At 67.0% G+C, this 221,802-nt stretch carries 217 protein-coding genes and 1 riboswitch (2 of these 218 cut by a window edge); of the genes, 95 read left to right on the top strand and 122 right to left on the bottom strand.

The window, feature by feature from the left end; all coding sequences use genetic code 11:
- The 11 genes from ACP15H_RS24955 to ACP15H_RS24905 form a co-directional block, all read right to left on the bottom strand.
- Window positions 1-1,247 carry the 5' portion of an AAA-associated domain-containing protein gene (locus ACP15H_RS24955; RefSeq protein ID WP_425068829.1) on the bottom strand. 70 nt of this gene lie to the left of the window's left edge, so 1,247 of the gene's 1,317 nt are visible here — the first part of the coding sequence; it begins with the start codon at window positions 1,245-1,247; its stop codon lies beyond the left edge, outside the window.
- Between the two features lie 10 nt (window positions 1,248-1,257).
- On the bottom strand, window positions 1,258-3,009 hold the full coding sequence (locus ACP15H_RS24950; protein WP_425068828.1) for an ABC transporter permease: 1,752 nt from the start codon (window positions 3,007-3,009) through the stop codon (window positions 1,258-1,260).
- Between the two features lie 366 nt (window positions 3,010-3,375).
- On the bottom strand, window positions 3,376-4,134 hold the full coding sequence (locus ACP15H_RS24945) for an ABC transporter ATP-binding protein (protein ID WP_425068827.1): 759 nt from the start codon (window positions 4,132-4,134) through the stop codon (window positions 3,376-3,378).
- Window positions 4,122-4,931, bottom strand: a complete 810-nt coding sequence (locus ACP15H_RS24940; protein WP_425068826.1) for an ABC transporter permease — start codon at window positions 4,929-4,931, stop codon at window positions 4,122-4,124. Before ACP15H_RS24940 ends, ACP15H_RS24945 begins: the two co-directional genes overlap by 13 nt.
- 20 nt (window positions 4,932-4,951) lie before the next feature.
- Complete coding sequence (locus ACP15H_RS24935; protein ID WP_425068825.1) at window positions 4,952-5,980, bottom strand: ABC transporter substrate-binding protein; 1,029 nt, start codon at window positions 5,978-5,980, stop codon at window positions 4,952-4,954.
- A gap of 187 nt (window positions 5,981-6,167) precedes the next feature.
- Window positions 6,168-7,916, bottom strand: coding sequence for an L-arabinonate dehydratase (gene araD, locus ACP15H_RS24930; RefSeq protein WP_425068824.1), 1,749 nt, complete (start codon window positions 7,914-7,916; stop codon window positions 6,168-6,170).
- 46 nt (window positions 7,917-7,962) lie between these two features.
- On the bottom strand, window positions 7,963-8,439 hold the full coding sequence (locus ACP15H_RS24925; protein ID WP_425068823.1) for a GNAT family N-acetyltransferase: 477 nt from the start codon (window positions 8,437-8,439) through the stop codon (window positions 7,963-7,965).
- 10 nt (window positions 8,440-8,449) lie between these two features.
- Window positions 8,450-9,409 (bottom strand): N-acetyl-gamma-glutamyl-phosphate reductase, encoded by a 960-nt coding sequence (gene argC, locus ACP15H_RS24920; protein WP_425068822.1) that lies wholly within the window; start codon window positions 9,407-9,409, stop codon window positions 8,450-8,452.
- Between the two features lie 301 nt (window positions 9,410-9,710).
- Window positions 9,711-10,403, bottom strand: coding sequence for a hypothetical protein (locus ACP15H_RS24915; RefSeq protein ID WP_425068821.1), 693 nt, complete (start codon window positions 10,401-10,403; stop codon window positions 9,711-9,713).
- Window positions 10,404-10,414: 11 nt separating this feature from the next.
- Complete coding sequence (locus tag ACP15H_RS24910) at window positions 10,415-10,957, bottom strand: hypothetical protein (RefSeq protein WP_425068820.1); 543 nt, start codon at window positions 10,955-10,957, stop codon at window positions 10,415-10,417.
- Window position 10,958: 1 nt separating this feature from the next.
- Window positions 10,959-11,516, bottom strand: a complete 558-nt coding sequence (locus ACP15H_RS24905) for a YajG family lipoprotein (RefSeq protein WP_425068819.1) — start codon at window positions 11,514-11,516, stop codon at window positions 10,959-10,961.
- 187 nt (window positions 11,517-11,703) lie between these two features.
- Here ACP15H_RS24905 and ACP15H_RS24900 point away from each other — a divergent pair, with 187 nt between their 5' ends.
- Window positions 11,704-12,153: an L-2-amino-thiazoline-4-carboxylic acid hydrolase gene (locus ACP15H_RS24900; protein ID WP_425069962.1), complete on the top strand. Its 450-nt coding sequence runs from the start codon at window positions 11,704-11,706 to the stop codon at window positions 12,151-12,153.
- Window positions 12,154-12,247: 94 nt separating this feature from the next.
- Here the strand turns inward: ACP15H_RS24900 and ACP15H_RS24895 are convergent, their stop codons facing one another.
- On the bottom strand, window positions 12,248-13,651 hold the full coding sequence (locus ACP15H_RS24895; protein ID WP_425068818.1) for an alpha/beta fold hydrolase: 1,404 nt from the start codon (window positions 13,649-13,651) through the stop codon (window positions 12,248-12,250).
- A 61-nt stretch (window positions 13,652-13,712) separates the two neighbouring features.
- Between ACP15H_RS24895 and ACP15H_RS24890 the strand changes: the two genes are divergently transcribed.
- The 4 genes from ACP15H_RS24890 to ACP15H_RS24875 all read left to right on the top strand — a co-directional run bounded on the left by ACP15H_RS24890 (window position 13,713) and on the right by ACP15H_RS24875 (window position 18,823).
- Window positions 13,713-14,174: a methylated-DNA--[protein]-cysteine S-methyltransferase gene (locus ACP15H_RS24890; protein ID WP_425068817.1), complete on the top strand. Its 462-nt coding sequence runs from the start codon at window positions 13,713-13,715 to the stop codon at window positions 14,172-14,174.
- Window positions 14,175-14,383: 209 nt separating this feature from the next.
- A complete protein-coding gene (locus tag ACP15H_RS24885; protein ID WP_425068816.1) occupies window positions 14,384-16,381 on the top strand; it encodes a uroporphyrinogen-III synthase in 1,998 nt (665 codons plus the stop codon).
- Window positions 16,382-16,389: 8 nt separating this feature from the next.
- The gene (locus ACP15H_RS24880) at window positions 16,390-17,787 is read left to right on the top strand and encodes a heme biosynthesis protein HemY (protein ID WP_425068815.1); all 1,398 of its coding nucleotides are present in this window, start codon (window positions 16,390-16,392) and stop codon (window positions 17,785-17,787) included.
- A 16-nt stretch (window positions 17,788-17,803) separates the two neighbouring features.
- On the top strand, window positions 17,804-18,823 hold the full coding sequence (locus ACP15H_RS24875) for a methionine synthase (protein ID WP_425068814.1): 1,020 nt from the start codon (window positions 17,804-17,806) through the stop codon (window positions 18,821-18,823).
- 70 nt (window positions 18,824-18,893) lie between these two features.
- On the opposite strand, the gene mutS is transcribed toward ACP15H_RS24875, so the two are convergent.
- Entirely contained in the window at window positions 18,894-21,524 is a 2,631-nt protein-coding gene (mutS, locus tag ACP15H_RS24870; RefSeq protein ID WP_425069961.1) for a DNA mismatch repair protein MutS, read from the bottom strand.
- 210 nt (window positions 21,525-21,734) lie between these two features.
- On the opposite strand from mutS, the gene ACP15H_RS24865 reads away from it, so the two are divergent.
- Both ACP15H_RS24865 and ACP15H_RS24860 read left to right on the top strand, forming a co-directional pair.
- A complete protein-coding gene (locus ACP15H_RS24865) occupies window positions 21,735-24,035 on the top strand; it encodes an NADP-dependent malic enzyme (RefSeq protein ID WP_425068813.1) in 2,301 nt (766 codons plus the stop codon).
- A 127-nt stretch (window positions 24,036-24,162) separates the two neighbouring features.
- The gene (locus ACP15H_RS24860) at window positions 24,163-24,780 is read left to right on the top strand and encodes a LysE family translocator (RefSeq protein ID WP_425068812.1); all 618 of its coding nucleotides are present in this window, start codon (window positions 24,163-24,165) and stop codon (window positions 24,778-24,780) included.
- Window positions 24,781-24,783: 3 nt separating this feature from the next.
- Here the strand turns inward: ACP15H_RS24860 and rnk are convergent, their stop codons facing one another.
- The 4 genes from rnk to ACP15H_RS24840 all read right to left on the bottom strand — a co-directional run bounded on the left by rnk (window position 24,784) and on the right by ACP15H_RS24840 (window position 27,967).
- On the bottom strand, window positions 24,784-25,194 hold the full coding sequence (gene rnk, locus ACP15H_RS24855) for a nucleoside diphosphate kinase regulator (RefSeq protein WP_425068811.1): 411 nt from the start codon (window positions 25,192-25,194) through the stop codon (window positions 24,784-24,786).
- A gap of 195 nt (window positions 25,195-25,389) precedes the next feature.
- Window positions 25,390-26,322 carry a ketopantoate reductase family protein gene (locus ACP15H_RS24850; RefSeq protein WP_425068810.1) on the bottom strand — a complete coding sequence of 311 codons (933 nt, stop codon included), beginning with the start codon at window positions 26,320-26,322 and terminating at the stop codon, window positions 25,390-25,392.
- 8 nt (window positions 26,323-26,330) lie between these two features.
- The gene (locus ACP15H_RS24845) at window positions 26,331-27,275 is read right to left on the bottom strand and encodes a ketopantoate reductase family protein (protein ID WP_425068809.1); all 945 of its coding nucleotides are present in this window, start codon (window positions 27,273-27,275) and stop codon (window positions 26,331-26,333) included.
- Complete coding sequence (locus ACP15H_RS24840) at window positions 27,272-27,967, bottom strand: pyrimidine 5'-nucleotidase (RefSeq protein WP_425068808.1); 696 nt, start codon at window positions 27,965-27,967, stop codon at window positions 27,272-27,274. Before ACP15H_RS24840 ends, ACP15H_RS24845 begins: the two co-directional genes overlap by 4 nt.
- 62 nt (window positions 27,968-28,029) lie before the next feature.
- Between ACP15H_RS24840 and ACP15H_RS24835 the strand changes: the two genes are divergently transcribed.
- Window positions 28,030-29,082, top strand: coding sequence for a DNA recombination protein RmuC (locus tag ACP15H_RS24835; RefSeq protein WP_425068807.1), 1,053 nt, complete (start codon window positions 28,030-28,032; stop codon window positions 29,080-29,082).
- A gap of 163 nt (window positions 29,083-29,245) precedes the next feature.
- On the opposite strand, the gene htpX is transcribed toward ACP15H_RS24835, so the two are convergent.
- On the bottom strand, window positions 29,246-30,190 hold the full coding sequence (htpX, locus tag ACP15H_RS24830; protein WP_425068806.1) for a zinc metalloprotease HtpX: 945 nt from the start codon (window positions 30,188-30,190) through the stop codon (window positions 29,246-29,248).
- A 59-nt stretch (window positions 30,191-30,249) separates the two neighbouring features.
- Here htpX and ACP15H_RS24825 point away from each other — a divergent pair, with 59 nt between their 5' ends.
- The 3 genes from ACP15H_RS24825 to ACP15H_RS24815 all read left to right on the top strand — a co-directional run bounded on the left by ACP15H_RS24825 (window position 30,250) and on the right by ACP15H_RS24815 (window position 33,244).
- On the top strand, window positions 30,250-30,417 hold the full coding sequence (locus ACP15H_RS24825) for a DUF1674 domain-containing protein (RefSeq protein WP_425068805.1): 168 nt from the start codon (window positions 30,250-30,252) through the stop codon (window positions 30,415-30,417).
- A gap of 91 nt (window positions 30,418-30,508) precedes the next feature.
- The gene (locus tag ACP15H_RS24820) at window positions 30,509-31,852 is read left to right on the top strand and encodes an NAD(P)/FAD-dependent oxidoreductase (RefSeq protein WP_425068804.1); all 1,344 of its coding nucleotides are present in this window, start codon (window positions 30,509-30,511) and stop codon (window positions 31,850-31,852) included.
- 150 nt (window positions 31,853-32,002) lie between these two features.
- Complete coding sequence (locus ACP15H_RS24815) at window positions 32,003-33,244, top strand: threonine ammonia-lyase (RefSeq protein WP_425068803.1); 1,242 nt, start codon at window positions 32,003-32,005, stop codon at window positions 33,242-33,244.
- A gap of 6 nt (window positions 33,245-33,250) precedes the next feature.
- On the opposite strand, the gene ACP15H_RS24810 is transcribed toward ACP15H_RS24815, so the two are convergent.
- A complete protein-coding gene (locus tag ACP15H_RS24810; RefSeq protein ID WP_425068802.1) occupies window positions 33,251-33,736 on the bottom strand; it encodes a DUF2269 family protein in 486 nt (161 codons plus the stop codon).
- Complete coding sequence (locus tag ACP15H_RS24805; protein ID WP_425068801.1) at window positions 33,733-35,028, bottom strand: NAD(P)H-binding protein; 1,296 nt, start codon at window positions 35,026-35,028, stop codon at window positions 33,733-33,735. The genes ACP15H_RS24810 and ACP15H_RS24805 overlap by 4 nt, the downstream gene beginning before the upstream one ends.
- An 82-nt stretch (window positions 35,029-35,110) precedes the next feature.
- Here ACP15H_RS24805 and purH point away from each other — a divergent pair, with 82 nt between their 5' ends.
- The gene (gene purH / locus ACP15H_RS24800) at window positions 35,111-36,724 is read left to right on the top strand and encodes a bifunctional phosphoribosylaminoimidazolecarboxamide formyltransferase/IMP cyclohydrolase (protein ID WP_425068800.1); all 1,614 of its coding nucleotides are present in this window, start codon (window positions 35,111-35,113) and stop codon (window positions 36,722-36,724) included.
- A 90-nt stretch (window positions 36,725-36,814) separates the two neighbouring features.
- Here purH and purT read toward each other — a convergent pair whose 3' ends face one another.
- The 7 genes from purT to ACP15H_RS24765 all read right to left on the bottom strand — a co-directional run bounded on the left by purT (window position 36,815) and on the right by ACP15H_RS24765 (window position 47,034).
- The gene (gene purT / locus ACP15H_RS24795; RefSeq protein WP_425068799.1) at window positions 36,815-38,005 is read right to left on the bottom strand and encodes a formate-dependent phosphoribosylglycinamide formyltransferase; all 1,191 of its coding nucleotides are present in this window, start codon (window positions 38,003-38,005) and stop codon (window positions 36,815-36,817) included.
- Between the two features lie 63 nt (window positions 38,006-38,068).
- On the bottom strand, window positions 38,069-38,992 hold the full coding sequence (locus ACP15H_RS24790) for an IS110 family transposase (RefSeq protein WP_425068798.1): 924 nt from the start codon (window positions 38,990-38,992) through the stop codon (window positions 38,069-38,071).
- 261 nt (window positions 38,993-39,253) lie between these two features.
- Complete coding sequence (locus ACP15H_RS24785; protein WP_425068797.1) at window positions 39,254-42,400, bottom strand: efflux RND transporter permease subunit; 3,147 nt, start codon at window positions 42,398-42,400, stop codon at window positions 39,254-39,256.
- Window positions 42,397-43,608 carry an efflux RND transporter periplasmic adaptor subunit gene (locus ACP15H_RS24780; RefSeq protein WP_425068796.1) on the bottom strand — a complete coding sequence of 404 codons (1,212 nt, stop codon included), beginning with the start codon at window positions 43,606-43,608 and terminating at the stop codon, window positions 42,397-42,399. The genes ACP15H_RS24785 and ACP15H_RS24780 overlap by 4 nt, the downstream gene beginning before the upstream one ends.
- Before the next feature lie 156 nt (window positions 43,609-43,764).
- Window positions 43,765-45,096, bottom strand: a complete 1,332-nt coding sequence (locus tag ACP15H_RS24775) for an aspartate aminotransferase family protein (RefSeq protein WP_425068795.1) — start codon at window positions 45,094-45,096, stop codon at window positions 43,765-43,767.
- On the bottom strand, window positions 45,093-45,983 hold the full coding sequence (locus ACP15H_RS24770) for a MurR/RpiR family transcriptional regulator (protein ID WP_425068794.1): 891 nt from the start codon (window positions 45,981-45,983) through the stop codon (window positions 45,093-45,095). The genes ACP15H_RS24775 and ACP15H_RS24770 overlap by 4 nt, the downstream gene beginning before the upstream one ends.
- Window positions 45,984-46,005: 22 nt before the next feature.
- Complete coding sequence (locus tag ACP15H_RS24765; RefSeq protein ID WP_425068793.1) at window positions 46,006-47,034, bottom strand: amino acid ABC transporter substrate-binding protein; 1,029 nt, start codon at window positions 47,032-47,034, stop codon at window positions 46,006-46,008.
- A gap of 241 nt (window positions 47,035-47,275) precedes the next feature.
- Here ACP15H_RS24765 and ACP15H_RS24760 point away from each other — a divergent pair, with 241 nt between their 5' ends.
- Window positions 47,276-48,421, top strand: a complete 1,146-nt coding sequence (locus ACP15H_RS24760; RefSeq protein WP_425068792.1) for an efflux RND transporter periplasmic adaptor subunit — start codon at window positions 47,276-47,278, stop codon at window positions 48,419-48,421.
- A gap of 9 nt (window positions 48,422-48,430) precedes the next feature.
- A complete protein-coding gene (locus ACP15H_RS24755) occupies window positions 48,431-51,616 on the top strand; it encodes an efflux RND transporter permease subunit (protein ID WP_425068791.1) in 3,186 nt (1,061 codons plus the stop codon).
- On the opposite strand, the gene ACP15H_RS24750 is transcribed toward ACP15H_RS24755, so the two are convergent.
- Entirely contained in the window at window positions 51,603-52,835 is a 1,233-nt protein-coding gene (locus ACP15H_RS24750) for an MFS transporter (RefSeq protein WP_425068790.1), read from the bottom strand. The two genes, ACP15H_RS24755 and ACP15H_RS24750, sit on opposite strands and share 14 nt — an antisense overlap.
- A 70-nt stretch (window positions 52,836-52,905) precedes the next feature.
- Here ACP15H_RS24750 and ACP15H_RS24745 point away from each other — a divergent pair, with 70 nt between their 5' ends.
- Window positions 52,906-53,496 carry a TetR/AcrR family transcriptional regulator gene (locus ACP15H_RS24745; protein WP_425068789.1) on the top strand — a complete coding sequence of 197 codons (591 nt, stop codon included), beginning with the start codon at window positions 52,906-52,908 and terminating at the stop codon, window positions 53,494-53,496.
- 85 nt (window positions 53,497-53,581) lie between these two features.
- Here the strand turns inward: ACP15H_RS24745 and ACP15H_RS24740 are convergent, their stop codons facing one another.
- Window positions 53,582-54,079 carry a DinB family protein gene (locus tag ACP15H_RS24740; protein WP_425068788.1) on the bottom strand — a complete coding sequence of 166 codons (498 nt, stop codon included), beginning with the start codon at window positions 54,077-54,079 and terminating at the stop codon, window positions 53,582-53,584.
- Between the two features lie 21 nt (window positions 54,080-54,100).
- Window positions 54,101-54,232: a hypothetical protein gene (locus tag ACP15H_RS24735; protein ID WP_425068787.1), complete on the bottom strand. Its 132-nt coding sequence runs from the start codon at window positions 54,230-54,232 to the stop codon at window positions 54,101-54,103.
- Window positions 54,233-54,335: 103 nt separating this feature from the next.
- On the opposite strand from ACP15H_RS24735, the gene ACP15H_RS24730 reads away from it, so the two are divergent.
- The 4 genes from ACP15H_RS24730 (at window position 54,336) to ACP15H_RS24715 (ending at window position 56,847) form a co-directional block, all read left to right on the top strand.
- Window positions 54,336-55,241, top strand: a complete 906-nt coding sequence (locus tag ACP15H_RS24730; protein ID WP_425068786.1) for a LysR family transcriptional regulator — start codon at window positions 54,336-54,338, stop codon at window positions 55,239-55,241.
- Window positions 55,242-55,303: 62 nt separating this feature from the next.
- A complete protein-coding gene (locus ACP15H_RS24725) occupies window positions 55,304-55,666 on the top strand; it encodes a hypothetical protein (protein ID WP_425068785.1) in 363 nt (120 codons plus the stop codon).
- 15 nt (window positions 55,667-55,681) lie between these two features.
- Window positions 55,682-56,050, top strand: coding sequence for a nuclear transport factor 2 family protein (locus ACP15H_RS24720; protein ID WP_425068784.1), 369 nt, complete (start codon window positions 55,682-55,684; stop codon window positions 56,048-56,050).
- 5 nt (window positions 56,051-56,055) lie between these two features.
- Window positions 56,056-56,847 (top strand): enoyl-CoA hydratase-related protein, encoded by a 792-nt coding sequence (locus tag ACP15H_RS24715; RefSeq protein WP_425068783.1) that lies wholly within the window; start codon window positions 56,056-56,058, stop codon window positions 56,845-56,847.
- Between the two features lie 142 nt (window positions 56,848-56,989).
- Here ACP15H_RS24715 and ACP15H_RS24710 read toward each other — a convergent pair whose 3' ends face one another.
- The 3 genes from ACP15H_RS24710 to ACP15H_RS24700 are packed head-to-tail and all read right to left on the bottom strand — an operon-like array spanning window position 56,990 to window position 59,312.
- The gene (locus ACP15H_RS24710) at window positions 56,990-58,126 is read right to left on the bottom strand and encodes a C45 family autoproteolytic acyltransferase/hydolase (protein WP_425068782.1); all 1,137 of its coding nucleotides are present in this window, start codon (window positions 58,124-58,126) and stop codon (window positions 56,990-56,992) included.
- A gap of 9 nt (window positions 58,127-58,135) precedes the next feature.
- Window positions 58,136-58,762 (bottom strand): thiamine pyrophosphate-dependent enzyme, encoded by a 627-nt coding sequence (locus ACP15H_RS24705; RefSeq protein WP_425068781.1) that lies wholly within the window; start codon window positions 58,760-58,762, stop codon window positions 58,136-58,138.
- Between the two features lies 1 nt (window position 58,763).
- Window positions 58,764-59,312: a phosphonopyruvate decarboxylase gene (locus ACP15H_RS24700; protein ID WP_425068780.1), complete on the bottom strand. Its 549-nt coding sequence runs from the start codon at window positions 59,310-59,312 to the stop codon at window positions 58,764-58,766.
- 102 nt (window positions 59,313-59,414) lie between these two features.
- Between ACP15H_RS24700 and ACP15H_RS24695 the strand changes: the two genes are divergently transcribed.
- Window positions 59,415-60,362, top strand: coding sequence for a LysR substrate-binding domain-containing protein (locus ACP15H_RS24695; protein ID WP_425068779.1), 948 nt, complete (start codon window positions 59,415-59,417; stop codon window positions 60,360-60,362).
- Here ACP15H_RS24695 and hemJ read toward each other — a convergent pair.
- From hemJ to hemE, 3 genes are read right to left on the bottom strand one after another with little or no spacing between them, the layout of a single operon-like run.
- Window positions 60,349-60,774 carry a protoporphyrinogen oxidase HemJ gene (gene hemJ / locus ACP15H_RS24690; RefSeq protein ID WP_425068778.1) on the bottom strand — a complete coding sequence of 142 codons (426 nt, stop codon included), beginning with the start codon at window positions 60,772-60,774 and terminating at the stop codon, window positions 60,349-60,351. The genes ACP15H_RS24695 and hemJ overlap by 14 nt on opposite strands.
- Window positions 60,774-61,805, bottom strand: coding sequence for a ferrochelatase (gene hemH / locus ACP15H_RS24685; protein WP_425068777.1), 1,032 nt, complete (start codon window positions 61,803-61,805; stop codon window positions 60,774-60,776). Before hemH ends, hemJ begins: the two co-directional genes overlap by 1 nt.
- Before the next feature lie 9 nt (window positions 61,806-61,814).
- A complete protein-coding gene (gene hemE, locus ACP15H_RS24680; protein WP_425068776.1) occupies window positions 61,815-62,855 on the bottom strand; it encodes a uroporphyrinogen decarboxylase in 1,041 nt (346 codons plus the stop codon).
- A gap of 331 nt (window positions 62,856-63,186) precedes the next feature.
- On the opposite strand from hemE, the gene ACP15H_RS24675 reads away from it, so the two are divergent.
- From ACP15H_RS24675 to ACP15H_RS24665, 3 genes are read left to right on the top strand one after another with little or no spacing between them, the layout of a single operon-like run.
- Window positions 63,187-64,020 (top strand): pyruvate, water dikinase regulatory protein, encoded by an 834-nt coding sequence (locus ACP15H_RS24675; RefSeq protein ID WP_425068775.1) that lies wholly within the window; start codon window positions 63,187-63,189, stop codon window positions 64,018-64,020.
- Window positions 64,021-64,043: 23 nt separating this feature from the next.
- Window positions 64,044-64,451 (top strand): hypothetical protein, encoded by a 408-nt coding sequence (locus ACP15H_RS24670; protein ID WP_425068774.1) that lies wholly within the window; start codon window positions 64,044-64,046, stop codon window positions 64,449-64,451.
- An 11-nt stretch (window positions 64,452-64,462) separates the two neighbouring features.
- The gene (locus ACP15H_RS24665; RefSeq protein WP_425068773.1) at window positions 64,463-65,443 is read left to right on the top strand and encodes a Bug family tripartite tricarboxylate transporter substrate binding protein; all 981 of its coding nucleotides are present in this window, start codon (window positions 64,463-64,465) and stop codon (window positions 65,441-65,443) included.
- 76 nt (window positions 65,444-65,519) lie between these two features.
- On the opposite strand, the gene ACP15H_RS24660 is transcribed toward ACP15H_RS24665, so the two are convergent.
- The gene (locus tag ACP15H_RS24660; protein ID WP_425068772.1) at window positions 65,520-66,146 is read right to left on the bottom strand and encodes a hypothetical protein; all 627 of its coding nucleotides are present in this window, start codon (window positions 66,144-66,146) and stop codon (window positions 65,520-65,522) included.
- A gap of 22 nt (window positions 66,147-66,168) precedes the next feature.
- Window positions 66,169-68,961, bottom strand: coding sequence for a [protein-PII] uridylyltransferase (locus tag ACP15H_RS24655; protein WP_425068771.1), 2,793 nt, complete (start codon window positions 68,959-68,961; stop codon window positions 66,169-66,171).
- A 118-nt stretch (window positions 68,962-69,079) separates the two neighbouring features.
- Here ACP15H_RS24655 and ACP15H_RS24650 point away from each other — a divergent pair, with 118 nt between their 5' ends.
- From ACP15H_RS24650 to ACP15H_RS24635, 4 genes are all read left to right on the top strand, one after another.
- Window positions 69,080-69,424 carry a ComEA family DNA-binding protein gene (locus ACP15H_RS24650; protein ID WP_425068770.1) on the top strand — a complete coding sequence of 115 codons (345 nt, stop codon included), beginning with the start codon at window positions 69,080-69,082 and terminating at the stop codon, window positions 69,422-69,424.
- Window positions 69,421-70,764 (top strand): tRNA uridine-5-carboxymethylaminomethyl(34) synthesis GTPase MnmE, encoded by a 1,344-nt coding sequence (gene mnmE / locus ACP15H_RS24645; RefSeq protein WP_425068769.1) that lies wholly within the window; start codon window positions 69,421-69,423, stop codon window positions 70,762-70,764. The genes ACP15H_RS24650 and mnmE overlap by 4 nt, the downstream gene beginning before the upstream one ends.
- A 232-nt stretch (window positions 70,765-70,996) precedes the next feature.
- A complete protein-coding gene (gene ligD / locus ACP15H_RS24640; protein WP_425068768.1) occupies window positions 70,997-73,660 on the top strand; it encodes a DNA ligase D in 2,664 nt (887 codons plus the stop codon).
- A 117-nt stretch (window positions 73,661-73,777) separates the two neighbouring features.
- Window positions 73,778-74,677, top strand: coding sequence for a Ku protein (locus tag ACP15H_RS24635; protein ID WP_425068767.1), 900 nt, complete (start codon window positions 73,778-73,780; stop codon window positions 74,675-74,677).
- A 121-nt stretch (window positions 74,678-74,798) separates the two neighbouring features.
- Here ACP15H_RS24635 and ACP15H_RS24630 read toward each other — a convergent pair whose 3' ends face one another.
- From ACP15H_RS24630 to ACP15H_RS24610, 5 genes are all read right to left on the bottom strand, one after another.
- A complete protein-coding gene (locus tag ACP15H_RS24630) occupies window positions 74,799-75,578 on the bottom strand; it encodes an ABC transporter ATP-binding protein (RefSeq protein WP_425068766.1) in 780 nt (259 codons plus the stop codon).
- Entirely contained in the window at window positions 75,575-76,531 is a 957-nt protein-coding gene (locus ACP15H_RS24625; RefSeq protein WP_425068765.1) for a FecCD family ABC transporter permease, read from the bottom strand. The genes ACP15H_RS24630 and ACP15H_RS24625 overlap by 4 nt, the downstream gene beginning before the upstream one ends.
- On the bottom strand, window positions 76,528-77,304 hold the full coding sequence (locus ACP15H_RS24620; protein WP_425068764.1) for an ABC transporter substrate-binding protein: 777 nt from the start codon (window positions 77,302-77,304) through the stop codon (window positions 76,528-76,530). The genes ACP15H_RS24625 and ACP15H_RS24620 overlap by 4 nt, the downstream gene beginning before the upstream one ends.
- 227 nt (window positions 77,305-77,531) lie before the next feature.
- Window positions 77,532-78,320 (bottom strand): carbon-nitrogen hydrolase family protein, encoded by a 789-nt coding sequence (locus ACP15H_RS24615; protein ID WP_425068763.1) that lies wholly within the window; start codon window positions 78,318-78,320, stop codon window positions 77,532-77,534.
- 71 nt (window positions 78,321-78,391) lie between these two features.
- Window positions 78,392-80,227: a TonB-dependent receptor plug domain-containing protein gene (locus ACP15H_RS24610; protein ID WP_425068762.1), complete on the bottom strand. Its 1,836-nt coding sequence runs from the start codon at window positions 80,225-80,227 to the stop codon at window positions 78,392-78,394.
- 176 nt (window positions 80,228-80,403) lie between these two features.
- Window positions 80,404-80,608, bottom strand: a riboswitch (cobalamin riboswitch).
- Window positions 80,609-80,733: 125 nt separating this feature from the next.
- Between ACP15H_RS24610 and mnmG the strand changes: the two genes are divergently transcribed.
- The 4 genes from mnmG (at window position 80,734) to ACP15H_RS24590 (ending at window position 84,961) form a co-directional block, all read left to right on the top strand.
- Window positions 80,734-82,593 carry a tRNA uridine-5-carboxymethylaminomethyl(34) synthesis enzyme MnmG gene (gene mnmG, locus ACP15H_RS24605; RefSeq protein ID WP_425068761.1) on the top strand — a complete coding sequence of 620 codons (1,860 nt, stop codon included), beginning with the start codon at window positions 80,734-80,736 and terminating at the stop codon, window positions 82,591-82,593.
- A gap of 1 nt (window position 82,594) precedes the next feature.
- A complete protein-coding gene (gene rsmG / locus ACP15H_RS24600) occupies window positions 82,595-83,233 on the top strand; it encodes a 16S rRNA (guanine(527)-N(7))-methyltransferase RsmG (RefSeq protein WP_425068760.1) in 639 nt (212 codons plus the stop codon).
- Window positions 83,151-83,990, top strand: coding sequence for a ParA family protein (locus tag ACP15H_RS24595; RefSeq protein ID WP_425068759.1), 840 nt, complete (start codon window positions 83,151-83,153; stop codon window positions 83,988-83,990). Before rsmG ends, ACP15H_RS24595 begins: the two co-directional genes overlap by 83 nt.
- Window positions 83,991-84,124: 134 nt before the next feature.
- Window positions 84,125-84,961 carry a ParB/RepB/Spo0J family partition protein gene (locus tag ACP15H_RS24590; RefSeq protein WP_425068758.1) on the top strand — a complete coding sequence of 279 codons (837 nt, stop codon included), beginning with the start codon at window positions 84,125-84,127 and terminating at the stop codon, window positions 84,959-84,961.
- 6 nt (window positions 84,962-84,967) lie between these two features.
- On the opposite strand, the gene ACP15H_RS24585 is transcribed toward ACP15H_RS24590, so the two are convergent.
- A complete protein-coding gene (locus ACP15H_RS24585) occupies window positions 84,968-85,435 on the bottom strand; it encodes a hypothetical protein (protein WP_425068757.1) in 468 nt (155 codons plus the stop codon).
- Between the two features lie 124 nt (window positions 85,436-85,559).
- On the opposite strand from ACP15H_RS24585, the gene ACP15H_RS24580 reads away from it, so the two are divergent.
- Both ACP15H_RS24580 and ACP15H_RS24575 read left to right on the top strand, forming a co-directional pair.
- Complete coding sequence (locus ACP15H_RS24580; RefSeq protein WP_425068756.1) at window positions 85,560-85,952, top strand: encapsulin-associated ferritin-like protein; 393 nt, start codon at window positions 85,560-85,562, stop codon at window positions 85,950-85,952.
- Window positions 85,949-86,764: a family 1 encapsulin nanocompartment shell protein gene (locus tag ACP15H_RS24575; RefSeq protein ID WP_425068755.1), complete on the top strand. Its 816-nt coding sequence runs from the start codon at window positions 85,949-85,951 to the stop codon at window positions 86,762-86,764. The genes ACP15H_RS24580 and ACP15H_RS24575 overlap by 4 nt, the downstream gene beginning before the upstream one ends.
- Window positions 86,765-86,766: 2 nt before the next feature.
- Here ACP15H_RS24575 and holA read toward each other — a convergent pair whose 3' ends face one another.
- The 5 genes from holA to ACP15H_RS24550 all read right to left on the bottom strand — a co-directional run bounded on the left by holA (window position 86,767) and on the right by ACP15H_RS24550 (window position 92,425).
- Window positions 86,767-87,810 carry a DNA polymerase III subunit delta gene (gene holA / locus ACP15H_RS24570; RefSeq protein WP_425068754.1) on the bottom strand — a complete coding sequence of 348 codons (1,044 nt, stop codon included), beginning with the start codon at window positions 87,808-87,810 and terminating at the stop codon, window positions 86,767-86,769.
- Window positions 87,811-87,835: 25 nt separating this feature from the next.
- Window positions 87,836-88,927, bottom strand: coding sequence for a hypothetical protein (locus tag ACP15H_RS24565; RefSeq protein ID WP_425068753.1), 1,092 nt, complete (start codon window positions 88,925-88,927; stop codon window positions 87,836-87,838).
- A gap of 45 nt (window positions 88,928-88,972) precedes the next feature.
- Window positions 88,973-89,146, bottom strand: coding sequence for a hypothetical protein (locus ACP15H_RS24560; RefSeq protein ID WP_425068752.1), 174 nt, complete (start codon window positions 89,144-89,146; stop codon window positions 88,973-88,975).
- 29 nt (window positions 89,147-89,175) lie between these two features.
- On the bottom strand, window positions 89,176-91,773 hold the full coding sequence (leuS, locus tag ACP15H_RS24555; protein ID WP_425068751.1) for a leucine--tRNA ligase: 2,598 nt from the start codon (window positions 91,771-91,773) through the stop codon (window positions 89,176-89,178).
- Window positions 91,774-91,876: 103 nt separating this feature from the next.
- Window positions 91,877-92,425, bottom strand: a complete 549-nt coding sequence (locus tag ACP15H_RS24550) for a DUF3576 domain-containing protein (protein WP_425068750.1) — start codon at window positions 92,423-92,425, stop codon at window positions 91,877-91,879.
- Window positions 92,426-92,848: 423 nt separating this feature from the next.
- Here ACP15H_RS24550 and ACP15H_RS24545 point away from each other — a divergent pair, with 423 nt between their 5' ends.
- Window positions 92,849-94,228, top strand: a complete 1,380-nt coding sequence (locus ACP15H_RS24545; RefSeq protein WP_425068749.1) for a porin — start codon at window positions 92,849-92,851, stop codon at window positions 94,226-94,228.
- 88 nt (window positions 94,229-94,316) lie between these two features.
- Here the strand turns inward: ACP15H_RS24545 and ACP15H_RS24540 are convergent, their stop codons facing one another.
- The 9 genes from ACP15H_RS24540 to ACP15H_RS24500 all read right to left on the bottom strand — a co-directional run bounded on the left by ACP15H_RS24540 (window position 94,317) and on the right by ACP15H_RS24500 (window position 103,087).
- Window positions 94,317-95,084, bottom strand: coding sequence for a class I SAM-dependent methyltransferase (locus tag ACP15H_RS24540; protein WP_425068748.1), 768 nt, complete (start codon window positions 95,082-95,084; stop codon window positions 94,317-94,319).
- Window positions 95,084-95,764, bottom strand: a complete 681-nt coding sequence (locus ACP15H_RS24535) for a LutC/YkgG family protein (RefSeq protein WP_425068747.1) — start codon at window positions 95,762-95,764, stop codon at window positions 95,084-95,086. Before ACP15H_RS24535 ends, ACP15H_RS24540 begins: the two co-directional genes overlap by 1 nt.
- On the bottom strand, window positions 95,761-97,179 hold the full coding sequence (locus ACP15H_RS24530; protein ID WP_425068746.1) for a LutB/LldF family L-lactate oxidation iron-sulfur protein: 1,419 nt from the start codon (window positions 97,177-97,179) through the stop codon (window positions 95,761-95,763). Before ACP15H_RS24530 ends, ACP15H_RS24535 begins: the two co-directional genes overlap by 4 nt.
- Window positions 97,179-97,970, bottom strand: a complete 792-nt coding sequence (locus ACP15H_RS24525; protein ID WP_425068745.1) for a (Fe-S)-binding protein — start codon at window positions 97,968-97,970, stop codon at window positions 97,179-97,181. The genes ACP15H_RS24530 and ACP15H_RS24525 overlap by 1 nt, the downstream gene beginning before the upstream one ends.
- 137 nt (window positions 97,971-98,107) lie before the next feature.
- Entirely contained in the window at window positions 98,108-99,106 is a 999-nt protein-coding gene (locus ACP15H_RS24520; RefSeq protein ID WP_425068744.1) for a murein transglycosylase A, read from the bottom strand.
- A gap of 121 nt (window positions 99,107-99,227) precedes the next feature.
- Window positions 99,228-99,947, bottom strand: coding sequence for a Tim44/TimA family putative adaptor protein (locus ACP15H_RS24515; RefSeq protein WP_425068743.1), 720 nt, complete (start codon window positions 99,945-99,947; stop codon window positions 99,228-99,230).
- A 92-nt stretch (window positions 99,948-100,039) separates the two neighbouring features.
- On the bottom strand, window positions 100,040-101,392 hold the full coding sequence (locus ACP15H_RS24510) for an adenylate/guanylate cyclase domain-containing protein (RefSeq protein WP_425068742.1): 1,353 nt from the start codon (window positions 101,390-101,392) through the stop codon (window positions 100,040-100,042).
- Entirely contained in the window at window positions 101,392-102,228 is an 837-nt protein-coding gene (locus tag ACP15H_RS24505) for a class I SAM-dependent methyltransferase (RefSeq protein ID WP_425068741.1), read from the bottom strand. The genes ACP15H_RS24510 and ACP15H_RS24505 overlap by 1 nt, the downstream gene beginning before the upstream one ends.
- A gap of 10 nt (window positions 102,229-102,238) precedes the next feature.
- Entirely contained in the window at window positions 102,239-103,087 is an 849-nt protein-coding gene (locus ACP15H_RS24500) for an MBL fold metallo-hydrolase (protein ID WP_425068740.1), read from the bottom strand.
- Window positions 103,088-103,287: 200 nt separating this feature from the next.
- Here ACP15H_RS24500 and hspQ point away from each other — a divergent pair, with 200 nt between their 5' ends.
- A complete protein-coding gene (gene hspQ / locus ACP15H_RS24495) occupies window positions 103,288-103,659 on the top strand; it encodes a heat shock protein HspQ (protein WP_425068739.1) in 372 nt (123 codons plus the stop codon).
- Here hspQ and ACP15H_RS24490 read toward each other — a convergent pair whose 3' ends face one another.
- The 6 genes from ACP15H_RS24490 to ACP15H_RS24465 all read right to left on the bottom strand — a co-directional run bounded on the left by ACP15H_RS24490 (window position 103,660) and on the right by ACP15H_RS24465 (window position 109,819).
- Complete coding sequence (locus ACP15H_RS24490; protein ID WP_425068738.1) at window positions 103,660-104,322, bottom strand: cysteine hydrolase family protein; 663 nt, start codon at window positions 104,320-104,322, stop codon at window positions 103,660-103,662.
- Between the two features lie 10 nt (window positions 104,323-104,332).
- Window positions 104,333-105,841 (bottom strand): ABC transporter ATP-binding protein, encoded by a 1,509-nt coding sequence (locus ACP15H_RS24485; RefSeq protein WP_425068737.1) that lies wholly within the window; start codon window positions 105,839-105,841, stop codon window positions 104,333-104,335.
- Window positions 105,838-106,521 carry a cysteine hydrolase family protein gene (locus ACP15H_RS24480; RefSeq protein WP_425068736.1) on the bottom strand — a complete coding sequence of 228 codons (684 nt, stop codon included), beginning with the start codon at window positions 106,519-106,521 and terminating at the stop codon, window positions 105,838-105,840. Before ACP15H_RS24480 ends, ACP15H_RS24485 begins: the two co-directional genes overlap by 4 nt.
- Window positions 106,522-106,529: 8 nt before the next feature.
- A complete protein-coding gene (locus ACP15H_RS24475; RefSeq protein ID WP_425068735.1) occupies window positions 106,530-107,456 on the bottom strand; it encodes an ABC transporter permease in 927 nt (308 codons plus the stop codon).
- Between the two features lie 2 nt (window positions 107,457-107,458).
- Window positions 107,459-108,514 carry an ABC transporter permease gene (locus ACP15H_RS24470; protein ID WP_425068734.1) on the bottom strand — a complete coding sequence of 352 codons (1,056 nt, stop codon included), beginning with the start codon at window positions 108,512-108,514 and terminating at the stop codon, window positions 107,459-107,461.
- Window positions 108,515-108,706: 192 nt separating this feature from the next.
- Entirely contained in the window at window positions 108,707-109,819 is a 1,113-nt protein-coding gene (locus ACP15H_RS24465) for a BMP family ABC transporter substrate-binding protein (RefSeq protein ID WP_425068733.1), read from the bottom strand.
- Window positions 109,820-110,033: 214 nt separating this feature from the next.
- Between ACP15H_RS24465 and ACP15H_RS24460 the strand changes: the two genes are divergently transcribed.
- Window positions 110,034-110,693: a GntR family transcriptional regulator gene (locus tag ACP15H_RS24460; RefSeq protein ID WP_425068732.1), complete on the top strand. Its 660-nt coding sequence runs from the start codon at window positions 110,034-110,036 to the stop codon at window positions 110,691-110,693.
- Between the two features lie 183 nt (window positions 110,694-110,876).
- On the opposite strand, the gene ACP15H_RS24455 is transcribed toward ACP15H_RS24460, so the two are convergent.
- The 4 genes from ACP15H_RS24455 to rph are packed head-to-tail and all read right to left on the bottom strand — an operon-like array spanning window position 110,877 to window position 114,233.
- Window positions 110,877-111,752, bottom strand: coding sequence for a transporter substrate-binding domain-containing protein (locus ACP15H_RS24455; RefSeq protein ID WP_425068731.1), 876 nt, complete (start codon window positions 111,750-111,752; stop codon window positions 110,877-110,879).
- Window positions 111,749-112,903: a radical SAM family heme chaperone HemW gene (hemW, locus tag ACP15H_RS24450; RefSeq protein WP_425068730.1), complete on the bottom strand. Its 1,155-nt coding sequence runs from the start codon at window positions 112,901-112,903 to the stop codon at window positions 111,749-111,751. The genes ACP15H_RS24455 and hemW overlap by 4 nt, the downstream gene beginning before the upstream one ends.
- Complete coding sequence (rdgB, locus tag ACP15H_RS24445) at window positions 112,900-113,514, bottom strand: RdgB/HAM1 family non-canonical purine NTP pyrophosphatase (protein WP_425068729.1); 615 nt, start codon at window positions 113,512-113,514, stop codon at window positions 112,900-112,902. Before rdgB ends, hemW begins: the two co-directional genes overlap by 4 nt.
- Window positions 113,514-114,233: a ribonuclease PH gene (rph, locus tag ACP15H_RS24440; RefSeq protein WP_425068728.1), complete on the bottom strand. Its 720-nt coding sequence runs from the start codon at window positions 114,231-114,233 to the stop codon at window positions 113,514-113,516. Before rph ends, rdgB begins: the two co-directional genes overlap by 1 nt.
- A gap of 134 nt (window positions 114,234-114,367) precedes the next feature.
- On the opposite strand from rph, the gene hrcA reads away from it, so the two are divergent.
- Complete coding sequence (gene hrcA, locus ACP15H_RS24435) at window positions 114,368-115,471, top strand: heat-inducible transcriptional repressor HrcA (RefSeq protein WP_422009245.1); 1,104 nt, start codon at window positions 114,368-114,370, stop codon at window positions 115,469-115,471.
- Between the two features lie 106 nt (window positions 115,472-115,577).
- On the opposite strand, the gene ACP15H_RS24430 is transcribed toward hrcA, so the two are convergent.
- The 7 genes from ACP15H_RS24430 to ACP15H_RS24400 are packed head-to-tail and all read right to left on the bottom strand — an operon-like array spanning window position 115,578 to window position 122,154.
- Complete coding sequence (locus ACP15H_RS24430) at window positions 115,578-116,204, bottom strand: L,D-transpeptidase family protein (protein ID WP_425068727.1); 627 nt, start codon at window positions 116,202-116,204, stop codon at window positions 115,578-115,580.
- Window positions 116,205-116,260: 56 nt separating this feature from the next.
- Window positions 116,261-117,106 (bottom strand): ABC transporter permease, encoded by an 846-nt coding sequence (locus ACP15H_RS24425; protein ID WP_425068726.1) that lies wholly within the window; start codon window positions 117,104-117,106, stop codon window positions 116,261-116,263.
- A 16-nt stretch (window positions 117,107-117,122) separates the two neighbouring features.
- Complete coding sequence (locus ACP15H_RS24420; protein WP_425068725.1) at window positions 117,123-118,094, bottom strand: ABC transporter permease; 972 nt, start codon at window positions 118,092-118,094, stop codon at window positions 117,123-117,125.
- A 3-nt stretch (window positions 118,095-118,097) separates the two neighbouring features.
- Complete coding sequence (locus ACP15H_RS24415; protein WP_425068724.1) at window positions 118,098-119,717, bottom strand: ABC transporter substrate-binding protein; 1,620 nt, start codon at window positions 119,715-119,717, stop codon at window positions 118,098-118,100.
- A 37-nt stretch (window positions 119,718-119,754) separates the two neighbouring features.
- Entirely contained in the window at window positions 119,755-120,762 is a 1,008-nt protein-coding gene (locus tag ACP15H_RS24410) for an ABC transporter ATP-binding protein (RefSeq protein ID WP_425068723.1), read from the bottom strand.
- Entirely contained in the window at window positions 120,752-121,732 is a 981-nt protein-coding gene (locus ACP15H_RS24405; RefSeq protein WP_425068722.1) for an ABC transporter ATP-binding protein, read from the bottom strand. The genes ACP15H_RS24410 and ACP15H_RS24405 overlap by 11 nt, the downstream gene beginning before the upstream one ends.
- A 32-nt stretch (window positions 121,733-121,764) precedes the next feature.
- A complete protein-coding gene (locus ACP15H_RS24400) occupies window positions 121,765-122,154 on the bottom strand; it encodes a VOC family protein (RefSeq protein ID WP_425068721.1) in 390 nt (129 codons plus the stop codon).
- Window positions 122,155-122,239: 85 nt separating this feature from the next.
- On the opposite strand from ACP15H_RS24400, the gene ACP15H_RS24395 reads away from it, so the two are divergent.
- On the top strand, window positions 122,240-122,944 hold the full coding sequence (locus ACP15H_RS24395; protein WP_425068720.1) for a GntR family transcriptional regulator: 705 nt from the start codon (window positions 122,240-122,242) through the stop codon (window positions 122,942-122,944).
- A gap of 35 nt (window positions 122,945-122,979) precedes the next feature.
- Complete coding sequence (locus ACP15H_RS24390; protein ID WP_425068719.1) at window positions 122,980-123,681, top strand: fumarylacetoacetate hydrolase family protein; 702 nt, start codon at window positions 122,980-122,982, stop codon at window positions 123,679-123,681.
- Window positions 123,682-123,806: 125 nt separating this feature from the next.
- Here the strand turns inward: ACP15H_RS24390 and ypfJ are convergent, their stop codons facing one another.
- Window positions 123,807-124,751 (bottom strand): KPN_02809 family neutral zinc metallopeptidase, encoded by a 945-nt coding sequence (ypfJ, locus tag ACP15H_RS24385; RefSeq protein ID WP_425068718.1) that lies wholly within the window; start codon window positions 124,749-124,751, stop codon window positions 123,807-123,809.
- Between the two features lie 66 nt (window positions 124,752-124,817).
- On the opposite strand from ypfJ, the gene ACP15H_RS24380 reads away from it, so the two are divergent.
- Both ACP15H_RS24380 and ACP15H_RS24375 read left to right on the top strand, forming a co-directional pair.
- Window positions 124,818-125,639 carry an exodeoxyribonuclease III gene (locus ACP15H_RS24380; RefSeq protein ID WP_425068717.1) on the top strand — a complete coding sequence of 274 codons (822 nt, stop codon included), beginning with the start codon at window positions 124,818-124,820 and terminating at the stop codon, window positions 125,637-125,639.
- Window positions 125,640-125,651: 12 nt separating this feature from the next.
- Window positions 125,652-125,897, top strand: a complete 246-nt coding sequence (locus ACP15H_RS24375; RefSeq protein ID WP_324505122.1) for a GlsB/YeaQ/YmgE family stress response membrane protein — start codon at window positions 125,652-125,654, stop codon at window positions 125,895-125,897.
- 4 nt (window positions 125,898-125,901) lie between these two features.
- Here ACP15H_RS24375 and ACP15H_RS24370 read toward each other — a convergent pair whose 3' ends face one another.
- The 3 genes from ACP15H_RS24370 to ACP15H_RS24360 are packed head-to-tail and all read right to left on the bottom strand — an operon-like array spanning window position 125,902 to window position 129,607.
- Window positions 125,902-126,390 carry a class I SAM-dependent methyltransferase gene (locus ACP15H_RS24370; RefSeq protein WP_425068716.1) on the bottom strand — a complete coding sequence of 163 codons (489 nt, stop codon included), beginning with the start codon at window positions 126,388-126,390 and terminating at the stop codon, window positions 125,902-125,904.
- 26 nt (window positions 126,391-126,416) lie between these two features.
- A complete protein-coding gene (locus ACP15H_RS24365) occupies window positions 126,417-126,866 on the bottom strand; it encodes a cyclic nucleotide-binding domain-containing protein (protein WP_425068715.1) in 450 nt (149 codons plus the stop codon).
- Window positions 126,867-126,886: 20 nt separating this feature from the next.
- Complete coding sequence (locus ACP15H_RS24360) at window positions 126,887-129,607, bottom strand: ABC transporter transmembrane domain-containing protein (RefSeq protein ID WP_425068714.1); 2,721 nt, start codon at window positions 129,605-129,607, stop codon at window positions 126,887-126,889.
- A gap of 170 nt (window positions 129,608-129,777) precedes the next feature.
- On the opposite strand from ACP15H_RS24360, the gene ACP15H_RS24355 reads away from it, so the two are divergent.
- The 19 genes from ACP15H_RS24355 (at window position 129,778) to ccmI (ending at window position 148,202) form a co-directional block, all read left to right on the top strand.
- Entirely contained in the window at window positions 129,778-131,070 is a 1,293-nt protein-coding gene (locus ACP15H_RS24355; RefSeq protein ID WP_425068713.1) for a glycosyltransferase family protein, read from the top strand.
- Between the two features lie 12 nt (window positions 131,071-131,082).
- Window positions 131,083-132,360: a glycosyltransferase family 4 protein gene (locus ACP15H_RS24350; protein WP_425068712.1), complete on the top strand. Its 1,278-nt coding sequence runs from the start codon at window positions 131,083-131,085 to the stop codon at window positions 132,358-132,360.
- Between the two features lie 2 nt (window positions 132,361-132,362).
- On the top strand, window positions 132,363-133,478 hold the full coding sequence (locus ACP15H_RS24345) for a glycosyltransferase family 4 protein (RefSeq protein ID WP_425068711.1): 1,116 nt from the start codon (window positions 132,363-132,365) through the stop codon (window positions 133,476-133,478).
- Window positions 133,475-134,062: a histidine phosphatase family protein gene (locus tag ACP15H_RS24340; RefSeq protein WP_425068710.1), complete on the top strand. Its 588-nt coding sequence runs from the start codon at window positions 133,475-133,477 to the stop codon at window positions 134,060-134,062. Before ACP15H_RS24345 ends, ACP15H_RS24340 begins: the two co-directional genes overlap by 4 nt.
- The gene (locus ACP15H_RS24335) at window positions 134,059-135,207 is read left to right on the top strand and encodes a glycosyltransferase family protein (protein ID WP_425068709.1); all 1,149 of its coding nucleotides are present in this window, start codon (window positions 134,059-134,061) and stop codon (window positions 135,205-135,207) included. Before ACP15H_RS24340 ends, ACP15H_RS24335 begins: the two co-directional genes overlap by 4 nt.
- Complete coding sequence (locus ACP15H_RS24330; protein ID WP_425068708.1) at window positions 135,204-135,956, top strand: polysaccharide deacetylase family protein; 753 nt, start codon at window positions 135,204-135,206, stop codon at window positions 135,954-135,956. The genes ACP15H_RS24335 and ACP15H_RS24330 overlap by 4 nt, the downstream gene beginning before the upstream one ends.
- Before the next feature lie 22 nt (window positions 135,957-135,978).
- Window positions 135,979-136,485, top strand: a complete 507-nt coding sequence (locus ACP15H_RS24325) for a hypothetical protein (RefSeq protein ID WP_425068707.1) — start codon at window positions 135,979-135,981, stop codon at window positions 136,483-136,485.
- Window positions 136,482-138,455 (top strand): dipeptide ABC transporter ATP-binding protein, encoded by a 1,974-nt coding sequence (locus ACP15H_RS24320; protein WP_425068706.1) that lies wholly within the window; start codon window positions 136,482-136,484, stop codon window positions 138,453-138,455. Before ACP15H_RS24325 ends, ACP15H_RS24320 begins: the two co-directional genes overlap by 4 nt.
- A 1-nt stretch (window position 138,456) precedes the next feature.
- A complete protein-coding gene (locus tag ACP15H_RS24315; RefSeq protein WP_425068705.1) occupies window positions 138,457-139,455 on the top strand; it encodes an ABC transporter permease in 999 nt (332 codons plus the stop codon).
- 7 nt (window positions 139,456-139,462) lie between these two features.
- A complete protein-coding gene (locus tag ACP15H_RS24310) occupies window positions 139,463-140,653 on the top strand; it encodes an ABC transporter permease (RefSeq protein ID WP_425068704.1) in 1,191 nt (396 codons plus the stop codon).
- A gap of 426 nt (window positions 140,654-141,079) precedes the next feature.
- The gene (ccmA, locus tag ACP15H_RS24305; protein ID WP_425068703.1) at window positions 141,080-141,754 is read left to right on the top strand and encodes a cytochrome c biogenesis heme-transporting ATPase CcmA; all 675 of its coding nucleotides are present in this window, start codon (window positions 141,080-141,082) and stop codon (window positions 141,752-141,754) included.
- A complete protein-coding gene (gene ccmB / locus ACP15H_RS24300) occupies window positions 141,751-142,416 on the top strand; it encodes a heme exporter protein CcmB (protein WP_425068702.1) in 666 nt (221 codons plus the stop codon). The genes ccmA and ccmB overlap by 4 nt, the downstream gene beginning before the upstream one ends.
- Window positions 142,417-142,430: 14 nt before the next feature.
- Complete coding sequence (ccmC, locus tag ACP15H_RS24295) at window positions 142,431-143,150, top strand: heme ABC transporter permease CcmC (protein ID WP_425068701.1); 720 nt, start codon at window positions 142,431-142,433, stop codon at window positions 143,148-143,150.
- The gene (ccmD, locus tag ACP15H_RS24290) at window positions 143,147-143,287 is read left to right on the top strand and encodes a heme exporter protein CcmD (RefSeq protein ID WP_425068700.1); all 141 of its coding nucleotides are present in this window, start codon (window positions 143,147-143,149) and stop codon (window positions 143,285-143,287) included. The genes ccmC and ccmD overlap by 4 nt, the downstream gene beginning before the upstream one ends.
- Window positions 143,284-143,718, top strand: a complete 435-nt coding sequence (gene ccmE / locus ACP15H_RS24285; RefSeq protein WP_425068699.1) for a cytochrome c maturation protein CcmE — start codon at window positions 143,284-143,286, stop codon at window positions 143,716-143,718. The genes ccmD and ccmE overlap by 4 nt, the downstream gene beginning before the upstream one ends.
- Before the next feature lie 118 nt (window positions 143,719-143,836).
- Window positions 143,837-145,783, top strand: a complete 1,947-nt coding sequence (locus ACP15H_RS24280; protein ID WP_425068698.1) for a heme lyase CcmF/NrfE family subunit — start codon at window positions 143,837-143,839, stop codon at window positions 145,781-145,783.
- On the top strand, window positions 145,784-146,323 hold the full coding sequence (locus ACP15H_RS24275; protein WP_425068697.1) for a DsbE family thiol:disulfide interchange protein: 540 nt from the start codon (window positions 145,784-145,786) through the stop codon (window positions 146,321-146,323).
- Between the two features lie 125 nt (window positions 146,324-146,448).
- Window positions 146,449-146,883, top strand: coding sequence for a cytochrome c-type biogenesis protein (locus tag ACP15H_RS24270; protein WP_425068696.1), 435 nt, complete (start codon window positions 146,449-146,451; stop codon window positions 146,881-146,883).
- 5 nt (window positions 146,884-146,888) lie between these two features.
- Window positions 146,889-148,202, top strand: a complete 1,314-nt coding sequence (gene ccmI, locus ACP15H_RS24265; protein ID WP_425068695.1) for a c-type cytochrome biogenesis protein CcmI — start codon at window positions 146,889-146,891, stop codon at window positions 148,200-148,202.
- A gap of 299 nt (window positions 148,203-148,501) precedes the next feature.
- Here ccmI and ACP15H_RS24260 read toward each other — a convergent pair whose 3' ends face one another.
- Entirely contained in the window at window positions 148,502-149,230 is a 729-nt protein-coding gene (locus ACP15H_RS24260; RefSeq protein ID WP_425068694.1) for a site-specific DNA-methyltransferase, read from the bottom strand.
- A gap of 150 nt (window positions 149,231-149,380) precedes the next feature.
- Here ACP15H_RS24260 and ACP15H_RS24255 point away from each other — a divergent pair, with 150 nt between their 5' ends.
- Window positions 149,381-149,803 carry a nuclear transport factor 2 family protein gene (locus tag ACP15H_RS24255; protein ID WP_425068693.1) on the top strand — a complete coding sequence of 141 codons (423 nt, stop codon included), beginning with the start codon at window positions 149,381-149,383 and terminating at the stop codon, window positions 149,801-149,803.
- A gap of 349 nt (window positions 149,804-150,152) precedes the next feature.
- Here the strand turns inward: ACP15H_RS24255 and ahpF are convergent, their stop codons facing one another.
- Together ahpF and ahpC are read right to left on the bottom strand one after the other, a co-directional pair.
- On the bottom strand, window positions 150,153-151,754 hold the full coding sequence (gene ahpF / locus ACP15H_RS24250; protein WP_425068692.1) for an alkyl hydroperoxide reductase subunit F: 1,602 nt from the start codon (window positions 151,752-151,754) through the stop codon (window positions 150,153-150,155).
- Between the two features lie 164 nt (window positions 151,755-151,918).
- Window positions 151,919-152,488, bottom strand: coding sequence for an alkyl hydroperoxide reductase subunit C (gene ahpC, locus ACP15H_RS24245; RefSeq protein ID WP_422009167.1), 570 nt, complete (start codon window positions 152,486-152,488; stop codon window positions 151,919-151,921).
- Window positions 152,489-152,602: 114 nt separating this feature from the next.
- On the opposite strand from ahpC, the gene ACP15H_RS24240 reads away from it, so the two are divergent.
- Window positions 152,603-153,484, top strand: coding sequence for a hydrogen peroxide-inducible genes activator (locus tag ACP15H_RS24240; RefSeq protein WP_425068691.1), 882 nt, complete (start codon window positions 152,603-152,605; stop codon window positions 153,482-153,484).
- A 146-nt stretch (window positions 153,485-153,630) separates the two neighbouring features.
- On the opposite strand, the gene ACP15H_RS24235 is transcribed toward ACP15H_RS24240, so the two are convergent.
- Window positions 153,631-153,933, bottom strand: coding sequence for a hypothetical protein (locus ACP15H_RS24235; RefSeq protein ID WP_425068690.1), 303 nt, complete (start codon window positions 153,931-153,933; stop codon window positions 153,631-153,633).
- A gap of 6 nt (window positions 153,934-153,939) precedes the next feature.
- Complete coding sequence (locus tag ACP15H_RS24230; protein ID WP_425068689.1) at window positions 153,940-154,269, bottom strand: hypothetical protein; 330 nt, start codon at window positions 154,267-154,269, stop codon at window positions 153,940-153,942.
- A 109-nt stretch (window positions 154,270-154,378) separates the two neighbouring features.
- On the opposite strand from ACP15H_RS24230, the gene ACP15H_RS24225 reads away from it, so the two are divergent.
- From ACP15H_RS24225 to ACP15H_RS24205, 5 genes are read left to right on the top strand one after another with little or no spacing between them, the layout of a single operon-like run.
- A complete protein-coding gene (locus ACP15H_RS24225; RefSeq protein WP_425068688.1) occupies window positions 154,379-155,053 on the top strand; it encodes an MSMEG_1061 family FMN-dependent PPOX-type flavoprotein in 675 nt (224 codons plus the stop codon).
- Window positions 155,035-155,958 carry a fatty acid desaturase gene (locus ACP15H_RS24220; protein ID WP_425068687.1) on the top strand — a complete coding sequence of 308 codons (924 nt, stop codon included), beginning with the start codon at window positions 155,035-155,037 and terminating at the stop codon, window positions 155,956-155,958. The genes ACP15H_RS24225 and ACP15H_RS24220 overlap by 19 nt, the downstream gene beginning before the upstream one ends.
- A gap of 9 nt (window positions 155,959-155,967) precedes the next feature.
- Window positions 155,968-156,939, top strand: a complete 972-nt coding sequence (locus ACP15H_RS24215; protein ID WP_425068686.1) for an alpha/beta fold hydrolase — start codon at window positions 155,968-155,970, stop codon at window positions 156,937-156,939.
- Entirely contained in the window at window positions 156,932-158,374 is a 1,443-nt protein-coding gene (locus ACP15H_RS24210; protein WP_425068685.1) for a thioredoxin family protein, read from the top strand. Before ACP15H_RS24215 ends, ACP15H_RS24210 begins: the two co-directional genes overlap by 8 nt.
- Before the next feature lie 26 nt (window positions 158,375-158,400).
- On the top strand, window positions 158,401-158,925 hold the full coding sequence (locus tag ACP15H_RS24205) for a UGSC family (seleno)protein (RefSeq protein ID WP_425069960.1): 525 nt from the start codon (window positions 158,401-158,403) through the stop codon (window positions 158,923-158,925).
- Between the two features lie 129 nt (window positions 158,926-159,054).
- On the opposite strand, the gene ACP15H_RS24200 is transcribed toward ACP15H_RS24205, so the two are convergent.
- Entirely contained in the window at window positions 159,055-160,113 is a 1,059-nt protein-coding gene (locus ACP15H_RS24200; RefSeq protein ID WP_425068684.1) for an alpha/beta fold hydrolase, read from the bottom strand.
- Window positions 160,094-162,538, bottom strand: a complete 2,445-nt coding sequence (locus ACP15H_RS24195; protein WP_425068683.1) for a DUF3772 domain-containing protein — start codon at window positions 162,536-162,538, stop codon at window positions 160,094-160,096. Before ACP15H_RS24195 ends, ACP15H_RS24200 begins: the two co-directional genes overlap by 20 nt.
- A gap of 184 nt (window positions 162,539-162,722) precedes the next feature.
- Here ACP15H_RS24195 and ACP15H_RS24190 point away from each other — a divergent pair, with 184 nt between their 5' ends.
- From ACP15H_RS24190 to ACP15H_RS24180, 3 genes are read left to right on the top strand one after another with little or no spacing between them, the layout of a single operon-like run.
- Window positions 162,723-163,826, top strand: coding sequence for a malate/lactate/ureidoglycolate dehydrogenase (locus ACP15H_RS24190; RefSeq protein WP_425068682.1), 1,104 nt, complete (start codon window positions 162,723-162,725; stop codon window positions 163,824-163,826).
- A gap of 31 nt (window positions 163,827-163,857) precedes the next feature.
- Window positions 163,858-164,478 (top strand): glutathione S-transferase, encoded by a 621-nt coding sequence (locus ACP15H_RS24185; protein WP_425068681.1) that lies wholly within the window; start codon window positions 163,858-163,860, stop codon window positions 164,476-164,478.
- A 5-nt stretch (window positions 164,479-164,483) separates the two neighbouring features.
- Window positions 164,484-164,906 (top strand): cupin domain-containing protein, encoded by a 423-nt coding sequence (locus tag ACP15H_RS24180; RefSeq protein ID WP_425068680.1) that lies wholly within the window; start codon window positions 164,484-164,486, stop codon window positions 164,904-164,906.
- Window positions 164,907-165,241: 335 nt separating this feature from the next.
- On the opposite strand, the gene ACP15H_RS24175 is transcribed toward ACP15H_RS24180, so the two are convergent.
- Together ACP15H_RS24175 and ACP15H_RS24170 are read right to left on the bottom strand one after the other, a co-directional pair.
- Window positions 165,242-166,039, bottom strand: a complete 798-nt coding sequence (locus tag ACP15H_RS24175; protein ID WP_425068679.1) for a hypothetical protein — start codon at window positions 166,037-166,039, stop codon at window positions 165,242-165,244.
- A gap of 76 nt (window positions 166,040-166,115) precedes the next feature.
- Complete coding sequence (locus tag ACP15H_RS24170; protein ID WP_425068678.1) at window positions 166,116-166,997, bottom strand: DMT family transporter; 882 nt, start codon at window positions 166,995-166,997, stop codon at window positions 166,116-166,118.
- Window positions 166,998-167,085: 88 nt separating this feature from the next.
- Between ACP15H_RS24170 and ACP15H_RS24165 the strand changes: the two genes are divergently transcribed.
- The gene (locus ACP15H_RS24165) at window positions 167,086-167,838 is read left to right on the top strand and encodes a DUF1499 domain-containing protein (protein ID WP_425068677.1); all 753 of its coding nucleotides are present in this window, start codon (window positions 167,086-167,088) and stop codon (window positions 167,836-167,838) included.
- Between the two features lie 6 nt (window positions 167,839-167,844).
- On the opposite strand, the gene ACP15H_RS24160 is transcribed toward ACP15H_RS24165, so the two are convergent.
- From ACP15H_RS24160 to ACP15H_RS24145, 4 genes are all read right to left on the bottom strand, one after another.
- On the bottom strand, window positions 167,845-169,275 hold the full coding sequence (locus ACP15H_RS24160) for a sensor histidine kinase (RefSeq protein ID WP_425068676.1): 1,431 nt from the start codon (window positions 169,273-169,275) through the stop codon (window positions 167,845-167,847).
- A 9-nt stretch (window positions 169,276-169,284) separates the two neighbouring features.
- Window positions 169,285-170,709, bottom strand: a complete 1,425-nt coding sequence (locus tag ACP15H_RS24155) for a dihydrolipoyl dehydrogenase family protein (protein WP_425068675.1) — start codon at window positions 170,707-170,709, stop codon at window positions 169,285-169,287.
- 1 nt (window position 170,710) lies between these two features.
- Window positions 170,711-171,418, bottom strand: coding sequence for a TVP38/TMEM64 family protein (locus tag ACP15H_RS24150; protein ID WP_425068674.1), 708 nt, complete (start codon window positions 171,416-171,418; stop codon window positions 170,711-170,713).
- Window positions 171,419-171,483: 65 nt separating this feature from the next.
- Window positions 171,484-172,131 carry a glutathione S-transferase family protein gene (locus tag ACP15H_RS24145; RefSeq protein ID WP_425068673.1) on the bottom strand — a complete coding sequence of 216 codons (648 nt, stop codon included), beginning with the start codon at window positions 172,129-172,131 and terminating at the stop codon, window positions 171,484-171,486.
- A 114-nt stretch (window positions 172,132-172,245) separates the two neighbouring features.
- On the opposite strand from ACP15H_RS24145, the gene rpmH reads away from it, so the two are divergent.
- The 5 genes from rpmH to yihA all read left to right on the top strand — a co-directional run bounded on the left by rpmH (window position 172,246) and on the right by yihA (window position 175,580).
- On the top strand, window positions 172,246-172,380 hold the full coding sequence (gene rpmH, locus ACP15H_RS24140) for a 50S ribosomal protein L34 (RefSeq protein ID WP_068199953.1): 135 nt from the start codon (window positions 172,246-172,248) through the stop codon (window positions 172,378-172,380).
- Between the two features lie 80 nt (window positions 172,381-172,460).
- Entirely contained in the window at window positions 172,461-172,757 is a 297-nt protein-coding gene (rnpA, locus tag ACP15H_RS24135) for a ribonuclease P protein component (protein WP_425068672.1), read from the top strand.
- A gap of 52 nt (window positions 172,758-172,809) precedes the next feature.
- On the top strand, window positions 172,810-173,076 hold the full coding sequence (gene yidD / locus ACP15H_RS24130) for a membrane protein insertion efficiency factor YidD (protein WP_425068671.1): 267 nt from the start codon (window positions 172,810-172,812) through the stop codon (window positions 173,074-173,076).
- Between the two features lie 24 nt (window positions 173,077-173,100).
- Window positions 173,101-174,918, top strand: coding sequence for a membrane protein insertase YidC (yidC, locus tag ACP15H_RS24125; RefSeq protein WP_425068670.1), 1,818 nt, complete (start codon window positions 173,101-173,103; stop codon window positions 174,916-174,918).
- Window positions 174,918-175,580, top strand: a complete 663-nt coding sequence (yihA, locus tag ACP15H_RS24120; protein WP_425068669.1) for a ribosome biogenesis GTP-binding protein YihA/YsxC — start codon at window positions 174,918-174,920, stop codon at window positions 175,578-175,580. Before yidC ends, yihA begins: the two co-directional genes overlap by 1 nt.
- 164 nt (window positions 175,581-175,744) lie before the next feature.
- Here yihA and ACP15H_RS24115 read toward each other — a convergent pair whose 3' ends face one another.
- Both ACP15H_RS24115 and ACP15H_RS24110 read right to left on the bottom strand, forming a co-directional pair.
- On the bottom strand, window positions 175,745-176,437 hold the full coding sequence (locus tag ACP15H_RS24115; protein WP_425068668.1) for a hypothetical protein: 693 nt from the start codon (window positions 176,435-176,437) through the stop codon (window positions 175,745-175,747).
- A gap of 114 nt (window positions 176,438-176,551) precedes the next feature.
- Window positions 176,552-177,238, bottom strand: coding sequence for a 2OG-Fe(II) oxygenase (locus ACP15H_RS24110; RefSeq protein ID WP_425068667.1), 687 nt, complete (start codon window positions 177,236-177,238; stop codon window positions 176,552-176,554).
- Between the two features lie 129 nt (window positions 177,239-177,367).
- On the opposite strand from ACP15H_RS24110, the gene argB reads away from it, so the two are divergent.
- Together argB and def are read left to right on the top strand one after the other, a co-directional pair.
- Complete coding sequence (argB, locus tag ACP15H_RS24105) at window positions 177,368-178,282, top strand: acetylglutamate kinase (protein WP_425068666.1); 915 nt, start codon at window positions 177,368-177,370, stop codon at window positions 178,280-178,282.
- Between the two features lie 60 nt (window positions 178,283-178,342).
- Entirely contained in the window at window positions 178,343-178,918 is a 576-nt protein-coding gene (def, locus tag ACP15H_RS24100) for a peptide deformylase (RefSeq protein ID WP_425068665.1), read from the top strand.
- A gap of 204 nt (window positions 178,919-179,122) precedes the next feature.
- On the opposite strand, the gene ACP15H_RS24095 is transcribed toward def, so the two are convergent.
- From ACP15H_RS24095 to ACP15H_RS24035, 13 genes are all read right to left on the bottom strand, one after another.
- Complete coding sequence (locus ACP15H_RS24095) at window positions 179,123-179,941, bottom strand: phosphodiesterase (RefSeq protein ID WP_425068664.1); 819 nt, start codon at window positions 179,939-179,941, stop codon at window positions 179,123-179,125.
- Window positions 179,942-179,951: 10 nt separating this feature from the next.
- Entirely contained in the window at window positions 179,952-181,001 is a 1,050-nt protein-coding gene (locus tag ACP15H_RS24090) for an ABC transporter ATP-binding protein (protein ID WP_425068663.1), read from the bottom strand.
- Window positions 180,998-181,804, bottom strand: coding sequence for an ABC transporter permease (locus ACP15H_RS24085; protein WP_425068662.1), 807 nt, complete (start codon window positions 181,802-181,804; stop codon window positions 180,998-181,000). Before ACP15H_RS24085 ends, ACP15H_RS24090 begins: the two co-directional genes overlap by 4 nt.
- Before the next feature lies 1 nt (window position 181,805).
- The gene (locus ACP15H_RS24080; protein WP_425068661.1) at window positions 181,806-182,624 is read right to left on the bottom strand and encodes an ABC transporter permease; all 819 of its coding nucleotides are present in this window, start codon (window positions 182,622-182,624) and stop codon (window positions 181,806-181,808) included.
- 210 nt (window positions 182,625-182,834) lie between these two features.
- Window positions 182,835-183,845: an extracellular solute-binding protein gene (locus ACP15H_RS24075; protein WP_425068660.1), complete on the bottom strand. Its 1,011-nt coding sequence runs from the start codon at window positions 183,843-183,845 to the stop codon at window positions 182,835-182,837.
- A 4-nt stretch (window positions 183,846-183,849) separates the two neighbouring features.
- The gene (locus tag ACP15H_RS24070; RefSeq protein WP_425068659.1) at window positions 183,850-184,656 is read right to left on the bottom strand and encodes a DeoR/GlpR family DNA-binding transcription regulator; all 807 of its coding nucleotides are present in this window, start codon (window positions 184,654-184,656) and stop codon (window positions 183,850-183,852) included.
- A gap of 656 nt (window positions 184,657-185,312) precedes the next feature.
- Window positions 185,313-186,485 carry an IS110 family transposase gene (locus ACP15H_RS24065; RefSeq protein ID WP_425064641.1) on the bottom strand — a complete coding sequence of 391 codons (1,173 nt, stop codon included), beginning with the start codon at window positions 186,483-186,485 and terminating at the stop codon, window positions 185,313-185,315.
- A 295-nt stretch (window positions 186,486-186,780) separates the two neighbouring features.
- Window positions 186,781-188,145 carry an NAD(P)H-dependent oxidoreductase gene (locus tag ACP15H_RS24060; RefSeq protein ID WP_425068658.1) on the bottom strand — a complete coding sequence of 455 codons (1,365 nt, stop codon included), beginning with the start codon at window positions 188,143-188,145 and terminating at the stop codon, window positions 186,781-186,783.
- Between the two features lie 22 nt (window positions 188,146-188,167).
- Window positions 188,168-188,968, bottom strand: a complete 801-nt coding sequence (locus ACP15H_RS24055; RefSeq protein WP_425068657.1) for a phytanoyl-CoA dioxygenase family protein — start codon at window positions 188,966-188,968, stop codon at window positions 188,168-188,170.
- A 48-nt stretch (window positions 188,969-189,016) separates the two neighbouring features.
- Window positions 189,017-189,688: a GntR family transcriptional regulator gene (locus ACP15H_RS24050; protein WP_425068656.1), complete on the bottom strand. Its 672-nt coding sequence runs from the start codon at window positions 189,686-189,688 to the stop codon at window positions 189,017-189,019.
- 39 nt (window positions 189,689-189,727) lie between these two features.
- Window positions 189,728-190,651 (bottom strand): glycerophosphodiester phosphodiesterase, encoded by a 924-nt coding sequence (locus tag ACP15H_RS24045; protein WP_425069959.1) that lies wholly within the window; start codon window positions 190,649-190,651, stop codon window positions 189,728-189,730.
- Entirely contained in the window at window positions 190,638-191,585 is a 948-nt protein-coding gene (locus tag ACP15H_RS24040; RefSeq protein WP_425068655.1) for a M48 family metallopeptidase, read from the bottom strand. The genes ACP15H_RS24045 and ACP15H_RS24040 overlap by 14 nt, the downstream gene beginning before the upstream one ends.
- A 13-nt stretch (window positions 191,586-191,598) precedes the next feature.
- Complete coding sequence (locus ACP15H_RS24035; RefSeq protein WP_425068654.1) at window positions 191,599-192,153, bottom strand: LemA family protein; 555 nt, start codon at window positions 192,151-192,153, stop codon at window positions 191,599-191,601.
- Window positions 192,154-192,228: 75 nt separating this feature from the next.
- Between ACP15H_RS24035 and ACP15H_RS24030 the strand changes: the two genes are divergently transcribed.
- Together ACP15H_RS24030 and ACP15H_RS24025 are read left to right on the top strand one after the other, a co-directional pair.
- Window positions 192,229-192,783 (top strand): RNA 2'-phosphotransferase, encoded by a 555-nt coding sequence (locus tag ACP15H_RS24030; RefSeq protein ID WP_425068653.1) that lies wholly within the window; start codon window positions 192,229-192,231, stop codon window positions 192,781-192,783.
- A 32-nt stretch (window positions 192,784-192,815) separates the two neighbouring features.
- The gene (locus ACP15H_RS24025) at window positions 192,816-193,280 is read left to right on the top strand and encodes a nuclear transport factor 2 family protein (RefSeq protein WP_425068652.1); all 465 of its coding nucleotides are present in this window, start codon (window positions 192,816-192,818) and stop codon (window positions 193,278-193,280) included.
- Window positions 193,281-193,409: 129 nt separating this feature from the next.
- Here the strand turns inward: ACP15H_RS24025 and dapD are convergent, their stop codons facing one another.
- Window positions 193,410-194,249, bottom strand: a complete 840-nt coding sequence (dapD, locus tag ACP15H_RS24020; RefSeq protein ID WP_422009093.1) for a 2,3,4,5-tetrahydropyridine-2,6-dicarboxylate N-succinyltransferase — start codon at window positions 194,247-194,249, stop codon at window positions 193,410-193,412.
- A 77-nt stretch (window positions 194,250-194,326) separates the two neighbouring features.
- Here dapD and nudB point away from each other — a divergent pair, with 77 nt between their 5' ends.
- The 4 genes from nudB (at window position 194,327) to ACP15H_RS24000 (ending at window position 197,864) form a co-directional block, all read left to right on the top strand.
- Window positions 194,327-194,764 carry a dihydroneopterin triphosphate diphosphatase gene (gene nudB / locus ACP15H_RS24015; protein WP_425068651.1) on the top strand — a complete coding sequence of 146 codons (438 nt, stop codon included), beginning with the start codon at window positions 194,327-194,329 and terminating at the stop codon, window positions 194,762-194,764.
- Between the two features lie 146 nt (window positions 194,765-194,910).
- Window positions 194,911-196,308, top strand: a complete 1,398-nt coding sequence (locus tag ACP15H_RS24010) for an MFS transporter (protein ID WP_425068650.1) — start codon at window positions 194,911-194,913, stop codon at window positions 196,306-196,308.
- Between the two features lie 11 nt (window positions 196,309-196,319).
- Complete coding sequence (locus tag ACP15H_RS24005; protein ID WP_425068649.1) at window positions 196,320-196,637, top strand: monooxygenase; 318 nt, start codon at window positions 196,320-196,322, stop codon at window positions 196,635-196,637.
- A 303-nt stretch (window positions 196,638-196,940) separates the two neighbouring features.
- The gene (locus ACP15H_RS24000; RefSeq protein WP_425066878.1) at window positions 196,941-197,864 is read left to right on the top strand and encodes an IS110 family transposase; all 924 of its coding nucleotides are present in this window, start codon (window positions 196,941-196,943) and stop codon (window positions 197,862-197,864) included.
- A 47-nt stretch (window positions 197,865-197,911) separates the two neighbouring features.
- On the opposite strand, the gene ACP15H_RS23995 is transcribed toward ACP15H_RS24000, so the two are convergent.
- Both ACP15H_RS23995 and ACP15H_RS23990 read right to left on the bottom strand, forming a co-directional pair.
- On the bottom strand, window positions 197,912-198,394 hold the full coding sequence (locus ACP15H_RS23995) for a VOC family protein (RefSeq protein ID WP_425068648.1): 483 nt from the start codon (window positions 198,392-198,394) through the stop codon (window positions 197,912-197,914).
- 9 nt (window positions 198,395-198,403) lie between these two features.
- Entirely contained in the window at window positions 198,404-199,117 is a 714-nt protein-coding gene (locus ACP15H_RS23990; protein ID WP_425068647.1) for a DUF1428 domain-containing protein, read from the bottom strand.
- Window positions 199,118-199,173: 56 nt separating this feature from the next.
- Here ACP15H_RS23990 and ACP15H_RS23985 point away from each other — a divergent pair, with 56 nt between their 5' ends.
- Complete coding sequence (locus ACP15H_RS23985; protein WP_425068646.1) at window positions 199,174-199,620, top strand: MarR family winged helix-turn-helix transcriptional regulator; 447 nt, start codon at window positions 199,174-199,176, stop codon at window positions 199,618-199,620.
- Window positions 199,621-199,623: 3 nt separating this feature from the next.
- Here the strand turns inward: ACP15H_RS23985 and ACP15H_RS23980 are convergent, their stop codons facing one another.
- On the bottom strand, window positions 199,624-200,550 hold the full coding sequence (locus ACP15H_RS23980; protein ID WP_425068645.1) for an AEC family transporter: 927 nt from the start codon (window positions 200,548-200,550) through the stop codon (window positions 199,624-199,626).
- Between the two features lie 81 nt (window positions 200,551-200,631).
- Between ACP15H_RS23980 and ACP15H_RS23975 the strand changes: the two genes are divergently transcribed.
- Window positions 200,632-201,570 carry a LysR substrate-binding domain-containing protein gene (locus ACP15H_RS23975; RefSeq protein WP_425068644.1) on the top strand — a complete coding sequence of 313 codons (939 nt, stop codon included), beginning with the start codon at window positions 200,632-200,634 and terminating at the stop codon, window positions 201,568-201,570.
- On the opposite strand, the gene nth is transcribed toward ACP15H_RS23975, so the two are convergent.
- Window positions 201,545-202,192, bottom strand: coding sequence for an endonuclease III (gene nth, locus ACP15H_RS23970; RefSeq protein ID WP_425068643.1), 648 nt, complete (start codon window positions 202,190-202,192; stop codon window positions 201,545-201,547). The genes ACP15H_RS23975 and nth overlap by 26 nt on opposite strands.
- 13 nt (window positions 202,193-202,205) lie before the next feature.
- Between nth and ACP15H_RS23965 the strand changes: the two genes are divergently transcribed.
- Window positions 202,206-202,694: a DUF2244 domain-containing protein gene (locus ACP15H_RS23965; RefSeq protein ID WP_425068642.1), complete on the top strand. Its 489-nt coding sequence runs from the start codon at window positions 202,206-202,208 to the stop codon at window positions 202,692-202,694.
- A 75-nt stretch (window positions 202,695-202,769) separates the two neighbouring features.
- Here ACP15H_RS23965 and dapB read toward each other — a convergent pair whose 3' ends face one another.
- Entirely contained in the window at window positions 202,770-203,567 is a 798-nt protein-coding gene (gene dapB / locus ACP15H_RS23960; RefSeq protein ID WP_425068641.1) for a 4-hydroxy-tetrahydrodipicolinate reductase, read from the bottom strand.
- A gap of 57 nt (window positions 203,568-203,624) precedes the next feature.
- Here dapB and ACP15H_RS23955 point away from each other — a divergent pair, with 57 nt between their 5' ends.
- Window positions 203,625-203,894 (top strand): DUF3303 domain-containing protein, encoded by a 270-nt coding sequence (locus ACP15H_RS23955; protein WP_425068640.1) that lies wholly within the window; start codon window positions 203,625-203,627, stop codon window positions 203,892-203,894.
- A gap of 153 nt (window positions 203,895-204,047) precedes the next feature.
- Complete coding sequence (locus ACP15H_RS23950; protein ID WP_425068639.1) at window positions 204,048-205,355, top strand: hypothetical protein; 1,308 nt, start codon at window positions 204,048-204,050, stop codon at window positions 205,353-205,355.
- Window positions 205,356-205,373: 18 nt separating this feature from the next.
- On the opposite strand, the gene ACP15H_RS23945 is transcribed toward ACP15H_RS23950, so the two are convergent.
- Window positions 205,374-206,837, bottom strand: a complete 1,464-nt coding sequence (locus ACP15H_RS23945) for a M81 family metallopeptidase (RefSeq protein WP_425068638.1) — start codon at window positions 206,835-206,837, stop codon at window positions 205,374-205,376.
- Between the two features lie 2 nt (window positions 206,838-206,839).
- On the bottom strand, window positions 206,840-207,433 hold the full coding sequence (locus ACP15H_RS23940) for a DNA-3-methyladenine glycosylase I (protein ID WP_425068637.1): 594 nt from the start codon (window positions 207,431-207,433) through the stop codon (window positions 206,840-206,842).
- A gap of 16 nt (window positions 207,434-207,449) precedes the next feature.
- Between ACP15H_RS23940 and ACP15H_RS23935 the strand changes: the two genes are divergently transcribed.
- Window positions 207,450-208,169 carry a haloacid dehalogenase type II gene (locus ACP15H_RS23935; RefSeq protein WP_425068636.1) on the top strand — a complete coding sequence of 240 codons (720 nt, stop codon included), beginning with the start codon at window positions 207,450-207,452 and terminating at the stop codon, window positions 208,167-208,169.
- A 121-nt stretch (window positions 208,170-208,290) separates the two neighbouring features.
- Here the strand turns inward: ACP15H_RS23935 and ACP15H_RS23930 are convergent, their stop codons facing one another.
- From ACP15H_RS23930 to ACP15H_RS23920, 3 genes are read right to left on the bottom strand one after another with little or no spacing between them, the layout of a single operon-like run.
- Window positions 208,291-209,886, bottom strand: coding sequence for an ABC transporter substrate-binding protein (locus tag ACP15H_RS23930; protein ID WP_425068635.1), 1,596 nt, complete (start codon window positions 209,884-209,886; stop codon window positions 208,291-208,293).
- Between the two features lie 13 nt (window positions 209,887-209,899).
- Window positions 209,900-211,297 carry an amidase gene (locus ACP15H_RS23925; protein WP_425068634.1) on the bottom strand — a complete coding sequence of 466 codons (1,398 nt, stop codon included), beginning with the start codon at window positions 211,295-211,297 and terminating at the stop codon, window positions 209,900-209,902.
- Window positions 211,298-211,305: 8 nt separating this feature from the next.
- Window positions 211,306-211,500, bottom strand: a complete 195-nt coding sequence (locus ACP15H_RS23920) for a hypothetical protein (RefSeq protein WP_425068633.1) — start codon at window positions 211,498-211,500, stop codon at window positions 211,306-211,308.
- Between the two features lie 150 nt (window positions 211,501-211,650).
- On the opposite strand from ACP15H_RS23920, the gene ACP15H_RS23915 reads away from it, so the two are divergent.
- Genes ACP15H_RS23915 through ACP15H_RS23895 form a run of 5 tightly spaced genes read left to right on the top strand, consistent with a single transcriptional unit; the run spans window position 211,651 to window position 217,141 of the window.
- Window positions 211,651-213,255, top strand: a complete 1,605-nt coding sequence (locus tag ACP15H_RS23915; protein WP_425068632.1) for an ABC transporter substrate-binding protein — start codon at window positions 211,651-211,653, stop codon at window positions 213,253-213,255.
- Window positions 213,256-213,279: 24 nt separating this feature from the next.
- The gene (locus tag ACP15H_RS23910; protein WP_425068631.1) at window positions 213,280-214,233 is read left to right on the top strand and encodes an ABC transporter permease; all 954 of its coding nucleotides are present in this window, start codon (window positions 213,280-213,282) and stop codon (window positions 214,231-214,233) included.
- Between the two features lie 4 nt (window positions 214,234-214,237).
- Window positions 214,238-215,146, top strand: coding sequence for an ABC transporter permease (locus ACP15H_RS23905; RefSeq protein ID WP_425068630.1), 909 nt, complete (start codon window positions 214,238-214,240; stop codon window positions 215,144-215,146).
- A gap of 1 nt (window position 215,147) precedes the next feature.
- The gene (locus ACP15H_RS23900) at window positions 215,148-216,182 is read left to right on the top strand and encodes an ABC transporter ATP-binding protein (RefSeq protein WP_425068629.1); all 1,035 of its coding nucleotides are present in this window, start codon (window positions 215,148-215,150) and stop codon (window positions 216,180-216,182) included.
- Complete coding sequence (locus ACP15H_RS23895; protein ID WP_425068628.1) at window positions 216,179-217,141, top strand: ABC transporter ATP-binding protein; 963 nt, start codon at window positions 216,179-216,181, stop codon at window positions 217,139-217,141. The genes ACP15H_RS23900 and ACP15H_RS23895 overlap by 4 nt, the downstream gene beginning before the upstream one ends.
- A gap of 117 nt (window positions 217,142-217,258) precedes the next feature.
- Here ACP15H_RS23895 and dnaJ read toward each other — a convergent pair whose 3' ends face one another.
- The 4 genes from dnaJ to ACP15H_RS23875 all read right to left on the bottom strand — a co-directional run.
- Complete coding sequence (gene dnaJ, locus ACP15H_RS23890; protein WP_425068627.1) at window positions 217,259-218,380, bottom strand: molecular chaperone DnaJ; 1,122 nt, start codon at window positions 218,378-218,380, stop codon at window positions 217,259-217,261.
- Between the two features lie 86 nt (window positions 218,381-218,466).
- Window positions 218,467-220,404, bottom strand: coding sequence for a molecular chaperone DnaK (dnaK, locus tag ACP15H_RS23885; RefSeq protein ID WP_425068626.1), 1,938 nt, complete (start codon window positions 220,402-220,404; stop codon window positions 218,467-218,469).
- A 222-nt stretch (window positions 220,405-220,626) separates the two neighbouring features.
- Window positions 220,627-221,226, bottom strand: coding sequence for a nucleotide exchange factor GrpE (locus tag ACP15H_RS23880; protein ID WP_425068625.1), 600 nt, complete (start codon window positions 221,224-221,226; stop codon window positions 220,627-220,629).
- A gap of 76 nt (window positions 221,227-221,302) precedes the next feature.
- Window positions 221,303-221,802, bottom strand: partial view of a TauD/TfdA family dioxygenase gene (locus ACP15H_RS23875; protein WP_425068624.1) — the end only. 556 nt of this gene lie beyond the right edge of the window; the window shows 500 of its 1,056 coding nt (coding positions 557-1,056); the start codon falls outside the window, past its right edge; the stop codon is at window positions 221,303-221,305.

The following is a 221,802-nucleotide window of genomic DNA, read 5'->3' as shown; positions in this document are numbered from 1 at the left end:
CACGAGGTGACGGTTCTCAACGTCTGCGCGGCGAAGGACTCGGACATGTGGTCCTCGAGTTCGCCGCGGAAGCGGTTGCCCGGCGCGCGATGCGTGCCGCGCTCGTCGAGGACGCGGCGGATGTGACCCGCCAGCGGCACGTAGTTCAGCAAATGCTGCGAAAACAGCTTCTTGCGGCTGTCGGGATCGAGCCCGACGAAGCGCCGCCCCGCTTCCGTGAGTTTGATATCGCCTTCCGCCAGTTCGGCGAAGCGCAGGAGCTGCAACACCTCGGCAACCGGGAACAGGTCGTCGACTTCCATGTGCAGGTCGCCGGCCAGCTCGGGAAGGTCCGCATGACCCTTGTGAGGTTCGGCCGCAACCGCTTCGAGAAGACCCGCGATCATGTTCGGTGACACCCTCGGCAGCAGCATCGCGATACCGGTGCCGAAGAAGTGGCCCTGTCCCGCCTTGTCCTGCGGGCGGGCCGTCATGCTCGCATAGAGGTCCTCGACGATCTGGCGGAAGTCCGGATCGAGACGGTTGCGCGGATGCGGAAGGTCGATCTTGATCTCGGCCGCGACGCGCCCGGGGTTCGAGGAGAAGACGAGCACGCGGTCCGACATCAGCACCGCCTCCTCGATATTGTGCGTGACGACCGCAATCGCGGAGATCGGCAGGCGTCCTTCCATCCAGAGATCGAGCAGGTCGGTGCGCAGGGTCTCGGCCGTCAGCACGTCCAGCGCGGAAAAGGCCTCGTCCATCAGCAGCACGGTGGGCTGCACCACGAGGGCGCGGGCAATGCCCACCCGCTGGCGCATGCCGCCCGACAGTTCCTTCGGATAGGCGCTCTCGTAGCCGTCGAGACCGATCAGGTCGATGGCCGCCAGGGCGCGGCGACTGCGCTCGGCCGGCGCAACGCCCTGCGCCTCCAGTCCGATCTCGACATTCTCCAGGACCGTCAGCCAGGGGAACAGCGCGAAGGACTGGAAGACCATCGCCACCTCGGGCGACGGGCCGGCGACGCGCTTGCCGGCGATCCGCACCTCGCCGCCGCTGGCCGACATCAGCCCGGCGAGGATGCGCAGCAGCGTCGTCTTCCCGCAGCCCGAACGGCCGAGGAAGGAAACGATCTCGTTGCGGCCCAGGGCGAAGGTGACGTCGTCGAGCACCAGCACGTCCTCGCCGCTGCCCTTCGGATAGACCTTGCGGATATGGTCGACGGCGACGAGCGTCCGGTCCTCGACCGGATTGGTCAATGCATCCATGAGGCTTCTCCTACTCGAGCCTGAAGCGGTTTTCGGCGAGGCGGTAGAGCGGCCGCCACAGCAGGCGATTGCAGGTGATCACCATCGCCGACATGACGGCGATGCCGAGCACGACGCGCGGAAAGTCGCCGGCCGCCGTGGCGTCCGCGATATAGGCACCGAGGCCCTCGGCGCGCAGATGCGTATCGCCCCAGCTCGCCACCTCCGCCACGATGCTGGCGTTCCACGAGCCGCCCGCCGCCGTGAGCGCGCCGGTGACATAATAGGGCAGGATCGCGGGCACGATGACCTGACGCCACCGTTGCCACAGTCCCAGGCGGAACAGCGCCGCCACGTCGCGCAGATCAGTCTGTACCGCGCTCGCGCCGGCAATGACGTTGAACAGGATGTACCACTGGGTGCCCAGGATCATGAGCGGGCTCAGCCAGATGTTGGGATCGAGCCTGAGGCTCACGATCGCCACGACCGCGACGGGGAACACGACGTTCGCCGGGAAGGCCGCGAGGAACTGCGCGACCGGCTGCAGGGCCGTTGCGAGACGCGGCCTGAGGCCGATCCAGACGCCGATCGGCACCCAGACGAGGCTCGCCAGCGCGATCAGCACCAGCACCCGCAGCAGCGTCAGCAGCCCGTCGACCACGGCGATGCGAAGGTCGTCGACTCCCAGCGTCGCGCGCGTGAAGGTCACGATGTGCCACAGGGCGTAGGCCACCAGCCCGGCGAGGATCGCCATCCAGATCCTCTCGCCGATTCGCGAGGAGCTGCCGGCGCGAGGGGGCGCGGGCGGACGGGTGAGCGGCGTCGGCAGCAGTGCGATCTGGTTCACCACCCACCCCACGCCGCGGGTGATGCGGGGCAGCGCCCGGGCGCGGCGCCAGACATCGTAGACCCAGGAATGCGGCTTCGAGTCGGCGGCGGTCTGCTCGAAGCGGAACTTGTCGGCCCAGGCCACGATGGGCCGGAATATGAGCTGGTCGTAGGCCAGGATCACCGCCGCCATGGTCGCGACGGCGAGCAGTACCGCATGGATATCGCGTTGCTGGATCGCAAGCGCCAGCCACGAGCCGATGCCCGGCAGCGTCAACGTGGTGTCGCCGACCGTGATCGCCTCGGAGGCGACGACGAAGAACCAGCCGCCCGACATCGACATCATCGTGTTCCAGATGAGCCCCGGCGCGGCGAACGGCACGTCGAGCCGCCAGAAGCGCAGCCACGGCGAGAAGCGGTAGTGCCGCGCCACCTCGTCGAGGTCGCGCGGCACGGTGCGCAGCGACTGGTAGAAGCTGAAGGCCATGTTCCAGGCCTGGCTGGTGAAGATGGCGAAGATCGCCGCGCACTCCGCCCCCAGCACACTGTCGGGGAAGAGGCGCAGGAAGAAGGCGACGGTGAAGGTGAGGAAGCCCAGGACCGGCACCGACTGGAGGATGTCGAGCGCCGGTACGATCACCAGCTCGGCCTTGCGGCTGCGCGCGGCGAGCGTCGCCACGACGAAGGTGAAAGCGAGCGAGGCCAGGATCGCGGCGAACATGCGCAGCGTGGTGCGCAGCGCATATTCCGGCAGCTTCGCAGGATCGAGCGTGACCGGCGTGCCGAGCTGCACCACCGGCGCGGTCATCTCGCGGAAGCCATGGGTAAGGAGCACGAAGACCCCGACGATCAGGAGGAAGATCGCGGCGTCGAAGAGATTGGGCTTGAAGGCCCCGCTGCTCAGCCCGAGCGGCGCGGTCGGCCGACGGCCGGCTTCGTTTCTAGGTGTGAGCATGTTGGCTTCCTGGTGGTCCGTCGAGCGGCATCCGACCGGGAAGCGCGACCACCGTCGCCTGGAGGCGAGAGGCTAGCCGATGGATCCCGGGGGCACGGCGCCGGACACGGCTACGATCGTGAGACGATCGTGGCGCGCGGTCGGCGCGAGGCATGGTCGAGGGTTCATCGGCTCCTGTTCCGTTTGATCGCGACGCGCCATACGCCCGCCCGCGAATATCGTCAATCGGACTCGTGCCGGCCGCAGCCAGGCTGCGATCCGGTCCCTGCTCCGCCCTGCCCATTGCCTCCCTCTAGTCCGGGAGGCGTTGCGGTTTCGTGAAGGAGGCGAGAGACGAAAGAGCGCGCCCTGCTCCGAGGCCAGGCCTCAGCCGGTCTTGCCGAGATGCCGCCGGATGTCGGCGATGAGGCTCGCATCGGCCGGATCGTCCCGGCGGCGCGGCCTCGGCGTGTCGATCGTGCGATCGATGACCGCACGGCCCGGCGAACCCGCCAGCACGATGACGCGGTCCGCCAGATAGGTCGCTTCCTCGATGTCGTGGGTGACGAACAGGATGGTCTTGCCGGTCTGCTGCCAGATACGCGTCAGCTCGTCCTGCAGCCCTTCGCGCGAGATCGCATCGAGGGCCGAGAACGGCTCGTCCATCAGCAGGACCTCGGGTTCGACGGCGAGCGCGCGGGCCAGCGACACGCGCTGGCGCTGGCCGCCCGAGAGCTGGTAGGGCCAGCGGCCGGCGAGATCGGCCAGGCCGACGATGCGCAGCGCCTCGACCGCCCTGCCGCGGCGTTCGGCCTTCGACAGGCCCGCCCCTTCGAGGCCGAAGGCGACATTGTCGACCACCCGCCGCCACGGCAGCAGACGCGAATCCTGAAAGACCAGCGCCACCGGCTGGCGCGCCGCCGACCGGGTCGCCAGCGACACGCGACCGGCGCTGGCCTTCGCCAAGCCGATGAGGACGCGCAGCAGGGTCGACTTGCCGACGCCCGAAGCGCCGACGATCGCCACGAACCCGCCGCGCGGGATCGCCAGATCCAGTTCGCGCAGCACCTCGGTGCGACGACCGTCACGCTCGAAGGTGAGTCCGAGGCCCCTAATGTCGATGACGCTGTCGATCACGCTTTCCATCGCAGCAGCCAGTTCTGGGTGACGAGGAACAGCGAATCGAGGATGCCGTAGAGCGCGGCCATGGTGAGCATGTAGACGACCACGATGTCGGTCGCGAGCAGCGACGAGGCCTCGATCATGCGGTTGCCGAGGCCCGGCACGCCGAAGATCTCGGCGGCGACCACCGCCATCCAGGCCTGGCCCAGCGCCGTCCGCAGACCGACGAGGATGCCGGGCATCGCGGCCGGCAGGTAGATCTTGAAGAGCTTCTCGAGGGGACTGCGGAAGCCGAACGCCTCTGCCACTTCGAGAAGGTCGCGATCGACGCCGCGGACCGCGCCGTGCGCGGCGAAGAACACGATCCAGAATACCGAGACGGCGATGATGAAGACCGCGGCCTTGGGCGTGACGCCGAACCAGATGATGGCGAAGGGCGCCCAGGCGAGGCCGGGGATCGGGCGCAACAGCCGCACCACCCACGAGGTCAGGTCCTCGGCGACGCGCGACATGCCGGTGAGGACACCAACGGCGACGCCCAGCGCCGCACCGATCACCAGCCCGATCCCGTAATGGCTGAGACTCCCCGTGACCGCCTTCAGCCACATGCCGGAGTCGAGCTCGCTGCGGAAAGCCTCGGGAATCGCCAGCGGGCCCGGCAGCATCATCGGGTTGACCAGCCCGAAGGTCGGCACCGCCTGCCAGATCAGCAGGAAGGCGAGCAGGCCCGCGGCGCCCAGCCCGATCGAGCCGAGCGCGCTCAGGCGAGCGCGGCTCGGCGCGGACGAGGCCGGCAGGTCGGCGGTTTGGGTTATGGCCATCGGCCTATCCTGGCCCGAGGTCAGCCAGGCCGCCGCGCTTTCTCGTAGAAGCGCACGTCGAACAGGTCGTCGAGCGGTGCGGCTTCCTTGAGCGAGCCCAGCTTCACCTGATAGGCCTCCATCGCCTTCGACGGTGCGATGACCTCGCGCGGATCGATCACGAACTTCGTGGCCGGCGACTTCAGCGCCGTCCTGATGATCTCGAGATCGACGATGCCCTTGGCGAGGTTCGCGGCCACGGCCGGAGCGGCCTTGTCGGGATCGCGCGTCAGCAGATCGCCGGCGCGCACCAGCGCATCTACCAGCGACTGAACCGCCGCCGGATGCTTGGCGATGAAAGCGCCCGAGACGCCCACGACAGTGCCGGGCTGGCCGGGGAACAATTTGTCGCCGACTTCGACCAGCCTGATGCCGGGATTGGCCTTCTGGATGATCGAGAGGGCGGGCTCGCGTACGGTCGCGCCCTCGACGGCGTCGGCCAGCACGGCCTGCTGCGTGGCGTCGATGCCCATGGCCACGATCTCGACGTCGTCGCGACTGGCCTTGATGACCTCCCACAGCCAGTATTGCAGCGTCGTGTTGGGCACCGAGCCGGCAGGTTGCGTGGCGAGGCGCGCGGGCTTGCCCGAGGCCGCGCGATAGCGCTTGAAGGCCTCCGCCGGCGCGACGCCGGGGGCGAAATGCGTGGCCAGCCGCGGCACGGCGACGAAAACGTTCTCGCCGCTGGCCGTCGCCGCCACCACCTTCACGTCGACACCGCGCGACCGGGCGACGCCCAGCGGCGCGATGCCCGCGACGTAGACATCGAGCGTGCCGGAGGCCAGTGCCTGGATGGCATGCGGGCCCGACTGGAAGGTCGTCAGGCTGAGATCGAGACCGGCCTGCTTGGCCCATCCTTCATGATCGACCACGAAGATCGGCGCCGCGCCGATCACCGGGATATTGCCGACACGAACGGGGACACGCGCGCCCTGTGCAAGCGCAGGAGAGGCCAGCAGCGACACGCCGCCTGCCAGGAAGGCGCGACGCTGGAACGACGACAAGGTCATGAAAACTCTCTGCAAACCGGGCACGCGGGTGCGTGCAGCGCGACTGAGATAGAAAATCCGTCCGCGCGAAACAATCGGCTCGGCGCAAATGGATCAGAAGTGGTCACGGCGGGTCGTGGCCTTGGAAGAATTTTCTTCGCAGGCCCTCATTCTGAAAGCGCGGCGCGCGTTTCGAAGGATGAGGTTTTTAGTAGATCGAAGGCTCCGCGACCGGCTTGCCGAACCCGGTCTCGAGGAAATCGAAGTCGCAGCCTTCGTTGGCCTGCTTGATGTGCCTGGTGAACATCCAGCCATAGCCGCGCTCGTAGCGCGGCTTGGGCTGCTTCCAGGCCGCCCGGCGCTTGGCCAGCTCCTCGTCGGAGACGTTCATGTCGATCGTGCGCTTGTCGACGTCGAGCGAGATCATGTCGCCGGTCTTCACCAGAGCGAGCGGTCCGCCGATATAGGCTTCCGGCGAGACGTGCAGGATGCAGGCGCCGTAGCTGGTGCCGCTCATGCGGCTGTCGCTGAGCCGCACCATGTCGCGCACGCCCTGCTTCACCAGCTTGGTCGGGATTGGCAGCATGCCCCATTCCGGCATGCCCGGCCCGCCCTGCGGCCCCGCGTTGCGCAGGATCAACACCGTGTCCTCGGTGACGTCGAGATCCTCGCGGTCGATCGCCGCCTTCATCGACGGATAGTCGTCGAACACCAGGGCCGGCCCGGTATGCTTCAGGAACTTCGGCGCACAGGCGCTCGGCTTGATGACGCAGCCGTCGGGCGCGAGGTTGCCCTTGAGCACCGCCAGCGCGCCTTCCTTGTAGATCGGGTTGGCGAGGGAGCGGATCACGTCGTCGTTGTAGATCTCCGCGCCCTTCACGTTCTCGCCCAGCGTCCTGCCGGTCACGGTGAGGGCATCGAGATGCAGATGATCGCGGATCTGCTCGATCAGACCCGGCAGGCCACCGGCATAGAAGAAATCCTCCATCAGGTATTTGTCGCCGCTCGGCCGGATGTTGGCGATCACCGGCACCTTGCGGCTGGCGCGCTCGAAATCGTCGAGGCCGATCTTCTGGCCGGCCCGCCGCGCCAGCGCGATCAGATGGATGATGGCATTGGTCGAGCAGCCCATCGCCATCGCGACGGTGATGGCGTTGAGGAACGCCTCGTGCGTCAGGATCCTGTTCGGCGTCAGGTCTTCCCAGACCATGCCGACGATGCGACGGCCGCATTCCGAGGCCATGCGGATATGGTTGGCATCCGCGGCGGGGATCGACGAGGCGCCGGGCAGCGACATGCCGAGCGTCTCGGCCATCGCCATCATCGTGGCGGCCGTACCCATGGTCATGCAGGTGCCGTAGGAGCGCGCGATGCCGGCCTCGACATCGACCCAGTCGCTATCGGAAATCTTGCCGGCGCGACGCTCGTCCCAGTACTTCCAGGCATCGGAGCCGGAGCCCAGCACCTTGCCCTTCCAGTTGCCGCGCAGCATCGGCCCGGCCGGCAGGTAGATCGTCGGAAGACCGACGCTGATCGCGCCGAGCAAAAGCGCCGGCGTGGTCTTGTCGCAACCGCCCATCAGCACGACGCCATCCACGGGGTGCCCGCGTAAAAGCTCCTCGGCGTCCATGGCGAGCAGGTTGCGGTAGAGCATGGTCGTCGGCTTCAGCAGGCTTTCCGACAGCGACAGCGCCGGCAACTCGATCGGGAAGCCGCCGGCCTGCAGCACGCCGCGCTTCACGTCGTCGACGCGCGTCTTGAAATGCATGTGGCAGGGCTGGGCGTCCGACCAGGTGTTGAGGATGGCAATCACCGGCTTGCCGGCCCATTCCTCCGGTGCGTAGCCCATCTGCATCGCGCGCGAACGATGGCCGAAGGCACGCAGATCGTCGGGCGCGAACCAGCGCGCGCTGCGCAGCTGATCGGGCGTCTTGTTCTTCGGCTTGCTGTCCGGCATGGCTTGTTCCTCCGCGCCGGACGCGACCACAGTCAGGGGATCGCGGTCAAGCCGCGACGTCGCACGGCAGGATCGGCTTGCTCATATAGACCGTGACGCCGAGCGCCGAGGTCTCCTCGCGGTCGATGCGATAGCCGAAGGCGAGATAGAGCCGCACGTTCGCCTCGAACATCTTGTTCGTATAGAGCCGCACCTCGCCATAGCCGAGCGCGAGCGCCAGGCGCTCGGCGTGCACGAGCAGATACCGGCCCAGCCCGTGCCCCTGGAAGGCCGGCGCAACGGCGACGTTCTCGATCACCAGGTGATCGCCCTTGTCGATCGTCTCGATGAGGGCGGCGAGGCCACCCTCGAGAAACGCCAGGTCGATGCGGTGCCGGCGCACCGCCTCGTCATAGTCGGCGCGCATCGGCAGTGGCTCGCGGCCGATCACGGGCACCCACTTGGCATAGGCTTCGCGCGTGAGCACACGCACGGCGGCGGCATCGTCCGCCACCGCGCGCCGCAGCGCCGGTGTTTCGTCCATGACGAAAGCCTCAGCCGACGGTGAGGCCCGTCGTCTCGGCGACGCCGGTCTTGAGGTTGATGCACTGCACCGCCGCGCCCGACGCGCCCTTGCCGAGATTGTCGAGCGAGGCCACGGCCAGCACGTTGCCCTCGGCATCGTTGCCGTAGACCGCCAGCTCCATCGTGTTGGTGTCGATCAGCCGGTCGGCGCGCAGGAAGCGGTCGCGCTCCAGCCACGCCCGGTCGGCGAGCGGCCGCACCGGCACGAAGGTCTCGCCGGCATAGTAGTCGCTCAGCACCTGGTGGACGTCCTTGGCCGTCACCTGCTTCGTGGTGATGTCGCGCGTGATCGGGACGGTGATCAGCATGCCCTGGGCATAGTGGCCGACCGACGGCACGAACAGCGGCGCGTGCGTGAGGCCGGAATACTTCTTCATCTCCGGCACGTGCTTGTGCGTGAGCTCGAGCCCGTAGAGGCCGAACGGCTCGACGCCCGGCTGCTCGTGGACCGCGATCAGCTCCTTGCCGCCGCCGGTGTAGCCCGACACGCCGAATACGGCGGGCGTGGAGTCGGCGCGGACGATGCCGGCGTCGATCAGCGGCCGCAGCAGCGCGATGGCGCCGGTCGGGTAGCAGCCCGGATTGCTGATGCGGTTCGAGGCGAGCAGCTTCTGGCGCTGATCCTTGGCGAGTTCCGGGAACCCGTAGGTCCAGCCGTCGGCCACGCGATGCGCGGTCGAGGCGTCGATCACCACCGTGTCGCTGTCGCCGATCGCCGCCACCAGCTCCTTGGCGGCCGCATCGGGCAGGCAGAGCACGGTGATGTCGGAGGCCCTGGCGATCTCGGCGCGCTTGCCCAGGTCCTTGCGGTCGGCCAGCGGCAGTTCGAGCAGCTCGATGTCGGCCCGGTCCTTGAGCCGGTCGAGGATCTGCAGGCCGGTGGTGCCGTGCTGGCCGTCGATGAAAATCTTGGTCTTGTTGCTGGTCATTGTCTTCTCTCTCGATGCAGGGCCTTGAGGAAAATGGCCGACTGGAGAAGGAAGGATGGAAGCCGCTTCGTCTCTCCAGCGGCTTCACGATACGGCGCGTTTGTTACTGTTGCGCGCGCGCGCGTTCTCTTACCGCTTTTGCGAGCGGCGACGTCGCGACCGGAGGAGGGCGAGCGAATTCATGCTGGGGCCGATATTTCATCCAGTGCCCGGGATGTCAAGGGCGCCCGGCGAGATCAGACCGGCGTCGGTTTCCACCGGCACCCGACGCTAGAATTCACCATCCGGAGGCTGGCGGCGCTCATCGGAGGACGGTCTTCAGTTGCTCGAAGTACGTCTCTCCCGCCGCCTTCAAGCTGCGCAGATAGGCAAGCTTCTTGGGGTCCTTGCTGGCGATATCGACATGCCAGGGGTTGCCGCGCCAATCCGCACTCGGCGTATCGGGAAAGCCGGCCAGCACGGGGTTGAAGTGGTACTGCACAGACAGATAATCGCCCCGCTTGGCAAAAAAGTAAGCCAGGCCCACGGACGTATTCGGCCGCCCCAGCGTGTCGCTCCAGCGATAGAAATCGACAGAGGCCTGAGCAGGCTTGCTGCCCAACGTCTGGCCCCAATGGTTCAGGATCCAGCATTCGGCATCGTTCGGATTGTGCGCCGAGTCCGAATAGCCGAAGTGCGCGTTATGGCGATCGCAAATCTCCCTGTTTCGCGCCCATCCGTCCTTGTTGTAGTCCGTGTTCGTCCGCAGCCGGATCCAGCGCGCCAGTTTTCCACCCTCCAGCTGGGCGAGATAGACGACAAGCAATCCATTCTGTTTGGTGGATTGGCTCGATCCGTTCGACACCACGGTCCAGCTGCCTTCGGGGAGCGGTATGGTTCGGGAACCCAGGGTCACCGTGCTGGAAATCTTGGTGCCGACGGCAGGGACCTGGGCGCTCGCCACACCGACGCAGGACAGCAGCAAGCAGGCCGTCGCGAGAAGCCGCCAGAACATCACGCTTCCTCCTAGAGACGCGACCGACTCTGCCCGCTGACCGGCGTGGCGGACGCAGGATACGCGGGTTCATCGGAGGCTGTTGCCGGAGCCGACGGCGCAACGGCAGAAGGATAGGTCGGCGCGGCGCTGGACGCGGGCACGGGCACCGTTGCTTGCCCGCCCACGAGCGGCGTCAGTGGCACCGTGACCTGGGCGTCGTATCTGTTGCTCGCGCCCGTGGAGGAGTCGACCATCATTCCGATGGCCCCACCCAGGATCATGTTGCCCATGGTCGCCGTCTCGTAACGCGAATTCAGGACCACCTTGCCGTCCTCGTAGCCCGGCATACGGCACGAGACGTGGACCGGCCGGGAGTCGCGCTTGATGGTGACCGGACCCGGTGCCTTGACCGTGCCGAGAGACAGACCCTCGCGCGTGAGCGTGCAGTCCGCACCGGCCGGATCGGAATTCACGGCAATGACCTGGCTGGTGCCGCTCGTGACCGATGCGCAGCCGGCGATGCTCACCGTCAATGCGACGACGGAGAATCGGGACAGCCGAATTTTCCTCATGTCACGACCCGCGGCTGCTTCTGGTGCGCGTCGACAGGAGAACCTGCTGCAGCGCGGTATCGTCCACGACCTGCTTCACCGCGGCAGCAAGCGCCGTCTGAAGCGCAGCCTTGGCATTATCTCCCGTCATCATCATGATGTTGTCGATCTTGGCGCTGCCGCTGTAGTCGTGCGCGTAGAGTTGTGCACCGGTCGCATCGCGCACCTTGAGACCGAATGAGACGTCGGCCAACGCCGTGCCCGTGACGATGCCCAGCTGGAAGTTATTGTAGAAATTCTGAAGTTCGATCGTGACGGCGACACCACCGGGTCCGATTCTGAAGCCCTGTGCCTTGAACTCGCGTTCCACCGAAGCCCGAACCAGATCCACGACATCATTCGTCGAGATGATCCGCGCCATCTCCATGCCGTAGCCGTTCTTCTTGGTGCTCACGCGGTCGGCGAGTTGCGTTCGCCTGTCCCTTGCGCTGAGCGTGATGAGGACATTCTCGGCGCCGGGCAAGGGTGCCGGGGCGCTCACCTGGGAGACATAGTCGATCGGGATCTTGTCCTCGACCACCGCGCATCCCGCAGCCAGCCATGCCACGGCCAACGCTACAATTGCACGTAGCACAGATGCACCCATTATCTCCCCCAAGCCTTGTTGCGATCCTATGCCGGACGTTGCAGATTCCGCAAGCGCCTGCGGGCACGCAAATGGAGAGGTATCAGCCGTGACACAACCTGCGCACCCCGAAGGCCTCTCGATGCTGGAGAGGCGCACCATCGAGGCCGAGATCCTCAAAGAGGTCTATGAGACCCTGAAGGTGAGCCACGGCGACGAGGTCGCGAAGAAGACGATCGAGGAATCGGTGCGCCGGTCGGCCATCGAGCAGGCCCGCCAGTTCGCCGCCTCGGTGCCCGGCGGCACGTCGCTCAAGTCGTTCCAGGACATCCAGCATCTCTGGACCAAGGGCGGTTCCCTGGAGATCGAGGTGCGCGAGCAGACCGACAAGAGCTTCGTGTTCGATGTCGTGCGCTGCCGCTATGCCGAAACCTACAAGAAGATGGGGCTCGGCGAGATCGGCGGCCTGCTGTCTTGCAACCGCGACGGCGCGTTCTGCGAGGGCTACGACCCCAAGCTCAAGCTCGAACGCACGCAGACGATCATGCAGGGCGCCAGCCACTGCAATTTCAAATACACGTACGAGAGTTAGAGCCTCCTCGCTGCGGAGTTTGCCTGAGGTATTCGAGGGGCAGCCTTCTCAGCATGAGGTCTTGTTGGGCCGGCGTTATTCGAGCCCGAAAAAGCTAGTTCAGGAACTCGGCCACCACGATGTGGCCGTCCTTGGCCGGCCACGTCCGCGTGGGAATGGTCTCGTTGTTGAACACGGCCATCACGGTGCGCGGCGGCGCGGCCTCGAAGGCCAGGCGCCCGATGGAAGCGCCGGGCACGCCGTCGTTGATGCCGGGCGGGACCTTGCCGTCGAGCGAGAACTTGTCGCGACCGACGCCGAAATAGCCGCGCGGCCGGCTCATGATCGTCACCGCGCCGGCGCCCTCGTCGGCCTTGCCGAAGGGCTGCGGGCGCAAATGCACCACGTCGCTCGAGCGCAGGAACGGCGAGCGGTAGGTGTGCGTCGTCGGCAGGCCTGCGACATGCAGCACGAACTCGTAATGGGAATCGGAGCGACCGACGAAGGGGCCCCAGACGCCGTCCTCGCCGGTGGTCTTGCGCAACAGCGCCACCGCGCTCTTGCGCTCGCCCGTCTTCGAATCGACCTCGAAGATCTCGACCTCCGCGCCGGCCACGGGGATGTTGGTGTAGGTGCCTTCGCTGATGCCGGTCACCTTCCCGTTCAGGATCGGCAGCGGCTCCTGGGTGATGAACATGCTGGCCGGCGGCTTTCCGGTGATGTGCTCGAACATGGCGGCAAAGGCCAGCTTGTGGAACGCGACCTCGCGATGGTCGAGCCCGTCCAGGATCACGTTGCGCGCGCCGCGCAGTTCCGAGGCGTCGTAACTCACGCCGGTCGGCTTGCCGGGCGCGCCGATGAAGCGGCCATCGGGTTGCGAGTACTTGTCGTTGTTGTCGGAGCGGATCGCCATCATCTCGACGCCCGGGATCAGATCGTCGCGACCGTCGTTGAGGCCCTTGAGGAACGGAAAGGCGCCGTTGAACTCGCTGCCGGGCAGCAGGGACTCGGAAATCACGATGCCCTTGTTGGGCGTTCCGCAGAGCACGGCGTGGCTCACCAGATCGGCCCCGCCACCGTTCTTCAGCAGGGCGCGGATGGCATTGCCGCCGCGCGACGACCCGACGAGAGCGACCTTGCGGCGGCGCGTGGCCTTCAGGACCTGCAGCACGAAGCCCGACAGTTCCTTCATCTGGTCCTCGGCCGAGGACCGCAACGGCTGCGGCTTGGAATCGTCGCTGCGCGCGTTGGGATAGATGAAGTCGATGGCGAAGAGCTGGTTGCGCTTGTAGCCGTTGGCTTCGAAACGCCAGAGGTTGTTGATCCAGAGCGCGCTCGAATCGCCGTTGCCGTGCACGAACACGACCGGCGGCGGCCCGACCTCGGGCTGCGGACGGCGTGGCACCGGCTGGCCGAACGCCTTACCGGAAAGGGCAAGCGCAGGCGCCAGCACGGCAGCGCCGCCGAGCAGTGCACGGCGGGTCGGGCCTTTCTTCGAGGACCTCAGCCCCTTGCTCATCACTCCCCCTGACATCTTCCCCATGTTGGCAAATGGCGGACGCCGGCGCTACGCTTGCCATATGTCCATTTGCTACGTCGACAGCCCGGTCGGCCGGTTGGCCATCGAGGCGGATCACGACGCCGTGACCTCGGTGCGCTGGTCCAACGGGGAGAGCGCGCGCGACAAGTCGACGACGCCTGTGCTCGAAGAGGCGATGCGCCAACTGGAACTATATTTTGCCGGCAAGCTCAAGCGCTTCGACCTGCCGCTGGCGGCGCGCGGCACCGACTTCCAGAAGAGCGTCTGGAAGATGATGTGCGAAATACCGTTCGGCGGGACCGCGACCTATGGGGGCATGGCGATGGCGCTGAGTTCCGGCCCGCGCGCCGTCGGCATGGCGTGCGGGCGCAATCCCATCCCCATCATCGTGCCCTGCCATCGGGTCCTGGGCAGCGGCGGCAAGGAAGGTGGCTTCTCGGGCGGCCAAGGCCTGCCGACCAAGCGCCAGCTGCTGGCGCTGGAAGGCGTCGTACTTCTGTAACGCAATCACCTCACCCCGAGGAGCCCTGCGTGGCATGGCGTCTCTAAGGGGTGGCATGGCGTCTCTAAGGGCAGGCAACAGACGTGGTGCGTGCAGCCCATGCTTCGAGACGGCTGCTCAGCTTACCCCGAGGTACTCGAGGGTCGGCCTCCTCAGCATGAAGCCTGTTCTCGATTGCGTCGGCCGGACGCCCCGGCTACGGAGGCGTCATGCGCGTGCTGATCACCCGGCCGGAACGCGAGGCGACCACGCTGGCGACGGCGTTGGCCGAGCGCGGCCATGTTCCCGTCATCGCGCCGCTGTTCCGTCTCGATATCCTGCATCCGTCGGCGGATTTCGCCGCGGATCTCGCCGCATGCCAGGCCATCCTGCTGAGCAGCGCCAATGGCGCGCGCGCGCTCGCCGAAGCCAGCGAACAACGTGGCAAACCGATCCTGGCGGTCGGCGACACCACCGCCGCGACCGCCGAGGGGCTGGGCTTCGTCTCCGTCGCCTCCGCCGCGGGCGACGGACTGGCGCTGGCCGAACTCGTGCGAACGCGCCTCGACCCCAAGGCCGGTCCCCTCCTTCACGTGTCCGGCGTCGCCATCGCCCTCGATTTCGCCACGGCGCTGGCGCCCGACGGCTTCGACGTACGCCGCGTGGCCCTATATGACGCCCGCGAGGAGACCGCCCTGCCCGACTCGGCGCGCGCTGCGATCGCGGCCCGCGCACTCGACGCTGCGATGTTCTTTTCGCCGCGCGCCTCGGAGCTGTTCGCCCGGCTGGTGCAGGAGGCGGGGCTTGCCGCCTGCCTGTCGAACGTCACCGCCATTGCCATCAGCCCTGCGGCGCTCCAGCCCTTGAGTGTCCTGCCTTTCAAGGCGACGGTGGCGGCGGCGCGCCCCACCCGCCAGTCCGTCCTGGACGAGATCGACCGGCTGCCCTTGGACCCCATCGGGGACGCCCCCAAGGCTGCCCCCGGGGCAGCCGTAGAAGGACCGAGCATCATGAGCGACACACCTTCTTCTCCCGAGCCGACCGCGCCACCGGCATCTCCTGCCGCGCCCCCGCGCCCTGTACAGGTCCGCCGCGGCCTCGGCGTCGTCGGCGCCTTCTTCACCGGTCTGGTCGCCTCCTGCCTGGTGCTGGCCGGTGCCCTGATCAGCCTGCCCTATTGGCCGGCCGAGATCCGCGCGCTGTGGCAGGGCCAGGGGTCGGCATCGATGACACCGGCGCCGGCTCTCGATCTGCAGCAGGTTCGCCAGGATGCCGCCGCCGTCGCCAACGCCTCGGTGGAAGCCGCCAAGCGCGAGATCTCGGTACGCCTCGATGATCTCGAAAAGCGGGTGCGCGCGGCGTCCGCCGCCGCGGCGGAGCGGCCGAGCGGCGCCGCCAGCGCCGGCCCCGATCCGGCGATTGCCGAGCTGCGCAGCAAGGTCGAGGCGCTGGAAGGCCGCGCCGCAACGCCCGGAGCTGCGACGCCGGCCCCCGCACCGGCGCCGGCGACGCCCAGCCCGGAACAGGAAAAGGAACTCGCCACCCTGCGGCTCGAGCTCGCGACGATGCGCAACACCGTGCAGACGATCGACCAGACGGTCGCCGTGCAGCGCGACCAGACGAAGCTGCTGGCCGAAGCGGTCGACAAGGCGCGCGGCGAGGCGAGTGCCCGCGATGCCGGCGAACAGAAGGCGATGAGCGCGGCGCGGGCCTCCGCCCTGATCGGCATCGCGGCACGGCTGAGCGCGGCCGTCGAATCCGGCCTGCCCTTCGCCACCGACCTCGCCTTGCTGACGCCGCTCGCCCAGGGCGACGCCAAGCTGACCGGGAGCGCCACCGCCCTGCAGGCCTATGCCCAGAATGGCGTCGCCTCGCGCGCCACCCTGGTGGCCGAGTTCCCGGCCGTCGCCAAGGCGGCGCTGGCCGACGATCTCGCCGACGATTCGTTCGGCGAACGGCTGCTCGGCAAGGTGCGGGGGCTGGTTTCCCTGCGCCGTGTCGGCAACGACGTCGAAGGGGACGGCACGGAAGCCAGGCTCGCGCGGGCCGAAGCCGCCCTCGAGGCCGGCGACCTTGCCAAGGCGGTCGCCCTGGTGAAGACGCTGCCGCCGCAGACGGCGCGCGCCACCGCCGGCTGGCTGTCGCGCGCCGAAGCCAATCTCGCCGCGAAACAGGCGGCCGACCAGATCTCCTCGCAGGCCGTCACCCTGCTCGGCTCGGCCCGGTAGGTCGCGCAATGACGATCCTGCGCACCATCATTTGGTTCGTCTTCGCCATCGTGGCGATGCTGGGCGCGGTCTGGCTGGCCGAACGGCCGGGCTCCGTGACGGCCGAGTTCCGGGGCTGGCGGCTCGATACCAGCGTCGGCGTGCTGATGATATCCGTGGTCGTGCTGATCCTGGTCAGCGTCGGCGGATGGCTCCTCTATCGCTGGATCGTCGGCGCCCCCGGCGCGTTGCTCGATGGCTGGGGCGAGAGCCGCCGCCGTCGCGGCTATCGCGAGCTCACACAGGGGCTCGCCGCCGTCGCCGCAGGCGACGGTGTGGAAGCACAGAAGCATGCCCGCAAGGCCGAGCAGCTCCTGTCGGAGCCGGCGCTGACGCTGCTTCTCTCGGCGCAGGCGGCGCAGCTCAACGGCGACCGCGACGGCGCACGTCGCGCCTTCACCGCCATGCTCGAAGACGACCAGATGGCCTTCCTCGGGCTGCGCGGCCTGATCGGACAGTCGCTGCGCGACGGCGACCAGGCCCAGGCGCTGTCCTATGCCGAACGCGCCTTCGCGCTCCGGCCGCACACGCCGTGGGTCGTGCATTCGCTGTTCGACATGCAGGCGCAGGTCGGCCGGTGGAAGGCCGCCCAGGAAACCCTGGAGACCGGCATCCGGCGGAAGGTCGTCACGGCCGACAAGGGCCGCACCCTCAAGGCCTTGCTGGAGGTCGAGCGCAGCCGCGAGGCCGAGCGCGACGGCCGTGCCAGCGACGCGCTGGCGCTGGCCCGCGAGGCTTTCGGCCTCGCGCCGGAACGCATCGCGGTGACGCAGCGCCTGGCCGAGCTGCAGCTCAAAGCCGGCGATCCGAAGAAGGCGATGAAGACCATCGAGCGCGGCTGGTCGGTGGCGCCGCATCCCGATCTCGCGTCGCTCTACCTCGACGCCTCGGGTGAAACAGAGGTGCTGAAGCGGGTCGGCGTCGTGCGCCGGCTGGCCGAGCAGAATCCCGGCGACATCGAAAGCCATCTGGCGCTCGCCCAGGCCTCGCTCGATGCCGGCCTGTGGGGCGAGGCGCGCCGCCATCTCGATACGGCCGCCGGCACCAACCCATCGACCCGCGTCTGCCGCCTCATGGCGGAGGTCGAAGAGCGCGAGCAGACCGGACAGGACAAGGTGCGCCGCTGGCTCGCCCGGGCCGCCGATGCGCCGGCCGATCGCGCCTGGCGCTGCAACGCGTGTGGCGCCCATCACGAAGGCTGGCGGCCAGTCTGCGAGAGCTGCGGTGCGTTCGGCACGCTGCAATGGCGTGCCCCCGGCACCTACGGTCACATTCTGCCGCCCGACGCCACGCCGTCCGAGGCGCTGGCGGCATCGCCGCGCGGATCCACCCTGCCGGTGCCGGTACCGAACAACACGACAAGCTAGAAAAAGAGGAAACGCCATGTTCGAGACGACGCTCGCGGGCAGCCTGCCCAAGCCCGCCTGGCTCGCCACGCCCAACGTCCTGTGGGCGCCGTGGACGCTGTCCGGAGAGCCGCTGTTCGAGGCCAAGGACGATGCCACCTTCCTCGCCATCCGCCGCCAGGAAGAGGCCGGTCTCGACATCGTGAGCGATGGCGAGCAGGCGCGGCAGCATTTCGTGCACGGCTTCCTAGCCGAGGTCGACGGCGTCGACTTCGACAAGAAGGTGCGCATGGGCATCCGCAACAACCGCTACGACGCCGATTGCCCGACCGTCACTTCGGCCCTGAAGCGCCGCAAGTTCGTGCACGAGCGCGAGGCGCGCATCGCCCGCGCCGCCACCTCGCGCAAGCTCAAGTTCACCCTGCCCGGGCCGATGACCCTGATCGACACGCTGGCCGACGGCTATTACGGCGACAGGGTGAAGATGGCCTTCGCCTTCGCCGAGCTCCTGAACCAGGAAGCCAGGGATCTCGAAGCGCTGGGCGTCGACATCGTCCAGTTCGACGAGCCCGCCTTCAACGTCTACCTGAACGAGACGGTGGACTGGGGCGTGCCGGCGCTGGAGAAGGCGGCCGAGGGGCTGAAGTGCACGACGGCCGTGCACATCTGCTACGGCTACGGCATCGAGGCCAACAACAAGTGGAAGGAGACGCTGGGCGAAAGCTGGCGTCAGTACGAACAGACCTTCCCGGCGCTCGACCGCAGCTCGATCCAGCAGGTCTCGCTGGAATGCCGCGACAGCCACGTGCCGCCCGAGCTGATGAAGCTCCTGAAGACCAAGACCGTGCTGGTCGGCGCCATCAACGTCGCCTCCGACAAGATCGAGACGCCGGAAGAAGTGGCCGCGACCCTGAAGCTCGCGACCGAGTTCGTCGATCCCGAGCGCATCCAGGCCTGCACCAACTGCGGCATGGCCCCGATGACCCTCGGCGTCGCCTACGGCAAGCTGCGCGCGCTCTCCGAGGGCGCGGCGCTGGCGCGGAAGGCGTTCGGTTGATCATTGGAGCGCGCCACTCTAGTGGCGCCATCATGCGCATGAGCGCCACTAGAGTGGCGCGCTCCAATGACTATCCCGGCAGTCGCTGACGCAGCGCATAAAGGGCTTCGAGCGCCTCGCGCGGAGAGAGTTCGTCGGGGTTGATCTCGGCCAGGGCCTTCTCGACTGCCGACTCCTTTGTCTTCGCCGTGCCGCTCGCGGGACGGGACGGGGCGGCGGCGAAGAGGGGCAGGTCGTCGGCCAGACGCGTGACCGCACTGGACTGGTCGCCCTTCTCCAGCACAGCCAGAACTTCCTCGGCACGCGACACGACGGCGGCGGGCAGGCCGGCGAGCTGGGCCACGTGGATGCCGTAGGAACGGTCGGCCGCACCGGGCGCGACCTCGTGCAGGAACACGACCTCGTTCTGCCATTCCTTGACGCGCATCGTGTAGGGGGCGAGCGCGTCGAGCCGCTCCCTGAGCGCGCCCAGCTCGTGATAGTGCGTGGCGAACAGTGCGCGGCATCTGTTGACGTCGTGCAGATGTTCCAAGGTCGCCCAGGCGATGGACAGGCCGTCGAAGGTGGCGGTGCCGCGGCCGATCTCGTCGAGGATGACCAGGCTCCGCGCCGTTGCCTGGTTCAGAATGGCCGCGGTCTCAACCATTTCCACCATGAAGGTGGAACGGCCGCGCGCCAGATCGTCGGCGGCGCCGACGCGGCTGAACAGACGGTCGACGATGCCGATGGTGGCGGATTTCGCGGGCACGAAGGCGCCGGCTTGGGCCATCACGGCGATCAGGGCGTTCTGGCGCAGGAAGGTCGATTTACCGGCCATGTTGGGACCGGTCAGCAACCACAGGCGACGGTCGGTGCCGAGATAACAGTCGTTCGGCACGAACCCCGCGCCGTTCTGGCGGGCCAGCGCCGCCTCGACGACGGGATGGCGGCCGCCCTCGATGGCGAAGGCCGGATCGTCGGTCAGCGTCGGCCGCACATGGTTGCTGCTGGCGGCCAGCTCGGCCAGCGCCGAGGCGACGTCGAGCCACGCCAGAGCGCGGCCGGCCGAGGCGATCGACGCCGACACCGCCATGACCTTGGCGACCAGCTCCTCGAACACGGCGATTTCCAGCGCCAGCGCCTGGTCGGCGGCGCGGCCGATGCGGGTTTCGAGATCGGCCAGCTCGGCCGTGCTGAACCGCGTGGCGTTCGACATGGACTGCCGCCGCGTGAAACCGAGCGCCGCCAGGTCGAGCTTGTCGGCGTGCGTGGCCGTCACCTCGATATGGTAGCCGATCATGTTGTTGTGCCGGATCTTGAGCGACGGCACGCCGGTCGCGGTCCGGTATCTGGCTTCGAGGCCGGCCACGGTCTTGCGGCTGTCGTCGCGCAGGGTCCGCTGCTCGTCGAGCTCGGGCCGGTAGCCCTGCCGCACGAAGCCGCCGTCGCGCACCAGGAGCGGCGGCTCTTCGGCCAGCGCCTCCGCGAGCGCCGCCACGATGGCACCGTGGTCGGAGCAGCACATGACGATTTCGGCCAGAGGCGCCGGCGGCGGCAGCAACGCTTCCGGCTCGGCACGCAGCGACTGGGCCAGGGCCTCACCCGACGCGAGACCGTCGCGCAGGGCCGCGAGATCGCGCGGGCCGCCGCGGCCGACTGACAGACGCTGCAGGGCGCGTTCGATGTCAGGCGTGCGGCGCAGCGCCTCGCGCACCCGCTCGCGCACGGCCGGCCGCTCGACGAAGAGCTGCACCAGGTCGAGCCGGCGCTCGATCTCGGCCCGATCCGTCAGAGGGGCGGCGATGCGCTCGGCCAGCAGGCGCGCGCCCGGGCCGGTCAGGGTGCGATCGATGGTGGCCAGCAGGCTGCCGTCGCGGCGCCCGTCGAGGCTCTTGACCAGCTCGAGATTGCGCCGCGTCGCGGGATCGATCTCCATCGTGCCGTCGGCACGCTCGCGACGCGGCGGCACCAGCGCCGGCCGCTTGCCCGCCTGGGTCAGCTCGACATAGTCGAGCAGGGCGCCGCAGGCCGCGACCTCGGCGCGCGAGAAATCGCCGAAGCTCTCCAGCGCCGCGACGTTGAACGCCTGCAGCAGGCGCTTGCGGGCATTGTCGCTGTCGAAGCGGGCCGAAGGCAGCGGCGTCAGGACCGAATTCCACTCCTCCAGCACGGTCTTGAGCGGTTCGCGCGCCAGCAGCCGGTCGGGCACCAGCAGCTCGCCCGGGGACAGCCGGGCCAGCGCCGCCGCCAACTGACCCGCCAGCAGCGGCTGGGTCGCGAAGTCGGCCGTCGAAAGATCGAGCCAGGCCAGCGCCAGGTCACCCTGCGCCTCGGACAGGGCCGCGAGGTAGTTGTGGCTGCGCGCATCGAGCAGGGAGTCTTCGGTCAGGGTGCCCGGGGTGATGACCCGCACCACGGCGCGCTCGACCACCGACTTGGCGCCGCGCTTCTTGGCCTCCGCCGGGTCCTCGACCTGTTCGCAGACCGCGACCTTGAAGCTCTGGCGGATCAGCCGCGACAGGTAGGCCTCGTGGCTGTGCACCGGCACGCCGCACATCTTGATGTCTTCGCCGAGATGCTGGCCGCGCTTGGTCAGCGCGATGTCGAGCGCCGCCGAAGCCTTCACCGCATCGTCGAAGAACAGCTCGTAGAAATCGCCCATCCGGTAGAACACCAGATGGTCCGGATGCGCAGCCTTGATCGCCAGATACTGGCGCATCATCGGCGTGGCCTCGGCGGGAATCGCGGAACTGTCGGACACTGAATGCTTCCTCGGGAGAGGTTCGGTCTAGCACACGCCGCAGAGCGGTCCATGTGGACGACGGGTGGACGATATTTGGGCATGGAAGTTGCGCTGCAGCGCGGGATGGGTGTCTGGCACGCGCGGCGGAATACCGCCAATATGCGTGCTCAATTGGGAGAGAAAAAGCAGATGGCGAGCAAAAGCTCGGAAGAAATGGTCAGCAACCAGATGGGCGATCTCGACGGCGACTCGCTGATCATGCATCGCACGGGGCGGCCCGGGAAAATCGAGATCATCGCCAGCAAGCCGCTGGTCACCCAGCGCGACCTGGCACTGGCCTATTCGCCGGGCGTTGCCGCCCCCTGCCTCGCGATCGAGAAGGACCCCTCGACCGCCTACGATTACACGATCAAGGGCAACCTGGTGGCCGTGATCTCCAACGGCACGGCCGTGCTGGGCCTGGGCGACATCGGGGCGCTGGCCGGCAAGCCGGTGATGGAGGGCAAGGCCGTCCTCTTCAAGCGTTTTGCCGACGTCGACTGCATCGACCTCGAGGTCGACACCAAGGACGTCGACCAGTTCGTCAACTGCGTGCGCTATCTCGGCCCGACCTTCGGCGGCATCAACCTCGAGGACATCAAGGCGCCGGAGTGCTTCATCATCGAGCAGCGCCTGCGCGAGCTGATGAACATTCCGATCTTCCACGACGACCAGCACGGCACGGCGATCGTGTCGGCGGCCGGCCTGATCAACGCGCTGCACCTCACCGGGCGCGACATCAAGGACATCAAGATGGTGGTGAACGGTGCCGGCGCGGCCTCGATCGCCTGCATCGAGCTCGTGAAGGCGATGGGCATGCCGCACGAGAACGCCATCCTGTGCGACACCAAGGGCGTCATCTACCAGGGCCGCACCGAGGGCATGAACCAGTGGAAGAGCGCCCATGCGGTGCGCACCAAGGCGCGCACCCTGGCGGAGGCGATGGAGGGCGCCGACGTGTTCTTCGGCCTCTCGGTCAAGGGTGCCGTCACCAAGGAAATGGTGAAGTCGATGGCCGCCAAGCCGATCATCTTCGCCATGGCCAATCCGGATCCCGAGATCACGCCACAGGACGTGCATGCAGCCCGCGGTGACGCGATCGTCGCCACCGGCCGCTCCGACTACGCGAACCAGATCAACAACGTGCTGGGCTTCCCCTACATCTTCCGCGGTGCGCTCGACGTGCGCGCCACGACGATCAACGAGGCGATGAAAGTCGCGGCCGCCGAGGCGCTGGCCAAGCTCGCCCGCGAGGACGTGCCCGACGAAGTCGATCGCGCCTATTCCGGCCGCCGCCTGCGCTACGGACCGGACTATATCGTGCCGGTGCCGTTCGATCCGCGCCTGATCGTCGAGGTCTCCGCCGCCGTCGCCAAGGCGGCCATGGACTCGGGCGTCGCGCAGAAGAAGATCGCCGACATGGCGGAATACAAGCGCAGCCTCTCGGGCCGCCTCGATCCGACCAGCCATTTCCTGCAGAGCCTGTTCGAGCAGGTGAAGGCCAATCCGCAGCGCATCGTCTTCGCCGAGGGCGAGGAGGAGCGCACGATCCGCGCCGCCGTGATGTTCCGCGACAACGGCTACGGCACGCCGATCCTGATCGGCCGCGAAGAGCAGGTGCTCGAGAGCATGAAGACGCTCGGCATCAAGGACGCGTCGGGCCTGGAAATCCACAATGCCCGCTTGTCGACCAAGAACGGGCCCTACACCGACCTCGTCTACAAGCGGCTGCAGCGCGACGGCTACCTGCATCGCGACGTGCAGCGCATGGTCAACCAGGGCCGCAACGTCTTCGGCGCCTGCATGGTGGCGGCGGGCGACGCCGACGGCATGGTGACCGGCATCACGCGGCGCTTCCCCGAGTGCTATGCCGACGTGAAGCGCGTGATCAACATCGAAGCAGGCAAGGTGCCGATGGGATACTCCATCGTCGTCTCGCGCCAGGGCACGGTGTTCCTCGCCGACACCTCGATCAACGAGACGCCCAGCCCCGAGCAGCTCGCCACCATCGCCAAGCAGATGGTGAAGAACGCCCGCATGATGGGTCACGAACCGCGCGTCGCCTTCCTGTCCTTCTCGAACTTCGGCAGCCGCGAGATCGAGCGTATCGACCGCATCCGCAAGGCGATCCGCCTGCTCGACGCCGAAGAGGTCGACTTCGAGTATGACGGCGAGATGCAGGCCGACATGGCGCTCGACTACGAGCTGCTGAAGTCGACCTATCCGTTCACGCGCCTCACCGGCCCGGCCAACATCCTGATCATGCCGGGCCTGCACTCCGCCCACATCTCTTCGCGACTGATGCAGTCGCTGGGCGGCGTGACGGTGATCGGCCCGGTGATCGACGGCCTCTCCAAGCCCGTCCAGATCGTGCAGATGGGCGCGACCGTGAGCGACCTCGTGAACCACGCGGCACTGGCCGCGTACGGAGCGCTCATCGCCCGGAGGTAGGGGTCGGAGTCATAAATTCCGCCGTCTCGACCGCAGGCTTGCGCCGCGAGGCGGAACCCGCCCCGAGGGCTTCCGAGGGGGCGCTCCGGTCGAGACGACGGATATTCGGTTCCAGGAAGGCGCTTAAGTGACTCTCGAAACCTGGTGGCTCTATCTCGGCGCCGTCGTGCTGATCTCCTGCACGCCGGGGCCGAACGTGCTGTACGTGACGACGCGCAGCATCCGCTTCGGGCTGGGACCCGCCTTCATCGGCGTGGCGGGCTGCCTCACCGCGCTGGTGCTGATGCTGACGGGGTCGGTCGCCGGCCTCAGCGCGCTCCTGCTGGCCCTGCCAGGCGCCTTCGACGTGCTGAAGATCGCGGGCGCCGCCTATCTGGTCTATCTCGGCATCCAGGTCTGGCGCGAGCCCGTCGCCGACGAGGCGCCACCGCCTTCCAGCGCAACGTCGGGCGTGGCGCTGTTCCGCGACGGTTTCCTGGTGGGCATCAGCAATCCCAAGCTGCTGGTCTTCGCGGCGGCGTTCTTTCCGCAGTTCATCGACCCCGCGCGCGCCTGGGGCCCGCAGTTCGCGCTGATGGTCGCGACCTTCCTGGGCGCCGAGCTGTTCTTCTATTCGATCTACGCGCTCTCGGGGCGCAAGCTCGCCGACCGCCTGATGCACGGGATCTGGCGCCGCTGGCTCAATCGCGCGAGCGGCGCCGTCTTCGTGGGCTTCGGCGCAGCCCTGCTGCGCTTCAAGCCGTGAAGGTCAGGAAACCTTCACCACGGTGAGCCGGTGCTTGCGGCCATCACGCGCCGTCCACGAGATGGACTGGCCGACCGCGAGGCCGATCAGCGCTGCACCGACCGGCGTCATCACCGACAGTTTGTGCGCGTCGCTGTCCTCGTCGGCGGGATAGACCAACGTCTCGGTGAGTTCGTGCTGCTCGCCATCGGTGCCGGCGTCGGAGCGGAAGGTGACCGTCGAGCCCATGCGCACGACGTCCGCCGGCACCTTGTCCTTGCTCACCACCTTGGCGCGCTCCATCTCGGCCAGAAGCTCCTCGGCCACTTCCGGCAGCCGCTCCAGCGACGCGGTGGCGAGGTCTGTCAGGCGGTCACAGTCGGCGTCGCTGACCACGATGTTGGGGACGGAACGATTACGTGCAACGGCGGGCATCGCGGATGCTCCTGCATTTGATGAGACGAATGGGATTCAATCGGTGATCGCGCAAATGCGATCGTGCCCCGATGCCGGGACACAATGGCCGGCTCGGGGACTACGCTTCCGCGATCGGATGGTTCCGTCGCGGCACGCGCGAATAGGGGGCCGAGAAGTTCATGAGGAGGAGTTAAGCCCCTCCGGTGCCGGCTTTCAAGCCGCTTTGCGTGCACGCTTCGCGAGATAGACCTGCAGGTGCGCGTAGGCGAGGCGCAGGTTGGGGGTGGCGATTCCGGCCTTCTTCGCGCGGGCGATCATGTCGCCCACGATATGGTCGGCCTCGACCATGCCGCCCTTCTCGAGATCGTGCAGCATCGACGCGGTGAACTTCGAGCCCTTCACGGTCAGGAACGAGCGGATGGTCTTGAGGCCCTTCTCGCCGGGGTCGTGCCCCGCGGCCGCCCCGACCTTGCGGCCTTCCTCGACCGTCTCCAGCACGATCGCCAGGCCCTCGTCGGCTTCGAGCACGTCACCGGACGAGCCGCGCATCAGGCAGCAGGTCGCGGCCAAAGTGCACAGCATGATCCACTTGTCCCAGAGGTCCTGGACGATGTTGGCGTTCAGCCCGCCGTCGATGCCCGACGCCTTGATGGCGGCATCGAGATCCGTCAGCGCCTTGCGCGCGGGCGCAGCGCCGCGCTCGCCGAACGAGATGACGGCAAACGGGCTCGTGTGCAGGATATGGCCCTCGCCGTTCATGGCGACGCCGACCCGCGCCAGACCGCCCACCACCTTCTCGGCACCGAACCTGGCGTCGAGCGCCTCGAGATGGCGCATCCCGTTCAGCAGCGGCACGATCGTGGTGCTGGCGCCGACCGCCGGGGCAATGGCGTCCATCGCCGAGTCGAGGTCGTAGGCCTTGCAGGTCAGCAGCACGACGTCGTACGGCCCGCCTTCGGCGCCGTTCGTGATCGTCTTCACCTTCTGGGTGATGTCGCCCTTGGTGCTCTTGATCACCAGCCCGTCGCGCTGCAGCGCCTCGTTGCGCTTCTCGCGCACGAGGAACGTCACGTCGGTACCGCTCTGCTGCAGGCGTCCGCCGACATAGCCGCCGATCGCGCCGGCGCCGAGGATCAGGATCTTCATGGCAACCTCTACTTCAATCCACCGCGCGCGCGGCGGGCTTCGTAAGTCTGCAGATGGGCGTAGGCATAGCGCAGGTTGGGCGCGGCGATGCCGTGCTTGCGGGCGCGCGCCAGCATGTCACCGACGATCTGCTTGCCCTCGGCCGCGCCACCCTTCTCCATGTCGCCCAGGATCGAGGCCACGGCCTTGGAGCCCTTGGCCGTCAGCATGCCCTTCAGGTTGGCCACGACCTTGTCGCTCGGCGGCTGGCCCTCGGCGACGGCGACCTTGCGGCTCTCCTCGAGCGTCTCGGCGACGATCGCCGCGCCGTCCTCGCTCTCCATGATGTCGCCGATCGTGCCGCGCATCGAAGCGCACATGCCGGCGATCGTCGACAGCATGATCCACTTGTCCCAGAGATCCTGGTTGATGTTGGGGTTGAGCCCACCGTCGATGCCGGCCTTCTTGCAGGCCGCGTCGAGCTCGACCAGCGCCGCGCGCGCCGGTTTGCCGTCACGCTCGCCGAACGACACGCCCGAGGCGCCGCTGTGCAGGATCTCGCCGTTGGGACCCAGCATGCCGGAAATGCGGGCGAGCCCGCCGGCCACGTGCGCCGCGCCGAACTTCGCGTCGAGCGCGGCGAAGTGGGCATGGCCGTTCAGCATCGGCACGATGACCGTGTCCGGTCCGACCGCCGGTGCGATGGACTCCATCGCCGAATCGAGATCGTAGGCCTTGCAGGCCAGCACGACGACGTCATAGGGCCCGCCCTCTATGGCTCCATCTGGGCCCCTGGTCACGACCTTGACCGGCACGACGGCGTCGCCCTTCGGGCTCTTCACGACGAGGCCTTCCTGGCGCACCTTCTCGGCGCGCTTCTCGCGCAGCAGGAAGGTGGTATCGATGCCGGCCTGCGTGAGGCGCGCGCCCCAATAGCCGCCGACCGCGCCGGCGCCCAGAATCAGGATCTTCACGGCTTGAGGTTCCTTTCGGTCAGCCAGTCGCCGAGCCATGTGGCGAGATCGTCGGTCTGGTGATGGATGTGGCTGAGATCGGCATCCGCCGCGCGCTTCACGCTCTCGTCGGTGCGGATCCACACCGTGCGCATGCCGATGTCGGCGGCGGGCTTCAGGTTGACGGAGATGTCGTCGGCGAAGGCGGCGCGCGTCGGATCGATACCGTGCTTCTTCACCAGCGATTCGTAGATCTGCGGATGCGGCTTGGGCCAGTACTCGCCCGCGGCGATGTCGAAGATCGCCTCGAAATGATGCGACACGCCCAGCCGCTCCATCACGCGCTCGGCGTGCGGCACGTCGCCGGCGGTGAAGATCAGCTTGCGGCCCGGCAGCGCGCGCAGCGACGCTTCAAGCGCCGGATTGGCCTCGACCGGCGAGTAGTCGATGTCGTGTACGTAGTCGAGATAGTGCGTGGGATCGACGCCGTGCAGGGTCATCATCCCGCGCATCGAGGTGCCGTGGTCGCGCCAGTACTGCTTCTGCACGATCCGCGCCTCTTCGGGCGTGACCTTCAGCCAGTCGGCGATGTAGCGCCCGATGCGCACGTCGATCTGCGAGAACAGGTTGCAGCGCGCCGGGTAGAGCGTGTTGTCCAGATCGAACAGCCACACGTCCGGATCGTGCGCGGGGGGATCGTATTTGCGAGCCATTGGACGCTTGGATTACCGGCCAGCCGTGCGCTTGTCGAGCCGGCGCATTATAAGGAAGGACAATGGATATCCTGACGATCGCCCTCCTCGCCGCCGTCGCATCGCTGGTCGTCGTGCTGGTCGCGGTGCTGATGCGCCAGGGCGGCGGCAGCCGCGAGGCCGAGCAGCGCATGCAGCAGCAGCTCGCTTTGGCACTGAGCCAGCAGGCCGAGACCGTGCAGCGGGTCGAGAAGTCGCTGCGCGAGCAGGAGCAGGCGCTGGCCAAGGTTGTCGTGGAACGCCTCGACCGCACCGAGAAGGCCACGGGCCAGATCGTCACCGACCTGCGCGAGCGGCTGGTCCGCATCGACGAGGCGCAGAAGAAGATCGGCGAACTGTCGACCCAGGTCGTGAGCCTGCAGGAGGTCCTGTCCAACAAGCAGGCGCGCGGCGCCTTCGGCGAGGTCCAGCTCAACGACCTGGTCCAGAGCGCCCTGCCGCCCTCGGCCTACGACTTCCAAGTGACGCTCTCGACCGGCGTGCGGGCCGACTGCCTGCTGAAGCTGCCCAACCCGCCGGGCTCGATCGCCATCGACGCCAAGTTCCCGCTGGAGAGCTACAGCCTGCTGCGGGCGGTGCCGGCGGGCGACGGCGCGGCGCTGCTGGCGGCGCAGCGCGCCTTCCAGCAGGCGATCCGCAAGCACATCGCCGACATCCGCAGCAAATACATCGTGCCCGGCGAGACCGCCGAATCGGCGCTGATGTTCCTGCCCTCGGAAGCGGTCTATGGCGAGCTGCACGCCAACTTCACCGGCCTGGTCGAGGAATCCTACAGGGCGCGGGTGTGGATCGTGTCGCCGACCACCATGATGGCGACGCTGAACACGGTGCGCGCCGTCCTGAAGGACGTGCGCATGCGCGAGCAGGCCGGCGAGATCCAGAAGATGGTCGGGCTGATCCTGGGCGACGTGAAGCGGCTCGACGACCGGGTCGACAATCTGAAGAAGCACTTCGCGCAGACCGAAAAGGACCTGCGCGAGATCGACACCTCGACCACGGCGATCACCCGCCGCGGCGAGCGCATCCTCGCGGTGGACCTCGGCGAGGAGCCGGTGGCACTGCCGCCGAAGGTTTAGCGGGCAAAAAAACCTCCGTCGTCTCGACCGAAGCCTCGCGCAGCGAGGCGGAGCGGAGAGACCTGCTCTCGACGATTAGCCGGCGTTAGGTGGAGAGAACATCTCTCCACTCCGCCCCTTCGGGGCTCCGGTCGAGATGACGGGCTTCTTTGTTGCGCCCGCCTTAACCCCACGGCCCGCGGCGCGGGGCCTGTGGCGCGGGATTGCCCCACGGGCCGCTTCGGGGCGCCGACGAGGCCTGCCGCGGCTGCGCGTAGCTCTGGCCGCCCATCGCCTGCAGGCGCGCGATGCGCTCCTCCATCGGCGGGTGGGTCGAGAACAGGCTCGACATGCCGCCGGCCAGGGCGAGCGGGTTGGCGATGTACATGTGGGCGGTCGCCGGATTGCGCTCGGCCGCCTCGTTGTGGATCTGCTGCGTGCCGGCATGCAGCTTGGCCAGCGCCGAGGCGAGCCACTGCGGCTGGCCGCAGATTTCCGCGCCCATGCGGTCGGCCTCGTATTCGCGGCCGCGGCTGATCGCCATCTGCACCAGCATGGCGGCCATCGGCGCCAGGATCATCGCGGCGATGGCGACGATCGGATTGACCAGCGGCCGGCCCTCGCTATCGCGGCCGCCGCCCATCAGGCCGCCGAAGCTGGCCAGCATGCCGATGGCGCCCGAGAGGGTCGCGGCCACGGTCATGATCAGCGTGTCGCGGTGGCGGACATGGGCCAGCTCGTGCGCCATCACGCCGGCCACTTCCTCGCGGCTGAGGTGGCGCAGCAGGCCGGTGGTCGCGGCCACGGCGGCATGCTCGGGATCGCGGCCGGTCGCGAAGGCGTTGGGCTGGTCCTCGTCGATCAGGTAGACGCGCGGCATCGGCAGGCCGGCGCGCTGCACCAGCTCGTGGACGATGTTGAACAGCTCCGGCGCATTCTCCGGCCCGACTTCCTGGGCGTTGGCCATGCGCAGGACCATCTGGTCGCTGTTCCAGTAGGCGAAGAGGTTCATGCCCAGCGCGGCGACGAGGGCGATGACGAGGCCGGTCTGGCCTCCCAGCAGGTAGCCCGCCACGAGGACGAAGCCCGTCAGCGCGGCGAGCAGGAGGGCGGTCTTGACGTAATTCATGCCGGGTAAGTTGGTCTGCAAAAGTGGCGAATCAAGGTAGGGACAGGCATCATGCTTCCATGACCGACACCAGCAAGCCCACCCCGCCGGAACCGCCCAAGGCCGACCCGGCAACACCCCCCGTCCCCGAGAAGCCGAAGAAGGTCGAGGAGATCGGCGGCCCGCCCGGCCCCGAGCCCACCCGCTACGGCGACTGGCAGTTCAACGGCAAGGTGACAGACTTCTGAAAGAAGTCAGTCATCCCGAGCGCAGCGAGGGATCTATCAGTGGCACGAAGACTGCCTCTCATCGCTCGAACGATGAATTGCGAGTGACCCCATGAGCAAAGCCGACATCTTCCACCCCAGCTTCAAGGCGCAACCCTGGTGGTGGGAGGCGTGGACGCCCAACAACGCGCTGAGCGTCGATCCTCCCGCCAAGACCGATGTGGTGATCGTGGGGGCGGGCTATGGCGGCCTGTCGACGGCGCTGGAGCTGCGGCGCAACGGCATCGACTGCGTGGTGCTGGAGCGCGGCGTGTTCGGCATCGGCGCCTCGACGCGCAACGGCGGCATGCTCTCGGGCGGCACCAACATCGCCAAGGGACTGGGCGGCAAGAACCCCAAGGTCGAGGCCGAGTTCGAAGCCAACAAGGCGGCGTTCCTGGGCAGTGGTGCGGATTCGCTGCAGACCCTGATCGACATCATCCACCGCGAGAAGATCGACTGCGGCCTGATCACCAACGGCCGCTTCACCGGCGCCTGGACACCGAAGCACTACGACGATCAGGCGCGCAAGGTCGAGATGTTCAACAAGTACGCCCATGTCGGCGCCGAGATGATCCCGCGCGAGCGGGTGCGCGAGATGATGGCGTCCGACTATTACTATGGCGGCATGTACGTGAAGAGCGGCGGCAATCTCCACCCCGCGCGCTACTACAAGGGCCTGCTCGAAGCCGCGCACGCCCAGGGCGCGGTCCTGTGCGGCGAGGTCGAGGCCGAGCGTATCGAGAAGACGAAGGACGCGAAGACCGGCAGCGGCTGGCGCGTGCTGACCGCCAAGGGCCCGATCGCCTGCCGGGAAGTCGTCATCGCCACCAACGGCTATACCGGCGACCTGACGCCGAAGCTGAAGATGCGCGTCGTGCCGGTGGCCAGCCACATCATCGCCACCGAAGAACTGCCGATGCCGGCGACGGAGCTGATCCCGCTGCAGCGCTCGATCGGCGACACCAAGCGGGTGCTGACCTATTACCGGCCCTCGCCCGACGCCAAGCACATGATCTTCGGCGGCCGCGCCCGCTTCACCGCGGCGCCGCCGGAAGTCAGCGCGCCGATCCTCTACCAGTACATGATCGACCGGTTCCCGCAGCTGAAGGGCATCCGCATCACCCATGTCTGGACGGGCAACGTGGCCTTCGCGCTCGATTCGATGTCGCACATGGGCCAGGACGACGGCATGCACTACCTGCTCGCCTGCAACGGCAGCGGCGTCGCCATGATGACCTATCTCGGCACCCAGACGGCCAAGAAGATCGCCGGCGGCTCCAACGCCCCGGTCAATGCCTTCGACGGCCGCGAGTTCCCCGAGCATCCGCTCTACAACGGCGATCCCTCGCTTTATCTCCCGCTGATCGGCGCCCTCTACCGCACCCGCGACTGGCTCGACCGCAAGATGGCTTAGAAACACTCCGTCATCTCGACCGGAGCCGAGCGCAGCACCAACGAGTGAACGGTTCAATGGAGCGCGCCACTCCAGTGGCGCTCACACCTCATCGACCGGCAACATATGAGCGCAACTGGAGTTGCGCGCTCCAATGACAGCGACCTCGATATGACCAACCCTTCAATCCCGTCTCTCCCCGTCTCTCTCGCCGATGTCCGCGCCGCGGCGGCGCGCATCGAGGGCGCCGTCGTGCATACGCCCTGCCTGCGCAGCGAGACGCTGTCGCGCATCGCCAAGGCCGATGTCTGGATCAAGTTCGAGAACCTGCAATTCACCGCCTCGTTCAAGGAGCGCGGTGCGCTGAACACGCTGCTGCAGCTCACCGACGAGGAGCGCCGCCGCGGCGTCATCGCCATGTCGGCCGGCAACCATGCCCAGGGCGTCGCCTATCACGCCGGCCGGCTGGGTATTCCCGCCACCATCGTCATGCCGTCCTTCACGCCCAACACCAAGGTGAAGCACACGCGCGGCCACGGCGCGCGGGTCGTGCTGAAGGGCGACACGCTGGCGGAAGCGGCGGCCGAAGCCCATCGCCTGGCCGACGCCGAGAAGCTGGTCTTCGTCCATCCCTACGACGATCCGCGCATTATCGCCGGACAGGGCACGATCGCGCTGGAGATGCTGGAGGACGCGCCGGAGCTCGACACGCTGGTCGTGCCGGTCGGTGGCGGCGGCATGCTGGCAGGCTGCGCCGTCGCCGCGCGCGGACTGAAGCCCGATGTGAGGATGATCGGCGTCGAATCGGCCGGCTACTCGGCCATGCGCCAGCTCCTGGCCGGCGAGCCGGTGACGGTGGGCGGCGACACGATCGCCGAGGGCATCGCCGTGCGCGACATCGGCCGGACGCCGCTCGCCATCGCCCGCGCGCTGGTCGACCGCGTGCTGGCGGTCGACGAGGTGGCGATCGAGCACGCCATCGCGCTGTTCCTCGAGGTCGAGAAGACCGTGGCCGAAGGCGCCGGCGCCGCCGGCCTGGCGGCCCTGCTGGCCCATCCCGAAGTCTTCGCCGGCCGCAAGGTCGGGCTGATCCTGTGCGGCGGCAACATCGACACCCGCCTGCTGGCCTCGGTCCTGCTGCGCGGCCTGGTCCGCGACGGCCGCATCGTGCGGCTGCGCCTGATGATCCCCGACCTGCCCGGCCAGCTCGCCCGCGTCGCCGGCCTGATCGGCGGCGCCGGCGGCAACATCGTGGAAGTGCAGCACCAGCGCCTGTTCGGCAGCGTCGTCGCGAAATCGACCGAGCTCGACGTCACCGTCGAATCCCGCGACCGCGACCATGCCCGCGAACTGGTCACCGCTCTCCAGGCCGAGGGCTTCACGGTCCGCGTCCTGGAGGGGGCGGACGCGTAACCGTCGTCACCACAGGTCGGCTTTGGCGACCATCAGCAGATAGATGACGATCAGCGCGGCGAACGCGGGCCATCCCAGGATGAACCAGACCCGCATGGCACTGTAATAGTCGGGCGGCAGAGGCTCGCCCGTCGCGACCGCATGCGCCGCAAGATCACGTGCGCGGATCTGCAGCACGACGACCGGCACCCAGCAGACGAAGGCGAGAACGTAGAGCGCGTAGGTCACGACGAGCCAGGACGCCATGGGATCGAGGCCACTCTGCATCGCAAGCGCCAGGCCGGTGATCGGCTGCAGGATGCCCGCCGGCAGCGTGAACAGCCAATCGGCCAGGACGACGTTACGCGTCACGATGGCGATGCCGCGGACGTCGCCGCGCAGATGCGCGGACCACATCTGGAAAGCCGTGCCGATCCCCGTCCCGAACAACACGGTACTGCTGAGGATATGCGCCCACTTCATCCAGAGATAGGAATCGATGCTCAGGATCACCGTTCCTCCTCCAGGACCATCCAGACGCCGATCAGCGCGAGGATGGGCAGGTTCTTCAGCAAGGCCCCGAACGGTTCGAGCCACAGAGCCGGCGCCAGCACGGTCAGCAGGATCGTATAGCCAGCGACGACGGCCACCTGGATCGCCGCCATCCAGTGTGGCCGCCAGCGAACCAGCAACGCCCCGGCAATCAGCAGGTCCACGCCCGAGAAGGCGAGCGCCAGCGGCCGCGACGGCAGACCGAGGCTCGAAAACGCGGCATCCACCATGGCGTAGGAAGCGACGGGCGCCAGCACGCCGGCGAGGGCCGAGCCGATCCAAAGCAGGATCAGCACCGCTCGCAACAGCGGCCGCAGAAAGTAGAGACGGGCGTGCCAGAGATCCTGGGTCTGCGCCGGCCGACGCGCCAGCATGTCGTCCATGCGGCGCGGCGTGAAGCCGATCTTGTCGGCGAAGGCCGTGGCCGGCTCTCTCCCCGCGTTGCCGACCTCGAGCTGGCGCAGGCTCGCCGTGCCGAGCGGGCCGCCGCCCGCTAGATCGGCGATGCCCGCAGCGACGCGCATCACGGGCATCGGGATGGTGAGAGTGGGAACAGGCGCGAGGCCGAGCCAGGACCGATACTTCTCGATCAGGCCACGCAAGGTCACCACTTCAGGCCCGACGGGTTCGAGCGTCTGTCGCGCAAACCGATCGGTCTCCACGACACGCGCCACCGTCTCGACCAGATCGTCGATATGGATCGGTCGAAACGCCGCCGAACCGTCACCGACTAGCGGAGTGATGCCAGGCAATCCCGCGAGTCCACGCACCGCCGACGTGCCCCCATAGCTTCCTTCGCCGTAGACGAGCGACGGACGCAGGACGGTCCAGTCGAGAGGTAACGTCCGGAGGTGATCGTCGGCCCGCTTCTTGGTCACCGAATACTCCGTGCCGGCCTCGTCGTCGGCGCTGATGGCCGAAACCTGCACCACGCGGCGGATCTCAGCCGCCGCGCAGGCGTCAAACAACGCAATCGGCGCGATCGCGTGAATGGCTTCGATGTCCTGCCCTCGCCCGCCATGCAGCACACCGGCGCAATTGATGACGGCGTCGGCCCCGGCCAACCGGGACCGCCAGGCCTCGGGACGGGTGTCGCGATTGAAGTTCACGCCCAAGGTCTCGACACCCGGCCACTTGCGGCGGAAAGCCGCCGGATCGCGAACGGCGGCCACCATTTCGTGGCCCCTTGCCCGAAGGCCGGCCAGAAGCTGGCTGCCTATAAATCCGTTGGCGCCGGTCAGCAGAATTCTCACGGCGGGACCCTAGCAAAACCGCGCCGCTCTGGCGCGGCGGGCGGCATGGCGATCCACGGCGGCCCGCGCTAAAAGACCGGCCATGTCCGCCTCGACCCAGTACGTCCCCTCGCCCACGCCCGACCTGGCCCGCATCCAGCGCGCGTTGATCTCCGTTTCCGACAAGGAGGGCCTGGTCGAGCTGGGCAAGGCGCTGGCGGCGCACGGGGTGGAAATCCTCTCGACCGGCGGGTCGGCCAAGTCGCTGCGCGACGCCGGCCTCAAGGTCGTCGAGGTCAGCGATCACACCGGTTTCCCCGAGATCATGGACGGGCGCGTGAAGACGCTGCAGCCCTCGATCCATGGCGGCATCCTCGCCCGCCGCACCGACGCCGGGCACCAGAAGGCGATGAGCGACCACAGGATCGCGGGCATCGATCTGGTGGTGGTGAACCTCTACCCGTTCGAGGCCACGGTCGCGCGCGGCGCCGATTTCCCGACCTGCGTCGAGAACATCGACATCGGCGGCCCGGCGCTGATCCGCGCCTCGGCCAAGAACCACGACTTCGTGACCATCGTGGTCGATCCCAAGGACTATGCCTCGGTGCTGCAGGAGCTCGACGCCCACAAGGGCGCCACGACCCTGGCGCTGCGCCGCACGCTGGCGGCCAAGGCCTATGCCCGCACGGCGTCCTACGATTCGGCGATCGCCAACTGGTTCGCCGGCCAACAGGGCGAGACCTTCCCCGAGCGGCTGACCCTGTCGGCCGAGAGGGTGCAGACCCTGCGCTACGGCGAGAACCCGCACCAGAAGGCGGCCTTCTACAGCGACGGCAGCAAGCGGCCGGGCGTCGCCACGGCGCGCATGGTCCAGGGCAAGGAGCTGTCCTACAACAATATCGGCGACACCGAATCGGCCTATGAGTGCGTGGCGGAGTTTGCCGAATCGGCCATCGTCGTCGTGAAGCACGCCAATCCCTGCGGCGTGGCGGTCGATCCCGACCAGTTCACCGCCTACCAGAAGGCCTATGCCTGCGATCCCGTCTCGATCTTCGGCGGCATCGTTGCGCTGAACCGCACGCTGGAGGCCAGGGTCGCGGCCGAGCTGGTGAAGCTCTTCCTTGAAGTGGTGATCGCGCCCGACGCGACGCCGGAAGCGCTGGCCATTCTCGCCACCAAGAAGAACGTGCGCGTGCTGCTGGCCGGCGCCCTGCCCGATCCGACCACGGCCGGCATGACGCTGAAGAGCGTGGCCGGCGGCTATCTCTTCCAGACGCGCGACAACGGCCATCTCACCAAGGCCGACCTCAAGGTCGTGACCAAGCGCTCGCCGACCGCGAAGGAACTCGACGATCTCCTGTTCGCCTTCACCGTCTGCAAGCACGTGAAGTCGAACGCCATCGTCTACGCCAAGGACGGCGCCACGGTGGGCGTCGGCGCGGGCCAGATGAACCGCCGCGACTCCTCACGCATCGCCGCCATCCGTGCCGCCGAGTCAGGCGAGGCGGCGGGCCTGAAGGTCAGCCCGGCGGTCGGCAGCGTCGTCGCTTCGGACGCCTTCTTCCCCTTCGCCGACGGTCTGTTGGCGGCGGCCGAGGCGGGCGCCACGGCGATCATCCAGCCGGGCGGCTCGATGCGCGACAAGGAAGTGATCGACGCGGCCGACGAAAAGGGCCTCGCGATGGTCTTCACCGGGATGCGGCACTTCCGACACTGAGCGTCTCAACGGAGCGCGCCACTCCAGTGGCGCTCTTCTCATGCCTTAGCGACGGCTCTTGAGCGCCACTGGAGTGGCGCGCTCCAATGACTACCCGACCTTGATCTGCTTCGCCGACGCCATCGCCTTGCGGCGCGCGTCCTTGACGGTGCGGCCGGTGGCGAGCGTGACGGCCATGCGGCGGTGGCCCTTCACCTCGGGCTTGCCGAAGATGCGGATGGACGTGCCCGATGCGGCGAGCGCCTTGGCGATGCCGGTATAGGTCGGGTCCTCTATGGTGCCGTCACCGAGGACGGGCACCGAGGCGCCGGGTTGGCAGGTGATCTCGGGGATCGGCAGGCCGAGGATGGCGCGGACATGCAGTTCCATCTCGCTCATGTTCTGCGAGACCATCGTGACCATGCCGGTGTCGTGCGGGCGCGGCGACAATTCGGAGAACCAGACCTTGTCGCCCTTCACGAACATCTCGACGCCGAACAGGCCGCGGCCCCTGGCGCCGCACAGCGCGTTCACGACCTTCTTCGCGATGTCGCGCGCCTTGCGCAGCGCCGGCTTCGACATGGCATGCGGCTGCCAGCTCTCGCGATAGTCGCCGTCGACCTGGATATGACCGATCGGTTCGCAGAAGCCGAAGCCGCCCTCGTGGCGCACGGTGAGCAGGGTGATCTCGTAATCGAAGTCGATGGCGCCCTCGACGATCACCAGCCCGGTGCTGGCGCGCGTGCCCTCCATCGCGATCTTCCAGCTCCTGGCGATGTCGGCGGGCTTGCGCGCGACGCTCTGGCCATGGCCGGACGACGACATGGTGGGCTTGATGAAGCAGGGAAAGCCCACGGCGTCGGCGCCGGCCTGCAGCTCCTCGAGGCTGGCGGCAAAGCGATAGGGCGAGGTCGGCAGCTTGAGCTTCTCGGCCGCGAGCTTGCGGATGCCGCGGCGGTCCATGGTGAGCTGGGCGGCGCGCGCCGTCGGGATGACGGTCCAGCCCTCCTTCTCCAGCTCGACCAGCGTATCGGTGGCGATGGCCTCGATCTCGGGCACGATGAAGTCGGGCTTCACCGTCTCGACGACATGGCGCAGCGCCTCGCCGTCGCGCATGTCGAACACGTAGGCGCTGTTGGCGACCAGCATGGCCGGCGCGTCCTCATAGCGATCGCAGGCAATGACCTCGATGCCGAAGCGCATCGCCTCGATGACGACTTCTTTCCCGAGCTCACCCGAGCCCAGCATCATGAGCTTGATCGCGGAGGGTTTTAGCGGCGTGCCGAATTTCTTGATCTTCATCGGGCGATGATATCGCGTCGGCTTTACCGACACCAACCTCACCCTGAGCGACCGTCGTGTTGGTCAAGCGTTTGCCCATTGTTTTCTGTCCCTGAGGATGGCGTTGAGGATGGTCACGAGCTTGCGCATGCAAGCGCCGATGGCGACCTTTGCCGGCTTTCCTGCGGCGCGCAGGCGATGATAGGTCAGCGCCAAGGGCAGCTTGCGGCGGATGGAGACGAGGATGCTCATGTAGAGGGCAGCCCGTACGACGGGTCGTCCTCCCGCGATGGTACGGCGGCCACGCAAGGTGCCGCTGTCGCGATTGAACGGGGCGACGCCGGTCAGGGAAGCAATCTCGCGTCGGCCGAGACGGCCCAGTTCAGGCAGTTCGGCGATCAGGGTGCGGGCGATCCTGGGCCCGATGCCGGGAACGCTGATCAGAAGGTCCTCCGCTTCCCGCCAGGTCGGTGTTCCCCGGACGGCGGTGTCGATGTCGTCGTCGATCTGTTCGAGCTGGGCCTTCAAGGTGGCAAGCACGCGATCGACGCTCTTGAGGGTGCGTCGAACTGTGAGCATGCGCCGGCGATTGCTCTCGGCCCCGATCATCTCGACGAGCTGACGGCGGCGGGCCATCAGTTCGCCCAACAGTCTGGACTGCTCGTCAGCGAGCGGTCGCGCCGGTGGGTTCACCGCCTCGGCGAAGTGGGCGATGACAGCGGCATCCAGCGCATCGGTCTTGGCCAGCCGTGCGGTGGCCCGGGCGAAGTCTCGGATCTGCCGTGGATTGACGACCGCCACGGGCAGGCCCGCCGCGCCCAGGCCTGCCGCCACGATCGTCTCGAAGCCACCGGTTGCTTCGAGCACGATCAGAGCAGGTGCCATTTTACTCAGCCGCCCAATCAGGTCCTCGATGCCTTCTCCGTTGCGGGCAACGGTGAAGGCCTCGCCGGCGGGGCGCACATGAACATCCAGGCGCTCTTTCGCCACATCGATACCTACGAACATGGATCTTGGCTCCCATCCTTGCGCATGCGGGCTCGCGGTTCGGCCCAGGCGACCGTTCGGGATCACAAAATCAACGGTGGAGGCGCCGAGCTCAGGGACGGGCTTGGAGGCCCCAGGAGCCTGCGGGCTCTCCACCGAGACCGCACCTGCAACTCTACGCCGGCGCGGCCGTGTCTTGATACAAGGAGCGCTCCGCAGGAGCGCGTCTCGAAGGGTGGGCACGAGCACCGGGTTTGTTGCCCATCCTTCGAGACGCCGCGCTTAGCGCGGCTCCTCAGGATGAGGGAGTGCGGCTGGCTTTGCTTCGTCCGGCTCCGGCTTCTTCTTCCGGGTCAGCAGACGGAAGAAGAGCGGGACGAACAGGATGGCGACGAAGGTGGCGGCCAGCATGCCGCCGATCACGCCGGTGCCGATCGAATGGCGGCTGGCCGACCCGGCGCCGCTGCTGATGGCCAGGGGCACCACGCCCAGGATGAAGGCGAGCGAGGTCATGACGATCGGCCGGAAGCGCAGCTTCGCCGCTTCCATCGCCGCATCGTAGGCGGAGAGGCCCTGCTGGTAGCGCTGCGAGGCGAACTCGACGATCAGAATGGCGTTCTTGGCGGCGAGGCCGATCAGCGTGATCAGGCCGATCTGGAAATAGACGTCGTTCTCCAGGCCCCGGATCCAGACCGCCAACAGCGCACCGAACACGGCGAAGGGCACGGCGGTGATGACGGCGAGCGGCAGCGACCAGCGCTCGTACTGTGCCGCCAGGATCAGGAACACCATGACGAGGCCGAACACGAAGCCGAGGCTGCCGGCGCCCTGGCTCGCCAGCTCCTGATAGGCCGAGCCGGTCCAGCCGATCGTGTAGTCGGCGGGCAGGGTCTCGGCCACGACCTGCTGCATGGCCGCGATCGCCTGGCCCGACGAATAGTCCGGCGCCGGATTGCCCAGGATCTTGGCCGCGGGGAAGATGTTGAAGCGGTCGACCGTGTCGGGGCCGACGATGCGCGTCACCGTCACCAGCTCGTTGAGCGGCACCATCACGTTCCTGTCGGACTTCACGAAGACCTGGCGCAGATCGTCCGGCTTCTCGCGGAAGTCGGGCTCGGACGACAGGCTGACGCGATAGGTGCGACCAAACAAAGTGAAGTCGTTGACGTAGAGGCTGCCGAACGAACTCTGCATCGTGTCGAAGATCGAGTTGATCGGGATGCCGATCGCCTTGGCCTTGTCGCGGTCGACGTCGATCCGGTACTGCGGCACGCCGGTCGTGAAGGTGGTGGAGACGCCCGTGAGCTCGGGCCGCTTGGCGGCGGCCTGCACGACCTTGTTGGCGGCCTCCGCGAGGCTCGCCAGCGAGCCGCCGGACCGGTCCTGCAAGTAGAATTCGAAGCCGCCGGTCGTGCTCATGCCCTGGATGGGCGGCGGATTGAAGCCGATCACCACGCCGTCGCGGAAATGGGCGTTCAGGGCGGCGAACGATGGGGCGAGATTGCGCGCATCCTGTGCCGGCTCCTTGCGCTCCGACCAATCCTTCAAGGTGACGAAGGAGACGCCCGAGTTGGTCTTCTGCGCGCCCGACAGGAGATCGAAGCCGGAGAAGGTGACGACGTTGGCCACCGCCGGGTTCTTGCCCAGCTCCTCGGTGGCCTTGGCCGTGACCTCGCGCGTGCGCGTCAGCGAAGCGGCGGGTGGCAGGGCGGTCACCAGGAAGACGTAGCCCTGGTCCTCGTTGGGCACGAGCCCGCCCGGCACGCGCTGGAACAGGAACACGGTCGCGCCGAGGAGGAGGGCGAAGCCCGCCAGCCCCAGCACCGTGCGCTTCAACAGGAACGACACGCCGCCGGTGTAGCGCTCGGTCACCCAGTCGAAGCCCTTGTTGAACCTGGCGAAGGGCCACCACGGCTTTTCGTGGCCCGGCTTCAGGATCAGCGCCGCCAGCGCGGGCGTCAGCGTGAGCGCCACGATGCCCGAGATCACCACCGAAACGGCGATCGTCACCGCGAACTGGCGGTACAGTTCGCCGGCCAGCCCGCCCAGGAAGGAGACGGGAATGAACACCGCGCAGAGGACCAGGACGATGGCGATGACCGGGCCCGTCACCTCCTGCATCGCCTGGATCGCGGCGTCGCGCGGGCTCTTGCCCTGCGTGGTCATGATCCGCTCGACATTCTCCAGCACCACGATCGCGTCGTCGACCACGATGCCGATCGCCAGCACCAGTCCGAACAGGGTGAGCAGGTTGATGGAGAAGCCCAGCAGATACATGCCGGCGAAGGTGCCGATGATCGACACCGGGATGGCGATCACCGGGATGATCATCGCGCGGACGCTCTGCAGAAAGAGGAAGACGACCAGCACCACGAGGACGATCGCCTCGATGAAGGTGATGACCACCTCGTCGATCGACACCTCCACGAAGCGCGTGGTGTTGAACGGCACGTCGTAGCGCAGCCCGTCGGGGAAGCGCTTGGAAATGCGCTGCATGGTCTCGTTGACCGAGCGGGCGACCTCCAGCGCATTGGCACCGGGCTGCAGATAGACGCCGATCGGGACCGCGGGCGCCCCGTTGAAGATCGCCGAGAAGCCGTAGGTCAGCGCGCCCAGCTCGACCCTCGCCACGTCCTTCAGGCGCAGCGCCCCGCCGATCTCGTCGGAGCGGATGATGATGTTCTCGAACTGCGTGGGATCGACCAACCGCGGCGGCGTCGTCACCGAATAGGTGAACGCCTGCGGGTTCTTCATCGGCTCCTCGCCGAATCGGCCGGCGGCGAACTGCGAGTTCTGCTCGCGCACGACCGCCGCGACCTCGCCCGGCGTCAGATTGTATTGCGCGAGCTTGTCGGGCCGCAGCCAGATGCGCATCGAATAGTCCGAGGCCCCGAACAGGGCGGCGTCGCCGACGCCCGGCAGGCGGCGCAGCTCGTCGATCACGTTCACCAGCGCGTAGTTGCTGATGAACACCGTGTCGTAGCGCCGGTCCGGCGACGACATGGCCATCACCATAAGGATAGACGAGGAGCGCTTCTGGACCACGACGCCCTGACGCGCCACCTCCGCCGGCAGGAGCGGCAGCGCACGCTGGACGCGATTGTTGACGTTGATGGCGTTCTGGTCTGGATCAGTGCCGATCTCGAAGCTGATGGTGAGGCTCATCGTGCCCGAGCCGGTCGAAGTCGAGCGCATGTAGATCATGCGTTCGACGCCGTTGATCTGCTGTTCCAGCGGCGCCGCCACGGTCGAGGCGATGGTCTCGGCGGTGGCGCCGGGGTAGCTCGCCGTCACCACCACGTCGGGCGGCACGATCTGCGGATACTGAGAGATCGGGAGCGCGCGCATGGCGACGAGCCCGGCCAGCACGATGACGATCGACAGGACGCTCGCGAAGACCGGCCTGTCGATGAAGAACTTGGAGATCACGGTCTTGTCCCGGACCCGGCAGGAACAGTCGCAGGCGCGGTCGTCGCCGGTGTCGTGGGCGCCATCGGCTTCACCTTCATGCCGGGCCGCACGCGGATCACCCCGTCGATGACCACCTTTTCGCCCGCCTTCAGGCCGCTCTTCACGATCCAGCCCCGCTCGACCTCGCGGTCGAGCTTGACCGGGCGCAGCTGCGCCACGTCATTGGCTTCGATCACGTAGACGGCCGCTCCCTGCGGCCCCTGAACGATCGCCGTCTGCGGCACCAGGATCGCGTTCGGCATGGTGACGCCGAGGATGTCGACCCGGACGAACTGACCGGGCAGCAGGCCGCGCTCCTCGTTGGGGAAGACCGCGCGGATCTGAACCGTGCCGGTGCGCGGATCGACGATGCCGGAACTGGTGTCCACCCGGCCGTCCAGCGGATAGAGGTCGCCATTGCCGAACCGCAGCTTCACGGTGACGTCGCTCTCGGTCAGCGGCCGGGCCCGCGTTGCGTTGATCTCCTTGAGTTCCCGCAGTTCACCATCGGTCGTGGTGAAATAGACATAGGCGGGATCGAGCTGGGTGATCCTGGTCAACAGCGTCTGCTGCGGCTGGACCAGCGTGCCTTCCGGGGGCGAGGCCTCGATGCTGGTGAGACCGGCGATCGGCGCCTTGATCACCGTATATTCGAGATCGAGTTCGGCGGTCTGCACGTCCGCCTTGGCGGACGCCAGGGCCGCCGTGGATTGTTCACGCGCCGCCGTCGCATCTTCCAGCGCCTTCTGTGTCGAGACCTGACGGGCCGCGAGGCCTTCGACGCGGGCGAAGTTTTCGGTCGCCTGAGTGAGCGTCGCCTGGGCCTGGGCCATCTGCGCCTTGGCGCGCGCCAGCGAGGCCTCGAAGCTGCGCGGATCGATGCGGAACAGCACCTGGCCCGCCTTCACCGGCTCGCCGTCGGTGAACTCCCGCTTCTGCAGGATGCCGCCCACCTGCGAGCGTATCTCGACGACGCGGAAGCCCGACACACGGCCGGCATAGCGCAGGGGCAGCGGCACGTCGGCTGTCGTGAGCTGGAGCACGCCGACTTCCGGCGGCGGCGGCGCGGCGGTGACCGGCGGCGCCTTCGGATCGCGCAGGGCAAACCAGGAGACCGCCGCGGCGACGACCGCGACCACGACGATCGCCAGCACCGCGACACGCGCCGTTGGGACCTTCACGGCCATCTGGCTAGGACTTCACGGTGAGCGTAGCCGAGGTCAAGAAGACGTCCCCCTGTCGCAGGTGTCTCCGACCCGGAGCAACTCAGCTTGCGGGCGCAGGAGCGCCGGGGGAAACGGCGTGCTACGCCAAACGTTCCGCCGTCGCGGCAGAAAGCTTCGTCACCTGCCCTGCGCGAGCGCGTCGTCGATTGCGCTGCCGAGACGATCGACGATGTCGCCGATCTGTTCCGCGGTCACGATGAAGGGCGGGGCCAGAAGGACATGGTCGCCGCGCTGGCCGTCGATCGTGCCGCCCATCGGATAGACCATGAGGCCGCGCGCCATCGCTGCCTTCTTCACCTTCGCGTGGAGCTTGAGCGAAGGATCGAACGGCTCCTTCGTCGAGCGATCCTCGACCAGCTCGACCGCTTGGAAGAGACCGCGGCCGCGAATGTCGCCGACATGCGGATGATTGCCGAAGCGCTCGCCCAGCCGGCGCTGCAGGAGCGCGCCCATCGCCTTCACGTTGGCGAGAAGATGGTCGCGCCGGATCGTCTCCTGCACGGCAAGGCCCGCCGCGCAGGCCATGGGATGTCCCATGTAGGTATGGCCGTGCTGGAAGAAGCCGCTGCCCTTGGCGAAGGTCTCGTAGATATGCTTGCCCAGGAGCACCGCGCCGATCGGCTCGTAGCCGCCGCCCAGACCCTTGGCGATGGTCATCAGGTCGGGCGCGATGCCTTCCTGCTCGCAGGCGTGCAGCGTGCCCGTGCGGCCCATGCCGCACATCACCTCGTCGAGGATCAGCAGGACGCCGTGGCGGTCGCAGATCTCGCGGATGCGCTTGAAGTAGCCCGGCGCCGGCGGCACCGCGCCCGAGGTCGCACCGACCACGGTCTCCGCGACGAAGGCCATCACCGTGCCGGCCCCCAGCTCGAGGATCTTCTCCTCCAGCAGGTCGGCGGCCCGCAGCCCATAGGCCTCGTCGGACTCGCCCGGCTGCTGGAAGCGATAGGCGAAGCAGGGATCGATGTGATGCGTCTCGATCAGCAGCGGCGAGAACGGCGCACGCCGCCACGCATTGCCGCCGGCCGCCAGCGCGCCCAGCGTGTTGCCGTGATAGCTCTGCCGCCGCGCGATGACGTGGCGGCGTCCCGTCTCGCCGCGCTCGGTGAAGTACTGGCGCGCCATCTTGAGCGAGGCCTCGACCGCCTCCGAACCGCCGCTCACCAGATAGACGTGGCCGAGACCCTTGGGCGCATCCTCGATCAGCCGGTCGCCGAGTTTTTCGGCAACGTCGGTCGTGAAGAAGCCGGTATGGGCATAGGCGAGCCTGTCGAGCTGCTCGTGCAGCGCCGCGGTCACCGCGGGATGGCCGTGGCCGAGGCACGACACGGCCGCGCCGCCCGAGGCGTCGAGGTAGCGCTTGCCGGTGCTGTCGACGATTTCGATGCCCGAGCCGCTGGCGGCGACGGGAAGGGACGAGCCGATCTGACGATGCAGGATATGGGTCATGGTCTTTTCCGGGGGAGACGACGGGGCAGGTGGACGCCGAAGGCCGAAAGCTGCGCTTCGGTGCGCTCGAGTGCTTCGAGCGCCCGGTTGCCGCCGGCTCCCGCCACCAGTGCGGCGAGGATTTCGGCGACCGCCAGCAGCGGCGTCATGGTGTGGAAGAACGAGGGGCTGTCTGTTGCCACCAGGAGCGTGGCGGTGGCCCGCGCGGCGAGCGGCGAGACTTCGCTGTCGGTGATCGCCACCAGCGGCACGCCGGCGGCCGTGGCGTAGTGCGCCGCCTCGATCGCGGCACGGGCATAGGGCTCGACGCTGGCAGCCAGCAGCACGTCGTCGGGCCCGGCGTCGCGGATGGCGTCGAGGCCGGTGCCGCCGGCATCGTCGAGCATCACGGTTTTGTCGCCCAGCAGCGACAGCATGTAGTGGAAGTGCCAGGCCGCCGCGTGGCAGGAGCGCAGGCCGAGGCAGTAGACGCGACGGGCCGCGTGAAGATGGCCGGCGGCAACCGCCAGCCGTTCCAGCGAGTCGGGTTCGGCCAATTGCGCGATCTGCCGCGATAGGGAGCGCGCCATGTCGGCCGCCAGCGCGCGCTCGCCGTGAAGGCCCTGCACCTCGACCTGGGCCCCGGCCTTGCCCGCGAAGCCCAGCGACCCCGCCCGCACCGCACCGGCATAGAGCGCGCGGACCTCGTCATAGCCGTCGAGTCCCAGCCGCTTGGCCAGCCGCGTCATGGTCGCGGCCGGCACGCCGGCGCGCCGCGCCTGCTCGCGCATCGAAAGCAGGGCGACGTCGTCGGGCCGGTCGAGCATGTAGCGCGCCGCGATCTTGAGTTGCGGCGACAACAGCTCGTAGGCCTCGACGATCGATGCGCTCAGAGGCCCGCCGGTCATTGTTCCGTCTCCGCGGCGTGCCTCAGCGCAGCGGGATCGGGTACATCAGGCCGCTCTTGGTCCACAGGGCGTTGAGCCCGCGCGGCAGCTTGAGCGGGCTGTCCATGCCGACATTGCGCTCGAAGCTCTCGCCGTAATTGCCGACCTGCTTGACGATGTTGTAGGCCCACTTCTCGTCGATCTGCAGCGCCTTGCCGTTGCCCGGCGTGACACCGAGGAAGCGCTTCACCAGCGCGTCGGTCGACTTCAACTGCTCATCGACATTGGCCTTGGTGATGCCGCGCTCCTCGGCCTCGAGCATCGCCATGAACGACCAGCGCACGACGGTCATCCAGACATCGTCGCCGCGACGGACGAACGGGCCCAGCGGCTCCTTCGAGATCAGTTCGGGCAGGACCATGTAGTCGGCCTGCTTGCCGCGGGTCGCCAGCGCCGAGGCGAGGGCCGAGGAATCCTGGGTCATGGCATCGCAACGGCCGGCGAAGAACGCCTCGTACATGACGTCCTGGCTCTCGAAGACGACGGCCTTGATCTGCAGGTTCCGGCCGCGGAACCAGCTCGCCATGTTGAACTCGTGGGTCGTGCCCTGGGCGACGCAGATCGTGGCGCCGGCCAGCTCGGCCAGGCCCTTCACGTTCAGCTTCTTCGGCACCATGAAGCCCTGGCCGTCATAGAAGTTGATGCCGGCATACTGGATGCCGAGGCCGGCATCGCGTTCGAGCGTTATGGTCGAATTGCGGACCAGCACGTCGATCTCGCCCGACTGCAGGGCGAGGAAGCGCTGCTGCGCCGACAGCGGCACGTATTTGGCCTTGGTCGCGTCGCCCAGCACGGCGGCGGCCACGGCATTGCACATGTCGATGTCGAGGCCGGTCCATTTGCCCTGGCTGTTGGGCAGCGAGAAGCCGGCGAGCCCGACATTGACGCCACAGATGACCTGGTCGCGCTTCTTCACGGTTTCGAGCGTCGATGGTGTCTGCGCCGAGACGCTGGCGGCCGCAAAGGCAAAGGCGCCGAAAGCGGCGCCGGCAGCGAGAAGTCGCTTGAGCATGTGATCCCCCGGAAAAAGTTGTCCGAGACTATCCCGGGGAAGCGTCGGTCTGCAACGAATGAATCTCTAGGAATTCAAACGATCCATTTGTTTCAAACACTCTTCTGCCGGCTGGCAATGCCAGCACCGAAAATGCGGTTTCTGTCATGCATATCGGTTACTTCGGCAGCAATTGACACTGGGTTGCACTGCAACCACATGTCGGCTTCGCGACGCAAAATGTTCGCGGGGGAGTCTACAAGTGTCCGTCCGTCGCCGCTTCCTGGCCCTTGCCAGTCTTTTCCTTTGCGCACTTCCCGTCGCGTCTTTCGCCCAGGGCGGCCCGCCGGCAATGCCGGTTACGGTCTCCGAGCCGATCGCCAAGCGTGTCACCCAGTGGGACGAGTATTCTGGCCGCTTCGAGGCCGTCGCGTCGGTCGAGGTGCGTGCGCGCGTGTCGGGCTTCATCGACAAGATCGATTTCCGCGACGGCCAGCTCGTGAAGGTCGGCGACCCGCTCTTCACCATCGACAAGCGTCCCTACGAGATCGCCGTCGAATCGGCGGAGGCCGAAGTCGCGCGCAACAAGGCCCAGGTCGATCTCGCGGAGCTGCAGGTCGGTCGCGGCGCTTCCCTCATTTCATCCCGCACCATCACCGAGGCGGAGCAGGATTCGCGCAAGTCGACGCTCGCCGTCGCCCGGGCCCAGCTCAAGTCGGCGGAAGCCGCGCTGCGCAATGCCCAGCTCAACCTCGAATGGACGAATGTCACGGCGCCGATCGCCGGCCGCATCTCGGACCGCAAGGTCGATGCCGGCAACCTGATCTCGGGCGGCCAGACCGGCGCCACGCTGCTCGCCACGATCGTGACGCTCGATCCCATCCGCTTCGTCTTCGACATCTCCGAGGCCGACCATATTCGCTACAGCCGCCTGATCCTGTCGGGCGCCCTCGCCTCCTCGCGGGACGGCGCCAATCCCGTCCGCATCCGTCTGTCGGACGAGACCGACTGGAAGCGCACCGGCAAGGTCGACTTCGTCGACAATGCGATGACCGCGCGGTCGGGCACGATCCGCGTGCGCGCCCTGGTCGACAACAAGGACCAGCTCCTGACGCCCGGCATCTTCGGTCGGCTGCAGCTCTTCGGCGGCGAGTATGACGCGCTGCTGGTGCCCGACTCGGCCATCATTTCCGACCAGGCCCGCAAGATCGTGTTCGTCGTCGGCCCGGGAGACGTCGTGCAGGCCAAGCCTGTGACCCTGGGCACGATCGTCGACGGGCTGCGGGTCATCCGTTCCGGGCTGGAGCCCACCGACAAGGTGGTGCTCGACGGCCTCGCCAATCCCATGGTCCGGCCCGGTGCGAAGGTCGTGCCACAGAAGGGCGAGATCGTCGCCAAGGCCAAGTAAGGGCCCCCCATGCGTTTTTCACATTTCTTCATCGACCGGCCGATCTTCGCGTCGGTCCTCTCGGTCATCATCGTGATCGTGGGCTTCATCGCCCAGCGCGGCCTTCCCGTGGCCGAGTATCCCGAGATCGCGCCGCCGACCGTCAACATCACCGCGACCTATCCCGGCGCCTCCGCCGAGGTGATCGCCGAGACCGTCGCCACGCCGATCGAGCTCGAGGTCAACGGCGTCGACGACATGCTCTACATCGAGTCGCAGTCGACCGGTGACGGCCGCCTGTCGATCAACGTCGTGTTCAAGCCCGGCGTCGACATCGACCAGGCGCAGGTGCTTGTGCAGAACCGCGTCGCTGTGGCCCAGCCGCGCCTGCCCGAGGACGTGCAGCGTCTCGGCATCGTGGTCCGCAAGGCCTCGCCCGACCTGATGATGGTCGTGCACATGGTCTCGCCGGACGGCAGCCGCGACCAGCAGTACATCTCGAACTATGCCACGCTCTACGTGAAGGACGTGCTGACCCGCGTCGACGGCGTCGGCAACGTGCTGGTGTTCGGCGGCCGCGACTACTCGATGCGCATCTGGCTCGACCCGGCCCGTGTCGCCGCGCGCAACCTCACGGCCGGCGAAGTCGTGCTGGCGCTCAGAGCCGCCAACCTCCAGGTGGCGGCCGGTGCGGTGAACCAGGCCCCGGCGGTGTCGCCGGGCGGCTTCACCCTGTCGGTGCGCACGCTGGGGCGCCTGAGCTCGCCCGACCAGTTCGAGAACATCGTGATCCGCGCCGAGCCGGACGGCTCGGTGACGCGCCTGCGCGACATCGCCCGCGTCGAGCTGGGCGCGCAGGACTACACGCTGAACGCCTACCTCAACAACAAGACGGCCACCGCGCTCGGCATCTTCCAGCGCCCGGGGTCCAATGCGCTCGCGACTTCGGACGCGATCATCGCCGAGATGGAACGGTTGAAGAAGACCTTCCCGTCGGGCCTCGACTACACGATCGTCTACAATCCCACGACCTTCATCCAGGCCTCCGTCGACGCGGTCATCACGACGCTGTTCGAAGCGGTGATCCTGGTCGTCATCGTCGTGATCCTGTTCCTGCAGACCTGGCGCGCGGCCATCATCCCGATCCTCGCCATCCCGGTCTCGCTGATCGGGTCCTTCGCGATCATGGCCGCGGTGGGAATCTCCTTCAACACGCTGTCGCTGTTCGGCCTGGTGCTGGCGATCGGCATCGTGGTCGACGACGCCATCGTCGTGGTCGAGAACGTCGAGCGCTACCTCACGCAGGGCATGTCGCCCAAGGAGGCGGCGCACAAGACGATGGACGAGGTCGGGGGCGCGCTGATCGCGATCTCGCTCGTGCTGATCGCGGTGTTCCTGCCGACGGCCTTCATCACCGGCCTGCAGGGCACCTTCTACAAGCAGTTCGCCATCACCATCGCCGCCTCGACCGCGATCTCGGCCTTCGTGTCGCTGACGCTGTCGCCGGCGATGGCGGCGCTGCTGCTGAAGACGCATGCCCTGTCGCATGTCGAGAAGCCCAAGCCCGGCCTGATGGAGCGGCTTGCCTGGCCGGTCCACTGGTTCTTCGGCCACTTCAACCGTGGCTTCGAGGCGCTGTCGAATTTCTACGGCCGCATGACGGCGCGGGTGATCCGCATGGGCTTCATCATGCTGGTGATCTACGCCGGCCTGCTGGCGCTCACCCAGAACCGCCTCGCCTCGACTCCGACCGGCCTGGTGCCGCAGCTCGACCGCTCCTACCTGATCGCGGCCATGCAGCTTCCCGCCGGCTCGACGCTCGAGCGTTCGGACGCTCTGGTCCGCAAGGCCAGCGAGATCATCATGTCGCGGCCGGGCGTGGCGAACGCCGTCTCGTTCGTCGGCTTCGACGGCGCCACCTTCACCAACGCGCCCAACACCGGCGTGATCTTCGTGACCCTGAAGCCGTTCAAGGAGCGGCCGGGCATCACCAAGGACATGATCCTGGCCGACCTGCGCGGCCAGATGTTCGCGCTGCGCGAGGCCTTCGTGTTCGTGCTGGAGCCGCCTGCGGTGCCCGGCATCGGCACTGGCGGCGGCCTCAAGGGCTACGTGCAGGATCGCGCGTCGCGCGGGCTGACCGCCCTCGAAGGCGCCACCTGGGCGCTGGCCGGCGCCGCCGGACAGGCGCCGGGCCTCACCCAGGCCTTCACGCTCTACAATACGCGCACGCCGCAGATCTACGCCGACATCGACCGCACCAAGGCCGAGCAGCTCGGCGTGCCGATCGCGCGCGTGTTCGAGACGCTGTCGGCCTATATGGGCTCGGCCTACGTCAACGACTTCAACATCCTCGGCCGCACCTACCGCGTCACCGTTCAGGCCGACAATCCCTATCGCCTCACCCTGCGCGACGTCGAGAATCTCAAGACACGCAGCGTGAGCGGCGAGATGGTGCCGATCGGCGCCGTCGCGACCTTCGAGGACATCACCGGTCCCTACCGCGTGGCCCGCTACAACCTCTATCCGGCGGCCGAGGTGCAGGTGGCCCTGCAACGCGGCTACTCGTCGGGCCAGGGCATCGCCACGATGGAGGCGCTGGCGGAGAAGGTGCTGCCCTCCGGCTTCGGCTTCGAATGGACCGAGATCGCGCTGCAGGAGAAGCTTGCCGGCAATACCGCGATCCTGGCCTTCGGGCTGGCGGTGCTGTTCGTCTTCCTGCTGCTGGCGGCGCTCTACGAGAGCTGGCTGCTGCCGCTCGCCGTCATCCTGATCGTGCCGATGTGTATCCTCGCGGCCATGATCGGCGTGAACATCCGCGGCCTCGACCGAAACGTCCTGGTCGAGATCGGCCTCGTCGTGCTGGTCGGTCTGGCGGCGAAGAACGCGATCCTGATCGTGGAGTTCGCCAAGCAGGCGCACGAGCAGGGCATGAACCGGTTCGACGCGGCGGTCACAGCGTCCAAGACGCGCCTGCGTCCCATCCTGATGACCTCGCTCGCCTTCATCCTGGGCGTGGTACCGCTGGTCATCAGCACGGGCGCCGGCGCGGAGATGCGGCAGTCGCTGGGAACGGCCGTGTTCTCGGGCATGATCGGCGTCACGATCTTCGGCCTGATCTTCACGCCGGTCTTCTACGTGCTCTCCGTCGGCCTGGCCGAGCTGCGCTTCAAGTGGCGCAAGCAGGAGATCAAGCCGGACTTCAAGCCGCAATAGGTCTCGGCGCGGGTGGCGGGCGCATCAGCGCGAAGGCCACCTGCACGATGCCGGCGGTGAGCCCCATCGCGACCCCGAGGCGCCAGGCCAGGTCGTACGAGCCCAGCGCATCGAACAGCAGGCCGCCGCCCAGGGCGCCTGCGAAGCTGCCGATCTGGTGGCTCATGAAGGCGACGCCCTGGATCATCGCCTGCCAGCGCAGGCCGAACATCTCGACGACCGAACCGGCGACCAGCGGCCCGACGCCCAGCCACAGGAATCCCATGGCCGAGGCAAAAACGAGCGTGCTGGCCGGCGTCGGCGGCATCGCGAAATAGCAGGCGAGTACGATCGAACGGGCGATGTAGATCCCGCCCAGCAGACCGGGTTTGGACCAGTGACCGCCGGCCCAGCCGAAGAACAGGCTGCCGAACACGTTGAACAGCGCGATCGCGCCCAGCGCGCCGGCGCTGAGCGACGGATCCATGCCGCAGATCGCGAGATAGGATGGCAGGTGCGTGGTGATGAACAGAAGCTGCATCCCGCAGACAAAGTAAGCCGCCGTCATCACCAGGAAGGACGGCGTGCGGAGTGCGGTCCTGAGCGCCACACGCGGAGAGGCGGCGCTGATGTCGCCCGTGGCGGGCACGGGAGGCGCCAGGCGGTCGACCCGGCCGGCGATCCAGGCGGCGGGCAGCATGAAGAGCGTGAGGGCGAGGAAGCCCAGCAGCCCGGCGCGCCATCCAAACTCCGTCGTGAGAGTCTGGCCGAGCGGCGCCGAGAGCATTGCGCCCAGCGATCCCGTCGCAGTGATCGCCCCGAGAACGAAGCTGCGCGACTTCGCGGGCACCGCGCGCGCACCCACGGCGAGCGAGATGGCCGAAGCGGTGCAGGCCAGCGCCATGCCGATCAGCACGCCGCCGCCCAGCATCACCCCGCTCAGGCCGTCCGCCATGGCGAACAGGCCCAGTCCGCCAATGTAGAGCACTGCGCCGCCGACCATGATCGGCCGGAAGCCCAAGCGAACCGCGAGGGCGCCTGCGACCGGCTGCAGGAAGCCCCAGGCGAGGTTCTGGACCGACATGGCCAGGGCGAAGTCGGAAACCGTAAGCGCGATGTCGCGCGTCAGCGACGGCATCACCAGCCCGAAACTCTGGCGCACCCCCATGCCGAGGCTCAACATCACCGAGGCGCCGATCAGGATCGGCAGGACGGGCCGCAGGTCCTTGAGGGTGGTCATCGTGCCGCCTTCCGGATATTACACAGGTCTGTGTAATCTAAAAGCGGCGCCGGAAAGGGGTCAAGACGGCATGGCGAGAGCGGATGTCAGGGCAGCGATGCAGGAACGCATCCTCGAGACGGCGGACCGGCTGTTCTACGGCCAGGGCATCCGCGCCGTCGGCGTCGACACGATCGCGGCCGAGATCGGCATCAGCAAGCGCACGCTCTACAATCACTTCCCGTCGAAGGACGATCTGATCGTGGCCTACCTGACACGACGGCTGAAACCCGCGCCGCCGTCCGACCGGCCGCCGCTGGAGCAGATCCTGGGCGCCTTCGACCGGCTGGAGCGCACCATCGCGACCGGCGTGTTTCGCGGCTGCCCCTTCGTGAACGCCGTGGCCGAACTCAAGGAGCCGGCACACGCCGCCAACAGGATCGCGCTGGCCTTCAAGGAACAACGGCGAACCTGGTTTCAGGTGCTGTTGCAGCAGCTCGGCATCGCGGACGCCGACTCCCTGTCGATGCAGCTCCAGATCCTGATCGACGGCGCCATCGCCGCCGCCATCGTGCGCGGCGATCCCAAGGTCGCGGCGGCGGCGCGGGAGGCGGCAATCGTGTTGCTGAAAGCGGCAGGTGTGTCCTCTGTTCGCAGGACTCCCCGCCCCTTGTCATCTTGAGCGCAGCGAAGGATCTAACGTTCGCCAAGGAGTACTGTGGTCGTTCCGCCAGGTCCTTCGCTGCGCTGAGGACGACAAGCAGAAGTTACGTCGGATCGGGGCGCAGCACGCGGTGCAGGTCAAGGACCGGCGGCTTGTGCCCCAGTTGCGAGAGCAGCGTGTGCACCTGGGCCCTGTGGTGGGTCTGGTGATTGAAGAAGTGCGGCAGGATCAACGACCACGGATCCTCGGTGTCGAAACCGGAATTGTTGACGTACCGCACGCTGCCTCGTTCGAAACCGTCGGGCAGGTTCGCGAAGAAATGCTCCATGTGACGATCGAGGCGCTCGCGCTCCGCGCGCAACGCTTCGAATTTCTCGAACTGGACCGCGCCCAGGCCCGTCGACACATGCGAGCCGCCTTCGAAGCGGGCCATCCAGATCCGGTCGCCCAGCAGCAGATGGTTCAGCGTGCCGTGCACGCTGCCGAAGAAGGCGCCGAGATCGCGGCAGTACTCGGCGCCGGAGAGTCCGGCGCAGGCCGCATAGAGCTTCTCGTTGGCCAGCCGGTTGTAGCGGGCGTACTGCGCCCAGATCCCGCTCATGGCCTGCCCCGCGACGCGAGGTTAGCGAGCCGCGGCGGAAACCCAGCGGGCGAAGTGGCGAATCAGGCCCGCCACGGCAGCGCCCCGCAGGCGCAGCGCACGGGCTTCGAGGGCGCGACGTTCGGCAATGCTGGGATAAGGCGTCGTAAACATGGGAAAGACCTCCAAGGGTTGAAAGGAACCTAATTCCGTTCTTCCCAGCGGTTAATACGGAGTGTATGACGAACACTCGTGAATACTATTCATCAATAGCGCAATGATCGATCACGCGAGCGAAATGGCGGCCTTCGTCCGGGTCGTTGATTCCAAAGGCTTTTCCGCCGCCGCTCCCAGTCTCGGCCTGACCCCGTCGGCCGTGAGCAAGCTGGTGACCCGGTTGGAAACCAGGCTGGGCGTCCGGCTGCTCCAGCGCACGACACGGGCGATCAACCTCACCGAAGAGGGCGAGGCCTTCTACGCGACGGCGCGGCGTATCGTGGGCGAGATCGAGACCCTCGAGAACCAGATCAGCGGCCAGAGCGGCACGCCGCACGGACTGCTCAAGGTCACGACGTCGCTCGCCTTCTCGACCCATCAGCTGGCGCCCGTGATCGCCGAGTTCCTCGAACGCTATCCGCTGCTGCAGCTCGAGCTGATGCCCACCGACCGCGTCGTCGACATGATCGAGGAAGGGGTCGATGTGGCGATCCGCATCGGGCGACTGGCGGATACCAGCTTCATGGCGCGCAAGATCGGCGAGGATGTGCGGCTGGTCTGCGCCTCGCCCGCCTACCTCAGGAACCGTCGCCCCCTGCAGCGGCCGGAAGACCTGACCCGCCACAACTGTATCGTCTCGCGCGATCGCACCTATCTCAACCGCTGGCCGTTCCGCATCGACGGCGAGATCCGCGAGATCGAGGTCGGCGGCCGGGTCGCCGTCACCGAGGGCGAGGCCCAGATGCGGCTGGCGCTGCAGGGGCTGGGCATCGTGCGCCTCACCCGCCTGACGGTGGCTTCGGCGATCAAGAACGGCGAGCTGGTCTCGCTGCTCGAGGCGTTCCGGGCCGAACAGCCGATCCCGATCCATGCGGTCTACCCGCACCGCCGGCACCTCGCGCCGAAGGTGACGGCCTTCATCGATTTCATCCTCGAGAAATTCTCACCGCCGCCGTGGGAGATCTAGAGGTGGAGATTTAGCCGGCGGGATGATGCTAGGGTCCCGTCCAACAAACGTGGGGAGGCAAGATGGACACCGAGACCGACCTTTTCGTGCAGGCCTTCTGGGTCAAGTGCCGCGACATCATCCGGCCCGAACTCGACGAGGCCGTCGGCGCGCTGCGCCATGCCGGCCATGACGCCAATATCTCGACCCTGGAATTCTCGCCCGACGAGAAGACCGCGCCGGAGAGCGGCCCGACCCTCATGCTGACCATCCATACCAGCGGAGCGTCCGACACCCGCCTGCTGCGCTACCGCGGCGACGTGCAGACGAAGGAGATCGAGGTCATGGCCTCCGAGTGCAAGACCTCGCGCTACGACCTCTCCGCGGTCACGCAGGCCGGCGTAAAGAACGACATCGCGCTCTGCTTCGGATCGTTGCTCAAGTAGACCAAGGAGTATCTCATGGCCGACGCCATCGACGACCTGTTCCGCCGCTTCGGCAAGGCCTTCAACAAGGCCGATGTCGACGCGATTGCCGACTGCGTGACCGACGACTTCGAATGGCGCCTGAACACCGGCGGCGCGCCGACCGGTCGGGTGCTCAAGGGCAAGGAAGCCCTGCGCGCGCACTTCGCCGACAAGAGCACGGCGCATCGCGAGGTGCGTTTCTCCGAGGCCAGCATCCATCGCGCCGGCGACAAATTGTTCGGCACCTTCCGCGCCACCGGCATCGACCATGCCGGCAAGCCGTTCGATCGCTACGGCATCGACCTCTACGAGGTGAAGGACGGCAAGATCGCGCTCAAGGACAGCTACATGAAGGCCGAGTGATTGCGATGTCGAACGATACCGTCCTCTGGGAAATCGACCGCCGCGGCGTAGCCACCGTCACGCTGAACCGGCCCAAGGTGAACAACGCCTATAACGGCGACCTCATCCAGGGCCTGCACGACGCAATGGATGCGCTGGGGGCCGAGAGCGGCCTGCGCATCGTCGTGCTGCGCGGCAACGGCAAGCATTTCCAGGCCGGCGCCGATCTGTCGTGGATCACCGGCGTCGCCAGGCAATCGCCCGCCGAGAACGAGAAGGTGAGCCGTCTCACCGCCGAGGCCGTGAAGCGGCTCGACACCTGCCCCGTGCCGACCCTCGCGCTGATCCAGGGCGGCTGCTTCGGCGGCGGCACCGGCATCGCCGCCGCCTGCGACGTCGTCGTGGCCCAGGAGGATGCTCTCTTCTCCATCAGCGAGACGCGATGGGGCCTGATGGCCGGCATCATCCTGCCGCAGCTCTGCCAGGCGATCGGCCTGCGCCAGACGCGCCGCTACGCGCTGACCGGCGAACGCTTCGGCGCCCACGAGGCGCGCCGTCTCGGACTGGTGCACGAAGTCTGCCCGGTGGGCGGTCTTGCCGAAGCCGGCGAGAAGATCGTCGAATCCGTCCTGATGAACGCGCCGCGCGCCACCACCGCGACCAAGCTGCGCTCGCTCGCTTCCGCCCGCGCCTTCATCGACGAGGGCGAATTGCGCGACCTGATCGACGAGCACGCCCGCACCCGCCAGCAGGACGAAGCCACCGAAGGCCTCGCGAGCTTCACGGAGAAGCGCAAGCCTTCCTGGTATCCGGGGTAAAAAAGCCGTCGTCTCTCCGCTCCGGCCGAGACGACGGCTTTTCTTTTCCTGTCATCCTGAGCGCAGCGAAGGATCTGGCGCCAGCAACACAGTCCTTTGTCCGCTCCGTCAGGTCCTTCGCTGCGCGCAGGACGACAGCGATCTACTCCGCCGCCTGCTTCTGCGCCGTGCGATCCGGCGTCAGCGTGTAGGTCGTGAACTGGCGGTTCAGCGCCGGCATCGGGCAGGCTTCGAGATGGCCCTCGGCGGGGCGCATCAGGATCATCGCGGTCGTAGCCGTCGACACGCCGCGCGAATTGAGCCGGGGCGGGCGGCACACCGAATAGGGCGTGCCCCAATCGTCGAAGAAGGCCTGACGGAAATCTTCCAGGGTGAGCTTGCCGCGCTTGGGCGAGAGCTGGTCGCGCACCCGCTTGTCGCGATAGATCGAGTCCGGCGTCTCGGCGAGGCCGGTGTCCTTCACCTTGGCGCGCGCCGAATCGGCGATCCAGTGATTGGCGTGGACGTAGAGGCCGCGGTCGGGCGCGATCCAGAACGTCTCGTCGGGCGCGCATTCGAAGCCGAAGGCTTCGCCATCGCAATGGCTCACCGCCATGTGGTTGGAGCCGGGCTTGGGCGTCGAGACGATGGTCTGCACCGCATGGGCGAGGTGGGCCGCCTCCAGCACCTTGCGGCGGATGAAGGGCAGCGGCACGCCCTGCCCGCGCTGATAGTCACGGTCGCATTCCAGGGCGTTGGCCGTGAGGCCGATACCGGCCGAGTTGAGGCCCGAGCGCGCAAGGCCACCCGCTTCGGTGAAGGTCAGGATATCGGGCCCATCGTCGCGACGAATGCGCAGCACCACGCCGGTCTCGGCGCATTCCGACCGCCAGTCCCAGTTCTGGCCATGCAGCAGCACGCCATCGCTGCTGGCTTCGGGCAGAGCGAGCGCCGCGGTGCAGCCGTCGGGGAAGTGCTTGGCGGCCTGCTGCTTGCGGGCCGCGACCACCATCTCGGTGCGAGCGTTCATCAGGACGACGGCGGCGAAAGGTTCGTTCGCGCCCTCGGCGATGCCGCGCATTTCTTCGGTGTAGGTCGGATCGAACCTGTCGATCAGCGGCACCATCGCCTCGGCGCGCCGCTCAAGTTCCTTCCAGTCGACGCCCGTCTTGAGCAGCGACTCGGCGTACATCTTCGCGCCGCGCTTCAAGCGATCCGAGGCGGCCTTGCCGTGAATCCGCCCCCGCTCCCTGGGACCGCCGGAGAGATCGATCAGCGGGAAGGGAGCGTAGTCGGTCATAGGAGCCTCTTAAGGGTGACCCAGCAGGGCCTGGCGGAAACGGTCCTTGAGATGCGCGCCATCCTGCGGCGGCATCACGAACTCCAGCTTCTCTACCATGACCTTCACGAGCCGGAACACCGGCCCCTTCTTGCTGCGCACGTCCTTCACGAACTCTGCGACCTCGCCGGCTTCACGCACCGTCGTGGCGTCGGCGATACCGCAGCCGCGGGCGATCATGGCGAGATCGGTGCCGGCGCCCGAATCGGTCGGGCCGTTGTTGCGCGGGCTGGTGTGGGTGGCCTGGTTGCCGGTCTCGCCGAACTTCTCGTTGTCGAGCACGACGATCGCCAGGTTCTCCGGCATCTGGGTCGCCACGGTGGCCAGCGATCCCAGACTCATCAGCATGTCGCCGTCGCCGGTGATGACCAGCACGCGCTTGCTGGGCTGCGCCAGGGCGAGGCCCAGGCCCATGCCGACCGGCGCGCCCATCGAGCCCCACAGCGGCATGTTGAGTGGACGGTCGCCGGCGGCGGTGATGTCCCAGTTCGACGAGCCGAGGCCCGCGATCACCAGCAGGTCGTCGCCAGCGCCGTCGAGGAGTTGCTTCACCAGCGGGCGGCGCTGCAGCGTGGCCTTTTGCGCTTGCGTGGTCATCTCACTTCTTCCCGAAATTCTTGATGCCGATCAGCTTCTGGCGCAGCAGCACCGCGACAGCCTGGCCGCCGTTGAAGGCCGAGCGCGCGGCGGCGTCGACCGTGGTCTTCACCTCGGCGGCATTGTCGACCGAGTAGAGCAGCACGCCCATCGCCTCGAGCACCTTGGGCGTGCCCTGGCCCATCGGATACTGCCAGGAATTGAACTCGCCCCAGTCGCCGCGCATCGTGATCAGGGTCAGGAACGGAAAGCGCAGCGTCTTGGGCATGCCCATCAGGTTGATGGTGTTGCCGACGCCCGAGCTCTGCATCAGCAGCACCGAGCGCTGGCCACCCAGCCACGCGCCGGCGGCCAGCGGAATGCCCTCCTCCTCGGTCGTGAGGGCCAGCGTGCGGATCGAGTTCGACTTCTGGCAGGCCTCGATCAGCCGTCCATGGCCGGCGTCGGGCACGTGATAGACCTGCTTCACGTCATGGTCCTGGAAGACCTCGAAAATCTGGTCGCGCCAATCAACTGTGGAAGCGGCAGGCTGCGTCGGGGCGGCGGTCATGTTTCTCCCATCCGGCTCAAGTCGGCGGGCACATTAGCTATAACGCCAACGAAACTCGACGACCGTTGGGAATGAACAGATATAACTATATTGTATCGCTCGATGGAGCTTTCCCAACTTCGCACCCTGATCCATGTCGCCGAGCTCGGCAGCCTGAGCAAGGCGGCTGACCGGATCGGCATCGCCCAGCCTGCGCTGAGCCGCCAGGTCCGGATGCTGGAGGAGGAGCTGTCGGTCCGGCTGTTCACCCGCCATGGCCGAGGCATGGTCCTCACCGACAAGGGCCGGGAGATCCTGGAACACGCCACGCGCGTCATGACCGAGTTGGAGGAGATTCGCGCCACGGCCTCCGATCTCGACGCCCCCCTGCGGGGCCGCATCTCCATCGGCTTTCCGCCGACCGTGGCCGACATCCTCTCGCTGCCGCTGGTCGCGGCTTTCGGAAAGAGCCACCCGCAGGTCGAGCTGCGGCTGGTCGGCGCCTATACGGGCCATCTGCTCGACTGGCTGCATCGCGGCGAGATCGACGTCGCCATCCTCTACGATCCGAATTCCGTCCGGTCGCTTCGGTCGGAGCCCTTGCTGCTCGAGAACCTGTTCCTGATCGGACCGCCCGACTCAGGCCTCTCGGGCGAACGCTCGATCCCGTTCAAGGACCTCGACGGCAAGCGCATCCTCCTGCCCAGCACGCGCCACGGCTTGCGAACGATCGTCGAGCAGTGCGCCGTGGAAGCCGGCATCGCGCTGCACATCGCCATCGAAGCCGATTCCTACGCGACCCTGAAGGATCTGGTGCGTCATGGTCATGGCTGGACGATCCTGCCGCTGTCGCCCATTCACGACGACATCGCCGCTGGCCGCCTGGCCGCAGCACCTCTGACCGATCCGGCGCCGGTCCGGCAGCTGGTCCTGTCGTATCCGGCCGACCGGCCGGTCTCACGCCTCACACGATTTGCCGGCGAGACGATCGCCGACATCGTTGCCGATCACGTCGAGCGGAAGATCTGGCCCGGACGACTGCTCGGTCGCGGACAACTCAGAACGGCTTGAGCACCACCAGGAAGACGATCGCGACCATCAGGAGGGTCGGCACCTCGTTCCACCAGCGATAATAGTTCGCCGGTCGCACGTTCCGGTCCTCCGCAAATGCCTTGCGCCAGCGACCGTACAGGTGATGCACCACGGTGAGGCCGCAGACGAGCGTGAACTTCGCGTGCCACCAGCCGGCATGCCACCACTCGCCCTGCCAGGAGAGCAACAGACCGAAGGTCCAGGTCAGGATCATCGCCGGGTTCATGATGCCGCGCAGCAGGCGCCGCTCCATGGTCTTGAAGGTCTCGCTCTGCACCGAGCCCTTCTCGGCATCGGCGTGATAGACGAACAGGCGCGGCAGGTAGAGCAGCCCGGCCATCCAGGCGATGACCGAAATGATGTGCAGCGCCTTCAACACCTCGTAGAGCATCAGGCTGCTCCGGCGATCAGCGGGCATCCGCGATGGCTGCCATTGCAGGGCATCGACGTCGCGCCATGGCAGATCGCGATCTGCGGTTCGGTCAGGATGGCGCGGACGCGGTCGGCGAGACCCGCGATGAAGGCGGGATGCGTGCCCACGGTCGGCACGCGAACGTAGGCCGGCACGCCGTTCTTCTCGCTGAGATGGCGATATTCGATGTCGAGTTCGACCAGGGTTTCGGAATGTTCCGACACGAAGGCCAGCGGATAGAGCACGATGGCCTTGCCGTCGCTGCCGGCCCGGTGGATCTCCGCATCGGTGGAGGGTCCGATCCATTTCAACGGTCCGACCCGGCTCTGGTAGCAGACCGACCAGTCGAGACCGCCGATGCGTTCGGCAATCGCCTTGGCGCTGCGTTCGACCTGCGCCTGGTAGGGATCGCCGGCCTTGACGATCTTCTCGGGAAGCCCGTGCGCCGAGAACAGCACGCGCGCGGGGCGATCACCCATTTCGGCGAGGCCCTGCTTCACGAGATCGACGGAAGCCGAAATGAATCCGTCCTCGTCGGGATAGCAGCAGACGGTTTGTGTCGGCACATCGAGCTTCGCGGCCGTTGCCGCTTCCTTCCAGGCCTTCACCGACGAGGCCGTCGTCGTGGTCGAGAATTGCGGATAGAGCGGCAGCAGGACGATGCGGTCAGGTGCAAAGCGCTTCACCGAGCGCACGACGGCATCGGTCATCGGATGCCAGTAGCGCATGCAGACATAGCCGCGCCATTCATGCTCCGGGCCCAGCGCGTCTTCGAGGGCGCGGGCCTGGGCCTCGGTCTGGCCGAGGATCGGCGAGCTGCCGCCGATCTGAGCGTAGATGGCCTGGGCCTTGGGCGCACGACGGCTTGAAATGAACCGTGCCAGCGGCAACCGGAAGAACGACGGCAGCGAGATGATCGCCGGATCGCTGAACAGGTTGCGCAGGAACGGCTGCACGGCCTCAGGCGAATCCGGTCCGCCGAGATTGAACAGGACGATGGCAATCTTCATTGCGTGATCTCAGCCCGGCTTCCAGTTGCGCACGATCTCGACCAGACGCGCGACATTGTCGGGCGGCGTCTGCGGCACCACGCCGTGACCCAGATTGAACACGAAGGAGCCGTGCCCGAGCTTGTCGAGAATGCGGTTCGCCTCGCGCTCCATCGCCTCGCCGCCCGCGACGAGCATGATCGGATCGAGATTGCCCTGCACGGGGATGTGCGGCTGGATTTCCTTGGCTGCCCAATGCGCGCCGATGCCGGTGTCGAGCGAGAGCGCACTGAACGTTTCGGGCAGGCGATACATCAAAGCCGCCGGACCGACGGCGCGCGGAAAGGCGATGATCGGCACGTCGGGATGACGCTCGCGCAAGGCCTTGGCGATCCGAACCATCGGATCGAGCGACCAGTGGAAGAGCTGTTCCTCCGGCAGGACACCGGCCCAGGAATCGAAGAGCTGGACCGCATCGACGCCGGCCTCGACCTGGTGCCCGAGATGATCGACCACCGCCTCGACGAGGAGATCGATCAGAAGCTTGAAGGATTCGGGATGTGCATAGGCCCATTTCTTGACCTTGGCGAAATCCTTGCTGCCGCTGCCTTCGATCATGTAGCAGGCGAGCGTGAACGGTGCGCCGGCGAACCCCAGCAGTGCCGTGTCCTTCGGCAACTCGGCGCGCGTCCGGCGGATCGCCTCATAGACCGGGGCGAGATGTTCCTGAAGGCGCGCTCGTGACAGCCGGCCGAATTGCGAGGGATCGGTCAGCGCTTCGAGCTTCGGTCCCTCGCCTTCCGCGAACCAGACCTTCTGGCCGAGGGCATCGGGCACCACGAGGATGTCGGAGAAAATGATCGCCGCATCGAGGCCGAACCGGCGGATCGGCTGCATGGTCACCTCGACGGCCTTGTCGGGCGTGTAGCAGAATTCGAGGAACGACCGGGTCGTCGATCGCACGGCGCGATACTCCGGCAGATACCGCCCGGCCTGACGCATCAGCCAGATGGGCGGCGTCGGATGCCTGGTTCCGGCCAACGTCTCGAGGAACTTCCCCCTCGGGTTCACACTGCTCAAGCTCTGTCCCTCATGCTTCCTTCTACTCTATTCATATTAGGTAGTAGCAGTAGTAGGGCCTGTGGCACGTGGGGATACGCCCTATTGGTGATCGTTCCCCAGGGGCCTGTGGACCGGATCGGACCGATTCCACGCGACTCCCGGGCCTGATTCCCGACTCGCAGGTCATTCATCCCAAGGTGTACGCAGGGGACGACAAGTTGGACGGGTGAGGCGAGTCGGGTCCCGAATCGGCTCGGTTTGGACAGCCGCCCCGTTTGTCCCCGGAATGCCCGCAGCAATCCCGCGTTTCTCCCGGCGTCGCTGTGGGGTAAATAGATTCGTGGCCAACCGCAATTTTCACGTCCATCTCGTGTCCGATTCGACCGGTGAGACCGTCTCGAGTGTCGCGCGCGCCTGTCTCGTCCAGTACGAGGGCATCTTCGTCCAGGAGCATGTCTGGTCACTGGTGCGTTCCCCGGCGCAGATGGAAAAGGTGATGCAGGCGGTCGAGCGCGACCGCGGTCCCGTTCTCTATACGCTGGTCGATCCCGAGTTGCGCGACGTCGTACGCGATCATTGCCGGCGTCTGCAGCTTCCCTGCGTCGGCGTGCTCGATCAGGCGATGAGTGTGCTGGCCGTCCATTTCCATTCCAAGAGCGAGCAGTGGCCGGGCCGCCAGCATCAGCTCGACGAGGGCTATTTCGACCGGATCGACGCCATGCACTACACGCTGGCGCACGATGACGGCCAGTCGACGCACGACCTCGAGGATGCCGACGTCATCCTGGTCGGACCCTCGCGCACCTCGAAGACACCGACCTGTGTCTATCTCGCCAATCGCGGCGTGCGCGCGGCCAACGTGCCGCTGGTGCCGCTTGTGCCGCCGCCGATCGAACTCGAGCAGGCAAAGCGACCGCTGATCGTGGGCCTGATCACCGATCCCGAGCGGCTGGTGCAGATCCGCGTCAACCGGTTGCGCCTCATGCAGCAGGACACCGAGTCGGACTATACCGACATGGACACGGTGCAGGGCGAGATCCAGGAAGCGCGCCGCCTCTATGCCCGCCGCAAATGGGCGACCATCGACGTGACGCGGCGCTCGATCGAGGAGACGGCCGCGGCGATCCTTCAGATGCTGGCGACCCGCCGCGAGCAGAGGCTCCAGACGCAGTAGGTACACGGACTGAGGAGGCGACCATGAAGGCAGCCTTTGGTGCGTTGAGTTTGGTTCTCTCGGGTACGGCGGTCCTGGCCGCCAACGGTATCGCCGTGACGCGCGGCAGCGATTCCAATGTCTACGGCAACTGCGTGCCGAGCCTCGTGGTCGAGAACAGATCGGGCGAAACCATCGACTATCTCCAGGTCGATGTCGTGCTGGCGCTGCGCGACGGCCGGCAACGCACCGTCGAACTGAAATCCGCCTATCGCGAGGGCGTACCGGCTCCCATCGCTCCGGGCCAGCGGGCCACCCTCCGCCAGCATCTGGACACCTCCCGGGCGCTGGGTGTGCCGTGCGGGGAAGTCAGCGAAAGACGCGTTTCCCACACGATTTGCGAGGCGGAAGGTGGCACAGTGTGTGCATCTTCCGTCTTTGTGCAACCCTGAGGCCGTTTTCCATGAAACTTCGTCGTAGGACCGTGCTGGGCGCCGCAGGCGCGTCTCTTCTCGCCGTTCCGTCCATTGGTTCTGCCCTCGCCCAGGATTACCCGAACAAGCCCTTGAAGATGATCGTGCCCTACCCGCCGGGCGGTGGCACGGACGGTCTCGGCCGTATCACGGCGCAGTTCCTGTCGGACAAGCTCGGCCAGCAGATCGTCATCCAGAATGTCGGCGGCGCCTCGGGCACCATCGGTTCGGAGATGGTTCGTCGCGCCGAACCCGATGGCTACACGATCCTGTTCAATGCGAGCCTGTTCGTTCTCGGCAAGACCGTCGTGCCGTCCTGTCCCTACGATCCGCAGACGGATTTCCGCGCCATCGCCCAGGCCGGTGAGGCGCCGCTTGTATTGCTGGCCAACAACAATGTGCCGGGCAACGACTATGCCGCCACCATGGCCGCGGTCGCGAAGGAGCCGAAGAAGTTCTTCGTCGCGATCTCGTCAGGCGGTTCCGCCGGCCACATCGCCATGCTCGCCTGGCTGAAGCGCATCGGCATCCCCCTCGACCAGATTTTCTACAAGGGTACCGCGCCTGCCAATACCGACCTGATGGCGGGCAGCGTCCAGTTCTTCATGGACCCGTGGACCGCCTTGCTGCCGCTCGCCACGTCGGGTCGTGCCAAGGGTATGTTCGTGACGTCGAAGGAGCGCACGCCGCTCGCGCCCAACATTCCGACGAGTGCGGAAGTGGGTCTGAAGGATTTCAATCTGAGTTCCTGGTACGGCGTGTGGGCGCCCAAGGATACGCCCGAGCCGATCGTGAACAGGCTGGCTGCGGGCATGGCCGAAGTCTCCAAGGACAAGGCGTTCATCGACAAGACCACTTCGCTCGGCATCGTCCCGACGGCCCGCGGGCCGAAGGAATTCGCCGCCTTCATCAAGTCGGAAGTCGAGACGAACACTGCTCTGCTGAAGGAAGCCAACTTCAAGCCGGAATGACGGCCCTTGGCTGTCATTCAGAGCATTTGTCAGGATCTGTTAACGACAGCAGGCGGCGGAACAATCCGCCGCCTGCTCAAGTCGACGTTCGAGGCCGCCGATGTTTCAGCGTTATTGCGATCGTGCGCAGACAGCTGAGAGCGACGCAGAGGAATCCAACGCAGAAGACCAGGCCGAGAAAGGGGAATAGGTGTCCCAGCCTGGTCTGCAGCATGAATTGGCCGCCGGCGACCATGAACAACCAGAAACCTGCGCTGGCCAACGATAGTCCGAACGGAAAGGAGCCTTCGACATAGTGACGTGGCTTGGGAATTCGCTCCGTCATGATCGAGAAGGCGAGATAGGCAGACATGCCGATGAAGCAGAGATAGGCAGTCGCATGGATGACAAGGAACCAGGAAGTCGGCCACGCTTGTTTCCAGCACCACAGGGTGGGCACGGAAGAGCTGCAGATCCGATAGAGAACGGCGCGGAGTGAAGGTTCGGCAAGCCGGTAGAGCGGCGGTACCGAAAACACGATCATCGCGGCTACGGCGGAGAGAGCCGGACTCCAGAGGAGCAGACGCTCCTTCGATGAGGACGATTCGAGATGATATTGCCGGCGTGGCTTTGCAGGTCGTTGCTCACGTCCCGACAGATGCATGAAGTAGAAGAAGGTCGAAGTCGCGAGCAAAATCCCGACGATGAGAAGCAGAAATCCCATGGGCTCGCTGGAAGGCCGGCGGCTATTCCGCCGCCTTCGCGACCGGGTCGAAGCGGGAGTCGAAGTCGCGGATGGCGCATTCGACGGCGGTGGAGATCTGCTTCAGCTTGTCCTGGTTCACGACCTTCAGGCCGAACAGGTCCTTGACGTAGAAGACGTCGACCGCGCGCTCGCCGTAGGTGGTGACGTGGGCGGTGGCGATCTGCAGGTTGAGGCGCGTCAGGGCCCGCGTGACGACGTGCAGGAAGCCCGGCCTGTCGCGGCCGTTGACCTCGATGACAGTGAACGTGTCGGACGCGTTGTTGTCGATCAGCACCCGCGGCTCGACGGTGAAGACCCGATCGCGCTTGGGCCATGAGCCGCGCTGGCTGTCCAGTTCGCGCTGGATGTCGAGACGGTTGGACAAGGAGAGTTCGACCCTGGCGGCGAGCCGTGCGAGGCGCTGCGGCCCGTCGAACGGCTTGCCTTCGAGGTCCTGGATCCAGAACGTGTCGAGCGCCATGCCGTTGGCGAGGGTGAAGATCTTGGCGTCGACGATGTTGGCGCCGCTGATCGCCATGGCGCCGGCGAGGCGCGCGAACAGGCCGTGCGTGTCGAGCGTGTAGATCGTGACTTCGGTGACCGAACGTTCCTCGTCGACCCGATGCTCGATGGCGAGCGGCTGCTTGGCTCTTTCGGCGCCGCGCACCAGTTCGGCCTGGCGTGCGAGGGTCGCGGGCGGAAACGACAGCCAGTAGGAGGCATAGCCTCGCGCGAAATGCGCTTCCTTGTCGGCGTCGCTCCAGCCCGGCAGGTGCTTGGCCATCTCGTTCTGGATGTGCTTGATGCGTTCGGCGCGGCCCCCGCTCAGCGTGCCGCCCGACAGGACCTGCTCCGTCGCATTGTAGAGCTGGCGAAGCAGTGCGGCCTTCCAGTTGTTCCACACGTTCGGGCCCACCGCGCGGATGTCGCACACGGTGAGGACCAGCAGCAGGCGCAGCCGTTCCGGTGACTGGACCAGGGCGGCGAAGGTTTCGATGGTCTTGGGATCCATCAGGTCGCGCTGGAACGAGGTGCCGGACATGGCGAGGTGATAGCGCACCAGCCAGGCCACCGTTTCGGTCTCGGCGGCGCTGAGGCCGAGACGAGGTCCGAGCTGCATCGCCACGTCGGCGCCCAGCAGCGAATGATCGCCGCCGCGGCCCTTGGCGATATCGTGCAGCAGCACCGCGAGATAGAGCACCGGGCGCGACAGGATCTTGTGAACCACGTCGGCCGACAGCGGATGGTCTTCCTTCAACGCGCCCGACTCGATCTTCGAGAGGATCCCGATGGCGCGGATCGTATGCTCGTCGACAGTATACGTGTGATACATGTCGTGCTGCGTCTGCGCGACCACCCTGCCGAAGTCCGGCACGAAGCGGCCGAACACACCGGCCTCGTTGAGACGCCGCAACGTCGTCTCCGGATCGTGGCGCGACGTCAGCATTTCCATGAACAGCCGGTTGGCGTCCGCATCGTTGCGGAGTTTGTCGACCAGACGGATGTTCTGCGTGATCAACCGCAGGGTCGCGGGATGGATGTCGAGGTCGTTCTCCTGCGCCACGTGGAAGAGACGCAGGATCGCCACCGGATCCTTGGCGAAGGCATCGGGCGAGGCGACGGCCAGACGTTCGCCGTCGAGACGGAAGCCTTCGAGTTCGCGCGGTCGCAGGCTTTGCCACAGCGCGGCGAGCTTGGGCTTGCGGCGGCGGCTGTCCTCGAGGGCGGCCACGAAGATGCGCGTGAGGTCGCCCACGGTCTTGGCGTGGAGATAGTAGTGCTTGGTGAAGCGCTCGACGCCGCGGCTGCCGGGGCGATCCTGGTAACCGAGGCGGGTCGCGATCTCGCGCTGGAGATCGAACGACAGCCGATCGTCGGCGCGGCCGGTCAGGTAGTGGATGTGGCAGCGCACCGTGGAGAAGAAGCGCTCGGCCCGCTCGAAGTGCCGCGCCTCTTCCTTGGTAAGCACGCCCTTGGCGACCAGTTCGCCGGGTTCGCTCACGCGGTAGAGATACTTGGCGATCCAGAAGAGCAGATGCAGATCGCGCAGGCCGCCCTTGCCTTCCTTGACGTTGGGCTCGACGACGTAGCGCGAATCGCCCATCCGCTGGTGGCGCTGGTCGCGCTCCGCCAGCTTGGCATCGACGAAGTCGCGACCGTCGCCGGTATAGAATTTCTGGGCGAAGCCGCGCTGCAACTCGTCGAACAAGGCGCGGTCGCCCCACAGATAACGCGCTTCCAGCAGGGCGGTGCGGATCGTCTGGTCGCGCTCGGCGTAGCGCAGGCTCTCCTCGACCGTGCGGGTTGCGTGGCCGACCTTCAGGCCGAGGTCCCACAGCAGATAGAGCATGAACTCGACGATCTGCTCGCCGCGCGGCGTCTGCTTGTAGGGGCGCAGGAACAGGAGATCGATGTCGGAGAGCGGCGCCAGCTCGCCCCGGCCATAGCCGCCGGTGGCCACCACGCCCAGCCGCTCGGCCGCGCTGGGGTTGGCGGCCGGATAGGCATGCTGGTCGGCGAAGTCGAACAGGACCCGGATGATCTGGTCCATCAGGTAAGAAGTCGCGACCAGCACTGCCGGCCCGTCATTCCGGAGCGGGCCCGGCTCCTCGAAGCGGCGGCGGATTTCGGCCCGACCCTTGGTCAGCGCCTCGCGCAGCAGCGCGAGCACTGGCGGGCGCGGCGGCTCGCCGCCGTCCGGCAGGTCCTCGACCAGGCGGGCGAGGGATTCCTCGAGCGTGCGGCGGCGCACGATGGCGCGGCGGTCCGGGATCTCGTCATAGGGTTGGGCCATGGCGGGCGGATACTACAGGGTGCGGACGGCCTAAAGTAGGCCCATGAGCGGCGCTTCCCTCCTGGCGGTGTTTTCCGCCCGTCCCGCCCCCGCACGATTTCGTGCGATAGTGCCCGGCATGTCGTTCAAAGCCCTGTCCGCAGCCCTCGCGATCCTGCTCTGCGCCGGCCCCGTTCTGGCACAAGGCGCGCGCCCTGCCTCTCCGCCGGCGGCGGCACCCGCCTCCGGCCTGATCGACCTCAACAGCGCCAGTCGCGACGATCTCATGTCCCTCGACGGGATCGGCGAGGTGCGCGCCGACGCGATCATCCGCGCGCGGCCCTTCAAGGCCAAGACCGAGCTGGTCGAACGGCGCCTGATCCCCGAGGCGCTCTACGAGAAGATCTCCGACAAGGTGATGGCGCGCCCGGTGCCGGCTGCCCCCGCGCCGCGCCCGACTCAACCGGCGCCCAAGCGGACGTGACCGACGCCACGATCTACGCGTTGGGTACGCCGACGCCGACGCGTGCGCACCCCGGCGCGCTCGCGGTCGTCCGCGTGAGCGGCCCGCGGGCGGGCGACGCGCTGGAGCAACTCACGCGGCGACCCCTGCCGGCGCCCCGACGCATGGTCCTGCGCAGCCTGCACGATCCTGCGACGGGCGAGGTCTTCGACAAGGGCCTGGTCGTCTGGTTTGCGCCGCCGAACACCGAGACCGGCGAACCCATGGCCGAGCTGCATCTCCATGGCGGCCGCGCTGTGGTCGGGGCGGCTCTCGATGCCCTTGTCCATCTGGGGTTCTGCCGGCTGGCCGAGCCCGGCGAGTTCACGCGCCGCGCCTTCGAGCATGGCAAGCTCGACCTCACCGAGGCCGAAGGCATCGCCGATCTGGTGGCGGCCGAAACGGCGGCGCAGCGGCGGCAGGCGCTGCAGCAGATGGATGGCGCGCTGCACCGTCTGTACGAGGACTGGCGGGCCCAGGGTTTGCGGGCGCTGGCCCATCTCGAGGCGGCGATCGACTTTCCCGACGAGGATCTCCCCGAGGGCCTGGCCGACGAGGTGCGCCTCGCCATCGCCGGACTTCAAAGCGAGATCGCGGCCCATCTCGAGGACCGCCGCGGCGAGCGGCTGCGGGAGGGGCTGTCCATCGCCATCATCGGGCCGCCCAACGCCGGCAAGTCCTCGCTGCTCAACCTCCTCGCCCGACGCGAGGCGGCGATCGTCTCGGAGACCGCCGGCACGACCCGAGACGTGATCGAGGTCCATCTCGATCTTGGGGGCTGGCCGGTCGTGCTGGCCGATACTGCGGGGCTGCGCGAGTCGGGCGACGCGATCGAGCAGGAAGGCGTGCGGCGCGCGCGGGCGCGGGCGGCCGCCGCAGACCTGCGCGTGCTGGTGCTCGACGCGTCCGGCGACTGGCGGCGCGAAATGCAGGCGATCGTGGAGACGACCGAACGCTGGGATTCGGCGCGCGACATCGTGGTCGTCAACAAGACCGATCTCGCGCCGGTCGACGATCCCGAAGTCGTCGCACTCTCCACCAGCAGCGGCGCCGGGCTTCCCGAGCTGCTGGCGCGCTTGGAAAAGTCGGCCGAAGTCTCGATGCAGGACGGCGCCGGCGCGCCGCCGCTTACGCGGGCCCGCCATCGCGAGGCCTTGGTGGAGTGCCGGGTATCGCTGGAGAGGGCGCTTCACGCACCCGAGGTCGCGCTGGCGGCAGAAGATCTACGCTTGGCCCTGCGTGCCCTCGGCCGCATCACCGGCGCGGTGCGCCTCGACGAACTCCTCGACGTAATCTTCCGCGACTTCTGCATCGGGAAGTGACGACCTCCCCGTCTCGGGAGGAGCGGCGAGCTCGCGGCCGATCAGGGCGGTGAGGATCGAGGCCATGCCCAGCACGCTGCGGCGTATATGGGGAGGAATATCGGTCATTACCGGCGAACGAGGAGGCGCCGGGGAGGGTTGCAACGACTCAAGCGGAGCAACGTTCAACTCCCGGTATATTTTGAGAATTTAAGGCGGTCGTGTCCCGTCACGGGCGTTCCATTGGTGGTCCATGCGGAAGGATAGTCTCGCTCCCTATCGCGCCAAGCGCGACTTCAGCCTGACGGAGGAGCCGTCGGGAAAGACGTCCATTCCAAAGTCCAAGCAACTTCGCTTCGTCATCCAGCGTCACGACGCGACGCGGCTGCATTACGACTTCCGTCTCGAACTCGATGGCACGTTCAAGTCGTGGGCGGTGACCAAGGGGCCCTCGCTCGATCCCGCGGTCAAGCGCCTGGCCGTCGAGGTCGAGGACCATCCGCTCGACTATGGCGACTTCGAAGGCACGATCCCCGAGGGGCAATATGGCGGCGGCACGGTCCAGCTCTGGGATCGCGGCTACTGGATCCCCGAAGGCGATCCCCATGATGGTCTGAAGCGCGGCGACCTCAAGTTCAGCCTGGTGGGCGAGCGAGTCGAGGGGAGCTGGGTGCTGGTGCGCATGAAGTGGGACCGCAAGGGCGGCAAGCGCACCAACTGGCTGCTGATCAAGCATCGCGATGCCGCCGCGCACGAGGGCGACGACGACAAGATCCTGAAGGACCCCAAGTCGATCGCCTCGGGCCGCACTCTCAAGGAAATCGCACTCGGCACCGGCAAGGCGCCCAAGCCCTTCATGACCGGCAAGAAGCGCAGCGCCGGCGCCGTGTGGCAGAGCAACAGGAAGGACGGCGGCGAGGCCGCGGCGCCGGCGAAGAGCACGACCAAGGCCCCAGTGAAAGCGAAGAAGGTTTCTTCGATGCCGAATTTCGTCGAGCCGCAATTGGCCAAGCTGGTCGAGCGCGCGCCGGCCGCGGCAGGCTGGGCGCATGAGGTGAAGTTTGACGGCTATCGCCTGCAGCTTCGTGTCGAGGACGGCGAGGCTCAGCTTCGCACCCGCAAGGGTCTGGACTGGACCAAGAAGTTCTCGGCGATCGCCAGGCAGGGAGAGTCACTGCCGGACTGCATCCTCGACGGTGAGGCGGTGGCGCTCGACAAGCATGGCGCGCCGGACTTCGCCGCGCTTCAGGCGGCGCTTTCGGAAGACAAGTCGGAAGACCTCATCTTCTTCGCGTTCGACCTGCTGTTCCTCGAGGGCGAAGATCTGCGGCCCCTGCCCCTGTCCGAACGCAAGGCCCGCCTCAAGACGCTGCTCGAGGGGATGAAAGGCAAACACCCCGGCCTTCGCTTCGTCGATCACTTCGAGACCGCGGGCGATGCGGTGCTGCAATCGGCCTGCCGCATGCACCTCGAAGGGATCGTGTCGAAGGAGCTCGATGCACCCTATCGGTCGGGTCGCGGCGGGAGCTGGACCAAGGCCAAGTGCCGGGCAGGCCACGAGGTGATCATCGGCGGTTGGACCAGCGAAGGCAGGCGGCTCCGGTCGCTGCTCGCGGGCGTCCATCGCGGCGAGGGCAAGAGCAGGAAGCTCGTCTATGTCGGCCGCGTCGGCACCGGTTTCGGCGAGAGCGTGATGCGCACCCTCGTCCCGAAGCTGCGCGAGGTAGAGAGCAAGACCAGCCCCTTCGCCGCGGGCGCGAGCCCGCCCAAGGAAGCCAACATGCATTGGGCACGGCCCGACCTGGTGGCCGAGATCGAGTTCGCCGGGTGGACCGGCGCGGGCAATGTCCGTCAGGCTGCCTTCAAGGGACTGCGCGGCGACAAGCCGGCCGAGGAGGTCGAGGCGGAAGTGGCCGCGGATCCGGAGAAGGTCGAGATGGCAAAGCCTGCGCCGAGCAAGTCAAAGTCGCGACCGGCGAAGGCGCGCACGCCTGCGACGAAGACAACGGTACCCTCGGGTCCGGCGATCGTGATGGGCGTGTCGATCTCGCATCCCGACAAGCCGCTGTGGCCCGACGAGAAGCCGCCTGTGACCAAGATCGAACTCGCGCGCTACTACGAGGCGGTGGGCGACTGGATGATCGATCATATCGCCGGACGGCCCTGCTCCATCGTGCGGACGCCCGACGGGATCACCGGCAAGCAGAACTTCTTCCAGCGTCACGCCATGCCCGGATCCTCGCACCTCTTGTCCGAAGTGAAGGTCAGCGGCGACAAGAAGCCCTATCTCCAGATCGACCGCGTCGAGGGCCTGATCGCCGTGGCCCAGATGGGGGCGACGGAGCTGCATCCGTGGAACTGCCAGCCCGGCAATCCCGAACTGCCGGGCCGCCTGGTCTTCGATCTCGATCCGGCGCCCGATGTCGGTTTCGGGGCGGTGATCGCCGGCGCGCGCGAGATCGCTGCGCGGTTGAGGAAACTGGACCTCGTACCCTTCTGCAAGACCACGGGCGGCAAGGGCCTGCATGTCGTGGTGCCGCTGACCGACGACAGGAAGAGTCCCGACTGGGACACGGCCAAGACCTTCGCGAAGGAAATCTGCCGGAAGGTCGCGGAGGACGAGCCCGAGCTCTACGTGATCAACATGGCGAAGAAGGAACGGACCGGCCGCATCTTCCTCGACTATCTGCGCAACGACCGCACGTCGACGGCCGTCGCGCCTTTGTCCTCGCGCGCCCGTCCCGGCGCCACCGTGTCGATGCCGATCGAATGGACGCAGGTAAAGAAGGGCCTCGATCCGATGAAATACACGGTGCGCACCGCGCCGGCGCTGCTGAAGCGCAGCAAGCCATGGAAGGACTACGCCAAGTCCGCGCGCCCGCTGCGCGCCGCCATCGAGAAGCTCGTGAAGTCGTAACGCACGCCTCGTTCATCCACCCCCATTGTCATCCCGAGCGCAGCGAGGGACCTTTGTTCTTCGATGATGAAAGGTCCCTCGCTGCGCTCGGGATGACAAACAGCCCGGAGCAACATCATGGCCAAACAAAAAGCAATGCGACCGACCTGGGAAGGCCATCTGCGTCTCTCGCTGGTGACCTGTCCGGTCTCGCTCTACACCGCGACCGAGCGCACCGCCGACATCCACTTCAACATGATCAACCCCAAGACCAACAACCGCATCCGCATGCAGTCGGTCGATGCCGGCACGGGCAAGCCGGTGGACCGCGCCGATCTGGTGCGGGGTTTCGCCATCTCGAAGAACAAGTATGTTCTGCTGGAGAAGGAAGAGCTCGACGCGGTGCGGATCGAATCGACGCGGATCCTCGACATCGAGGAGTTCGTCGATGCGTCCGAGATCGATCGCATCTACTGGGATGAGCCTTACTATCTCGCACCGTCGGGCAAGACCGGCATCGAGGCCTATTCGGTGATCCGCGCCGCGATGGAAAAGCAGAAGAAGGTCGCGCTGGGTCGCGTCGTCATGCACCAGCGTGAGCGCATCTGCGCGCTGGAGCCGCGCGACAACGGCATCCTGCTGACGACCTTGCGCACGCACGACGAAATCCGGGCCACCTCTGAAGTGTTCGACCGCACCCTGCCCAAGCCCGACACCCGCATGCTGCAGATCGCCGAGAAGATCATCGAGCAGCAGGATGCCAAATTCGATCCCAGCCGCTTCACCGATCGCTACGAGGATGCGCTGCGCGAACTGATCGCCCGGAAGAAGAAGGGACAGCCTGTCGTCTCCGAGGCGCCGGAGCAGGACGAGGAGAAGGTTGTCGATCTCATGGAGGCGCTGAAGAGGAGTCTGAAGGGCGGCGGCGGCCCCTCGCGCGAGAAGGCCGACCGGTTCCTCGAAGCGCAGGGCCGAACCGCGAAGCCCAAGGCGAAGAAGGCCCGCCGCAAGACCGCCTCGCGCAAGCGCGCGGCTTGAACGAATAGAACAGCTTCGCCTCTTGTCATGCTGGACGAGCGATGGATCTCACGCTTGCCAGGAAGCCTGCTGGCCGCTCGGCGAAGTTCTTCGCTTCACTCGGGGCGTCACTCTGATTGTCTCACCGCTCCCACGCCACCGGTTGGGGAACCCCATCGACCGTGAGGTGGCGGAAGGTGACGCCATAGGCTGCGTCGATCACGCCGGCCGCGAGGGCGATGTCGGCCGTGCCGTCGGCTGCGACCTTGTGGTTGGCCAGCACGACGATCCTGTCGGCGAAGCGCGCCGCGAGGCCCAAGTCGTGCAACACCACGATCACGCAGGCGCCGCGGGCGGCTTCGGCGCGCAGGATCGTCATCGTCTCCAGCGCATAGGCCGGGTCGAGGCTGGCGACCGGTTCGTCGGCGAGAAAGATCGCGGCCTCGGTGGCGAGCGCCCGCGCCATCATCACGCGGGCGCGCTCGCCCTGGGACATCGTATCGATGGGTCGGTCGGCAAGGCGCACCCCGTCGACGCGCTCGAGCGCGCGCTGGATGGCCTCGGCATCTGTGATCTTGAGCGGGCGGCTGAGATCGGCGCCGTGCGGCAGCCGGCCGAGCGCCACCAGGTCGCGCGCGCGCAACGGCCAGTAGGCGGATGCCGCTTGCGGCAGATAGGCGATGCTCCAGGCGCGAATGGCGGGACCGAGCGAGGCCAGCGGCTGGCCGCGCAGTTCGACTCGGCCGGCCGACGGCGTGTCGAGGCCCGCGAGATGGCGCAGCAGGGTCGTCTTGCCCGCCCCGTTGGGCCCGACGATGGCGGTGACCTGGTTGGCCTCGAAAGCGAGATCGATGCCGTCGAGTACCACGGCATGCTCGCGCCGGCTCACGAGACCGCGAACGGCGATGGCGGTCGTGCTCATGTGGCGAGCCATGCGGCATGGGCCTTGCGTACCGCGCGTACCAGGAACGGCGCCCCCACCAGCGAGGTGAAGACGCCGAGCTGCAGCTCGGACGCCGTCGGCAGCAGGCGCACGACGATGTCGGCGCCCAGCACCAGGGCGGCGCCGACCAGCATCGAGGGGATCAGCGTCGCCCCGGGGCGGAAGCCCACGCGTGCGCGGATGAGATGCGGGGCGATCAGGCCGACGAAGCCAACGATGCCCGCCACCGAGGTGGCTGCGCCGACCATCAATCCGACGCCGAGCGTGAGGCGCAGGCCGAGCGATCTGGTGTCGGCGCCCAGGCTGCGGGCCGTGTCCTCGCCCAGCGACAGGGCATCGAGCCAACGGCCGGCGCCCAGGACGATCGTCGCCCCCAGGATCATGAAGGGTGCCGCGATGGCGAGATAGCGCAGGTCGCGATCGACGATCGAGCCGGCCAGCCAGAGCGAGATTTCCTGGTAGGCGAAGGGATTGGGCGACAGCGCGAGCACCAGCGAGATCAGCGCGGCGGCGATGGCGTTGATCGCCACGCCCATCAGCAGCAGCGAGACGGTGCCGGTGCCGGAACGCACCGCGCCCATCAGGAGGGCGACGGCAATCGCGGCGCCGGCGATGCCGGCCAAGGGCAGCGCCAGAGCGAAGACGGCGGCGAGACCGCTGTAGAAGGCGCAGACCGCGGCGAAGCCCGCGCAGGCCGATACACCGATCACGCCGGGCTCGGCGAGCGGATTGCGCAGCCAACCCTGCAGCACCGCGCCGCTCAGCCCCAGCACGCCGCCGATCAGCAGGCCGAGGGTGGCGCGCGGCAGGCGGAGCTCCCAGACGATGGCCCAGCCGACCTCGTTGCCCAGCCGCCAGGGCCACCAGGCGGGGCCGACCGCCAGCGACACGAGATAGAGCATCGCCACCAGCAGGAGCAGCCAGCGATTCATCGCCGCGCCTCCGCCAGAAGCCGCAGCACCTCGAAATTGTCCGGGCCGGCGCAGATCGAATATCGGCTCGGCACCGACGCGAGCTTTGCCTTGCCCGCCAGCGCCAGCAGCGCGTGATGGCCGACGAACTCGGTGGCGCGCGCGGGGTTTTCGTTGGCAGCGCCGTCGAGCACCAGCAGGTCGGGCTCCCCCGAGAGGACGGTTTCGAGCGACACGCGGCCGAAGGAGCCGATACCGAGCTCGGCGGCGAGATTGCGGTAGCCCGAGAGTCGCAGCAGCTCGTCCATCAGGCTGCCCTTTCCCGACGTGCCATGATTCGCCTCCAGATAGACCGCCGTGCCGAGCGGCGGCCCCGTCCAGGTGAGGCGGCGCCGTTGTTCGCGCATGCCCGAGATCAGGTGCCGTCCGGCCTCCTCTCGGCCGAGCACCGTGGCCATCTGTTCGATGACGAGTTCGGCCTCCCCGATCGACGCGGCCCACGGCAGTTCGAGCAGCCGCACGCCGGCGCCGCGCAGCAGGCGCTTGAGCGAGGCGTGGCCGTCCGCACCGAGGATCACGAGGTCGGGCCGCAGGACCAGGATCGATTCGACGGAGTGGCGCACCGCTGCGAGGCCTGCGGCGCGGTCGGCCAGGACGGAAAGGTGCGGGTCCTGCGACAGGTAGCTCACGCCCACGAGTTGGCCGGGCGCAGCCAGCCGCAGGGCCATCTGGTCGAGGCAGAGATTGAGCGTCACGACCCGCTGCGGTGTTTGAGCGGCGGCAGGGACGGCCATGAGTAGGAGCGCGAGGCTGGCGAAGCGCGAGAGGGCGCGGAGTAGTGCCATTCTCAACACAGGACAAGGACCTCATCCTGAGGAGCCGTGCCGTGCACGGCGTCTCGAAGGATGGTCAGCGGACGGGGTGCTTGTGCCCATCCTTCGAGACGCGCTCCTGTGGAGCGCTCCTCAGGATGAGGACTTTGTTGGGATGTCTTCAGCGCGATCTGCATGAACTCACTGCCCTAGACTGCTGCGGCCACGCGCCAGTTGGTGACGCGGCGTGTACCGGCGGTCCAGTCGACCAGCGCGATCATCGGGTCGGGCGAGGCGTGCGAGAAGGCGATCGCGCCGTCGATGGCGGCGACCGACTGGGCCGCGTCGAAGTCGAGCACGTCCCGGCCGGTCCGGTTGCAGACGAGGACGGGCCGGCCGGTCGTGGCAGAGGCGCGTTCCCATTCGCCGTCGGGTCCGTGATGGCCCGGCGCCCAGGCGGCGGATGACAGGAGCAGGTCGACGCCTCTGGCGGCAGTCTCATCGACGAGACGCGACGAATACATGTCGGCGCAGACGAAGAAGCCGACGCGGCCGATACCCTCTATGGCGAAGACCGAGGTCCGGTTGCCCGGCGTCGACCAGGATTCGGCCCCGACCCGCAAAGCGTTCACCTTGCGATGCCGGCCGACCATCGTGCCGTCCGGCGCGAACAGGACCATGCTGTTGTAGAGCGCGGCGTCTTCCGGTGCGGCTTCCGGCGTGCCGAGCACCAGCGACGCCCTGGTTTCCCGCGCGAGCGTGCCGGCCCACGCGAACAGCGCGGATTGCCCGTCTGCGATCCAGCCGGTGCCGATGAGATCGCGGAAGCCGTAGCCGCTCACGCCGAGTTCCGGCGTCACGATCAGCCGCGCGCCGTTGGCCGCGGCCCGGCGCACGGCCTGATCCAGGGCGTTCCTGTTCGCCTCGATGTCCCCGGGACGGGGGGCGAGATGAAGCAGGGCAATCGTGGTGGGCGAGGCGGCGGTCGCGTGGGTCACGGTAGCGAAAGCTACGCCACCGGCGAAGACTTGCAGCAAGTTTCGCCGGTGACGCAGGGAGGTCGTGCCGATCAGAATCTCGCCTTTACGCCGAAGAAGGCCTGGAAATACGGCGCCTGGTAGCCTTCCGGCTCCTCGTACACCCGGTTCAGGACGTTCTCGGCACGGGCGAAGAGCTGGACCGACGGGATGACGTCGTACTGCGCCGTGATGCGCACCAGCGTGTAGGGCGACGGGGTCATGTAGGCGCCGGTCGTGGCATTGATGTCGGTGCGGCTGTTGACCTGGAGGATGCCGATGCCGAACAGGGTGTTCTCCCACGGCCGCACCTCGGCGCGGATGTTGAAAGTGTCGCCGGGGCGGCGCACCAGCGGCAGGTTGGCGTCGACGTTGCGCGCGATCAGGTTGGTGTAGTCGAAATAAAGGTCGAACCACTTCACCGGGCTGATCTGCAGGGTCACCTCGAAGCCTTCGGTCTGCGCGTTGGCGACGTTCTGCATCAGCGCGAAGGTCGGCGGCGCGCACTGGATCAGGTTCGTATAGGTGTTGAAGAAGTAGGTGATGCCCGCCTTCACCTTTCGGTCGAAGATCCCCTGCTCCACGCCAACCTCGTAGCCGCGGCTGTACTCGGGTTGGAGATTGGGATTGCCGCCACAGAACGGCCCGGGACCGAACATCTCGATCAGCGCCGGCGCCTTGAAGGCGGTGCCGTACGACGCCTTGATCTTGGTGTCCGTCGGCGCCCACAGATAAGAGGCGCCGGCACGCCAGGTACCCACGGTCCCGAACATGTCGTTCATGTCGACACGGCCGCCGATGTTGAGGTTGAAGCCCTGGAACGGATTGAGGCGCAGTTGGCCGTAGATGCCGGTCTGGGACATCGTTCCCCAGGCCTGCGTGTACGGCGTGAACGGGCCGACGGTATTGGTGTAGGCCCACTGGCGATCGTAATCGATGCCGCCGATCACCTCGATCTGGTCGATGATCTTCACGAGGTTCTTGAAATCGGCCTGCAGGCGGCGACCGTTGAACCAGCTGTCGGTATTGAAGGGGAACGGGTTCTGATCGCTGGCATAGTCGAGATCGTGCCGCGTGATCGTGCTGTAGTTGATTCCGACGACGGGCTTCCAGCGTCCGTCGAAATAGGAGCCCTCGAGTTCGCCGCGCGTGTAGAACTGCGAGGTATAGGTATTGGCGTTCGGATCTTCCTGACCGACCTGGTCGTAGTTCACCTTGGCGTCGATGTAGCGGCCGTACCAGTTGAACTGCGTGTTCTCGTTGATCTCGAAGCCGAGCCGCGCGGCGAGCGTGATGTTGCGATAGGGATCGACGTCGACGAAGCCGCCGTTCGGCGTGAAGCGGGCCGGAACCGGCGTGTCGTTCGGGCTGAACGTACCGGCCGCGGTCAGGTTGTAATTGAATCGACCAACGCTACCACGAACATAGGCGCCGCTGTTGCTCGTCAGCCGCGTGCCCAGTTCGGTGAAGGCCGCGCCGTTCATCGGCCCCTTGCCGGCCTTGGTGACCATGTTGATGACGCCGCCCATCGCCTGGCTGCCGTACATCGTCGACATCGGGCCGCGCACGACCTCGATGCGGTCGAGGTTCTCGGTGAGGAAGTTGCCGAAGTCGACCGCGCCGCTGCCGCTGGAGGGATCGCTGACGTTGACGCCGTCGATCAGCACCAGCACGTGATTGGCATTGGAGCCGCGTATGAACACCGAAGTCAGTGTGCCGACGCCGCCGGACTGTTGCACGGAGACGCCGGGGATGGTCTTCAGCACTTCGGCTGCATTGCGAAGCTGCCGTCGCTGCATCTCTTCCTGCATGACGACGGTGTAGCTGGCCGTGACCTTTTCCGGGTCGGTCGGGAAGCGATCGGCCGTCACGACCGTCGCGGGCATCATGGCGTCCGGTTCCGTCTGGGCTTGCGCCGCGAGGGGGGTGAGGACGGGCGACAGCAAAAGAAGGCCAGCAAGAATTCTACGGATTGGCGTCATAGACGGATTCCTCCAAACAGCACCACGCACAAGGCGCGTCACCGCTCGGTTGACCGTCCCGTTGGATTGTCCCGTCCATCGGAAGAGCGACGCTATCGCCGGCAGGTCTTCTGGCTCGCGGGTCACGGCTCCTGCCCGTCTTCCCAGACCCTGATGGGGGTCCAGTGACTCTGGGGCAGTCGCTCGCCGCTTACAGCTGCGGGTACAGCTGCCGATTAGCTCCCGAAGGAGCGGCACGGCATTCCCTGTTAGCCTCCGTTAAGGAGGACCGTCGATGTTCACTCGTTAGGCAACGTAGCGGCGGCCGTCAAGAATTTGGCGATCCTGTGGCGTACGCGACGCGGGCATCGTGGTCGGCGCGCTACAGAGGAGCGGACTCGACCCACGCCGGCGGGAAGCGTAAATGGCGCGACATGCGGGCCTCTTTATATGATGTCATCGTGGTGGGTGGCGGCCATGCCGGCTGTGAAGCCGCCGCTGCCTCGGCGCGCCTTGGCGCGCGGACCCTGCTGATAACGCATCGAATCGAGACGATCGGCGAGATGTCGTGCAATCCCGCGATCGGCGGATTGGGCAAGGGCCATCTCGTCCGCGAGATCGATGCGCTGGACGGGATCATGGGGCGCGCCATCGACCGCGGCGGAATCCAGTTTCGTACACTGAACCTTTCCAAAGGGCCGGCGGTGCGCGGGCCCCGTGCGCAGGCCGATCGCAAACTCTACCGGCAGGCCGTCCAGGCGCTGCTGGCGGAACAGGCCAACCTGGAAATCCGGGCGGACGCGGTTGCAGATATCATTCTGGATGCACGCGGCGCGTGTGCCGGCGTCGTCACCGAGTCGGGTGCCGAGATCGCCGCCGGTCGGGTGATCCTGACGACGGGCACCTTTCTGCGAGGGCTCATCCACATGGGCGAGACCAAGATCCCGGCCGGCCGCGTGCGGGGCGATGGGGTCGAGGAACCGTCAAAGGCGCTCGCGGAGACTTTGCATCGCCTGGGATTCAAGCTGGGGCGCCTCAAGACGGGCACGCCGGCCCGGCTCGACGGGCGCACGATCGACTACGCCTCGCTGGAGCAGCAGGACGGGGACGACCCGCCGCGACCGTTTTCCTATCTGACGGACCGGATCACCACGCCGCAGGTGCCCTGCCACATCACGACGACGACGCCGGCGACTCACGAAATCATCCGCGCCAATCTGCACCGGGCCCCCATGTATTCGGGGCAGATCGAGAGCGTCGGTCCGCGCTACTGTCCCTCGATCGAGGACAAGGTCGTCCGGTTCGGCCAGCGTGACCGGCACCAGATCTTCCTGGAACCCGAGGGACTGGACGACTTCACCGTCTATCCCAACGGCATCTCGACCTCGCTGCCGAAGGACGTCCAGCTCGCCATGCTGCAGACCATCCCGGGCCTGGAGCGCGCCGAGATGGTCCGACCGGGCTATGCCATCGAATACGATCATATCGACCCGCGCGAACTCCACGCCACCCTGGAGACTCGACGTGTGCCCGGTCTCTATATGGCGGGCCAGATCAACGGCACCACTGGCTACGAGGAAGCGGCGGCCCAGGGACTGATTGCCGGGTTGAATGCGGTGCTGGCAAAGCCCTTTATCGTCGACCGGGCGGATGGCTACCTCGGCGTCCTGATCGACGACCTGGTCTCCCTCGGCGTTACAGAACCCTACCGCATGTTCACGTCGCGGGCCGAGTACCGGCTTTGGCTCCGGGCCGACAATGCAGACCAGCGCCTGACGCCGCGCGGTCTGGAGATCGGGTGTGTGGGGCGCGAGCGGGCGGAAATGTTTCACGTGAAACATGGCGCCATGGACGCTGCCCGCTCCCTCGCCTCTGGACTGAAGATTACCCCCTCTGCCCTGGCCAAGCGCGGCATTGCCATCAACCAGGACGGAGTTGCCCGATCGGCCCTCGATCTCCTGGCCTATCCGGAGATCGATTGGAACCGGCTGGTCGGCCTGTGGCCCCAGCTTGGAGATGTGTCGAGCGACATCGCCGAGCAATTGACCATCGATTCCAGATACGAAGGATACCTTTCTCGCCAGCGCGGCGACATCGAAGCCTACCGCCGCGACGAGGCCTTGGTCCTCCCGCCGGGTCTGGACTATGGAGCCATCGGCAGTCTCTCGACCGAGGTCCGCCAGAAGCTGGAGGCGAACCGGCCGGCGACGCTCGGTCAGGCGGCTCGCATTTCCGGCGTGACGCCGGCTGCCCTGGTGGCCCTCCTGAAGCATGTCCGTCGCCGAGCCGCGTAGAATGGACCCGCTTGATGGTGTTTCACGTGAAACAATGCGGCGGCTGGAAGTTCTCGTCGAGACCCTGGAGCGATGGCAGAAAGCCATTAACCTGGTCGGCCGGAATACGCTCGATGGGGCGTGGAAGCGTCACATCGTCGATTCGGCCCAAGTCGTTCCCCTGATCCCCGCCGACGCAAAGACCCTGGCGGATCTCGGCAGTGGGGGTGGCTTTCCGGGCCTGGTGATCGCTGCAATGAGGCCGGATCTGCAAATCACCATGATCGAATCCGATGCGCGCAAGGCGGCCTTTCTGGGAGAGGCCGGCCGCAAGATGGAACTCGAGAAGCCGCCCAAACTGGTGATCAAGCGGATCGAGGTCGCTGCGCCCGCGTCTGCGGACGTGGTCACGGCAAGGGCGCTCGCCCCCCTGGATCAGTTGCTGGAATGGTCCAATCGGCATAGGACAGATGCTGCCACCTGCCTTTTCCATAAAGGCAAGGGCTGGCAGGCAGAGGTAGACGAGGCAAAGAAGAAATGGGACTTTTCGCCCGATGCCATTGCAAGCGTGACCGATCGTGACGCCGTCATCCTCCGAATCGGCCCCTACACCGCCGCCGCAGATCTTCGCGATCGCCAACCAGAAGGGCGGCGTCGGTAAGACCACGACGGCGATCAACCTCGCCACCGCCCTCGCGGCCGTCGGTGAACGGGTCCTCCTGATCGATCTGGATCCCCAGGGAAATGCCTCGACCAGTCTAGGGGTGGGTCGAAATGAGCGCTCACCCGGATCGTATGAGTATTTGCTGGGCCTGAAGACGATGGGCGAGTGTGTCCGGCAGACCCGCATTCCGGGGTTGGAGGTCATGCCGGCGTCGGTCCAGCTCGCGGGGGCCGAGATCGAGCTGATCGACATGGAGCGCCGGGAGAACCGGCTGGCTGATGCCTTGGCCGCCCCGGAGAGCGACGCCCGCCAGCGCTGGAACATCGTCCTGATCGACTGTCCCCCGTCCCTGGGTCTCGTCACGCTCAATGCGCTGGTGGCTGTGGACGCGGTCCTCGTTCCCCTCCAGGCCGAGTTCCTGGCCCTCGAAGGGATCGGCGCGCTGGGCAATACGATCGAGCGCGTGAAGAAGCGCCTTAATCCGAGACTGCATATCTTTGGCGTCGTCCTGACGATGGTGGACCGCCGGATGACGCTGAGCCAGCAGGTCGTCGCCGATGTTCGCGCCCACTACGGCGAGCAGGTCTTCGGGACGACGATCCCGCGCAACGTGCGCATCGCCGAAGCGCCGTCTCACGGGATGCCGGTGCTGATCTACGACAATGCCTGCGCCGGATCGCAGGCCTACATCCTGCTGGCGAGCGAGTTCATCCGCCGCCGGCGCCTCGCCGCAGAACAGGCAGCCGTACAATGACCCAAGCCCCGAAACCGCGCGGCCTCGGCCGCGGCCTTTCCGCTCTCTTGGGCGACGACGAAGTCGCCGCTGCGGTAACGCCTTCTCCCGCCGCTGCATCGGCACCCGCTCAACCGGAGGTTGCTCAGTCCGGGGTGGGCCCTGCCGAAAATGCGCGCCTCTCGACCAACAAGACGCCCCTCACCTTGCCGATCGGCCAGCTCAAGCCCGGCAAGATGCAGCCGCGCACCAGCTTCGAGGGCATCGAGATGCTGGTCGAGTCGGTCAAGGAATATGGCCTTCTGCAACCTATCCTTGTACGTCCGCTGCGCGACGTGCCCGACGCCTACGAGATCATCGCCGGCGAACGGCGCTGGCGGGCCGCACAGAAGGCCCAGCTCCACGACGTACCGGTCGTCATCCGCAGCATCGACGACCGGGACGCGCTGCAGATCGGCCTGGTCGAGAACCTGCAGCGATCCGACCTCACCGCGATCGACGAGGCCCAGGGCTACAAGCGTCTGATCGAGGATTACAGCCACACCCAGGAAGACATCGCGCGCATGATGGGCCGCAGCCGTCCGCATGTCGCCAATACGCTCCGACTGCTCGACCTGCCGCCGGCTGTTCAGGAGATGGTGCGGGAGGGCGACCTCTCGGCCGGCCAGGCCCGTACACTGATCGGTGTACCTGACCCGCTGGCGATGGCCCAGCGGGCCGTCGCCGAGAAACTGACGGTGCGCGATCTCGAGCGCCTCACCAGCGAGACGAAGAAGCCCTCCAAGGGCGGCGGTGGAAAGGCCAAGTCCGGCGCGGGCGGCAGTGGCGCCAAGAGCGCCGATACGCGCGCGCTCGAAAAGCGCATCGAGGAAGCGCTGGGCCTCAAGGCAGACCTGACGCTTCGCGGCCTGGGAGAGCAGAGCCTGCTCACGCTGGAAATCAGCGACTTCGATCAGCTCGACACGGTGGTCGACAAGCTGACGCGGCGCTGATCGAAATCAGTTCGACGCGACCGCGCGATTGCCGTCCGTCACCGCGGCCCGGCCTTTGTCTGCCGACACTTCGGTCGCCACGCAGCGCGGGTTGAGCGGTAGTCCCGGCCAGACATCGACTTCGAGAAAGCGGATCTCGCCGGGCGCCAGGTCGACGGTCGCGGCTTGCGCCGGCGTCTGGGTCAGCGGCGCGTAACTCGGCACGCTGCAGTTTATGACGTGGCGGCCGGGGACGACGTCGACCCGAATCCAGGTCCTGTTTGCCAGCGTGCCGATCGGCTGTTGGTTCTCGGTCAGGGAGAACACGGCCTCCGATCCGATCACCGAACTGCGATAGAGATACAGGGCCGACTGGCCCGGAGGCGGCGGGTCGAATCGCTTGCCGTCGGAATCCGCAGCCGGGCCCGCCAGGGGAACGGAGGCACAGGCGCTTAACAGGAACGACGCCGCAAGAAGGCAACCCAGAGCGCGCACGCTTCCTCCATTGGTATTCAGGTGATCGGTTGAACGCGCCCTCCCTGGCGACGTTCCGCCGGCAGGCGCCGGGACAGCCAAGTTCCCCGAGGAACTTCCGTTCTGGACCTGCGTTATCGCGGCCATGGCTAGTGAAACGCTGCACGAAGACCCGGCCAAGCTTGGTCCCGAGGTCATAGATCGCCATCGCGCGATCGTCTCCCTCATGGAAGAACTCGAGGCCGTCGACTGGTACGACCAGCGGGCCAAGGCGACGTCCAATGCGGAGTTGCGAACCATCCTCGAGCACAACCGCGACGAGGAAAAAGAGCACGCCGCAATGGCGCTCGAATGGTTGCGTCGCAACGACCCGAAGATGGACGAGCATCTTCGCACGTTCCTCTTCAAGAAAGGCCCGATCAAGGAGATCGAGGCCGACATGAAGGGGGGCGGCGCCGAAAGCAAGGCCGCGCCCGTTTCCGATGGCAGCCTCGGGATCGGCAGCCTGCGCCGAAAGTCCGACCAGGTGACAAAATGAATAACCATCTGTTTCGCGATCGCGCGCCCATCACCGAAGCCGGCTGGGAAGAAATCGAGAAGGAAGCCAAGAGGACCCTGCGCACCCTCCTCGCCGCGCGTCGCGTGGTCGACTTCCGCGGGCCGCTCGGTTGGGGCGCCTCGGATGTCGAGTTGGGCCGGGCCGATCCGATCGCCTCCCCGCCGGGCGGAGCGAATGTCCGCGCGCTGCTGCGTCGAATCCAGCCGCTCGTCGAATTGCGCATCCCCTTCGAAGTCAGCCGTGCCGAACTCGATGCGATCGATCGCGGCGCAAGAGATCCCGATCTCGACGCCGTGACGGCAGCCGCCCGCGAAATCGCCGTCGCCGAGGATCGCGCCATCTTTCACGGTTACGAGGCGGCCCAGATCACCGGCATCTGCGAGGCGCAGAAGGGCCAGGCGGTCGCGCTGGGCACCAGCCATGCCGACTATCCCGATGCCGTTGCCGCAGCGCTGAAGAAGCTGCGGGACGAAGGTGTCGAAGGTCCTTTCGCGGTCGTGCTGAGCGAGCAGCTCTACAAGGATCTGACCTCGCGTACCGATGGCGGCTATCCGATCCTGAGCCACGTTCAGCGCCTGATCGACGGCGACGTTTATGCGGCGCCCGGCCTCGATGGCGGCCTGGTGATCTCGCTGCGCGGCGGCGACTTCGAGCTTACGGTCGGACAGGATTTCTCGATCGGCTATCTCGAGCACGACATCGAGCGTGTGCGGCTCTACATCGAGGAAAGCTTCACCTTCCTGGTACTGTCGCCGCAGGCCGCGATCCCGCTGACGCCGACGGGCAAGTAGACTTAGCGCCGGGCCTTCGCCGACCGCGCGGCCTGGCTCAGGCGAAGGCAGAGACGGCGGGCGATTGCCTCATGCGGCAGTCCCGTCCGCTTGCAGTCGATCTCGGCTTCCAGAATCGTCGACAGGGCAGCGCTCAATCGGGGCAGCGGCCAGAGGCGCAAGTGCCGCTCAAATCGTTGGCGGACCGGACCGCCGCGCGGCAGGCCACGCGCCTTGAACATCGCGCCTTCGAGATTGCTTCCTTTGGCGACGTGTCCCGATACCAGGTGAAGCTGGTCCGTGTGTCGCTGCAGCGAGCGCACGAGTTGCACGGGATTGCCGCCCTCGGCGAAGACGCGGTCGAGGGCGCGATCGAGGCCTGTGAGATCGCCGTCGAAAGTCGCGGCGATCACATCGTCGATCCCGATCGAGGCGGTGTCGCCCAGCACCGCCATCGCATCTTCCAAGGTGACGCTCTTGCCGGCGTCGGTCCCCTTGTAGAGCAGCAGCTTGTCGATCTCGCCGCGCGTCTGGCCGCGATCTCCGCCCAGCCGTTCCACGATCCATTCCAGCGCGTCCGGCTCGACGCTCAGGCCCTGCGCGCGCGCAGCGCTTTCGACCAGGCCCTCGAGCGCGGCCTCGTTGTCCATGTAGCAGGGTAAAGCCGCCAGGCTGGCCTCGGTCTCGGCCAGGGTGCGCAGGTTGGAGCGCGGTGTGAGGTTGCCGGCCTCGACGATGATGAGTGCGTCGCCGGCGACCGCCTCGACGAGGTTCTCGAGCGCGGCGACGGATTCCTCGCCGGCCGGTCGCACGCGGATCACCCGGCGGCCGCCCATCATGGACAGAGCACCGAACTCGTCGGCCAGCCTCGCCGGATCCTGCTTTAGCACGTCTCCCGCTATGTCGACGACGCGGAACGGATCCTTGAGGTCCTCGCAGATCGTCCTGGCCAGCGCGACGGCGCGCTCGGCGACCAGGCCGTCGTCGTTGCCATAGATCACGACGCCGCGGACCTTGGGATCCGGCTTCTTCAGGAAGGCTTCGACCTGGCGCGCTTCGATCTTCACGGCCGGTTTATAGCACCCGCAGGGCTCAGTTCGAGGGCGGGTATCGGTCGAGCAAGCGTGCCTGGCGGCGATAGGCGTGCAGCAATGCCCGCCAGCCGCACGGCGCGAAGCCGGCGGCCCGGTTCTCGGCGGCGATGGCGAAGACCATGGCCTGCTTCTCCAGGATGCCGCGATAGGCCGTGAAGAAGGGAACGGCGGGATCGAAGAATTCGATCGCCTCTGAGCCGGCCCCGTTGATCTCGATGATCTTGAACCGCCCCTCACTCAAATCGCCAAAGCTCTCGAAGCGAATGTCGAAGCGCGCAACATGTAGATTCGGCATGCTCGACGCGATTACGTCGATGCGCTGTTCGAGGGCTGAGGTCATCACTTCGCTGCGGTCGCGATAGAGACCGCCCATGCGATAAGACCAAACGGCAGCCAGCGGAACCTCGCGTCCCGTCGCCGGCACCTGCTCGAGGGCGGCGCCCCCGTAGAGCGACGTGCGACCGCGTAGCCGCTCGTCTTGTGCCAACAGATCCCGCAGCGAACTCGTGCCATCGCCCCGCACCGTCGGCGGCGTGCGAACCGTAAGCGAGAGCAAGCGGCCGCGCGTCTCGGCACGCCGCCGCACGTAGAAGAGGCCTGCCTCGCCGGGCTGGTCGAGATACTCCTGCACCAGCAGGGTCTCGCCGGCCGGATAGGTGTCGCAATAGGCCTTGAGCGCCGCAGGATCGTCGATCCGCCGCACGCCGAAGCCGCACCAGCCGATGTCGGGCTTGGCGATGATGGGAAAGTCGATGCCGAGGCCGTCCATCGCCGCGCGCACTCGCGCCGCCGCGTCGGGTTCCGAAACGATGGCGGCCGTGCGCGCCAGCCACGGGCGCTCCGCGTCGCCGACCTGGTCGAAATACGCGATCTTGGATTCGCCCGCCAACCCGCCGGCGTCGATCATCGGATCGGCGGCGGAAGGCAGCGACAGGCTGCGGTAGCGGAGCGCAAGCACCAACCACTGCACGATCATCGGAACGACCAGCAGCGGTTTGGGCAGCTTGCAGATCAGACCTGGCCATAGCCCGTCGCGCGGCCCGTGCGATGGGCCGGCAGGTCCAGGGTCAGGCGTAAGCTTTCGCTTCATGAACTCGCTCGCGGACAACGCGGGAGCGAGTCGAAGGGCTGCGCCCTAGGAGGCCTTGTCGGCCGCCGGTTCGGCTCCTTCGGCTGCGACCTCACCGCCCTCTTCCAACCTGGCGCGCTCGCGGGCGGCGCGCTTGGCTTCCGCCTTTTCGGCGACCTTGATGGCCTTCTGGCGCTCGCGTTCGCGGCGCTCGAAATCGTAATTCGGCTTGCGTGCCATATTCTTGGCCCTTCCTGGCTCTGCGGCCTCTAGACCACGACATTTACGATGCGGTTCGGCACAACGATCACCCGCTTGGGTGTCTTGCCGTCGAGACCGCGGATGAGTTCTGGCAGCGCCAACGCCGCGGCTTCCGCCGCGTCCTTGGGTGTGTCCTTGGCCAACGCGATCGTGCCGCGCAGCTTGCCATTCAATTGTACTGCAACGGTGACGGTGTCGTCGACCAGCAGGGCGTCTTCGGCCAGCGGCCACGGCGCGTCGGCCAGCAGGCTCTTGTGGCCGAGCGCATGCCACAGCTCCTCGGCGAGATGAGGAGTCATCGGGCCGATCAGGCGCACGAAGATCTCGAGCGCCTCGCGGAGCGCCCAGCGGGTCGCCTCGTCCTTGGCCTCGACCGAATCGATCGTGTTGGCGAATTCGTAGAGCCGCGCCACGGCCTTGTTGAAGTGGAAAGCCTCGATGTCGGCCGAGATGCCGGCGATCGCCTTGTGCGCGGCGCGGCGCAGGGCGATGGCGGCGTCGGAGAACGTCTCGGGCCGTGCCGTGCCGATCGCCGGCAGCGACTCGATCGCCTCGGAGGCGATGCGGAACAGGCGCTGCTGGAAGCGCCAGGCGCCGGTGACGCCGGCCTCGGTCCATTCGAGGTCGCGCTCGGGCGGGCTGTCGGACAGCATGAACCAGCGCGCGGTGTCGGCGCCGTAGTCGCGAATGATCTCGTCCGGGTCGACGACGTTCTTCTTCGACTTGGACATCTTCTCCGAGCGGCCGACCTCGACCGGGCTCTTGTCGGAGGCGCGCACGACCTTGCCGCCGTCGCCCCGCACGATCTCCTCGGGCGTCAGCCAGGTCCCGTCGCTTGCGCGATAGGTCTCGTGGCAGACCATGCCCTGGGTGAAGAGGCCGTCGAACGGCTCGTCACGGCTGGTCATCTGGACCTCGCGCATGGCACGGGTCCAGAAGCGCGAATAGAGCAGGTGCAGGATCGCGTGCTCGACGCCGCCGATATATTGATCGACCGGCATCCAATACTGGTTCTCCTCGCGGTCGAACGGCGCCGTCTCCAGTTGCGGCGAGGTGAACCGGTCGAAGTACCAGCTCGAATCGATGAAGGTGTCGAACGTGTCGGTCTCGCGCCGTCCCTTGCCGCCGCAGGTGGGGCAATCGACATGCTTCCACGTCGGATGGCGGTCGAGCGGATTGCCGGGACGGTCAAAGGTCACGTCGTCCGGCAACTTCACCGGCAGGTCCTTCTCCGGCACCGGCACGACGCCGCACTTCTCGCAATGGATCGCCGGAATCGGGCAACCCCAGTAGCGCTGGCGCGAAACCAGCCAGTCGCGCAGGCGATACTGCGTCGTACCTTTGCCGACGCCCATCTCCTCGAGGCGCGCGATCACCTTCGCCTTCGCTTCCTCGACGCCGAGCCCGTCGAGGAATTCGGAGTTCACGATGAGGCCGTCCTCGACATAGGGGGCGGCGGCAATGTCGAGCGCCTTGCCGTCGGCCGGCGCCACCACCTGCAGGATCGGCAGGCCGTACTTGGTCGCGAATTCATGGTCGCGCTCGTCGTGGCCGGGGCAGCCGAAGATCGCGCCCGTGCCATATTCCATCAGAACGAAGTTGGCGGCATAGACAGGCACGGTCTTGCCCGGGATCAGCGGATGCCTGGCGAGCAGCGGCAGCTTGTAGCCCTGCTTCTCGGCGGTCTCGACTTCAGCGGCCGCGGTGCCGGTCTTGCGGCATTCGGCGATGAAGTGCTGCAGGCCGGGATCGGACGGCGCGAGGCCGGCGACCAGCGGATGCTCGGCCGACAGCGCCATGAACGAGGCACCGAACAGCGTGTCGGGACGGGTCGTGAAGATCTCGAGCTTGCCGTGGTCGGCGCCCGAGGCGTCGGTGAGTTCCCAGAACACGCGCGCACCGCGGCTCTTGCCGATCCAGTTCGCCTGCATCAGGCGGACCTTCTCCGGCCAGCGGTCGAGCGTGTCGAGGCGGCTCAGCAACTCGTCGGCGAAGTGCGTGATCTTGAGGTTCCACTGGGTGAGCTTGCGGCGCTCGACGGGCGCGCCGGTGCGCCAGCCCTTGCCTTCGATCACCTGCTCGTTGGCCAGAACCGTATTGTCGATGGGATCCCAGTTGACCCAGGCCTCCTTGCGGTAGGCCAGCCCCGCCTTCCAGAAATCGAGGAACATCTTCTGCTGGTGGCGGTAATAGCTCGGGTCGCAGGTCGCCAGCTCGCGGCTCCAGTCGAGGGACAGGCCCATCGACTTCAGCTGCTTCTTCATCGAGGCGATGTTCTCGTAGGTCCACTTCTTGGGATGGACCTTCTTCTCCATGGCGGCGTTCTCGGCGGGCAGGCCGAACGCGTCCCAGCCCATGGGGTGCAGGACGTTGAAGCCCTTGGCGCGCTTGTAGCGGGCGATCACGTCACCCTGCGTATAGTTGCGCACGTGGCCCATATGGATGCGCCCCGACGGGTAGGGGAACATCTCGAGCACGTAGTATTTCGGGCGCGCCTTATCCATCACGGCCCTGAAGGTCTGGCGATCTTCCCAGACCTTCTGCCACTTGCTCTCGGTTTCGGTGAAATTGTAGCGCGCGGTGGGTGCGGCGGGTGTCGACGACACGGAATTCTTCCCGAAAAAGGGTGTTACCGAAAAAGACAGAGGCCGCAGCGGATGCCCGCTGCGGCCTCTCACGTCAAGCTCTTGGCAGAAGCGAGAGGTCGTCTCAGGAGCCGCCGGCGATGCGAAGCTGGCGGGCGCGCGTGAGGATCGCGTTCTCGATGTCGATGTTGGTGCGCGGATCGACCTGGGCGTCGACCCAGTTGCCGCCCTTTGGGCTGGTCTGTTGCTTGAAGACGGAGACACGCACGCCGTCGGCCCGCAGCTCGCGGTCGAGGATGGTGACCTGGACCTTCATGCGCTCGTTGGGGGTCTCCGAGGGTGTGTACCAGTCGGTGATGATGACACCGCCGAACGGATCGGCCGAAACCAGCGGGATGAAGTTGATGGTGTCGAGCGAAGCCCGCCACAGATAGGCGTTCACGGCGACGCCGGTGCCGCCGCCCGAATCCGACTTCTTGTCGGACTTGGAGCCGAGCAGGCCGCCCGGGCCGAACAGGCTACCCTGCTCCTGGGTGCGTCCGCCCAATCCCGCGCGCACGTCGGCGCGGCTGCGGTCGCCCGACGGACCGGTGTTTCTTTCCAGACTGCTGCTGCCATCGTCGCCGCAGGCGGCCAAACCGACGGCCACGAGCGCAATTGCGGCGATGCTCACGAATTTCGACGGTCCCGTCATAGAATGGCGCCTTGATTTTCCCAATGGGCCGCAATTCCGCGGCGGAGCAGTGGCGGCGACCATAGGCTCAACGAGACATGAACTGCAAGCGGCGGGGCGATATGCCACAATAAGTCTCTTTCAGATACTAATAAAGATAATTTGTGAGTGTCGTATTGCAACTATTAGGTTCTGGGGCTTTCGGCAACTTTCCCCACGCTCGCAAAATGTGACAAAGACGCCACAGGTGCGGGCAGAATGCAGCGGTGGGGCGACCATTTCTTGACCCTCGATTTGGCGAAGTGTTTTATAGCCCTGCCGCATTGGCGGATTCCGTGAGCTTCGTGGTTCAGGCTTCCAGTTCCCGCCGGTCGGACAGGCCTTTTTGGTACGTACCAGTCTCTGATCAATGAGAGAGGGAGAATGATGAAGAAGCTTCTACTCGGCTCGACCGCCTTGGTCGTCGGCGGGCTTATGGCCGCCCCGGCCATGGCCGCCGACCCGATCAAGATCGGCGTGGGCGGTTATTACCAGTTCTACGCGATCGCCGGCGGCATCCAGTCGACCTACGCCACTGACGGCTCTTGGGCTCAGTACAAGGGCCTCCAGTTCCAGCAGGAAGGTGAACTCCACTTCATCGGCCAGACCAAGCTGGACAACGGCACCTCGGTCGGCGTGCACATCGAACTCGAGGCCTGGAACGCCAATTCTGGCACGGCTGCGGGCCCCTGGATCGACGAAGCCTTCCTGTTCGCCTTCGGCGACTGGGGCCGCGTCGAATTCGGTTCGCGCGATCCGGCGACCTACCGTATGTACTACGGTACGCCGTCCGCCCTGCTCGGCTGGGGCGCCGTTCAGCACAACACGAACTTCGCCTGGGCCAACCAGAGCGTCATCAACAACAACAAGGCGTGGTTCCACGCCACGACCACGACGAACGCTGGCCAGTTCCAGGACGCGCAGGGCATCAACTACTTCACCCCGCGCTTCCAGGGCCTCCAGATCGGCGTCGGCTATCGTCCGAAGGTGAACATCAACCCGCAGGGTGGTGCTCTCTCCGGCATGGCGGTCGGCCCGGGCGCCGGCAGCCAGGGTGTCTGCGGTTACAACAACGCGACGTCGGCCTCGAACTGCCCGACGAACGACTACTCGTACCAGGACGTGTTCGACATCGGCGCGAACTACCTGAACAAGTTCGGCGACGTCACGGTCGCGCTGTACGGCGCGTTCCTGTACGCCAACTTCGTTCCGGGCAACCAGCCGTTCAGCGCAGCTGCCAACCAGTCGACCGGCGCCAATGCCGCCAGCTGGAAGCAGTGGGTTGTCGGTGCTCAGTTCGGCTTCAAGGGCTTCACCCTCGGCGGCGCACTGGGTTGGGACAACAACGGTCTCGGCGCGAACTACTACACGGGCCAGGACAACGCGACCCGCTTCTACACCGCTGGCCTGATGTATGAGACGGGCCCGTGGCAGATGTCGTTCAGCTGGGTTGGCTCGTACAACAACAACGGTAACGGCTCCTATGGCTGCAACACCGTTACGGTCAACACCACCACCTGCACCACGCCGGCCGCCACGGGCGTCCCGGGCGTGAACTCGACCGCCTTCGGCAACGGCAACAACCCCTCGAACCTCGCCTTCGGACAGGAGTCGGTTCAGAAGTGGGAACTGGGCGTGAACTACGCGCTCGGGCCGGGCGTGAAGCTCACCGGCGGTGGTCTGCTGTACACGGGTTCGGGCCCGACTGCTGCCGTCTCCGGCAACAGCTGGGGTCTCCTGATGGGTATGGACCTGCGCTTCTAGTCGCAGGACGAACCGAAAATCGGAAAGAGCGGGCGCAAGCCCGCTCTTTTCTTTTGTGGGCCCCGAGGGCGGCTCCCAGAGGGCCGCTCTATGTCGAAGCGCGGCGCCCGACCAGATTGACGAACAGACCTGGCAGGTAGGTACGCGACACCGGCAAACGCTCGGTTGCCTGGCGCTGCAGCACGGCGCGGTTGTCCTCATGGTCCAGGACGAGCTGAAAGAGACCCTGTTCGACGGCCCCCGCACCGGGATCGACCGCCGGCCTGCCATCGCGCTCGATGCGATAGGCGACGTCGAGGCCGACATCGCCGCCGCTGTAGAACGACGAGGCAATCTCCAGCTTGCCGAACAACAGCATCAGGCCACGGGTCGAGAAGCGCCAGTAATCGTCTGGCGCAGCATGGAAAGCCTGCGACCAGGCGCTCGCTATATAGACAAGGCCCCCGGGCCGCAGTGCCCGCTCGATGTTGCGCGCCGCGCGCGCGGGATGGCGCGTGTGCTCGAGCACGTGACAGCAGATCACGAGATCGAAAGGCTCTTCGCCCAGCCTGCCCCTCAGCGTCCTGGGATCGCTGCAGATATCGGCCACGCAGTCGACGTTGACGCCCTCGGCGAGATCGATTCCGACGAACCTCGCCTTGGGACCGAAGCGATTGACGACGAGCTTGCGCCAGTTGCGGACATTGCGGTCCGACAGGAGGGTGCGCGACCCAACCTGCAGGACCCGCGGCGGGCGCTTGCCCACCAGCTGCGCCACCCGATCGAGCAGGAGCTCGATTTCACGACTTACGCTCGTTCCGACAATGCGTAGCTCACCGGGGCGCAGCTCACCGGAGGTGGCTTCGCCGGCCGGCATCAGTCGCGCACCACCAGGATATGCAGGCGCCGTGGCCCGTGGGCCCCCAGCTCCATCGCCTGCTCGATGTCGCCGGTACGCGAGGGGCCGGTGATCGTGTTGACCGTGCGCGGCATCAGGTTCTTGCCATAGCGGGCGCGCAGGCGGCCCCAGACATCCTCGTAACCACCGACGATGTCGGACTCGCGCAGCACGACCACATGCGTGTCGGGCAGCAGGTTGAGCGACACGGGGTGATCCGGCCCCGAGGCCATCACGACGGTCCCGGTCTCGGCGATGCCGGCAAAGGCGCCGGTGACGGAAACCTGATCGCTGCCTTCGCCGCGGCCGCGCCGGATCGACAGCATCTTCTGGCTCGACCAGTCGTAACCGTCGAGGAGCGGCGAGGGCGCCATCGCGACATTTGCCGGCAGGTTGTTGCGCGCGAGATAGGCGGTCACTTCGCCCGGCACGTCCGCCACGCCAACACGTGCCACGGTGGCGTTGAGGGTCTCGGCCCACTGGCAGAACAAGGCGACCTTCTCCGCCTGGGGCAGCCGGGCGCGCGCCACCGAAGGTCCTCTCGGCGGCTCGGCCAGGCGCGCATCGACGGCCTGGCGTGCCTCGCCCGACAGCTCGCCGCGGCGCAGCGAGCGCCGGATGCCGCTCAGGATCTGGGTCCGGGCGCTGGCGTCGCTCATGACTTCCTCTTTGCCCAGCGCTCGTGGAAGGTCCCGCCCGGCTCCGGTGCCGGGAAATCGCGGAAGCGGGTCCAGCCCGAGGCAAGCGGAAGGGCCCGGTAGCGCCCGTCGGCGCGCCCGAACAACGCCAGCACGCGGTTGGCCATCCCGGTCAGCCGGCGGTAGAGAGCAGGCCGGCGGGCGGCGAAGCTCCACATCGCGAGGCCCTGGCGAACGGCCTTCGGCGTGAGGTGCTTCTCGAATTCCCGCTCGCGCCAATGGCGCATCAGTTTCGGCAGCGGGATGCGCACCGGACAGACGCTTTCGCACCGACCGCAGAAGGTCGAGGCATTAGGAAGATTGCTCGCCTCCTCGACACCCACGAGCTGCGGCGTGAGCACCGCGCCCATCGGGCCGGGATAGACCCAGCCATAGGCGTGGCCGCCGACCGCGCCGTAGACCGGGCAATGATTCATGCAGGCGCCGCAGCGGATACAGCGCAGGATGTCCTGCATCTCGGTGCCGAGGACGCCCGACCGGCCATTGTCGAGCAGTACCACGTGATATTGGTCGGGCCCGTCGAGATCGCCCGGCCTCTTCGGCCCGGTGTTGAGCGTCGTGTAGGCCGAAGACTCCTGTCCGGTCGCCGAACGCGCCAGCACGCGCAACAGCACCGCCGCATCCTCGAGCGTGGGAATCACCTTCTCGATGCTGGCCAGCACGATGTGCATCCGGGGCAGCGTGTTGGAGAGATCGGCATTGCCCTCGTTGGTCACCAGCATCGACGAGCCGGTTTCCGCCACCAGGAAATTGGCACCGGTCAAACCGACATCGGCATCGAGGAACTTCTGGCGCAGCACGTAGCGCGCTTCCGCGACGAGATCGTTGCGCTCGGTCAGGCGCTTGTCGAAGCCCAGCTTGGCGTGGTGCTCGAGGAAGGTGTCGGCGACCTGGTCCTTGGTGAGATGGACGGCCGGCGCGATGATGTGACTGGGCGGCTCGTTGCGCAGCTGAATGATGTATTCGCCGAGGTCCGTCTCGATCGGCGCGATGCCGAGGCCCTCGAGATGCTCGTTGAGGGCGATCTCCTCGGCCACCATCGACTTGGACTTGGCGACGGTGCGGGCGTTCACGCTCTGGCAGAGTTCGGCGATGATGCGTCGCGCGTCGGCGGCGGTCGGCGCCCAATGCACGTGACCGCCGAGTCCGATGACCTTGCGCTCGAACTCCTCGAGGTAGAAGTCGAGATGGGCGAGCGTGTGATTCTTGATGTCGCGCGCACGGTCGCGCAGCGCCTCGAATTCCGGCAGCCGTTCGGCCGCCTGGCGACGCCGTTCGGAGAAGCCGACCTTCAGCTTGGCCAGCGAATCCTGCAGGTTGGGATCGGCCAATGCGTGGCCGACATTCGCCTTGAAGGCATGGGCGGTCGATTCCATCAGCTGCGCTCCGGTTCGCCGATCGCCGGCAGGTCGCCCATGCCGGCCAGCACTTCGGCGACATGGCGCACCCGGATGGCGCTGCCCTCGCGCTGCAGCTTGCCCGCCATGTTCATCAGGCAACCGAGATCGCCGGCCAGCAACGTGTCCGCCCCGGTGGCGGCGATATCGGCCGACTTCTCGCCCACCATGGCATTCGAGATCTCGGGGTACTTCACGCAGAACGTGCCGCCGAAGCCGCAACAGACCTCGGGGGTCTTCATCTCGCGGAGCTCGAGCCCCTTCACCGATCCCAGCAGATTGCGCGGCTGCTCTTTGACACCGAGCTCGCGCAGGCCGGAGCAGGAGTCGTGATAGGTCACGGCGCCGGAGTAGTGCGCGGCGACCTTCTCGACCCCCAACACGTCCGCCAGAAACGAGATCAACTCGTGGCTGCGGCCGGCCAGATTCTCCGCGCGGGCCTTCATGGTCGGGTCGTCGTCGAACAGGCCGGGATAGTGATGCGACAGCATTCCGCCGCAGGACCCGGAGGGGGCCACGACGGCATCGTACCCTTCGAAGGCGTCGATGACCTGCGTGGCGATCGCCCGTGTCGTGGCCCGGTCGCCGGTATTGTAGGCCGGCTGGCCGCAGCAGGTTTGAAGCCGTGGCACGTCGACGGAACAGCCCGCCTCCTCCAGGAGCTTCACGGCGGCGAAGCCCACCGACGGCCGAAACATGTCGACGAGACACGTAACGAAGAGCGCGACGCGGCGCGGACGGGGAACGGGGATGGCGGGCGAGCTGGACACGCCCCGACCATGGCAGCGGTGAAATTCGCGTGCAAGATGGCGCGGCCAAGTTTGCGTCGAGCCCGCGCCTCTCGAGTACGCTCGGGCTGCAAGTGCGGAGCGCCCGGCGGGGCGGGCGCGTCGCTCCGAACGCGCGCTCAGTTCTTGTTGGGAACCAGGATGATGGCGCGGCCGTCGCTGTTCATGCGACCGGCCCACTCTGCCGCCTGCTCGCCGGCACCGTAAAAGACATCGCCCCGCGCTGGCCCCTTGATGGCGGCCCCGGCGTCCTGCGCGATCATCAGGCGGCGATAGGATTCCGTGGCGCCGGGCTTGCGATAGACCGGGCGCCGCGTGTCGATCCAAACCGGCGTGCCGTACGGCGTGATCGCGGGATCCACCGCCATGCTGCGCTGGGCGGTGAGGGCCACGCCTTCGGCGCCGATCGGCGCGGAGGTCCGGGTGTCCCTGAAGAAGATGTAGCGCTCGTTCTTGCGCATCACGTCGCGCGCCTGCTGCGGATTGCGTTTCAGCCAATCGCGGATCGCGGGCCAGGTCGCGTCTTCTTTCTTCATCACGCCCATCTCGACCAGCACCGCGCCGATCGCAGTGTAGGGCCGATTGTTGGAGCCGTCGAAGCCGAGCGTCATGGTGCCGCCTTCGGCGAGCTGGATGCGACCGCTGCCCTGGACCTGGACCTCGAACAGCCCGACGGGATCCTGGACGTAGGCGATTTCCAGACCCTTGCCCTTCAACGCCCCCGCGTCGATCTCGGCGCGCGTGAAATACGGCTTGTCGGTGAGATCGGGCGGCTTGCGATAGACCGGCACGGTGAAGAGCCGCGACGGCACCTTGCTGCCGCGCAGTTCCGGTTCGAAGTAGCCGGTGAACTTGCCGGGGACCTGGACGATCAGCGGCCGGAAATTCTCCTCGAAGAACATCCGCGATCCACGCGCGTCGCCTGCCTTTACGGCGGCAGCGGCGTCGCAGATGCGCGCCCATTCGCCGGGCGTGATCGCCTTCTCGCCGCCGTCGGTGGCAATCCGGACATCAGGACCGGACGTCAGCTTCGGACACGAACGGCGGAAAGCGACGAGAGCTTCGGCGTGACGGTCCTGCGCCCACCCGGCGATCTCGTTGTACGAAGTCGGCTCCATCGAGATCCGCTGCGGCGGCGGAGAGCCGGGGGTTCCGGCACAGGCGGAAAGGAGGCCGGCTGCAGCCAGCAAGGCCGCACCGCCCGCGAGGAGGCGCCATCGCATTCCCGGGAAGCCTCCCTCAGCCTTCGCTCTCGGTCTTGACGAGCTGCCAGTTGGGATCGCCCGACGTGGTGTCGCGACGGAATGTCCAGAGATCGACGACCTTCTGCACTTCGTTCGGATTGCCGTCGACGATCTGGCTGTCGGCGTTGCGCACGACGTTGATCTGCTCGCTGACGAAGCGGACGGTGACGGCGGCGTGGGTGCCCTGCATCTCCGCGCTGGCGATATCGGACGCTTCGAAGCCGATCAGCGTGGTTTCCGCCTTCTCGTTGCGCTCGATGCGACCGCGAATGGCGGCCTCGAAGCTTGCGTAGGTGGTGCTGTCGAGCAGAGGCTTCAGCGTCGCCGTGTCGCCGCGCGCGAAGGCCTCGACGATGGCGGTGAAGGCTGCGCGAGCGCCGCCGGTGAAGCCGATGGGTTCGAAGGCCGGATCGGCCGCGCGAATGGCTGCAACGCCTGCAGTCGCAGTCGGCAGGACTGTGGCGCGAATGCCGCCGGGACCGGTGGTGGGCGAAGACTGACGGGGCGCCGGCGCATTCGCCGTGGGCAGCGGCACGACATTGTCGTTGCCTTGCGATGCGTCGCCGACACGAGGGGGCGGCGCTGCGGGCGGCGTGAACGGATCGCGGGCGGGCGGCTGTTCGTTGCCGGTGCGTTTGCCGAGCACGGACCGCAGTCGCAGGATCAAGAAGACCGCGACCAACCCGATCAGGATGATGTCGTAGTTGTTACCCACGATGGCGCTCCACTGTCACAAATTACATAGGCTGCGAATGGGCAAAGGGCAAGGCGACCTGCCCGCCGCACTTCCCGGATCAGCCCCGCGCCTCAGGCGGCCAGCACCACAATATCGACAGATTCCGCGACGCCGCCAACCTTCCGATCGAAACGACGCTCGTGCGCCGCAGCCGCACGATAGCCCTGAAGCTCGGCGAGAGCATAGGTTGCGGCGTCCGTCAGGGCGCGGGTCCCCTCTTCCTTATTGTGCTTCTCCAGTTTGGCCGCGAGATTCACGGCCTCCCCGATCACTGTGAATTCGAGCCGCTCGCCGTCACCGACCGCGCCGAACACGACACGGCCCGATGCGACGGCAAGCCCGATCTCGAGCGGGGCCAGGCCGGCGGCGCGACGTTCCGAGGCCCACGCCGTGCCCGCTTCCATCACCGCGTCGGCAGCGCGGAGCGCGTCCGCGACGGCGGTGGCCGACGGAATCACCGCACCGAACGAGGCCAGGATGCCGTCGCCCAGGAACTTGTCGATGCTGCCGCCGGCCGCTGCGATCAGAGGGCAGACACGGCCCTGATAGTCCTGCAGGACCTTCATCACCTCGGCCGGCGGAAGCTCCATCGACAGCCTTGTGAAACCGCGCAGATCGACGGTGAGGATGGCGACGTCGCGCAATTCACCTTCGCCCGCCTCGATCGAGATCGCGGCCCCGCGGATGCGGGCCGCGACGCCGGGATCGAAGAATCGCGACAGGTCCTGCGCCGCGGTGCTTTCGCTCACTGCCTGGACCAGCAGGTGACGCGCGCGTGAGATGGCGAGGGCGAGGACCAGGGTGGTGAGCAGGATGGCGATGATCTTGTCGGCCTCGGCGTGGACCAGAAATGCGTTCGAGGTCATGTACTCGACGAAGTCGTCGGTCGGATTGGCCGGCCCACCGCGGCCGTCCAACGCGTAGAGGATGAGGCCGATCCAGCCGGCGATCGCCGTCAGGCCGGTGAACACCACGAACCGCGCCTCGAAGCGCAGCGCACGCAGGGCGATGAACAGGAACACGTAGAGGAGTGTCGGCACCTTCAGATAGAAGACGGCCGGCTGGGCGTACTTGTAGTGGAAAGAGTAGATCAGGCCCATCAACAGCAGCATGTCGGCGATCACCGACAGGTAGAGCATCCAGGGCCGCAACAGCCGCGCATAGGCGAGACCCAGGCGCACCAGGCAGAAGACGCCATAGATGACCAGCACGTCGAACTCGAAGGAGTAATCCTCCTGCACCACGCCACCCGGCATGGAGCTCGATTCGTAGACCGTGCCGACCAGCACCACGATGGCGAGCTGCACCCAGCCGATCAGGATCTCGCTTTGCTCCTGCTGGCGTTCGATCGCCTTGCGCACACGGTCGGGAAGCTGGGTTGCCTCGCCGCCCCCGAACAACCAAAGGCGCAGGCGGCCGAGCATCAGCGCTTTTCCAGCCAGAGGCTGGCGGGCAGTGCATCCGGCGGTCGCGGCAGGCGCGAGACCACCGAGGCGGCCAGCCGGTCGGCCATGCGCCGCTCCGCCCAGACACTGGAGAAGAGCGGTTTGAAGGCGCCGCTCGTCAGCAGCGGCACCACGCCCTGCTGCTCGTTATAGGCGCGCCAGCCCCAGATCGCGGGATAGTCGAACGGCAGGAAGATGTCGTGGATGTGGACCAGCGTGCCGGACGGCAGGCGTGGCAGGACGCGGTTCAGCAGGATGTCGACGTCGCTGCCGGGCATCAGGATGTGGCTGGAATCGATGAACAGCACGTCGCCCTGCACCAGCCCGTCGAAGACGCTGTCCGGTGCTGCCTGCAGGGTCGACGACTTCACGCGGACCCCGGGCAGGTCGGCAATATCGGCGCGCGGCGCCGGATCGATCGCCAGGATTTCGCCGACACCGCCCACGGCCTTAGACAGCAACCGGGTCGAATGGCCGGATCCCACTTCGATGATGCGACGCGGCTTGCGCTCGCGGACCAGCGCATAGGCAACGGCGGCGTCGAGCGAGGGAAACCACGATTGCTCGAACATCGCCTTGCAGCTCTCGAGAGCGTCGGCGCGCGCGTCGACGTCATCGAGCACGGCGGTGAACTCGGCGGTATGCGCCTCGAACAGGCGCTCGATCGCGGGATAGGGCGGCTGCGCGCCGGGCGGCGGCAGCAGCGGCGCATAGCGGTGCGGAATGAACCAGCCGCGCGGCTTCAGGCCGAGCACGGTCGGCAATCCCAGGGCGAAGCGCCGCCAGCGGCCGCGCAGGGTGGACCTGGCACTCATCGGGGACTGCTCACGGGGTCAGCGTCAGGCCTTCGTGCGCGACCAGCACACGTGGCAGGCCACTCGCCGCGAGGCCCGGTCGCGCCAGGGCGGCTTCACGTGCCACGCCGTCCATGAAAGCGTCGTCGTGGCCGGGATCGTGATGGAAGATGGCGAGCGTGCCGACGCCGGCCGCATCGGCGAGCCGTACGCCTTCCTGCCAGGTCGAGTGGCCCCAGCCGCGGTAGCGCTCGTATTCTTCGTCGGTGTAGCTAGAATCGTAGATCATCACGTCGGCGCCGCGGCAGAGTTCGACGATCGTGGAATCCAGCTCACCTTGGCGATGTTCGGTATCCGTGATGTAGCAGATCGACTTGCCGAGATGGTCGATGCGGTAGCCGGTGGCCCCGTTGGGATGGTTGAGCGGCGCCGTGCGCACCGCAACGGCGCCGCACGACAGGTTCTCCCCGGACTTGAATTCCCGGAACTCGACGCGGGCCTGGAAGACGTCGAGCGACACCGGATAGAGCGGCGCCTGCATCAGGTGCCCGACGACCTTCTTCAAGGTGTAGGGCGGCTCGAGATGGCCGGCCCACATGCGTACCGAATTGCGCCGGTCGAACAGGGGCGCAAAGAAGGTGAGTCCGGAGATGTGGTCGAGGTGCGTGTGGGTGAAGTAGATGTCGATGTCGAGCGGCGCCTGGCGGGCGAGTTCTACGCCCAGCGTGCGAATTCCCGTCCCGGCGTCGAACAGCAGCCGGCGGCCGCCGGCGGTCACCTCCAGGCACGATGTATTGCCGCCATAGCGCACGTATTCCGCGCCGGGGCATGAAATCGATCCCCTTACGCCCCAGAAGCGGACTTTCAGACCTTCGACCAATCAACCATTCCCACCGAGTATTGCCGCCAGAGTCCACAGGCAGGTGCGTCCCGTCAACCGATGCGCGAGGCTTCCGGCAACTGGCCGCATTCTTGCGTGGCGATCCGGGCGGCTGTTTTTCACGTATTCTTGCAGTCGGCTCTCGAATCCGGCGTCCCGACTGCGTTGCCTACCGGCCTGTTCGGAGCAATACTTTGGCTATGGAACCCATCAATCAGGCTTCTACCCCGGCGCTCGCCGCGCCGCCCCTGCGTTGCGCCAAGTTCGCCATCGGCCAGGTGGTGAAGCACCGCATCTACCCCTTTCGCGGTGTGATCTTCGACGTCGACCCGGTGTTTGCGAACACCGAGGAGTGGCTGTCTTCGATCCCCGAGGAGGTGCGGCCGCGCCGCGACCAGCCCTTCTATCACCTGCTCGCCGAGAATGCGCAGACCACCTACGTGGCCTACGTGTCGGAGCAGAACCTGTTGGCCGACGACACCGGCAAGCCGGTGTCGCATCCGCAGGTGCCGCAGTTCTTCAAGGAACTGAAGCGCGGCCACTACGTCTCGCGCGAGCGCTCGCTGCACTAGTCAGCGAAGCGCCTCGGCGATCTGCTCGACGGTGGCGGTCCAGCCGACGATCGCGCCCTGGGCACGGATCATGTCGAGGGCCGCTTTCTTGAATTCCGGGAAATAGCTTTCGGTCGCGTCCTCGGCCAACAGGCATTCGAAGCCGCGATCGTTGGCCTCGCGCATGGTGGTCTGCACGCAGACCTCGGTCGTGACCCCGGCGAAGACGAGATGCGTGATCGCGCGCTCTCCCAAGATCTGGCCCAGCGGGGTCGCGTAGAACGCGCCCTTGCCCGGCTTGTCGAGCACGATCTCTCCCGGCTTCGGGCTGAGTTCCGGCACGATGTCGGCACCCGGCTCGCCCGCAATCAGGATGCGGCCCATCGCACCGGGGTCGCCGATGCGCATCGATGGCTTGCCGCGCAGCCGCTTGGCCGGCGGGCAGTCCGACAAATCGGGCCTGTGGCATTCGCGAGTATGGATGATCGTGAGCCCGGCGCTGCGGAAGGCCTCGATCAGCCGGCCGACCGTCGGCACGATGGCGGATAGAAGACTCACATCGTTGCCCAGCGTCGCACCGAACCCGCCCGGCTCGATGAAGTCGCGCTGCATGTCGATGACGATCAGCGCCGTGTGCGCGGGATCGAAGGTGAAGTCGAACGGTTGCGCGGCGATGGTTTTCACGGGCGCACCATCAATGCCCTGCCATGGCGCGACCGATCGCGCCGACATCGGCGCTGGCCGCGTCGGTCTGCAGTGCCAGCTTGCCGTCGAACATGACGACGATGCGGTCGGAGAGCTGGAAGATTTCGTCGAGGTCCTCGCTGACCAGCAGCACGGCAGCGCCGCGGTTGCGGGCCTGGACGATGCGGGCGCGGATCTCGGCGACGGCGGCGAAGTCGAGGCCGAAGCAGGGATTGGCCACGATCAGCAGGTCGCCCTCGCTCGACAGTTCGCGCGCCAGCACCGCGCGCTGGACGTTGCCGCCCGACAGGCCGCGGATGGCGGCGTCGGGTCCCGGCGTCTTCACCTTGTAGGCCTCGATCAGCTTGCGCGCGGTCTCGCGCATCGGGCTGCGCTTGAGCCAGATGCCATTCGACGAAGAGGGCGGCTGGTCGAAGGAGCGCAGCGCGATGTTTTCCGCCACCGACATGTCGGCGACGCAGGCGTTGCGCAGCGGCTCCTCGGGCAGGCAGGCGATCTTGTGACGGACCATCTCCGGCCGCGTCGCGGTGTAGAGCTCGCCGTGGACCAGCATGCGACCGGCCTCGACGTCGCGCTGGCCGGCCAGCGTCTCGACGAGTTCGCGCTGGCCGTTGCCCGACACGCCCGCGACGCCGACGATCTCGCCGGCGCGGATCTCGAGCGCCAGATCCTCGACCGCGAGCTGGCCGACATTGTCGGCGACGCTAAGCCCTTCGAGTTTCAGCACGGCCTTGCCGGGCGCGCGCATCTCGCGCTCGACCACGGTGCGCGTCTCGCGCCGGCCGACCATCATCTCGGCCATCATGTCGTTGTCGAGTTCGCGCGTCGGCCTCGTGCCGATCAGCTGGCCGCGGCGCAGCACCGTGACGGCGTCGCAATAGGTGTTCACCTCACGGAACTTGTGGGTGATGGTGACGATGGTGATCTGTCCATCGGTCGCGAGCTTCTTCAAGGTGGTCAGCACCTCGTCGGCCTCGTCCGGGGTCAGCACCGAGGTCGGCTCGTCGAGGATCAGCAGGTTGCGCCTGAGATAGAGCTGGCGAAGGATCTCGCCTTTCTGCTTCTGCCCCGCGGCAAGGTCGGCGACGGGGACGTCGATCGGCACGGTGAACGGCGTCGTCTCGAAGAACGCCTTGAGCGCGCGCCGCTCCGCCGCCCAGTCGATTACCGCCGGCAGGTCGCCGCGCGACAGCACGAAATTCTCCAGCACCGTCATGTTCGGCACGAGCGTGAAGTGCTGATAGACCATGCCGAGCCCCAGCTCGTGCGCCTGACGCGGATGGTCGATCGTGACCTGGCGGTCGTTCAACAGGATCTGGCCCTGGTCGGCGGCGTAATAGCCCATGGCGCACTTCACCAGCGTGCTCTTGCCGGCGCCGTTCTCGCCCAGCAGCGCATGGAAGGCGCCGGCCTCGATCTTCACCGAGACGTCGTCGAGCGCGGCCATCGCGCCGAAGCGCTTGGTGAAGCCGATCAGCTCGAGGGACGGCGCGGTCATGCGAGTGCCTCGAGAATCGCCGCCGAGTTGGCGACGGCGCCGAACACGCCGCCCTGCATCTCCACCATCTTCAGCGCGGCGGCGTGGTTGCCCGCGTCGGTCGCGCCGGTGCAGTCCTCCAGGATCAGGCATTCGAAGCCGCGGTCGTTGGCCTCGCGCATCGTCGTATGAACGCACACGTCGGTGGTGATCCCGGTCAGCACCAGATTGTCGATGCCGCGCGTGCGCAGCATCAGTTCGAGGTCGGTGGCGCAGAACGAGCCCTTGCCCGGCTTGTCGATGATCGGCTCGCCGGCGATCGGCGCGAGATCGGGGATGATCTCCCAGCCCGGTTCGCCGCGCACCAGGATGCGCCCGCAGGGGCCGGGATCGCCGATGCCGGCGCCGATCTGCTGCGATCGCCAGCGCTTGTTGGCCGGCAGGTCGGACAGGTCGGGCCGATGGCCCTCGCGCGTATGGATAACCGTCCACCCGGCCTTGCGCGCGGCGGCGAGCAGCTTCCGGATCGGCTCGATCGGTGCACGCGTCAGCGAGAGATCGTAGCCCATCTTGTCGACATAGCCGCCGACGCCGCAGAAATCGGTCTGCATGTCGATGATGACCAGCGCCGTATTGTCGGCGCGCAGCGCGCCGTTCCACGGCCAGGCATAGGGGCGGGAATCGATGTGGGTCTTGCTCATGGCGGCTCCTATTTGACGGCGCCCAGCTCGCCCGGTGCGCCGCGCAGGCTGCGCGCCGGCGAGCAGGTGGCGATCATCAGGGCGAGGGTGAGGACATAGGGCGCGGCGCTGAACAGGTAGTAGCCCTGGGTCACGCCGACCGACTGCAGGGCCGGGCTGATCGCGCCGGCCGCGCCGAACAGCAGCGAGGCCCACAGGCAGCGGATCGGGTCCCAGCGCGCGAAGATCACCAGGGCGACGGCCATCAGGCCCTGGCCGCTCGACAGGCCTTCGTTCCAGCTTCCGGGATAGTAGAGCGACAGGAAGGCGCCGCCGATGCCCGCGAAGGCGCCGCCGACCGCCGTTGCCATCAGCCGCACCCGGCCGACCGAGGCGCCGATGGCGAGTGCCGCATCGACGCTCTCGCCGGCGAGACGGACGATCAGGCCCCAGCGTGTGTTCTTCAGCGCCCAGGCGAGCGCGAAGGCCAGCAGGATGCCGACGATGAACAGCGGATTGACCTGCAGGGCCTGCTGTACCTGCGGGATGCTGCTCCAGCCGCCGAGATCGAGCGCGCCGAGGTTGGGCGCCTTGGGCTGGATGTAGGGCTTGCCCAGGAAGAAGGCGAGACCGGTGCCGAACAGCATCAGGCCGATGCCGGTGGCGATGTCGTTGACCTTGGGCAGCTGGCAGAGCGCGGCATGCAGGGCGCCCAGCATCAGGCCGACGCCGGCGGCCACCAGCACGCCGAGCCACGGCGAGCCGCTCAGCAGCGCCGTGCCGTAGGCGCTCATCGCGCCCATCATCAGCGTGCCCTCGAGGCCGAGGTTGATGCGGCCGCTGCGCTCGGTCAGGCATTCGCCGAGGCTCACGAAGATGAACGGCGTGCTGACGCGGATGGCGCCCGCCAACATGGCGAGAGGCACGCCCCAGAGACCGATGTCGCTGCCGTCCATGCTCAGCGTCCCTCCACCGCTCTGAAGCGCCAGAGCCAGGTCCACGACCGGCCGTAGAGAGTCTCGCTGGCCAGGATGCAGACGAAGATGATGCCCTGCAGCACGACCACGGCCGCGTCCGGCAGGTCGAGCCGGCGCTGCAGCAGGCCGCCGCTGGCGCCGATGCCGCCCAGCAGGATGGCGACGGGAATGATCGCCAGCGGATGATGCCGCGCGAGGAAGGAGACCAGGATGCCGGTGAAGCCGTAGCCGACGGCCAGCGAGGCATTGGCCTTGCCGTGCACCGCCGCCACCTCGACCATGCCGGCCAGGCCCGCCGCCGCGCCGCCGGCGGCGCAGGCCACCAGCACGTAGCGGCCGACGTTGAGGCCCATCATGCGCGCGGTCTTGGGGTTGCCGCCGATCACCTGCATGGCGAAGCCGAAGGTGGTGAAGTGCTGCACGCCGTAGCAGAGCAGGCAGGCCACGATGCCGAAGGCCAGGCCCCAATGGACGTCGGAGCCGCCGATCGTGCCCAGCATGTTGGCGTCGCCGATCGGAAGCGTCGACGGCTTGTTGAGGCTCGACGGGTCGCGCAGCGGGCCCTCGACGAAATGGTTCATCAGGGCGATGGCGATGTAGGTGAGCAGCAGGCTGGAGATCGTCTCGTTGACGCCGCGATACTGGCGCAGCCCGCCCGCCAGCGCGATCCAGGCGCCGCCCGCAATCATCGCCGCCGCCGCCATGGCGAGGTTGGTCACCAGCGGCCCGGCGGCCGCGACCGAGACGCCGGCCGCCGCGGCGGCGACACCGCCCAGCACCAGCGCGCCTTCGTTGCCGATGATGATCAGCCCGAGCCGCGCCGGCAGCGCCGTGCACAGCGCCGTCAGGATCAGCGGCGCCGCGCGCGTGAGCGTGTTCTGGAAGGAGAACCAGCTGCCGAACGCGCCCTGGTACATGAGCGCGTAGGCCTCGAACGGATCGACACCCGCGTAGAGGATCAGCAGCAGGCCGAAGATCACCGCCGACGCCAGCAGGGCCAGCGCCGAGACGGCGATGCGTTCGAGGGCGGTGTTCATGCTTACGCGCCGCTGAGGTGAAGCGAAGGATCCCTCACTTCGTTCGGGATGACACTATTGTTGGGATTTGCGCAGTGCGCCGATGCAGCAAATGGTGTCATCCCGAACGAAGTGAGGGATCCTTTATTCATATGCGATAGCCCTGCCGTCATACGGTGGGAGGGGAAGAGCTCGATGTCACGTGCGCGGCGCTTACGACGTCGCGCCCAGGACGCCTTCGACCAGGTAGTTCATGCCCTCGAGGACGGGCTCGGTCTGGGTGTAGGTCGTGCCGGCGGCGATGACGGTGTTGCCCTTGTTGTCCTTCAGCGGCCCCTTGAAGATCGCGAAGCTGCCGTCGACGATGCCCTTCCGGGCCGCCTCGACCTTGGCCTTGGCGGCGTCCGAGACCGCCGGACCGAACGGCGAATTCTTGACGTAGCCTTCCTTGAGGCCGCCGCGCACGAAGTTGCCCGGCACGCCGCCCTTCTTCATCGTCTCGACGAAGTCGACGTAGATCTTCTCCCACTGCCACTCGGCGCCGGTGAGATAGCCCTTGGGCGCGAGCTTGGCCTGGTTGGTGTGGTAGCCGCAGGTGTAGATGCCGGCGCGCTCGGCGGTCTCGATCACGACCTTCGGGCTGTCGACATGGCAGGTCACGACATCGACGCCCTGCGCGATCATCGAATTGGTGGCCTCCGCTTCCTTGACCGGCAGCGACCAGTCGCCGGTGAAGATCACCTGGCAGGTGACCTTGGGATTCACCGAACGCGCGCCCAGGGTGAAGGCGTTGATGTTGCGCAGGACCTGGGGAATCGGCTTGGCGGCGACGAAGCCGATCTTGCCGGTCTTGGTGGTCGAGCCGGCGACGATGCCGCTGAGATACTGCGCCTCGTCGATGTAGCCGAAGTAGCTGCCGGTGTTCATCGGGTTCTTGCCCGCGGTCCACAGGCCGCCGCAATGGCGGAACTGGATCTTCGGATACTTGGCCGCCATGCGCAGCATGTGCGGGTCGAAGTAGCCGAACGAGGTCGGGAACAGCAGCGTGGCGCCGTCCATGTTGATCATGCTCTCCATCGATTTCTCGACGGCGACCGTCTCCGGCACCTTCTCTTCCTCGACGACCTTCACGCCGGCCATCTTCTTGAGGACGGCCGCGCCCTCGGCATGGGCCTGGTTGTAGCCGTAGTCGTCGCGCGGCCCGACATAGATGAAGCCCACCACCAGCGGCTTCTGCGCCTGGGCGCCGCCCGCGAGACCGAGAACGGCCGCGCCCGCCGCGCTGCCCAGAAGTGCCCGTCGGCCGATATTGAACTTGTCGATCATCGAACGTCCCCCTCGATCGCTTGTCCGGCCGTCGCGGCCCGTAAGGGAAACAGCAAGCGGTGTGCCACGCCTTGGAGGCCCCAAAATCAGGCGAATCCGCGAGAAATCGGCAGTTCGGCCGCTCGAATTGTATGCAATTTCACCGCATTGCATTCTTTTTGTGCATGGATGAGTGCAATTCCGGCTTTGGCATCCATCTTGTATGCAAGTCGGCATGCGCACCGACACCAACCCGACCCTCGCCGACAAACTCGCCGCGGCAATCGCCGACGGCATCCTCAACGGCAGGTTGCCGCCCGGCGAACGCCTCGATGAGGTGGGCCTGGCCGAGCAGCATGGCGTGTCGCGCACCCCGGTCCGCGAAGCGCTGCGCCAGCTGGCGATGAGCGGCCTGATCGACATGCGACCGCGCAAGGGCGCGATCGTGTCCAAGGCGACGCCCGAGGAGATCGAAAGCCTGTTCGTGGCCATGGCCGAGATGGAAGCGACCTGCGCCCGGCTCGCGGCCATGAGCATGACGCCGATCGAGCGGCGCCGTCTGCAGGCGCGTCACGAAGCGATGATGGCGTTGGCGTCGGCGGGCGACACCGAAGCCTATTCGGATGCCAACGTCGCCTTCCACTCGGCGATCTATGCCGGCGCGCACAATGCGCCGCTGGCCGAATACGCGATGAACCTGCGCCGCCGCGTCGGCCCTTACCGTCGCGCCCAGTTCCGCGTGGACGGCCGGCTGCTACGCTCCAACCAGGAACACGACGCCGTCGTCCGCGCCATCGTCTCCGGCGACGCCGCCGGCGCCCATGCCTCGATGATCCACCACGTCAGCCTCGTCGAAGACGCCTTCGAAGCCTTCGCCGCGATCAACGCGGCCTAACTGTCGTCCTGAGCGCAGCGAAGGACCTAGCGCACCGACCAAAGCACTCGGTAGCGGGCGTGAGATCCTTCGCTGCGCTCAGGATGACAAGAGTTAGTGGTCGTCGCTTTTAGTTCAGAGCAAAGGTGAGGTTGTCTCTGATGCGCCACTGGAGTGGCGCGCTCCAACGATAGATCGATGCGCCTAATTCAGCACGAAGGGGAAATACTTGTCGTTGATCTTCTTGTAGGTGCCGTCGGTCATCATTTCGCCGAAGGCCTTGTTCAGCGCCTCGCGCAGCTTGGCGTCTTCCTTGCGCAGGCCGGCCGCGACGCCGACGCCCAGGGTCTGCGTGTCCTTGATGTCCTGGCCGACCAGTTCGCAGCACTTGCCTTCCGGCTTCTGGCTCCACAGCCAGAGCTGCGCCTTGTCGCCGAACACCGCGTCGACCTCTTCGTTGGCCAGCGCGGTCAGCGCTTCCTGGACCGAGGCGTAGCGCTTGAGCTGGGCGGAGCGGCGGAAGCTCTTGTCGGCCCAGTCGGCATGCGTCGAATCCTTCTGGATGCCGATGCGCTTGTTGCGCAGAAGCGACGGCGGTCCGTCATAGGGAGCGCCCTTGGGCGCGATGAAGGCGCCGGGCGACAGGTAGTAGCGGCGCGACAGGCCCATGCGCTGGCGTCGCTCGCGCGTCACTTCCATCGACGACATGATGATGTCGAACTTCTTCTCCAGCAGGCCGGGGATCAGCTCGTCCCACTTCAGCGCGATGAACTCGCACTCCGCCTTGATGCGCTGGCAGGCTTCCTGCGCCAGCTCCATCTCGAACCCGGCCGGCATGCCCTTGCGATCGAGATAGTTGAACGGCGGAAAGGCGCCCTCGGTGGCGATGGTGATCTTGAACGCTGCCGGCGCGAACGGCGATTTCGGTCCCGGCTTGGCGGCCGGCGTCGCGGCGGGTTTGGCGGCCGCTGCGGGTTTTGCCGCCGGTTTCTGCTGCGGCTGCGCCGGCGTTTGTTGCGGCTGGGCCGACGCGACGGCCGTCATTGCGACCAGCGCCACAAGACTGAGCAGTGGCCTCATGCGACCAGCCGTTCCAGCAGCGCGTTGAGCCGTTGCCGGCCTTCGGCTGTCGCGCGCAGATGGGTGGCGTCGACTTCGAGGAAGCCCGCCCGCACCAGCGGGTCGAGACGCGCACCGTCGAGGGCCTCGACCGGATCGACGCCGGTGACGGACGCAAAGGTGGCGCGGTCGATGCCGTCGGCCAGCCTCAGTCCCATCATCAAAGCCTCCTCCACCAGATCCCGTCCCTCGACCGTCGACGTCTCCGCCGTGCCGTGGCCCACGCGCTCGACGGACTCCAGCCAGGCTTCCGGTCCGCTCGACCGCCGGGTCGCGTTCTTGGCGCGTCCCTCGGCGAAGCGGCCATGGGCGCCGGGCCCGATGCCGACGTAATCCTGATACCGCCAATAGATCAAATTATGGCGGCAGGCAGCCCCCGGCCGGGCGTGGTTGGAAATCTCGTAAGCCGGGAGCCCGGCCTGTTCGAGCCGCGCCTGCGTATGCTCGAACATGGCGGCGGACGCTTCTTCATCGGGCAAGACGAAGGTGCCGCGGGCGTGGTCGGTGAAGAAGCGCGTCCCGCGCTCGATGGTGAGCTGGTAGAGCGACAGATGTTCGCCGGCCAGTGCGAGCGCGCGCTCCAGCTCGTCGGCCCACGCCTCCGGCGTCTGGCCGGGCCGCGCGTAGATCAGGTCGAATGAGTAACGCGCAAAATGGCGACGCGCCGTGGCCAGTGCTTCGAGTGCTTCGTCCGTGGAATGCTCGCGGCCTAAAAATTTCAGCGACGCGGCGTCGAGTGCCTGCACGCCCAGCGAGACCCGATTGACGCCGGCTTCAGCGAGCGCCGCGAAGCGGCCGGCTTCGACCGACGTCGGATTGGCTTCCAGCGTGATCTCGATCTCGGGCGCACTGTCCCAGAGCTGCCGCGTGCGCGCGATCAGCGCCGCGACGGTCTCGGGCTCCATCAGCGAGGGCGTGCCGCCGCCGAAGAACATCGTCTCGACACGGCGGCCCGGCGCTTCGCGGGCGGCGTGCTCCAGCTCGCGCAGGAGCGCCGCCCGCCAGCGCGCCTGCTCGACGCCGTCGCGGACATGGCTGTTGAAGTCGCAATAGGGGCACTTCGATTTGCAGAAGGGCCAATGGACATAGACGCCCAGGGGCGCCGGGCTCATTCGAAGCAGGCCTCGACCATCATCCGGAAGGCGCGGCCACGATGGCTGATGGCGTTCTTCTCGGTGTCCGACATTTCCGCCGTCGTGCGCGTCTCGCCGACCGGCTGGAAGCAGGGATCGTAGCCATGGCCGCCGGTGCCGCGCGGCGGCCAGACGATGGCGCCGTCGAGCGTGCCGTGGAACAGCTCGACATGCTCGTCGGGCCAGGCCAGCGCCAGCACGCAATGGAAGGTCGCCAGCCGCGCCGCGTCGGTCTGGGGCACTTGGCGCGCCGCGAGCTCGTCCTGGATCCGGCGCATGCCGACCATGGCGTCGCGCGTCGGCCCTTCCCAGTCGGCGGTGTAGACGCCGGGCTGGTGATCGAGCGCGTGCACGCTGAGGCCGGAATCGTCGGCGAGCGAGGGAAGGCCGCTTCCCCGCACCGCTGCCAGCGCCTTCAGGGTGGCATTGTCCTCGAAGGTCGTTCCCGTCTCGTCGGGCGCCGGCAGGCCGAGATCGGCGGCCGAGACGATCTCGACGCCGAACGGGGCCAGCATGGAGCGGATCTCGCCCGCCTTGCCGCGATTGTGGGTCGCCACAACGAGCCTGGGCAGGGCGAAGCGCCGCGCCATCAGCTCTTCCCGATGGCCAGCTTCTGCAGGCTCACCAGTTCGCCGATGCCCTTCTTGGCCAGGGCGAGCAGTTCCAGGAACTGCGCCTCGGTGAACGGGTCCTTCTCGGCCGTGCCTTGCACCTCGACGATGCCGCCGGCGCCGGTCAGCACGAAGTTGGCATCGGCATCGGCCTTGGAATCCTCGGGGTAGTCGAGGTCGAGGACCGGGGCGCCTTCCCACAGGCCGCACGAGACCGCCGCGACCGTGCCCGTCAGCGGACTGACCGCCAGCTTGCCGTCCTTGATCAGGCGCTCGTAAGCGAAGTGCAGGGCCACCCACGCGCCGGTGATGCTGGCGGTGCGCGTGCCGCCGTCGGCCTGCAGCACGTCGCAATCGATGTTGATCTGGCGCTCGCCCATGGCCTGCAGATTCACAACGGCGCGCAGCGAGCGGCCGATCAGGCGCTGGATTTCCTGGGTGCGGCCCGACTGCTTGCCGCGCGCGGCCTCACGGTCCGTGCGGGTATGGGTCGAGCGCGGCAGCATGCCGTATTCGGCGGTGACCCAGCCGCGGCCGGTATTGCGCATCCACGGCGGCACCTTCTCGTCGACCGAGGCGGTGCAGAGGACATGGGTGTCGCCGAACTTGACCAGGCACGACCCCTCGGCGTGACGGGAGAAGCCGGGTTCCAGGGAAACCGGGCGAAGCTGATCGGGGGCGCGGCCTGATGGGCGCATTTATTTCTCCTGAGGGGCGGGCGGCCGGTGTAGCGCCCGAACGCTGGTGAATCCAGCCACGATCCCTTGTTTCGAGGCCGGCCTCCGAGCCGGCGTTCATTGACCACCCTGCCCACACTACCTACATTTTTTCCATGGCGATCCACCGCATCGGCATCTCCGGGGGCGCCCTTGCCGAGCCCCCCACAGGACAGCGTGCCGCCTCCGTGGCGGAACTCAACGATCGCGCGCGCGAGGTGCTGCGCCACGTGGTGGAAGGCTATGTCGAGACCGGCGAGCCGGTCGGCTCGCGCGCCCTGACCCGCAAGCTCACCGAGACGCTGTCGCCGGCCACGATTCGCAACATCATGGCCGACCTGCAGGATGCCGGGTTGCTCTATGCCCCGCATACCTCGGCCGGGCGGTTACCGACCGACGCCGGGCTGAAACTGTTCGTGAACGGCCTGCTCGAGGTCGGCAACGTCTCCGAGGAGGAGCGCGAGTCGATCGAGGCGCGCTGCGCCACGTCGGGTCGCACCGTGACCGAGGCGCTGGAGCAGGCGACGGCGATGCTGTCGGGCCTGTCGCGCTGCGCCGGCCTCGTGATGGCGCCCAAGACCGAGCAGCCGCTGAAGCACATCGAGTTCGTCAATCTCGGCCCCGGCCGCGCGCTCGTCGTGACGGTGACGCAGTCGGGTCATGTCGAGAACCGCGTCATCGACACGCCCATCGGCATGCCGCCGTCGGCGCTGACCGAGGCCAGCAACTATCTCAACGCGCGGCTGAGCGGACGCACCTTCGACGAGGCGCGGCGGCTGATCCTCGAGGACATCAAGCTGAAGCGTGCCGAGCTGAACGACCTCACCGCGCGCGTGATCGAATCGGGTCTCGCGACCTGGTCGGGCGAGCCGGGCGGCGGGTCGCTGATCGTGCGCGGCCAGGCCCGCCTGCTCGAGGACATCACGGCGATCGAGGATCTGGAGCGCGTGCGCATACTCTTTGATGCGCTGGAGCGCGGCGAGAGCTTCGTGCGCCTGCTCGAACTCGCCAACACCGCGTCGGGCGTCCAGATCTTCATCGGCGCCGACAACCCGCTGTTCGCCAACACCGGCTGCTCGATGGTGGTGGCGCCCTTCCGCGACTCCCAGGAACGCATCCTGGGCGCCATCGGCGTGATCGGCCCGACCCGCCTCAACTATGCCCGCATCATCCCGCTGGTCGACTACACGGCGCGGGCGATCGGCCGGATGGTCGGATAAGGCATCATTGTCATCCCGAGTGTAGCGAGGGACCTTTGCGTTGAAGCCGTTAAAGGTCCCTCGCTACGCTCGGGATGACAAATTTGCCGGCAACAACAGTCAGCGCTCACCAATCCTTTTCGTCGAAATCCTCGAACTGCTTCGCGTGTGCGTCTTCTTCCGACGGCGGCGGGGCTTCCTCGGCGGCCGAATGCGACAGCACGCGCAGGCGCGTCTCACGGTTCAGGAGCGGCAGCAGCTCCAGGAGATCGTTCCGCGCAAAGGCCACGCAGCCTTGCGTGCCGGCGTAATCGTCGCGCGCGATGTGGAGGAAGATGGCGCTGCCCCATTCGCCTTCCGGCGGATCGTCGTTGTAGCCGACCACGACGACGAGATCGTACAGCCCGTCCTCGCGCCACATCTTCTCGGCGCCCCACTCGTTGGGGATATGGACCAGCCGGTTGTAGCTGGGCGAGCGCGGGTCGTCGCACCAGCCGTCATGCTCGCCGATCGGCCGCGCCGGCAGGGCGCTCTTGGGAGAGTTGGGCTTGGGCAGGACCACCAGGTCGTTGCGGTAGTAGATGCGGCGCAGCGGGAATTCGCCGACCGGCGTGGCGGCATCGCCCTCCACCTTGTCTTCGCGGATGCCGCCTGCACCCACAGTGCAACGCCAGCGCCGCTCGCCCAGGGTGGCCCATGCCAGCGAGCCTTCGGCCGTATCGGCCTGCACGATCAGGACATTCTCGTCAGTCATGTTCTGGAACTCCGGCGGCCTTCATAGAGGTTCGGCCGCCGGGGCGAAAGCGACGGTTAGGTCCGCAGTCGAGGATTGAGCGCGTCGTTCAGCCCGTCGCCCATCAGGTTGAGAGCGAGGGTCGTCGCGAACAGGGCGAGGCCAGGGAAGGCCGCCATCCACCAGGCCCGATTGAAATATTCCTGTGCGTTGTGGAGCATGATCCCCCAGCTCATCGCGTCGGGATCACCCAGCCCCAGGAAGCTGAGACTCGCCTCGAGCAGAATGGCGCCGGAAATCTGCAGGCTGGCATTGACGATGATGGGCGGCAGCGCGTTGGGCAGGATCTCGCGCACGATCAGGTCGAAATCGGACATGCCGAGTGCGCGCGCGGCATCGACGAACTCGCGCTTGCGCAGGGATAGGAATTCGGCGCGCAGCAGCCGCGCCGTCACTGGCCAGGTCAGGATGCCGATGACGAAGACGATGTTCCAGATGCTCGACCCGAACAGCGCCACCACGATAATGGCCAGGAAGAACTGCGGCAGGATCTGGAACATCTCGGTGACGCGCATCAGGATATTGTCGGTGCGGCCGCCGAAGTAGCCGGCGATGGCGCCGACCGTGAGGCCGATGATGTTCGACGTGAGCACGGCGCAGAGGCCCACGATCAGCGACGTGCGCGTGCCCAGGATCATGTTGCTCAGCACGTCACTGCCCAGGCTGTCGGTGCCCAGAATGTGCCCTGCGCCCGGCGGCTGGAACGACGGACCCATGTCCATCAGGTTGTAAGGCGCCAGCAGCGGCGCGAACACCGCGACGGCGACGAACAGCACCGCGCCGGCCAGTCCGAACAGGGCCGTCTTCTTGCGCCGGAAGCGCAGCCAGACCTGGCGTGACGGGCGGACTCTTGCGGGCACCATGGCGGCCGGCCCTTCCCTATTGATAGCGGATGCGGGGATCGAGGAGGGCATAGAGCAGGTCTGTCACGAGGTTTCCGATCGCCACCAGCAGGGAGATGAAGATGAACATCCCCATGAGCAGCGGATAGTCGCGCGCGTTGATGGCGTCGAAGGTCAGCCGGCCGAGGCCCGGCCAGGCGAAGACTGTTTCGGTCAGCACCGCGCCGGCGATGAGCGCGCGGAACTCCAGGCCGATCACCGTGACGACCGGCAGCAGCGCGTTGCGCAGCGCATGCTTGACCATCACCGTGTTCTCGGAGAGGCCCTTGGAGCGCGCGACCTTGATGTATTCCTGCCCGACCACCTCGAGCAGGCTGCCGCGCGTCAGGCGCAGGATCAGGGCGAGGTTGTAGAGCGTGAGGGTCGCCACCGGCAGGATCATGTGCCGGCCGACATCGAGCACGTGGTCGAAGCCGGTGTAACCGGCGCGCAGGTTGACCATGCCCTGGATCGGCAGCCAGTCGAGATAGTAGCCGAAGCCCAGGATCAGGAGCTGGCCCAGCCAGAAGACCGGAATGGCGAAGCTCGCCAGCGAGAAGACCGTGATCGTGTTGTCGAGCAGCGAGTTGGGGCGCCGTGCCGACAGGACGCCGAGCGTTATGCCCAGCGAGATGGAGAAGACGAGCTGGCTGGCCATCAGCAGCAGGGTCGCCGGCAGCCGGTCGAGGATCAGCTCGAGCACGGGGGTGCTCGACACGAACGAATAGCCGAGGTTGCCGGTCGCCACCTGGCCGAGATAGCGCAGCAGCTGGATGTAGAGCGGACGGTCCAAGCCCATGTCGGCCGTGAGGCGCGCGATCATTTCCTTGTCGGCGCCGGATTCGCCGATGATGTAATCGACCGGGTTGCCCGGCGCGAGATGCACGAGGACGAAGACGATGGTCACCGCGCCCAACAGCAGCGGCACGGTATAGAGCAGCCTCTGCAGCAGATAGAAGCCCACGGTCATGGGCTACTTGATCCAGCGCGTCTGGTCGAACGGGCCATAGCCCGTCGGATCGCCCGGCAGGCCGGTGAGGTTGGCGTTGAAGGCGACCGGGTAGTAGCGGTCCCACAACCAGAAATGCGGCACGTCCTCGGTCAGGATCCTGGTCGCCTCGTGATAGAGGACGACGCGCTTCTTCTCGTCGAGCTCCTGTCCCGCGGTGGCGAACAGCTCGTCGACCTTGGGATTGCAGTAGCCCGAGGCGTTGCGGCCGGGGATCTTCTCGATGCGCTTGCAGATGTAGAAGGTCTCGGCGCCGATCGCCGGATCGGGGCCCGTGGCATAGGTCCCCATCGTCAAGTCGAAGTCCCAGTTGCGGAACGCCGAGTCGCGCCAGGCCGAGGGGTCCATGCCCATGACCTTGAGGTCGACGCCGATCTTGGCGAAGTAGGTGCGCATCAGCCGCGCCACGTTGTTCAGCGGTCCTTCGGACTGCGAGAAGCTGACGCGCAACGAAAAGCGGTTACCGGATGCGCCGCGCGGGAAGCCCGCTTCGTCCAGCATCTTCTCGGCGCGCGCGGGATCGTACGGGTAGGTGCGGCCGTCGGCAGTGTAGAAGATCGGCTGTTCCGACGAGATCGGTCCGGCAGACACCTTGCCGAAGCCGAAGCCTGCCTTGGCCAGCATCTCGTCGCGGTTCATCGCATAGAACAGCGCCTGCCGGACTTCCTTCTTGTTCAGCGGCGCGTTGCGCGTGTTGATGAAGACCATGTACTCGCCGGCGATCTGGCGCTTGGCGATCGCGATCTTCACTTTCGGATTGCCTCTCAGCCGCTCAACCTCGGCCAGCGACATCGAGTAGTAGGGAATGAAATCGATATCGCCCTTTTCCAGTGCGAGCGCCCGCGCGGCCTCGTTGGGAATGACCTGAAACACCAACCGGTCGAGATACGGGCGGTTCTCGAGGTGGAATTTCGGGTTACGCACGAAGGTGACGTGGCTGCCCTTGCGGTATTCCTGGAACACAAACGGGCCGGTGCCCACCGGCTTGAGATTGGCCGGATTCTTCCGCGGGTCCTCGCCAGTGTCGAAGATGTGCTTGGGGATGATCGTCGAACTGTTGAAATAGGCGAGGCCGCGCAGCAACGGCGGATAGGGATATTTGAGCTTGAAGACGGCGGTGTACCTGTCGGTCGCCGTCATCGATTCGACGGCCTCGAACAGGCCGGAGGCCGGGCCGTTGTACTTGCGGTTGACGTTCCACAGTCCCCAGGTCACGTCTTCCGCGGTGAATGGCTTGCCGTCGTGCCAGGTGACGTTCTCGAAGAAGCGGAACGTATAGGTCAGGCCGTCGGGTGAGATCTCCCATTGTTTCGCGAGATAGGGCTGCACGTTGCCGTCGTCGTCGAGACGGACGATCGTGCTGTAGACCTGTCCGCACATGTTGCTCGACGAGATATCGGTCGTGATCGAGGAGTTGATGACCTCGACGTCGCCCGGCAGGGCGACGACCATCGTGCCGCCCTTCTTGCCGGCCTGGGCATGCGCCTCGCCGGGCAGGGCCGACGTTGCGCCGGCTCCTACGGCGGCGAGGCCGAACATCGCAAGGATCTGGCGTCTCGAGGCAGGCAGGCGGTGCGACGTCATCGTCATCTCCTCGGCTGGGGGGGCGGGACACGGCATCTCAGGCGGCCGCGGCGGGCGTCGTCGTCGCCGAGGCGTGGAGCGGGAAGTGACAGGCAACCGCGCGGTCCGGCGTGATGTTGTGCAGCGGCGGCGTTTCGCGTGCGCAGATGTCCTGGCGGTGTGGGCAGCGCGGATGGAAGGCGCATCCCGATGGTGGGCGCAGCGGCGACGGCGGGTCCCCCGCCAGAATGATGCGCGTGGTGGCGGTAGCCACCCTCGTCCGCGGCACGGCCGACAGCAGCGCTTCGGTGTAGGGATGCGCGGGCGCCGCGAACAGTGCACCGGTCGGTGCCAGCTCGACGATCTTGCCGAGATACATGACGCCGACGCGATCGCTGACGTGACGCACCACGCCCAGATTGTGCGAAATGAAGACGTAGGTGAGGCCGAGGCGTCGCTGCAGCGACACCAGCAGGTTGAGGATCTGCGCCTGGATCGAGACGTCGAGCGCGGAGACGGCTTCGTCCGCGACGATGAATTTCGGATCGAGGGCCAGCGCACGGGCAATGCCGATGCGCTGGCGCTGGCCGCCGCTGAACTCGTGCGGGAAGCGGTCGTAGTGCTCGGGCCGCAACCCGACCAGCGCTAGCAGCTCCTCGACCTTGCGCCGCCGTGCGGCGCCCTTGTGCAGGCCGTGCACGCGGAAGGCCTCGCCGATGATTCCGCCCACGGCCTTGCGCGGATTGAGCGACGAATAGGGATCCTGGAAGATGATCTGCATGTCCCGGCGCAGACGGCGCATTGCCGGCCTGTCGAGGGTCAGGAGATCCTGTCCGTCGAACACGATGCTGCCGCTGGTCGGCTCCTCGAGCCTGAGCAGGCAGCGGCCGAGTGTGCTCTTGCCGCAACCGGATTCGCCCACCAGACCCAGCGTCTCGCCCTTGCGTACGCTGAGGCTCACGCCGTCGACCGCCTTCACCGAATCGGTGCTGCGGTTGAACAGCCGCCCGCGCACGGGAAAGTGCTTCTTCAGTCCTTCGATCTCGAGCAGCGCGCTAGGCGACATGGAGCCAGCACCTCACATCGTGCGTGGTTCCAACCGCGGCGAGCGGCGGCTCTTCGAGGCGGCAGCGCTCATGGACCTTGGGACAGCGATCCTGAAAGGCACAGCCGACCGGGAGGTCGTGGACGTTCGGCACCATGCCGGCGATGGCCGGCAGCATCCTGTCCGGAGGCGGCGGCTCGTCCAGGCGCGGGATCGAGGCCATCAGCCCTTCGGTGTAGGGATGAAGCGGACGCCCGAACAGCGAGGCGACGTCAGCGTGCTCGACGATCTGCCCGGCATACATGACGGCAACGCGCTGGGCCATCTCCGCCACGACGCCGAGGTCGTGGGTGATCAATAGGATCGAGACGCCGGAGTCGCGCTGCAGCGCGCGCATCAGGTCGAGGATCTGCGCCTGGATGGTGACGTCGAGCGCAGTCGTGGGTTCATCGGCGACCAGAAGCCGGGGGCCGCAGGCGAGGGCGATGGCGATCATGACCCGCTGGCGCATGCCGCCGGACAGCTCGTGGGGGAATTGTGTGATGCGTCTGGCCGGATCGGCGATGCCGACCTTCGCCAGCATGTTCGTCGCGTAGGCCAGGGCCTCGCGCGGCGGCAACCCACGATGCAGCCGGACGACTTCGGCAATCTGTTCGCCGATCCGGATCACGGGATTGAGCGAGGTCATCGGCTCCTGGAAGATCATTGAGATGCTGTTGCCGCGAATGCGGCGCATCTCCTCTTCCCCAATCGAGGCAAGATCCGTTCCCTCGAAGACGATCCGGCCCTGCACGATGCGGCCGGCCGGCTGCTGGATCAGGCGCAGGATCGACTGCGCCGTCACGCTCTTGCCCGACCCGGATTCGCCGACGAGGCCCAGCGTCTCGCCCCTGCCGATCGAAAGGTCCACGCCCCTGACCGACTTCGCGACCTTTTCGTCGGCGAAGAAGTAGGTGTGCAGACCCTCGATGTTCAGCAGGACGTCGTTCACTGGCGCCTCGTCGATCCGGGTTTCGGTTGTCCTTAGCTCCGGCCGGGCTCGGGCTCGCCGCGCTCGGCGTCGCTCAGCTGGAGGCGCCAGCCGTCGGGATCGCGCAGCAGGGCGTTCTTGCGGCCGGTGGCGCGCGAGGGATGGACGTCCTTGTGGAACTTGATGCCCTTGGCGACGAGCTCGGCGTGGGTCTTGTCGATGTCCACGACCTTGAAGGAGATGTGGTTGATGCCGGGATTTTCCTCGGTCATGACCGAGTGGATCTCGAAGATCGGCGAATTCTCGCCCGGCATCTGCAGCTCGGCAGAGCCGCCATGATGGTCGGTCCAGGTCAGCAGCTTGAAGCCAAGCTTTTGATAAAACTCAACAAATTCTTTCACATCCTTCACGACGAGTTCGATGTGGTCGATGCCGACGATCATGCGTTGCTCCCTCGGACTGCAATTGCGAATTGTCGACAATCTATAATTTACCAAATCGTGTCAATCGACTAGTGTGCCGTCCGACATGACTGCGCTGAAAATCGCCAAGCGGCCCTCCCTCGTCTCTCTCGTCTTCGACGAGCTGGAGCGAATGATCATGGACGGCACGCTGAAGCCCGGTGATCCGATCAACGAAAAGGCCCTGAGCGACAGCAACGGCCTCAGTCGCGCGCCCATCCGGGAAGCGTGCCGGCGCTTGGAACAGGCCGGCCTGGTCGAGATCATCACCAACCGCGGCGTCTTCGTGCGCAAGATCTCGCGGCGCTCGGCCGAGGAGCTGTGCGAGATCAAGCTCGTGCTGAACCGTCACATCAACAAGCTGATCATGGAGCGCATAAGGCCCGCGCAAATCGCGGCTCTGCGCGCGCTCGTGGCCAAGATCGAGCAGCAGGCAAAACTCGGAAACCTGTCGCGCTATTACGCGCTGAACGAGGAATTCCATCACAGCCTGATCGACATCGCCGGCAACGCGCGCCTGTCGGAGATCTACAAGAGCCTGAACAAGGAACTGAACCTGTTCCGCTGGCGAGCCTTCCGCGAGGCGCCGGCGCTCGAAGACTCCATGTCGGCCCACCAGGAGATCATCAACGCGCTGGCCGCCGGCGACGGCGAGACGTTCTGCCGGGTCGTCGAAGAGCATCTCGTCGCGACCAATCGCCGGATCCTGTCACGGCATCTCGACGACGATGTGCCGGAGGCTTCGCCGCGCCGCATCGCTGCCACTGGCTAGAGCATTTCAAGGGTTTCAATCGGGAGAAGAATGAGATGGCCTATGTCGTTACGCCGCCGGCGATCGTCGGCGTGCCGGTCCACGGAACCGGCGACCTGTTTCCCGTCCGCCGCATCTTCTGCGTCGGCCGCAACTATGCCGCCCATGCCCGCGAGATGGGACATGATCCCGACCGCGAGCCGCCGTTCTTCTTCACCAAGCCGGCCGATGCGATCGTGATCTGCGCCGACCCGAAGAACCCCACCAAGGTCGCCTATCCGCCCGCCACCAAGAACCTGCACCACGAGATGGAGCTGGTCGTGGCGATGAAGTCGGGCGGCAGCGACATCCCGGTCGAAAAGGCGCTGGACCATGTGTACGGCTACGGCGTCGGCCTCGACATGACGCGTCGCGATCTCCAGAACCAGGCCAAGGACATGGGCCGCCCGTGGGACATGGGCAAGGGCTTCGACCAGTCCGCGCCGATCGGCGAGATCTATCCTGCCGCGAAGATCGGCCATCCGTCGAAGGGCACCATCCAGCTCGACGTCAACGGCAAGACCCGCCAGAAGTCCGATCTCAACGCCCTCATCTGGAGCGTGCCGGAGACGATTTCCTATCTGTCCGGCCTCGTCGAGCTGGCGGCGGGCGACCTGATCTACACCGGCACGCCCGACGGCGTGGCCGCAGTGGTGAAGGGCGACACGCTGTCGGGCTTCGTCGACGGCTGCGGCACGGTGACGTGCGTGCTGGTCTAATGCTGGGGCGCGCCACTGCGAGCGGAGTAACCTCCGCTCTTAAGTGGCGCGTTCTTGTCTATTCTGCACCGCGCGGGCTCTCGCGCTTATGAAAGCGCTGCCGCCCGCCAGCGCGTATGAACGCGCTAGAGCTGCTGCGCCCTGAACGTATCGCACTGACGGGGATCGCCCGTTTCCAAACCCTTGCGGAACCAGCGCGCGCGTTGCGCACTGCTGCCGTGGGTGAAGCTGTCGGGCACGACGCGGCCCTGGCTCTGCTTCTGCAGCGCGTCGTCGCCGATCGCGCTCGCAGCGGCCAGCGCCTGATCGACGTCCTTGTCGTCGATCATCTTGCCGCCGCGCTGCCGGTCGGCGCGGTTGGCCCAGACGCCGGCAAAGCAATCGGCCTGGAGTTCGGTGCGCACCGACAGGGCGTTGCCGTCGCGCTTGCTCATGCTCTGGCGCATCTGCTGGACCTTGGCCGAGATGCCGAGCTGGTTCTGCACGTGATGGCCGACCTCGTGGGCGATCACATAGGCCTGCGGGAACTGGCCGGGGGCCTTGAAGCGGCGCGCCAGCTCGTCGAAGAAGCCGAGGTCGAGATAGACCCGCTGGTCTGCCGGACAGTAGAACGGACCCATCGCCGCCTGGCCGACGCCGCACTCGGTGCGCGTGGCGTCGCGGAACAGGACCAGCTTGGGGTCGCGATACTGGCGGCCCATGCCCTGGAAGATCTCGTGCCAGACATCCTCGGTGCTCTTCAGCACGCGCGAGACGAACTGGGTCTCGGAATCGCCGGCGGGCGCGGGCGTGCCCGGCGTGCGGCTGGCCGAGGAGGAGGGAGGCGCTGGCGCGTAGCTCGAGGTGCCGCCTCCGCCGCCGGTAATGTCGCTCAGGATGGCGCCCGGATCGGCGCCCATGATCATGGCGATGACGACGAAGGCCACCAGGCCGAAGCCGCCCTTGAACAGGCCGCCGCCGCCTCCGCCCATCGGAATCGGAAAGCCGCCGCCGCCGAATCCACCGCCGCCGATCCCGCCGTCGCTGCGGCGGTCCTCGATGTTGCTGCTCTGGTCGCCATCCATCTGCATGGCTCGGTCTCCTTGGTCGAGATGTTCCCGGCGAGATCTTCTCCGGATCGTCTATAGTGCCCGGCGATGAGTCTCACCATTGCGACCTGGAACATAAACTCGGTTCGGCTGCGGATCGGAAACGTCGAACGGTACCTGAAGTTGCGCCAGCCCGATGTGCTGTGCCTTCAGGAGACCAAGTGCCCGGACGAATTCTTCCCGCACGAGGCCTTCGAGCGCATGGGCTACACCCACCGCTTCGTACAGGGGATGAAGGCCTATAACGGCGTGGCGATCCTCTCCAAGGTGCCGTTCGCCGCCGGCAACATCCACCATCGCTGCGGCAAGGAGGATTGCCGGCATATCGAGGTCGCGCTCGATGTCGGCGGCGATCCGATCCTGCTCGACAATCTCTACATCCCCGCGGGCGGCGACATTCCCGATCCCGACCTCAACGTGAAGTTCGCGCACAAGCTCGATTTCTATCGCGAGATGGCCGCCTGGTACGCCGAGCGCAAGCCCGGCCCGCGCGCCCGCAAGGGCCTGCGCCGCGTCACCGTGGGCGATCTCAACGTGGCGCCGCTGGAGCATGACGTGTGGAGCCACAAGCAGCTCCTCAAGATCGTCTCGCACACGCCGGTCGAAGTGGAATTGTTCGGACGGCTCCAGGCCTCGCTCGACTGGATCGACGTGCCGCGCCGGTTCGTGCCCGAAGACCAGAAGCTCTATTCATGGTGGAGCTATCGCAACACCGACTGGCGCGTTTCCAATCGCGGCCGCCGGCTCGATCATATCCTGGCCAGCCCCGCTCTTGCCGGGGCGATTCGCAGCCACCACATCGACGTCGATCTGCGCGACTGGGAGAAGGCGTCGGACCATGTGCCCGTGTCGGCGACGTTCGAGGTTTAGGGGGAGCCTGCCATGATGCAAATAATCTTCACCATCCTGATCGGCTTCGTGGTCGGTCTCCTGGCCCGCTGGATCGGTCCCGGCGAGCAGATCCAGGGCTTCTGGATCACCGTCCTGGTCGGCGTCGTCGGATCGGTGATCGCGACCTACGGCGGTCAGGCGCTCGGCCTCTACCGCGCCGGCCGGCCGGCCGGCTTCATCGGTTCGGTGATCGGCGCGATCGTCCTGCTGGCTCTCGTGCAGCTCTTCGGCAGATGAGCCGCTAACGCACGCGATACAGGAAGTAGCGGCCCGCCGGCACGCCCGGCGGGTCGGGCTGGCGCTGCCAGCGGGGTACTTCGAGCGCCTGGTTGGCCAGCACGTAGCCGCCTGACCCGACCAGCCTGTCGAGCGCCGGCCCCAGCCACTTGCCCATGGCCACGTTGGCTTCGTGATCGCCGGTGCCGAGATCGGTGTGGATCAGCGCGGCCGTTGCGCCGAGCTTCTGCGCGGCTTCGGGGATCGTCTTGTCGGCATCGCCGAGGAACAGGCGATCATCGGGCGGGATGCAGTCGGGATGGGCCGCCACCTTGCGCTCGAACACATAGATGTCGCGTCCGGGAAACAGCTCGCGCAGATGATCGTAGGTGCGACCGTTGCCCAGGCCCACTTCGAGCAACGGGCCGGGGATCGCATCGACCGCGGGCTTCAGGAAGTTCAGGCAGTCGCGCTGCGCCTGCATGCGCGCGATGAAACTGTCGAGCCGACTCATTTCCCTACGATCAGCTTTCTCTAGGATCAGCCGGCCTTGGTGGCGGCGCGGAGTTTCTGGTTGGTGTCCTCGAGACGGTGCGCCAGCTCGCGCATGATCTCGATGGCCATCTCGGGGAATTCCGCGACCAGGCGATAGAACATGTCCTTGGTGATCTTGAGCGTCGCCAGCGGCTCCTTGGCCTTGATGGTCGCGGTGCGCGGCACGTCGCACAGAATGGCGATCTCGCCGAAGAAACTGTTGCGCTTCATCTCGGCCACCGAGATCTGGCCGCTCGGCGTGTCGATCAGCACGTCGGCCGTGCCGCCCAGGATCACGTACATCGTGTCGCCGGGATCGCCCTGGTGACAGACCTCCTGGCCGATGCCGAAGTTCACCCGCTCGCTGGTGAAGGCCAGCAGCTTGAGCCTCGCTTGCTCGACCTTCGAGAAGATCGGCACACCCTTCAGCAGCTCCACCTCTTCGTTGAGGTTCATCGCGTCCTCCTCGATGCGCCCTACACCGACGCCATCAGCTCGGTATAGAGCCCGCCTCTTGCCGCCAGCTCCGACGGCGATCCCTGGGCGACCACACGGCCACCCTGCATAACGACGATCTGCTCGAACGGCTCGGCCTGGTTGGGCCGGTTGGCGATCCAGAACACGCCGCAGTCCCGTTCCGAAGCGTCAGCCAGAATATTGTCGCGAATGCGGTCCTGGGTGCGGCCGTCGAACATGGCCACCGCTTCGTTGACCACCACGAGCTGCGGCCTCTTGATCAGGGCGCGGGCGATTCCGAGCTTCTGGCGCTGGCTCGCCGGCAGTCGCTTGCCGCCGACGCCGACATTGTACTCCAGGCCGACCTCGATCACCGAATCGCGCAGGCCGAGTTCGTCGAACACCTGGGCGATCAGGGTGCCGATGCGCTCGCCGGCCTGCGCCTGGCCATAGACCAGGCGGCCGAACAGGATGTTGTCCTGCAGGGTGGCCGAGCTGTTGTAGCGCTCGAAATCGTAGAACTCGACGGCGTCGCGCAGATTGGCCGGCAGGCCCTCCGCAAAGGCGCGGCGGGCACCCAGGATCCGCTCCTCCATGGCCGCGTCGATCAGACCGAGACGATGGCGCGCCTCGATGTAGCGGAACGGCAGGGTCATCAGGCGGATGCGGTCGGCCTCGGGCACCGCTTCGATGCCCTTGCCGCCGAGGCGTTGCAGCAGCAGGCGGACGTTCGGCAGCTCGTCGGCCGAGATGAAGCTGTACTGCTCGAACAGGGGATTGTCGGGCGACAGGCCGGAGAAGAGTTCGACCATGGTCTCGGCGATGCTGAGACCCATGCGCTGCAGGTCGACGTCGAGCCCGGTCTTGCGCAACACCGACATCACGTAGGGGTCCGCCGCGAGATTGTCGCCGTCGAACTGCTTGCCCACCGCCGTGCCGAACAGCAGGTTTTCGGCGACCGACAGGTTCTTGTTGTAGTGGTCGTCGTTGAACGGTTCGACCAGGCCGGCATAGCTGCCGTCCTGCAGGTGCTCGTGCAGCGTATGCCGCGCCTTCAGGATCTTCTCGGCCAGGTCCGGGCGCGCGGCTGCGTCGACGGTGCCGCGCAGGCCCAACGAATAGATGTCTTCGTCGAGCTCGACCTGCTTCAGTGTCCGCACCATGCAGGGCAGCAGATCGGCCGGGCCGGTCGCGCCGGCCAGCTCGTAGTCGACCCAGTCGGCATTGGGATCGAAGGCCGGATTGCCGGCGCGCTCCGATTCCTTCCAGAACGCCTCGCGGATCGCCTTCGTGGCCTCGTCATAGGTGGCCGCCGCGACGGGCCGCAGCTTCAGGCCGAACAGGAGATTGTCGCGGACGGAGAGCGGGAACAGGTAGGTGTCCTGCCCGACATAGGCCAGCCGCGCGCCGATGACATACTCGGGCAGCTGGAAGAAATCCTTGCCGTCGATGCGGATCGTGCCGCTGGCCGGCAGGGTCTGCCGCGCCAGCACCTGGCCCAGCACTTCCTTGCCCGAACCCGAGCCGCCGATCACGGCCACGCGACCGTTGGTCGGCAGGGTGAGCGAGAGGCTGTCGAGCTGCTTCACGCGACCGTCCTCGGTCACGACGACCCCGGTCAGCGCCAGCTGCTTGCCGAGCGGCGGCGGCGGTCCATCGGGGATCGACTGGAGCTCCGGCGGCATCATGCCTTCGGGCTGGAACTGGTCGATCACCTGTTCGTACTTGATCTGCACGTCCTGGCGCTGCTGGTCCCAGTCGATCAGCTCCTTGATCGGCGACGGCAGGTCCTTGTAGGCGAGCAGCACACCGACCACGGCGCCGACGTCCATCTGCCCCGTGATCGCGAAGTAGCCGCCCACCAGGTAGATGGCGAAGGGCGTCGCCTGCGACAGGATGTTGTTCCAGAACTTGGCGACGAACTTCTTCTGGTAGAGGTCGAAGCGGATCTTGAAGATCAGGCCCAGCCGCTCGGCAATATCGGCGCGTTCGTAGTTGGCCGCGCCATGGATGTGGATCTCGTGCACGCCGTCGGCGGTCTCGGCGATGCGTCCGGCGAGCTGGCGGGCCGAGATCTGCCGCTGGCGGCCCAGCACGAGCACGGGCTTGCGCAGACGCGGGATGATCGACATCTGCACGGCGAGCAGGACGATCACGATGATCCCGAGCAGCCAGTTCTGCATCATGATGAAGATGATGGCCGTCAGCGCCTGGCCGCCCAGGAACATCGGCTGGACGAAGGCGTCGCCGATGAAGCCGCCCAGCGGCTCGACTTCGTCCTTTACCATGGTGGCGAGCTCGGCCTGCTTGACCTTGCGGAAGTGGGCCGGCGGGAAGCGCAGGATGCGATCGTACAGTTCGTAGCGCAGGCGGCGCAGCATGCGCTCGCCCATGCGGCCCTTCTGGGTGTTGATCGTCTTCTTGAACAGGCCGTTCACGACGACCGCGCCCAGGAACACGAAGCTCATCACCACCAGGTACTGGAGCTGGTCGACCTGGAAACCGTCGAAGAAGCGGATGACCTTGCCCGGAAAGATGGCGGTGAGGTCCAGTTCCCAGACCAGGAACGGGATGGTCTTGCTGTCCTTGAACGCGTTTCCCTGGATGCCGTTGTTGATGACCGATTTCGGCACCGTCAGCGACATGAAGTAGAAAAGCTGGGCGAGGAACACCAGCAGCAGGATCACGACCTGTTCGGGCCGGCTATGCCGCCAGATGTAGGAAAAGAGACTGCGTTCCATGAATCCTGCGCCGCCGCGATCGACTCTGCTCCCCCTATAGGCGATCAGTGCCTTGATTACATTAGATATTTGCCGGGTTGCCGCACCGGGGTTCGCGGCACGCGCGGCTTGTGGCATAGTCTCCCCGTCGTTCACCGGTCGGGGCAGAGGCTTCGGCGAGGGAGAGGCCAATGCCCGCCAGCACCCGGTCCAAACGCGTATTGCTCTACAGCCACGACTCGTTCGGTCTTGGCCATGTGAGCCGCTGCCGTACGATCGCCAATGCCATCGTCGAGGCCGACCAGTCGGTATCGGTGCTGATCCTGTCCGGCTCGCCGGTGGTCGGCTCCTATGAGTTTCGCTCCGGCGTCGACTTCGTGCGCATCCCCGGCGTCGTGAAGATCGAGACCGGCGAATACGATTCGGCGAACCTGCGCATGAACGTCGAGCATACGCTCGAGATGCGCACCCGCATCATCCGCGACACCGCCGACATTTTCCGCCCCGACCTGTTCATCGTCGACAAGGAGCCGCTCGGCCTGCGCGGCGAGGTCGGACCCGCGCTTCGACTGCTCAAGGAGCGCGGCACGCCACTGGTTCTCGGCCTGCGCGACGTGATGGACGATCCCGCCCAGCTCGCCAAGGAGTGGGAGCGCAAGAACGTCGTGCCCGCGTTGCGCGACCTCTATGACGAGATCTGGGTCTATGGCCTGCCCCAGATCAACAAGCCGCTGACCGGCATCGACGTGCCGCCGTCGGTGCGCCACAAGATGGTCTATACCGGCTACCTGCGGCGCGAATTGCCCCTGCACAGCGACGTGCCGCATGAGATGGAGGAGATGCACGGGCCCTTCATCCTGGTGACGCCAGGCGGCGGCGGCGACGGTGTCGAGCTGGTCGACTGGGTGCTCGCGGCCTACGAGTCCGACCCCAATATTCCCTACGGGGCGGTCATCGTGTTTGGGCCGTTCATGCCGGCCACGGCGCGCGAGGCCTTCAAGGAGCGCGCCGCGAAGTTCCCGAACATCCAGACGCTCACCTTCACCAACAATCTCGGCGCCCTGATGCAGCGTGCCGCCGGCGTCGTCGCCATGGGCGGCTACAACACGTTCTGCGAGATCCTGTCGTTCGACAAGCGCGCGATCATCGTGCCGCGCACCCATCCGCGCCTCGAGCAGTTCATCCGCGCGCGCGCGGCCCGCAACATCGGCCTGCTCGAGATGCTGGATCCCAATCGCGGGCGCGACCCGCAGGCGATGGCCACGGCGCTGCGCCACCTGCCGCAGCAGGGCCTGCCCAGCGACGTCGTGGTGCCGGGTCTGCTCGACGGGCTGGGCAGCGTCTGGCGGCTCGTTTCCAAGCAGCTCTCCCATCCCCACCGCGGGCCGGCCTCGCTCGAGATGGCGGATGCAGCCGGCGCTCATATGGGGGGCGAACTCGCCTCGGCGGACCCGGTCCCCTTGCCGGGACGCCACCGCACCTGATTTCCGGAGCCGATGTCGAAAGCAGCGAACGGGCCCAAAGTCGCGGTCGTCCTGAAGGGCTGGCCGCGCCTGTCCGAGACTTTCATTGCCCAGGAGATCGCCGGCCTCGAAGCGCGCGGCGTGGCGCTCGAACTGTGGTCGATGCGCCGCCCGACCGACAAGGCCCGCCATCCCGTCCATGATCGCGTCGCGGCGCGCTGCGTCTATCTTCCCGAATACCTGAAGGACGATCCGCGGCGCGTGTTCGCGGCCTGGCTCAAGGCCCGCCGTTTGCCGGGATTTGCCGCGGCGCGGGCCCGGTTCCTCGCCGACTTCCGGCGCGATCCTACCGCTCATCGCGTGCGGCGCTGGGGCCAGGCGCTCGTGCTGGCGGCCGAGCTGCCCGACACGATCGAGCGGCTCTATGCGCATTTCCTGCACACGCCCGCCTCGGTGACGCGCTACGCCGCGATCCTGCGCGGCCTGCCGTGGAGTGTCTCGGCCCATGCCAAGGACATCTGGACCAGCGAGTCCTGGGACGTGCGCGAAAAGCTCGAGGACTGCGCCTGGCTGGTGACCTGCACCAGGGTCGGCCTGCAGCGCCTTCAGGAGTTGGCGCCGAACCCGGCGAAGCTGCGGCTGGTCTATCACGGGCTCGACTTCGCCCACCTGCCGCCGCCGCCGCCCTCGCGGCCGCCGCGCGACGGCTCGGATCCGGCGGACCCCGTCGTGATCCTGTCGGTCGGCCGCAAGGTCGAGAAGAAGGGCTATGAGGATCTCCTGAATGCGCTGGCATCGCTGCCGCCGACCCTGCACTGGCGCTTCGAACATGTCGGGGCGGGCGACCTTTCCGAGGCGCTGAAGGCGCAGGCCGCCACGCTCGGCCTCGCCGATCGCTGCCTCTGGCAGGGCGCCCAGCCGCAGAAGGCGGTGTTCGCGGCGCTGGCCCGCGCCGATCTGTTCGTGCTGGCGAGCAAGAGAGCCGCCGACGGCGATCAGGATGGGCTGCCGAACGTCCTGATGGAGGCCGCCCATCAGGGCCTGCCCCTTGTGTCGACCAAGGCCGCGGCCATCGGGGAGTTCGTCGAGGACGGCGAGACCGGTCTGCTGGTGCCGCCCGCGGCCCCGCGGGAACTGGGTCTTGCACTCGCTCGCATGATCGCCGACCCGGCGCTGCGGCAGAGGCTGGCAGAGCGCGCGGGCGAGGTCGTCCGCACGCGCTTCTCCTACGAAGCCGGCGTCGAATGGATCGCCTCGGCCCTGCAGGGCCGAACCGGCGAGAGCGCCGTCGGCGCCCGCGCCGCGGACTAGCCGTGCGGGTCCTGCTGCATACGCCGCTGAAGGCGCCCGACAGTCCCATACCGTCCGGCGATCGCGAGATGGCGCGCGGGCTGGTTCGCCTGCTCGAACGCCTCGGTCACGCGGTCGCGATGCCGCAAGCGAGCCGTGTCGCGCCCGGTGTGCCGCCGTTTGCCGCCCACCTGGCGCTGGAGCGGCGCGCGCGTGCCCAGGCGGCGCGGCTGATCGCGCGCTGGCGGGCGCTGCCCGCGCAGCATCCGGAGCGGTTCGATCTGTGGTTCACCTACCACTGCTACTATCGCAAGCCCGACTGGCTGGGACCGGCGGTGACGCAGGCGCTGGGCATCCCCTACGTGATCGTCGAGGCCTCGCATGCGCCGCGCCGTGCGCAGGGTCCGACACGGGCCGGCCATCGCGCCGTCGAGCGGGCACTGGCGGCGGCCGACCTCGTGCTGACGGTCAATCCGCGCGACAGGGCGGGCGTGAAGGCGCGGCTGCGGCCGGGCGCCCGCCAGCTCTGGCTGCCCCCGTTCATCGATGTCGCGCCCTTCCAGGTACCGCCGCGGCGTGACCCCGGCCAGCCGCCCCTGCTGCTCAGCGTCGGCATGATGCGCACGCGCGACAAGCTCGAGTCCTATCGCGTTCTGGCCCGCGCCTTCGCCCTGCTGGAGGACAAAGAGTGGCGCGCCCTGCTGGTGGGCGACGGTCCCGCCCGCGCCGAAATCGAGGCGTTGATGGCGCCCTTCGGTTCGCGCGTGCGCTTCGCCGGCGCCGTGCCGCATGGCGAGCTGCCTTCACTCTACGCGACCGCGGACCTTTACCTTTGGCCTGCGATCAACGAAGCCTACGGCATGGCCTTTCTCGAAGCCCAGGCGGCCGGCTTGCCCGTGGTCGCCGGCCGCACCGGCGGCGTCCCCGCGGTCGTGGCCGACCGTGTCACGGGATTGCTGACCCCGATCGGCGATGCGGCGTCCTTTGCCGCGGCCGTGGCGCGCTTGCTGGACGAGCCCGCGGAACGCGCCCGTCTTGGCGCCGCCGCCGCCCGGCGGGTGGCCGCGCATCACGACGAGCGTGCCGCCGCGCACGCGCTGGCAGCGGCGCTGGCGACCCTGCCGGGCGCCAAGAGATGAGGGCGGTGCCCTTCGCGCTGCTGCGCCACGCCCCGACCGTCTGGAATGCCGATGGTCGGCTGCAGGGCCTCACCGATACCTGTCTCAGCCCCGAAGGAGAGAGGGCGGCCCGGAGCTGGCGTCTGCCCGCGCCGGCCGACGGCTGGAAGCGGGTGAGCAGCCCGCTGCAGCGGGCCCGGCGCACCGCCGAACTCGTGCGCCCGTCGGTACCCGTCACCATCGATTCGCGGTTGCGCGAGATGAGCTTCGGCGTCTGGGAGGGGTTCACGGTGGCGGCGCTGCGCGCCACAGGCGGCGAGGCCTTCGCGGCAGCCGAAGCGGCCGGCCTCGACTTCCATCCGCCGGGCGGGGAATCGCCGCGCATGACCATGACCCGCCTGTCGCACTGGAGTTCGACGCTGACGGAGCCCGTGGTCGCGGTGTCGCACAAGGCCGCGATCCGCGCGCTGCTGGCGCTGGCCACCGGCTGGAACATGCTGGGGCGGCCGCCGCACAAGCTCGACTGGAAGTGCGCCCATTTCTTCGTCGCGCAGGACGAGGGACGCGTGACGGTCGAGCGCCTCAACGTGCCGCTCACGCCATGACCGCGCGCGTCTTCTTCTATGTGCAGCACCTGCTGGGCATCGGCCATCTGCGACGCGCCGCGACCCTGGCGCGCGCGCTGGCGGCCGGTGGCTTCGATGTCCTGCTGGTTTCGGGCGGCGCGCCGGTCGATGGGCTGGCGCTCGGCGGGGCGCGGCTTCATCAACTGCCGCCGGTGCGTGCCGCCGATGCGAGGCTGAAGGAGCTGGCACGGCTCGACGGTTCGCCGCTCGACGAGGCGTTTCGCGAGAGGCGTACGCGGCAACTGCTCGACCTGTTCGAGTCCGAGGCGCCCGACATCCTGCTCACCGAGCAGTTTCCCTTCGGCCGCACCCAGCTTCGCTTCGAGCTGCTGCCGTTGCTCGAGGCGGCCCAGGACCGGCCTTCCGCGCCGTGGATCGTCTCGTCGATTCGCGACGTGCTGCGCCGCACCGCCTCGCCGGCGCGCGTGGACGAGATGGTTCAGACCTTCGAAGCCTTCGACGCCGTGCTGGTCCATGCCGATCCGGCGCTGGTGCGGCTCGACGACAGTTTCCCCGCCTGGGCCGACATCCAGGCCCGCGCGCTCTACACGGGCTACGTTTCCGACTGCGACCCTGCCGCCGTTGCGGACCTTGCCGTCGGCAAGGGCGAGGTGATCGTCTCGGCCGGCGGCGGTGCCGTCGGTGCGCCTCTGCTGCAGGCCGCCCTTGCCGCCCGCCCCCTGACGGCACTGGCCGACCGCAGATGGCGCCTGCTCGTCGGACCGAACATGCCCGACGCGGAGCGCGCGGCGCTCGCGGCGTCGGCGGAGGGGGACATCATCGTCGAGCCGGTGCGCGCCGACTTCCCGTCGCTGCTGCGCAACGCGGCGCTGTCGATCTCGCAGGCGGGATACAACACCGTGGTCGAGACGCTGTGCCATGGCGACCGTGCCGTGCTGGTGCCGTTCGGAACGGCGCGCGAGACCGAGCAGGCGGACCGCGCCCGGGTTTTGGTCGAGCGGGGCATGGTGGCTTCCGTGGCGCCTGGAGATCTCACGCCCGAGACCCTTGCAGCGGCCATCGCACGAGCCTGGGCGGGACCTTCGATCCGCAGCTTCCCGCCGGTCGATGCGCGCGGAGCGGCCGCCACGGTCGCGGCGCTGAAACAGATGGTGGCCCCATGAGCGGTTGGCAGGCGCTTGCCGACGAGGCCGCGCGCTGGCGCGATGCGGGCCGTACGGCCGAGCTCTGGTGGCGCGACGACGACGCCATCGATGCCACGCCTTCGCTCGATCGCCTCGTCACCCTCGTTCGCGACACGCAAACGCCGCTCGCGCTCGCGGTGGTGCCGGCCCAGGCCACTCCGGCACTGGCAGCCCGCCTTGCCGATGAGCCGGACGTCGACGTGCTGCAGCACGGCTATGCCCATGCCAACCATGCGTTCGGGTCGGAAAAGAAGATCGAGCTCGGCGTGCAGCGTCCGGCCATGATGACCCTGGGCGAGCTCGCGACCGGATGGATGGCGCTGGAGAGCCTGTTCGGACCGCGCGCGCTCGCCGTCATGGTCCCGCCCTGGAACCGTATTGCGCCCGTGCTCGTGCCGACGCTGCCGGAGATCGGCTATCGCGGGCTCTCGACCTTCGGCCCGCGTGCGCGCGTCCATCCGGTGCGCGGCCTGTTGCAGGTCAATACCCATGTCGACCTCATCGACTGGAAGGGCGGCCGCGTGTTCGCGGGCGAACAAGCCACGCTCACGGGCCTCGTGGCGGCGCTGGCCCAGGCGCGCGCCGGCGGCGGCGAGCCGGTCGGCCTTCTCAGCCATCATCTTGCGATGGACGCCGGGGCGTGGGATTTCCTAAGCTCATTGTGGGAAAGAATGAAAATGCTGGAGAACATCCGCGTGCGTCCGGCGCGCGCGCTGTTCGGCCCATGATGCCGGTCGAGGGAGGGCGCAGTTGAATTCCGTCGAGCTGCGCTATCCGCAGCAGACGCTGGTGGCGGATTATCTGCGCGCCGCGGCCGGCGTGGTGCTCTGCGCAGCGCCGCTGCTGCTGCTCGACGTCAACCGCTGGCTGGGCGCCCTCTTGCTTGCAGGGTTCGGACTCTTCGCCCTCTTTCTGCTACGCACGGCACTGCGCCACCGGACGCGTTACGTTTTGAGCCCGCTTTCGCTGCGGGCCGAGGGTCCGGCGGGGGCCGTAGTGGACTGGAATCGGCTGGACAGGATGAAGCTCAGCTACTTCTCGACCAAGCGCGACCGGTCGGACGGTTGGATGCAGCTCGCGGTCGGCTCGAGCGGCGGCAGGCCGGTGAAGGTCGATTCCTCGCTCGAGGGCTTTCACGATATCGTCGCGCAGGCCGCCCAAGCTGCCGAAGCGACGGGGGTGGCGCTGGGCGACGCAACGCGCGCAAACTTGAGGTCCATGGGTATCGTGGTGGCGGATCAGGAAGAGACGGTATGAAGGATCTGCTGCGGGTCGAGGATCTGACGGTCGAGTTCGGCGTCCACGAGGGCGTGCTGCGCGCCGTCGACAAGGTCTCCTTCTCCATTCCGCCCGGTGGCACGGTGGCGCTGGTGGGCGAGTCGGGCTCGGGCAAGTCGGTCTGCAGCCAGGCGATCATGGGCCTGCTGCCGCGCACGGCGAAGATCGCCTCCGGCTCCATCCTGTTCCAGGATCCGCGCGTCAACCAGGGCGTCGTCGACATCGCCCGCATCGACCGCACCGGGCCTGAGATGCGGCGCATCCGCGGCGGCCAGATCTCGATCATCTTCCAGGAACCGATGACCTCGCTGTCGGCCCTCCACACGGTGGGCGACCAGATCGGCGAGGCCGTCGAACTGCATGGCGCGCAGCCCGGCGGTCCGCTGGGCGGCAAGGGCGGCGAAGGCGGCCGCAAGCTCAGCCGCGCCGAGATCGACGGGCTCACCACCGACATGCTGCGCATGGTGGGCTTCCCCGATCCCAAGCGGGCGCTGCGAACCTATCCCTTCGAACTGTCGGGCGGTCTGCGCCAGCGTGCGATGATCGCCATGGCGCTGGTCTGCCGGCCGGCGCTGCTGATTGCCGACGAGCCGACGACCGCGCTCGACGTCACCATCCAGGCCCAGATCCTGCGCCTCATCAAGGACCTGCAGAAGGAACTTGGGATGGCGCTCCTGATGATCACCCACGATCTCGGGGTGGTCGCCAACGTCGCCGACGACGTGGTCGTGATGTATCGCGGCAAGGTCGTCGAATCGGGCGACCTGCACGACATCTTCCGCGATCCTCAGCATCCCTACCTGAAGGCGCTGCTGCATGCGGTGCCGCGCTTCGACATGAAGCCCGGCGAGCGGCTGCAGCCGATTCGCGAGATCAAGGGCACGACCGGCCATCTGCTGAAGGAGAAGCCGGTCTCCAAGCCCACGGCGACCTTCAATCCCGACGCGCCGGTCCTCAAGGTGCGTCACGTCACCAAGACATTCCAGATCCGCAAGGCCGACACGCTGATGGAGCAGCTGATGGGCGGCGGCACGACCCGCACCATCCGCGCCGTCAACGACGTGAGCTTCGACGTCCTGCGCGGCGAATGCCTGGGACTCGTGGGCGAATCGGGCTGCGGCAAGACCACGCTCAGCAAGATGCTGATGCGCGGCATCTCCGCCGACGCCGGCCAGGGCGGCCGGGTCATCTTCGACGATTGGGGCCGCAAGATCGACGTGATGAGCCTCGAGGGCACGGAGCTCAACCGCTTCCGCACCAAGCTGCAGTTCATCTTCCAGGATCCGTTCGGCTCGCTCAATCCGCGCATGACGGTCTACGACATCCTGGTCGAGCCGCTGGTCATCCACGGCATCGGCGACGACGCCTATCGCCGCGAGATGGTGGCCGAGCTGATGGAAATGGTCGGCCTCGACCGCCGGCACCTGAGCCGCTACCCGCACTCCTTCTCCGGCGGCCAGCGCCAGCGAATCGGCATCGCGCGCGCGCTTGCGCTGCGGCCCGACATGGTGATCTGCGACGAGCCGGTCTCGGCACTCGACGTGTCGATCCAGGCGCAGATCCTGAACCTGCTCAAGGACCTGCAGAAGCAGCTCGGCCTCACCTACCTGTTCATCAGCCACAATCTCGCGGTGGTCGACTACATCGCCGACCGCATCGCCGTGATGTGCGCCGGGCGCCTGGTCGAACTCGCGCCGGCGGGCGAGCTGTTCAAGAATCCCATGCATCCCTACACCAAGGCCCTTCTTTCGGCGGTGCCGATGCCCGATCCCGACGCCCGCCTCGACCTCGGCGCGCTGATGGAGGGCAAGGCGTCCGATCCCACCGTCTGGCCCGAGCCGTTCCGCGACGACGGCAAGACGCCGCTCCTGTGGACCGAGGCCGAGCCGGGCCATTTCGTGCGCGTCTCGCGATCGGCCGGGCAACTCGCCGGGCGAGAGGTGGTCTGACATGCTGCACTTCATTGCCCGCCGCGTTCTGCTGATGATCCCGACGCTGTTCGTGATCAGCGCCCTCGTCTATTTCATCATCGACCTGCCGCCCGGGGACTGCGTCACCTCGCAGATCGAGGAACTGCTGGCCCGCGGCGATCCCGACGCCCACCAGCGCGCCGACGAGCTGCGCCAGCTCTACGGCCTCAATCTTCCGCTGTGGCACCGCTACCTGGATTGGGTCGCCGGCATCTTCCGCTGGGACTTCGGCCTGTCCTGCCAGGACACGGTGCCGGTCGCCGACCTGATCAGCGAACGCATGATGCTCACCATCATCATGGAAACCTGCACGATCGTCTTCATCTGGGTCGTGTCGTTCGTCATCGGCGTCTACGCCGCCACCCATCAGTACAAATGGGGCGACTATGTCGCCTCGTTCATCGGCTTCATCGGCCTGTCGATCCCGAACTTCCTGCTGGCGCTGGTGCTGCTCTATGTCGGCAAGGTCTATTTCGGCCTGTCGATCGGCGGCCTGATGGACCCGGAGTACATCGACAAGCCGCTGAGCTGGGGCAAGATCGTGTCGGTGATGGAGCACCTGATCATCCCGGTCGTCGTGATCGGCATGTCGGGCACCGCCGGCATGATCCGGCGGCTGCGCGCCAACCTGCTCGACGAGCTGCAGAAGCAGTATGTCGTCACCGGCCGGGCCAAGGGCCTGCCGCCGATGAGGCTGCTGGTGAAGTATCCGCTTCGCCACGCCATCAACCCGTTCGTCGCCGACATCGGCGGCCTGCTGCCCGACGTCATCTCGGGATCGGTCATCGTCTCGGTGGTGCTGTCGCTGCCGACCACGGGCCCGATGCTGCTGAGCGCGCTCAAGACCCAGGACGTCAACCTCGCCGCCACCTTCCTGCTGTTCGTGGCGGTGCTCACCGTCATCGGCATGCTGATCTCCGATCTGGCGCTCGCCGCGCTCGATCCGCGCATCCGCTTCGGCGCAACGTCGGAAAAGTGAGGGTGCCATGACCGACACGACGCCCTCAGGCATCCCCCCCGAAGCCCCCCGACGCGCGCCGCATTTCGTCTCGAAGGAGACGTGGGACCCCTACGTCGCCGACAAGCTGACCGCCGAGCAGGAACGCTACTACATGGCGGGCCAGTGGAAGCTGATGTGGTGGCGCTTCCGCCGCCACAAGCCGGCCGTCGTCTCCATGATCTTCCTGCTGCTGATGTATTTCTCGACCATCATCAGCGAGTGGATTGCGCCCTACGACCTGCACACCAGGCATTCGCGCTATATCTTCGCGGCGCCGCAAGGCGTCCATCTGTTCCATGAGGGCTCCTTCCTCGGGCCGTTCGTCTACGGCCTGAAGATGGAGCGCGATCCGGCCACCCTGCAGCGCGTCTACTCGGCCGACACGAGCAAGCCGCAGCAACTCCGCTTCTTCTGCATGGGCGAGAGCTACGAGTTCTGGGGCCTGATCGAGGGCCGCTTCCATTTCGTCTGCCCCCCGGAGGACGGGACCTTCTTCCTGCTCGGGACCGACCGATTGGGAAGGGACATGTTCAGTCGCATCGTCTACGCCGCCCGAATCTCCCTCACCATCGGCGTCATCGGCATCGCGCTGTCCTTCACGCTGGCCTTGGTCCTGGGCGGACTGGCCGGCTATTACGGCGGCTGGATCGACAGTGTCGTCCAGCGGCTGACCGAGATCATCAAGAGCTTCCCGCACCTTCCGCTGTGGCTTGCCCTGTCGGCGGCGCTGCCGGTCACCTGGTCGCCGCTGCTGGTCTATTTCGGCATCACCATCATCCTGGCGCTGCTCGACTGGCCGGGCCTGGGACGCGCCGTGCGCTCCAAGCTCCTGTCGCTGCGCGAGGAGGATTACGCGGCGGCGGCCCAGATGATGGGCGCCAAGCCCGCCCGCATCATCGGCCGCCACCTGCTGCCGGGCTTCATGAGCCACCTGATTGCCTCGGCCACCCTGTCGATCCCGTCGATGATCCTGGCCGAGACGGCTTTGTCGTTCCTCGGCCTCGGTTTGCGTCCTCCCATTACGTCGTGGGGCGTGCTGCTGAACGAGGCGACGGACATCAATGTGGTGGCGGTGAACTGGTGGCTGATGCTGCCGGTGGTGCCGGTCATTCTCGTGATCCTGGCGTATCAGTTCATGGGCGATGGGATGAGGGACGCTGCTGACCCTTACGCGTAGGCGCATGCGCCTACGCGTAAGGGTCGGCGGGCGGCAGGGCCTGTAATCAGGCCCGGGAGCCCGCACGGCTCAGAACGGATGAGGGTGCCGAAACACCCTCAAATCCTTGAAATCCTTATCTATTCTGCACGGTGCAGGCTCTCGGGCCTTCGTCGCTGCGCGCCTGCAGGCCCTGTCGCCTGCCGGCCTCGCCCCACTGCGTGGGGCGAGGCCTAAATACCCCGATTTTGCCCCATTTGGGCCTAGCGACGGTCACGACGGGCTTCCATTTAGGTTGGGTATCTCCCCCGAACGTGGTCCCCCCAAAGCCACGTTCTAGCCTCCTCGGAGGCGCTCAGGCCGCCATCTCACCTCCCCCGAGATGGCGGCCTTTTTCTTTGCCCGCGGGCGGCAGGCCCCCCCGCCCGCATGGTAGGAGGGCGCCCCATGGTGCCTCCGCTCCTCGAAGTGACCGGCCTGTCCTGCCGCCGCGGCGGCCGGCTGGTGTTCGACCGCCTGTCCTTCGGGCTGGGCGCGGGCGAACTGCTGGCGCTGACCGGGCGCAACGGCAGCGGCAAGACCAGCCTGCTGCGCGCCCTGGCCGGGCTGACGCCGCCCGCGGCCGGGACGGTCTCCTGGCGCGGCGTCGACGTCGCCGAGGACCCCGAAACCTGGCGCGGCCGGCTGGCCTGGCTCGGCCATCTCGAGGGGCTGAAGGGCGATCTCACGGTGGTCGAGAATCTTCTGGTGGCGGAGCGGCTGCGCGGCGGCGAGGCCGGCGACCGGCTGGACGGCGCCCTGGTTGCCTTCGATCTCGCGGGCCTGGCCGTGCGGGAGGTGCGCACCCTGTCGGCGGGCCAGCGTCGGCGCACGGCGCTGGCCCGGGTGGTGCTGTCCCAGGCGCCGCTCTGGCTGCTCGACGAGCCGCTGAACGCGCTCGACGCGCCGGCCCAGGCGGCCTTCCGGACGGCGCTGCAGATCCACCTTGCGGCCGGCGGTCTCGCCATCGCCGCGACCCATGCCGAGCTGGGCATCGAGGGACGCTCGCTCGAACTCAGTCCGGCAAGATCAAACACCTCTCCTCCTGGCGGGGGAGAGGAATATGAAGGTCGAGCAGGATGAGCGGCTTCACGACGCTTCTCGCGCGCGACCTGCGCCTGGTGCTGCGGCGGCCGGGCGATGTCGGCGTGGTGCTGGCCTTCTTCGTCGTGGCGACCGTGCTGTTCCCGCTGGGCATCGGCCCCGAGACCAACGTGCTGGCACGCATCGCCGCCGGCGTCCTGTGGTGCGCCGCTTTGTTCGCGGCGCTCCTGTCGCTGGAGCGGCTGTTCGCCGCCGACTACGAGGACGGCACGCTCGACCTGCTGCTGCTGGCGCCGTGGCCGCTCGAGCTGGCGGCGCTGGCCAAATGCCTGGCTCACTGGATCGTGACCGGCCTGCCGCTCAGCCTGCTGGCGCCCGTGTTGGGCATCGCCTTCGGCCTCGACGGGCCTGCCCTGCTAGCGCTGGGCGCGACCCTGCTGGTCGGGACCCCCACTTTGTCGTTGATCGGCGGGCTCGCGGCGGCCCTCACGCTGGGCGCGCGCAAATCCGGCGCGCTGCTGGCGCTGCTCGCGCTGCCGCTCTGCGTGCCGACCCTGATCTTCGGCGCCGGTGCGATCGAGACGCTGGCGGCGGGTGACGGCATCGTGACACATGTCGCGATCCTCGCCGCTCTTGCATTGGTCGCCCTGGCCACGACGCCTTGGGCGATTGCCGCAGCCTTGCGGCAAGCCGGCGAATAGGGAGGATGGGGCCGATGGCCGACCTGCATTTTCTCGCCAATCCTGCGCGTTTCCGCCGCTTCAGCCAGCGCGTGCTGCCGGGCCTCGGCTTCGCCACGGTGCTGATGATCGCGGTGGGCTTCTACATGGCCTTCTTCGTGGCGCCGGAGGACTACCAGCAGGGCAAGACGGTGCGAATCATGTTCCTGCACGTGCCGTCGGCCTGGCTGTCGATGGCCGGCTACGCGCTGCTGGCCGCGCTCGGCGCCTCGCTGCTGGTGTGGCGCCATCCGCTGGCGGCGCTGATGGCGCGCGCGGCGGCGCCGGTGGGCGCCAGCTTCGCGGCGGTGTGCCTGCTCACCGGCTCGCTGTGGGGCCGGCCGATGTGGGGCACCTACTGGGTGTGGGACGCGCGGCTCACCTCGATGCTGCTGCTGTTCTTCCTCTATCTCGGCCACATCGCGCTCAGCCGTGCCTACGATTCGCCCGAGCGCGGCGATCGCGCGGCCGCCATCCTGGCGCTGATCGGCGTCATCAACCTGCCGATCATCAAGTTCTCGGTCGACTGGTGGAACACGCTGCACCAGCCGGCCTCCATCACGCGGCTCGACGCGCCGGCGATCCACAATTCGATCCTGGTGCCGCTGCTCTGGATGGCGGTCTCGCTGCTCTTCCTGTTCGTCTACCTGGTGCTGCTGCGCACCGAGACCGAGATCGACCGCCGCCGCCTCGAGAATGCCGAGGCCACGGCATGAGCAACCACGCGGTCTATATCCTGGGCGCCTATCTCGCCGCCGCCGTCATCTTGGGCGGCCTGGTGATCGCCTCGCTGGGTGCGCGCCGGCGGGTGCGGCGCGAGCTGGCGGCGCGCGGGCTGGAGCGGCGCCGATGACACCGAAGCGCCGCCGTCTGTGGTTGCTGCTGGGATCGCTGACAACGCTCGGCGTCGCCGCCGCGCTCGTGCTCACGGCACTGAACGACAACCTCGTCTTCTTCTATTCGCCGACCCAGGTCGCCGAGAAGAGCCTCGGCCCCGACCGCCGCTTCCGCCTGGGCGGCCTGGTCGAGCAGGGCAGCGTCCAGAAGGACGGCCAGACCGTGCGCTTCACCGTCACCGACACGCACAAGACGGTGAAGGTCACCTATCGCGGCATCCTGCCCGACCTGTTCCGCGAGGGTCAGGGCGTGATCGCCGAGGGCTCGATCGGCCCCGACGGCGTCTTCACGGCGCGCGAGATTCTCGCGAAGCATGACGAGAATTACATGCCTCCCGAAGTCGCGAAGGCGCTCAAAGAGTCAGGTCAATGGAAAGACAAGAAGTGACCGGTGGTGCGAACCCCCTCACCCAGCCTCTCCCCCAAGGGGGAGAGGAGCATGAGGAGAGGCGCCTCCTTCTTCCTCCTCTCCCCCGTGAGGGGGAGAGGCTGGGTGAGGGGGCGTCTTGATACCGGAGCTTGGTCATTTCGCGTTGATCCTCGCGCTGGCCGTTGCGCTGGTGCAGGGAACGCTGCCCTTGATCGGCGCCAGCAGAGGTGACCTGCGTCTGATGGCCCTCGGTCGCACGGCGGCGCTGACGCAGGCGTTCCTCGTGCTGCTGGCGTTCGGCGCGCTGACGCAGGCCTATGTCACGTCGGACTTCTCCGTCCTCAACGTCGTCGACAATTCGCATTCGGCCAAGCCGCTGCTCTACAAGATCAGCGGCGTGTGGGGGAACCACGAAGGCTCGATGCTGCTGTGGGCGTTAATCCTCGCGCTGTTCGGCGCGGCGGTCGCGATCTTCGGCAACAACCTGCCCGACACGTTGCGCAGCCGCGTGCTGGCCATCCAGGCGCTGATCGGGGTGGGCTTCCTGGCCTTCCTGCTCTTCACCTCCAACCCGTTCCAGCGCGTGTTCCCGGCGCCGCCCGACGGCAACGGACTCAACCCGCTGCTGCAGGATCCCGGCCTCGCCTTTCACCCGCCGCTGCTCTACCTCGGCTATGTCGGCTTCTCGGTGACCTATGCCTTCGCCGTCGCCGCGCTGCTCGAAGGTCGCGTCGATGCCGCCTGGGCGCGCTGGGTGCGGCCGTGGGCGCTGGCGGCCTGGTGCTTCCTGACGCTGGGCATCGCGCTGGGTTCGTGGTGGGCCTATTACATCCTGGGCTGGGGCGGCTTCTGGTTCTGGGATCCCGTCGAGAACGCCTCGCTGATGCCGTGGCTGGCCGGCACCGCGCTGCTGCACTCCGCCATCGTCGTCGAGAAGCGCGACGCGCTGAAAAGCTGGACGGTGCTGCTGGCGCTGCTCGCCTTCTCGCTGTCGCTGCTCGGCACCTTCCTGGTGCGCTCGGGCGTGCTCACCTCGGTGCATGCCTTCGCGCAGGATCCGGCGCGCGGCATGTTCATCCTGGCCTTCCTGCTGTTCGTCACCGGCGGCGGCCTGGCGCTCTATGCCTGGCGCGCGCCGCAGCTGCAGGGCGGCGGCCTGTTCCAGCCGGTCAGCCGCGAGGGCGCGCTGATCCTGAACAACCTGCTGCTGTGCACGCTGGCGGCCACGGTGCTGCTGGGCACGCTCTATCCGCTGTTCCTCGACCTGCTGACCGGCAACAAGGTCTCGGTCGGCCCGCCCTTCTTCAATGCCACCTTCGTGCCGCTCTGCGCGCCGCTGTTCGCCGCGCTCTGCGTCGGCCCGTTCCTCGGCTGGAAGCGCGCTGAACTCTGGCCGGCGCTGATGCGCCTGCGCGTGGCGCTCGTGGTGTCGCTGGCCGCCATCGTCGTCGCGATGACGATGATCGACAGCCGTTCGACGCTCGCAGCGCTGGCCTTCGGCTTCGGCGTCTGGCTGATCGTCGGCAGCCTCGCGTCTCTGACCGACCGCGTGCGCAGCGGCACCCTGCGCACCCTCCCGCGCTCGACCCTGGGCATGGTGTTCAGCCACGCGTCGCTCGGCGTCGTCGTGCTGGGCTCGGTCGCGACCTCGTCGTGGAACACCGAGCTGATGCACACGATGAAGCCCGGCGACCGTATCGACTTCGCGGGCTACAACGTGCAGCTCGAGCGCATGGACGAGGTGCGCGGCCCCAACTACATCGCCGAGCGCGCGACCTTGAACGTCAGCGTCGGCGGCAAGCCCTACACGGTGCTGCAGCCCGAGCGCCGGCTGTTCACCGTGCAGCGTCGACAGGTCGCCGAGACGGCGATCCAGACCAACCTGCTGCGCGACTTCTACGCCACCTTGGGCGAGGGCAGCCCGCAACAGGGCTGGGTGATCCGCCTCTACCTCAACCCGCTGGCGCCGTGGATCTGGCTGGGCGCGGCGCTGTGCGCGCTGGGCGGCTTCGTCTCGCTGTCGGACCGCCGGCTGCGCATCGGCGCGCCGTCGCGGCGGCCCGCGCTTCAGCCGGCCGAATAGATGCGCCGCCTCCTCTTCATCCTGCCGCTGCTGACGCTCGCGCTGATGGCGGGCTTCTTCGCCTGGTCGCTGACCAGCGGCCGCGACCCCGCCTCGATCGGCTCGGTGGTGGTGGGCCGCCCGGCGCCGAAGCTCGACCTGCCGGCGCTGCGCCCAGGCGAGCCGTCGCTCACCGACGCCGACCTGCGCACCGGCAAGCCGGTGATCGTGAATTTCTTCGCGAGCTGGTGCACACCCTGCCTGGCCGAGCATCCGCTGTTCACGCGGCTCAGCGAGCGCGAGGGCGCGACGATCGTGGGCATCGCCTGGAAGAACAAGCGCGACGACGCGCTGCCCTGGCTGAAGCGGCTGGGCGATCCGTTCAAGCTCGCGGGCCTCGACCTCGACGGCAAGACCGGCCTCGACTGGGGCCTGAGCGGCGTGCCCGAGACCTACCTGATCGACGGCGCCGGCATCGTGCGCCGGCATTATCGCGGCCCCATCACCGAGCGCGATCTGAACGAGACGATCCTGCCGTTCCTCAAGGGGACGGTGAAGTGATCGGCGCCCGTCTTTTCATGTTCCTCTCCCCCTTGGGGGAGAGGTTAGGTGAGGGGGTGCGTCGCCCCCTCACCCTGCCTCTCCCCCTAGCGGGGGAGAGGAGCTTGAAGGCGTTATGCTGCGTCTTGCTTCTGCTGCTCACCCTCCCCGCCCTCGCCGTCGAGCCGTCCGAAGTCCTGCCCGACCCCGCGCTCGAAACCCGTGCCCGCGAGATCGGGCGGGCGTTGCGTTGCGTCGTCTGCCAGAACCAGTCGATCGACGATTCCTCGGCCGAGGTGGCGCATGACATGCGGCGCGCCGTGCGCGAGCGGCTCGTCGCCGGCGACAGCAACGCCGACGTCTTCGCCTACATGGTCGCGCGCTACGGCGACTACGTGCTGCTGAAGCCGCCCTTCAAGGCCGGCACCCTGATCCTGTGGCTGGGCGCGCCGCTGCTGCTGCTGGTGGCCGGTGCAGCCCTCCTGCTCGCCGCACGCCGCCGCCGGCACACACCCATTGCCGCGCCCAAACCGCTCGACGAGGAGGAGCGCCGCCGCCTCGACGCGCTCCTGAAGGGCTGACGGCCATGCTCGAATTCCTGCTGGCGCTGCTCACCACCGCGACCGTCGCCGCCCTTCTCTGGCCGCTGCTGCGCATGCGCCTGCCCGCGCGCGACCGGCTCTCGGGCGAACTGGCGATCTACCGCGACCAGCTGGCCGAGCTGGAGCGCGAGCGCGAAGCCGGGACGCTCAAGCCCGCCGACGCCGCCGCCGCCCGCACCGAGATCGAGCGCCGCATGCTGGCCGCCGGCGATGCCGCCACGGGCAGCGCCAAGGCCACGGGCAGCGCCAAAGCCGCCACCACTTCCGACGCGGTGCAGAAGTGGCTGCCGCCCGCGCTCTCGCTGTTCGTGCCGCTGCTGGCGCTCGGCCTCTACCTGCAGACCGGCCGCCCCGGCCTGCCCGCCGCCCCCTTCGCGGACAGGGGAACCGAACATCCCGCCCCGTCGCGCCAGATTGACGTCGCCGGCCTGCTGGCCGAAGCGCGCGCCCGCCTGGCGCAGGACCCCAACGACGCCGAGGCGCTGGCGGCGCTGGGCGAAGGCCTGACCCTGGAGGCCGGCGGCACCGTCACGCAACCGGCGCTGGAGGCGCTGCAGCGGGCGCTGAAGACGCGGCCCGACGACGCGCGCATCCTCTACTATCTCGGCCTGCACGAGGCGCAGAGCGGCGACTCGAAGGCCGCGATCGCCCGCTGGCGCGACCTCGAGGCCGCCAGCCCGCCCGACGCGCCCTGGCTGCCGATGCTGCGCGCCGAGATCGCGCGCGTGGCCAAGGCCGCCGGCCTCTCAGTGCCGCCGGCCGCGCCACCGCCCGCCCCATCAACGCAGTCCCCGCAATCCACCACGCCGCAGCCCAGCCGCGAGCAGCAGGAGGCGATGGCCCAGCTCACGCCGGAGCAGCGCCAGCAGGCGATCCGCTCCATGGTCGAGGGGCTGGCCGCGCGCCTCGCCGACGCGCCGCAGGACCGCGCCGGCTGGCTGCGCCTGGCCAATGCCTGGAAGGTGCTGGGCGAGAACGCCAACGCCGCCGACGCCTACGGCCGCGCCGACACGCTGGCCCCCGTCGACGCGCGCATCCTGGCCGACTGGGCCGAGGCGCATGTGCGCCAGCTCGCCCCCGGCGCCGTGCCTTCAGCGCAGGCCGTCGCCGTGCTGGAGCGGCTGGAGAAGGCCGAGCCGCGCAACGCGCTGGCCCTGTTCTACCTGGGCGTCGCCGCCGAAGCCGCGGGCAACAAGCCGGCGGCGCTGCAGCGCTGGAAGACGCTGCTGGCCCTGCTGCCGGCGGATGCACCGATCCGCGGGATGCTGGAGGAGCGGATCAAGGCGGCGGGGGGGTGAGGGCGACTTGGAGGCTGCGATAGTAATTGCTCTGGCCCGAGGAATGCCGAGCATGAGCAAGTCGTTGGGTTGACTGGTGCCCAGATCGAAGCTGTGAAGCTCGACCTAAGGGCCGAATATTGATCGGAATTGGGGGACTCCCTATTACTTCGACACCCAAAAACGACAGTTTTAGGAAGAAGACCCCAGCGGACGCTATGCGTCCCAAAGGATGGTGATTGGTGGTCAAGTTCTACTACTGGGGCGATGGCGCTCATGCCGAGCCGAAGCTTCTGTCCGATTTGGCAGCGACTAACGTGTTAAAGGTAGACGACGCCGCGTCGATCGATGAGGATTGCCCCCCAGCATCTTCCTTTGGGTGGATCATGTAGTGCCCCGCTAGGAGTACGAATCTTGTACATTTGGTTTTTTCTGAAACCCTGAGCACTGAACGGCACCGATCGCCACGGCCCGCGTTCATCGCTATCTGGATTCGAATAGCCGGCATTGGTGTCTGGCAAAAGATTTCGGGTTTCTTTCCACTTCAGGGGTCCGTTCATTGCGTACAGGAGAATGTGATCATGCGCCGACCCGATCGCCGCTCGATTCTCTCTAGACGTGCGCTTCTGCCAAACAATATTCGAAACGAATCGGGATCTTCCGAAAACCTCGTCCATGATGACTTTCAGATAGTGCCCCTCGTTGTCGTCGATTGACACCCAAATTGATCCATCTTCGGCAAGTAGTTCACGTAAGAGTTCGAGCCGTGGCCACATCATCGCTAGCCACTTGGTGTGCTCTAGATTGTCGTCATAGTGCTCGAATGCGGACTTTGTATTGTATGGAGGGTCAATGTAGATGCACTTCACGCGACCGGCGTAAAATGGCAATAGCGCCTTGAGCGCCTCGAGATTGTCGCCGTGGATCAACATATTGCCGGCATTGAGGTCACCGCTCCCCAACGCAGGGATTTCCTCAAGCAATCGATAAGGCACGCCTTTCGCTGCTTGGATGTCTTGATCTCTTGTCAACCAATGGAGTGTCGGCATCAGTTATATTACTAGCCGATTTATCGTGGCTGAGGGTTTTGATTTGTCGTTTTTCCCACTGTCACTTGCTCTCATTACCTCCCAGGCAATCGCCGCCTCGCCTGTGCTGGCCTATCTCCCGCGTGGATCAACCATCCGCAGGAGGAAGCCATGTCCCATCCCACCACCACGCCGGACGCCGTCGTCGAGGCCTACGTCGCCACCTGGAACGAGACCGATCCCGCGCGCCGCCGCGCCGCCCTTGCGGCGGCCTGGACCGAGACGGGGATCTACCGCGATCCGGTGATGGCGGGCGACGGGCCGGCCGGGATCGACGCCATGCTGGCGGGCGTGCAGGCGAAGTTCCCGGGCTTCGTGCTCAAGCGCACCTCGAAGGTCGACGCGCACGGTGGTTCCCTGGGCGGTCCCTCGGGCGGTCCCTCTGGCAGCTCAGGGGGGCTCTATCTGCGCTTCACCTGGTCGCTGGGTCCGGCCGACAGGCCCGCGGTCGTCGAGGGTGTCGATTTCTGCACCCTGGCGCCGGACGGGCGGCTGGCGTCGGTGGTCGGGTTCATCGACAAGATGCCGGGGTGAGGCGGCGCGCGGCGGGTGCCGTCGAGGGCGCGTAAACGAAATAACCGAAATAAACGAAACAACTGAAACCAATGTCGCACCCCTAAGTGCGACTCGGTCGCAATTGTCTGTTTCCCGTCGTCCCGGGGCCGGGGTTACCCCGCCCGAACCGGAGTGGAGGCCCCCGTCCCCACCTCATCCTGAGGAGGCCACCCCTCGAATGCCTCGGGGTAAACTCGTGGCCGTCTCGAAGGATGGGCAACACACGCGGTGCTCGTTCCCATCCTTCGAGACGCGGTCCTGGGGACCGCTCCTCAGGATGAGGTCTGTGCTCGGAGCCGGGCGATTCGATCTCGCCCGGCAGTTCTTCCTAGGCCGCCTTCCGGCCTTCTGAGGCCGGCTCTTGCACCTCGACCGGCTCACTCCGGATCAGGTGGTCGAACGCCGACAGCGCGGCCTTGGCGCCCTCGCCCATGGCGATGACGATCTGCTTGTAGGGCACGGTCGTCGCATCGCCGGCGGCGAAGATGCCGGGGACCGAGGTCTGGCCGCGTGCGTCGATCTCGATCTCGCCGCGCGGGCTGAGCTCGATCGCGCCCTTCAGCCACTCGGTGTTGGGCACCAGGCCGATCTGCACGAAGATGCCCTCGAGCTCGATCGTCCTGGGCTCACCGGTGGTGCGGTCCTTGTAGGCGAGGCCGGTCACCTTGGCGCCGTCGCCGTGCACCTCGGTCGACTGCGCCGAGACGATCACCGTGGCGTTGGGCAGCGAGCGGAGCTTGGCCTGCAGCACCGCGTCGGCGCGCAGCTGGCCGTCGAACTCGATCAGGGTGACGTGGCTCACCAGGCCCGCGAGGTCGATCGCCGCCTCGACGCCGGAATTGCCGCCGCCGATCACCGCCACCCGCTTGCCCTTGAACAGCGGGCCGTCGCAGTGCGGGCAGTAGGCCACGCCCTTGTTGCGATACTCGGCCTCGCCGGGGACGTTCATCTGCCGCCAGCGCGCGCCGGGCGAGAGCACGATGGTCTTGGCCTTCAGGGTGGCGCCATTCTGCAGCTCGACCGTGGCCAGGCCGCCCGGCGTCGCGGCCGGGACCAGCTTGGTGGCGGTCTGCAGGTCCATCACGTCGACCTCGTAGTCCTTCACATGCGCGGCCAGCTCGGCGGCCATCTTGGGGCCCTCGGTGTGGGAGACCGAGATGAAGTTCTCGATGCCCATCGTGTCCAGCACCTGGCCGCCGAACCGCTCGGCGGCGATGCCGGTGCGGATGCCTTTTCGCGCCGCGTAGATGGCTGCAGCGGCACCGGCGGGACCGCCGCCGACCACCAGCACGTCGTAGGGCTTCTTGGCCGCGATCTCCTCGGCCGCGCGTTCCGTCGCGCCGGTGTCGAGCTTGGCCAGGATCTGCTCCAGGCTCATTCGGCCCTGGCCGAACGGCAGGCTGTTGAGGAAGATCGACGGGACGGCCATCACGCCGCGCTTCTCGACCTCGTCCTGGAACAGGGCGCCGTCGATCGCCGTGTGGCGGATGCGCGGGTTCAGCACGCTCATCAGGTTCAGCGCCTGCACCACGTCGGGGCAGTTCTGGCACGACAGCGAGAAATAGGTCTCGAACGTGTAGTCGCCGTCGAGGCCCTTCACCCGCTCGATCGTGTCCTGCGCTTCCTTGCTCGGGTGGCCGCCGACCTGCAGCAGCGCCAGCACCAGCGAGGTGAATTCATGGCCCATCGGGATGCCGGCGAAGCGGACCGAGATGTCGGTGCCGGGCCGCACGATGGCGAAGGAGGGCTTGCGCATGTCCTCGTCGGCCTCGGCGAAGGTCACCTTGTCCGAGAGGCTGGCGATCTCCTGCAGCAGCTCCTTCAGCTCGACCGACTTGGGGCCGTCGTCGAGCGACGCCACCAGCTCGACCGGCAAGGTCAGGCGCTCGAGATAGCCCTTCAACTGCGTCTTGAGGTTGGCGTCCAACATGGGAGGTACTCCTTGAAACACTTCCACCGCTACTTCCCCCCTCACCCAGCCTCTCCCCCCGATGGGGGAGAGGAGGAAGAGGAGGCCGTCTTCAGGTTCCTCACCCCCGTTAGGGGGAGAGGTTAGGTGAGGGGGCGTCTCGCGGTGCCTCCTCACCCAGCTCCTTAGATCTTGCCGACCAGGTCGAGGCTGGGGGCGAGGGTCTTCTCGCCTTCCTTCCAGGCGGCCGGGCAGACTTCGCCGGGATGCGAGGCGACGTACTGGGCCGCCTTGACCTTGCGCAGCAGCTCCGAGGCGTCGCGGCCGATGCCGCCGGCGGTGATCTCGACGATCTGGATCTTGCCGTCCGGGTCGACCACGAAGGTGCCGCGATCGGCCAGGCCCGCTTCCTCGATCATCACGCCGAAGTTGCGGGTGATGGCGCCGGTCGGGTCGCCGACCATGACGTACTCGATCTTCTTGATGGCTTCCGACGTGTCGTGCCACGCCTTGTGGCTGAAGTGCGTGTCGGTCGAGACGCTGTAGATCTCGACGCCCAGCTTCTTGAACTCGGCGTAGTTGGTCGCCAGATCCTCGAGCTCGGTCGGGCACACGAAGGTGAAGTCGGCCGGGTAGAAGAAGACGACCGACCACTTGCCCTTGCCCTTCAGGTCGGCGTCGGTCACGTCGATGAACTTGCCCTTCTGGAAGGCGGTGGCCTTGAACGGCTTGATCTCGGTGTTGATGAGGGACATTGGCTTGAAACTCCTTGGTTAACGCTTGGCACCCGTTACTTAGGGGCATTCTAAGATCGTTTAAAGCGCAAAATACCGAATTGAATAATCGCAAAAAGCGATTATATGCCCAGCATGAAACCTATCCCGACACTGCGACAGCTCCGCTACCTGGTGGCGGTGGTGGATCGCTGTCACTTCGGGCAGGCGGCGGCGGCCTGCAACGTCAGCCAGTCGACGCTCAGCGCCAGCATCCAGGAGCTGGAAGAGCTTTTGGGGGCGCCGCTGCTGGAGCGGACCAAGCGCTCGGTCGTGCCGACGGCGCTGGGCCGCAAGGTCGCCGACCGCGCCCGCGCCCTGCTGAAGGGCGCCGAGGATCTGATGGACGCAGGCCTGGCGGCGCGCGATCCGCTGTCGGGGCCGCTGCATCTCGGCGTCATCCCGACCATCGGCCCGTTCCTGCTGCCGCGCGCCATGCCGCGCCTGCGCGAGAGCTTCCCCAAGCTGCAGCTCTACCTGCGCGAGGACCAGACCGCGCGCCTGCTGGAGCGGCTGGACTCGGGCAATCTCGACGCCGTGTTGCTGGCCCTGCCCTATGCGCTGGGCGACCTCGAGGTGATGGATCTCGGCGAGGACCGGTTCTCGATCGTCCAGCCCGCGGGCCATACCCCGGCGGCCAGCATCGCCGACGAGAACCTGTTGCTGCTGGAGGACGGCCACTGCCTGCGCGAGCAGGCGCTGGCGGCCTGCGAACTCGAAGGCGCGCGGCGCAACGCCGGCTTCAACGGCACGAGCCTGCACACTTTGGCGCAGATGGTGGCGAACGGCCTAGGCGTCACCCTGATGCCGCAGATGGCGCTGGACGCCGGCATCCTGCGCGGCCTCGACGTGACGGTGCGGCCGCTGACGGGCGCGGTCCCGCATCGCCGCATCGGTCTCGTGTGGCGCCGCTCGTCCGCGCGCACGGAAACCTTCCACGCGCTGGGCGACGCGCTGAAGGATGAACTCGCGATGTAATGAGGAAGGAGCAGGTCAGGTCTGCAGGATTGACTCGGCAGCACCCACAGGCGGTCGTGCTACTTCGAATCCGCAGAGATTAAAGGCCTGTGCGCCCGACCGCGGATCTCGCGGTCGGGCTCTTTTTTGTCCAGGCGCTGCCGCCGTTACGGCTGCTGACTCGGGGCGGGATTCATCGGTTCCGGCGTCGGCGTGGCCGGGATCGGCGCCACCCGCGGCACCGTCGGGGTCCGCGTCTCGTTGGTCTGCGAATTGATGGTCGCAGGGTCAGGGTTGCGAGCCAGATCGGTTCGCTCCGGGCGATGGCCCGAGAAGAACATCAGGCCTGCTGCCGCCACGATCGCGGCCACCACGCCCACCACCAGATAGAGTCCTCGGCTCGGGGAGCGGGGCTCGAAAGCCACGTCCTCATAAGCAGGTTTGTCGAGCTTGGGGTCATAGTCGCTCATCGCCCCTTACTCCTGAGGCGCCGCCGGCGTCGTGGCCGGAGCCGGGGTTGCCGGGCGGGCGGGAAGCGGGATGGCCGCCGGTCGGTCGGCGTCCGGCGTAGCGGAAGGCGACTCCGTCACGGTGCGCTCGATCGGGGCCGGAGACTGCGCCTGTTCGGGGCCGATGTTGCTGTTCTGCGGATTGCCGAAGTAGAGGAAGCCGCCGACCAGGGCGACGCCCGCCAGGGCGGCGAGCAGAATGTAGCCGGGACGGCCACTGTCCGGCGCATTACGGTACGGGTCGGTCGGATCATAGCCGGGACGGCCGGGACCCAGGTTCGGATCGTAATTGCTCATCTGGTCCTCCTTTTGCTGTGACTGCAGGACCAACGACTCCTCGCGCCAGATGGTTTCCCCGGAGGGGGGTGCCTGCTACCCTGCCTTGCAAATTCCGGAGGTCTAGAAAATGCCCGATTCGCTGCCTTTTTCGGCTCCCCCGACGCAACCGGCGTTGCTCGACGACGAGGGCGCCCGGGCGCTGATCGCCTCCTATGCGGCGGTCAGTGTGACCGCCGCGGTGAAGGACATCGGCCGCATCGATGCGCATATGGGCCGCTTCATCGCCCTGTCGCCAATCTGCCTGATCGCCACCGCCGATGCCTCGGGCAAGCAGGACGTGACCCCGCGCGGCGATCCGCCGGGCTCGTTCAAGGTGCTCGACGAGAAGACGATCGCGCTGGCCGACCGGCCGGGCAACAACCGGCTCGATACGCTGCGCAACCTGCTGGAGAATCCCGAGGTCGCGCTGATCTTCCTGCTGCCGGGCGTCAACGAGACGGTGCGGGTCGCGGGCACGGCGCGCCTGTCGGTCGATCCGGCGCTGCTCGACTCGATGGCGGTGCAGGGCAAGGCGCCGAAATGCGCCATCGTCGTCGCGGTCCGCCAGGCCTACCTGCACTGCGCCAAGGCGCTGCTGCGCTCGCGCCTGTGGTCGCCGGACTACGTCCAGCCCAAGGGAACCTTCCCCTCGATCGCGCGCATGGTCGGCGACCAGATCGGCTTGAGCGAGGACGAGAAGAAGAAGCGCGAGGCCGTCACCGAACACGCATACAAGGAAGGTCTATGGGCACCTATACAGTAACGGGGCAACGCGCCCGCCAGATGCGGGTGGTGCCGGCGGAGGTGCTGAAGCGCCTCTATGCCCGCGACGATACCAAGGGCCTGATCCAGACCGGCGCGCATCTCGCGCTGCTGGTGCTGGGCGGCTGGCTGGTCCTCGAGACACGCGGTACCTGGTGGGTACTGCTGGCGCTGCTGCTGCAGGGCATCTTCGTGAATTCGCTGTTCGGCGCCATGCACGAGTCGGTGCATTACGGCTCGTTCAAGACGCGCTGGATGGCCGACCTGCTGGCCTTCTTCTCGGGTGCGGCGATCCTGAACAATGCCGGCTTCTACCGGCACTATCATCTCGCCCATCACCGCTACACGCAGGATCCCGACCGCGATCCCGAGCTGATCACCTCAGGCACCCCGCGGACCTGGAAAGCCTATCTCTTCCGCATCAGCTCGATCCCGTTCCTGATGATCCGGGTCCGCGACATCTTCCTGTTCCCGTTCGGCTTCAAGGGCGACGTGACTTACATCCATGATTCGGCGTGGCCCGAGGTGCGGCGCTGGGGCCGCTGGCTGCTCGCCCTCTATGCGGTGCTGATCGTGGGGTCGATCCTGCTCAGGACGGATGTCGTGCTCTGGGTCTGGTTCTTCCCGCTGCTGGTCGGCCTGCCGCTCCTGCGGCTCTATCTGCTCACCGAGCACACGCTGTGCCCCAACAGCGACGACGGTTTCGCCAACACGCGCACGACGATCTCCAATCCCATCGTGCGCTTCCTGATGTGGAACCTCCCGTACCACGCCGAGCATCACCTGCTGCCCAACATCCCGTTCCATCACCTGCCCGAGGCGCACCGGCACCTGCGGCCGCACCTGAAATATGTGGCCAGGAGCTATACCCAGACACATGGAGAGATCATCCGCAGCTTCGGCTAAGGTCGAAGCATGCGGACGAACCAAGGAAGCTGGGCGGCGGACAATGTGCGGCTGCAGCGCGGCGGCACCCTGAAGCAGGCCCGCATCGTGTGGAAGACCTACGGCACGCTGTCGCCCAAGCGCGACAACGTGATCCTCTATCCCACCAGCTACGGCGCCCATCACACCGACATCGACTGGCTGATCGACGTGCGGCACTGCCTCGATCCCAGCCGCTACTTTATCGTCATTCCCAACATGCTGACGAACGGCCTGTCGTCGTCGCCGTCGAACACGCCGGACTTCCCCGAGGTCACGACCTACGACAACGTCATGCTGCAACGGCAGATGCTGCTGGAGCTGTTTGCGATCGACCGGCTGAAGCTGGTCTATGGCTGGTCGATGGGCGCGCAGCAGGCCTATCACTGGGGCGCGCTGTTCGGCGAGGCGGTCGAGCGCATCGTGGTCAATTGCGGCTCGGCCCGCACGGCGCCGCACAATTTCGTCTTCCTCGAAGGCATCCGCACCACCCTGCAGGCCGCGGCGACGCCGCAGCAGGGCCTGCGCGCCATGGGCCGCATCTATGCCGGCTGGGCGCTCAGCCAGACCTTCTATCGCCGCGAGATGTGGCGCGGCCTGGGCTCCGCCAGTCTCGAGGATTTCCTCGTGCGCTCCTGGGAAGCCAACTTCCTGCGCCGCGACATGCACGACCTGCTGGCCCAGCTCTTCACGTGGCAGCACGGCGACATTTCGGCCAACGATCTCTATCGCGGCGACCTGCAGATGGCGCTGGCCGGTATCAAGGCCAAGGTGCTGCTGATGCCGTCGGCCACCGATCTGTATTTCCAGACCGACGACAACAGGGAAGAGTTGCCGTATCTGAAATACGGGAGGCTGGCGGAGATCCCGTCCGTATGGGGTCATCGCGCCGGCAACCCGCGCGACAATCCCGAGGATGCCGCGTTCATCGATGCCCAGGTGGAGGCTCTGCTGAATGATTGAGGTACTGCCCGCGGACGGGCTGGTAATCGTCGCCAAGCACGAATGCCATACCTGCGTGCTGGTCGAGCCGGTGATGCAGCGCCTCGACAAGGCGGGCCCCCTCACCGTCATCACCCAGGACGATCCGGCCTTTCCCTCCGGCGTCGGCCGCGTGCTCGACGACCAGCAGCTCGAACGCTCGTTCCATCTCAACATCGAAGCCGTGCCGACGCTGATCCGCTACGAAGGCGGTCGCGAGGTCGGCCGCACCGTGGGCTGGGATCGCGCCGAATGGATCCGCCTGGCCGGCGAAGCGGCCGCGGGCGAAGGCCTGCCGGCGTGGCAACCCGGCTGCGGCTCGCGCAGCGTCGAGCCCGGCGTGCAGGAAGCGCTGATCGCGCGCTACGGCGATCCCGGTCTGGCGTCGCGCGAGATTCCGGTCGGCGAATGGGACGATCCCATCGAGGCCTGCTTCGAGCGCGGCTGGAGCGACGGCCTGCCCGTCGTGCCGCCGACCGACGAGCGCATCCTGCGCATGCTGGGCGGCACCGACCGCAAGCCCGACGAGATCGTGGGCCTGATCCCGCCCAACCTCGCGCCCTGCACGGTCGAGAAGGTGGCGATCAACGCCGTGATGGCGGGCTGCAAGCCGGAATACATGCCCGTCGTGCTGGGCGTGCTGGAGGCCGCCCTCGATCCGCTGTTCGTGCTGCACGGGCTGCTCTGCACCACGCATTTTGCGGGCCCGCTGGTGATCATCAACGGACCGGCGGCCAGGGCGGTCGGCATGAACTCGGGCATCAACGCGCTGGGCCAGGGCAATCGCGCCAATGCCACGATTGGCCGGGCGCTGCAGCTGATCGTGCGCAACGTCGGCGGCGGCCTGCCCGGCGGCATGGATCGCGCGACCCTGGGCAATCCCGGCAAGTACACGTTCTGCTTCGCCGAGGACGAATCCGATCCCGACTGGGAGCCGCTGGCGCAGCGGCGCGGCATCGCGGCCGGCAAGAGCGCCGTCACGCTGTTCCATGCCGAAGGCGTGCACGGCTTCATCGACCAGAAGTCCCGCACGCCGGAAGAGCTCGCGCGCTCGCTGGCGATGGGCCTGTTCGGGGTCGGCCATCCCAAGCTCTGCGACTCGGGCAACGCCGTGCTGGTGCTGTCGCCCGAGCATTACCGGATCTTCAAGGAGGGCGGCTGGAACCGCCGGCGCATCGAGGACGCGCTCTATCAGGCCCTGAAGCGTCCCGGCCGCGACCTGATCCACGGCGCCCAGGGCGTGGCGGAAGGGCTGCCCGCTTCGATGGCCGACAAGATCGTCGACAAGTTTCCGCCTGACGGTCTGCTGATCGTTCGCGCCGGCGGTCCGGCCGGTCTATTCTCCGCCATCATCGGCGGCTGGCCCGGACAGCGCGTGCGCGAGGAATGCCAGGCCGTCACCCACGAGATTCGCTGAAGGACATCGATCCCATGAGTCAGGCCATGAACCATTCGAGCAAGCTGCGCGATCCCACGGCCGAGACCTCGCCGACGCGCCGCGCCCGCCTCGCCCCGCCGCCCTCGCTCGACGGCAAGGTCGTGGCGCTGATGGATATCGGCAAATCGGGGGGCGCGGTGTTCCTCGACCGGCTCGAGGGCCACTTCAAGTCGGCCGGCGTGGCGACCAGGCGCTATCGCAAGCCCACCAACACCAAGGTCGCGCCCGCTTCGGTTCTGCAGACGATCGCGGCCGAGGCACAGCTCGCGGTGATCGCCTTAAGCGATTGAGGCTCCTGCACATCGTGCAGTCTGCACGACCTACATAGTCTCGACGGCCGCGGGCTTCCCGGCGTCAACATCGTGACCACCGAGTTCGTGGACGGCGTCACCGCGCAAAGCGATGCGCTGGGCTTCGAGCCGGCAGTCGTCTACGTGCCGCATCCGATCCAGAACCGCACCAAGGCCGAAGTCGAAGCAATCGCCGACCACGCCTTCACCCAGGTCATGTCGCTGCTGAAGAGCGCTTAGGACAAGACTGTCGTCCTGAGCGCAGCGAAGGACCTGACGGAGCGACCGAAGGACTCTGTGGCTAGCGAGAGATCCTTCGCTGCGCTCAGGATGACAGCGTTTTGCGGATTGTCTTTGCGGAGAGGACGCCTAATCCTTCTCCGGCACGACGGCGGGCTGGACGGTTTCGTCGACGGTCGCATCGGCATCGGGCTCCACCGGGGCGCTGGACTGCGGCGGTAGCGGCGCGTTGGCCAGGAAGGCGGCCACGACGGCGGCGGTTGCGCGCGGCGCTTCTTCCATCGGGTTGTGACCGAGATTCTCGAAGATCTCGAGCTTGGCGCCCTTGATGTCCTCCTGGAAGCGGAAGGCATCGGCCACCGGCACCCAGCGGTCCTTGGCGCCCCAGATGATCAGGGTCGGCACGTCGAGGCGCTTCAGCGCCGAGGGATCGAGCGGCTCCTGGGTGCGGGCCCGCTGCAGGGTGGCGTCGCGATTGCCGGGGAAGCGCTGCAGCTCGGCATAGCGCTTGACCCTCTCAGCCGTCACCATCGCCGGATCGGCATAGGCCTCGCTGAGCGAGCGGCGGACCATGCCCTCCGGCTTGAAGTAGATTCCGATGTCGCCGACGATCGGTGTGCGGGCCAGCCGGGTCGCCAACGGCGCGTCGCCGCCCTGTCGCGGATAGCCCGCGGCATCGACCAGCACGAGCTGGATGACGCGATCGGGTCGCGTCGCCGCAAAGGTCCAGGCGACGGCGGCGCCCAGCGAGTGGCCGGCCACGACGACCTTGTCGAGATGAAGCGTGTCGATCAGCACCTCGATGAAGTCGGCATAGGCCTCGACCGTATATTCGTCGCGCGGCCAGGCGCCGGTCAGGCCATGGCCCGGCAGGTCGACGGAAATGACGCGCGCGTCCTTGCCCAGTTCGCGCGCCCAGCCCTCCCACGTGTGCAGGGAGCCGTTCGAACCGTGGATCAGCACGATGGGCACGCCCTCGGGGTTGCCCTGTTCGCGGATATGGGCGTTGACGCCGCCGACATCGACGAAGCGCGAGCGATCGTTGGCGTAGCGGGCTATCAACGTCGCGGGTGGCAGCGACGGCGCATAGGCCCACATCGCCACGCCCGCGAACGCCGCCACGCCGAACAGCGCATAGAGCGGCCAGCGCCGGGGCGGCGCCTCGTCCCTACGCCGCCGCGGGGCCATCGCCCGGCCTGTCGTTCGAGGTGCCCTTCGTCTCGGGCGAAGGATCGGCGTGCAGCGAGAAGTTTACCTTGTCGAGGCCGCGCAGCCGGATTTCCGGCACCGCGCCGGGATTGAAGATCTTCTGGCCGATCAGCTTGGCCAGGATCGCGCGGTTGAGGTCGTTGGTCACGATCAGCCGGTCCTCGAGACGCGCCACGAACACGAACAGCTCGAACTCGAGCCCGTCGGAGCCGACCTTGACGAAGCGCACGATCGGCGCCGGGATGCGCAGCACGCGGGTGTGGCCCAACGCGGCTTCGCGCAGGATCGCCTCCATGGCGTCGACGTCGGAGCCGACCGGCACGGTGAGTTTGATCTCGATGCGGCTCGACGTGTCGGAATAGGTGCGGTTGACGACCGGATTCTGCAGGAACAGGCTGTTGGGCACGATGACGTGCGTGCGCTGGAAGGTTTCGATTTCCGTCGCCCGGATGTTGATGCGCCGCACGAAGCCCTCGTGGCCGTTCACCGTCACCCAGTCCCCCGCCTTGATCGGCCGCTCGACCAGCAGGATGACGCCGGAGATCACGTTGTTGGCGATGTTCTGCAGGCCCAGGCCGATACCGACCGACAGCGCGCCCAGCACGATGGCCAGGTTGGTGAAGTCTACGCCCAGCGCGCCGATGCTCACCAGGATGGCGATCATCACGCCGGCATAGTTGAGGCCGGCATCGATCGACTGGCGCAGCGGCAACGGCGCCTCGACGGTCGGCATCACGCGGTCCCGCACGACGCTGCGGATGAGGCGCGCCAGCAGCATGCACACGAAGAACGCCACGATCGCCATGCCGACATTGCCGAGCGAGATCGTGACGCCGCCGACCTTGACGCCCCGCACGAGCTGGCCCAGCCCGTCGATCATGGCATCGGTATCGACGTTCCAGGCCCCCGGAATCGCGATCCCGAGCAGCAGAACGAGGGCGGTGTCGAACACCAGCAGGACGAGGTACTGGCCGCGCAGCGTGCTGTCGGGCGCAAGGCCGAACGCGCTGCGGACGAAGGCGCCCGTGGGAGTGCCGGGGGCGGCGGCCGCGTCGAGAAGATCGGCCACCAGCTTGTGCAGAAGGAAAGCGATCGCGATCAGCAGGCAGGTCGTCGAGATCGCCGTATGCAGATGTGCGCCCAGCGTCGCATAGCCGACCAGCGAGCAGGCGATCGAGGAGAAGACCGCGACCACGAGCAGAAGACGCGCCACCGCCCACCAGGTCCCGCCGATCATGGGGGGAAGTTCGGAGCCTTCCGGGCGGTCGGCCTGCCACGCCCGGTTCGACAGGGTCGGCAGGCTGAGCAGGGCCACGACGGCCGTCAGCACGACCGCACCGACCGACGCGACTGCATCGCGGCCCTCGCCGCGGCTGAGCGCAATGTAGAAGAACTCCAGGGGCAGGCTGATCGAATAGAGCCGCCGCAGAGCCCGCGACAGGAACTGGGCGCTGTCGTCGCAGAACGGCAGGGCCCGCCATTCGGGACGCGCCGGCGACAGGGCCGCGGCGGTCATGCCGAACACCAGCAGCAGAAGGATGAGCCGGCCCACGGCCTCGGGGATAAGCGCGTCGATCGGCGACGGCGGATTGCTCGCAAGCAGGAGTTTGCCGACCAGCCACACCGCCAGGATGGGCACGAGGACGAGGCCCAGCCCGTCGATGGCACCCATGATGGTCTGGTCGCGCCGCGCATCGATGTGTGTGCCGCCGCGGCCGAAGCGGCGGCGGAGCGCGCGGCCGACCCACCACAGGATGATCGTGAGCGCGGCCCACAGGCCGAGCGGCACCAGCTCGGGGCTGCCGGCGCCGAGCGTGAAGAAGCCCTCGTGGCTCCAGCTTGCCATCGCGCCGGTCAGCGTCTTCACCGACGCCACGAATTGCGGGCCGATCTTGTGCCACACGGTGGGCGAGAGCGGAGAGGGGTCGCGACGCAGCAGGGTCTGCAGCACCAGCTCGCCGCGCACCTTGGTCAGCCGCTCCAGAAGCTGGTCGGCGCGGGCGATCACCACCTCGCATTGCTTGACGCGGCTCTCGGCGATCGTCGCCTGTTCGGTCAACCGTTCGCGCTCCGCCTTCACCGCATCGGTCTCGGGCGGCGCATCGGTGCCGGGCTTCACGTCGAGCGGCGCCAGGAGCTTCTTGGTGTCGGCAAGGTCGTTGCGGGCGAAGGCGGCGGCGGCCATCGCGGCCGTGCGCACGTCGGTCGCCTGTTCGCGCAACCCGTCGATCTCGACCGGCAGCAGGTCGGCCTGCTCGGTGCGGGACGAGATGCGGTCGAGCTGACGGCCCCAGAGCTCGACGAGCTGGCTGAAGGGGCGTTGCGGCTGTGGCACGGTCTGGGCGGAAGCCGCGACGCTTGCGAACAGCAGCACGAACAATGCGAGGCGAGCGAGAGACCGCATTCGGTGCGCTAATCCCGGAAACGACGAAGGGCTTTGCAAGGTCACTACCATAGGCGGCCCGGATCAAGCCACGTCGCAGACTGTCTGGCTGCCCAGAGCGGCGAAATCAGGGCGCCGCTTCGGCGTTGACAGCGTCGTGGCGACGCGGAACCTTGCCGCCCGAAATGTGAAGGGGAGACGAGAGATGGCCGAGGGGCAAGGTTCCGTGGGCGAAATCCGCATCGAGCCCGCCCGGCTGCACGCCTTTACCATGGCGATCTGCCGGGCCGACGGCAGCTCCGACGCAGAGGCGAAGCTCGTCGCCGACCATCTCGTGCTGGCCAATCTGTACGGCCATGACAGCCACGGCGTCGGCATGATGCCGTCCTATATCCAGAACACCCTCAACGGTGCCTGCAAGCGCAACCATCACGCCACGATCGATCGCGACAATGGTGCGGTGATCGTGGTCGAGGGCGGCGCGGGCTACGGCCAGGTCATCGCCAAGGAGGCGATGGACATCGGCATCGAGCGGGCGAAGAAGCACGGTGTCTGCGTCGTCGGCCTCAAGAACTCCCATCACATCGGCCGGATCGGCCACTGGGGTGAGCAGTGCGCGCGCGCCGGCATGGTGAGCACGCACTGGGTGAACGTGCACGGCCACAAGTCGCTGGTCGCGCCGTTCGGCGGCGCCGAGGCGCGCTTCACGACCAACCCCTACTGCACGGCCATTCCGCGCAAGGGCCAGGAGCCGATCGTGCTCGACTTCGCGACCAGCCAAGTGGCGATGGGCAAGGTGCGGGTCGCCAACAACAAGAAGATCCAGATGGAGGAAGGCCTCCTGATCGATGCCGGCGGCAACGCCACCACCGAGCCGGGCGTGATGTACAACGCTCCTTATGGCGCCATCCTGCCGTTCGGCCTGCACAAGGGCGGCGGCCTCGCCGTGATCTGCGACCTGCTGGCCGGCGCGCTGACCGGCGGCCGTACGCACAGCCCGCGCACGATCAAGAAGAACGGCACCGACATCATCAACAACATGCTGTCGATCATCATCGATCCCGACGCGATGGGCGGCACCGCCTTCTTCGAGGACGAGGTCGACACCTTCATCGACTGGGTGAAGTCCGCCAAGCCGCAGCCCGGCGTCGCCGAGGTGCTGGTGCCGGGCGAGCCCGAGCGGGCGCGCAAGCTCGATCGCGAGAAGAATGGCGTGCCGATCGACACGACCACCTGGCAGCAGCTCGTCGATACCGCCCGGAAGGTGCGTTTGAACGATACGGATATCCCGCAGATGGCCGGCGCCTGACGCGACCGGAAGCCGACAGGAGAGACCGACCATGGCCAAGATGAAGCTCTATTACTCGCCGGCGTCGCCCTATGCCCGCAAGGTCAGGGTGCTGGCGATCGAGACCGGTCTCGACAAGAAGATGGACATGGTGAACGTGGCCCTGACGCCGGTCGCGCCCAATGCCGACGTCGACAAGCACAATCCGATCGGCAAGATCCCGGCGCTCTCGACCAAGAACCTGGACCTCTTCGACTCGCCGGTGATCTGCGAGTACCTCGACAGCCAGCACAAGGGTCGCAAGCTGTTCCCGCGCAAGGGCCGCGAACGCTGGATGGCGCTGCGTCAGCAGGCCATGGCCGACGGCCTGCTCGATGCCGCGCTGCTCGCCCGCTACGAGGGCTTCCTGCGGCCCGAGGAGAAGCGCTGGCCCGACTGGTCGAAGGGCCAGATGAAGAAGATCGACGGCGTGCTCGACCAGCTCGAAGCCGAATCCAAGGCGCTCAAGGGCAAGCCCACGATCGGCACCGTCTCGATCGGCTGCGCGCTGGGTTATCTCGACTTCCGCTTCGGTCATCACGACTGGCGCGCGAAGCGGCCGAAGCTCGCCAAGTGGTTCACCGCCTTCGCCAAGACGCCGTCGATGAAGGCCACGGTCCCGCCGCCGGCCTGATCGTAATGACCGCTGACGAGATCATCGCCCGCCTCGGCCTGCAGCCGCATCCCGAGGGCGGCCACTATCGCGAGACGTTCCGCGCACCCGGCGGCAAGGACGGTCGCGGCGCCAGCACCGCGATCTTCTTCCTGCTGAAGGCCGGCGAGCGCTCGCATTGGCACCGGGTCGATGCCGACGAGGTCTGGCATCACTATGACGGCGCACCGCTCGAACTCTCGATGAGCGACGACGGTCGCGCATCGCGCCACCTGCGCCTCGGCTCCGACTTCGGCCTGGGCGAGACGCCGCAGATCGTCGTGCCCCGCGGGGTCTGGCAGGCGGCCCGCTCGCTCGGGCACTGGACGCTGGTCGGCTGCACCGTGGCTCCGGCCTTCGACTTCGCCGGCTTCGAGCTCGCCCCGCCCGGCTGGGAGCCGGGAGTCTAGCAGGCTGTTGAAATAGGTTTTTGAAGAGCGCTGGCGAGCAACTTTGATTGGCCGGCAGCAGCTTCAGCATAAGATCTAATCAGGACCGTCAATTCTCCGATTCGATTGTTTCCTTGCATCGGCCGGGTCTCGACTTTCAACAGCCTGTTAATGCGAGTCTGTGGTTGCGCTAGAGCAGCGCGTGCCCGCTGCGGCGCCGAGCCAATTCCTCAGCCTTTCCGATGAAACGCCCGTTGTGCTGAACTTTTGTGGCGTCGATATCATTGTCGCGTCCGTGTTGGGCGACCAGTTGGTGTGGGAGGTTGCACATTTACATTCCCTCTACCTAGCGACCCTCATTGCATCGCGTCATCGGTAGCCTTTAAGCGTGCCGTGATTTCCTCAATAGTCGCTCGCAGAGCGTTGTTGGATGGGTTGAGAATCTTAGTCTGGATTAGATCGCGGGTCTTGTCTGCAGCCCCTTCACTTCCCTCTAGCTTCAATGCATTCAGGTAGTGATAGAGACCCGAGTTAAAGTCATTCCATGTCGCTTGCGTGTTGTTGGGGAACAACCGTTGCAAGTAAGATTTGCACTCTGGACGCCTCGAAAAGAATGGCCCCTCGCCCGGGCCGGTCAGCTTGTCATGGACTTCTCTTGAGGCTTCAAGAAACGCATTAAGCTGTTCAGGCGAGTGGCTCTGATTAGGCGCCGTGACTTGTCGCATCACTGCTAGCATGCCTCGAAGTTCTTTGAGGCCATCTGAAAAGCACTCTCTGGCGCCAGGCCCCTTCGGAACCTCAGCCGTGAAAGCGCCAGTCAAAGGTTGAGTTGGCGTGGCCGAGAAAGGCTGCCGCGTCTGCCAAATTACGCCAACAGCCAAGGTCAACACGGAACACAGTGCTCCAATCATGCCGACCCAAATCAAGTGCGATGGCTCCAATTTTAGCCTCGGCCTTTTCTGAGCTTCTCTGTGATCATTATACCGATCAACAGCACCCCAGACGATGAAGAAGACCGTTCCCGCAAGCCCTCCGATGGTTAGGGTATGCCAAAGCCACTGGTTTTCCGGGCCGGGGAACGTCAAAGGCGCCCCCACGCCGGCCAACCCGATAAAAATGGAAATGATTGTTCCGAATGGAAGGCGCCCCCGCATCCGGCGATTATATCACAGCCTCCGGAGGCGAATCCTGAGGCCCGCCTAAGGTGTGCTTCCTAAATAATGTCAGGCATCAACGCTTCCACAGTTCGCGCGAGGCGAGCACGGCGCCGAAGGTGACCAGCAGGGCCGCGGCGATCAGCGTGCCGGTCGGCTCGGCCAGCCCGAACAGCACCAGGATGGCGGTCGAGAGGATGGGCGTCGCATAGGAGATCGCTCCCAGCGCGCGGATGTCGCCGCGCTTCACGGCGTGATCCCAGAAATAGAAGGCCGATCCGGCCGGGCCGAGGCCCAGCGCCAGGACCGCGAGCCAGGCCGTGCCGCTGGCGGGCCACACGGTGTGCTCGAACGCGAGATGACAGACGAGCGAGAGCAGGGCCGAGGCGGCGCAGAAGGCGGCGATGGCGTCGGTCGGCGTCTCCCCGAAGCGGCGCGATAGCACGGAATAGATCGACCAGGCAAAGGCGCAGCCCAGTGCCAGCAGATAGCCCAGCGCATGATTGTCGGCGAAGTTCAGTCCGCGGCCGAAGGCCAGCAGCACGACTCCCGCAAAGCCCAGCGCCGCGCCCGCGAGGTGCGGCCAGCCCAGCCGCTCGCCGGCCAGCGGTGCCGAGAGCAGCACGATCAGCAGCGGCCACAGGTAGTTGATCAGGTTGGCCTCGGCCGGCGGGGCGAGCTGAAGGGCCGCGAAGTAGAGGGCGTGGTAGCCGAACAGGCCGCCGATACCGAGCAGCCAGACGCGTGCCGGCCAGCCCACCAGGCCGGCCCAGCCGACCCCGTTGGTCCGGGCGCGGACGATGCCGATGGCGGCGCCGATGGCAAAGGTCATCGCGACCATCTGGAAGGGCGGGATCGGTCCGGCCGAAACCGATAGAAGAGCGAGCGAGCTCCACAGGCAGATCGAGATCAGGCCCGCCGCCATGGCGCGGCGTTGGACGGTGTCGGCTGTGGTCATTGTGGCCGCATAGAGAATGAAGCGGGGATTGTCGAGCGGATGCGCGAGTTTCGATTCACGGTTACGATGCGATTGCAGTGGAGCCTGGATGTTCGTTAGGCCGACCAATCCGATCAGTCATCGACTGGCGCGTATCGCCTTCATCTTAGCGACCGTCGGGTCGCTGATCGTAGCCGTTTCCGGGCCGCTGCATCGCTATCTCGGACTGGACATCGAGGCGGCCATCGCCGTCTTCCGCTACGGCTTCTATCTCACGGTGGCCGGCGTCGCGCTGGGCCTCGCGACCATCCTTCCCGCCCGACCCGGTGACCGGCGCCGTGGCAGCGTCGCGGCCTTCCTCGCCATCGTGATCGGCGGCGCGGGCGCGTGGGTGCCGCTGCACTGGTTCCTGCAGGCGCAGCAGCGGCCCGCGATCAACGACATCACGACCGACACGGCCAATCCGCCGCCGCTCGTGGCGACGGTGCAACTGCGGCGCGGGGCGCCCAATCCGCTGGCCTATCCGAAGGAGAACGCCGCCCTCCAGCGTGCCGCCTTCCCGGACATCGAACCCGTCATGCTGGCCGTGCCGCCGGCCGAGGCCTTCAAGCGTGTCGAGCGCGTGGCCACCGCCCTCAACTGGGAGATCGTGGCGCGGGTGCCGGCGGAAGGTCGCCTCGAAGCCATCGTGACCAGCCCGTGGTTCGGCTTTCGCGACGACATCGTCGTCCGCATCCGCCCCCAGGGGACCGGCAGCCGGATCGACATCCGTTCGAAGAGCCGCATCGGGGACGCCGATCTCGGCGGCAACGTCGACCGCGTGCGCGCCTTCCTCGCCCTGCTGAAGAGCGAGGGGTACTGAAAGGCGTCAGGCAATCGGCAGGGTGAAGCCGAACAGCGTACCCTGCGCGTTGGATTCGAGCAGGGTGATGTCGCCGCCGTGCAGGCGCACCAGGTCGCGGGCGATGGCCAGGCCGAGGCCGGTACCGCCCTGGCGGCCACCGGTGGTGAAGGGCCGGAACAGCTGTCGGGCGACCGCGGCGGGGACGCCGGGCCCGTTGTCCGCGACCTCGATCAGCAGGAAGCCCCCGCTGCGCCGGGTGCGGATGGTGACCGTCGTCGCACCGGCCTCGAAGGCGTTGCGTCCGAGATTGATGAACACCCGGTAGAGCAGGTCGCGGTCGCAGCGCACGATGCCGCCGTCGCCGATCTCGTTGGCCCAGCTGCGCAGCAGGTTGGGATCCTTGTCCTCACCCTGCTCCTGCAGCGCGATCCCGACCTCGTCGACGAGGTCGGCGAGATCGACCTCGGCCAGCCGCGGCGACGGTTTCTCGCGGACGTATTCGATGGCATCGCTGGCCAGGCGCGCGGCGCGGTCGATGGTATTGAGGATGGTCGGCGCGAGCGCGCGCGTGCGCTCGTCGTCGCTGCGCGCCAGGCGATCCGACAGCAGGCGCGCGGTCGAGAGCATGTTGCGCAGGTCGTGGTTGATCTTGTTGGTCGCCGCGCCGACCTCTGCAAGGCGCGATTTCTGGCGCAGCGAAGCGCGCAGCTCGCGTTGCAGGATCTGGAACTCGCGATCGACCACGCCGATCTCGTCGTTGCGCCGCACCGGGGCGCGTTCGGTCCCGCCTTCTTCCGGTGCGCGACGAAAGGCAACCATCGCCGTCGACAGATCCTGCAGCGGCCGCACGACCAGCCAGCGCAGGGCCAGATAGAGCAGCGAGGCGGTGAACAGCGCGACGATGATCGACAGGATCAGGATACGGCTCGTGTAGCCGTACATGGCCGCCCGCATCGGCTGCTCGTCGAGGACGATCCAGACCATGGCGCCGGGCAGCCGAACCGACTCGCCGCCGACGCGGATGAGATGCGAGCCGTCCCGAGCCATCGCTTCCAGCGCATCGAGGATCAGCCCGAGCGCCCCACTGTCCTTCAGGTTGAAGCCCTGCATCTCGGGGCGCGGCTCGATGTTCATCAAGGCGCGCTTGGGCTTGTTGGGCTCGAGCAGCACGACCGCCTCCACGCGCGCGTGGGCGAGCAGCGAAGCCTTGACCTGCTCCGTCACCATGTTGTCGGGGGTGGCGTCGAGGGCGAGGGCGGCCAGCGTGCCGCTCTCGATCAGCTGTTCGAGATAGACCAGCCTGAAGCGGGCGATCGAGGGCAGGAAGATCGCGACCTCAGCCGTCATCACGGCGACGATCACGAGCCCGAGAATGCGCCACGACAGGCCGAAGGTCGTGGTCCGCCTTCGCGCGGGGCGGGCGGTCTCGGCCGGAACGGTGACCTCGGCGCTCATCGGACGCTTCTACCAGACCGGCAGTCGCGCGAGAAACCGCACGAGGCGCTGCGTGCGCGGGGCGAACAGGGTTTCGGTGTAGTAGCTTCCGGCCGCCCGCTTGGCGGTCTCGCCCAGCGTCGGATAGGGCGGCACGAAGCTCGCCAGGGTCGAGACCTTGAGGCGGCCGGCGAGGGCCAGGCACCAGCTCTGGATCAGCTCCCCGGCCTGCGGCCCGGCAATGCCGGCGCCCAGGACGCGGCCGCGCCGGTCGGTGACGACCTTCACCAGCCCGTCGGTGTCGCGTTCGGTTTGCGCCCGATCGTTCTCGGCGAATTTCCAGCGCAGGATCTTCACGTCGCCGCCATGGCGCGCGCGCGCATCGCGCTCGTTGAGGCCGACCTGCGCCAGTTCGGGATCCGTGTAGGTCGCCCACGGCACGATCGAAGGATCGAGCTTCGCCGGCGCGCGGAACAGGGCGCCGCGGATGAACAGCGAGGCCTCGTGGCCCGCCATGTGGGTGAAGGCATAGCGGCCGTTGCAGTCGCCGATCGCCCAGACGTTGCGATTGGAGGTGCGCAGGGAGTCGTCGACCGTGATCCCGTGCCTGTCGTGAGCCACGCCGGCTCTGTCGAGGTCCAGCCCGTCGGTCGTCGGCGTGCGCCCCGTGGCGACCAGAAGGTGCGAGCCCTCGATGCGGCCGCCCTGCTCGAGCACGGCCGCGATGCCGCCCGCGGTGCGCTCGATCCTCGCCACCCGCGTCCGCTCGTGCAGCTCCACGCCTTCGCGGCGCAGGCGCGCGACGACGATCGCAGCGAGTTCGGGATCGTCCTTGGCAAGACAGGTCGCCGCTTCCAGCACGGTGACCCGCGCACCCAGCCGGCGGAAGGCCTGCGCCATCTCGAGCCCGATCGGGCCGCCGCCCAGCACCACGAGATGCGACGGCAGGATACGGTTGGCGAAGATCGTCTCGTTGGTGAAGTGCGGCACCTCGGTGAGGCCCGGCACGGGCGGCACGGTGGGTCGGGAGCCGGTCGCCAGCACGATGCGCTTGCTGCGGATGCGATGGCTGCCCGCCTGCAGCTCGGTGCGGCCGGTGAAGCGCGCCTCCTCCGCCAGGACGCGGACGCCGAGCTTCTCGAAGCGCTCGACCGAATCGTTGGGCGCAAGGGAAGCGATCACGCCGGCGACATGGTCCATCACCTTGCCGAAGTCGATGGCGGGTTCGACCGGCGCGATGCCGAAGGCCGCGCCGCTGCGCTGCGCCTGCGCCACCCTGGCCGCCGCGATCAGCGCCTTCGAGGGCACGCAGCCGAAGTTGAGGCAGTCGCCGCCCATCAGCGCGCGCTCCACCAGCACGACGTCGAGGCCCAGCTGAGCGGCGCCGGCCGCCACAACGAGGCCGGCCGAGCCGCCGCCGACGATGCAGACGTCGGGGGTGAGCGTGGCGCTCATCTCACGCGGAGCGCTTCCGGCGCAGGCGGGCAAAGACGACGGGGAGCAGCGCCAGCACGGCAAGGCCCAGCAGCGGCAGCAGAATGCGCCATTCGAAGATGATGCCGAGATCGGGATGTTCGCCGCGCTTCAGCACGGCGCCGAGGCCCGCTCCGACGCCCGCATAGATGATCGAGGCCGGCACGATGCCGATCATCGTTGCCAGCGCGTAGTTTCGCAGTCGCATGCCGAGCAGCGCCGGCACGATGTTGATCAGCCAGAAGGGAAAGACCGGAACCAGTCTCAGGAACAGGAGATAGTTGAAATCGCTTTCCCGGAACCCCTTCTCGAAGCGCGCCAGCGTGGCGCCCGCGCGGGCCCGGAAGAGGTCGCGAAAGGCGTAGCGTGCGGCCAGGAAGACGGCGATCGACCCCAGGGTCGCGCCGATCACCGACAGGCCGGCCCCCGCCCAGGTCCCGAACAGGAATCCGCCGACCGGCGTCGCCAGCATGGCGACGGGCAGCGAGAAGGCCACCATGACCGCATAGGCCAGCAGGAAGGCGAGCGCCGCCAGCGGACGATGGTCGGCAACCCAGGTCGTCAGCGTGACCTTGTGGCGGACCAGCATGTCGTAGGAGACATAACGCTCGAGCCCGAGCAGCAGGAAGGCGGCCAGCCCGACCAGCAGGATCGCCACTGGCAGCAGCCGGCGCAGTGTCGACGTATCCATCTGGCCTTTCGTCTCCCCCCGCCTCGATATTGACGCTGCGGGACCGATCCTCAAAGCACATGCTGTCACGCCTGAGTGATTGGCAAGCCGGGCTCCGTGACGGCGACACTCGGGCGTGCCCCGAATCGCCGCCACCATGCCGAGAGTCTCGGGCGTGCGGCCAGCACCTCGGTCCCGCGCGCGGACTGCGCGAAGCAGGCGACCATCGCTCCGAGATGAAGGTCGGCGAGCGAGAGGTCCGGGCCCGTCAGCCAGGCCTCCGGCGCGGCCAGGGCTTCCAGCGCATCGAGCGCCCGGGCGGCGCCCTGCAGACCCTTCTCCAACTCCGCCGCATCGCCCGCCGTGCCCCTGTGAGGTCGCACGACGTCGTGGACGAAGACCTGCCGCACCAGCGGCCAGTAGGCGTAGGCGTCGACCACCGCGATGATCTGGTCCAAGCGCGCCAGCCGTCTCGGCGCCTGCGGCTGCAGCGACGGCTGCGGGAAGGTCCGGTCGAGATAGCGGGTGATGGCGCCGGTCTCGTAGAGCGGGAAGCCGTCATGGACGAGCGCCGGGACCCGGCCGAACGGGTGAAGCGCGAGATAGGCCTCCGGAACCTCGGTCGCGAACGGGTTCACCTCGACCTGGTCGTAGGCCACGGCCTTTTCGGCCAGGACCAGGCGGACGATGCGGACGTAGACGCTGTAGCGGTAGCCGTGAAGAATGAGGGCCATGGGGCATCCTAGCCCTCGTTGACTCTGAAGGGTCACACGCTTATTACCCTCGCCCACGGAATTCGCCCCCGGTGCACCGCGCGGGGGCCTTGTTGTGTTTAAAGGAGTTGCGTCATGAAACGCACCTATCAGCCGAGCAAGCTGGTCCGCGCCCGTCGGCACGGTTTCCGGTCCCGTATGGCGACCGTCGGTGGCCGCAAGGTCATCGCGAACCGCCGCCGGTCCGGCCGCAAGCGCCTGTCGGCCTAGTTCGATTGGCGGCGGCGGACCTCGGTCGGCTGCCGAATCGTAGCGACTTTCTGCGCGTCCAGGCCGGGCGGCGATGTGCCATGCCCGGTTTCGTGCTGCAAATGGCGCCCGTTCCGGCTGAACTCGCGGGCCCCGCCATTCGGGTTGGCTTCACCGTCAGCCGCAAGGTCGGCAATGCCGTGGCGCGCAACCGCGTTCGACGCCGCTTGCGCGAGATCGCTCGCCAGGTCATCCCGCAATCGGCCCGGGCCGATCATGACTATGTGCTGGTGGGCCGCCAGGGCGCCCTCGGCCGCGACTTCGCCGCGATGCGGACCGAGCTGCAGGAGGCCCTTCGGCGCCTCAAGGCGCTCGCCGCGCCCCTCGCGACGCCATGACTTGCATTGGCAGCTTGCGCCGGAGCACTTAAATCGCCAGTTTCCGGGCCGCATGATGTCCCTGGTCCTGCGCGGCGCGATTCGCTTCTACCAACTCACGCTCGCCTACTTCTTCGTCGGTGCCTGCCGCTACGAGCCCTCGTGCTCGGCCTATGCGGTCGAGGCCCTGTCGAAGCATGGCGCGTTGCGGGGAAGCTGGCTTGCCGCTCATCGCCTGTGCCGCTGCGGCCCCTGGGGCGCCGGCGGCTATGATCCCGTTCCGTCGGCCGCCGCCCGCGCGCGCGCGCCGCTTTCCTGCCACCCTGCCCGGCGCTTCTGACGCGCCACGAAAGATCGCCGACAAATGGATCAGAAGAACTTCATCGTCGCCATCGTCGTCTCGGTGCTGATCATCGTGGGATGGCAGGCGGCGTTCCCGCCGGCCAAGGCGCCGGTCAACGGCGCCCCGCAGCAGACCGCCAGCCCGTCGAGCACGCCGGCCGCGCCGGCCGGTCAGCCGGGCACGCCCGGAACGCAGCCCGGTCCGGGCGCCGCGCCGACGCAGCAGCCGGTGGTCAGCCGCGGCGAGGCCGTCGCGCTGACGCCGCGCGTCACCTTCGATACGGCCGAGCTCACCGGCTCGGTCTCGCTCAAGGGCGCGCGGATCGACGACGTGCAGCTCGTGAAATACCGCGAGACCATCGATCCCAAGAGCCCGCCGGTACCGGTCCTGTCGCCGGTCGGGAGCGAGCATCCCTACTATGCCGAGTTCGGCTGGTCGTCCTCGGACCCTGCCCTCAAGGTGCCGGGCCCGGAGACGCTCTGGACGTCCGACGCGCCGACGGTGGCGCCCGGCAAGCCGGTCAAGCTCACCTGGGACAATGGCGCCGGGCTGGTATTCGGCCTCACGGTCTCGATCGACGAGTTCTTCATGTTCGACGTGAAGCAGAGCGTCGAGAACAAGACCGACAAGCCGGTGACGCTGTTCCCGTGGAGCCTCATCGTGCGCTACGGCGAGCCCAAGTTCGAGGGCATGTACATCCTCCACGAGGGTCCGTACGGCGTCTTCAACGACACGCTGAAAGAGTTCAGCTACTCCGACTTCAAGGGCAACAAGCAGCAGAAGATCGCCACCACCGGCGGCTGGGTCGGCATCACCGACAAGTACTGGATGTCGGTGCTGGTGCCCGACCAGAAGTCCAAGGTCGACGTCTCGATCAAGCAGACCGGCGCCGGCGCCGACGTGAAGTACCAGGTCGACTATGTCGCCGGCGGCCTGACGGTCGCTCCCGGTGCCAATGCCACGACGGATGCCAAGCTGTTCGCCGGCGCGAAGATCGTGCGGGTGATCTCCGACTATGAAAGCAAGTACGGCATCCAGAAGTTCGACCTCACGATCGACTGGGGCTGGTTCTGGTTCTTCACCAAGCCGCTGTTCTGGCTGCTCGAGTGGCTCTACGTGCATCTCGGCAATTTCGGCCTGTCGATCCTGGTGCTGACCGTGATCGTGAAGGCCGTGTTCTTCCCGCTGGCCAACAAGTCCTATGCGGCGATGAGCAAGATGAAGCGGCTCCAGCCCGAGATGGAGAAGCTCAAGGTGCGCTACGGCGAGGACCGCCAGCGCATGAACCAGGAGCTGATGCAGCTCTATCGGCGCGAGAAGGTGAACCCGGCGGCGGGCTGCCTGCCGATCATCGTGCAGATCCCGGTGTTCTTCGCGCTCTACAAGGTGCTCTACACCACCATCGAGATGCGCCATCAGCCGTTCTACGGCTGGATCAAGGACCTCTCGGCGCCCGATCCGCTCACCATCCTGACCGGCTTCGGGATGTTCCCGTGGGACGTCCCGTCGTTCCTGCACTTCTTCAACATCGGCATCTGGCCCATGATCATGGGCGTCACGATGTACCTGCAGCAGAAGCTGAACCCGCAGCCGACCGATCCGGTGCAGGCGCGCGTGTTCCAGTTCCTGCCCATCCTGTTCACCTTCATGCTGGCGCCCTTCGCCGCCGGCCTGGTGATCTACTGGGCGTGGAGCAACACGCTCTCTATCGCGCAGCAGTACATGATCATGCGCCGCCACGGCGCGCCGATCGGCGGCAAGGCGGCGCCCGCGATTCCCGCGCCGGCGGCTCCCTCCAACGAAAAGAAGGGCGGCAAGGGCTCCGGTAAGAAGAACTGATGCCCGACAAGTCACCCGACGAGATCGACGAGGGCTATACGCCGGCCGAGATCGAGGCGGCGCGCAAGCTGTTCGCGGGCCCGTGCGACTTCGTCTCGGGCGCCGCGTCGATCGAATCGCTGCCCGGCATCTCGCTGCCGGAAGTGGCCTTCGCCGGACGCTCCAACGTCGGCAAGTCGAGCCTGGTGAATGCGCTCACCGGCCGGCGCACCCTGGCGCGCGTCTCGGGCAATCCCGGCCACACGCGCCAGGTCAACTTCTTCAATCTGGCCGACCGGCTGATGCTGGTCGACCTGCCGGGCTATGGCTTCGCCAAGGTCTCGCGCTCGATGAAGGAGACGTGGCAGGACCTGGCCTCGGCCTATCTGCGCGGCCGTCCGACCCTGATGCGAATCTTCGTGCTGATCGACGGCCGGCACGGGGTGAAGGAGAGCGACCGCGAGACGATGCGCAACCTCGACAGCGCCGCCGTCTCCTACCAGCTCCTGCTGACCAAGACCGACTATCTGCGGGCCTCCGACATTGCCGCCGCCGTGAAGGCCGCCGAGGCCGTGGCCCGCAAGCATGGCGCTGCCCATCCCGAGGTCCTGCCGACCAGCAGCGAGACCGGCTTCGGCATTCCCGAACTCCGCGCCGACATTTTCGCGGTCGCGCAGGTTTAGGTTTCGGTCTGTCGCCCTGAGCGCAGCGAAGGACCTAGCGGAACGACCAGAGCACTCCTTGTCGGACGTCAGATCCTTCGCATCGTTCAGGATGACAGGGGGCGCCGGTATCGGTCCGTGAATCTGTCACGCCGCGTCGTGGAAGATCTGGCCGAGGATGCGGCTCAGCGATAGTCGATGGGAGCCGTCTTCGCCTTCGCGCCGTTCCTCGCTACGGTTGCAACTGAGGAAAGGTTTGGATCGACGAATCGGAAATCATACGTGCCCGATTCCCATCTGCCGGCCTTCTTGAACTCGCTGGCGTAGGCCAACCTCGTCTTGAGCGGGGGTTCGATCCAGTAACTTGCAATGAAGGCATTGCCGTTCGGGAAGACATAGGCGGCCGTGGCGCGGCCCGTTTCTGCGATGCGCCTGGCCAGATCGGCATACCATCTGTCGGTGACATCGGGCGGCACACCCGAGGGGCTGACGGTGTCCACGAAGATCTCGGCGGCGAAGATCGGCTGCCGTGCCGTGCTTTCCTGGAGACAAATGGCGCGCGAGCCCACGATCACGAACGAATTCGAGGCACGGACATTCGACAGACTCACGACGGTGCCGCGCGGTAGCGGCAGCTTGGCAGCCTGATCGACGACGGTCTTGGAGGTGGCGCCGAGTTGCGGCACGCAGCGATGCACCTCGTTTCCGAAATTGGCGGCATTCACGTCCACCACGGTAAAGCGCTTCTGAATCTGGATCCGGTCGACGGGTACGAACTGCGAACTCGGGGCGGCGGCTTGCGTCTGGTCCGTGGTGACGCATCCCGCGCAGTAAAGGGCCGCCAGGCAGACGAGCGGGAACGTGGTTCTGAAAGACATGAAGATGCCGACCTCAAGTGACAGATCTCGCCGGCGGGGTGGATCCGTCGTCGGGCGGCCAGCTTAGTGGAGGCGCCCTGGAAGTGGAAGATGAGTGGCGCTCCTCAACCCCAGCTATGCCGCGTCGTGGAAGATCAGGCCCAGGGTGAAGCGCTCGCCGGTGCGCAGGCTCGAGACGCCATGGCGCATCGCGGTGCGGTGCCAGCCGCGGACGCCCTTGGCGGGCCGCTCGTTCACCGCAAAGATCGCGGCATCGCCCTGTTCCAGCGGCACGACTTCGCCGCGGGACTGCATGCGGGCGCGCTGCTCGACCAGCATGAACTCGCCGCCCGTGAAGTCGCGGCCCGGGGCGCTCAGCAGCACCACGACCTGCAGCGGGAAGACCATCTCGCCGTAGAGATCGCGGTGCAGGCAGTTGTAGTCGCCGGGCCCGTAGCGCAGCAGCAGCGGCGTCGGCCGGGTCTGGCCGGCCTCGTGGCATTCGCGCAGCCAGTCCTTCAGGTCGCGCGGGAAACGCCGGGGCCGTCCCAGCCGCTCGTTCCACTGGTTGGCCACTTCGGCCAGCTCGGGGTACAGCGCCTGGCGCAGCCGCTCGACGGGCGGGGGCAGGTCGTAGGCGAAATACCGGTACTCGCCCTGCCCGTAGCCGTGGCGCTGCATGACGATATGTTTGCGGAACCGTGACGGCTCGGACCACAGCGCGGCCAGCGCGCGGCACTCCTCGGGGCCGATCAGGTTGCGCACCACGGTGAAGCCGCGATCGGCCAGGGTTTCGCTGTCGAGGGGGTGGGAAGCTGCCATGCGGACATCCTGACGCGGCAGGGCCGGTTCTTCTATCCGCGAGCCGCCTGATATATTATGCGCCTCGGCGAATTGCTCGGCCCTCTCCCGACCCGGAGAGGGCTTTCGTTCAACTGGGGATGCTGTGAAATGGCCGAGCCTGTTCAACCCGACAAGGAGCAGAAGCGGCTCATCCGCATGGCGGAGACCATCTCCAAGGCGCTGCCCTACATGCGCCGGCACAACGATGCCACCTTCGTCGTGAAATATGGCGGCCATGCCATGACCGATCCGAAGCTCGGCGACCTGGTCGCCCGCGACGTGGTGCTGATGAAGCAGGTCGGCATGAACCCGATCGTGGTCCATGGCGGCGGCCCCCAGATCAACAAGATGCTGGAGCGGGTCGGCATCAAGAGCACGTTCGTGAACGGGCTGCGCGTCACCGACGCCGCGACCATGGAGATCGTCGAGATGGTCCTGGCCGGCTCGATCAACAAGGCGATCGTGGCCGACATCAACGAGTGCGGCGGCATCGCCGTCGGCATCTGCGGCAAGGACGGCAACCTGATCCTGGCCAAGAAGATGACCGAGACGCGCGATCCCAAGACCGGCGAGCTCCTGAAGGTCGACCTGAAGCAGGTCGGCGAGCCGGCCAAGATCAACGTCATGGTGCTCGAGCAGCTGCGCCGCGCCGACGTGATCCCGGTGGTCGCCCCGATCGGGTTCGGCGTCGACGACGAGCTGACCTACAACATCAACGCCGATACCTCGGCCGGCGCCATCGCCGGCGCGCTGAAGGCCAAGCGCCTGCTGTTCCTGACCGACGTGCCGGGCGTGCTCGACAAGGACGGCAAGGTGATCCCCGAGATGACGATCGAGCAGGCGCGCGCCCTGATCGCCGACGGCACGATCTCCGGCGGCATGATCCCCAAGGTCGAGAATTGCATCGATGCCGTGAATTCGGGCGTCGAAGCCGCCGTCATCATGGACGGGCGGGTCCCCCACTGCCTTCTGCTCGAGGTCTTCACCGAGGCGGGCGTCGGCACCATGGTCCGGCGTACATGACCCCGGGCCTGACCCAGTCCCGGCCTTGAAAAGCCCCGTTCTCACGCATATTTAGGCCCGATGGCTCTCCTGCCCATCCTGACCGCGCCCGATCCGCGCCTGAAAAAGAAGTCCCTGCCCGTCGACACGGTCGACGCCGGCGTGCGCCAGCTCATGGATGACATGCTGGAGACGATGTACGACGCCCCCGGCATCGGGCTGGCCGCGCCGCAGGTCGGCGTGCTGAAGCGTGTCATCGTGCTCGACATCGACCGCGAGGACACCAAGACCGGCCCGCTCTTCATGGCCAATCCCGAGATCGTCGCGGCCTCGGACGAGGACGTCTCCTACGAGGAAGGCTGCCTGTCGGTGCCGGACCATTATTCCGACGTGGTCCGCCCGGCCACGGTCACGGTCCGCTACCTCGACCGTGACGGCAAGCAGCAGGACCTCGCCTGCGAGGGCCTGTTGGCGACCTGCGTCCAGCACGAGATCGACCATCTCGACGGCGTGCTGTTCATCGACCACATCTCGGCGCTCAAGCGGAACATGATCCTGCGCAAGCTGCTCAAGGCGCGCAAGGAACAGGAACGCGACGCGGCCGAAGGCCGGCCGCCCAAGGCCCACGCCAAGGAAGATCCCGAGCACGTGATCTAGGGTCTTTTCGCTTCAGGTTCACCCACACCACCTCATCCTGAGGAGGCCCGAAGGGCCGTCTCGAAGGATGGGCAACAGACGTGGTGCTCGTGCCCACCCTTCGAGACGCGCTCCTGCGGCGCGCTCCTCAGGGTGAGGTCTTCTTGGGACGTCCAATGTGCTTCCGTCTCAGTCGGAAAGACCCTAGGCGGCAACCGTGACCGTTCAATCGATCAGTTTCCCATCCGCGTCGAAGAACGGATACGGCCCGTCATAGTCGCCGATGACGGCGGCGTGGGTGACGAGCTGGCCGTCGTTCCACCAGTGCAGCATGAAACCCGGCGGCTCCATGCGGAAGCGGCTGGGGGCGTCGGGATGGATGTCGAGCGCGACCTGGTGCGCCGGGCTGGGGCAGGTCAGGGCCGGACGACCGCCGACCTGGGCGTGGATCGTGCGATGGAGATGGCCGCACAGGATCAGCTCGACCTGCGCATGCTTGGCGACGACCTCGGCAAAGGCCTCGCGGCCTAAAAGGCCGATCTTGTCCATGTGGCCGATGCCGGTGACGAAGGGCGGGTGGTGCATCATCACCAGGGTCGGCACATCGGGCCGCTCCGCCAGCGTGCGGTCGAGCCAGTCGAGCCGCTCGCGGCAGAGTTCGCCGCCGCCCTGCCCCGGGATCAGCGTGTCGAGGCCGACCAGGCGCAACGGATAGTCGTCGATCGCGAACTGGAGGAACTTCCCCGCCGCCGGCAGGTAGCCGCCGTCGCGGAAGGCCTCGCGCATCGCCTCGCGCTCGTCGTGATTGCCGGGGATGGCGATGATGCGCTGCTGGATCGGCGCCAGGATCGATTTCAGGTGCGCGTATTCTTCCGGTCGGCCGAGATCGACCAGATCGCCGGTCAGCAGGACGATGTCGGGCTGCGGCTTCAGCGCCAGCAGCTCCTGCACGCAGCGTTGCAGCATGGAAGCCGTGTCGACCTTGCGATAGGCGAGCTTGCCCGGCAGCTTGATATGGGTGTCGGTGATCTGGGCGATCAGCATGGCAGGCTCCTCACAACACCAATAGGCCACGGGGGTCGATGGCGAGCCCGACGGCGTCGCCATGGCTGAAGTCGCGCCGCGCGGTGCTCTCGATCACCAGCGGCTGCGCCTCGCCCACATCCACGAACAGGCGCGTGCGATCGCCCAGGAAGAAGGCGGCCGCGACCGTCCCCTTGAGCCCGGTGGCCTCGCCGCCCTCGACCACGCGGATATCCTCGGGCCGGAACAGGATCTCGGTGGCCGTGGCCGGCGCTTGCGCCCAGGCGAGGCCACCGGCCTTGCAGGTGAACGTACCGTTGCTGACGCTGCCGGTCAGGCGATTCATCGTGCCGATGAATTCGGCGACGAAGCGCGTCGCGGGGCGCTGGTAGATGTCGCGTGGCTTGCCGATCTGGGCGACCCGGCCATGCTCCATGACGACGATGCGGTCGCCCAAGGCCATCGCCTCGGCCTGGTCGTGGGTGACGTAGATCGCGGTGATGCCGAGCGAGCGCAGCAGCGAATCGATCTCCAGGCGCAGCGTATCGCGCAGCTTGGCATCCAGCGCCGTCAGCGGCTCGTCGAGCAGCAGGGCGCGCGGCCGCACGGCAATGGCGCGCGCGAGCGCCACGCGCTGGCGTTGACCGCCCGAGAGCTGGTCGATGCGGCGGTCGGCGAGGCGCGTGATCTGCATCATCGCCAGCATCTCCGAGACGCGCGCCTTGATCTGGGCGTCGGGCACCTTCCGGATCTTCAGGCCATAGCCCACGTTGCCGGCCACGGTCATGTTGGGAAACAGCGCATAGGACTGGAACACCATGCCCACATTGCGCTGCTCGATCGGCAGATGCGTGACGTCCGTTCCGTCGAACAGCACTTTGCCGCCGGCATCGGGCTCTTCGAGGCCGGCGATGATGCGCAAGGTCGTGGTCTTGCCGCAGCCCGAGGGGCCGAGGAACACGACGGTCTCGCCGGCATGGATGGCGAGGTCGAGCGGCTCGAGCGCGCGGGTGCCGTCGGTGAAGGTCTTCGCGCAGTTGGTCAGGGCAATGGAGACGGGTTTGTTGTCGGTATCGGTCATTCGGCGTCCTCTGCCACGAACTTCGCGGGGCGCGGCTTGGCGAAGGCCTGCAGCGCCAGCAAGAGCGGCATGATCATCAGGAAGAACACGAGGGTGTAGGCGCTGCCGACTTCCAGCCGCAGCGAGGCATAGGCATCGGCGAGGCCCACGGGCAGCGTCTTGGTGAAGGGCGTGTGCAGCAGCCAGGTCATGTTGAACTCGCCCATGGAGAGCGTCACGACCATCAGCGAGCCGGCGAGGATGCCCTGCCGGCAGTTGGGCAGCACGATGTCGCGGAAGCGCGGCCAGAAGCCGGCGCCGAGCGAGGCTGCGCCCTCTTCCAGCGTCTTGAGGTCGATGGCGCTCAGCACCGCGAGCACGCTGCGCACCATGAAGGGCAGGGTGAACAGCACGTGGCCCACCAGGATGAAGGCCCACGAGGTGCGGAAGCCCGACAGGCTGCCATAGGTGACGATCAGCGCCAGCGCCGTCGCGAGCCCCGGCACCGCCACCGGCAGCACCAGCATCTCCTCCAGCGCCCGCGTCAGCGACGTCTGCCGCTTGGCCAGCACGTAGGCCGCCGGCACGCCGATCACCAGGGTGACGGCGAGACAGGCGAGAGCCAGGCCGATCGAGAGGAAGATCGTGTCGCGATAGCCGTTCCAGACTTCGAAGACCCAGCGCAGGGTGAGGCCGCTTTCGAGGCCCACGAAGTAATTGACCGTGAGACCGGCCATGATCGAGAGGATCACCGGCACGACCAGGAAGGCGCAGACCAGCAGGGTGAAGCCGAGCTGGAGATAGAACAGGCCGCGGCGCTTCATGTCAGCCCGCCGCCGCGACGCTGGAGCCGGCGGCCGTGCGCGCCAGAGCGAGCACCAGCCAGGTGACGATGCCCAGCACGAAGCTCAGTGCCGCCGCCATGGCGATGTTCGCCGACAATGTGAACTCGGTGTAGATCACCATCGGCAGTACGTTGATCTTGGCGGCCAGGGTGAAGGCGGTGCCGAACGCGCCGACCGCGGTCGCGAAGCAGATCGCGCCGGCCGAGATGAAGGCGGGCTTCAGGCCGGGAATGATGACGTCCAGCAGCACGCGCCACGGCGAGGCGCCCAGCGACCGCGCCGCCTCCTCGAGCTTCGGGTCGAGCTTCTCGGCCGCGGCCATCACGGTGAGGATGGTGCGCGGGATGGAGAAGTAGACGTAGCCCATGAACAGGCCGGCGATCGTATAGGCGAAGACCAGCTTCTCGCCGGTCAGCGCCTGCGTGACCTGTCCGATCAGCCCCTGGCGGCCGGCCAGCATGATCACCATGAAGCCGATGACGACGCCGGGGAAGGCGAGCGGAAAGGTCAGCATCGCCACGAGCAGCGCGTTGCCGGGAAACTTGTGGCGCTGCAGGAACACGCCCGAGATGCCGCTGATCACCAGCGTCGCCGCCGTCGTCGCGGCCGCCACGGCCAGGGTCGAGAGCAGGCTGTCGAGATAGAGCTGGTCGGTGAGGATGGCGGCATAGGCCGCCCAGCCGGTCTTGCCGCTGCCGCCGATGAAGAACAGCCGCGCCATCGGCAGCAGGAAGAAGGCCGCGAAGACGATGCCGGCCGGCAGCAGCAGAAGGATCAGTCGGCGGGTTTCGTGCCGCATTCTTTGTGGTTCCTCTTGGCTCACCCTCATCCTGAGAAGGCGCCCCTCGAATACCTCGGGGTAAACTCCGCGCCGTCTCGAAGGATGGGCAACAGGCGAGGTGCTCGTGCCCACCCTTCGAGACGCGCTCCTCTGGAGCGCTCCTCAGGGTGAGGTCGTAATCGAGTGCAGCGGGGCGATGATCTTGTCGCCGCCGCTATGCTCGTCTGATCAGTTCACTTCCTTGCGGTAGCGCTCGACGATCTGCGGCTGCGCCTTGGCGAGGTTCTTGAGGTCGACCGCCTTGGCGCGGGCATAGTCCGCGTCGGGCAGGAACTTCGCCTTGGCCTCGGCCGACAGCCGGTCGGCGAAGACCGGGCGCAGATAGGCATTGCCCCACATCGCCTGGCTCTCGTCGGAGAGGACGAAGTCGAGCACCTTCTTGCCGTTCTCGGCGTTCGGGCCCTTGTTCACCAGCGCCATCACGTAGGGGAACACCAGCGTGCCCTCCTTCGGGATCACGAACTGCACCGGCGCCTTGTCGGTGTACTGGCCGCGATAGGCGTTGAAGTCGTAGTCGATCAGGATCGGAATCTCGCCGGAGATCACGCGCGCGTACGACGTCTGCTTCGGCACGATCGGCTGGTTCTTGGCCAGTTCCTTGAAGAACTTGATGGCCGGATCGAGATTGTCGTAGCTGCCGCCCAGCGCCAGGTTGATCGCCATGACGCCGAGCTGGCCGACGGCGGCCGAGGTCGGGTCGAGATAGCCGACCATGCCCTTGTATTCGGGCTTCAGCAGGTCGGCCCAGCTCTGCGGCACCGGCTTGTTGCCCAGCGCCGCCTTGTTGACGAACAGGCCGAGCGTGCCGGAGTGGATCGTGAACCAGTTACCGTCGGGATCCTTGAGGTCGGCCGGGATCTTCTCCCAGTTCGCGGGCTTGTAGGGCGTCAGTACGCCGGCATCCCTGGCCGGGTCGGCGGCGATGCCGCCGAGATAGGTGACGTCGGCCACCGGATTGCCCTTCTCCGCGATCAGCGCGGCAATGGCCTGGCCGGAGTTCTTGTTGTCCGGCGGCACGGTAATGCCGAGCTTGGCCTGGATGGCCTTGAGCTGCGAGCCCCAGTCGGCCCATTCCGGCGGGCAGTTGTAGCAGACGGCCCGCTGCTGGGCGGCGGCGCCGGAGATGTTTGCCACGGCAGCGATGCCGAGCGCGGCCGCGACCGCGAGATGTTTCAGCATGAGATCAACCCCTCCTCGTTTGACGTGTCGTATCGACGGTCGCGCTCTCGTCCGGCCAGGACACCAGCCGGACGCCGGCCTCGCTCAATTGACGCGCGATGGGCGCCGGCACCGGACGATCGGTGAACACGGCGCTTGCTTCGGTGATATGGCCGCCGCGCACCGTGCCGCCGCGGCCGAACTTGGAATGGTCGAGGACCAGGAAGCGCTGGCGGCAATGGGCGGCGAGCGCGCTGCGCATCGTCACCTCGTCGGTGCTGAAGTCGAGCAGCGTGCCGTCCTCGGCGACGCCGCCGACGCCGTAGATGCCGATGTCGGCTGCGAAGCGGCCGAAGAAGCCGTGCGCCTCGCCCGCCACCACGTCGCGGTCGAGGCTGCGCAGTCGGCCGCCGGCGACGGTGATCTCGCAGGAGGCGCTGCGGCAGAGCGCCATCGCGACGTTGAGATTGTTGGTCATGACCCGCAGGCCGGCATGGTCGAGCAGCGCCAGCGCGCACTGTTCGGGCGTGGTGCCGATGCCGAAGAACAGCGAGGCGCCGTCCGGCACCTCGCGCGCCACGAGCTGGGCGATGCGCCGCTTGGCGTCGATGTTCAGGACCTGGCGGGCGGGATAGGCGAGGTTCTCGCCCTCGGGCGGCAGCTCGACGCCGCCATGGCGCCGGCGCAGCAGGCCGCGGTCGCAGAGCAGGTTCACGTCGCGGCGGATCGTCTGCGGCGTGACGCCGAACTGAAGGGCAAGCGCCTCGATCGCCTGGAACCCGTCCCCCCGGACGCGTTCGACAATGGCGCGGGCGCGTTCTTCCGCCTGCATTCCCGGTTCCTGAGCCCGCTTCCTGTCCCGTTCGATCTGCATGGTTCGAATGAACTCTGCAGATCGTTGTTTTCGTTCATATGACTTTCATATGAACATTCGGAGACGTCAAGTGAGCGAGTGGGCGAGCGCAGCCCGGCCTAATAAACGAAACAATCGAAACGGATGTCGCACCCCCCGAGTCTTGTCAGGGTCGACCTCGACGGAGCGGTGTTGCTCGTCGGTCCTTCTGAAAAACCCATTTGGGACAGGCTGCCAGAGCTTTCCGCTTCAGGTCGACACGCACCACCTCATCCTTATATGAGCGCTGAACGGTCAAGGGGCGGGTTGGATTTTTTGTCCCTCAATCATCGGACCGTCTCGGGGATGGAAGCTTGAGAGTGCCGCGCGCGAGCGCGGCGCTGGAAGGGGTGCGTGGAGGGGCGGCCTTCGGCGCGTTGCGTTGGAAGTCTGGGCGTCTGGCCAATGCACGTTGTGTCGACGGCATCACCTTATATCCGGTCGGGCGTCGCTGCGCCCCGCACCCAAATCCCTCATGCACGGTCGAGGTCTTGCCCAGGAAACGATGAGACCCTTCTGAGACAGCGGTACCGCATGGTCCATGGATGAGGACGGTCATCATCAGCTTCCTGCGCAACACACCGGGCCGCCGCCGTTCAGCGGCCGGCCGGTGCGGCAGCTCGCAGCCTGGCGCCCTCGGGCACCAGGCCCTGGGTGAGGAAGCGCCACAGCGCCACCATCAGCTTGCGCGCCAGGGCCACAATGGCGATGCGTCTGACACGGCCTTTTTGATCGCCGACGCGGCTCGTGAACCACAGGCTCAAGGTGCTGGCGGGCTGGTAGCGCAGCCATAGCCATGAAAGCTCGATGGCCAAGGTCCGGGCGCGGGCGTTGCCGGCCTTGCTGATGCCCTGCTCGCGCGAGCTCTGGCCGCTGTCGAACGGCGTCCCGGCCAGGCCAAAATAGCCTCCGACCTGGCGCCGGTTCTGGAAGTCGCGCCAGAATACCTCGTTGACCAGCGTCTCGCCGCCGACCGGCCCGACGCTCTTCAGGCTGATCAGCTGGTTGACCTGGCTGGCCCGACTGTCCGGCGCCGCGGCGGCACGCTCCGCCGTCATCTGGCTCTCGACTTCGGCAATCTGCTCGCCGACCTGCACCAGACGGGCGTGCTCGCGCTGGATCTCGGCCGCCAGGTTGGCCGGCACGGCGCGGCCGTCGCCGGTCCGAAGCTGGGCAAGCTGCTCGAGGAAGCCTTTGCGGCGCGGATGCACGTCGCGGATCCCCTGGCCATGCAACAGACCCTTGATGCGGTTGACATGGGCGGTGCGCTCGCCGATCAGCCGGTCCCGCTCGCGCGACACCCGACGGGCGTCTTCCTGCTCGGGGGTCGGCGGATGAACCACGCTGCAGACCTTCGGCTCGCCACCCTCGTGGCGGATCAGCACCCGCATCAGACGCTCGAGGTCCAGACGGTCCGTCTTGGCCTGCCGCGCGCGCCGCGGCATCTCGATGCTCGACGGATCGAGCACCCGATTGGCGACGCCCTGCCCGGCCAGCCAACGATCGAACCAGAAGCCGTCATAGCCGGCCTCGTAGCAGCTCACCACACGCACCGGCCGGCCATGCTTCTCCGCATGGGCGCGCTTCTTCGAGATCAGCTGCCACACCGCCGCCGTATCGCCGCCAGCCACTTGGTGGCGGCTCATCTTGCTCTCGCCGGACATCACCATACCGATCAGCCACTTCGACTTGCTCAGTTCAAACGCCACGTACAACGTGGCATCCTTCTCGCCGGCGGCGGGGGTGTCTATGGGATGTGAAGACGTCATAACTTCTCCGTAGGTTCGGTTCTCGCAACTCCAAACCTACCTCTCGACCTCTCGTCGCCACATAGAATCTGAGGAGCGGCCGCAGGCCGCGTCTCGAAGGATCGGCAACACGCGCGGTGCTCGTCCCATGCTTCGAGACGCGCGCCTGCGGCGCGCTCCTCAGTATGAGGGCGGTGTGGTGATTCCATCGGACTCGGAAAGACTCCAAAGCCGTCAAATGGAGGAAAACGGGTCCCTCCATTCCACTGCCCTCCGGGCGTAGCGACGATTGCCCCACGCCGCCAGGGACGAAGCCTTACTGAGCCGCGATCTTGGTCGCCGCCGGGGCGAAGTCGCGTTCCATTTCGCGGCGGAGCTTCACGGCGGTCAGAGACTCGTCCATCACCACGTCGGCGTAGGTCAGCGACTGGCCGGCCTTGATCGGCTTGAGCAGCTTGACGTTGTGGGCGAGGCCGAGCGGCAGGCTGCCGAGGCCGGTCGACTTCTCCGACGGGAACAGCTTGCCGTAGACCGTGTAGCCGCCCTCGCCGTCCAGCATCTCGCCGGGCTTGAGGTCGCGCTTGGCGGTGGCGATGACGTCGGCGTGGAAGCCGATCGGCGTGCCGGTCGGCTCCTTGCGCAGGCCGATCGAGGCGACCGACATGCCGACCTCGAGGCCGATCAGGTGCCAGCGCTTGTACATGACGGAGTACCGGCCGCTCGGGTCGGTCTGCAGCATGTACTCCTCGAAGCAGTTCTTCTGGTACTCGGTGGCCGCCTCGAACACGACCCACACGCCCTTGCGGATCTCGTAGGGGATGGCGCGCCCGTCCTTCTCCAGCGAGGAGGCGACTTCGACCTGGCCCTTGTGATGGAGCTGGCCGCCCTCGGAGATCGGCCGCATCACGAAGGGCAGGTCCTCCACCGAGCACGGCGGGAAGGCCAGCCCGTCCGGCGCCGGCGTGAGGCCGGTGGCGTTGGCCACGGCGGTGCTCTCGATGGCGGGCTTGGAGCCGTCGAGGAAGGAGTTGAACATCTTGGGGTTCAGGCCGCCGCGCTTGGCCTGTTCCTCGTTGAGGCCCCAGTACTTCCACACCGTCTCGGGCGTCGACTGCGCGAAGTGCGGCAGCCACTTGTGACCGCGGCCGGCGGCGGTCACCTCGAAGCCCGAGGTGCGCGCCCAGTCGACCAGCTCGCAGATCAGCGCCGGCTGGTCGCCATAGGCCAGGCTGTAGATCACGCCGGCGGCGGCGGCGCGCTTGGCCAGCAACGGGCCGCAGAAGGCGTCGGCCTCGACCGTCACCATCACGACGCTCTTGCCATGCCTGAAGGCTTCGAGCGCATGTTCGACGGCGGCGATCGGGTCGCCGGTCGATTCGACGATGATGTCGATCTCGGGATGGCTGACCAGCGCGCGCCAGTCGTCGGTGAGATGGGTGCTGCCGTGCTTGCGGGCGTCCTCGAACGAGCTTGCCGAGGTCACGTCGGGCTTCCAGCCCAGCCGCGCCAGGTTCTCGCGCGCGCGGTCGGGCGAGAGGTCGGCGATGCCCAGCAGATGGATGCCCGGCGTGGTCGGGATCTGCGACAGGTACATCGAGCCGAACTTGCCGGCGCCGATGACGCCGATGCGCAACGGATTGGCTTCGGCGGCGCGCGCCAGAAGCATGCGATGGAGACTCATGGTTTCCTCCGGAGTGTCTTGATTATTCCGCCGCGGCCTTGCGGTTGACGGCGCGGATCACCGCATCGTCTTCCCAGGGATCGACCGGCGTGAAGTCGCGGTGCGCGATATAGTCCGGCCGCTTGAACTGGCGGATCGCGTTGCTGACCGCGTTGTAGGTCACATAGATGATCTGGCGATCCCACGGCGACATGTTGGGGCCGCTGCCGTGGACCAGCGTGCCGTGGAAGAAGATCGCCGAGCCCGGGCCGCCCTTGGGCGCGACGATGCCGCCCTGGCCGACCAGCTTGGCGATGGTGTCGTTGTCGATCACCCACAGCGGATAGGAAGTCGTGGTGAGGTCGTGGCTGGCCTCGATCGCGCCCTTCTTGTGGCTCCTGGGAATGAACCAGAGCGGGCCGTTGAATTCATTCACCTCGTCGATGAACACCGCGAGGTTCATGGCGCGCGGCTCGGGCATGGCGTCGTCGGCTTTCCAGGTGCCGTAATCCTGGTGCCACTGCCAGACGTCGCCGTCGAAGGCGGCCTTTCCGTTGATCTTGAACTGATGGATGTAGGTCTTGTCCTTCAGGAGCTGCTCGGCCGGCTCGACGAAGCGCGGATGGTGGACCAGCGCCTCGAACACCGGATGATAGGTGTGGACCGCGAAGGCGGTGCGCACGACGTCGCCGCTCTTCTCGCGCACGTTCTCAGGCCGGCGCTGGGCGAAGACCTCGGGCACCGAGTTCTTCAGGATCTGGGTCTCTTCCGGCGAGAAATAATCGGGGAAGAAGAGATAGCCCTCTTCGTCGAATTGCTTCAGCTGCTCAGAAGTGAGCTTCATGGCGGTTCCTCCTTTGCCGTGTCGTCTTGCTTGTCGTGAACGCCGTCTTCAGGCGGCGCGGGAAATCACAGCTTTCAATCGTCCCGTCAGAATGCCGGCCATCTGTTCGGCATGGCCGCGGCAGAGCGCTTCGGCCTCGACCGCCTGGCCCGCTTCGAGCGCGCGCAGGATGGCCTCGTGTTCGTCCCACACGCTGATCCGCAGATCCTCCTCGCTCAAGGCCGCGGCCATCACCCGGCGCAGATGCTGCCAGTGCGGCTGGGCGGTCTCGCCGATCACGGGATTGCCGGAGGCCTCGTAGACGAAGAGATGGAAATCGATGTCGGCCTCGATGACCGACGGCACGTAACCGCTCGCCACGGCACGCCGGCCGACGTCGAGCAGGGCACGGCCGCGCTGCACGAGATGGGGCGTGTAGTTCGAGGCGGCGAGCCGGGCCGCGGCACCGTCGAGGGCGGCGCGGACGACGTAGAGATTGCGCGCCTGCTGGACGTCGAGTGGCGCCACGCACACACCCTTGCGGCCGGCATCGACCAGGAAACCCTCGCGGCGCAGCAGCATCATGGCCTGCAGGACCGGCTGGCGCGACACGCCGAACTGCTGGGCGATCTCCTCCTGGGTGATGCGGGCGCCGGATTTCAGCTCGCCGGAGCAGATCGCTTCGAGGACCGAATCGTGGATCCGCTCGGAAAGATCGGGCTCGGGAAGGATGGGGCGCATGTCTGTATACAGAACACAGAGGCTGCCCGAGTCAACCGCCTAGCGAGCTTTCAGGCCTTTGGCACTGAGAATCTGCACCCCGCGGTCGGGGTAGTCGGTGATCAGCCCGTCCACGCCAAGGTCGATCAGCCGCCCCATCTCGGCCGGGGCATTCACCGTCCAGGGGACGACCTTGAGGCCGAGCCCGTGGGCCTCTTTGACGTTCTCCGCCGTGACGTTCCGCCAGAACGGCGACCAGGTCGCGCAGCCGGCCGCCTGGGCGAGCCGGGGCACGGAGCCGCCCTGGGCCGTGAGGTCGAGTCCGCCCAGCCAGGGGGAAGGCCGTCCGCTGCCGCGCTGCACCGTGTCGAAGTTGTTGCTCTCGATGCTGAGGCAGCCGGTGGAGATCTCGGGCGCCAGCTTGCGGGCCGCGATCAGGCCGCGCCAGTCGAACGACTGCAGCGTGCTGCGCGCCTCCGCCTTGGCCTTGCGAATGCCGTCGACGGCAACCGCGGCAAAGGCGGCGGGGTCGAGGGTGAGGTCGGGTTTGCCCGGATCGGTCTTGATCTCGATGTTGAAGCGCACCCCGGGGGCCGCCTGCGCGAAGAATTCGGGCAAAGTCGGGAAGCGCTGGCCATCGACCGGCTTCTGTTCCGGGAACTGCTGGGCGTACTTGCTGGCCGGGTTCACGCGGCCGATGTCGTAGCGCTTCAGTTCATCCAGGGTCAGCGTGCGGATGGCCGGTCCCGCAGCCGTGAGCCACTGCCCGTCCGGCCCGCGCGTCAGGTCGGGATTGAGATAAGGGTCGTGGCTGATGACGACGATCCCGTCGCGCGTCACCGCGAGGTCGGTCTCGAGGGTCGTGACGCCCAGGTCCTGCGCCAGCTTGAAAGCGGCCAGCGTGTTCTCCGGCGCCAGCCCGCGCGCGCCGCGATGGCCCTGCAGGTCGAAGGCCGCCGCGAGCCCGGTGCTAAGCGCCCAGATTGCGCAGGCGAGCGATGCGATCCGCGATATCGGGATGGGTGGCGAGAAGCGCCGGCGTCTTCGAGGTGAACTGGTTGATCGGATTGACGATGAAGAGATGCTGCGTGGCACGGCTCACTCCGGGAAAGGGGGCGGCCTTCTCCGCGAGCTTGCCCAGCGCGGAGATGAGGCCATTGGGATTGCGCGTGAACTGTACGGAGGTCGCGTCGGCGAGATACTCGCGCTGCCGGGATACCGCCATCTGCACCGCCTTGGCCGCGAGCGGTGCCAGGATCGCGACGACCAGCAGCACGACGATCAGGATACCGCCACCCGAGCTGCCCTTGCGGTCGTCGCTGCGCATCCGGCCCAAATTCATCGTGCGCAGCGCCATGTCGCAGACCAGCGCGATCAGGCCTACGGTCACGCCGACCACGACCATGTAACGCGTGTCGAGGTTGCGGAGGTGCGCCATCTCGTGCGCCACCACGCCCTGCAGCTCGTCGCGGTTCAGCGAATTCAGCAGCCCGCGCGTGACCGCGATCGTGCCGCTGCCGACCTTGTTGCCGGTAGCGAAGGCGTTCAGCGCGTCGGTCTCCAGCACCATGACGCGGGGCATCGGCACGCCCGCGGCGATCGAGATCTCCTCGACCACGTTGTAGAGCTGCGGCGCGTCCTGCTTTTCGATCACCTTGGCGCCGGCCATCGACAGCACCATCTTGTCGCCCACCGCCAGCGAGATCGCGCTCCAGCCGATGCTGACGGCCGCCATCAGGCCGGCGGCCGCGATGCCCATCTGGCTCACCGGCGGCAGCGAACCCGAGGACTCGGTCTCCAGCAGCGCGCCAACCAGATAGCCGATCCCGCCGGCCAACAGGGTGAGAACCGCCAGCAGCACAATCGTGTTGCGGCGGTTCTGGTGCTGGGCGGCGACGAAGTCGGTGGTGGCGCTCATGCGCCGTGCCCTCTCAGCGCAGCGCGACCTTCGGCACGTCGTGCTCGGACTCCGGCATGTTGAACAGGTCCATCGGGCCGAAGCCCAGCGACGCCGCGGCCAGAACCGCCGGGAAGCTCTGGCGGCGGGTGTTATAGGTGTTCACCGAGTCGTTGTAGAACTGGCGTGCGAAGGCGATCTTGTTCTCGGTGGCCGTCAGCTCCTCCTGGAGCTGCATGACATTGTCGTTGGCCTTGAGGGTCGGATAGTTCTCCATCAGGGCGAACAGACCGTGCGTCGCCTGGCTGAGCGCCGCCTCGGCCGGCCCCGATTGTGCGGCATTGCCGCTCGCCGCCACCGCGTTGTTGCGCGCCTGGATCACCTTGGTGAGCGTCTCCTGCTCGTAGCCCATCGCGTCCTTCACCACCTGCACCAGGTTGGGAATGAGATCGTGCCGGCGCTTCAGCTGCACGTCGATCTGGCTCCACGCGGTCTGCGCCTGGTTGCGGCCGCCGACGAGGCCGTTATAGACGGCGATCAGCCACAGGCCGATGGCGACGACGATGCCGAGGAAGATCCATGTGCTCATTCGACAGTCTCCGTTAGAGCGCGGCGTTACAGTACACCATGACGGTGCGGGCCAGGCCTCGCATTATGGATTTCCATGGAAAAGAAGGACCTTCGCGACCTGAGCAAGCTGGTGTCGCACGCGCTGCGACATGAACCGGCTGCCTACGGGCTGAAACTGGACGCCGACGGCTGGGTGGCCCTCGACGCGTTCATTGCGGCGGTTCGCGCTTCGGACGCGCGATGGCGCGACGTGACGACGGCCGACCTGGAGGCGATCGGAAGCGCTTTCGAGAAGAAGCGTCACGAGATCTTCGAGGGGCGCATTCGTGCGGCCTACGGGCATTCGGTCGAGGCGGCCATCGACCGGCCGGCGATCGAACCGCCGGCCATGCTCTACCACGGAACCTCACCCGAGGCGGCGGAAGCCATCGTGAAGGAAGGGCTGCGCCCGATGGAGCGGACGCATGTTCATCTTTCCGTCGACCTGACAGGCGCTCGCGAGGTCGGCTTGCGCAAGAGTTCGACGCCTGTCCTGCTGGGCGTCCGGGCGCGGGATGCCCAAGCGCAAGGTCATCGTTTCTATAAGGTCGATGGCCGCGTGTGGCTGGCAGATGCCGTCCCTCCGGCATTCCTCGACAAGATGGGCTAGTGTCTGCCCAACCAATCCAATTGGAGGAATGCATGAGCACACAGGAGCTGCTGAAGGCCTTCTGCTCGGCGGTGGAGCGCCGCGACGGCAAGGCGTTCGCCAGTCTGTTCACCGAGGACGCCGTCTATCACGACGTGTTCTACGGCGATTTCAAGGGCCGCGAGCGCATCGCCGAGATGATCGACGACTGGTTCCATCGCACCGCGCACGAGTTCCGCTGGGACATGCACCGGCCGGTCAGCGACGGCAGGATGCTCTACGCCTACTACACGTTCAGCTACGTCTCGAAGCTGCCCGGCGCCGAGGGCAAGCGCGTCGGCTTCGAAGGATGCTCGATGATGCAGCTGCGCGACGGGCTGATCCTCGACTATCGCGAGGTGGCCAATGTCGGGCCCGCCTTCGTCGAACTGGGCTTCGCGCCCGAGCGCACGTCGAAGATCCTCGCCAAGGAAGGCGCGCACCTCAGGACCCAGCCGGAGTGGAAGCGGCACATATGAATTGAGCCTTCCCATTCGAATGGGGAGGTGTCGTCGTCCTACGACGACGGAGGGCCATGACTCCATCGCCCTCGTAAGACGAGGGCACTTCCCCTTTGCGGACTCCGCAAAGGGGAAGAACCTGAGTGATTAATCGCGCAGCAGGTCGTTGATCGAGGTCTTGGAGCGGGTGCGCTCGTCGACGGTCTTCACGATCACGGCGCAGTAGGTCGAGGGCCGGTCCGGGCCGCCGCCGATGTTGCCGGGCACCACCACCGAGTAGGGCGGCACCTTGCCGATGTGGATCTGGCCGGTGGCGCGGTCGACCACCTTGGTGGTGGCGCTGATGAACACGCCCATCGAGAGCACCGCGCCGGTGCCGACGATCACGCCCTCGACGACCTCGGAGCGGGCGCCGATAAAGCAGTTGTCCTCGATGATGACCGGGTTGGCCTGCAACGGCTCGAGCACGCCGCCGATGCCGACGCCGCCCGAGAGGTGGCAGTTCTTGCCGATCTGGGCGCAGGAACCGACCGTCGCCCAGGTGTCGACCATGGTGCCGGTGTCGACATAGGCGCCGAGGTTCACGAAGGACGGCATCAGCACGACCGACGGGGCGATGTAGGAGCCGCGGCGCACGATCGAGCCGGGGACCGAGCGATAGTTTGCCTTGGCGAAACGGGCGGCGTCCCAGCCGGTCGTCTTGAGCGGCACCTTGTCGAACCAGGGCGCGGCGCCGAGGCCGGGGAACGAGGCGCCGCCGTCCATCGGGACCGAATCGTAGAGGCGGAAGGAGAGCAGCACGGCCTTCTTCAGCCACTGGTTCACGACCCATTCGTCGCCGAACTTCTCGGCGGTGCGATAGGTGCCGTCGTCGAGGCCGGCGATCGCCGCTTCGACGGCGTCACGCACTTCGCCCTTGGTGGCGCTGTTGATGCCGTCCCGCGCTTCCCATGCCGCGTCGATCGCGGTCTGCAGCTGCTTGCTCATCGAAAAATCCCTCGAAAAATGCCGCCGGACCATAGCGGCGGGAGGCCCGGAGTCAATGTTCCGGGCTATGCTGCGGCATGGGCTTCAAGATCCCCGAATCGGTGCTGGTGGTGGTTCATACGCCCCGGCTGGACGTGCTGGTGCTGGAGCGCACGGGGACCGGGCTCTGGCAGTCCGTGACCGGGTCACGCGAACTGGACGATCCGGACCTCGAGGCGACGGCCCGTCGCGAACTGCTCGAAGAGACCGGATTGGCCGTCGGGACGCTCACCGACTGGCGCCAGACCAACCGCTACGAGATCTGGGCCCAGTGGCGTGCCCGCTACGCGCCGGACGTCACCCACAATGTCGAGCATGTGTTCGGCTTCCAGGTGCCCGAACGGACCGTGGCCACGCTCGATCCCACCGAGCACGTCGCCCAGCTTTGGCTGCCTTGGCAGGAGGCCATGAAGAAGGTGTTCTCGCCGACCAACCGGGATGCGATCTGGCAGCTGCAGCGGCGGGTGAAAGCGTAAGGGTCCCTCGCGGCGCTCGGGATGACAATCTTGTCGAGATGGACGCAGTGCGCCGATGCAGCAAACGGTGTCATCCCGAGCGCCGCGAGGGCCCCTTGCTCAGGGGGCTTATGAAGAGTGGCTGCTCTCGGGCATAGTGACCCGGCATGACAGATTCTCACGCGGCCCCGCCGCCCGTCCGTGAAGCCTCGACTCTCGGCCAGTTCAGCTGGGCGCTGTTCGACTGGGCCAACCAGCCCTTCTTCACCATCATCACCACCTTCATCTTCGCGCCCTACTTCGCCAACGTGCTGGTCGGCGATCCGGTGCAGGGGCAAGCGGCGTGGGGGTTCACGCAATCGGCTTCGGGCGTGCTGATCGCGCTGATGAGCCCGTTCCTCGGCGCCATGGCCGATGCCGGCGGCCGTCGCAAGCCCTTCATCCTCGCGTTCCAGCTCCTGCTGGTCGTTGGATGCGCCGGCCTGTGGTTCGCCTATCCCAACCGGCCCGACCTCATCCTGCCGATCAGCTGGGCGGTCATCCTGGCCACGGTCGGTGCTGAGATGTCGATCGTGTTCAACAATGCCCAGCTCCCGAACATCGTACGGCCCGAGCGCATGGGCCGGCTGAGCGGCTACGGCTGGGGGCTGGGCTATTGCGGCGGCCTGGTCTCGCTGATCGTCGTGCTTGCCGTGTCGATGCCGGCCCTGTTCGGCCTGGCGGCCTCGAACGACCGGCCGCTGTTCGGCCTCGATCCCGCCAGCCACGAGCTGGAGCGCCTGGTCGGGCCCGCGTCGGCGCTTTGGATCATGATCTTCGTGCTGCCGATGTTCCTGTTCACGCCGGATTCCGCCGGTGCGCGGCGCCAGCCCCTGCTCGTCGCCGCGCGGGAAGGCGGCCGCTCGCTGCTCTCGACGCTGAAGCGTCTGCCGCGCTACGGCAACGCGCTGCGCTATCTCATCGCCTTCATGCTCTACAATGACGGGCTCGCGGCCATCATCGCCTTCGGCGGTGTCTATGCCGCCGCGACCTTCGGCTGGAGCACGGTGACGCTCGGCATCTTCGGCATCGTCCTGACGGTCTTCGCGATTCCCGGTGCGTTCCTCGGCGGCCGGCTGGACGACTGGATCGGCAGCAAGCGGACGGTGCAGATCGCCATCGCCGGGGTGATCGTGGCGACCCTGGGCATCGTCGGCGTCACGGCCACGCACGTCTTCTACGTCGTGCCGGCCGACCCGATCAGCCCGACCCGTGGCCTGTTCGGCTCGCTGCAGGAAAAGGTGCTGATGGGCTTCGCGCTCATTCTCGGCTTCTGCATGGGGCCGATGCAGGCGGCCAGCCGCACGATGGTGGGCCGCATCGCGCCGCCGGGCATGACGGGGGAATTCTACGGCCTGTTCGCCCTCTCGGGCCGGGCCACGGCGTGGATGGCGCCGTTCGCCATCGCGACCGTCACGGCGGCGACGCAGTCCACCCGCATCGGCATGGCCTGCGTTCTGTTCTTCCTGGTGGTAGGCTTCATCCTGCTCTGGAAGGTGCGCGAGGAGCGCGCCGCCCCCGTTTGAAGGAGGATCGCATGATCACCGCCATCGTGAATTTCAAGCTGCCGGCCGACATCGATGCGAAGAAGGCCGCCGAACTGTTCAAGGGTTCGGCGCCGAAATATCGCGGCATGAAGGGGCTGGTCCGGAAATACTATCTGTTCGACGCGGAGAAGCGGATCGGCGGCGGTGTCTATCTCTGGAAGAGCCGCGCCGACGCCGAGGCGGTCTATACGCCGCAATGGCAGGCCTATATCGCCGAGCGCTACGGCGCCCCGCCCGACATCCGCTATTTCGAGACCGCCGTCGTGGTCGACAACGACGCCGACACGATCACCGCCGACGCGGCGTAGCGTCTCTCTGTAAATCCACCTCATGCTGAGGAGCCGCGCAAAGCACGGCGTCTCGAAGGATGGGCAACAGACGGGGTGCGCGTGCCCACCCTTCGAGACGCGACCCTTCGGGCCGCTCCTTGTATCAAGACACGGCCGCGCCGGCGTAGAGTTGCAGGTGCGGTCTCGGTGGAGAGCCCGCAGGCTCCTGGGGCCTCCAAGCCCGTCCCTGAGCTCGGCGCCTCCACCGTTGATTTTGTGATCCCGAACGGTCGCCTGGGCCGAACCGCGAGCCCGCATGCGCAAGGATGGGAGCCAAGATCCATGTTCGTAGGTATCGATGTGGCGAAAGAGCGCCTGGATGTTCATGTGCGCCCCGCCGGCGAGGCCTTCACCGTTGCCCGCAACGGAGAAGGCATCGAGGACCTGATTGGGCGGCTGAGTAAAATGGCACCTGCTCTGATCGTGCTCGAAGCAACCGGTGGCTTCGAGACGATCGTGGCGGCAGGCCTGGGCGCGGCGGGCCTGCCCGTGGCGGTCGTCAATCCACGGCAGATCCGAGACTTCGCCCGGGCCACCGCACGGCTGGCCAAGACCGATGCGCTGGATGCCGCTGTCATCGCCCACTTCGCCGAGGCGGTGAACCCACCGGCGCGACCGCTCGCTGACGAGCAGTCCAGACTGTTGGGCGAACTGATGGCCCGCCGCCGTCAGCTCGTCGAGATGATCGGGGCCGAGAGCAATCGCCGGCGCATGCTCACAGTTCGACGCACCCTCAAGAGCGTCGATCGCGTGCTTGCCACCTTGAAGGCCCAGCTCGAACAGATCGACGACGACATCGACACCGCCGTCCGGGGAACACCGACCTGGCGGGAAGCGGAGGACCTTCTGATCAGCGTTCCCGGCATCGGGCCCAGGATCGCCCGCACCCTGATCGCCGAACTGCCTGAACTGGGCCGTCTCGGCCGACGCGAGATTGCTTCCCTGACCGGCGTCGCCCCGTTCAATCGCGACAGCGGCACCTTGCGTGGCCGCCGTACCATCGCGGGAGGACGACCCGTCGTACGGGCTGCCCTCTACATGAGCATCCTCGTCTCCATCCGCCGCAAGCTGCCCTTGGCGCTGACCTATCATCGCCTGCGCGCCGCAGGAAAGCCGGCAAAGGTCGCCATCGTCGCTTGCATGCGCAAGCTCGTGACCATCCTCAACGCCATCCTCAGGGACAGAAAACAATGGGCAAACGCTTGACCAACACGACGGTCGCTCAGGGTGAGGATATTGTTTGAAGTGATGGCTTACTTGCCTCGACGCGCCGCCTCGATCCTGGCGACGTCGATCTTCTTCATGCCCATCATCGCCTCGAAGGCGCGCTTCGCCTCCTCGCCGCCGGCCGCCATCGCCTCGGTGAGCACGCGCGGCGTGATCTGCCATGACAGGCCCCATCGGTCCTTGCACCAGCCGCAGGCGCTTTCCTGGCCGCCATTGCCGACGATGGCGTTCCAGTAGCGGTCGGTCTCTTCCTGGTCGTCGGTGGCGATCTGGAACGAGAAGGCTTCGGTCTGCTTGAACACCGGCCCGCCATTGAGGCCGAGGCAGGGGATGCCGCAGACCGTGAACTGCACGGTCAGCACGTCGCCCTTCTTGCCCGACGGATAGTCGCTGGGCGCGCGATGGACGGCCGTCACCTCGCTGTCGGGAAAGGTCGCGGCATAGAAGCGGGCCGCGGCCTCCGCGTCCTTGTCGAACCAGATGCAGATCGTGTTCTTCGCGACGGTCATTGCCATTCCTCAGACGTCCAGGATGGGCGCGAAGCCGCCATAGATCATGCGCTTGCCGTCGAACGGCATCTGCTGGTCCTTCATGCGCTGGTCTTCCATCATCTTCTTCCAGCCCTCGTCGCGGACCTGCTTGGACGGCCATTCGACCCAGGAATAGACGATCTTCTCGTCTTGCGTGGCCTTCACCGCGCCCTTGTAGTCGGTGACCTTGCCGTCGGGCACCGCATCGCCCCAGGTCTCGACGATCCGCACGGCGCCGTAGTCCCTGAACACCGACGCGGCCTTGCGGGCCATGTCGAGATAGGCCTGTTTGTTGGCGGTCGGCACCGCGGCGAGGAAGCCGTCGACGTAGCCGGTCTTGCCGCCCTTCGCGCCGGCCTCATCGAGGATCGGCGTGAAGCCGGCGACGATCATGCGCTGTCCGTCGAAGGGCATGTCCATGTCATGCATGCGCGGATCGTTCATGACCTTCCGGTGCGCTTCCTCCGCGACCTCCTTGCTGGGATATTCGATCCACGAGAAGACCACGACCTCGTCGGGCCTGGCCTTCACCGCGCCCTTGAAGTCGGTGAGCTTGCCGTCGGGCACGTCGTCGCCCCAGGCCTCGACCTGGCGGGTGGCGCCGAATTCCTTGGCGATCGGCGAGAAGTCGGCGGCCGCCTTGCGATAGGCCTCCTTCTTGTCGGCCGGTACCGGCAAAACAAATCCCTGCACGTAGGCCATGAGTCCTCCTGCTGGTTGATCTCGAGTGGAAAGGTTGATATCAACGCAAATACGACATGTCAAAGAAACTGGACGCCTCGTTCGAGACGACGCTGCACGTCTACGACCACTGCCTGTGTTTCGCCGCCCAGCGCGCCGCACGCGCGCTGGCGCGTCGCTTCGACGAAGCTCTGTCACCGCTGGGTCTCACCAGCGGCCAGTTCTCGCTGCTGACCTCGCTCAATCAGCCCGAGCCGCCGTCGATGGGCTCGATCGCCGCGCTGCTGGTGATGGATCGCACCACGCTCACCGCCAACCTGAAGCCGCTGGAGCAGCGCGGCTTCGTGGAGATCGCGGTCGATGCGGCCGACCGCCGGGTGCGCCGGCTCATCCTCACGCCGGCCGGCCGCAAGGTGCTGCAGTCGGCGATGCCGGTCTGGGTGGAGGTGCATGGCGAGATCGACCGGCTGCTGCCCGCCTCCGACGGCCGCACCCTGCGCCGCGGCCTGCGGGCGCTCGCCTGACGCTCAGGCCGCGAGCGCGCCGATCCCGGCTGCGGCCAGCGGCAGCGCGACGAGCGCAAAGAGTGTCTGCAGTGCCGTAATGCCGGCCATCAGCGGCGCGTCGCCGCCGAGCTGGCGCGCCATGATGTAGGCCGAAGACGCGGTCGGCAGGGCCTGGAAGAGAAGCGCCGTGACGAGTGCCGGTCCCGTCAGGCCCATGAGCCAGGCGACCGCGACGGTCACGACCGGCATGGCCAGGAACTTGATCGCCGACGAGGCCGCGACCGGCGCGATCCAGCCGCGCACCGATCGGAATTCGAGAGCGGCGCCGACGCAGAGCAGGCCGATCGGCAGCGACGCCGCGCCGAGCGCCCGCAGCGCCGGCTCGATCCCGGTCGGAAGCGTGAGCCCGAGCAGTTGAAAGCCGATGCCCGCGAACGAGCCGAGCACCAGCGGGTTCGTCACGAGTTGCCGGGCGATGCCGCGGCCGCTCAGCCGCGCCGATCCGTGACGGGCGAAGACCAGCACGCAGAGGATGTTGACGGTGGGCACGATGGCGGCACTGCAGAGGGCCGCCAGTGCGAGGCCTTGCGTGCCGAACAGGCCGGCGGCCAGGGTCACGCCGACATAGTTGTTGAAGCGGATGCCACCCTGGAAGATCGAGGTGAAGGTGGGCCCGTCGACGTGAAGCACCGGCCGCAGCGCGACGAGCAGCGCCGACACGGCGAGGATGGAGAGGATTAGGGTTGAGACCAGCTCGCGCGCCGGCAGCGCCTCGAGCCTGGCCGTCGCGAGACTATGGAAGAAGAGGCACGGGACCAGCACGTAGTAGCTCAGCCGTTCCGCCTGCGGCCAGAAGCCGTCGGCGAGGAAGCGGACGCGTCGCAGCACGATGCCGAGTGCGATCAGCAGCACGATGGGAAGCAGGGCGAGGATCACGTCGGCGCTCATGGCCCGATCTGTACGCCCCCGAGCACCCCGAGCGAAAATTCTTAATACTCAACCGATCGATGACAATTTATCATCGAACGCATGTCGCTTCGCGCCCTCCGCACGCTCCAGGCCATCGCGCGTCACGGCTCCTTCGCCGCCGCGGGCAAGGCGGTGGGGCTGACGCAGTCCGCCGTGAGCCTGCAGGTGAAGGCGCTGGAGGAGGAGTTCGGCGCCGCCCTCTTCGATCGCGCGCGTCGCCTGCCGGTGCTCACGGAAGCCGGCCGCATCGTGCTCGCCCGATCCGCCGAGGTGCTCACGCTGTACGACGACATCGCGGCCGCGCTGGGCGACGAACGATCGCTGGCCGGCCGCCTCCGGGTCGGCGCCGTGCAGACCGCGCTGGCCGGCGTGTTGCCCGATGCGCTGGTCGCCCTCAACCGCGCCCATCCGCGCGCCCGCGTCTCGGTCTCGGTCGGCCTGTCGGCGGAGATGGCGGAGAAGGTCGCGGCCGGCGAACTCGATGCGGCGCTGACCACCGAGCCGGTACGGCCCTATCCGGCCGGCCTCGTCTGGACGCCGCTCTACCAGGACCGCTTCTGGCTGTTTGCCCCGCCCGGCCAGGGGCGGCGGAGTGCCCGCGACCTGCTGGCCGAGCTGCCTTTCATCCGCTTCGACAGCAAGGCCTGGGCCGGCCGCGTGATCGATCGCGAGCTGCGGCGGATGCGGGTCGAGGTCCACGAGGAGATGGTGCTCGACAGCCAGGACATCATCCTGCGCATGGTCGAGAAGGGGCTGGGCGTCGCCGTCCTGGCCGTGGCGGACGAGGTCTTCGCCGGTCTGAAGCTCACCTGCCTGCCCTTCGGCGAACCGCAGCTCATCCGCAACATCGTGATGCTGGAACGCCAGGACCGCCGCGGCGGCCGTCTTGCCGTGGCGTTGGCCGAGGCCGTGAAGGAGGCAAAGGAAGCGGCATCAGCGCCGGCCCGGAAGCGGGCGAAGGCGGCCCGAAAGGCTAGGCCGCGACGGTCTTCCCCTTGAAGGTACAGAGATCGTTCACGACGCAGGCCTGACACAGCGGCGTGCGCGCCTTGCAGGTGTAGCGGCCGTGCAGGATCAGCCAGTGATGGGCGTGCAGCTTGTATTCCTCGGGCACGCGCTTCAGCAGTTTCAGTTCAACCTGCAGCGGGTTCTTGCCGGGCGCCAGGCCGGTGCGGTTGCCGACGCGGAAGATGTGGGTGTCGACGGCAATGGTCGCCTCGCCATAGGCGACGTTCATCACCACGTTGGCGGTCTTGCGGCCGACGCCCGGCAGCGCCTCCAGCTCCTCGTGCGTGCGCGGCACCTCGCCGCCATGCCGCTCCAGCAGGAGGTGGCTCAACGCGATCACGTTCTTGGCCTTGGTGCGGAACAGGCCGATCGTCTTGATGTGGTCGATCAACTTCGCCTCGCCCAGCGCCACCATCTGGGCCGGGGTCTTCACGAACTTGAAAAGCGGCCCGGTGGCCCGGTTCACGCCGACGTCGGTGGCCTGCGCGGAAAGCACGACGGCCACCAGGAGCTGGTAGACATTGTCGTATTCAAGCTCCGTCTCGGGCTCCGGCATTGCCTTCTTGAGGCGTGCAAAGAACTCGGGGATGACGGCGGTCTTCATCAGGGCCATATAGCTTCCTACCATGACCGAAGCGCCCCTTCCGGCGGTTCATTTCGCCACCTCGCTGACGCCCCATCGCAGCCTGTCTGCGGAGGGCTTCCGCTTCGTGATGCTGGGCGCGATCGCCGCCAACCTGGTGATCGGCCTGCCCCTCTTCATCATGGGCGCCTGGCCGGTCTTCGGCTTCATGGGCCTCGACGTCTTCCTCCTGTGGTGGCTGTTCAAGCGCAGCTATTTCGACGCCCGTCGCAGCGAGACCTTGCTGCTGACCGACCGCGAGCTGGTGGTGGTCCGGGTCGCGCCCGACGGCGAGCGCGAAGAGCTGCGGCTCGATGCCTACTGGCTGAAGGTCGAGGCGACCGAGGAGCGCCTGGTGGTTACCTCCCGAGGTAACCGCGCCGTGATCGGCCGCTTCCTCGGCCCCGACGAACGCCTGAGGGTCGCCGACCAGCTCAAGGCCGCCATCGCCGAGATGCGCGCGCCGCGTTACGACCACGCCTGGGACGAGTAGGTTTTCACTTTCGCCAATGATGCCCTCTCCGCCCGCGCACTGCGTGGCGGAGAGGACACTTGAGTCCGGTGTCGCCTAAAGCCCCAGCACGTCCTTCATGCCGTACAGGCCGGGCTTCCGGTCCTCCAGCCACTTGGCCGACTTCACGGCGCCGGCGGCATAGGTCTCGCGGCTGAAGGAGCGGTGGTTGAGTTCGAGCCGTTCGCCGGCGGCCGCGAAGTAGACGGTGTGGACGCCCACCTCCTCGCCGCCGCGCAGGGTGGCGAAGCCGATCTCGCCGCTCGGCCGTGCGCCGGTATGGCCGTCGCGGCTCTTGCGCCAGACATCCTCGAGCTGGACCTTGCGGCCCGCCGCCGCGGCGCGGCCAAGTGCCAGCGCGGTGCCCGAGGGCGCATCGATCTTGTGGCGATGGTGCATCTCCAGCACCTCGATGTCGTAGCTGGGATCCAGCATCGACGCGGTCTTCTCGACCAGCGCCAGCAGGATGTTGACGCCCAGCGCCATGTTCGCCGCCCACATGATCGGCACCTTCGTCGCCGCATCCTCGATCAACTTGGTCTGGATGGGATCGAGGCCGGTCGTGCCGATCACCATGGCGACGCCGTTCGCGCTGGCCACCTTGGCATGCGCTACGGTCGCCTCCGGCACGGTGAAATCGATCACGCACTGGGCGGCCCTGATGGCGGCGGCGCTGTCGTCGCCGATCAGCACGCCGTTCGGCTCGATGCCGGCCATCTCACCCGCATCCTTGCCCAGTGCCTTGGAGCCTGGCCTCTCGCTGGCGGCGGCCAGGGTCACGCCCTCGGTCCGCGCGATCTGGCGGACCAGCATCTGGCCCATGCGCCCCGAGGCGCCGACGACGGCGATCTTCATCTCGTTCCTCTTCTCGTTGGTTGGCCTAGACTAACGGACCGGAAGCGAGGGGAACACATGCTCTTCATGGTGGTCGAGAAGTTGAAGAACCAGGACGGCAAGGCCGTCTACCGCAAGCTCCAGAAGGGCCGCGGCCTGCCCGACGGGCTGGAATTCGTGGCGAGCTACGTGACGGCCGATCTCGGCCGCTGCTTCCAGCTCATGCGCACCGACGACATCACGACGTTCCAGAAATGGATCGCCGACTGGCAGGAGGTCGTCGAGTTCGAGGTCGTGCCGGTGGTCGAAGGCAAGACCACGCGCGAGGCGCTGGAGCCGCTGCTCTGATCGGGGTGGCGGCGGGTGGCGTGGAGCGCGCGGCAGGTGCCATGCGGTAGAAATGCAGAATTGAAGGGCTACCCCACAGTGCCGGCCTGATAGGCTGTGACTGTTCTGCATGCGGATGCAGGTCATGCGAAACCGGCGTTGGGAGTCATTGTGATGACGACGACGTTCAAGCTCCAGGACAACACGAACCTCGAACCGTCGGTCGCCCAGGCCTATGTCGCCGGCTGGATCAACGGCGGCTCTTCCACCTTCCAGGTGCTGCAGAGCGACGGCACGTTCGGCGGCGGCATCCCGACCAGCGTCCCCTTCTACCCCGTGTCGAAGATACCGACGGTGACGCTCGACGTGGCGACCAATGGCAACGACCAGCTCCTGTTCGTGGTGTCGCCGGGCGCGCCAACGGCTCTCAAGGTACTGAACTCGGCACCCGAGAAATTCACGCAATATCCCTACCCGGTCGCTCCCGGAATCGCTGCTCCGGGGCCGTTCGACATCTTCGAGTTCGGCCTGAACGCCCAGGACGATGTCAGCGCGGTGAGCGGGTTTGGCCTCAACCTGAGCTTTTCAGTGGGCGGCAGTGCCGGCCAGCAGTTCGGTGTGTCGAGCGCGGTGACCCGGAAGGAGATCGGCACGGCCTACACGGCCTTCGTTGCGAACGAGGTGGCGAGCCTGTCAGCCGCGAAGGCCTTCGCCGAACTGCTGTACGACGGCGCCCTCGACGTCGCCGGCGCGCCCGCGCCGCCGTCGGTGGACAGCCAGTTCTTCGCCATCTCCGACCCCAACGACATGCTGAACGCCCTCACCGACAATTACACCGCCGCGACGGACGATCCGCTGGCGACCTACTGGGATACGACGCTGGCCGCCTTGTTCACCGTCGGCAACTATCTCAGCATCAACCTCAGCGCCAATCCGGCGGCGCCGAACATCTATTCCGGCTATTGCAGCGGCAGCGTCGGCGCGGAGGTCTTCACGTTCAGCAACGGCAGCAACACCTACGGATTCGACAATCCGCTGAATTCCAACCCGTTGGGCTTCGCAGGCGCGCAGTATGTCTTTCAGCAGGCCTTCACCGTGGCGCCGGCGCCCGACAAGGGCCTGCTGCAGGACAATATCTGGCAAGCGCTGTGTCGTGGGGTGGCACAGCTGGGCGTATCGACGACACCGATCACCGGTGGCGAGAGCACCACGGCGTGGAACAATCCGGACAACTGGTACCAGCCCGGCAATGTCAGCCACGTCTACGCCAAGTTCCTGCACTATTCCGACGCGGACGGGAACGACAGTCGCACCAGCGGCAATCCGCCGATCTTCATCGCCAATGCCGCCTACGGCTTCAGCGAGGACGAGAACCCGGATGGGCCGTATTCCGGCCCGAACGTGCCGTCCAAGAGCGCCACCGTGCCGGACGGCTCGACCGTCACGATCACGCTCGGCGCCTGGGACACGACGTCGAGCTGACGTCCCGATGCGCAGGCGTCATCCTTTCCAGGGATCCGCCACCTTCGGCCAGAACGGCGTCTTGCGCTTGGTGTAGGGCCAGCGGGTGACGTCGGGGTCGGCGGCGCCGGGGGTGGCGACGTAGAGGATCTCCTTCGCGACGCCGACGAAGCCGTTATAGAAATGCTGCGCGCTCTTCACGATCACGACGCGGTAGTCGGCCGGTTCGGCGCCCACCGCGCGGAAGGCGTCGGCGTGGAAGGTCTGGTTGCGCCGGGTGCAGATCGCGATGTCGACATGCTCGGACGACAAGAGCGCCATGTCGCCCAGCGGCGACATCACCGGCCCGTAGGGCTGGAAGACGTTGCGGGCGATCTTCTTCACCGTGACGTCGAGGTCGATCGGATCGCCGCTCACCGTGCCCGACTTGCCGCCCAGCCGCATGCGGATGCGCGCGCCCTCGCCCGCCTCCTCGGCGATCTGGAAGGCCATCGGATCCCACATCACGCCGAACAGGGCTGGCCCGATCTCGCGCTCGACCAGCGCCTTCAGCACGAAGGTCGAATCGCCCGGCGCGCCCGAGCCGGGATTGTCGGCACGGTCGGCCAGGACCAGCGGGCCCTGGTTGTGCGAGGCCGCGCGGTCCATCGCCTCCTCGACGGTGAGATACTTGGTGGCATAGCGCTCGCGATTGTCCCACAGCTCGCGGCCCAGCTGCTCGGCCAGCGCCTCGGCCTTCTTCAGGTCGCCATCGGCCACGACCAGCGTGCGGGTGCCGACGTCCTCCACGTCGGCGAAGGAGAAGCCGTGGCTCAGCGACACCGAGAGGATGCCGTCCTTGCCTTCGAGGCTCTTCATGCGCACCACGAACTCGCTGATCGGCGGGACGGAGGTGCGGTACTGGGCGATCATGCGGCAGTCGTAGCGTGCCATCACCGGCTTCACCTTGCCCTCGACCGTGTCGGCGATGATGGCGAACAGTTCGGCCGCACGCTCCATCGTGTCAGTGTGCGGGTATTCCTTGTAGCCGACCAGCACGTCGGCGCTCTCGAGCATCAGGGCGCTCAGGTGACAGTGCAGGTCGAACTCGGCGCCGATCGCCACCTTGGGCCCGACGATGGCGCGGATGCGCGACAGGAGATCGCCCTCGCAGTCGTCATAGCCGTCGGCCACCATGGCGCCGTGGACGTTGATCAGCACGGCGTCGAGCGGCAGCGCGGCCTTCACGCCGTCGAGGATCTCGTCGCGGAAATCCTCGTAGACCTTGCGCACGGTGGTGCCCGACGGCGCCGCGAAGGTCGAGAGACCCTCGATCACCGTCCAGCCGCGCTTCTCGGTCTCCTTGCGCCAGACATGGACGGGCGCGGTAAAGTTTGTGGGCTCGTGCTGGGTGGCGTCGCCGTGCCAGATACCGTGCTCCTGGTAGCCGCGCAGGCCGGTGGGAAAGGGCACGAACTGGTTGGTCTCGGTCCCGAGGGCCGCGATGTAGACACGCTTTGTCACGATTACTCCTTGGCGCAGTGGCAGCCCGCGACATGGTCGTCGACCATGCCCGAGGCTTGCATGAAGGCATAGCAGATGGTGGAACCGACGAACTTGAAGCCGGCCTTCTGAAGGGCTTTCGACAGGGCGTCGCTTTCGAGCGAGCGCGCCGGCACGTCCTTGAGGGTCTTGGGACGGTTCTTCTTCGGCGTGCCGCCGACGAAGCTCCACAGGAACTTTGAGAAGGAGCCTTCGCGCTCCTTCAGCGCGAGATAGGCCTGGGCGTTGGTCACGCTCGCGGCGATCTTGCCCTTGTGGCGGATGATGCCGGGATCGAGCAGCAGCTTCTCCAGCTTCGCAGGGCGATACCGTGCGATCTTCTCGGGATCGAACCCGTCATAGACTTTGCGGTAATGCTCGCGCTTGCGCAGCACGGTGATCCACGAAAGGCCCGCCTGGCAGCCTTCGAGCGTCAGGAGCTCGAACAGCGCGCGATCGTCGCGCAGCGGACGTCCCCATTCCGTGTCGTGGTATTCCTGGTACAGCGGATCGTCGGAGACCCAGCCGCATCTAGGCTTGCCGTCCGCGCCGCTCACTCTATCGTGCTTCCAAACCATGTGAGGAAGCTACCCAATGTCCAAGGTCCCCGCCAATCTGAAGGTCTGCATTTTCGATGTATTCGGCACCGTCGTCGACTGGCGCGGCAGCCTGATCGCCGACCTGCCGGCGCTCGGCAAGAAATACGGAATCGAGACCGACTGGACGAGCTTTGCCGACGACTGGCGCGGCCTCTATCAGCCGCAGATGGGCCGCGTGCGCAAGGGCGAGCTGCCGTGGACGCGCATCGACGACCTGCACAAGGAAGCCTTCGAGATGCTCCTGAAGAACCGGGGCCTGAAGCATCCGGGCGAGGAAGGCGCGTGGGAGTTCACGCACCTCTGGCACAAGCTGCGGCCGTGGCCCGATTCGGTCGAGGGCATCGGCATGATGAAGAAGAAGTTCGTCGTGGCGACGCTCAGCAACGGCAATGTCGCGCTGCTGATCAACATGGCCAAGAACGGCGGCATTCCGTGGGACCACTGCTTCTCCGGCGAGACCTTCCATCACTACAAGCCCGACCCCGAAGCCTATCTCGGCGTGGTCGACAGCATGTACGTCAAGCCCGAGCAGGTGATGCTGGTCGCCGCGCACAACGGCGACCTTGCGGCGGCGCAGAAGTGCGGCCTGTCGACGGGCTTCGTGCTGCGCCCCACCGAACACGGTCCCAACCAGAAGCGCGACCTCAAGGCCGAAGGCGAGTGGAACGCCGTCGGCACCTCGATGATCGATCTCGCGAAGAAGCTTGGGTGCTGATTCTACCGAAATAAGGATCCTTCGCTACGCTCAGGATGACACCGATTTTTTGGATCGGGGCACTGCGCCAGTCTCAATAGTAGTGTCATCCCGAACGCAGTGAGGGATCCTTAACGGTCCTCTAGACCCCGATCGTCGTGAGGTCCTGGAACCAGTGCTGGGCCTGGATGTAGGACTTGATCTTGGGCGACAAAGCGTGCGGGTTGGTGTCGTGGACGACCCAGATCAGCACGGCGTCGTCGACCACCTTCTCATGGACCTTGGCCATGATCGCGTCCTGCTTGGCCGGGTCGAACTCGGCCAGCGCCTGGTCGATCAGCTTGTCGACCTCGGGGCTGGCATAGTTGCTCCAGTTGACGCCGACCGGCGCGCCCTGGTTCGAGGCGAAGAAGCGGGTGAAGGCGTAGAGCGGGTCCGACGTCACGTAGGCGATGTTGTTGGCCGTCACGTCCTTGTTCATCTCGGCCTTGGCACCGGCGCGCCACGCCGTATAGAGCGCCTCGAGCTCGACGACCTTGAAGTCGAGGTCGATGTAGACGTCCTTGAACATCTGCTGGATGGCCTCGTTCATCGGCAGCGACAGCATCTGGCCGCTGCCGCCCGAGGCCACGACGAACTTGGTCTTGAGCGGCTGGGCCTTGCTGAAGCCCGCCTCGCTCATGAGCTTGCGCGCCTCGTCGGGCGCGAACTTGATCTCGAAGCTGGGCTTGCCGAACCACGGGCTCGATTTGTCGACCTGGCCGAAGGCCGGCGTGGCGAGGCCGCCCAGCAACTGGACGATGGCGTTGCGGTCGATGGCGAGGTTGGCGGCCTTGCGCAGGCGGATGTCGGTCCAGGGTGAGCCCGGCAGCATCGAGGGGTGATAGTTCCAGACGTGCGGCGTGACGTTCTGCACGATCTTCATGCCGGCCTTGGTGAGGCGGTCGACCGTGTCGGGCGTCGGCGTCTCGATCAGGTCGACCGAGCCCGAAAGCAAGGCAGCCGTGCGCGTCGCGCCCTCGGGGGCGACCACCAGGATCATGCGGTCGGCCTTGGGAATGCGCTTGGGATTCCAGTACGCCTCGTTCTTGACCAGCTCGGCGCGCTCGCGCGGCACCAGGCGCGCCAGCTTGAACGGGCCGGTGCCCGACGGCTCGGAGGCGAACTTGTTCCAGTCCTTGCCGAGCTTCTCGAACTGGGCCGGGCTCGACACCAGGAACCACAGCATCTGGTAGGGAAAGAGCGCATCGACGACCTTGGTCTTCACCTCGACGGTCATGTCGTCGATCTTGCGGTAGCTCGCGACCGACGGCAGGCGCGGCCGGACCTGCGAGGCCTGGCGCTGGTCGAACTGCGGCGCCTTGGTGTCGAACACCTTGTCGAAGTTCCAGACCACGGCATCGGCGTTGAAGGCCGATCCGTCATGGAACTTCACGCCGTCGCGCAGCTTGAAGACCCACAGCGTCTTGTCGGCGTCGTCGACCTTCCACTCGGTGGCGAGGCCGGGGATCAGCTTGCCCGGCCGGTCGGAGATGTCCATCTCCCAGGCGACCAGCGGATCATAGAGCGTGTAGCCGGTGAACTTGTAGGCGCCGGCGCCCCGGTCGGGCTGACCGGTAGTCAGCGGCACGTCGGCCATCGAGATGCCGAAGCGCACGACCTTTTCCTGCGCGAATGCGGGGATCGGCAGCGCGGCCAGCGCGCCGGCGGCGATGAAGGAACGGCGGGACACGCTCATGGCGGGACTCCTGTCAGAGGTTCGGTCGACGCGAACGCCAGGGCGTGGCGCGTTCATAGGCAGAGCCGGCGGCCAGGACGCTGGCATCGTCGAACGCGCGGCCGGCGAGCTGGAAGGCGAGCGGCAGTCCGTCGCCATCGAAGCCGCAGCACACCGCAGCGGCGGGCTGGCCGGTGACGTTGAAGGGCATGCTGAGCGACGGCTTGCCCAGGAAATGGAAGATCTGCGCCGGATCCTCGAAACCTTCCGGCGGACCCCACTGATTGGCCGTCATCACGAGATCGTAGCCGCGCATCGCCTCGCGCGTGTCCTGCTGCAGCTTGCGCCGGAAGCGCAGCGCCGAGATGTATTGCTCGGCCGACAGGAACGCGCCGAGCTGGAAGCGGCGGCGCGTCGTGTAGCCGAACTTCTCGGGCCGCTCGATCACGTCGCGGCGATGGATGGCGTGCGCCTCGGTGGTGATGATGACACGGCCGCAGATGTGATAGTCGCGGATGTCGGGGAAGATCACTTCGTCGACCGTGGCGCCGAGATCGCGCATCACGCGCACGGCCTCTTCCATGCCCGCTGCCATGTCGTCCGACAGCTTGCCCTTGGGCCCCTCGTACCAGCTCCGCGCCAGCGCGATGCGCATGCCCTTGATCGGGCGTTGCGCCGCCGCGCCGTAGTCGACCTTGGGCGCGCGCGCCGAGGCCTGGTCATTGGGATCGTGCCCGGCCAGCACGTCGAGCATCAAGGCGCAGTCCTCGGTCGTCCAGGCCATCGGCCCGGCCGTATCGAGGCTGAAGGAGAGCGGGAAGATGCCGCAGCGGCTCACCAGGCCATAAGTCGGCTTGATGCCCGCCGTGGCGCAGTAGCCCGCCGGATTGCGGATCGAGCCGCCGGTGTCGGAGCCCATGGCGCCCATGCAGAGTGCGGCTGCAATCGCCGCACCCGAGCCGCTGGAGGAGCCGCCGGGCTGGAGCGCGGTGTTCCACGGATTGCGGACCGGCGGGAACGGCTGGTCCGACGTCATCGCCCCGTTGGCGAATTCGTGCGTGCCGAGCTTGCCCAGGATCACGGCGCCGCCGGCCTTCAGGCGCCGCACGGTCTCGGCGTCGATGGCCGGCACATAGTCGATCTTGAGATGCGAATGGCCGGTCGTCTTGATGCCGGCGGTTTCGTAGATGTCCTTCAGCCCGATCGGGATGCCGTGCAGCGGTCCGCGCCGCAGGCCGCCTTTCATCTCCATGTCGGCCTGACGGGCAGCGTTCAGCGCGACGTCTGCGGTGACGGTGACGTAGCTGGACAGGCTGCGGTCGACGGTGGCGATGCGCGCCAGGAACGCCTCCGTCAGCGCGGTCGACGTGAGTTCGCCGCGCGCCATCAGGCGGCCGGCCTCGGCGATGCCGAGCGTCGTCAAATCGGTCATGGGAAACTCTACTCGTCGGCGCGGAAGACTTGCGGCGGTTCGGCGGCCCAGGCCCAGCGCTCGGGGATGCGCTCCATCAGCCCCAGCAGGCCGACATAGCCTTTGTGCAGGTGGCCGATATCTTCCTCGGTCAAGGTGAGACCGGTCAGCGCGGCGCGTGCCCGGAATTCCTCGAGCGATGGCGCCTTGGTCGACGATGTCATGACATTCCTCCGCAATGATTGGTGCATGCAATCGACATGCCGCTTCACTTGTGGCGGGCATTTGTTGCGTTGGCTTGGCGCTTGCATGACGGAACGCACAGCGTCTCGCGTCGGGGTTGCCGACGGGATCGCCGAATCGGGGAGTAGTGAATGTTCAAGCGCCTTCGCGTCGCCATCGCTGGCCTGGGTGTCCTTGCAGCGACCGCTACGCCTGCCCTCTCGCAGGGCACTCTGCGCATCGGCATGACAGCCGCCGACATCCCGCTGACGACGGGCCAGCCCGATCAAGGGTTCGAGGGATTTCGCTTCGCCGGCTACACGATTTATGACGCGCTTGTGAACTGGGACCTGTCGAAGGCCGACACGATCGCCGACATCCGTCCCGGTCTCGCTCTGTCGTGGGCGCCGGTCGAGGGCGAGCCGACCAAGTGGATCTTCAAGCTGCGCGAGGGCGTGAAGTTCCACGACGGTTCGGACTTCGATGCCGACGCCGTGATCTGGAACCTCGACAAGGTTCTGAACGACAAGTCGCCCCAGTTCGACAGCAAGCAGCTGGCGCAGGTGCGGGCGCGCATTCCGACTTTGGTCGGATACAGGAAGATCGACAAGAACACGGTCGAACTCACGACACGCATCGTCAACTCGCTGTTTCCCTACGACATGTCCTACGTCTTCTATTCGAGCCCCGCCAACTGGGAGAAGCAGGGCAAGGACTGGAACAAGGTCGCGTTGAATCCATCGGGCACCGGCCCGTTCAAGGTCGACCGCGTCGTGCCGCGTGAGCGCATGGAGCTCTCGCGCAACGCCGACTACTGGGAAAAGGCGCGGGTGCCGAAGCTCGACAAGGTGATCCTGTTCCCGATGCCGGAGGCGGCGACCCGCACGGCGGCGCTGCTCGCCGGCCAGGTCGACTGGATCGAAGTGCCCGCCCCCGACGCCATCCCGCGCCTCAAGCAGGGCGGCATGACCATCGTCACCAACAAGTATCCGCACAACTGGGCCTACCAGCCCTCCATGGTCGAGGGCTCGCCGTGGACCGACATCCGCGTGCGCAAGGCGGCCAATCTCGCCATCGATCGCGCCGGCCTCAACAAGCTGCTGGGCGGGCTGATGATCGAGTCGAAGGGCCATGTCTATCCCGGCCATCCGTGGTTCGGCTCGCCCGCCTTCGACATCAAGTACGATCCGGCGGAGGCCAAGAAGCTGCTGGCCGAAGCGGGCTACAGCGCGACCAAGAAGCCGAAGATCAAGATCGCGATCTCGACCTCGGGCTCGGGCCAGATGCTGCCGCTGCCGATGAACGAATACGTGCAGGAGAACCTGAATGCCGTGGGCTTCGACACCTCGTTCGAAGTCATGGAATGGAACGCGCTGGTGACTTTCGCCTTCCAGCCGGTGACGGGCGACAACGCCAAGAAGGCGGGCGTCAACGGCATCAACATCAGCCGCGCCACGGTCGATCCCTATTCGGCCTTCACACGCCTGATGAACAGCAACTTCGTGCCCCCGATCGGCGCCAACTGGGGCGTCCTGAAGGACGAGAAGCTCGACGCCATGATCAACAAGGCGCACACGAGCTTCGACAAGGCCGAGCAGACCAAGGCCCTGTCCGACGTGCACAGCTACATCGTCGACCAGGCCTACTGGGTCTGGATCGCGCATGACCTGAACCCGCGCGCCATGAGCCCCAAGGTGAAGGGATTCGTTCAGGCGCAGAGCTGGTTCCAGGACCTCACCCCCGTCGAACTCAAGTAACGAAGAAGAGAGAGGCGGGCCGCAATGCTCCTCTACGCCCTACGCCGCCTGATTTACCTGGTGCCCGTCGCCTTCGGCGTGTCGCTGCTCGTGTTCGCGCTGGTGCATCTGGCACCGGGCGATCCGATCTCGGCGATCGTGCCACCCGATGCGCCGAAGGAAGTCGTCGACAAGCTCAAGGAATATTACGGCTTCGATAAGCCGCTGCCGGTCCAGTACCTGCGCTGGCTCGGCGTCACCCTGACAGGCGATCTCGGCACCTCGATCGGCACCGGCCGGTCGGTGGCGTCGGAAGTCGGCAGCGCCTTCGGCAACACCATCATCCTGGCCATCGCCGCGACGCTGTTCGCCTTCACCCTGGCGGTGATCCTGGGAACGGCCGCGGCCTATGCGAAGTCGCGCATCGTCGACCGGCTGGTGACGATGATCTCGCTGATCGGCGTCAGCGTGCCCCACTTCTGGCTGGCGATCGTTCTGGTCATCATCTTCGCCGTCGAACTGGGCGTGCTGCCGCCCATGGGCATAGGGCCGGAGAACTCCACCGGTTGGCAGTTCGACCGCGCCCACCTCGCCCACATGGTGCTGCCGACCATTGCGCTGTCCGTGATCCCGCTCGGCGTCGTCACCCGCACGGTGCGCTCCACGGTCAAGGAAACGCTCAACATGGAGTTCGTGACGGCGCTGCAGGCCAAGGGCATGCGCGACAGCCGCATCCTGTTCCATGTGCTGAAGAACGCCGCCCCGACCTGCCTTGCCGTCATGGGCCTGCAGGCCGGCAATCTGATCGGCGGCTCGATCCTGATCGAGACGGTGTTCGCCTGGCCGGGCACCGGCTTCCTGCTGAACAGCGCCATCTTCCGCCGCGACCTGCCGATCCTGCAGGGCACGACTCTGGTGCTGGCCGGCTTCTTCATGTTGCTCAACCTGACCGTGGACATCATCCAGACCATGGTCGATCCCCGTATCAAGCGAGGCTGAACCGATGGCCCTGCAAAGTCCCTCTCTCGACATCGGCGGCGCCGTCCTGGTGAAGCCGACACCGACCTCCGCCGGCCGCGGCTACTGGCAGTCGGTCGGCCGGCGCCTGCGCCGCGACCCCGTCACGCTGATCTGCGCGGCCATCCTGATCCTGCTGGTCCTGGCGTCGATCGCCGCGCCATATCTCTATCTGGCGGATCCCTACAAGACGTCGATGCTGCGCCGCCTCTATCCGCTGGGGTCGCCGAACCACTGGCTGGGCACCGACGAGCTGGGGCGGGACATGTTCGCCCGCCTGATCTATGGCGGCCGGCTGTCGCTGTTCATGGGCGTGACGCCGGTGGTGTTCGCCCTGTTGATCGGCGGAAGCCTGGGCATCCTCGCAGGCTTCGTCGGCGGCAAGACCAACATGGCGATCATGCGCGTCATGGACGTCTTCTATGCCTTTCCGTCGGTGCTGCTCGCGATCTCGCTCTCGGGCGCGATGGGCGCCGGCACGGAGAACACGCTGCTGTCGCTCACCCTGGTGTTCATCCCGCCGATCTGCCGTGTCTCGGAAAGCGTCACCACGCAGGTGCGCGGCTTCGACTTCGTCGATGCGGCCAAGGCCAGCGGCGCCTCGGCGTTCACCATCGTGCGCGTCCATGTGCTGGGCAACGTGCTCGGACCGATCCTGGTCTATGCGACGTCGCTGATCAGCGTCGCGATCATCCTGGCGGCGGGCCTCAGCTTCCTCGGGCTCGGCGTGAAGCCGCCGGAACCCGAATGGGGCCTGATGCTGAACACGCTGCGGCAGGCGATCTACGTCAATCCGGTCCTGGCGGCCCTGCCGGGCGTGATGATCTTCATCACCTCGATCTGCTTCAACCTGATGAGCGATGGCCTGCGCGCGGCCATGGACGTGAAGGCCTGACATGGACACGCTGCTTCCCATCCAGGATCGCGGTGGCCCGGCCCAGCCGCTCTTGCTGGCGACCGGCCTGCGCAAGCATTTCCCGATCCCCGGCGGCCTGCTCGGCCGCACCACCAAGGTCGTGCGCGCGGTCGACGATCTCACCCTCTCGGTCGCCAAGGGCGAGACCTTGGGCGTCGTGGGCGAATCGGGCTGCGGCAAGTCGACGGTCGCGCGGCTGCTGATCCGCCTGATCAAGCCGGACAAGGGCACGATGGTGCTGGACGGCGATCCGGTCGACGAGCCGCACGGCATCACGGTGAACGAGCTGCGCCGCCAGGTGCAGATGGTGTTCCAGGATTCCTACGCCTCGCTCAACCCCCGCCTGACCATTGCAGAGACCCTGGCCTTCGCGCCGCGCGCGCATGGCCTGCCCGCCGCCGAAGCGCGCGAGAGGGTGCGCGACCTGCTGAGCAAGGTCGGGCTCGATCCGGTGAACTACGCCACGCGCTATCCGCACGAACTGTCGGGCGGCCAGCGCCAGAGGGTGAACATCGCGCGGGCGCTCGCGCTGCGGCCGCGGCTGATCATCCTCGACGAGGCAGTGTCGGCGCTCGACAAGTCGGTCGAGGCGCAGGTGCTGAACATGCTGGTCGACCTCAAGACGGAGCTCGACCTCACCTACGTCTTCATCAGCCACGATCTCAACGTCGTGCAGTATCTCAGCGATCGCGTGCTGGTCATGTACCTCGGCAAGATCGTCGAGCTGGGTCCCGTCGAGGCGATCTACGGCAATCCGCAGCATCCCTATACACGGGCGCTGCTGTCGGCGCGGCCGTCGATGGATCCGCGCAAGCGCACACGCGAGGCGCCGATCCAGGGCGATCCGCCCAATCCGATCGATCCGCCCTCGGGCTGCCGCTTCCGCACGCGCTGCCCGTTCGCCGAAGACGTCTGCGCGCGCACCGAGCCGCTGCTGGCGGATACCGGACACCAGGCCGTGGCCTGCCACATGCGCGTGGCGGGCTCGGGCCATTCCAAGGCGATGGCTGCATGACCAACCTGCTTCAGGTCCGCGACCTCCACGTCACTTTCGTCACGCCCGACCGGACGGTGCATGCCGTCAACGGCGTCAGCTTCGACCTCGCGCGCGGCGAGACGCTGGGCATCCTGGGCGAATCCGGCTCGGGCAAGAGCGTCACCCTGCGCTCGATCCTGCGGCTGCATCCCGAGCATCGCACGCGCTGGTCGGGCAGCATCAAGCTTCAGGGCGACGAGGTCCTGGAGATGGAGCCCAGGGCGCTGTCCGATCTGCGCGGCCAGCGCGTCTCGATGATCTTCCAGGAGCCGGCGACAGCCTTCGATCCAGTCTTCACCATCGGCCAGCAGATCGCGGAGACGGTGCGCCGCCACACCGGCAAGAGCGAAGCTGAGGCCATGAAGCGCGCCAAGGATCTGCTGGAGATGGTGCGGATTCCCTCGCCGGCGCAGCGGCTGAAAGCCTATCCGCACGAGATGTCGGGCGGCATGCGCCAGCGCGCCATGATCGCGCTCGCGCTCTCGTGCAATCCGACCCTGCTGCTGGCCGACGAGCCGACCACGGCGCTCGACGCCACGGTGCAGATCCAGGTGCTGCTGCTGATCCGCGAGCTGCAGCGCGAGTTCAACCTCGGCGTCATCTTCGTCACCCACGATATCGGCGTGGCCGTCGAAGTCTCCGACCGGATCGGCGTCATGTATGCCGGCAAGCTGGTCGAGATGGCGCCCGTCGAGCGCATGGTCGACGCGCCGCAGCATCCCTACAGCCGCGGCCTGCTGGCCTCGACCGTCCATGATGGTATGCGTGGCCAGCGCCTCGAATCGATCCCGGGCGCGCCGCCCGATCTTGCGGCCGTGCCGGACGGCTGCAGCTTCGCGCCGCGCTGCAAGTTCGTCCGTCCCGACTGCACGGCCTCGATCCCGTCGCTGCGCGAGGTCGAGACCGCGCATGCGGTGCGCTGCGTGCTGGCGGCGTAGCATCTCAACAATGACCTCATCCTGAGAAGCCGTGCGAGGCGCGGCGTCTCGAAGGATGAGGCGAATGGGTCGAAAAGGCTCTAGCGGATAGGTCCGTGAGCCTGAATGTCGGCGGCCTCAGCCGCCGAACATTTCCTTCACCTTGCTGAAGAAGCCTTCGGATTCGGGGCTGGTCTTGCCGGCCTTCTCGAATTCCTTGAGCAGTTCCTTCTGCTTGGAGGTGAGGTTGGTCGGCGTCTCGACGTTGATCTCGATGTACATGTCGCCGTGCTGGCTGGACCGCACGATCGGCATGCCCTTGCCGCGCATGCGGAACTGGTGGCCGCCCTGCGCGCCGGCCGGAATGTTGATGCGGGCCATCTTGCCGTCGAGCGTCGGGACCTCGATGTTGCCGCCCAGGGTGGCCTGGACCATCGAAATGGGCACACGGCAGTGCACGTCGGGCCCTTCGCGCTCGAACAGCTGATGCCGGCGCACCGACAGGAAGACATAGAGATCGCCGGCGGGACCGCCGCGCGCACCCGCCTCGCCCTCGCCGCTCAGGCGAATGCGCGTGCCGTCCTCGACGCCGGCCGGAATGTTGACCTTCAGCGTCTTCTCGCGACGCACGCGACCCTGGCCGCCGCAGTTCTTGCAGGGCTTGTCGATCACCTGTCCGGCGCCGTGACAGGTGTGGCAGGCGCGCTCGACGGTGAAGAAGCCCTGCTGCGCGCGGATGCGGCCGCGGCCCTGGCAGGTCGGGCATTGCTGCGGCTTGGAGCCGGCCTCGGCACCGCTGCCATGGCAGACTTCGCAGGAGACGGAACTCGGTACGCGCACCGTCGCTTCGGTGCCGGCATAGGCCTGTTCCAGCGTGATCTCGAGATTGAAGCGCAGGTCCTGGCCGCGCATGTCGGCGCGCCCGCGTCCGCCGCGCGCACCGTTGGCGCCGAACATCTCCTCGAAGATGTCGCCGAAGACCGAGCCGAAATCGAAGCCCTGGCCGCCCTGGAACGGCCCCCCCGGGCCCGCACCGCCTTCGAACGCGGCCGCGCCATAGCGGTCGTAAGCGGCACGCTTCTCCGGATCCTTCAGGATGTCGTAGGCGTGGCTGATTTCCTTGAACTTCCGTTCCGCTTCCTTGTCGCCGGGATTGCGGTCCGGATGGTGCTGCATCGCGAGCTTGCGGTACGCCTTCTTGATGTCGTCGGCGCTGGTCGTCCGGCTCACCCCGAGCAGCTCGTAAAAGTCTTGCGACATAACGCTCTACGCAGCCCCCACTTGCCCCTTACAGGTCGGCCTCCCGCTTGCGCGGGAGGCCGTCTCGTTCCGCCGGGTGTCCCTGATCAGGAACCCGTCTTCTTGTTCTTGTCGGTGACGTCCTCGAACTCCGCGTCGACGACTTTCTCGCCCTTCGCGTCGGTCGCGCCGCCACCCGCCCCGCCGGCCGTCCCGGCGGCACCCGCCTGGGCTTCGGCCTGCTGGGCCTTGTACATCGCCTCGCCGAGCTTCATCGCGGCCTGGGTCAGGTCGTTGGTCTTGCCCTTGATGGCCTCGACATCCTCGCCCGCGAGAGCCGTCTTCAGGCCCTCGACCGCACCTTCGATCTCGGCCTTCTCGGTGGGGCTCACCTTGTCGCCGTACTCCGCCAGGTGCTTGGTCGTGGAATGGACCAGCGCCTCGCCCTGGTTGCGGGCGTCGATCAGCTCGCGCTTCTTCTTGTCCTCTTCGGCATGAAGCTCGGCGTCCTTCACCATCTTCTGGATGTCGGCCTCGCTGAGGCCGCCCGAAGCCTGGATGCGGATCTGCTGCTCCTTGCCGGTGGCCTTGTCCTTGGCCGAGACCTGCACGATGCCGTTGGCGTCGATGTCGAACGTGACCTCGACCTGCGGCACGCCGCGCGGTGCCGGCGGGATACCGACCAGATCGAACTGACCCAGCATCTTGTTCTGGGCGGCGATCTCGCGCTCGCCCTGGAAGACACGGATGGTCACCGCGGTCTGGTTGTCGTCGGCCGTCGAGAAGGTCTGGCTCTTCTTGGTCGGGATCGTCGTGTTGCGCTCGATGAGGCGCGTGAACACGCCGCCCAGCGTCTCGATGCCGAGCGACAGCGGCGTCACGTCGAGCAGCAGGACGTCCTTGACCTCGCCCTTCAGCACGGCCGCCTGGACTGCCGCGCCGACCGCGACGACTTCGTCGGGATTGACGTTGCGGGCCGGCTCCTTGCCGAAGAACTGCTTAACGACCTCGATGACCTTCGGCATGCGCGTCATGCCGCCGACCAGGATGACCTCGTCGACCTGACCGGCCTGCAGGCCGGCATCCTTGAGCGCCGCCTTGCAGGGCTCGAGCGTCCGCTGCACCAGATCGTCGACCAGCGACTCGAGCTTGGCGCGCGAGAGCTTGATCACGAGATGCTTCGGGCCCGAGGCGTCGGCCGTGATGAACGGCAGGTTGATCTCGGTCTCCTTGGAATTGGAGAGCTCGATCTTGGCCTTCTCGGCGGCTTCCTTGAGACGCTGCAGGGCGAGCTTGTCGTTGCGCAGGTCGATGCCCTGCTCTTTTTTGAACTCGTCGGCCAGGTAGCTGATGATGCGCTGGTCGAAGTCCTCGCCGCCCAGGAAGGTGTCGCCGTTGGTCGCCTTGACCTCGAACACGCCGTCGCCGATCTCGAGGATCGACACGTCGAAGGTGCCGCCGCCCAGGTCATAGACCGCGATCGTGCCGGACTTGCGCTTGTCCATGCCGTAGGCGAGCGCCGCGGCCGTCGGCTCGTTGATGATGCGCAGCACTTCGAGGCCGGCGATGCGGCCGGCATCCTTGGTGGCCTGGCGCTGGGCGTCGTTGAAGTAGGCCGGAACGGTGATGACCGCCTGCTCGACCTTCTCGCCGAGATAGGCCTCGGCCGTCTCCTTCATCTTGCCGAGAATGAAGGCCGAGATCTGGCTCGGGCTGTACTGCTCGCCGTTCACGTCGACCCAAGCATCGCCACTCGGCGCCTTGTCGATCTTGAAGGGGACCAGCGTCTTCTCCTTGGCGACCATCGGGTCGTCGAAGCGACGCCCGATCAGGCGCTTGACCGAATAGAGGGTCTTCAGCGGATTGGTGACGGCCTGCCGCTTGGCGGCCTGTCCGACCAGACGCTCGCCGCCATCCGTGAAGGCGACCATGGAAGGCGTCGTGCGCGCGCCTTCGGAATTCTCGATGACCTTGGTGTCGCCGCCTTCCATGACCGCGACGCACGAATTGGTCGTACCCAAGTCGATGCCAATGACTTTCGCCATGATTTCTACTCTCTTCCCTCGGCAAGCCGTTCCGGACCCAAAGGCGCCCGATCGGCCCCCGTACTGTGGTTACCTGCCGGAAAAACCGGGTCAGGACAGGGGCTATATAGGTCCTGTCCGCCTGCCTGCAATGGACGTTGGGACCAAAATCTCCGCTGGAATGTGCCGTTTGACACACTACCGGGCGGACTCATGGGAGCGGCCGGCGCGGCCGGCCACTTCCTAATTTGCGTGGGCCGGAGCGCCGGCGGCGGGGCCGCCCTTGGACACGGCGACCATCGCCGCCCGCAGCAGACGGCCGGCGATCAGGTAGCCGGGGATCATCTCCTGGACCACCGTGCCGTTCGGGACGTCGGCATTCTCGACCTCCATCATGGCCTGATGGAATTCGGCGTTGAACGGCTTGCCGAGGCTCTCGATGCGAGTGACGCCGTGCCGCTCCAGCACGGACTGCAGCTCGCGATCGGTCGCCTGGATGCCGACGATCACGTTGCGCAGCGCCGGATCGAGGGAATCGAGGTTCGCCGGCAGGGCCGACAGGGCGCGGCCGAAATTGTCGGCCACCGAAAGCACGTCGCGGGCAAAGCGCTCGACACCGAACTTACGCTCCTTCTCGACATCCTGCTGGGCCCGGCGGCGCACGTTCTGCGCCTCGGCGAGGGCCCGGAGCTGCCTGTCCTGAAGATCGGCCTTTTCGGCCTGGAGCTGCTCGACGAGACGCTGCCACTCGGCGGCGGTTTCCGGCCGGGGCGGGATGTCGAGATTGTCCGGGTCGACCGGCATATCCGCCGGGGCGCCGCCCGCGGTGGGATCGCTGGCCATGGGGTGTCCCCTTGTGTGGTGTGGGTTGCTTGATGCGGCCTTCACTTAGGGACGAGGCAGGCCCGGGTCAACTGGCTCAGGCGGCCTGCAGGGGCGCGTGCAGCTTCGTCCCGCGCACGATGATGCCGCCGCGGTCGCCGATGGTGACCTGGCCGTAGCGCTGGGCGAAGATCTCGGGCAGCGGCCGGGCCCCCTCGGCGGCCAGCCACAGGCGCAGCAGGTGACGGCGGCGCTCCGGTTCGGGCCAGTCGTCGAAGCCGGTGCGGTCGTGCAGCATCGTGTGGTTGTGAACCAGCTGCACGTCGCCCGGCTTGAATTCCATGAAGGTGTTGAGCGCCGGGTCGTTGGCCAGCGAATCGAACATGTCGAGGGCCTCGATCAGCTCCGGCGTGTGCCGCGGCGCCTCGGGGAAGCGCTGGGCGCTGTCGATGTACTGGCGCTGGTAGATTGCGGTCAGGTAGCCTTGGTGCCAGTTGAAGACCGGGATCTCGAAGAAGGGCTTCTGTCCCTCCGGTACCTCGCCGCGCCGGTCGGTGGCGATCGGCTGGAACAGCAGCTTCAGCAGGTCGGGCCGGC

This window comes from Reyranella sp., from assembly GCF_965249915.1.
Classification (GTDB): Bacteria; Pseudomonadota; Alphaproteobacteria; order Reyranellales; family Reyranellaceae; genus Reyranella.
Note: the sequence above shows the minus strand (reverse complement) of the source record. Positions and strands in the feature narration are given on the sequence as shown.

What these genes read in the sequence shown, in the direction of transcription:
- ACP15H_RS24950 (WP_425068828.1), bottom strand. Translation starts at nt 3,009, where the DNA reads ATGCTCACACCTAGAAACGAAGCCGGCCGTCGGCCGACCGCGCCGCTC.
- ACP15H_RS24945 (WP_425068827.1), bottom strand. Translation starts at nt 4,134, where the DNA reads ATGGAAAGCGTGATCGACAGCGTCATCGACATTAGGGGCCTCGGACTC.
- ACP15H_RS24940 (WP_425068826.1), bottom strand. Translation starts at nt 4,931, where the DNA reads ATGGCCATAACCCAAACCGCCGACCTGCCGGCCTCGTCCGCGCCGAGC.
- ACP15H_RS24935 (WP_425068825.1), bottom strand. Translation starts at nt 5,980, where the DNA reads ATGACCTTGTCGTCGTTCCAGCGTCGCGCCTTCCTGGCAGGCGGCGTG.
- araD (WP_425068824.1), bottom strand. Translation starts at nt 7,916, where the DNA reads ATGCCGGACAGCAAGCCGAAGAACAAGACGCCCGATCAGCTGCGCAGC.
- ACP15H_RS24925 (WP_425068823.1), bottom strand. Translation starts at nt 8,439, where the DNA reads ATGGACGAAACACCGGCGCTGCGGCGCGCGGTGGCGGACGATGCCGCC.
- argC (WP_425068822.1), bottom strand. Translation starts at nt 9,409, where the DNA reads ATGACCAGCAACAAGACCAAGATTTTCATCGACGGCCAGCACGGCACC.
- ACP15H_RS24915 (WP_425068821.1), bottom strand. Translation starts at nt 10,403, where the DNA reads ATGTTCTGGCGGCTTCTCGCGACGGCCTGCTTGCTGCTGTCCTGCGTC.
- ACP15H_RS24910 (WP_425068820.1), bottom strand. Translation starts at nt 10,957, where the DNA reads ATGAGGAAAATTCGGCTGTCCCGATTCTCCGTCGTCGCATTGACGGTG.
- ACP15H_RS24900 (WP_425069962.1), top strand. Translation starts at nt 11,704, where the DNA reads ATGCTGGAGAGGCGCACCATCGAGGCCGAGATCCTCAAAGAGGTCTAT.
- ACP15H_RS24895 (WP_425068818.1), bottom strand. Translation starts at nt 13,651, where the DNA reads ATGAGCAAGGGGCTGAGGTCCTCGAAGAAAGGCCCGACCCGCCGTGCA.
- ACP15H_RS24890 (WP_425068817.1), top strand. Translation starts at nt 13,713, where the DNA reads ATGTCCATTTGCTACGTCGACAGCCCGGTCGGCCGGTTGGCCATCGAG.
- ACP15H_RS24885 (WP_425068816.1), top strand. Translation starts at nt 14,384, where the DNA reads ATGCGCGTGCTGATCACCCGGCCGGAACGCGAGGCGACCACGCTGGCG.
- ACP15H_RS24880 (WP_425068815.1), top strand. Translation starts at nt 16,390, where the DNA reads ATGACGATCCTGCGCACCATCATTTGGTTCGTCTTCGCCATCGTGGCG.
- ACP15H_RS24875 (WP_425068814.1), top strand. Translation starts at nt 17,804, where the DNA reads ATGTTCGAGACGACGCTCGCGGGCAGCCTGCCCAAGCCCGCCTGGCTC.
- mutS (WP_425069961.1), bottom strand. Translation starts at nt 21,524, where the DNA reads ATGATGCGCCAGTATCTGGCGATCAAGGCTGCGCATCCGGACCATCTG.
- ACP15H_RS24865 (WP_425068813.1), top strand. Translation starts at nt 21,735, where the DNA reads ATGGCGAGCAAAAGCTCGGAAGAAATGGTCAGCAACCAGATGGGCGAT.
- rnk (WP_425068811.1), bottom strand. Translation starts at nt 25,194, where the DNA reads ATGCCCGCCGTTGCACGTAATCGTTCCGTCCCCAACATCGTGGTCAGC.
- ACP15H_RS24850 (WP_425068810.1), bottom strand. Translation starts at nt 26,322, where the DNA reads ATGAAGATCCTGATCCTCGGCGCCGGCGCGATCGGCGGCTATGTCGGC.
- ACP15H_RS24840 (WP_425068808.1), bottom strand. Translation starts at nt 27,967, where the DNA reads ATGGCTCGCAAATACGATCCCCCCGCGCACGATCCGGACGTGTGGCTG.
- ACP15H_RS24835 (WP_425068807.1), top strand. Translation starts at nt 28,030, where the DNA reads ATGGATATCCTGACGATCGCCCTCCTCGCCGCCGTCGCATCGCTGGTC.
- htpX (WP_425068806.1), bottom strand. Translation starts at nt 30,190, where the DNA reads ATGAATTACGTCAAGACCGCCCTCCTGCTCGCCGCGCTGACGGGCTTC.
- ACP15H_RS24825 (WP_425068805.1), top strand. Translation starts at nt 30,250, where the DNA reads ATGACCGACACCAGCAAGCCCACCCCGCCGGAACCGCCCAAGGCCGAC.
- ACP15H_RS24820 (WP_425068804.1), top strand. Translation starts at nt 30,509, where the DNA reads ATGAGCAAAGCCGACATCTTCCACCCCAGCTTCAAGGCGCAACCCTGG.
- ACP15H_RS24815 (WP_425068803.1), top strand. Translation starts at nt 32,003, where the DNA reads ATGACCAACCCTTCAATCCCGTCTCTCCCCGTCTCTCTCGCCGATGTC.
- purH (WP_425068800.1), top strand. Translation starts at nt 35,111, where the DNA reads ATGTCCGCCTCGACCCAGTACGTCCCCTCGCCCACGCCCGACCTGGCC.
- purT (WP_425068799.1), bottom strand. Translation starts at nt 38,005, where the DNA reads ATGAAGATCAAGAAATTCGGCACGCCGCTAAAACCCTCCGCGATCAAG.
- ACP15H_RS24790 (WP_425068798.1), bottom strand. Translation starts at nt 38,992, where the DNA reads ATGTTCGTAGGTATCGATGTGGCGAAAGAGCGCCTGGATGTTCATGTG.
- ACP15H_RS24780 (WP_425068796.1), bottom strand. Translation starts at nt 43,608, where the DNA reads ATGGCCGTGAAGGTCCCAACGGCGCGTGTCGCGGTGCTGGCGATCGTC.
- ACP15H_RS24775 (WP_425068795.1), bottom strand. Translation starts at nt 45,096, where the DNA reads ATGACCCATATCCTGCATCGTCAGATCGGCTCGTCCCTTCCCGTCGCC.
- ACP15H_RS24770 (WP_425068794.1), bottom strand. Translation starts at nt 45,983, where the DNA reads ATGACCGGCGGGCCTCTGAGCGCATCGATCGTCGAGGCCTACGAGCTG.
- ACP15H_RS24765 (WP_425068793.1), bottom strand. Translation starts at nt 47,034, where the DNA reads ATGCTCAAGCGACTTCTCGCTGCCGGCGCCGCTTTCGGCGCCTTTGCC.
- ACP15H_RS24755 (WP_425068791.1), top strand. Translation starts at nt 48,431, where the DNA reads ATGCGTTTTTCACATTTCTTCATCGACCGGCCGATCTTCGCGTCGGTC.
- ACP15H_RS24750 (WP_425068790.1), bottom strand. Translation starts at nt 52,835, where the DNA reads ATGACCACCCTCAAGGACCTGCGGCCCGTCCTGCCGATCCTGATCGGC.
- ACP15H_RS24745 (WP_425068789.1), top strand. Translation starts at nt 52,906, where the DNA reads ATGGCGAGAGCGGATGTCAGGGCAGCGATGCAGGAACGCATCCTCGAG.
- ACP15H_RS24740 (WP_425068788.1), bottom strand. Translation starts at nt 54,079, where the DNA reads ATGAGCGGGATCTGGGCGCAGTACGCCCGCTACAACCGGCTGGCCAAC.
- ACP15H_RS24735 (WP_425068787.1), bottom strand. Translation starts at nt 54,232, where the DNA reads ATGTTTACGACGCCTTATCCCAGCATTGCCGAACGTCGCGCCCTCGAA.
- ACP15H_RS24730 (WP_425068786.1), top strand. Translation starts at nt 54,336, where the DNA reads ATGATCGATCACGCGAGCGAAATGGCGGCCTTCGTCCGGGTCGTTGAT.
- ACP15H_RS24725 (WP_425068785.1), top strand. Translation starts at nt 55,304, where the DNA reads ATGGACACCGAGACCGACCTTTTCGTGCAGGCCTTCTGGGTCAAGTGC.
- ACP15H_RS24720 (WP_425068784.1), top strand. Translation starts at nt 55,682, where the DNA reads ATGGCCGACGCCATCGACGACCTGTTCCGCCGCTTCGGCAAGGCCTTC.
- ACP15H_RS24715 (WP_425068783.1), top strand. Translation starts at nt 56,056, where the DNA reads ATGTCGAACGATACCGTCCTCTGGGAAATCGACCGCCGCGGCGTAGCC.
- ACP15H_RS24710 (WP_425068782.1), bottom strand. Translation starts at nt 58,126, where the DNA reads ATGACCGACTACGCTCCCTTCCCGCTGATCGATCTCTCCGGCGGTCCC.
- ACP15H_RS24705 (WP_425068781.1), bottom strand. Translation starts at nt 58,762, where the DNA reads ATGACCACGCAAGCGCAAAAGGCCACGCTGCAGCGCCGCCCGCTGGTG.
- ACP15H_RS24700 (WP_425068780.1), bottom strand. Translation starts at nt 59,312, where the DNA reads ATGACCGCCGCCCCGACGCAGCCTGCCGCTTCCACAGTTGATTGGCGC.
- ACP15H_RS24695 (WP_425068779.1), top strand. Translation starts at nt 59,415, where the DNA reads ATGGAGCTTTCCCAACTTCGCACCCTGATCCATGTCGCCGAGCTCGGC.
- hemJ (WP_425068778.1), bottom strand. Translation starts at nt 60,774, where the DNA reads ATGCTCTACGAGGTGTTGAAGGCGCTGCACATCATTTCGGTCATCGCC.
- hemH (WP_425068777.1), bottom strand. Translation starts at nt 61,805, where the DNA reads ATGAAGATTGCCATCGTCCTGTTCAATCTCGGCGGACCGGATTCGCCT.
- ACP15H_RS24670 (WP_425068774.1), top strand. Translation starts at nt 64,044, where the DNA reads ATGAAGGCAGCCTTTGGTGCGTTGAGTTTGGTTCTCTCGGGTACGGCG.
- ACP15H_RS24665 (WP_425068773.1), top strand. Translation starts at nt 64,463, where the DNA reads ATGAAACTTCGTCGTAGGACCGTGCTGGGCGCCGCAGGCGCGTCTCTT.
- ACP15H_RS24660 (WP_425068772.1), bottom strand. Translation starts at nt 66,146, where the DNA reads ATGGGATTTCTGCTTCTCATCGTCGGGATTTTGCTCGCGACTTCGACC.
- ACP15H_RS24655 (WP_425068771.1), bottom strand. Translation starts at nt 68,961, where the DNA reads ATGGCCCAACCCTATGACGAGATCCCGGACCGCCGCGCCATCGTGCGC.
- ACP15H_RS24650 (WP_425068770.1), top strand. Translation starts at nt 69,080, where the DNA reads ATGTCGTTCAAAGCCCTGTCCGCAGCCCTCGCGATCCTGCTCTGCGCC.
- ligD (WP_425068768.1), top strand. Translation starts at nt 70,997, where the DNA reads ATGCGGAAGGATAGTCTCGCTCCCTATCGCGCCAAGCGCGACTTCAGC.
- ACP15H_RS24635 (WP_425068767.1), top strand. Translation starts at nt 73,778, where the DNA reads ATGGCCAAACAAAAAGCAATGCGACCGACCTGGGAAGGCCATCTGCGT.
- ACP15H_RS24630 (WP_425068766.1), bottom strand. Translation starts at nt 75,578, where the DNA reads ATGAGCACGACCGCCATCGCCGTTCGCGGTCTCGTGAGCCGGCGCGAG.
- ACP15H_RS24625 (WP_425068765.1), bottom strand. Translation starts at nt 76,531, where the DNA reads ATGAATCGCTGGCTGCTCCTGCTGGTGGCGATGCTCTATCTCGTGTCG.
- ACP15H_RS24620 (WP_425068764.1), bottom strand. Translation starts at nt 77,304, where the DNA reads ATGGCCGTCCCTGCCGCCGCTCAAACACCGCAGCGGGTCGTGACGCTC.
- ACP15H_RS24610 (WP_425068762.1), bottom strand. Translation starts at nt 80,227, where the DNA reads ATGATGCCCGCGACGGTCGTGACGGCCGATCGCTTCCCGACCGACCCG.
- mnmG (WP_425068761.1), top strand. Translation starts at nt 80,734, where the DNA reads ATGCGGGCCTCTTTATATGATGTCATCGTGGTGGGTGGCGGCCATGCC.
- rsmG (WP_425068760.1), top strand. Translation starts at nt 82,595, where the DNA reads ATGGACCCGCTTGATGGTGTTTCACGTGAAACAATGCGGCGGCTGGAA.
- ACP15H_RS24580 (WP_425068756.1), top strand. Translation starts at nt 85,560, where the DNA reads ATGGCTAGTGAAACGCTGCACGAAGACCCGGCCAAGCTTGGTCCCGAG.
- ACP15H_RS24575 (WP_425068755.1), top strand. Translation starts at nt 85,949, where the DNA reads ATGAATAACCATCTGTTTCGCGATCGCGCGCCCATCACCGAAGCCGGC.
- ACP15H_RS24565 (WP_425068753.1), bottom strand. Translation starts at nt 88,927, where the DNA reads ATGAAGCGAAAGCTTACGCCTGACCCTGGACCTGCCGGCCCATCGCAC.
- ACP15H_RS24560 (WP_425068752.1), bottom strand. Translation starts at nt 89,146, where the DNA reads ATGGCACGCAAGCCGAATTACGATTTCGAGCGCCGCGAACGCGAGCGC.
- ACP15H_RS24545 (WP_425068749.1), top strand. Translation starts at nt 92,849, where the DNA reads ATGATGAAGAAGCTTCTACTCGGCTCGACCGCCTTGGTCGTCGGCGGG.
- ACP15H_RS24540 (WP_425068748.1), bottom strand. Translation starts at nt 95,084, where the DNA reads ATGCCGGCCGGCGAAGCCACCTCCGGTGAGCTGCGCCCCGGTGAGCTA.
- ACP15H_RS24535 (WP_425068747.1), bottom strand. Translation starts at nt 95,764, where the DNA reads ATGAGCGACGCCAGCGCCCGGACCCAGATCCTGAGCGGCATCCGGCGC.
- ACP15H_RS24530 (WP_425068746.1), bottom strand. Translation starts at nt 97,179, where the DNA reads ATGGAATCGACCGCCCATGCCTTCAAGGCGAATGTCGGCCACGCATTG.
- ACP15H_RS24520 (WP_425068744.1), bottom strand. Translation starts at nt 99,106, where the DNA reads ATGGAGCCGACTTCGTACAACGAGATCGCCGGGTGGGCGCAGGACCGT.
- ACP15H_RS24510 (WP_425068742.1), bottom strand. Translation starts at nt 101,392, where the DNA reads ATGCTCGGCCGCCTGCGCCTTTGGTTGTTCGGGGGCGGCGAGGCAACC.
- ACP15H_RS24505 (WP_425068741.1), bottom strand. Translation starts at nt 102,228, where the DNA reads ATGAGTGCCAGGTCCACCCTGCGCGGCCGCTGGCGGCGCTTCGCCCTG.
- hspQ (WP_425068739.1), top strand. Translation starts at nt 103,288, where the DNA reads ATGGAACCCATCAATCAGGCTTCTACCCCGGCGCTCGCCGCGCCGCCC.
- ACP15H_RS24485 (WP_425068737.1), bottom strand. Translation starts at nt 105,841, where the DNA reads ATGACCGCGCCGTCCCTCGAGCTGATCGGCTTCACCAAGCGCTTCGGC.
- ACP15H_RS24480 (WP_425068736.1), bottom strand. Translation starts at nt 106,521, where the DNA reads ATGAGCAAGACCCACATCGATTCCCGCCCCTATGCCTGGCCGTGGAAC.
- ACP15H_RS24475 (WP_425068735.1), bottom strand. Translation starts at nt 107,456, where the DNA reads ATGGACGGCAGCGACATCGGTCTCTGGGGCGTGCCTCTCGCCATGTTG.
- ACP15H_RS24470 (WP_425068734.1), bottom strand. Translation starts at nt 108,514, where the DNA reads ATGAACACCGCCCTCGAACGCATCGCCGTCTCGGCGCTGGCCCTGCTG.
- ACP15H_RS24465 (WP_425068733.1), bottom strand. Translation starts at nt 109,819, where the DNA reads ATGATCGACAAGTTCAATATCGGCCGACGGGCACTTCTGGGCAGCGCG.
- ACP15H_RS24460 (WP_425068732.1), top strand. Translation starts at nt 110,034, where the DNA reads ATGCGCACCGACACCAACCCGACCCTCGCCGACAAACTCGCCGCGGCA.
- ACP15H_RS24455 (WP_425068731.1), bottom strand. Translation starts at nt 111,752, where the DNA reads ATGAGGCCACTGCTCAGTCTTGTGGCGCTGGTCGCAATGACGGCCGTC.
- hemW (WP_425068730.1), bottom strand. Translation starts at nt 112,903, where the DNA reads ATGAGCCCGGCGCCCCTGGGCGTCTATGTCCATTGGCCCTTCTGCAAA.
- rdgB (WP_425068729.1), bottom strand. Translation starts at nt 113,514, where the DNA reads ATGGCGCGGCGCTTCGCCCTGCCCAGGCTCGTTGTGGCGACCCACAAT.
- rph (WP_425068728.1), bottom strand. Translation starts at nt 114,233, where the DNA reads ATGCGCCCATCAGGCCGCGCCCCCGATCAGCTTCGCCCGGTTTCCCTG.
- hrcA (WP_422009245.1), top strand. Translation starts at nt 114,368, where the DNA reads ATGGCGATCCACCGCATCGGCATCTCCGGGGGCGCCCTTGCCGAGCCC.
- ACP15H_RS24430 (WP_425068727.1), bottom strand. Translation starts at nt 116,204, where the DNA reads ATGACTGACGAGAATGTCCTGATCGTGCAGGCCGATACGGCCGAAGGC.
- ACP15H_RS24425 (WP_425068726.1), bottom strand. Translation starts at nt 117,106, where the DNA reads ATGGTGCCCGCAAGAGTCCGCCCGTCACGCCAGGTCTGGCTGCGCTTC.
- ACP15H_RS24420 (WP_425068725.1), bottom strand. Translation starts at nt 118,094, where the DNA reads ATGACCGTGGGCTTCTATCTGCTGCAGAGGCTGCTCTATACCGTGCCG.
- ACP15H_RS24415 (WP_425068724.1), bottom strand. Translation starts at nt 119,717, where the DNA reads ATGACGTCGCACCGCCTGCCTGCCTCGAGACGCCAGATCCTTGCGATG.
- ACP15H_RS24410 (WP_425068723.1), bottom strand. Translation starts at nt 120,762, where the DNA reads ATGTCGCCTAGCGCGCTGCTCGAGATCGAAGGACTGAAGAAGCACTTT.
- ACP15H_RS24400 (WP_425068721.1), bottom strand. Translation starts at nt 122,154, where the DNA reads ATGATCGTCGGCATCGACCACATCGAACTCGTCGTGAAGGATGTGAAA.
- ACP15H_RS24395 (WP_425068720.1), top strand. Translation starts at nt 122,240, where the DNA reads ATGACTGCGCTGAAAATCGCCAAGCGGCCCTCCCTCGTCTCTCTCGTC.
- ACP15H_RS24390 (WP_425068719.1), top strand. Translation starts at nt 122,980, where the DNA reads ATGGCCTATGTCGTTACGCCGCCGGCGATCGTCGGCGTGCCGGTCCAC.
- ypfJ (WP_425068718.1), bottom strand. Translation starts at nt 124,751, where the DNA reads ATGCAGATGGATGGCGACCAGAGCAGCAACATCGAGGACCGCCGCAGC.
- ACP15H_RS24380 (WP_425068717.1), top strand. Translation starts at nt 124,818, where the DNA reads ATGAGTCTCACCATTGCGACCTGGAACATAAACTCGGTTCGGCTGCGG.
- ACP15H_RS24375 (WP_324505122.1), top strand. Translation starts at nt 125,652, where the DNA reads ATGATGCAAATAATCTTCACCATCCTGATCGGCTTCGTGGTCGGTCTC.
- ACP15H_RS24370 (WP_425068716.1), bottom strand. Translation starts at nt 126,390, where the DNA reads ATGAGTCGGCTCGACAGTTTCATCGCGCGCATGCAGGCGCAGCGCGAC.
- ACP15H_RS24365 (WP_425068715.1), bottom strand. Translation starts at nt 126,866, where the DNA reads ATGAACCTCAACGAAGAGGTGGAGCTGCTGAAGGGTGTGCCGATCTTC.
- ACP15H_RS24360 (WP_425068714.1), bottom strand. Translation starts at nt 129,607, where the DNA reads ATGGAACGCAGTCTCTTTTCCTACATCTGGCGGCATAGCCGGCCCGAA.
- ACP15H_RS24355 (WP_425068713.1), top strand. Translation starts at nt 129,778, where the DNA reads ATGCCCGCCAGCACCCGGTCCAAACGCGTATTGCTCTACAGCCACGAC.
- ACP15H_RS24350 (WP_425068712.1), top strand. Translation starts at nt 131,083, where the DNA reads ATGTCGAAAGCAGCGAACGGGCCCAAAGTCGCGGTCGTCCTGAAGGGC.
- ACP15H_RS24340 (WP_425068710.1), top strand. Translation starts at nt 133,475, where the DNA reads ATGAGGGCGGTGCCCTTCGCGCTGCTGCGCCACGCCCCGACCGTCTGG.
- ACP15H_RS24335 (WP_425068709.1), top strand. Translation starts at nt 134,059, where the DNA reads ATGACCGCGCGCGTCTTCTTCTATGTGCAGCACCTGCTGGGCATCGGC.
- ACP15H_RS24330 (WP_425068708.1), top strand. Translation starts at nt 135,204, where the DNA reads ATGAGCGGTTGGCAGGCGCTTGCCGACGAGGCCGCGCGCTGGCGCGAT.
- ACP15H_RS24320 (WP_425068706.1), top strand. Translation starts at nt 136,482, where the DNA reads ATGAAGGATCTGCTGCGGGTCGAGGATCTGACGGTCGAGTTCGGCGTC.
- ACP15H_RS24315 (WP_425068705.1), top strand. Translation starts at nt 138,457, where the DNA reads ATGCTGCACTTCATTGCCCGCCGCGTTCTGCTGATGATCCCGACGCTG.
- ACP15H_RS24310 (WP_425068704.1), top strand. Translation starts at nt 139,463, where the DNA reads ATGACCGACACGACGCCCTCAGGCATCCCCCCCGAAGCCCCCCGACGC.
- ccmA (WP_425068703.1), top strand. Translation starts at nt 141,080, where the DNA reads ATGGTGCCTCCGCTCCTCGAAGTGACCGGCCTGTCCTGCCGCCGCGGC.
- ccmB (WP_425068702.1), top strand. Translation starts at nt 141,751, where the DNA reads ATGAGCGGCTTCACGACGCTTCTCGCGCGCGACCTGCGCCTGGTGCTG.
- ccmC (WP_425068701.1), top strand. Translation starts at nt 142,431, where the DNA reads ATGGCCGACCTGCATTTTCTCGCCAATCCTGCGCGTTTCCGCCGCTTC.
- ccmD (WP_425068700.1), top strand. Translation starts at nt 143,147, where the DNA reads ATGAGCAACCACGCGGTCTATATCCTGGGCGCCTATCTCGCCGCCGCC.
- ccmE (WP_425068699.1), top strand. Translation starts at nt 143,284, where the DNA reads ATGACACCGAAGCGCCGCCGTCTGTGGTTGCTGCTGGGATCGCTGACA.
- ACP15H_RS24275 (WP_425068697.1), top strand. Translation starts at nt 145,784, where the DNA reads ATGCGCCGCCTCCTCTTCATCCTGCCGCTGCTGACGCTCGCGCTGATG.
- ccmI (WP_425068695.1), top strand. Translation starts at nt 146,889, where the DNA reads ATGCTCGAATTCCTGCTGGCGCTGCTCACCACCGCGACCGTCGCCGCC.
- ACP15H_RS24260 (WP_425068694.1), bottom strand. Translation starts at nt 149,230, where the DNA reads ATGCCGACACTCCATTGGTTGACAAGAGATCAAGACATCCAAGCAGCG.
- ACP15H_RS24255 (WP_425068693.1), top strand. Translation starts at nt 149,381, where the DNA reads ATGTCCCATCCCACCACCACGCCGGACGCCGTCGTCGAGGCCTACGTC.
- ahpF (WP_425068692.1), bottom strand. Translation starts at nt 151,754, where the DNA reads ATGTTGGACGCCAACCTCAAGACGCAGTTGAAGGGCTATCTCGAGCGC.
- ahpC (WP_422009167.1), bottom strand. Translation starts at nt 152,488, where the DNA reads ATGTCCCTCATCAACACCGAGATCAAGCCGTTCAAGGCCACCGCCTTC.
- ACP15H_RS24240 (WP_425068691.1), top strand. Translation starts at nt 152,603, where the DNA reads ATGAAACCTATCCCGACACTGCGACAGCTCCGCTACCTGGTGGCGGTG.
- ACP15H_RS24235 (WP_425068690.1), bottom strand. Translation starts at nt 153,933, where the DNA reads ATGAGCGACTATGACCCCAAGCTCGACAAACCTGCTTATGAGGACGTG.
- ACP15H_RS24230 (WP_425068689.1), bottom strand. Translation starts at nt 154,269, where the DNA reads ATGAGCAATTACGATCCGAACCTGGGTCCCGGCCGTCCCGGCTATGAT.
- ACP15H_RS24225 (WP_425068688.1), top strand. Translation starts at nt 154,379, where the DNA reads ATGCCCGATTCGCTGCCTTTTTCGGCTCCCCCGACGCAACCGGCGTTG.
- ACP15H_RS24220 (WP_425068687.1), top strand. Translation starts at nt 155,035, where the DNA reads ATGGGCACCTATACAGTAACGGGGCAACGCGCCCGCCAGATGCGGGTG.
- ACP15H_RS24215 (WP_425068686.1), top strand. Translation starts at nt 155,968, where the DNA reads ATGCGGACGAACCAAGGAAGCTGGGCGGCGGACAATGTGCGGCTGCAG.
- ACP15H_RS24210 (WP_425068685.1), top strand. Translation starts at nt 156,932, where the DNA reads ATGATTGAGGTACTGCCCGCGGACGGGCTGGTAATCGTCGCCAAGCAC.
- ACP15H_RS24200 (WP_425068684.1), bottom strand. Translation starts at nt 160,113, where the DNA reads ATGGCCCCGCGGCGGCGTAGGGACGAGGCGCCGCCCCGGCGCTGGCCG.
- ACP15H_RS24195 (WP_425068683.1), bottom strand. Translation starts at nt 162,538, where the DNA reads ATGCGGTCTCTCGCTCGCCTCGCATTGTTCGTGCTGCTGTTCGCAAGC.
- ACP15H_RS24190 (WP_425068682.1), top strand. Translation starts at nt 162,723, where the DNA reads ATGGCCGAGGGGCAAGGTTCCGTGGGCGAAATCCGCATCGAGCCCGCC.
- ACP15H_RS24185 (WP_425068681.1), top strand. Translation starts at nt 163,858, where the DNA reads ATGGCCAAGATGAAGCTCTATTACTCGCCGGCGTCGCCCTATGCCCGC.
- ACP15H_RS24180 (WP_425068680.1), top strand. Translation starts at nt 164,484, where the DNA reads ATGACCGCTGACGAGATCATCGCCCGCCTCGGCCTGCAGCCGCATCCC.
- ACP15H_RS24175 (WP_425068679.1), bottom strand. Translation starts at nt 166,039, where the DNA reads ATGCGGGGGCGCCTTCCATTCGGAACAATCATTTCCATTTTTATCGGG.
- ACP15H_RS24170 (WP_425068678.1), bottom strand. Translation starts at nt 166,997, where the DNA reads ATGACCACAGCCGACACCGTCCAACGCCGCGCCATGGCGGCGGGCCTG.
- ACP15H_RS24165 (WP_425068677.1), top strand. Translation starts at nt 167,086, where the DNA reads ATGTTCGTTAGGCCGACCAATCCGATCAGTCATCGACTGGCGCGTATC.
- ACP15H_RS24160 (WP_425068676.1), bottom strand. Translation starts at nt 169,275, where the DNA reads ATGAGCGCCGAGGTCACCGTTCCGGCCGAGACCGCCCGCCCCGCGCGA.
- ACP15H_RS24155 (WP_425068675.1), bottom strand. Translation starts at nt 170,709, where the DNA reads ATGAGCGCCACGCTCACCCCCGACGTCTGCATCGTCGGCGGCGGCTCG.
- ACP15H_RS24150 (WP_425068674.1), bottom strand. Translation starts at nt 171,418, where the DNA reads ATGGATACGTCGACACTGCGCCGGCTGCTGCCAGTGGCGATCCTGCTG.
- ACP15H_RS24145 (WP_425068673.1), bottom strand. Translation starts at nt 172,131, where the DNA reads ATGGCCCTCATTCTTCACGGCTACCGCTACAGCGTCTACGTCCGCATC.
- rpmH (WP_068199953.1), top strand. Translation starts at nt 172,246, where the DNA reads ATGAAACGCACCTATCAGCCGAGCAAGCTGGTCCGCGCCCGTCGGCAC.
- rnpA (WP_425068672.1), top strand. Translation starts at nt 172,461, where the DNA reads ATGCCCGGTTTCGTGCTGCAAATGGCGCCCGTTCCGGCTGAACTCGCG.
- yidD (WP_425068671.1), top strand. Translation starts at nt 172,810, where the DNA reads ATGATGTCCCTGGTCCTGCGCGGCGCGATTCGCTTCTACCAACTCACG.
- yidC (WP_425068670.1), top strand. Translation starts at nt 173,101, where the DNA reads ATGGATCAGAAGAACTTCATCGTCGCCATCGTCGTCTCGGTGCTGATC.
- yihA (WP_425068669.1), top strand. Translation starts at nt 174,918, where the DNA reads ATGCCCGACAAGTCACCCGACGAGATCGACGAGGGCTATACGCCGGCC.
- ACP15H_RS24115 (WP_425068668.1), bottom strand. Translation starts at nt 176,437, where the DNA reads ATGTCTTTCAGAACCACGTTCCCGCTCGTCTGCCTGGCGGCCCTTTAC.
- ACP15H_RS24110 (WP_425068667.1), bottom strand. Translation starts at nt 177,238, where the DNA reads ATGGCAGCTTCCCACCCCCTCGACAGCGAAACCCTGGCCGATCGCGGC.
- argB (WP_425068666.1), top strand. Translation starts at nt 177,368, where the DNA reads ATGGCCGAGCCTGTTCAACCCGACAAGGAGCAGAAGCGGCTCATCCGC.
- def (WP_425068665.1), top strand. Translation starts at nt 178,343, where the DNA reads ATGGCTCTCCTGCCCATCCTGACCGCGCCCGATCCGCGCCTGAAAAAG.
- ACP15H_RS24095 (WP_425068664.1), bottom strand. Translation starts at nt 179,941, where the DNA reads ATGCTGATCGCCCAGATCACCGACACCCATATCAAGCTGCCGGGCAAG.
- ACP15H_RS24090 (WP_425068663.1), bottom strand. Translation starts at nt 181,001, where the DNA reads ATGACCGATACCGACAACAAACCCGTCTCCATTGCCCTGACCAACTGC.
- ACP15H_RS24085 (WP_425068662.1), bottom strand. Translation starts at nt 181,804, where the DNA reads ATGAAGCGCCGCGGCCTGTTCTATCTCCAGCTCGGCTTCACCCTGCTG.
- ACP15H_RS24080 (WP_425068661.1), bottom strand. Translation starts at nt 182,624, where the DNA reads ATGCGGCACGAAACCCGCCGACTGATCCTTCTGCTGCTGCCGGCCGGC.
- ACP15H_RS24075 (WP_425068660.1), bottom strand. Translation starts at nt 183,845, where the DNA reads ATGCTGAAACATCTCGCGGTCGCGGCCGCGCTCGGCATCGCTGCCGTG.
- ACP15H_RS24070 (WP_425068659.1), bottom strand. Translation starts at nt 184,656, where the DNA reads ATGCAGGCGGAAGAACGCGCCCGCGCCATTGTCGAACGCGTCCGGGGG.
- ACP15H_RS24065 (WP_425064641.1), bottom strand. Translation starts at nt 186,485, where the DNA reads ATGACGTCTTCACATCCCATAGACACCCCCGCCGCCGGCGAGAAGGAT.
- ACP15H_RS24060 (WP_425068658.1), bottom strand. Translation starts at nt 188,145, where the DNA reads ATGAGTCTCCATCGCATGCTTCTGGCGCGCGCCGCCGAAGCCAATCCG.
- ACP15H_RS24055 (WP_425068657.1), bottom strand. Translation starts at nt 188,968, where the DNA reads ATGAAGCTCACTTCTGAGCAGCTGAAGCAATTCGACGAAGAGGGCTAT.
- ACP15H_RS24050 (WP_425068656.1), bottom strand. Translation starts at nt 189,688, where the DNA reads ATGCGCCCCATCCTTCCCGAGCCCGATCTTTCCGAGCGGATCCACGAT.
- ACP15H_RS24040 (WP_425068655.1), bottom strand. Translation starts at nt 191,585, where the DNA reads ATGAGCGCCACCACCGACTTCGTCGCCGCCCAGCACCAGAACCGCCGC.
- ACP15H_RS24035 (WP_425068654.1), bottom strand. Translation starts at nt 192,153, where the DNA reads ATGAGCACATGGATCTTCCTCGGCATCGTCGTCGCCATCGGCCTGTGG.
- ACP15H_RS24030 (WP_425068653.1), top strand. Translation starts at nt 192,229, where the DNA reads ATGGAAAAGAAGGACCTTCGCGACCTGAGCAAGCTGGTGTCGCACGCG.
- ACP15H_RS24025 (WP_425068652.1), top strand. Translation starts at nt 192,816, where the DNA reads ATGAGCACACAGGAGCTGCTGAAGGCCTTCTGCTCGGCGGTGGAGCGC.
- dapD (WP_422009093.1), bottom strand. Translation starts at nt 194,249, where the DNA reads ATGAGCAAGCAGCTGCAGACCGCGATCGACGCGGCATGGGAAGCGCGG.
- nudB (WP_425068651.1), top strand. Translation starts at nt 194,327, where the DNA reads ATGGGCTTCAAGATCCCCGAATCGGTGCTGGTGGTGGTTCATACGCCC.
- ACP15H_RS24010 (WP_425068650.1), top strand. Translation starts at nt 194,911, where the DNA reads ATGACAGATTCTCACGCGGCCCCGCCGCCCGTCCGTGAAGCCTCGACT.
- ACP15H_RS24005 (WP_425068649.1), top strand. Translation starts at nt 196,320, where the DNA reads ATGATCACCGCCATCGTGAATTTCAAGCTGCCGGCCGACATCGATGCG.
- ACP15H_RS24000 (WP_425066878.1), top strand. Translation starts at nt 196,941, where the DNA reads ATGTTCGTAGGTATCGATGTGGCGAAAGAGCGCCTGGATGTTCATGTG.
- ACP15H_RS23995 (WP_425068648.1), bottom strand. Translation starts at nt 198,394, where the DNA reads ATGACCGTCGCGAAGAACACGATCTGCATCTGGTTCGACAAGGACGCG.
- ACP15H_RS23990 (WP_425068647.1), bottom strand. Translation starts at nt 199,117, where the DNA reads ATGGCCTACGTGCAGGGATTTGTTTTGCCGGTACCGGCCGACAAGAAG.
- ACP15H_RS23985 (WP_425068646.1), top strand. Translation starts at nt 199,174, where the DNA reads ATGTCAAAGAAACTGGACGCCTCGTTCGAGACGACGCTGCACGTCTAC.
- ACP15H_RS23980 (WP_425068645.1), bottom strand. Translation starts at nt 200,550, where the DNA reads ATGAGCGCCGACGTGATCCTCGCCCTGCTTCCCATCGTGCTGCTGATC.
- ACP15H_RS23975 (WP_425068644.1), top strand. Translation starts at nt 200,632, where the DNA reads ATGTCGCTTCGCGCCCTCCGCACGCTCCAGGCCATCGCGCGTCACGGC.
- nth (WP_425068643.1), bottom strand. Translation starts at nt 202,192, where the DNA reads ATGGCCCTGATGAAGACCGCCGTCATCCCCGAGTTCTTTGCACGCCTC.
- ACP15H_RS23965 (WP_425068642.1), top strand. Translation starts at nt 202,206, where the DNA reads ATGACCGAAGCGCCCCTTCCGGCGGTTCATTTCGCCACCTCGCTGACG.
- dapB (WP_425068641.1), bottom strand. Translation starts at nt 203,567, where the DNA reads ATGAAGATCGCCGTCGTCGGCGCCTCGGGGCGCATGGGCCAGATGCTG.
- ACP15H_RS23955 (WP_425068640.1), top strand. Translation starts at nt 203,625, where the DNA reads ATGCTCTTCATGGTGGTCGAGAAGTTGAAGAACCAGGACGGCAAGGCC.
- ACP15H_RS23950 (WP_425068639.1), top strand. Translation starts at nt 204,048, where the DNA reads ATGACGACGACGTTCAAGCTCCAGGACAACACGAACCTCGAACCGTCG.
- ACP15H_RS23940 (WP_425068637.1), bottom strand. Translation starts at nt 207,433, where the DNA reads ATGGTTTGGAAGCACGATAGAGTGAGCGGCGCGGACGGCAAGCCTAGA.
- ACP15H_RS23935 (WP_425068636.1), top strand. Translation starts at nt 207,450, where the DNA reads ATGTCCAAGGTCCCCGCCAATCTGAAGGTCTGCATTTTCGATGTATTC.
- ACP15H_RS23930 (WP_425068635.1), bottom strand. Translation starts at nt 209,886, where the DNA reads ATGAGCGTGTCCCGCCGTTCCTTCATCGCCGCCGGCGCGCTGGCCGCG.
- ACP15H_RS23925 (WP_425068634.1), bottom strand. Translation starts at nt 211,297, where the DNA reads ATGACCGATTTGACGACGCTCGGCATCGCCGAGGCCGGCCGCCTGATG.
- ACP15H_RS23920 (WP_425068633.1), bottom strand. Translation starts at nt 211,500, where the DNA reads ATGACATCGTCGACCAAGGCGCCATCGCTCGAGGAATTCCGGGCACGC.
- ACP15H_RS23915 (WP_425068632.1), top strand. Translation starts at nt 211,651, where the DNA reads ATGTTCAAGCGCCTTCGCGTCGCCATCGCTGGCCTGGGTGTCCTTGCA.
- ACP15H_RS23910 (WP_425068631.1), top strand. Translation starts at nt 213,280, where the DNA reads ATGCTCCTCTACGCCCTACGCCGCCTGATTTACCTGGTGCCCGTCGCC.
- ACP15H_RS23905 (WP_425068630.1), top strand. Translation starts at nt 214,238, where the DNA reads ATGGCCCTGCAAAGTCCCTCTCTCGACATCGGCGGCGCCGTCCTGGTG.
- ACP15H_RS23900 (WP_425068629.1), top strand. Translation starts at nt 215,148, where the DNA reads ATGGACACGCTGCTTCCCATCCAGGATCGCGGTGGCCCGGCCCAGCCG.
- ACP15H_RS23895 (WP_425068628.1), top strand. Translation starts at nt 216,179, where the DNA reads ATGACCAACCTGCTTCAGGTCCGCGACCTCCACGTCACTTTCGTCACG.
- dnaJ (WP_425068627.1), bottom strand. Translation starts at nt 218,380, where the DNA reads ATGTCGCAAGACTTTTACGAGCTGCTCGGGGTGAGCCGGACGACCAGC.
- dnaK (WP_425068626.1), bottom strand. Translation starts at nt 220,404, where the DNA reads ATGGCGAAAGTCATTGGCATCGACTTGGGTACGACCAATTCGTGCGTC.
- ACP15H_RS23880 (WP_425068625.1), bottom strand. Translation starts at nt 221,226, where the DNA reads ATGGCCAGCGATCCCACCGCGGGCGGCGCCCCGGCGGATATGCCGGTC.